Genomic DNA, 228,888 nt, shown 5'->3' with positions numbered 1-228,888 from the left:
TCAGGGGAGCGAGAAGGAGCGTGCGCATGTCGGGGTTACCTTGCTTTGTCTGTTGTTATCGAAGGCAGGCGATCAGCGGATCAGAAGATCAGAACGTAGGTCTTGCGCACGGTTTCCTGGATGTCCCAGGTGCCGACGCTGTTGGCCGGTAGCATCAGTGCGTCTCCGGCTTCTATTGTCAGGGGCTCGCCACCGTCGGGGGTGAAGGTGCAGCGGCCCTTGATGAAATGGCAGAACTCCTGTTGCACGATCTGCCGCCGCCAGCGCCCGGGGGTGCACTCCCAGATGCCGGTCTCGACCCCGTCGCTGCGTTCGACGCAGGTGACCGAGGTGACTGCGACCGGCTCGCCGAGGGGCACGGCGACCGGGTTGGAGCTGGCCAGGATGACGCTGTCGGTGTGCTTGAACTGGGTGATGCTCATGACCGGTGGATCCTGTGGTGGTGGAGGGGAAGTCAGTGCATGAAGCCTTCCATGAAGTCGGCCAGCCCGCTGGCCAGGCGTCGCCGCCAGGGTGCGCTGGCCGGGCTGGCGAGGGTCCGGTCCTCGTGGACGAAACTCTGGATGATCGCGTTGTAACCCAGCCAGCGGCACGGCTCGGGCGGCCAGCTGGCCAGGCTGGCCAGCGGGCGGTTGTCGTGTACCCAGGGCTGGGCGGTGAGGGCGTTGTGCTGACCGAGGATCAGCGCTGCCAGGGTGCGCCCGCCGAGGTTGGTGGCACCGACGCCTTCGCCGCCGTAGCCGCCCGACAGGGCGATGCCACGCTGGCGGTCGCACAGCATGTGCGGCCTGAAGCGCCGGGCCATGCCCAGGTTGCCGCCCCAGGAATGGGTGATGCGCACGTGCTTGAGCTGCGGGAACAGCTCGCCGAACAGGTAGCGACGCAGTTCCACTTCGCTGTCGGTGAGGGTGAAATCTTCGCGTAGCCGGCCGCCGAAGCGGTAGCCACCGCGGGCGCCGAACACCAGGCGGTTGTCGGCGCTGCGCTGGCCGTAGGTGACCTGGCGGCTGTTTTCGCTGAAGGCCTGCCCCTGGCTCAGGCCGATCTGCTCCCAGGTCGATTCCGGCAGGGGTTCGGTGGCCACCAGCAGGCTCTGCACCGGCAGCTGATGACGCCCGAGCGGCGGCAGGCTGGCGGCATAGCCCTCCACGGCCGGCACGACCCAGTGGCTGCGGATGCGCGCCAAGGGTGTGCGTACCTCGGCGGTCTGCCAGTCGATGGCCGGGGTGTTTTCGTAGATGGGTACACCCAGGTTTTCCACGGCCCGGGCCAGCCCGCGCACCAGTTTGGCCGGTTGGATGGTCGCGGTGTGCGGGCTGAAGATCGCGCCGTAGGGGTTGCTGACGCGCAGGTGCGCATCCAGCTGCTCGGGGCGCAGCCAGTGGTAGTCGTCCTCGGTCATGCCCTGGCGATACAGGTCGTCCAGCCAGGCGCGCAGGCTGCGTTCCTGCTCCGGGTAGCGGGCTGCACAGTAGAGCACGCCGCCCTTGCGGTAGTCGCAGTCGATGCCTTCGCGCTGCAGCACGCTGTGCACTTCGTCGGGGACGCCGTGCAGCAGGTCGATGCTGGCGCGGCGCTGTTGCGGTGACAGGCTGGCCAGCAAGCGGTCCTCACCCAGCAGGTTGCCCATCAGCCAGCCGCCATTGCGCCCAGAGGCACCGAAGCCGGCGATGTTGGCCTCGATCACCGCGATGTTCAACTGCGGTGCCTGGCGCTTGAGGTAGTAGGCGGTCCACAGCCCGGTGTAGCCGGCGCCGATGATGCACACATCGAGGTCCAGGTCTTCGCGCAGTGCCGGGCGTGCGCACAGCGGCTCGTCGAGCTGGTCCATCCACAGGCTGATCGTGCGCAGGGGTTGCATCGGGTCGGGCTCCACATCCGTCTTGGTCTGTGGGCGATCCTATTAGCGCGCTGCGATGGCTGTCTTACGTGCGTGCACGCAGGGAAATTTGCTTGAGGTAGGCCTTGGGCGACAGCCCGGTGTGTTCACGAAAGCACTTGTAGAACGCCGACAGCGAGTTGAACCCGGCATTGAACGCCAGCTGGTCGATGGGGGCTTCGGCGCTGCCGTTGTCCAGGCCGGCCATCAGGTACTGCAGGCGCGCCTGGTTGACGTAGCGGTAGAAGCTCTGGCCCAGCACCTGGTTGAGCAGGTAGGAAATCTGGTTGCGGCTGTAGCCGCTTTCGTCGGCCACTTGTTGCAGGTCAAGTTCGGGGTCCAGGTAGGGGCGCTGGTGATTGAAGTAGTGCTCCAGATCCTGGGCCATGGTCGACAGCTGGCGCGGCGACAGGCCCAGGCGGCTGGTGGCCGGGCGCGGGCCGTTTGCCTGGCTGCCCTTGGCGTGCTGGCGCACCAGCGTTGCGTATTCGTTGATCCGCCAGATCAACCCGTCCTTGACCGTGATCGCCTCGCTGGACTGGAACGCCACCAGTCCTTCGCCCCCCTGTACGGTGACCTGGTACTGGATGAACGCGGTGCAGCCGTCGACGCGAATGCGGTCGCTGTGGACGATGTCCTCGCCGGCCTCGTGGGGCAGGCAGGCGCGCACGTAGTCGCGCAGCTCGTCAAAGCCGAGCACGCGGTTCTGGAAGAAGTCGTGGTACTGGATCTCCGGGTGGTAGAGCGCCATCACCCCGTCCAGGTCGCGATGCTTCCAGCACAGGTGGTAGCGCATGACGGTGTCGGCGGTGAGCGGGGTTTGCCCGCGGCCGTCGGGGAGGGTGGTCGAGGTCATGGCAGCGATAGTGCATCGGGCTGCTTGCGGGTGACAAGGCCAGGCATTGCAGAACGCCTTCGGGGGCAAGCGGCGATCCGGCATTTTGCACGGCGAATCACAGCGGCTTAACAGCTAAGGCCTTGTTTCATATGGATGTCATTTTTTGACACAACTGGCATGGGCGCTGCACGGACCTGGGTAGACCACGAACGAGGAGAAGCATCATGCGCTCGATACTGCTGTGGATGATTGGCGTGCCGATTCCGGTGATCATCCTGATCTGGTTCTTCATGCATTGAGAAAATCACGAGGCAAGCCCGCTCCCACGAGGCCTGTTCAGGCTCGTGGGAGCGGGCTTGCCCCGCGATGACGTTTAAAGGAACTGTTCGGCGTAGTGGCAGGCCACTTGCCGCGTACCCACTTGCCTGAGCGCCGGCACCTCCTTGGCACAACGCTCGGTGGCATACGGGCAACGCTTGTGGAACGCGCAGCCATCCGGCGGATTCAGCGGGTTGGGCAGTTCACCGGCAATGCGGATCTTCGGCTTCAGCGGGTCCGGATGGATCGCCGGTGTCGCCGACAGCAGTGCCTGGGTGTACGGATGCAGGGGCTTCTCGTAGATATCCTCCTTCGGCCCCATCTCCGCCGGCCGGCCCAGGTACATCACCAGCACCTGATCAGCCACATGGCGCACCACCGCCAGGTTGTGGGAGATGAACACGTAGGCGGTGTTGAACTCCTTCTGCAGATCCATGAACAGGTTCAGCACCTGGGCCTGGATCGACACGTCGAGCGCCGAAGTCGGCTCGTCCGCCACCAGCACCTTGGGCTGCAGCATCATCGCCCGGGCCAGGGCGATGCGCTGGCGCTGGCCACCGGAAAACATGTGCGGGTAGCGCTGGTAGTGCTCTGGGCGCAGGCCCACCTGCTCCATCATCTTCTGCACTTTCTCGCGGCGCTCGGCCTTGCTCAGCGAGGTATTGATCAGCAGTGGCTCGGCCAACTGGTCGCCGATCTTCTGCCGCGGGTTCAGCGAGGCGTAGGGGCTCTGGAACACCATCTGCACATCGCGGCGCAGTTGCTTGCGCTCGGCCTTGCCAGCGCCGTTGACCTCGGTGCCGGCGATCTGCAGCGAGCCGGACGACGGCTCCTCGATCAAGGTCAAGGCACGGGCCAGGGTCGACTTGCCGCAACCCGATTCGCCGACCACGGCCAGGGTCTTGCCAGCCTCCAGTTCGAACGATACGCCGTTCAACGCACGCACCAGGGCATGGCCCTTGAACAGGCCGCGGGACACTTCGTAATGACGGGTCAGCTCACGGGCTGAAAGAACGACGGCCATCACGCCACCTCCTGGTTGAGCGGGTAGAAGCAACGCACCAGGCTATGGGCCTGTGGGTCGAGGGCGGGGCGTTGGCGGCGGCAGTTTTCCTGCACGTAAGGGCAGCGTGGCGACAGCAGGCAACCCTGCGGGCGGTCGTAGCGGCCGGGGACGATGCCGGGCAGGGTGGCCAGGCGTTCGGCGCCGATGCTGTGCTCGGGGATGGCCGCCAGCAGCGCTTCGCTGTAGGGGTGGGCGGGGATGTCGAAGAGTTCCGGCACCTGGCCGACCTCGACGGCCTGGCCTGCATACATTACACACACGCGCTTGGCAGTCTCGGCGACCACGGCCAGGTCGTGGGTGATCAGGATCAGCGCCATGTTGCGCTCTTTCTGCAGGTTGACCAGCAGCTCCATGATCTGCGCCTGGATGGTCACATCCAGCGCGGTGGTCGGCTCGTCGGCGATCAGCAGCTTGGGTTCACCGGCGATGGCCATGGCGATCGCCACCCGTTGGCTCATACCACCGGACAGTTGGTGCGGGTAGGCGTCCAGGCGGCTTTCGGCGCCCGGGATCTCGACTTTTTTCAGCAGCTCCAGGGCACGCTGGCGGGCGGCCTTGCCCTTGAGCCCGAGGTGTTGGCGCAGCACTTCCTCGATCTGGTAGCCCACGGTGTAGCTGGGGTTGAGCGCGGTCATCGGGTCCTGGAAGACCATGGCGATGTCCTTGCCCACCACCTTGCGCCGTTGCCGGCCGCTGAGCTTGAGCATGTCGGTGCCGTCGAAGGTGAGGGCATCGGCGGTGATGCGCCCGGGGGCGTCGATCAGGCCCATCAGGGCCATCATGGTGACCGACTTGCCGGAGCCGGACTCGCCGACGATGGCGAGGATCTCGCCGGCGTCCACGTTCAGGTCGAGGCCGTCCACCACCGGTACTGCATTGGCGTCGCCGAAGCGCACGTTCAGGTTGTTGATCTGCAACAGTGACATGGCGTTCTCCTCAGGCGGCGTTCTTGAGTTTCGGGTCCAGCGCATCGCGCAGGCCGTCGCCCATCAGGTTGATTGCCAACACACTGAGCAGGATGGTCAGGCCGGGCAGGCTCACCACCCACCAGGCACGCTCGATGTAGTCGCGCGCCGAGGCCAGCATGGTGCCCCACTCGGGGGTGGGCGGCTGCACGCCAAGGCCGAGGAAGCCCAGGGCGGCGGCGTCGAGGATCGCCGAGGAGAAACTCAAGGTGGCCTGCACGATCAGCGGCGCCATGCAGTTGGGCAGCACGGTGACGAACATCAGCCGTGGCAGGCTGGCGCCGGCCAGACGTGCGGCGGTCACGTAGTCACGGTTCAGCTCGCCCATCACCGCGGCGCGGGTCAGGCGCACGTAGGACGGTAGCGAGACGATGGCGATGGCGATCACCGTGTTGATCAGGCCAGGGCCGAGGATGGCGACGATGGCCACGGCCAGCAGTAGCGAGGGCAGCGCGAGCATGACGTCCATCAGGCGCATGATCGACGGGCCGAGGATCTGCGGGAAGAACCCGGCCAACAGGCCCAGCAGGATGCCGGGGATCAGCGACATCACCACCGACGACAGGCCGATCAGCAGCGACAGGCGTGCGCCCTGGATCAGGCGCGAAAGCAGGTCGCGACCCAGCTCGTCGGTGCCGAGGATGAACTGCCAGGTGCCGCCTTCGAGCCACACCGGCGGCGTGAGCAGGAAGTCGCGGTACTGCTCGCTGGGGTTGTGCGGTGCCACCCAGGGGGCGAACAGTGCGCAGAACACCACCAGGGTCATGAAGGCCAGGCCGGCCACCGCGCCTTTGTTGCGCGAGAAGGCCTGCCAGAACTCCTTGTAGGGCGAGGGGTAGAGCAAGCTGTGGTCAACCGCGGCTGGCGGAGTGACGGATTTTGGAATCGGGCTGGTCATGACGAAGTCCTCAGCGCTGATGGCGGATGCGTGGGTTGACCAGGCCGTAGAGGATGTCCACGACGAAGTTGACCAGGATCACCAGGCAGGCGATCAGCAGAATGCCGTTCTGCACCACAGGGTAGTCACGGGCGCCGATGGCTTCGATCAGCCATTTGCCGATGCCCGGCCAGGAGAAGATGGTTTCGGTGAGCACTGCGCCGGCCAGCAGCGTGCCGACCTGCAGGCCGAACACGGTCAGCACCGGGATCAGGGCGTTGCGCAGGCCGTGGATGAACACTACGCGGGCAGGCGACAGGCCCTTGGCGCGGGCGGTGCGGATGTAGTCCTCGCGCAGCACTTCGAGCATCGACGAGCGGGTCATTCGGGCGATCACCGCCAGCGGGATGGTGCCCAGCACGATGGCCGGCAGGATCAGGTGCATCAGTGCGTCCTTGAACGCCCCTTCTTCGTCGCTGAGCAGGGTGTCGATGAGCATGAAGCCGGTCTTCGGCTCGATGTCGTAGAGCAGGTCGATGCGCCCGGAGACTGGCGTCCAGCCCAGGCTCACGGAGAAGAACATGATGAGAATCAGGCCCCACCAGAAGATCGGCATGGAGTAGCCGGCCAGCGAGATGCCCATGACGCCGTGGTCGAACAGCGAGCCGCGCTTGAGCGCGGCGATCACCCCGGCCAGCAGGCCGATGATGCCGGCGAACAGCAGGGCGGCAAAGGCCAGTTCGAGGGTCGCCGGGAACAGCGTGGTGAACTCGTGCCAGACGCTCTCGCGGGTGCGCAACGACTCACCGAGGTCGCCCTGGGCAAGCTTGCCGACGTAGTCCAGGTACTGCACTGGCAGCGGTTTGTTCAGGCCAAGGCGCTCCATGGCCTGGGCGTGCATTTCGGGGTCGACCCTGCGTTCGCCCATCATCACTTCGACGGGGTCGCCGGGGATCAGGCGTATGAGCGCGAAGGTCAGCAAGGTGATACCGAAGAAGGTCGGGATCAGCAGGCCCAGGCGCCGGGCAATGAAACTCAACATGTTTGGGGTACCTCATCAGCCACTAAGGGCACAGCCGCCGGCTGCCTTGCAGATCGCCGGCGGTCGTTGTTGTTCTACTTCACCTTGGTGGTGGCGAAGTTATTGTTGGTCAGTGGGTTGATCACGTAGCCCTCGACGTTCTCGCGCATCGCGGTGAACATCTTCGGGTGGGCCATGCTGATCCACGGTTGGTCCTCATCGTACACCGCCAGCGCTTCGCTATAGAGCTTGGCGCGTTCGTCGTTGTCGATGGCTTCACGGGCGCGGGTGATCAACTGCTGGAACTTGGGGTTGCACCAGCGCGCATAGTTCTCGCCGGATTTTGCCGCATCGCAGCTGAGCAGCGGGCTGAGGAAGTTGTCCGGGTCGCCGTTGTCACCGGCCCAGCCGGTTGACACGAGGTCGGCCTCGCCGTTTTTGGCCCGGCGCAACATTTCGGCCCATTCCATCACGCGAATATCGAGCTTGATACCGACCTTGGCCAGGTCGGCCTGCAGCATTTCCGCTGACAGGCGCGGGTTGGGGTTGGTCGGACCACCACCGTTGCGGGTGAACAGGGTGATCACCGTGCCTTCCGGAACGCCGGCTTCCTTGAGCAGGGCGCGAGCCTTGTCCAGGTCGTGGGGTGGGTTCTGGTTGGCACTGTTGTAGCCGAGCATGGTCGGTGGATACGGGTTGACCCCTACCATCGCGTTGCCCTTGCCGAACAACTGGTCGACGTGGGTCTGGCGGTCGAAGGCCATGTTGATCGCCTTGCGCACGCGTACGTCGCTCAGGTACTTGTGCTCGGTGTTCATCGAGATGTAGCCGGTGACCAGCGCTTCGATCTCGGCGACCTTGAGTTTCGGGTCGGCCTTGATCGAGGACACGTCGTCAGGTTTGGGGTACAGCGCCACCTGGCACTCGTTGGCACGCAGTTTCTGCAGGCGGACATTGCTGTCGGTGGCGATGGCGAAGATCAAAGCGTCAGCCGGTGGCTTGCCACGGAAGTAGTCCGGGTTGGGCTTGAAGCGGACCTGGGCATCCTTGTTGTAGCGCTGGAACACGAAGGGCCCGGTACCGATCGGCTTGCTGTTGAGGTCGCCGGTCTTGCCGGCCTTGAGCAACTGGTCGCCGTATTCGGCGGAGTAGATCGAGGTGAAGGCCATGCCCAGGTCATGCAGGAAGGGGGCTTCCGGACGGGTCAGGGTGATCACCACGGTGTGGTCGTCGGTCTTCTCCACCGATTTGAGCAGGTCCTTGAAGGCCATGCTCTCGAAATAGGGGTAGCCGACGCTGCTCTTGTCGTGCCACGGGTGGTCCGGCCTGAGCTGGCGGTTCAGGCTCCACACTACGTCGTCGGCGTTGAAGTCGCGGGTAGGGGTGAAGTAGTCGGTGCTGTGGAATTTGACGCCTTCACGCAGGTGGAAGGTGTAGACCAGGCCGTCCGGGCTGATGTCCCAGTGGGTGGCCAGGGCCGGCTGGATATCCGTGGTGCCTGGCTTGAAGTCGACCAGGCGGTTGAAGACGGTTTCGGCCGAGGCGTCGGCGGTGACGGCGGTGGTGTACTGGACAATGTCGAAGCCCTCGGGGCTGGCCTCGGTGCACACCACCAGCGGCTTGGCCACAACGGTGGATGCAGCGCCCAGGATGACCGCTGCCAGGGCAGCGCGTAGCGGTAACGATTTCATGAAACCTCCCTGCAGTGCTATTCCAGCGTAGCCGCCACGGCCCGTGGGGAGTCGGGCCGTGGCGTCAGCGGTCAAAGGATGTTGAATGGAATGGTGGTGACCAGGCGGAACTCGTCGAGGCTGCCATCGCCCTGGGCCTTGCTGGCGCGGTGGGCGGTGTAGGTGGCACGGATGCTGGTGTCTTTCAGTGGGCCGCTCTGCACCGCGTAGCTGGTGCCGAAGCCCCACTCGTAGTGGTTTTCGCCGTCGAGGCCATTGACGTCGTAGGCGGTACCCCGGTAATGGGTGCCGTCGATACCCCAGCCACGGGCGTTGTACAGGTTGAACTTGAGGCCCGGTACGCCATACGGCGCCATGTTCAGCACGTAGCTGATCTGCAGCGATTTCTCGTTGGGGCCGTTGAAGTCCGACAGCAGCGAGTTGGCCAGGTAGATGCCGTTGGTTTCATGCAGGTAGTCGAAGTACTCGTTGCCATTTACCTGCTGCCACGACGCGCTCAGGGTGTGCGCCTGATGGGTCAGGCCGAACGACAGGCTGTAGGTGTCGTTGTCGATCTCGCCCATCTTCTTGCTGCCGGCGTCCACGGTCTTGTAGTAATTCAGGCCGGTGGTCAGGCTCAACACGGCGCTGTCGCCCAGCACATGGTTGGCGCCGAAGTAGTACTGGTTCCAGAAGTCGTCGACCTTGGTCGCGTACAGGCTGGTGCTCAGGCTCTTGAGCGGCTGGTAGTTGATGCCGGCGGTGCTGGCGCGGTCGGTTTCGACACCGGTGGCGCTGTACTCGCTGCGGAACTTGCTCAGGCTCTGTTCGGTACGCGGCGAGACGCGGTCGAAGGTGCCCAGGTCGAACGACAGGTTGTCGAACTCGGCGCTGTGCAGGAACGCACCCTGGAAGCTCGATGGCAGCGCGCGGTTGCCGATGTAGGCGATCATCGGGGTGTCGACCGACTGGCGGCCCACGGTGAGGGTGGTGTTGGACACCCGCGCCTTGACGTTGCCCAGGCCCATCTTGCTCCACTGGCCGATCACGTCGCCGTCGCTGTGGGTGAGCGTGCGGTTGTTCGGGCCGGCTACCGCGGCGCGCCCCTGTTCCAGGGCGATGGCATTGTAGGCCGCGGCCTCGACGGCGAAGCCGACGGTGCCCTCGGTGAAGCCCGAGCTGTAGTTAAGGATGGTGCCCTGCAGCCAGTTGTCACGGCTGTGGGTGGGATGACGGGTACCGTCGCTCTTGTAGTACTTCCACAGTGGCGCGCGGGTGGCGCGTTCGCGGGCATACCAGTTGCGGGTACTGCCGGACAGGCTCTGGCCGTCGATGAAGCCCTTGGCTTCGGCTTGTTCACTGCTGGACTTGAGCGTGGTGGGGACGAATTCCTGGCTCATCGGTTCGGCCTGGGCCAGGGCGCTGAAGGCGCCGATGGACAAGGCCAATGCGGTTTTCATGGTGCGTTTCAAAATCAAAGCTCCCTTTCTGTTCTTTTAGTTATTACCCGTGCCTCGTGGGCCGGGCCTGCAACGGTGACGCGGTACTGCAGGTATCCGCCTGGGGTCGCCAGGCAAATCCAGGCTGCACGCGGCCGCGGGAGTGGGTCGCACTCCCGGCCAGACGATGCAGGGGTCAATCGATACTGACGCCGGAGAAAACGTTGCGTCCGAAGGGGCTGACCTTGAAGTCGTTGACGTTGCTGCTCAGTGGCTGGTTGACCGTGGAGTGGGCCACGGGCGTGATCGGTACCTGTTGCTTGAGGCGTTGCTGGGCCTGTTGGTAGAGGGCGCTGCGTTGTTCACGGTCGGTGACCCGTTTGGCTTGCTTGACCAGCGCGTCGTACTGCGGGTCGCACCACAGCGAATAGTTGTTGCTGCCGATGGCGTCGCAGCCATAGAGGGTGCCCAGCCAGTTGTCGGGGTCGCCGTTGTCGCCGGTCCAGCCGATCAGGGCGATATCGTGCTCACCGCTTTTCATGCGCTTGAGGTATTCACCCCACTCGTAGCTGACGATGCGCACCTTGAGGCCGAGCTTGCTCCAGTCGGCCTGAAGCATTTCGGCCATGAGCTTGGCGTTGGGGTTGTAGGGGCGCTGCACGGGCATGGCCCAGAGGGTGATCTCGGTGCCTTCCTTGACCCCGGCCTGCTTGAGCAGGGCCTTGGCCTTCTGCGGGTCGAACGGCGCGTCCTTGAGCGAGTCGTCGTAGGACCACTGGGTGGGCGGCATGGCGTTTACCGCAAGTTGCCCGGCCTCCTGGTAGACGGCCTGGATGATCGCCTGCTTGTTCACCGCCATGTCCATGGCCTGGCGCACTTCGAGGCGGTCGAAGGGCGGGTGCTGGGTGTTGTAGGCGATGTAGCCGAGGTTGAAGCCGGGCTGCTGCAGCACCTGCAGCTTGCTGTCCTGCCGGAGTGCGGGCAGGTCGGCCGGGCGCGGGTGCAGGGTGACCTGGCATTCGTTGCGGCGCAGCTTCTGGATGCGCACCGATGGGTCGATGTTGATGGAGAACACCAGGTTGTCGAGCTTCACCTGGTCGGGCGCCCAATAGTCCTTGTTGCCCTTGTAGCGAATCTGCGCGTCTTTCTGGTAGCGCTGGAACACGAACGGGCCGGTGCCGATCGGTTTCTGGTTGATGTCGCTCGGCCGGCCCTCGGCCAGCAGGTGCTCGGCGTACTCGGCGGAGAGGATCGCGGCGAACGCCATGGCGAGGTTCTGGATGAATGCGGCATCAACCTTGTTGAGGGTGAAGACCACGGTCAGCGGGGCGGTCTTCTCGATCCTGGCGATGTTCTTGTCCAGCCCCATGCTGATGAAGTACGGGAATTCGGTGGGGTAGGCCTGGCGGAACGGGTGCTGCTTGTCGAGCATGCGGTTGAAGGTGAACAGCACGTCGTCGGCGTTGAAATCGCGGGTGGGCTTGAAGCCCTTGTTGGCGTGGAACTTCACCCCGGGCCGCAGGTGGAAGGTGTAGCGCAGGCCGTCGTCGGAGACCTGCCAGTCGGTGGCCAGGGCCGGATGCACGGCGGTGCCGCCGCGCTCGAACTCGACCAGGCGGTTGTAGATCGGTTCGGCGGCATCGTTGTCGGTGGCCGAGGTGTACTGGGCGGTGTCGAAGCCTGCCGGGCTGCCTTCGGAGCAGAACACCAGGTTGTTGGCCAGTGTCAGCGGCGCGTGGCTCAGCAGGCCGAGTGCAAAGAGGGTGGAGCACAGCGTTGTAGGGCGCATGGCAAATCCTTTGTCCTGGTCTTTTCTGGCCGCGACAGGCAAAGCGCGGCGATGACATCCCGGCCCTGACGATAGAGGCGTCAAGGTGTGGGAGCCATGGTTCAGATACTGATATGGGAGCGGGAGCATTCCGGCGACTGCGGTGGAAAAGTCCTACGCGCCGCCCGGTCATGTCGTCGCCCCGCCGCAACCTGTGCGGGCGGGGCGATCATGGCCGTTACTTGTCCACGCTTACCCCGTAGAAGGAGTTCAGGCCGAAGGGGCTGATCTTGAAATCCTTCACGGACGTGCTCATGGGTTGATACACGGTGGAGTGGGCGATCGGGGTGATCGGCACCTGTTCCTTGAGGATGTGTTGCGCCTGCTTGTACAGCTCGGTGCGTTTGGCCTGGTCGGAGGTGGCCTTGGCTTGCTTGATCAGGTCGTCGTACGGCTTGTAGCACCACTTGGAGAAGTTGTTACCGTCCATGGCGTCGCAGCCATAGAGGGTGCCCAGCCAGTTGTCCGGGTCACCGTTGTCGCCGCTCCAGCCAATCAGCATGGCACCCTGCTCGCCGCCCTTGGAGCGCTTGATGTACTCACCCCATTCGTAGCTGACGATCTTGGCCTTGATGCCGATCTTGGCCCAGTCGGACTGCAGCATTTCGGCCATCAACTTGGCGTTGGGGTTATAGGGGCGTTGCACCGGCATGGCCCACAGGGTGATCTCGGTGCCTTCCTTGATGCCGGCTTCCTTGAGCAGCTGCTTGGCCTTTTCGGGGTCGTACTTGGCATCCTTGACGGTGGTGTCGTAGGACCACTGCGTTGGCGGCATGGCGTTGACCGCCAGCTGGCCGGCGCCCTGGTACACCGACTCGATGATCTGCTGCTTGTTCACCGCCATGTCGAGAGCTTCACGCACCTTGAGTTGCGACAGCGGGTTAGGCTCGTTGCTGCCCTTGACCTTGTCCATCACGTTGTAGGCGATGTAGCCGAGGTTGAAGCCGGCCTGGTCGGGCATCTTCAGCTTCGGGTCCTGCTTCAGCGGCTGGATATCGGCCGGGCGGGGGAACAGGGTGACCTGGCACTCGTTCTTCTTGAGCTTCTGCATGCGCACCGAGGCGTCGGTGCTGATGGCGAAGATCAGGTTGTCGATCTTCACGTCCTCGGGCTTCCAGTAGTCCTTGTTGCCCTTGTAGCGGATCTGCGCGTCCTTCTGGTACTTGCTGAACACGAACGGGCCGGTGCCGATGGGCTTCTGGTTGATGTCGGCAGGCTTGCCTTGCTTGAGCAACTGGTCGGCGTACTCGGCCGACTGGATCGACGCGAAGCTCATGGCCAGGTTCTGGATGAACGCTGCATCGACTTCGTTGAGGGTGAACTTGACGGTGTGGTCATCGACCTTCTCGACCTTGGCGATGTTCTTGTCCATGCCCATGTCGGTGAAGTACGGGAATTCGGTGGGGTACGCCTTGCGGAACGGCTGGTCCTTGTCGAGCATGCGATTGAAGGTGAACAGCACGTCGTCGGCGTTGAATTCGCGGGTTGGCTTGAAGTAGTCGGTGGTGTGGAACTTGACGCCTTCACGCAGGTGGAAGACGTAGGCCTTGCCATCGTCGGACACTTCCCACTTGGTGGCCAGGCCCGGAATCACCGCGGTGCCGCCACGTTCGAATTGCGTGAGTCGGTTGAAGATGGTTTCGGCGGAGGCGTCGAAGTCGGTTCCGGTGGTGTACTGGCCAGGGTCGAAACCGGCCGGGCTGCCTTCGGAGCAGAACACCAGGTTGGTCGCGGCGAGGGCGGACGGAGCGCCGGCTAGCAAGCCTGCGCCGACCAGGAACGGAATGACTGCGTGTTTAAGCATGGTGGCCTCATTGTTGTCATTTTTTGAGTGAGGCGGCCTCGTGAGCCGACCTGCGGATACTTATGCAGGGGCTATTCCCAATGCAACACTCAGCAGAGTGGTTGGCGGCAAAACGTGGGACGGTCGTACATGGATGTCGCATTCATATAAGTTTGGCGAATGTTGATCGTTTGCGCGCTCCAAAATGGTAAGAATTTCAAGATGTTTCGCATTTTGGGTGACAGGCGGACGCACCTGATTGGTGCGTAGGAATAGTCGGAAAGTGCTGTCAGTGGCGGATTTCACCGCCACTGACATCCACTTGGAGGGTCAGGGCACCTGAACTTCGATCAGGCCATCGGCGCTCATGCTGACTTCGCTGGTGCCGGCCTCGATATCAGGTGCTGGCGCCGCCGCTTCGTCGGCAGCCTTGGCCATCATCGCCATCGGTGCGCTGCGCAGGTACGGGCGCGGGTAGCCGCTGCTGTTGAGGTTCAGGCTGACCACCTTGTAGCCCTTGCCGCCGAGCGCTTCGGTGGCCAACTGGGCACGGGCCTTGAACGCGGCCACGGCATCCTTGAGCAGCTCGTCCTCGCTGGTCTTGCGGGTGGCCGGGGCGATGGAGAAGTCCATGCCGCCCATCTTCAGGTCCTGCAGCAATTCACCGGTGAGCTTGGACAGGGCCGGGAAATCGGCACTTTCCAGGCGCAGCTCGGCGCGCTCGCGCCAGCCGGTGATCTTCTGGCCCTTGGTGTCGTAGATCGGGTAGCTGTTGCGGCTGCCCTGGCTGATCTTCACGTCCTTCACGTCACGGGCCTGCTGCACGGCCTTGTTCATGGTTTCGGTGATCTGCTTGGCGAGCTTGCCCGGGTCGCTGTTCTGCGCTTCGCTGTACAGCGTCACGACCATCAGGTCGCGGGCGACTTCCTTGCTGACTTCGGCGCGCAGCGACACCTGGTTGTAGCGTGGCTCGTCGGCGGCCACGGCGGGCAGGGTGGCGAGCAGGCCGCAGGACAGGGCAAAGGCTTTGCCGCGACGGGAAATGTGCATGTGTTGCTCCTTGGCAATGAAAAGCGTGGTTGGAACGTTCGTGCCACGCATGGCCGATCAGACCGGGGACAGTTTAGGCAGTTCAAAGCGACAAGCGGCAAGCTGTAAGAAAGTATGTGAGTATTATCGAGATCAGTTTCACAGCCCCTGGGTCAGAGCATCTGATGAAGGTTCGCCGCGAGAACGCTTGAAGCTTGTAGCTAGAGTCTTGAGGCTGACGCGTGTGGCGCTTTGCCGCATCGCTGCAGCGAGGCGCCTGGCTTCGGTATACTCCAGCCGATTTTTCTGGAGCCTCATCGGGAGAGCTCATGCTCGCCGCCGCACATCCGCTGTCCGCTACACGCCAGAACCTTTGGCGCCTGACCTTCATCCGCATCCTGGTCCTGGCTGCCCAGGCCGGCTCCGTGGGCGTGGCCTACTGGACCGAGTTGCTGCCGCTGCCATGGTTCTCGCTGGTGGTCACCCTGGCCTTGTCGTCGCTGCTGTGCGCGTTCACCGCCGTGCGCTTGCGCCTGTCACTGCCGGTCACCGAACTCGAGTACGCGCTGCAGCTGGCCTGCGACCTGCTGATCCACAGCGCGCTGCTGTATTACTCCGGTGGTTCGACCAACCCCTTCGTCTCTTATTACCTGGTGCCGCTGGCGATCGCCGCCGTCACGCTGCCGTGGATCTACTCGCTGGTGCTGTCGGGCATCGCGCTGGTGGCCTACAGCCTGCTGCTGGTGCAGTTCTACCCGCTGGAGGCCTTGCCGCAGTCGCGCGACACCATGCAGGTCTACGGCATGTGGCTGAGTATCGCCCTGGCCGCAGCGGTGATTACCTTCTTCGCCGCGCGCATGGCTGAGGAGTTGCGCCGCCAGGAGCACCTGCGCGCCGAGCGCCGTGAAGAGAGCCTGCGCGACGAACAACTGCTGGCGGTGGCCACCCAGGCCGCTGGCGCCGCCCATGAGCTGGGCACGCCGTTGGCAACCATGAGCGTGCTGCTCAATGAAATGCGCCAGGACCACACCGACCCGCTGCTGCAGGAAGACCTGCAGATCCTTCAGGACCAGGTCAAGCTGTGCAAGGAAACCCTGCAGCAACTGGTGCGCGCTGCCGAAGCCAATCGGCGCCTGGCCATCGTCGAGCAGGACGTCACGGCCTGGCTCGACGAAGCGCTCAACCGCTGGCACCTGATGCGCCCGGAAGCCAGCTACCGTTTCCAGCGCCTGCGCGATGGCCAGGTACCGCGGCTGGCGCCGCCGCCCGACCTGACCCAGGCCCTGCTGAACCTGCTGAACAATGCCGCCGATGCCTGCCCGGACGACCTGGAGGTGCGCCTTGACTGGGACGCCCAGGACATCGTCATCAGCATCCGCGACCATGGCCCCGGCATGCCGCCGGCCATTGCCGAAGCGATCGGCAAACCCTTTATTACCACCAAGGGCAAAGGCTTCGGCCTGGGCCTGTTCTTGAGCAAGGCCAGCGTGACGCGTGCGGGTGGTTCGGTGAAACTCTATAGTCATGAGCAGGGTGGCACCCTGACCGAATTGCGCCTGCCCCATGGCAAGCGAGGAGATGAATGATGAGCGAAGAAATCCAGGTCGAAGGCGAAGAACTGCCGCACCTGCTGCTGGTGGATGACGATGCCACCTTCACCCGGGTCATGGCGCGGGCCATGAGCCGCCGCGGTTTCCGCGTGAGTACCGCAAGCTCTGCCGAGGAAGGCCTGAAGCTGGCCGAGCAGGACCTGCCGGACTACGCCACCCTGGACCTGAAGATGGAGGGCGATTCGGGCCTGGTGCTGCTGCCCAAGCTGCTGGAGCTGGACCCGGAGATGCGCGTGGTGATCCTGACCGGTTACTCGAGCATCGCCACGGCGGTCGAAGCGGTGAAGCGCGGTGCCTGCAACTACCTGTGCAAACCTGCCGACGCCGATGATGTGCTGGCTGCACTGCTGTCGGAGCACACCGACCTGGATACCCTGGTGCCGGAAAACCCGATGTCGGTGGATCGCTTGCAGTGGGAGCATATCCAGCGCGTGCTCGGCGAGCATGAAGGCAATATCTCTGCCACCGCGCGAGCGCTGGGCATGCACCGGCGCACCTTGCAGCGCAAGTTGCAGAAGCGCCCGGTACGGCGCTAAAGGCATCGCGGGGCAAGCCCGCTCCCACGGGGGGACAGCTCCCAAGAAGTTGGACACCAATCCAACCCTCGGGGACAGTCCACCCGTAGGAGCGGGCTTGCCCCGCGATTGTTTTTAGAAGGCGCTTACCCCCGAGCGGTCAACCCGCACCGCCAGTGGCCCTGCACCAGCAGGCGCCTCGAACGCCACCAGCCCTCCCGCCGGCACCTTGGCCCGGCCAATGACCTTGCCATCACGCAACAGCTCCAGCGGCATGCCTGCCAGCGACTGACCCGAAGCCAGCTCCAGTTTGATCCTGATGTTCATCGGTGACCTCCTTGTCACGCATTGCGATCGATGTAAGTGGTTGCCACGCCATCAAGGCTGGCGATCAGCTCCGGCGAGCCGCCGCGGAACTGGCGGAACAGGTTGCGCCCGCGCTGCTTGCCGTCCAGCGGCACCTGTACGGTCGGGTGGAACTGCCCGCCCAGTTCGGCATAGGCGCTCCACGGCCCGATATAGGATTCGTTGAACTGCTCGCTCACGCTGAAGGCGTAACGCACCGAGTTGCCCCGCTGCCAGTTGAGGCCATCCGGTTCGCTGCTTTGCCAGCCGATGATGGCCGGTGAAGCACTCGGTGCGGCGATGAATCCGCTGGGGGTATTGGGCTTGTAGTCCTTGAGCAGCAGGTAGGTGCTCCAGCCCCACCAGTCGCCGATGCGCTCGCGGTCGTTGAGGTTGTTGACGTCCTTGCGCCGCAGCACGGTCTTGCCGTCCTGGAAATACAGCGGGGCAAAGTTGCCCGGCACCAGGTCCTGCTCGGCGGCGTGCAGGTCCGGTGCCAGGCGCAGGGCTGCATAGTCCTTGGCCAACGGCAGGCGGCCATCGACAAATGCCTGGAACACCTCGTCGGCCGAGCGCTGCACGGCCCGGCCGACCTGGCGACGGTTGGCCACATCGACGCTGTCGAAGTAGCGCTTGTCGCCATAGGCGCGCCATTGCTCGCCTTCGGCGTTGCGCACCAACAGGCCGTACTTGCTGTCTTCATCGTGCATGAAGCGCGAGATCAGCGAGCCGACGTCGCTCGGGGTGACGCTGTCGGCCAATGCCTTGCGCGGCACCCGCAAATGGCCGGCGGAGAACAGGTCGGTGAGGAAGTGATCGGCGAAGGCATTCATGGCGTAGGCCAGTTGCAGGTCGCGCTCTTCGCCACTGGCACGCGCCTTCACGGCTTGCTGCAAGGCGGCGGCGTGGCCGGCCTGGTAGGCCAACAGCGCCCAGGGGCCGAAATGGTCCCAGTTGCTGGCGGCCAGCTTCAGGTAGCGGCCAAGCGGGAACAGGTCGGACGCGAAACTGCCGCCGCCGGTGATGCGGTTCCAGCGTGCCGACAGGCTGTCGCCCAATGCGTCGTAGGCTTCATGGGGCTGGCGGCCGTCCTGAATAGCCTGGTTGGCGGCGGCGATTTCTTCCTGCATCACGGCCAGGATCTGCCCGGCCTCGTCCTTGGCCGCCGGCAGGCGGGCCAGGGAGTCGAAGGCCTGGGTGAAGCGTGTGATGCGTTCGGCCTCGCTGGCGCCGTCGGCGATGGGCCGCTCGGGCACGCCATAGAAGTCGCCGCCCAGGGCGATGACCTGGCCGTAGGTCAGGCTCAGGCCGTTGGGCAACGGCAGGGGCGACTGGTGGGCGGGGATGCCCGGCTGGCCAGCTTCGTAACGCAGCAGGGTGTTGTCACCAATGGCGGTGTGCTCACCCCCTTCGAAGAACAGCTCGGGTTTGCGTTTGGGCGCTTGGCCGGTGCCTTGCGGCACGCCGAAGCGATGGTACTTGAGGGTGTGGTGGCCGTGCATGACCAGCATCAGCTGGCTGTCCGGGCCGGGAAGCTCGATGCCCTGCGGGTCGAACAGTTGATCGAGGTCGGCAACGACCTGTTTGGCCTGGGCTTGGTTGGCCACGGGCGCGGTTTGCATTCCTGACATGATCAGCTCCTTGCGATGTCGGGATAATCCATTTTTAACTGTATGCATATACAGTATTAATCATCATATTCGGGAAATTTCCTACGTCAAGCTCAGTTTGTGCTGCCAACTCGCACCTTCGATGGGCGCAAGGCCCTGGCACTGACGTATGATTAGCCCCCTAACGGCAACCCTCAGGATCAGGCTGCATGCTCGCCCTTCTTATCCAGACACTGAACATCACGGCGCCCGTGTTCGCCATGCTGTTCATGGGCGTGCTGCTCAAGCGCATCCGCGTGATCGACGACAACTTCAGCAAGGTCGCGTCATCGCTGGTGTTCAACGTGTGCATGCCGGCGCTGCTGTTCCTTGGCATCTACCACGCCGACCTGGCCGCAGCGGTCAAGCCCGGGGTCATCCTCTACTTCATCGTCGCTACCCTGGTGGGCTTCGGCCTGGCCTGGGGCCTGGCGATCTGGCGCTGCCCGCCAGCGGACCGCGGCATCTACACCCAGGGCGCATTTCGCGGCAACAATGGCGTGATCGGCCTGGCGCTGGCCGCCAGCCTCTATGGCGACTACGGTATCTCCCTTGGCGCGGTGCTGGCCGGGCTGGTCATCCTCATGTACAACTCGCTGTCGGCAGTGGTGCTGGCGGTGTACAGCCCGGACCTGAAGTCCGACCCGTGGAGCATCTGCAAGAGCATTTTCAGCAACCCGCTGATCATCAGTGTGCTGGTCGCAACGCCCATGGCCTACGGCCAGGTGCCGCTGCCCAACTGGCTGTTGACGTCCGCCGACTATCTGGCGCAGATGACCTTGCCGCTGGCGCTGATCTGCATCGGTGGCACCTTGTCGCTGGCGGCGCTGCGCGACAGCGGCAGGCTGGCGTTCGATGCGAGCCTGGTGAAGATGGTCTGGCTGCCGCTGCTGGGTACCCTGGGCGCCTGGCTGTGCGGTTTCCGCGGGGCCGAACTGGGCATCCTGTTCCTCTACATCGGCAGCCCCACCGCGGCGGCGAGCTATGTGATGGCGCGGGCGGCCAACGGCAACCACGAACTGGCCGCCTCGATCATCGTGATCACTACACTGATGGCGGCCATCACCACCAACATCGGCATTTTCGTCTTGCAGTGGGGCGGCTGGATCTAGCGCTTCACTGCACACAACACCAACAACAAGGCCTCACCTAAAGGACACTTCATGCAAGACCAGAGCACGCCCGAGCGCTTGCAGCGCGGGCTGAAGAATCGCCATATCCAGCTGATCGCGCTGGGCGGTGCCATTGGCACCGGGCTGTTCCTGGGCATCGCCCAGACCATCCAGCTGGCCGGCCCCTCCGTGCTGTTGGGCTATGCCGTCGCCGGCCTGATGGCTTTCCTGATCATGCGCCAGCTTGGCGAGATGGTGGTCGAGGAGCCGGTGGCCGGCAGCTTCAGCCACTTCGCGCACCACTACTGGAGCGAGTTCGCAGGCTTCGTTTCGGGCTGGAACTACTGGGTGGTCTACGTGCTGGTCGGCATGGCCGAGCTCACCGCCGTGGGCATCTACGTGCAGTACTGGTGGCCGGACTTTCCCACCTGGGCCACGGCAGCGATCTTCTTCGTGGCCATCAACGCCATCAACCTGACCCAGGTGAAGGTGTATGGCGAGATGGAGTTCTGGTTCGCCCTGGTCAAGGTGGTGGCCATCGTCAGCATGATCGGCTTTGGTGCCTGGCTGCTGGGCAGCGGCCACGGCGGGCCGGACGCCAGCGTCGCCAACCTGTGGCAATACGGCGGCTTCTTCCCCAATGGCGTGACCGGGCTGATCATGGCGCTGGCGGTGATCATGTTCTCCTTCGGCGGCCTGGAGCTGGTCGGCATCACTGCCGCCGAGGCCGAAAACCCACGCGAGAGCATCCCCAAGGCCACCAACCAGGTGGTGTATCGCATCCTGATCTTCTACATCGGTGCCCTGGCGGTGCTGCTGTCGCTGTATCCGTGGCAGAAGGTGGTGCAGGGCGGCAGCCCGTTCGTGATGATCTTCCACGAACTGGACAGCGACCTGGTGGCGACCATCCTCAACGTGGTGGTGCTGACCGCCGCGCTGTCGGTGTACAACAGCTGCGTCTACGCCAACAGCCGCATGCTGTTCGGCCTGGCCTCCCAGGGCGATGCGCCGCGCCAGCTGCTCAAGGTCAGCCGCCGTGGCGTGCCGCTCACCGCCTTGGGCGTGTCGGCATTCGCCACGGGGATGTGCGTGCTGATCAACTACCTGATGCCCGGTGAAGCCTTCGGCCTGTTGATGGCCCTGGCCGTTTCGGCGCTGGTGATCAACTGGGCGAGCATCAGCATCACCCACCTGAAGTTCCGCAAGGCCAAGCTGGCGGCCGGTATCACGCCGTTCTACCGCAGCTGGGCGCACCCGGTGAGCAACTACCTGTGCCTGGCGTTTATCGTGCTGATTCTGGTGGTGATGTACCTGACGCCACCGATTCGTATCTCGGTGATGCTGATCCCGGCGTGGATCCTGGTGCTGTGGGTGGCGTTCAAACTGAAGAAAAAGCGTCAGGGTTGAGGCCCAATCGCGGGGCAAGTCGCACCGGCGCACCGCCGCTCCCACGTCATGAAAACGTGGGAGCGGGCTTGCCCCGCGATGCTTTCAGCTGGCCTGGTAGCTGTCGATCACTTCCTGCGCCGCCCGGAACGCATCGATCGCCGCCGGCACGCCGGCGTACACGGCGCAATGCAGTAACGCCTCGCGAATCTCCTCCACCGTGCAGCCGTTGTTCAACGCCCCACGCACGTGCCCCTTGAGCTCTTGCGGGCACTTGAGCGCGGTCAGCGTGGCCAGGGTGATCAAGCTGCGGGTTTTCAGCGGCAGCCCGTCGCGTGCCCAGACGCTGCCCCAGGCATGTTCGTTGACGAAGTCCTGCAGTGGTTGGGTGAACGCGGTGGCATTGCCCAGGGCGCGGTCGACGAAGGCATCGCCCATCACCTGGCGGCGAATGCTTTCGCCGGTCTGTTTCGTGTCAGCCATGTTGTTTTCCTTAGTGTTGGCGGCGCCAGGCGCGCACCGTCGTATACAGCAGCACGACGCCGAGCGCTGGCAGAACGTAGAACAGCATCAGGTTTTCCAGGCGCCCGGCCAGGGGCAGCCCGGTGGTGAATGTCACCACGTGCAGGCCGTAGGCCAGGTACAGGCAGAGGAACACCAGGCCCTCGGCGCGGGTCACCCGAAAGCCCGAATAGAACACCGGCAGGCACAGCGCCGCGACCCCGAGCATCACCGGCAGGTCGAAATCCAGGGCGTTGGGCGAGATCGACAGCGGCTCGGGCGCAACCACGGCGGTCAGCCCCAGCACCGCCAGCAAGTTGAACAGGTTGCTGCCGATTACCGTGCCCACCGCAACCTCGCGTTCGCCGCGCAGCGCGGCGATCAGGGCGGCGGCCAGCTCCGGCAGTGAAGTGCACACCGCGACCACGGTCAGGCCGATGACCCGTTCGGAGAGCCCGAGGTCAGTCGCAACCTCGACGGCGGCCTGCAGCAGCAGATGCCCGGCCAGGCTAAGCAGGCCGAGGCCCAGGAAGACCTGCAGCAATACGCCGCTCCAGAAGCGTCCGGCGCCTGTAACCGGCGTATTCGCTGCCGGGTAGGTGCGCGCATGGTGGCGCGACTGGTGCCGAAGCATCAGCAGGTAGCCGAGCAAGCCGAGCAGCAACAGCGCACCTTCGACGCGCCCCAGCTGGCCATTGCCGGCCAGCAGATAGACCAGGCCGCTGGCGGCGATCATCAAGGGAATGTCCAGGCGCACCAGTTGGCGCGACACGCGCAGCGGAATGATCAGCGCGGCCAGGCCGAGAATCACCAGCACGTTGAAGATATTGCTGCCGATCACGCTGCCCACCGCCACATCAGGCGCGCCTTGATAGGCCGCCTGCAGGCTGACGGTGAGTTGCGGTGCGGTACTGCCGAACGCCACCAGGCTCAGGCCGATGATCAGCGGGCGTACATGCAGGCGGGTGGCCAGGCGCAGCGCCGCGCGTACCAGCAGCTCGGCGCCGAGGATCAGCAACAGCAGGCCCAGGCCCAGTTGCAGCAGGCTGAAGGTGGGGAGGGTGGCCAGGTCGAAAATGGCGAGGGCTCCAGTCAGGTCAATCGCTCAGACCTTGTACCCGGACTCGCGCCGTTCCGCTACGGAGCATGCCGATTTTTTCCGCTGCGGCGCGTGACAGGTCGATCAGCCGACCGCGTGTGTGCGGGCCGCGGTCGTTGATGCGTACCACCACGCTGCGCTGGTTGGCGAGGTTGGTCACCAGCACCCGGCTGCCGAAGGGGAGGCTGCGGTGTGCGGCGGTGAGGTCATGCTGGTTGAACGGTTCGCCACTGGCGGTGCGTTTGCCGTGGTGGCGGCTGCCGTAGTAGGAGGCGGTGCCGGTTTCGTTGTAACCGCGGGGGTCGATGTCGTGGCTGGCGCAGCCGGCCAGGACGGAGAAGAGGGTAAGGGTGGTGAGGGATCGTTTTAGCAAGTCGGAGACTCCGGTGTTGCTGCAGACGATCGCGGGGCAAGCCCGCTCCCACGTGGGAGCGGGCTTGCCCCGCGATTTCAATCCCGCAGGAATCTCGCTACATTCTCCGCCGCCGCCTGCAAATGCTGCGCATGGCTGAACCCCGAAGCCTTCAACGGTTTCAGGTCATGGTCCGCCGCCACCAGCCAGCTCACTTCGATCGCTGGCGATAGTTCATACCCCTGCACCGCCTCCCGATTGCCCAGGGCATCTCGCTCCCCCTGGACGATCAGCGTGCGCGTGCGCAACCCGGCCAAGTGCTCGACGCGGGGCTTTTCCGGCTTGCCCACGGCATAGAACGGATAGCCCAGACACACCAGCGCATCGGCACCAAGCTCGTCCGCCAGCAGGCTGGCCATGCGCCCGCCCATGGACTTGCCACCGACAGCCAAAGGCCCCGCGACCAAAGGTCGCACCTGGTTGTATACATCACGCCAGCAGTCGAGCAGGACCTTCTGCGGATTGGGCGGGCGCCGGCCGCCGTCGACACGCCGCTGGGCCATGTACGGAAACTCGAAACGCACCACCCCGACCCCAAGCCCTGCCAGCCTTTGCGCCATGTCGTCCATGAAGCCGCTGTCCATCGGCGCGCCCGCGCCATGGGCCAGGATCAGCCAGCTGTTTTGCCCTCGTTCGCCCGCAATTCGCGGAGGATCGCAGCGCAAGCCTGGGGCATTTGCAATCTGCGCCCATTGATCCCCGTCAATACCGGCACTTTGCCCATTAATCATGCTTGCCTCGCTGTCTAGCCTGCCTATAACCGTGGATGGGAACCCATACATGAACACAACCAGCAGTACCGCCTACAACTATCAGGTGGTCCGCCAATTCGCCATCATGACGGTGGTGTGGGGCATCGTCGGGATGGGGCTCGGCGTCTTCATTGCCGCCCAGCTCGCCTGGCCCGCCCTCAACCTTGACCTGCCGTGGACCAGCTTCGGCCGCCTGCGACCCTTGCACACCAACGCGGTGATCTTCGCCTTCGGCGGCTGTGCCCTGTTCGCCACCTCGTATTATTCGGTGCAACGCACCTGCCAGACCACCCTGTTCGCACCGCGCCTGGCCGCGTTCACGTTCTGGGGCTGGCAATTGGTGATCCTGCTGGCGGCGATCAGCCTGCCGCTGGGCTACACCAGCTCGAAAGAGTACGCCGAACTGGAATGGCCGATCGACGTCCTGATCACCATCGTCTGGGTCGCCTATGCCGTGGTGTTCTTCGGCACGCTGATGAAGCGCAACACCAAGCACATCTACGTGGGCAACTGGTTCTTCGGCGCGTTCATCCTCACCGTGGCGATCCTGCACATCGTCAACAACCTGGAGCTGCCGGTCAGCCTGACCAAGTCGTACTCGGTGTATGCCGGGGCCACCGACGCCATGGTGCAATGGTGGTACGGCCACAACGCCGTGGGCTTCTTCCTCACCGCCGGCTTCCTCGGGATGATGTACTACTACGTGCCCAAGCAAGCCGAGCGCCCGGTGTATTCGTATCGTCTGTCGATCGTGCACTTCTGGGCATTGATCACCCTGTACATCTGGGCCGGCCCGCACCACCTGCACTACACCGCGCTGCCGGACTGGGCGCAGTCGCTGGGCATGATCATGTCGCTGATCCTGCTGGCGCCGAGCTGGGGCGGCATGATCAACGGCATGATGACCCTGTCGGGGGCCTGGCATAAGCTGCGCAGCGACCCGATCCTGCGTTTTTTGGTCGTCTCGCTGGCGTTCTACGGCATGTCCACCTTCGAAGGCCCGATGATGGCCATCAAGACGGTCAACGCCCTCTCCCACTACACCGACTGGACCATCGGCCACGTGCACGCCGGCGCCCTCGGCTGGGTGGCGATGATTTCCATCGGCGCGCTGTACCACACCATCCCCAAGGTGTTCGGCAAGGAGCGCATGTACAGCCTCGGGCTGATCAACGCGCACTTCTGGCTGGCGACCATCGGCACCGTGCTGTACATCGCCTCGATGTGGGTCAACGGCATCGCCCAGGGCCTGATGTGGCGCGCGGTCAACAGCGACGGCACGCTCACCTACTCGTTCGTGGAAACCCTGGTGGCCAGCCACCCCGGCTTCGTCGTGCGCTTCGTCGGCGGTGCGATCTTCCTCAGCGGCATGTTCCTGATGGCCTGGAACACCTGGCGCACGGTGCGTTCGCCAAGCGTCGTGGAAGCCCCTGCCAACGCCCAGCTGGCTTGAGGAGTAGAGCCTGATGAATCATGAAGTCGTTGAGAAAAACATAGGCCTGATGGCGCTGCTGATGGTGTTTGCCGTGAGCATCGGTGGCCTGACCCAGATCGTCCCGCTGTTCTTCCAGGACGTCACCAACAAGCCGGTCGAGGGCATGAAGCCTTACACCGCCCTGCAGCTCGAAGGCCGCGACATCTATATCCGCGAAGGCTGCGTGGGTTGCCATTCGCAGATGATCCGCCCGTTCCGCGCCGAGACCGAGCGCTACGGCCACTACTCGGTGGCCGGCGAAAGCGTGTGGGACCACCCGTTCCTGTGGGGTTCCAAGCGCACCGGCCCGGACCTGGCCCGCGTAGGTGGCCGCTACTCCGATGACTGGCACCGCGCGCACCTGTACAACCCGCGCAACGTGGTACCGGAGTCGAAGATGCCGTCCTACCCCTGGCTGGTGGCGACGCCGGTCGACAACAGCCACACCGACGTCAAGCTGCGCACCCTGCGCACCCTGGGCGTGCCGTACACCGACGACGACATCGCCGGAGCCCGCGACGCGGTCAAGGGCAAGACCGAGATGGACGCGCTGGTCGCCTACCTGCAGGTGCTTGGCACCTCGATCAAGAACAAGAGGTGAGTGCGATGGAAATGGACATCGGCATGATCCGTGGCCTGGGCACCCTGGTGGTGATGATCGCCTTCATCGGCTTGTCGCTCTGGGTGTTCAACCGTCGCCGCGACCGTGATTTCGCCGAAGCGCGCCTGCTGCCCTTCGTCGACGACCGCCTGCCCCCTGCCGGGCAGGAACCCGCCATGAGGAGTAATGGGCAATGACCACCTTCTGGAGTACGTATATCAGCGTACTGACCATCGGCAGCCTGATCGGCCTGACCTGGCTGCTGCTCGGCACCCGCAAGGGCCAGAGCAGCGACACCACCGACCAGACCATGGGCCACAGCTTCGACGGCATCGAGGAGTACGACAACCCGCTGCCCAAGTGGTGGTTCTGGCTGTTCGTCGGCACCCTGGTGTTCTCGGTGGGCTACCTGATCCTGTATCCGGGCCTGGGCAACTGGAAAGGCATCCTGCCCGGTTACGAGAACGGCTGGACCGGCGTCGACGAGTGGAAAAGAGAGATGGAAAAGGCCGACGCCAAGTTCGGCCCGATCTTCGCCAAGTACGCCGCCATGCCGGTGGAAGAAGTGGCCAAGGACCCGCAAGCGCTGAAGATGGGCAGCCGGCTGTTCGCCTCCAACTGCTCGGTATGCCACGGCTCCGACGCCAAGGGCTCCTACGGCTTCCCCAACCTGACCGACAAGGACTGGCGCTGGGGCGGCGAGCCGGAAACCATCAAGGCCTCGATCATGAACGGCCGCCACGGCGTAATGCCGGGCTGGGCCACGGTGATCGGCGAGCAGGGCGTGGCCGATGTGGCCGCTTACGTGCTGACCAACCTCGATGGCCGCAGCCTGCCGGAAGGCGTCAAGGCCGACCCGGCCAAGGGCCAGGAGATCTTCGCCAGCAACTGCGTGGCCTGCCACGGGCCTGAAGGCAAGGGCACCCCCGCCATGGGCGCGCCGAACCTGAACCATCCGCAGGCGTTCATCTACGGCTCGAGCTTCGCCCAGCTGCAGCAGACCATCCGTTACGGCCGTCAGGGCCAGATGCCGGCGCAGCAGGACATCCAGGGCAATGACAAGGTGCACCTGCTGGCGGCGTATGTGTACAGCCTGTCGCAGGATCAGGCCGCTGAAACAGTGACCGCCAAGTAACAACACGTGGGAGCGGGCTTGCCCCGCGATGGCGCCAGGCCTGACGACCTCATCGCCCGGGCCGACGCCATCGCGGGGCAAGCCCGCTCCCACGCCCCGCTCCCATGCCCCTCCCTCGCCTCTCCCCCGCCTTGCACCCCCTCCGAACACAACTAAGCTTGTTGCCACAGTGGCCCTGCTCGCAGCAGCCGGAGCAGACGTGGTGCAAAGCCTGATACCACGCAACGATTCCAGTCTTGCGAGCCCGCGCTTTGGGATGATGCCTTGCGTGCCCGTCCCGGCAATAAAAGCTTGACCGATCGATCAGAAAAACATGGGAAACGGTACACATTACAAAGATTTATTTGTGTACAATCGTTCGAACCCCAACGCCACGGGACGGTGGCGAACAGGGTTTGGACACGGGTCGGCACCAGTCGCCTTGCATTGTAATAACCCTGGTGGTTATCGATACTGGCGCCGATTTACCAACCAACAAGAATACCCAAACCGTGGAACCTTAGAATGAGCACTGCAATCAGTCCGACTGCTTATAACTATAAGGTCGTCCGCCAGTTCGCCATCATGACGGTGGTCTGGGGGATCCTTGGCATGGGGCTTGGCGTCTTCATCGCCTCGCAACTGGTATGGCCCCAGCTCAACCTGGACCTGCCATGGACGAGCTTCGGCCGCCTGCGCCCACTGCACACCAACCTGGTGATCTTCGCCTTCGGTGGCTGTGCCCTGTTCGGCACCAGCTACTACGTGGTGCAGCGTACCTGCCAGACCCGCCTGATCTCCGACAGCATGGCCGCCTTCACCTTCTGGGGCTGGCAGGCGGTGATCGTCGGCGCGCTGATCACGCTGCCCATGGGCTTCACCACCACCAAGGAATACGCCGAGCTCGAGTGGCCGCTGGCAATCCTGCTGGCCATCGTCTGGGTGACCTACGGGCTGGTGTTCTTCGGCACCATCGTCAAGCGCAAGACCAAGCATATCTATGTCGGCAACTGGTTCTACGGTGCCTTCATCGTGGTCACCGCGATGCTGCACATCGTCAACCACATGTCGCTGCCGGTGAGCCTGTTCAAGTCGTACTCGGCCTACTCCGGCGCCACCGACGCGATGATCCAGTGGTGGTACGGCCACAACGCCGTGGGCTTCTTCCTCACCACCGGCTTCCTGGGGATGATGTACTACTTCGTGCCCAAGCAGGCCGAGCGCCCGATTTACTCCTATCGTCTGTCGATCGTGCACTTCTGGGCGCTGATCACCTTGTACATCTGGGCTGGCCCGCACCACCTGCACTACACCGCCCTGCCGGACTGGGCGCAGTCGCTGGGCATGGTGATGTCGATCATCCTCCTGGCGCCGAGCTGGGGCGGCATGATCAACGGCATGATGACCCTGTCGGGGGCCTGGCATAAGCTGCGCACCGACCCGATCCTGCGCTTCCTGGTGGTCTCGCTGGCGTTCTACGGCATGTCCACCTTCGAAGGCCCGATGATGGCCATCAAGACCGTCAACTCGCTGTCCCACTACACCGACTGGACCATCGGCCACGTGCACGCCGGCGCCCTGGGCTGGGTGGCGATGATCTCCATCGGCGCGGTGTACCACATGATCCCGAAACTCTACGGCCGCGAGCAGATGCACAGCGTCGGCCTGATCAACGCGCACTTCTGGCTGGCGACCATCGGCACTGTGCTGTACATCGCCTCGATGTGGGTCAACGGCATCACCCAGGGCCTGATGTGGCGCGCCATCAACGACGACGGCACCCTTACCTATTCGTTCGTCGAAGCGCTGCAGGCCAGCCACCCGGGCTACATCGTCCGCGCCCTGGGCGGTGCGTTCTTCGCCTCGGGCATGCTGCTGATGGCCTACAACGTGTATCGCACCGTGCGTGCCGCCAACCCGGCACAGGCTGAGGAAGCCGCCAAGATCGTCGTCGTGGGAGCCCACTGATGAAGCATGAAGCAGTCGAGAAGAACATTGGCCTGATGGCCTTCTTCATGGTCATCGCCGTCAGCGTCGGTGGCCTCACCCAGATCGTCCCGCTGTTCTTCCAGGACGTCACCAACAAGCCGGTCGAGGGCATGAAGCCGCGTACCGCGCTGGAAGTGGAAGGCCGCGATGTCTACATCCGCGAAGGCTGCGTGGGTTGCCACTCGCAGATGATCCGCCCGTTCCGCGCCGAGACCGAACGCTACGGCCACTACTCGGTAGCCGGCGAAAGCGTGTGGGACCATCCGTTCCTGTGGGGCTCCAAGCGTACCGGCCCGGACCTCGCCCGCGTGGGTGGCCGCTACTCCGATGACTGGCACCGCGCGCACCTGTACAACCCGCGCAACGTGGTACCGGAATCGAAGATGCCGTCCTACCCATGGCTGGTCGAGAACAAGCTCGATGGCAAGGACACCGCCAAGAAACTGGAAGTCCTGCGCACCCTCGGCACGCCGTACACCGACGAAGACATCGCCGGTGCCCGCGACGCGGTCAAGGGCAAGACCGAAATGGACGCCCTGGTGGCGTACCTGCAAGGCCTTGGCACCCTCATCAAAAGCAAACGGTGACACTGATGGATATCGGGATGATTCGCGGCCTGGGCACCGTCGTGGTGCTGGTGGCTTTCGTGGGCTTGGCGCTGTGGGTGTTCAGCCCGCGGCGCAAGAAGGAGTTCGACGAGGCCACGCAATTGCCATTTGCGGACGACCCCGAGGCCACTCGCCACGTTGAGCACGCGAAAGCGCAAAAAGCTTCTGGGAGCAAACAACAATGACAACCTTCTGGAGTCTGTACGTCACCGTCCTGACCCTGGGCACCATCTTCGCCTTGAGCTGGCTGCTGCTGTCGACCCGCAAGGGCCAGCGCGAAGAGATCACCGATCAAACCGTCGGCCACGCCTTCGATGGCATCGAGGAGTACGACAACCCGCTGCCCAAATGGTGGTTCTGGCTGTTCGTCGGCACCGTCGTGTTCGCCCTCGGCTACCTGGTGCTGTACCCGGGCCTGGGCAACTGGAAAGGCATCCTGCCGGGCTACGCGTACGTCGACAACGACAAGAAGACCGAGTTTTCCAACGGCCAGCCAGGCTGGACCGGCGTGCACGAGTGGGAAAAGGAGATGGCCAAGGCCGACGCTCGCTTCGGGCCGATCTTCGCCAAGTTCGCCGCCATGCCGGTGGAGGAAGTGGCCAAGGACCCGCAGGCGCTGAAGATGGGCGCACGCCTGTTCGCCTCCAACTGCTCGGTGTGCCACGGCTCTGACGCCAAGGGCGCCTACGGTTTCCCCAATCTGACCGATAACGACTGGCGCTGGGGCGGTGAACCGGAAACCATCAAGACCACCATCATGGGCGGGCGCCACGGGGTGATGCCGGGTTGGGGCACGGTGATCGGCGAACAGGGTGTGGCTGACGTGGCAGCGTTCGTGCTGACCAAGCTCGACGGTCGCACGCTGCCCGAGGATGCCAAGGCCGACCCGGTCAAGGGCCAGCAGATCTTCGCCACCAACTGCGTGGCCTGCCATGGCCCTGAGGGCAAGGGCACCCCGGCCATGGGTGCGCCGAACCTGACCCACCCGCAGGCGTTCATCTACGGCTCGAGCTTCGCCCAGTTGCAACAGACCATCCGCTACGGTCGCCAGGGCCAGATGCCGGCCCAGGAACAGTTGCAGGGCAACGACAAGGTGCACCTGCTGGCGGCGTATGTGTACAGCCTGTCGCATCAGGATCAGGCACCGGCCCAGGCCGAGTAAGGCTGGCTGGCCTCTTCGCGGGCAAACCCGCTCCCACAGGTCCACTGCACCCTCAAACATTGCGTAGTACCTGTGGGAGCGGGTTTACCCGCGAAGAGGCCGGCACTGACACCACAATTCCTGCAGGCCCCATGACCTGGATCAATTGACACCCGCCATATCACGATTCAAACCAGCACCCAACGCGACTAAGTGTCGCAGCAAGGCCCCGGCACGCCAGCACAGGCGTATCATGGGCCGCAGAGCGCCAGCAGAACGCGCGCGACTGCGGCCGGCAAGCACTGGCCGCGGCGTTTCTCCACTGCCGTGGGACTAGATGATGAGCAAGCAAATTCCGGTACATGACGTCACCCCGCCTGCCAGCAAAGGGAAGGAATCCGTCGACCTCTACGCATCACGCGAAAAAATCTATACCCGCGCCTTTACCGGCATTTTCCGCAGGCTGCGGATGGTCGGCGGTGCGGTGTTGTTCCTGCTGTATTTCGGCACCGTCTGGTTGAACTGGGGCGACCACCAGGCCGTGTGGTGGAACCTGCCCGAGCGCAAGTTCTACATCTTCGGCGCCACCATCTGGCCGCAGGACTTCATTCTGCTCTCGGGCCTTCTGATCGTCGCGGCCTTCGGCCTGTTCTTCATCACTGTATACGCCGGCCGCGTCTGGTGCGGTTACACCTGCCCGCAAAGCGTGTGGACCTGGGTGTTCATGTGGTGCGAAAAAGTCACCGAGGGTGACCGCAACCAACGCATGAAGCTGGACAAGGCGCCCATGAGCGGCAACAAGTTCCTGCGCAAGTTCGCCAAGCACAGCCTGTGGTTGCTGATCGGCTTCGTCACCGGCATGACCTTCGTCGGCTACTTCTCGCCGATCCGCGAGCTGGCCATCGAGTTCTTCACCGGGCAGGCCGACGGCTGGGCCTACTTCTGGGTCGGTTTCTTCACCCTGGCCACCTACGGCAACGCCGGCTGGCTGCGCGAGCAGGTGTGCGTGTACATGTGCCCCTACGCGCGCTTCCAGAGCGTGATGTTCGACAAGGACACCCTGATCGTCAGCTACGACCCGCGCCGTGGCGAAACCCGTGGCCCGCGCAAGAAGGACATCGACTACAAAGCCAAGGGCCTGGGTGACTGCATCGACTGCACCATGTGCGTACAGGTCTGCCCTACCGGCATCGACATCCGCGACGGCCTGCAGATCGAGTGCATCGGCTGCGCCGCCTGCATCGACGCCTGCGACAGCATCATGGACAAGATGAACTACCCCAAGGGCCTGATCAGCTACACCACCGAGCACAACCTGTCCGGGCAGAAAACCCACATGCTGCGCCCGCGCCTGATTGGCTACGCGCTGGTGCTGCTGGTGATGATCGGCGCCCTGACCACCGCCTTCGCCACCCGCTCGCTGGTGGGCTTCGACGTGGCCAAGGACCGGGTGCTGTACCGCGAGAACGCCCAGGGGCGGATCGAAAACGTGTACAGCCTGAAGGTGATGAACAAGGATCAGCGCGACCACGTCTACGTGCTGGATGCCGCCGGCCTGCCGGACCTGCGGCTCGAAGGCCACCGCGAGATCCGCGTGGCCGCCGGCGATATCGTCAGCCTGCCGGTGCAACTGTCGGTTGCCCCGGAGAAACTGCCCTCGACCACCAACGAAATCACCTTCATCCTCAAGGACGCCGACGACAGCGCCAGCCAGGTTGAAGCCAAGAGCCGCTTCATCGGCCCACAGATCCGCTGACTAGAGAGAACACAGACAATGCCTGCCGCCACCGCCGCCAGCCCCTGGTACAAGCACCTCTGGCCCTGGATCATCATCGGCATCCTGGCCACCTCGGTATGCCTGAGCCTGACCATGGTCAGCATCGCCGTGCGCAACCCGGACAACCTGGTCAACGACAACTATTACGAAGCCGGCAAGGGCATCAACCGCTCGCTGGACCGTGAATTGCTGGCCCAGACCCTCAACATCAAGGCCAGCATCCACCTGGACGAACTGACCGGTGAAGTGGACGTGCGCCTGACCGGCAACAGCGCCCCGCAGGCGCTGGAACTGAACCTGATTTCGCCAACCCAGCCGAACAAGGACCGCAAGGTACAACTGGCACGCACCGAGCCGGGCCGCTATGTCGGCCAGCTGGATGACAAGGTCGACGGCCGACGCTTCGTCGAGTTGCTCGGCAGCCAGGATGACCATGTGTGGCGGTTGTTCGAAGAGGAGAAGGTCGAGCATGGCGTGACCTTGCAGTTGGGGGATGAAGCCATTCAAGGGGCCGAGCATCACTGACCGAACACCGCGCCCCTTGTGGGAGCGGGTTTACCCGCGAATGCGTCAGACCTGAAGACATCACTGCTTGCTCTGACGCGTTCGCGGGTAAACCCGCTCCCACAGGCACCCTGTCCAGATAGCCGACTTGCGTAAGGCAATGATGTAAATGACCCAACCCACCCCCTGCTACCACTGCGCCCTGCCCGTCCCCGCCGGCAGCCGCTTCACCGCCGTGGTGCTCGGCGAGCCCCGGGCATTCTGCTGCCCGGGCTGCCAGGCAGTGGCCGAGTCCATCGTCGCCGGGGGCCTTGAGCACTATTACCAGCACCGCAGCGACACCAGCGCCAACCCCGAAGCCCTGCCCCGCCAGTTGCAGGACGAACTGGCGCTGTACGACCGCGACGACGTGCAACAGGGCTTCGTGCGCCATGCCGGCGAACTGGCCGAAGCCACCCTGTTGGTCGAAGGCATCAGTTGCGCCGCTTGCGGCTGGCTGATCGAAAAACATCTGCGCACCTTGCCCGGGGTCGCCGAGGCGCGGCTGAACCTGTCCAACCATCGCCTGCTGGTCAACTGGGCCGACAGCCAGTTGCCGCTGTCCAGGCTGCTGGCCGAGCTGCGCCGCATCGGCTACGCCGCCCACCCCTACCAGCCGGACCAGGCCGCCGAGCAACTGGCCCGGGAAAACCGCAGTGCCCTGCGCCGCCTGGGTGTGGCCGGGCTGCTGTGGTTCCAGGCAATGATGGCGACCATGGCCACCTGGCCGGAATTCAACATCGACCTGTCCCCCGAGCTGCACACCATCCTGCGCTGGGTCGCGCTGTTCCTCACCACCCCGATCGTGTTCTACAGCTGCGCGCCGTTTTTCAAGGGCGCCGCCCGCGACCTGCGCACTCGCCACCTGACCATGGACGTCTCGGTATCACTGGCCATTGCCCTGGCCTACTGCGCCGGGATCTGGACCGCGATCACCGGCAGTGGCGAGCTGTATTTCGACACCGTGGGCATGTTCGCCCTGTTCCTGCTGACCGGCCGCTATCTGGAGCGTCGTGCCCGCGAGCGCACGGCGGCGGCCACGGCACAACTGGTCAACCTGCTGCCGACCTCGTGCCTGCGCCTGGCTGCCGACGGCCAGGCCGAGCGCATCCTGCTCGGCGAGCTGCAGTGCGGCGACCGCGTGCAAGTGCTACCCGGCGCGGTGATCCCCGCCGACGGCTGCATCATCGAGGGTCGCTCCAGCGTCGACGAATCGCTGCTCACCGGTGAATACCTGCCCTTGGCGCGGCGCACCGGCGACCGGGTCACCGGCGGCACCCTCAACGTCGAGAGCACCCTCACCGTCGAGGTCCAGGCCCTGGGCCAGGACTCACGACTGTCGGCCATCGTGCGCCTGCTGGAGCGGGCGCAGACCGAAAAACCGCGCCTGGCCGAGATCGCCGACCGGGCGTCGCAATGGTTCCTGCTGTTCACCCTGGCGGCGGCGGCGGTCATCGGCCTGGTCTGGTGGCAACTCGATGCCGGGCGGGCGTTCTGGATCGTCCTGGCCATGCTGGTCGCCACCTGCCCCTGCGCCCTGTCGCTGGCCACCCCGACCGCCCTCACCGCCGCCACCGGCACCTTGCACAAGCTCGGCCTACTGGTGACCCGTGGTCATGTGCTCGAAGGCCTCAACCAGATCGACACAGTGATCTTCGACAAGACCGGTACCCTCACCGAAGGCCGCCTGGCCCTGCGCAGCATCCGCCCGCTGGGGCGCCTGGATGCCGACCGCTGCCTGGCGCTGGCCGCCGCCCTCGAGAACCGTTCCGAGCACCCCATCGCCCGTGCCTTCGGCCGCGCCGCCCAACCGGCCGAGGCGGTCAACGCAGTGCCTGGGCTGGGCCTGGAAGGTGAGGTGGACGGCCAGCGCCTGCGCATCGGCCAGGCCACCTTCGTCTGCGCCCTGAGTGGCGCCGAAGTGCCTGGCGTACCCGAGCCACGCGGCCAGTGGCTGCTGTTGGGCGATCGCCAGGGCCCACTGGCCTGGTTCGGCCTGGATGACCGCCTGCGCGACGACGCCGCCGACCTGGTGGCCGCCTGCAAGGCCCGTGGCTGGCAGACCCTGCTGCTGTCCGGCGACAGCTCGCCGATGGTTGCCGAGGTGGCCACGACGCTTGGCATCGACCAGGCCGTCGGCGGCCTGCGCCCGGACGACAAGCTCGCGCGCCTGAAACAGCTCCAGGCTGAAGGGCGCAAGGTGCTGATGCTGGGTGACGGGGTGAACGATGTACCGGTCCTGGCCGCCGCCGATATCAGCATCGCCATGGGCAGCGCCACCGACCTTGCCAAGACCAGCGCCGACGCCGTGCTGCTGTCCAACAACCTGCACGCCCTGGTGCAGGCCTTTGCCCTGGCCCGGCGCACCCGCCGCAACATTGTCGAGAACCTGCTCTGGGCGACCCTGTACAATGGCCTCATGCTGCCGTTCGCCGCACTCGGCTGGATCACCCCGGTCTGGGCGGCGGTCGGCATGTCGGTCAGCTCGCTGATCGTAGTGCTCAACGCCTTGCGCCTGACCCGGCTGCCAACTGCAGCGGGCGTGCCGCTGAGCGCGCCACCGTCACTTGGAAGGAAAACCCTATGCCCGCCCTCTACGTGATGATCCCCGCCGCCCTGCTGCTGGTCGGGGTGGCCGTGTACATCTTCTTCTGGGCGGTGGACAGCGGCCAGTACGACGACCTTGAAGGCCCGGCCCACAGCATCCTGTTCGACGACCAGGACCCGCGCCACCAGGCCGCGGTCAAACACGACGAACAGCCGCCCGAAGACAAGGACGCCAAACCGAGTGCCTGAACTGATCCCTCTGCTCGGCTCGGCCCTGGTCCTCGGCCTGCTCGGCGGCGGCCACTGCCTGGGGATGTGCGGCGGCCTGATGGGCGCCCTGACCCTGGCCATCCCGCCCGAGCAACGCAGCCGGCGGCTACACCTGCTGCTGGCCTACAACCTCGGGCGCATCCTCAGCTACGCCGCGGCCGGCCTGCTGCTGGGCCTGGCCGGCGTGGCCCTGGCCAGCAGCCCGCTGGCGCTCGGGCTTCGGGTCGTCGCGGCGCTGCTGCTGATTGCCATGGGCCTGTACCTGGCCGGGTGGTGGAGCGGCCTGACACGCATTGAAGCGCTGGGGCGTGGCCTGTGGCGCCATATACAACCGCTGGCGACACGGCTGCTGCCGGTGTCCAGCCTGCCTCGCGCCCTGTTGCTCGGCGCCTTGTGGGGCTGGCTGCCATGCGGGCTGGTGTACAGTACCCTGTTGTGGGCGGCCAGCCAGGGTGATGCGCTGCACAGTGGGGCATTGATGCTGGCGTTCGGGCTGGGGACCTGGCCGGTGTTGTTGGCCACGGGGTTGGCGGCGGAGCGTGTGGGCAGCGTGCTGCGCAAGCGCGGGGTGCGGATGGCGGGTGGGCTGCTGGTGATTCTGTTCGGGCTTTGGACACTACCGGGGCCCCATCAGCACTGGCTCATGGGGCACTGACAGGGAATCGCGGGGCAAGCCCGCTCCCACAAAGCTGAGCAGGCTTCTACGCTTGTGGGAGCGGGCTTGCCCCGCGATCGGCTGGCCTGCTTGATACAAATCAACACCCCACACCCCACGCAGCCCTAGACTCCGGACACTGCTGCTCTATCCGGGGACTGCCCACATGCTCGACGACCTACGCTGGGACGCCGACCTGATCCGTCGTTACGATCTGGCCGGGCCACGCTACACCTCATACCCTACCGCCGTGCAACTGCACAGCGAAGTGGGCTCGTTCGACCTGCTGCACGCCCTGCGCGAGAGCCGTCGGGCCACCCGCCCGCTATCGCTGTACGTGCATGTGCCGTTCTGCGCCAACATCTGCTACTACTGCGCCTGCAACAAGGTCATCACCAAGGACCGTGGCCGCGCCGCGCCCTACCTGCAGCGCCTGGAACAGGAAATCCAGCTGGTCGCCTGCCACCTGGACCCCAAGCAGCGCGTCGAGCAGCTGCACTTCGGCGGCGGCACCCCGACCTTCCTCAGCCATGTGGAACTGCGCCAGCTGATGGCGACCCTGCGCCAGCACTTCAACCTGCTGGACGATGACTCCGGTGACTACGGCATCGAGATCGACCCGCGCGAAGCCGACTGGTCGACCATGGGGCTGCTGCGCGAGCTGGGCTTCAACCGCGTCAGCCTGGGCGTACAGGACCTCGACCCGGCGGTGCAGCGCGCGGTCAACCGCCTGCAGAGCCTGGAGCAGACCCGCACCTTGATCGAAGCGGCGCGCACCCTGCAGTTCCGTTCGATCAACCTCGACCTGATCTACGGCCTGCCCAAGCAGACCCCGGAAGGCTTCGCCCGCACTGTCGAAGAAGTCATCCGCCTGCAACCCGATCGCCTGTCGGTGTTCAACTACGCCCACCTGCCCGAGCGTTTCATGCCCCAGCGGCGCATCGACGGCAACGACCTGCCGGCCCCTGCGGCCAAACTGGAGATGCTGCACGCCACCATCGACCAACTGACCGCCGCCGGCTACCGCTATATCGGCATGGACCATTTCGCCCTGCCGGACGACGAACTGGCCATCGCCCAGGAAGAAGGCACCCTGCAGCGCAACTTCCAGGGTTACACCACCCACGGCCATTGCGACCTGATCGGCCTGGGGGTCTCGGCCATCAGCCAGATCGGCGACCTGTACTGCCAGAACAGCAGCGACCTCAACACCTACCAGGACACCCTGTCCACCGCCCAACTGGCCACCCAGCGCGGCCTGCTGTGCAACCAGGACGACCGCCTGCGCCGGGCTGTGATCCAGCAACTGATCTGCCATTTCGAGCTGGATTTCGAGCAGATCGAACGGCAATTCACCATAGATTTTCGCGGCTACTTCAACGAGCTGTGGCCGCAACTGCAGGCCATGCAGCGCGACGGCCTGATCAGCCTCGACAGCAAAGGCATCCGCATCCTGCCAGCCGGCCGCCTGCTGGCGCGCTCGGTGTGCATGGTCTTCGACGCTTACCTCGCGCAGCAGAATCGCCAGCGTTTCTCGCGGGTGATCTGAGGCGATTGAGGCGTTTCACCGCATGGACAGCCCGCCTTCAGGGGCACACTATGGACAGTCGAAAGGTACCGGAAACATCCACTCCGGGCCGCCGCCAGCACGCACCAAACAAGTGCATGCTGGCCTCCAGCCTATGCCGTGGGTTACCCTTACGGCTTATGTGTGCTTTCCCACAAGGATCGAAGAAATGTCCGAGCCAGTAAAACTGCGCCCACACAACCAGGCCCACTGCAAGGATTGCAGCCTGGCCCCCCTGTGCCTGCCCCTGTCCCTTAACCTCGAGGACATGGATGCACTGGATGAAATCGTCAAACGCGGCCGCCCACTGAAAAAAGGCGAATTCCTGTTCCGCCAGGGTGACAATTTCGGCTCGGTTTACGCAGTCCGCTCCGGCGCCCTTAAAACCTTCAGCCTAAGCGACGCCGGCGAAGAGCAGATCACCGGTTTCCACCTGCCCAGCGAGCTGGTCGGCCTGTCCGGCATGGACACCGAGGCCTATCCGGTGTCGGCCCAGGCCCAGGAAACCACCTCGGTGTGCGAGATCCCCTTCGAACGCCTGGATGAGCTTTCGGTACAACTGCCGCAACTGCGCCGCCAGCTGATGCGGGTCATGAGCCGCGAGATCCGCGACGACCAGCAGATGATGCTGCTGCTGTCGAAGAAAACCGCCGACGAGCGCATCGCCACCTTCCTGGTCAACCTGTCCGCGCGCTTCCGCGCCCGTGGCTACTCGGCCAACCAGTTCCGCCTGAGCATGTCGCGCAACGAGATCGGCAACTACCTGGGCCTGGCCGTGGAAACCGTCTCGCGGGTGTTCACCCGCTTCCAGCAGAACGGCCTGCTCAAGGCCGAGGGCAAGGAAGTGCATATCCTCGACCCGATCCAGCTGTGTGCGCTGGCCGGTGGTGCAATGGAGGCCTGACAAAGGCCGGATGCGGGTATACTGGCGCCTTGGTTTTTCCAGGATACCCGCACCATGCACAGCGACACCTTCGACCTCAAAGCCCTGATTCGCCCGGTAGTGGACTTCCCCAAACCGGGGGTCATCTTCCGCGATATCACCCCGTTGTTCCAATCACCGCGTGGGCTGCGCTACGTCGCTGACCAGTTCATCGAGCGTTATGTCGAGGCCGAGTTCAGCCATATCGGTGCCATGGATGCGCGGGGCTTTTTGATCGGCTCGATCATCGCCCACCAGTTGAACAAGCCGCTGATCCTGTTCCGCAAGCAAGGCAAGCTACCGGCCGACGTACTGTCGGAGGGTTACCAGACCGAGTACGGCGAAGCTTTCCTCGAAGTGCATGCCGACAGCCTGTGCGAAGGGGATTCGGTGCTGATCTTCGATGACCTGATCGCCACCGGCGGCACCCTGCTGGCGGCCGCCAACCTGGTGCGCCGCACCGGGGCTCAGGTGTTCGAGGCCGCGGCGATCATCGACTTGCCGGAGCTGGAAGGCTCGCGCCGGCTGCAGGCGGCCGGGGTGCCGACTTTCTGCCTGACCGAGTTTTCGCTGAGCGAATACTGAGTCAAGGTTCAGAACCATCGCGGGGCAAGCCCGCTCCCACAAGTCAGTCCAAGGCTATCTTGTGGGAGCGGGCTTGCCCCGCGATGCTTTGCAAAGACTTACAGCGAAATCGGCCTGCGTCCGGCAAACGCATGGGCCAGCGTCCCGCCATCCACCAGCTCCAGCTCCCCACCCAGCGGCACGCCATGTGCGATACGCGTGGTGCTCAAGCCCTTCTCGGCCAGCAGCTGGGCGATGTAGTGGGCCGTCGCCTCCCCTTCCACCGTGGGGTTGGTGGCCAGGATCACTTCACTGAAGGTACCCTGCTCTTCAATCCGCGCCATCAGCTGCGGAATACCGATCGCGTCCGGCCCCAGGCCATCGAGCGGCGACAGGTGCCCCTTGAGCACGAAGTAACGGCCACGGTAGCCGGCCTGCTCCACGGCAAACATGTCCATCGGCCCTTCGACCACGCACAGCTGGCTGTCATCTCGGCGCGGATCGGCGCACTGCGGGCACAGCTCCTGCTCGGTCAGGGTCCGGCACTGGCGGCAATGGCCAACGCCGTCCATGGCCTGGCTCAGGGCCTGGGCCAGGCGCGTACCGCCACTGCGATCGCGTTCGAGCAGTTGCAGGGCCATGCGCTGGGCGGTTTTCTGGCCGACACCGGGCAGAATGCGCAGGGCGTCGATCAGTTGGCGGATCAGGGGGCTGAAGCTCATGTATGCGGGCCTGCCAATTCAGGAAACAGAATGAACAAGGGAGCAACGACCGCCTGGCCGTTGCTCCCCCGGGGTAACGCGACGCCGATCAGAACGGCATCTTGAAGCCAGGCGGCAGCTGCATGCCGGCGGTCATGCCGCCCATCTTTTCCTGGCTGCTCTGCTCGATCTTGCGCACGGCATCGTTGAGCGCGGCGGCGATCAGGTCTTCGAGCACTTCCTTGTCGTCGGCGTCGGCCGACATCAGGCTGTCATCGATGCTGACGCGCTTGACGTCGTGGCGACCGGTCATCACCACGCTGACCAGGCCACCACCGGACTGGCCGGTGACTTCGGCGTTAGCCAGCTCTTCCTGCATCTTCTGCATCTTTTCCTGCATCTGCTGGGCCTGCTTCATCAGGCCGGCCATGCCACCTTTCATCATGGGGGTAGTCCTCGATTGGGTCATGTAATGCGGCCCTGCACAGGGCCGGCCGCATGGTTATCCGTTATTGGCCCTGGCTGGCCAGGGCATCCACAGGCTCAATAGTATCCTGCCGCACCGTCGCACCGAACTGCTGGATCATCTGCTGGATCAGCGGATCCTGTTCGATCGACACCACCGCGTCATGCTGGCGTTCGGCGCGCTTGCGGGACGCGGCCTGGGCCGGGGTTTCCTGCTCCGGGGGAATCAGTTCGATCTTCAGCCGGATGTCGCGCCCCAGCTGCTGGTTGAGTGCATCGTTGAGGCGGCGCTGTTGCGTGCTGTTGAACAACGCGCCCTGGCCCGGGTCCAGGTGCAGCAGCCAATCGTCGCCATCGGCGGCAATCAGCGTACAGTTCGCGGCGATGTTGCCTGTCATACCGGAGACAGGCAATTGTGGGAATAATTCCAGCCATTGCAGGGCCAGGCCCGTGGCGGGCGCAGCTGCCGGCAGAGGCTCGGGCGCCTTGACAGGCTCGTCTTCCTGCACATGCTCGGCCAGTTCATCGAGGTAACTGAAGCCCGCCGGGTCGCTGTCGGCGACATAGTAGTCTTCGTCCGCCGGTGGCTCATCGTCGCGGTCCATGCCCGCCGGATTGTACGCGGATGGGTCGAAGGGGGGCTCGTCGTAGTCCGGTTGGCTGCTGACGGCCTCGGCAACGGCCGCCTCGACCACCACGGGCTCGGGCTGCGGCGCGGCAGCGACCGGCACAGGCGGTGCGGCGGGCTCTTCCCAGGGGAGGTCGATCACTGCCTCGACCGGTTCGGGCTCGGCCTCCGGGGCGGGCTCTGGCTGCGCTGCAGGCGCTTCAACCACAACCTCGGCGACGACAGGGGCCTCTACCGGGGCCTGAACGGCAGCTTGCGCGACAACAGGTTCAACTGCCGCAGCTGCCACCGGTGGGGCCGGATCAGCTGTGGCCTGGCTGATCCCCACCGGCTTTAGTACCGGCTTCGGTGCATCGTCGCTGTCGGCCGGGCGGAACGCCAGCATGCGCAGCAGAACCATTTCGAAACCGCCACGCGGGTCAGGTGCCAGCGGCAGGTCGCGACGGCCAATCAGGCCCATTTGGTAGTAGAACTGTACGTCTTCGGCGGGCAGTGCCTGGGCCAGCGCCAGCACCCGGTCACGGTCGCCCTGGCCGTTGTCGACCGCTTCGGGCAGCGCCTGGGCGATGGCCACACGGTGCAGCACGTTGAGCATTTCCGAGAGTACGCCGTTCCAGTCCGGCCCCTGTTCAGCGAGGTGGCGCACCGCTTCCAGCAACGCCCGGGCATCGCCGTCGAGCAGTGCCTGCAGCACACCGTATACCTGGCCGTGGTCAAGCGTGCCGAGCATTGCCCGTACATCCGCCGCCAGTACCTTGCCTTCGCCGAAGGCGATGGCCTGGTCGGTCAGGCTCATGGCGTCACGCATCGAACCGTCTGCAGCGCGGCCCAGCAGCCACAGGGCGTCGTCTTCGAACGGCACGTTCTCGGCGCCGAGCACATGGCTGAGGTGCTCGACTACCCGCTCCGGGCTCATGTTCTTCAGCGAGAACTGCAGGCAGCGCGACAGGATGGTTGCCGGCAGCTTCTGCGGGTCGGTGGTGGCGAGGATGAACTTGACGTAGGGCGGCGGCTCTTCCAGCGTCTTCAACAAGGCGTTGAAGGAGTGGGTCGAGAGCATGTGCACTTCGTCGATCAGGTAGACCTTGAAGCGCCCGCGGCTGGGGGCGTACTGCACGTTGTCGAGCAGCTCGCGGGTATCTTCGACCTTGGTGCGGCTGGCGGCGTCGATCTCGATCAGGTCGACGAAGCGGCCTTCGTCGATCTCCCGGCACACCGAGCAGGTCCCACAGGGCGTGGAGGTGATGCCGGTTTCGCAGTTCAGGCACTTGGCGATGATCCGCGCGATGGTGGTCTTGCCCACCCCACGGGTGCCGGTGAACAGGTACGCATGGTGCAGGCGCTGGTTGTCCAGGGCGTTGATCAAAGCCTTGAGCACATGGGTCTGGCCGACCATTTCGCGGAACGAGCGCGGACGCCATTTACGTGCAAGAACCTGATAACTCATCAAAAAACCATCGTGACCGGAGCGGGCGGAAAGAGCGCTAATGCTAGCGGAGCGAGGGGGAAATTGCACCCTGCGGATCTCGTCTAAGCTCAGCAGCAGGCACAGCTCCGGGCTGATCAGGGAGGATGAGACGTGCGGCGAGCCTTGGTCCTCCTGTGGTTATGCAGTACCTGCAGCCTGGCCGAGCCGCCGGTGCTGCGTTTTTCCGTGGCCGAGAGCTGGAGCATGCCGCTGATGCGCATCGAGCAGGGGCAGCCGGTGGAGGGCATTCTGTTCGAGCTGATGCAGGCTGCGGCCCGCGAAGCGGGGGTGCGGGCGCAGTACCATGTGATGGCCCGGCTGCGGCTGCAGGAGGCCATGGAGAACGGCGACATCGATGTGCGCTGCTACGTCTCCACCCAATGGCTGACCAGCCGCCCCGGCGATTACCTGTGGAGCATCCCGCTCATCGAGCAGCGCGACCTGCTGGTCGGCCGCCCCGGCGACAGCCCCACCGCCCCCGATGCCCTCCCCCCACAGGCGCTGGGCACCGTACTGGGCTACAGCTACCCCACCCTCGCCCCACTGTTTGCCCGGGGCCAGCTGCAGCGCGAAGACAGCCGCAATCAGGAGCTGGCCCTGCAAAAACTGCAGGCCGGGCGCTATCAGCATGCCGTGAGCAACCAGCTGACCCTGCAATGGTTCAACCGTGGGCTGCCGGCGGCAAAGCAACTGCATGGGCTGGCGGTGCTGGAAGAACAGGCTCTGAGCTGCATGGTGCGCAACGATCCGGCGCTGCCGACACAGGCGATGCTCAGGGCGTTTGTGAGGCTCAAGCAATCCGGGGAGGTCGAGCGGATCATCGAGCGTTACACCCAAGCGCTTGCCGCGCCGCCTGTCGCTGACAGCAAAGACCACTAGCCTGCAAGGCACAGCGCACCAAGCGCGGCCAAGTATAGTCCACTGCCAAACACACAATGCGTTGCCAGGCTGCGCAAGCAGCTCTTCACCGGCGCTGGTGTATTGGCGGCAAAGTACCCCGCGCCCAGTGCCGGCTGTATCACGCACAGCGGCACCAGCACCGAGACGACCCCGAACGACAACGCCGGGAGCAGCGAAGGCCGACTCAGCCAAGCCTGCCCGGCCAGCGCGATCAGCAGGCCGGCAAACAGCAGCCCGGTGACATAGTGCAGCAGCCAACCCCACGCCCGCTCACCGCGAACCGGCTCGGCCTTGCCGATCGCTGCGTGCCGCCAGCGCCCTTGCAGCAGGTGCCCCGCCCAGCGGCCGACCATGGCGTAGTTCAGGGTCGTGACGCCCAGACGCCTGAGCAACAGCGTCCACAGGTCCATCACCAGCGTGGCGCCGATGCCGATGAACAGGATGGAGTAGATCGATGTGGAAACGGTCATGGCGAAGGCCCCGGGCAGATTGACGGAAATGGTCTTTGCCAAGCAGCATGCAAGTTGAAGTCAACTTCAAGTCAAGGGGCCCCAGATGGATATTGCCGATGTCGCCAGGCGCAGTGGTGTACCGGCTTCGACCTTGCGCTACTACGCCAACAAGGGCCTGCTCACGGCATTAACCGGCCGGGGTCAGCGCCGCCAGTTCCCGGCCGACACGCCCGAGCGCCTGGCGTTGATCGCCCTGGGCCAAGCGGCCGGGTTTTCGCTGGATGAGGTGGCGGCGATGCTGGCCGAGCAGCAGGTCGACCGGCAATTGCTTTTGGCCAAGGCCGACGAGATCGACCAGCGGATCAAGCGCCTGCAGGCAATGAGCAAGGGGTTGCGCCATGCCGCGGTGTGCCCCGAGGAGCACCACCTGCAGTGCCCGACCTTCCAGCGATTGATGAAGGTGTCCGCCAGCCAGGGCAGGCGCAGCAGAGCGCCACGCAAGTGAGCCATCAGTAGCCGTGCAGTTCGCGGAACGGCTGGCTCTTGTGGTAGGCGATCCACTCTTGCACGTCGTAGGGCAGGTAAAGCTGGCGCCGCGCCCGTGACAACGCGATGTACACGGCGCAAATGCGCGCATCGAAAGCGTAGGCATCCTTGAAGCGGTTGGTGGTCATCAGCTCTGGCGTGAGCAGTACATGGTCGAACTCAAGGCCCCCGGCCTCCTCGGCCATCATCAACAAGAGGCTGGCACGCTGATCGGCGACCCGCGCCGCCAGGGTGGTCAGGTCGGCGAGCTTGTAACCGTCCTGCAACCGCGCCTCGACCCACAGGAACGACTCATCAAAACGCTCGGCCTCACGCACCTGCTGCCAGTCGAGCATGTGCGCGAAGTGCGGGTGCGGCCCCGCAGCGTCCTGCATCGGACCATGGATTGCCGCACGGAACAGGCCGACCGCAGTGGCCATGAAGCGTCGCATATCGGGCCAGTCGGGGAATTTCAGCAGGCAACCGCTCTCGGCCAGTTCCATGGCCCAGCGCATGCTGTCCCAGCGCGAGGCGGTCAGCACCACGCAGCCTTCGGGTGGAATGAAGCCCTGGGGGAACAGTTCGATACCGACATCCACGTTGCGCGCAGCCTCGAAGGCCACTTTCGACTTCTGCGAATGCACGTCGATCAACGGGTTGATCAGGCGCTCGACCTTTGGCCCGGAGCGAACGGCGAAGGCGATATTCTTGTGGCGCACCTGGCGCTCACGCCGCACCACGGCACCGGAGGCCTTCTGGTACTCGTCACCCAGGGTGATCAGCACCTGCCGCCCGCGCTCGATGACCTGCAACAACGAGCCTGGCACGTCCTGGCTCTCATCGATGATCACGTGGCTGAAGCGCGTGGGCACACTGCAGCCGCCCAGGCTGGCACGCTTGATCAGCAGCAGCGCTTCGAAGCCGGTCTGCGCGCCCCAGGCCGGGTGCGTCTCCAGGTAGCGCCACAGCCGGCTGGCGTACTCGAGCAGGACCTGGGCATCGACGCCCGCCAGCGCCTGCCGGAAGAACGGCAGGTGGCGATTGGACAGGCTGTAGTCACGCGACTCGCAATAGCTGTGCAGCACTTCGAGGCAGATATCCAGGGCATGTTCGGCGTCGTACTGGCGCAGCCCGACGATGCCAAGCTCCTGCGCCAGCTTGAGCTTGCCTGGGCCTCGCGCTGCGGGCCTGCCGTTGGCCGACTGCGCATCCTTGAGCAGGGCCTTGGCGAACTTCCCGAAGGTCATGCCGACCTTGGCCTGCGGGTCCAGCCCCATGCGCTGGCGCAGGATGCCAAGCTTGGCCGGCGTGCGCGCCAGGGCCAGCACCCGGCCGCGTGGCAGGCAATCCATCAGCGCGCCCAGCAGGTAGCTCTTGCCGATGCCGGCGTAGCCCTGGACATGGATGTCTTCGTCGAGATTGGCGCGGATGACCTTGAGCAGCTTGTCCTGCTCGACGGTCAGCCAGCGCTCGTTGTCGAAACCGGTCACCACCTGCTGGCTGAAGGGGTTGTCGGCTTGCTGGCGGCGGAGCCTGAAGCCGAAATCCCATTTGCCGTCGGCCAGCAGGTAGTCCCTGCTCTGCACCTCTTCGTCGCTGAGCAGGCGCAACTTCGACGCCTTGATCACCTCGAGGCCGAAATACAGTTTGCGCACATCGAACAGCCGATGCGCCTCCGACAACAGGCTCACGTCCGCCGAATGGGGGCCATCGACGGACCAGGCCAGCAACTTGCCCAGCACCTTCTCCGTCGCTGGCGCATCGAGCTTGCCCTGGGCCTGGGCAAGGTTCTGGATCACCAGCAAGGCCGCCAGCTCAGGGTCGCTCAGCGCATCAAGGGCGGGCGCGCCTTCGGCCTGCAGCAACCCCTGGCAGCACTCCAGGGTGATGGGCAGGAAGACAGGGCAGGAGAAATTGAAATGTTCAGGCTGCATGTGCGCTCAATGTCCAGGCAAAGACCGATTCAGGGCGTGTTGGCATCCGACGCCTGGCCAACCAGCAGTTCGAACTGGTAAGCACCCAGTGAACCCGCCATGCCGCCAGGATGGCGGGCATCCGGCTGAGGCTCTTCGAGCACCCCATCGAGTTCGTGCAGTGCCAGCTCCAGCAACTTGCGCAGGTCACGCACGCTGCCTGCCGATACGTTCAAATGCAGTTCGAGCAGGGCCTGGGCCGCGGCAGCAGGCGCCGGCGGCGTTGCCTCGGCGAGGATGCGCTCGTGCTCTTCTTCCATCTGGTCGAGCACCTGCGACAGCTCCAGCACCCGCTCGGGGCTGGCGGCCATCTGGTCCTTGATTTCCAGGCGGCGCAGTTGCCATTCCCGGATCTTGTGACGGGTGAGGTCGTCGACATGTTCCACGGTCGCTATCTCCTGGCCGAACGGACTGACACGCTGGGTGCATGATAAGGCGCCAAGCACGATTGTGCAGGGGTAAAGGCTTGAGCGGGCGTAAAGAGAGGGTACAGGCGGGGTACGAAAGGTGCGCGAAGCGAAAATGCCTGCGCCCAAAATGGAGGCGGCCCCACCAGCCACACCCCGGCACTCGATGTTCCCGCTATGGCTGCTCCCTTCCGGGCCTGACCAGGTTAACGGGTAATCAGTGCGGGGGGGCACCACGACGGCTCGCCAAGTGACGAGCCGCGCCTACGGTCTTTCCCTTCCCACACGGAAATTGGAAAACACCGCCATTGTAAACCGAGGCGTAGATCGACGTACAAATCGACTTGTATCACGCGACGCTACATGGCCGCTATAACCCTGGTCCTACCGCATCTACTCAAGGGAGCTCCATCTAAACTACCTCCAGGCGGATGAAGAGGACGACCCGTACCTGCCCAGCACCAGCCGAAAGCGCATCACCCGTCATCACTCAGAGTGCTTCCGACTACATTCGGACGGTCAATCGGTTGTGGCTGTGCAAATTGAGAACACCCGCCCCTTGGCTCGAACCGCGTCGTTGGGCGCGCTGCTTTTAGTTCCTCGGCCATGTCTGTGTGCCCGCTGCTGTTTTGGCCCACTTCTCCCCCTAAGCCTCACCAAGCGCGCCTTTCGAGCGTCTTATCCGTGCCCGTGTGATCAGTCTCCACGCAACCAACGGTCATGCGGCCCACGTCCAAGAGGCCCCGAAGACGCCCATGCTGCCACTCGCCTACCTTCAATTCTGGGACAAGGCTATGAGGCTGCCAGCGCATATTGCCGCAAGGCTCATCAATGAGGGCTACAGAGAGCTTTGTCTCGTACTATACAATCACAAAGACTCATGATTCTTTAGATCCACCTACAGCATAAGGAGCGCGCCACATGGATAAAAAAACGCTTTACCACTACAGTGACGTGGACGGTTTCTTCAACATTATAAAGAATAAAAAACTTTGGCTTTCAGGCCCACACAACCTCAACGACCACCAAGAGGTAAACTGGGCAAAGAATAAAATAGCTTCGACATTCCAGCGACTGGAAAAAATGTACGCCCGAGAGCATATAGAATATCTTTGGCTGCTGTACGCCAACAATGGACTTACACCATTTACCTGCTCACTATCTTCCGAGGGCGACCTCCTTAGTCAATGGAGAGCATATGCGAGAGACGGGACAGGAGTATCCATCGGATTCAACTCGAGCTTACTTCCTAACTCTGGAACAATCCCACACCACAATGCAGCCCCAAGCGCTAGCATTACCACTATGCAGGTTGTTTATGACGACGCAGAGCAGGATGAAACAATCGAAACAATTCTATCCTCTGCTCTCGAAGCAGCAAAGTCCAATCAAAACTGGCAGGCGGACGATAGACTAATCTACGCCACCACGCAATTGAATGCACTGACAACAACATATAAGAACAGTGCCTTTCGAGAGGAAAGTGAGTGGAGAATAATTCACACACCAATGATAATGGCATACCAAAACACAAGCAAACACGCCTTCCACTCCGGAATATCAGACATCAAGCACCGCACCTCCAATGGAAAAATAATCACATACTTCGAATACGACTTCTCAAGCCTCATCAAGGACAAAATAATAACCGAAATTATTTTGGGACCAAAATGCGCCATACAAAATTATGACCTCAATCTATTCTTAGCCATGAATGAACTAGAATACATACAAATTAGGCGCTCCTCAGCAACATACCGATAGCACATGAGAAGAATGGGGGGGGGGGAGGGGGAAGTTGAAACTAGCTCTATTACTGGAGCCAGCACTTCCGGTCTGAAGCCCTTCCCGTACCGGCTGAAAGTTATCCCGCCGGTCTGGTGCCCCAGGATGCGGCCGACCAACGACTCCGACACGCCCTTCTGATTCAGGCGATCCGCCCGGGCATGCCGGAAGCTGTGGAAGTCCTTCTTCCCTTCAAAGCCCAGTCGCGCCCTCACCCGAGTAAACCACTTGGAGGGGCGGCGCTGTAGCCATGCTACTTGTGGCGGCTCAGCTCGGGGAAACACCCGCACATGGCTATCACTATGAAGTCGACTGACATACTCCAGGAAGCCAAGCGTCTTAAGCCGGGAGTGGATCGGCACCAGCCGTTCCGAGCTGTCGGTCTTGAGCTTCTGATCTGCACTGTCTTGGCGGATGTCGAGGCAGTCGATGCCGTTGACGACCACTACTTCATCCAAGTGTAGCTGGCACAGTTCGTTGGGCCGCGCTCATGCGAAGGCCTAGTAGCGGCAACCAACACTGGTTGGACGTCGAGTCATCCGCAGGGAAGTACCGCATCTTGTCGAACAACGCCCACAGGCCCGCCTCCGTGAATGCAGGCCGCTCCTCGCTATCCTTCACCCGCAGGCTGTCGAAGGGTTATTCTCGCAGTAGCCCTCCCGTATGGCGTAGAAGAAGGCCTCGCTGACGCTCTTCACGTAGTTGTTGAAGGTTGGTCTCCACCTGGGCGATGGCCTGCTCCAGCGACGAAACTGATGCGCCTACGGGTGGTCGCCGATGATGCGGGTCAGCAGCGCAACCTCCGCTCGCTTGTCGTCCAGAGTCTTCAGCGACACACTCTCCCTAGTCTGCCCCCTCAAGTGTTCCTCGACCACCACAGAGAACTTCGGGGCAAGGTTCGGGCGGCCCTCCACAAGCACCCTAAGAGTCCTCTCCTCCGCGCTTACAGGCGCCCTCTGGGATTGTCCCCGCCATTTCCTAGAAGCTGCTCACAAGCTGTTGGCGAAGCCAGGAGGCCCAACTAGCCATGCACCTACTGCCCACCTCTCAGGCTCCACGTAGAAGGCCCAGTGAAGGCTGACGCCCCTGGAAGGCTTCGGTAAACAGCCCCTGCACCTGTAGCAACAACTCACGAACACAGATTGACGCAGCCTTACGGCACCGCGCCTGGAGGGACCTGCGTAACTCCCGTCGAGAGGATAATGGACGAATGACTTCGGGCACCACGATCCGGAAAAAGAAGACCGAGTGGCGGGAGAGCATGAGGTGGTAAGGGATCTTCGACACGGATGTATCACTCCTTGTACCACCGTGCGGTGAAAGAGCGAAAAACCGTTAGATATCAGCCGGTTAGCTGAAATGGAGGCGGCCCCACCAGCCACACCCCGGCACTCGATGTTCCCGCTATGGCTGCTCCCTTCCGGGCCTGACCAGGTTAACGGGTAATCAATGCGGGGGGACCGATGGGGCCACCACGACGGCTCGCCAAGCGACGAGCCGCGCCATTGTACCGTTCTGCGCTGAAGTTACAACCTTTGCTTGAGAAAAAACCATCATTTCTCAAGGACTTGTGATGGCCTCATCGCGGGGCAAGCCCGCTCCCACGAGTGCCTGGCCATCAATGCTAGAGGTCAATGCCCTGCCCGGCCATGAAGGCTACGAACTGCTCCTCGTCCAGCACCTTGACTCCCAGCTCACCGGCCTTGGCCAGCTTGGAGCCAGCACCGGGGCCGGCGACCACGCAGTGGGTCTTGCCGGAGACCGAGCCCGACACTTTCGCCCCCAGGCTTTCCAGCTTCTCCTTGGCGACATCCCGGCTCATGCGCTCCAGCGTACCGGTAAGCACCCAGGTCTGGCCGGCCAGGGGCAGGCCCTCGGCGGTTTTCTTCTCGCAGGACCAGTGCATGCCGAATTCGAGCAACTGGGCTTCGATGGCCCGAGCCAGCTGCTGGTTGGCCTCGTCCTTGAAGAACTCGCGCACACCCTCGGCCTGCTTGGTATTCAACGCCTGACGCAAGTCGATGCCATCGGCGGCGATAATCTTGTCCAGCGTGCCCAGCTTGTCCACCAGCTTCTCGGCACCGGTCGGGCCGACCGAAGGGATGTCGAGCTTGGCCAGCATCCCGGCCAGGGTGGTGCAGGCGGCGAACTCGGCGGCGAGCTCACCCTCGTCCTGCAGCTGCATGCCACTGGCGAGCAATTGCGCGATCACTTCGCGGTTGTGCTCGGCCTCGAAGAAGTTGTGAATCTCGTGGGCCACTTCCAGGCCAATGTCCGGCAGGTAGGTGAGCACCTGGGGCAGCGCCACCTGTACCCGCGCCAGGCTGCCCAGCGAGCGGGCCAGCACCTTGGCGGTCTCCTCGCCGACATCGGGGATGCCCAGGGCAAAGATGAAGCGCGCCAGGGGTGGACGCTTGCTCGCCTCGATGGCTTCGAGCAATTTGCGGCTGGACACCTCGGCGAAGCCTTCCAGCGCGACCACTTGCTCAAACTCAAGTTTGTACAGGTCAGCCGGCGAGCGGATCAGGCCTTCGTCGACCAGTTGCTCGACGCTTTTCTCGCCCAGGCCGTCGATGTCCATGGCCCGGCGCGACACATAGTGGATGATCGCTTGCTTGAGCTGGGCTGCGCAGCTCAAACGGCCGACGCAGCGATACACCGCGCCCTCGCTGGTGGTCGCCTTGCCCTTGCTGCGCTTGACCAGCTGCGTGCGCTCGACCTGCGAGCCGCACACCGGGCAGGCGCTGGGCACCCGCACCGGCCGGGCATCGGCCGGGCGACGCTCGGTCACCACCTGCATCACCTGCGGAATCACGTCGCCGGCACGGCGGATAATGACCGTGTCGCCGATGCACAGGCCAAGACGGGCGACTTCGTCCATGTTGTGCAGGGTGGCATTGGACACGGTGACCCCGGCCACCTTGACCGGTTTCAGCCGCGCCACGGGCGTTACCGCGCCGGTACGGCCGACCTGGAACTCGACGTCGAGCACCTCGGTGAGTTCTTCCATGGCCGGGAACTTGTGGGCGATCGCCCAGCGCGGTTCGCGGGCGCGGAAACCCAGCTCGCGCTGGGAGGCCAGGCTGTTCACCTTGAAGACCACGCCGTCGATCTCGTAGGGCAGGTCATTGCGCCGTGCGCCGATATCCCGGTAGTAAGCCAGGCACTCTTCGATACCGGCCGCGTGCCGGAGCTCGCGGCTGATCGGCATGCCCCAGTCCCTGAGCTTCTCGAGAATGCCGATATGGCTGTCACCGAAAGGTTCCGACACCTGGCCGACGCCATAGCAGCAGAACTCCAGCGGGCGGCTGGCGGTGATCTTCGAGTCCAGCTGGCGCAGGCTGCCGGCGGCTGCGTTGCGCGGGTTGGCGAAGGTCTTGCCACCGGCTTCGGCCTGGGCGGCGTTGAGCCGGTCGAAACCAGCCTTGCTCATGTACACCTCGCCACGCACCTCCAGCACTGCCGGCCAGCCCTCGCCCTGCAGCTTGAGCGGGATGTTGCGCACGGTACGCACGTTGGCGCTGATGTCTTCGCCGGTGGTGCCGTCGCCACGGGTGGCGCCCTGCACCAGCTGGCCGTCGCGGTACAGCAGGCTGACCGCCAGGCCGTCGAGCTTGGGTTCGCAGCTGTAATCGACGGCGGCGCGGGCAGCGAACAGATCACTGCCGGGCAGGTCGAGGCCCTCGACCACGCGGCGGTCGAAATCACGCAAATCGTCTTCTTCGAAGGCGTTGCCCAGGCTGAGCATGGGCACTTCGTGGCGCACCTGGCTGAACGCCGCCAGCGCCGCACCGCCCACCCGCTGAGTGGGCGAGTCGGGGGTCACCAAGTGCGGGTGCTCGGCCTCCAGCGCCTTGAGCTCATTGAACAGCCGGTCGTATTCGGCGTCCGGTACGCTGGGCTCGTCGAGCACGTAGTAGCGGTGGTTGTGCTGGTCGAGTTCGGCGCGCAGTTGATGGATTCGGGTTTCGGCGTTCATTTTTTCGTCTTCTCGTGCAAAGCAAAAGAGCAGCCCCAGGCTGCTCTTTTGCTTGAATCATCGCGGTGCGGACCGAGGCGGGATCCGACCGCTGGTCTGGATCAGCGTTTCTGCGTCAGCGCCCGGCGCTCGAACTCGACGATACGCTGGCGGTAGTGCTCGATGGTCTGGGCGGTAAGCACGCTGCGCTGGTCGTCCTTGAGCTCGCCGTTGAGCTCGTGGGACAGCTTGCGCGCGGCGGCGACCATCACGTCGAAAGCCTGCTTGGGGTGGCGCGGGCCAGGCAAGCCAAGGAAGAAGCTCACGGCACGGGTGCTGAAGTGGTCGATGTCGTCCAGGTCGAACACGCCGGGCTTGACCGCGTTGGCCATGGAGAACAGCACCTCGCCGTGGCCCGCCATGCTTTCGTGGCGATGGAAGATGTCCATCTCGCCGAAGCGCAGGCCGCTTTCCAGGATGTTCTGCAACAGGGCCGGGCCCTTGAAGCCGCCTTCATCGCGGGAGATCACGCTGATCACCAGCACTTCTTCCATCGGCGGCAGCTCCCGGGCCGGGGCGCTGGCGCTGCTGGCTGCGGTGCTGTTGCGGCTGCTGTTGTCGACAACCACCTCATCGTCGCTTTCGGCGAACAGGTCGGGCTCGCGCTCGGCGGCGAGGTTGAGGTCGCCCTGCTGCGGCTCGCTGTTGTTGCGCTTGCCGCGCTTGGGCTGCTTGGCCGGCTTGGCTTCACGTTCACGCTCGCGCTCACGCGCCGGCGCACTCAGCGATGGCAGGTCGGTCTCGTCCAGCTCGGGCTCTTTATGCGTATCCAGCACACGAGAAGGGCCGAGCACCTCGGCACTGCCTTCATCGTCCTGGGCATTGGCGTAGCTACGGTCCAGACGGAATTTCAACTTGCCCTTGCCGCCGCGCATGCGGCGCCAGCCGTCGAAAAGAATCCCGGCAATGACAATGACGCCGATGAGGATCAGCCACTCGCGCAGACCGATTTCCATGTAATCCCGTGCCTCTATAAAAAATATGCTTGAAAACAAAGGCTTCAAAGGCCTTTAACACGTGGCGCCAACTCTATGTTCTGACAGGCGTTTTACCCACGCAAAAACAAGTGACGTAAAGCTAGCACGACCAAAGGCAACTTTACACCGTCTGTCGCACCTGCTGCGGATTTTACCTGCTTGATCGCACCCAATCTTCCCTCATCACGCATCGACCATGGCCAGGGCCTCCTCGACATCCACCGCCACAAGGCGTGAGCAGCCCGGCTCGTGCATGGTCACCCCCATCAATTGATCGGCCATTTCCATGGCAATCTTGTTGTGGGTGATATAGATGAACTGCACGCTCTCGCTCATTTCCTTCACCAGGCGCGCATAACGCCCGACGTTGGCGTCGTCCAGCGGTGCATCGACTTCGTCGAGCATGCAGAACGGCGCCGGGTTCAGCTTGAAGATGGCGAACACCAGGGCGAGGGCAGTCAACGCCTTCTCGCCACCGGACAGCAAATGGATCGTGCTGTTTTTCTTGCCCGGCGGACGCGCCATGATCGTCACCCCTGTATCGAGTAGATCTTCGCCCGTCAGTTCCAGATAAGCGCTGCCGCCACCGAAAACTTTTGGGAAAAGTGCCTGTAATCCGGCATTTATCTGATCAAAGGTATCCCTGAAGCGGTTGCGGGTTTCCTTGTCGATCTTGCGGATGACGTTTTCCAGGGTCTCCAGTGCTTCGACCAGGTCGGCATTCTGGGCATCCAGGTAACGCTTGCGCTCGGACTGCTGCTCGTACTCCTCGATGGCCGCCAGGTTGATCGCGCCCAGGCGCTGGATACGCCCATCGAGCTGCTCCAGTTCCTGTTCGGTGCCCTGCTCGCTGGCCTGTTCATCGAGCGTGGCGAGCACGCCCGGAAGATCGTAGCCGTCAGCCAGCAATTGCTCCTGCAAGGTCTTGCGCCGTACATCCAGGCCCTGGGACTCCAGGCGCTGCTGCTCCAACTGGCCACGCAACAACTGCGATTGCTGCTCGGCCTGAGTGCGACGACGCTCGGCATCGCGCAGTTCGCGGTCGGCTTCATCCATGTGCAGGCGGGCCTGGCGCATCTCTTCGTCGACGCTCATGCGCCGCTCGAGCAGTTCTTCGAGTTTGAGGCGCAGTTCTTCCTGGGGCGCCTCACCCTCCTCCAGGTTCAGGTTCAGCTGTTCCTGACGTTCGCCCAGGCGCGCGGCCTGTTGCTCCAGGCGTTCGAGGGCCTGGCGGGTGGAGTCGTGCTGGGCACGCAGCGAGCCCAGGCGCACGGCCAGTTGATGAGCATGGTCCTTGTGCTGGCGGGCTTCCTGGCGGATACGGTCGAGGCCTTCGCGCAGGCTGTCGCGCCGGGCCATCAGCTGTTCGCGCTGCTCGGTGTCCTGGGCCATCAGGTCGAGAGCTTCCTGCAGCAGCAGGCGCGACTCACCCAACTGCTCGTGTTCCAGGGCGCGCTGCTCCTGCAGTTCGGCCAGTTCTTCTTGCAGGCGCTTGCGGCGCAGTTCGAGCTGCTCGGCGCGGGCGCGGCCGGCGGACAGCCGCGCCTTGAGTTCGCCATGCTGGCGACTCTCATCCTGGCTGCGGCGGCGTAGCTGTTCGCGCTGCTCTTCCAGGTCAAGCTGCTGCTCACGCAGACGCTGCAACTGCTCGTCCAGCTGTTCCAGCTGCGCCTGCTGCTCCAACTGTTCCTGGCCCAGGCGCTCGATTTCCTGGCCTCGGGCCAGCACGCCGCCCTGGGACTCACCGCCGCGGCTGATGCGCAGGAAGTGCTGCCCAACCCAGTAGCCGTCGCGGCTGACCAGGCTATGGCCCTCGGCCAATGCCGGGCGCAGGGCCAGCGCCTGCTCCAGGCTTTCCACCGGTTTGACCAGGCCAAGCCAGGGCGACAGATCGGTGCGCCCCTCGACCTTGTCGAGCAAGCTGCCGGGAATACTTGCTCCCTTGCCCGCGCTCAGCAGCAGACGCAGTTCGCCCTGCTCCAGCGCGGTGAATTCGAGGTTGTCGAACCCTTCCAGCAGCACGGCCTGCAGATCGGCACCCAGCACCGTCTCCACCGCCAGCTCCCAGCCGGGCTCGACCCTGAGGCCTTCGGCCAGGCGCGGACGCTGCTGCAAGCCCTGCCCACGCAACCAGTCGGCTGCGCCAGCGCCCGGCTCCAGTGCAGCTTGCTGCAAGGCCTCCAGGGACGCCAGGCGGCCGCCGAGTCGCTGCAGGTCGCCTTGCTGTTGCTGCTGCGCCTGGCTGGACTGCTGCAGCTGTTCACGCAGCGCCTCGAGCTGCTCGACCACCTGCTGCTCCTGCAGTTGCAACTCTTCGAGCAACAGTTCGCTGCCGAGTACCTGCTCGGCCAGGTCGAGCATCTCAGCATCTTGCGGGTCGGCGACCAGTTGCTCGTCTTCCTCGCCCAGCTTGCGCTGACGTTCGCCCAGGCGCTCCAGGCTCGTTTCAAGCTGGGCCAGGCGCGCCTGCTGCACTTCTGCCTGACGGCGCGGCTCGGCGGAGCGGGCGTTGAAGCTGTCCCACTGCTCCTGCCAACCGTGCATGCCCAGCTCGGCTTCCTCCAGCGCCGCAGCGGCTTCTTCGGCGGCGGCCAGGGTAAGTTCCTGTTCGGGCTCGAGCATCTGCAACTCTTCACCGAGGGTAGCCAGCAAGGTGCGGTCATGGCCCAGGTGCGATTCGGTTTCCAGGCGGGTGCGCTCGGCCTCTTTCAGGTCGTCCTGCAGCTGGCGCAGGCGCTGCTGGCCGTGCTGGATACTTTGCTCGACCCGGGCGATATCGCCGGCCACCGAATAGAAGCGGCCCTGCACCTGGTTGAAGCGTTCGGACAACTCGTGATGGCCATCACGCAGGCGCTCGATGCTGGCATCGGCATTGCGCTGCTCGGCCACCAGGGCCTCGAAGGCGATTTCCTGGTCACCGATGACGCTTTCGCGCTGGCGCACGCGGTCATCCAGGTCGCGCCAGCGCAGGGCCGCCAGGCGCGCCTTGAGCTGGCGCTCCTGGGCCTTGTATTCACGGTACTTTTCGGCGGCCTGGGCCTGGCGGTGCAGGCGTTCGAGCTGGCGCTCCAGCTCTTCGCGCAGGTCGGTCAGGCGTGCCAGGTTTTCCTGGGTGCGGCGAATACGGTTCTCGGTTTCGCGGCGGCGCTCCTTGTACTTGGAGATGCCGGCCGCTTCTTCGATGAAGTTGCGCAGCTCTTCAGGCTTGGCTTCGATCAGCTTGGAGATCATGCCCTGCTCGATGATCGAGTAACTGCGCGGGCCAAGGCCGGTACCGAGGAAAATGTCGGTGATATCGCGACGGCGGCACTTGGTGCCGTTGAGGTAGTAGGTGTTCTGCGCGTCGCGGGTGACCTTGCGCCGGATCGAGATCTCGGCGTACGCGGCGTACTCGCCTACCAGGGTGTTGTCGCTGTTGTCGAACACCAGTTCGATGCTGGCCTGGCTGACCGGCTTGCGGCTGGTGGAGCCATTGAAGATGACGTCGGTCATCGACTCGCCGCGCAGGTTCTTCGCCGAACTTTCGCCCATCACCCAGCGCACCGCGTCGATGATGTTGGACTTGCCGCAGCCGTTGGGGCCGACCACGGCCGCCATGTTGCTGGGGAAGTTGACCGTGGTCGGGTCGACGAACGACTTGAACCCGGCCAGGCGAATGCACTTCAGGCGCATCGGTCAGATCCGCGCCAAGGCCGCCAGCACCAGCTCGCAGCTGCGCTGGCAATAGGCGGTGAGCACCTCGCGGATGCGTGGCTGGTCACGGGCGACCACCGCTTCGAGCAGGCGGGCGAACAGGTTGAGGTAGTCGACCATGTTGGCCTGGCGCTGGTCGAGCGCCAGGTAGTAGGCGCGGCTCATGGCCGGCTGCAGGTTCTCGACGGTTTCCTGCAGATAGGGGTTGTTGGCAAACGGGTAAGCGGCGCGCATTACCGCGAAGCTGTCGGCGACGAAGGCCTTGATGTCCTGCTTGGCGTGCGCCTGGGCCAGGCGCTGCTGGATTTCCAGGAACGGGCGCAAGTCGGCCTCGGTGCGCCAATGCAGGGCAACGGCGTTGCCCAGCAGGATGTAGAACTCGCCCATCAGCGCGCACAGGCTGCGCACGCTGTTCTCGTCGAGCTCGGTCACATGGGCACCGCGCCGCGGCAGGATCGCCACCAGGTGGCGGCGTTCGAGGATCAGCAGTGCCTCGCGCACCGAACCACGGCTGACGTTGAGGGCCTGGGTGACCTTCTGCTCCTGGATGCGCTCGCCGGGTGCGAGTTCGCCGCGGATGATCCGCTCGGCCAGGTAGTGGGCAATTTGCTCGGAGAGGCTGTCCGGCGCCTTGAACGTCATGGTTTTCCTTCGAAATCGGGTCGCTGTGCACAAGCGCGCGATTGTAGCGCACTTGCCCTGCGCTCGCGCAGGGGGGATCGAGTGCTTTGTGCGACTGCCCGGTCAACCCGGTTGCCCGGCGCGAACTATGCTTGGGAAAGGTTCCTTGAGGCGGCTCCGACGTGATGCAGGCAATTTCTTGACCTTTGAGTCAGAAAATTATTGACCAAGAGGTCAGCCCTTGCTTAGAGTCCGCCCGAACAACAATAAAACCATTGCGAGGCCCTCCCCGTGATCCAGTTTCTCGTCAACCAGGAGCTGCGCAACGAGCATGCCCTGGACCCGAACATGACGGTGTTGCAGTACCTGCGTGAGCACCTGGGCAAACCCGGCACCAAGGAAGGCTGCGCCAGCGGCGACTGCGGCGCCTGCACCGTGGTCGTCGGCGAACTCGTCGCCGACGAGCTGGGCAGTGACAGCATCCGCTACCGCAGCCTCAACTCGTGCCTGACGTTCGTCTCTTCCCTTCACGGTAAACAGCTGATCAGCGTCGAGGGCCTCAAACACCAGGGCGAACTGCACAGTGTGCAGAAAGCCATGGCCGACTGCCACGGCTCGCAGTGCGGTTTCTGTACCCCCGGTTTCGTCATGTCGCTGTTCGCCCTGCAAAAGAACAGCGAAGGCCACGACCTGCACCAGGCCCAGGAAGCCCTGGCCGGCAACCTCTGCCGCTGCACCGGCTACCGGCCGATCCTCGACGCCGCCGAGCAGAGCTGCGCCCGCCCCTGCCGCGATCAGTTCGACGCGCAGCAGGCGCAGACCATCGCCCGCCTCAAGGCCATCGCCCCGCAACAGACCGGTGAACTCAACAGCGGCGACAAGCGCTGCCTGGTCCCGCTCACCGTGGCGGACCTGGCCGACCTCTACAGCTCGCACCCCGAGGCGCGCCTGCTGGCCGGCGGTACCGATCTGGCACTTGAAGTCACCCAGTTCCACCGGACCCTGCCGGTGATGATCTATGTCGGCCATGTTGCCGAGCTCAAGCGTATCGAAAAGACCGCCACCCACCTGGAAATCGGCGCTGCCACGCCGCTGACCGACTGCTACACCGCCCTGAACGAGGAGTACTCCGACTTCGGCGACCTGCTGCACCGCTTCGCTTCGCTGCAGATCCGCAACCAGGGCACCCTGGGCGGCAACATCGGCAACGCCTCGCCGATCGGTGACTCGCCACCCCTGCTGATCGCCCTCGATGCCCAGGTGGTGCTGCGCCAGGGCGAGCGCCAGCGCACCCTGGCCCTGGAAGACTACTTCATCGACTACCGCATCACCGCACGCCAGGACAGCGAGTTCATCGAGAAGATCATCGTGCCCCGCGCTACCAACGACTGGGCGTTCCGCGCCTACAAGGTGTCCAAGCGCCTGGATGACGATATCTCGGCAGTATGCGCCGCGTTCAACCTGAGCATCGAGAACGGTGTGGTCAGCGGCGTGCGCGTGGCCTTCGGCGGCATGGCCGCAATCCCCAAGCGCGCCCGCGCCTGCGAAGCTGCCCTGCGCGGCAAGCCCTGGAACCAGGCCACCGTAGAGCGTGCCTGCCAGGCCCTGGCCGAAGACTTCACCCCGCTCAGCGACTTCCGCGCCAGCCGCGAGTATCGCCTGCTGACAGCGCAGAACCTGCTGCGCAAGTACTTCATCGAACTGCAATCGCCGCACATCGAAACCCGGGTGACCGACTATGTCTAACCATCACGCCGTCAAGAGCCAGGCCGAGATGGCCGCACTGTTCAGCCAGGACCTGACCACCGGGGTCGGCCGCAGCCTCAAGCACGACAGCGCCGACAAGCATGTGGCGGGTGAAGCGGTGTATATCGACGACCGCCTGGAGTTCCCCAACCAGCTGCACGTCTATGCGCGCACCGCCGACCGTGCCCACGCGCGTATCCTGAGCATCGATACCACGCCGTGCTACCAGTTCGAAGGCGTGCGCATCGCCATCACCCATGAAGACATTCCGGGCCTGAAGGACATCGGCCCGGTGGTGGCCGGCGACCCGCTGCTGGCCATCGACAAGGTCGAGTTCTTCGGCCAGCCGGTGCTCGCCGTCGCTGCCCGCGACCTGGAAACCGCACGCCGCGCGGCCATGGCGGCGATCATCGAATACGAAGACCTGGAGCCGGTGCTCGACGTGGTCGAGGCCCTGCGCAAGAAGCACTTCGTGCTCGACAGCCACACCCACCAGCGCGGCGACTCGGCCAGCGCCCTGGCCAGCGCCCCGCACCGTATCCAGGGCACCCTGCACATCGGCGGCCAGGAGCACTTCTACCTGGAAACCCAGATCAGCTCGGTGATGCCCGCTGAAGACGGCGGCATGATCGTGTTCTGCTCCACCCAGAACCCCACCGAAGTGCAGAAGCTGGTTGCCGAAGTGCTCGACGTGCCGATGCACAAGATCGTCGTCGACATGCGCCGCATGGGTGGCGGTTTCGGCGGCAAGGAAACCCAGGCCGCCAGCCCCGCGTGCCTGTGCGCGGTAATCGCGCGCCTGACCGGCCAGCCGACCAAGATGCGCCTGCCACGGGTCGAAGACATGACCATGACCGGCAAGCGTCACCCGTTCTACGTCGAGTACGACGTGGGCTTCGACGACACTGGCCGCCTGCACGGCATCAACTTCGACCTGGCCGGCAACTGCGGCTACTCGCCGGACCTGTCCGGTTCGATCGTCGACCGCGCCATGTTCCACTCCGACAACGCCTACTACCTGGGCGATGCCACGGTGCATGGCCACCGCTGCAAGACCAACACCGCCTCCAACACCGCCTACCGCGGCTTCGGCGGCCCACAGGGGATGGTCGCCATCGAGCAGGTGATGGACCATATCGCCCGCCACCTGGCGCTCGACCCGCTGGCGGTGCGCAAGGCCAACTACTACGGCAAGACCGAACGCAACGTCACCCACTACTACCAGACCGTCGAGCACAACATGCTCGAGGAGATGACCGCAGAGCTCGAGGCCAGCAGCGACTACCATGAGCGCCGCGAGTCGATCCGCCGTTTCAACGCCAACAGCCCGGTGCTGAAAAAAGGCCTGGCGCTGACCCCGGTGAAGTTCGGCATTTCGTTCACCGCCACCTTCCTCAACCAGGCCGGCGCGCTGATCCACATCTACACCGACGGCAGTATCCACCTGAACCACGGCGGTACCGAGATGGGCCAGGGCCTGAACACCAAGGTTGCCCAGGTGGTGGCAGAGGTGTTCCAGGTGGACTTCAACCGCATCCAGATCACCGCCACCAACACCGACAAGGTGCCCAACACCTCGCCGACCGCTGCGTCCAGTGGCGCCGACCTGAACGGCAAGGCCGCGCAGAACGCCGCCGAGATCCTCAAGAAGCGCCTGACCGAGTTCGCCGCACGGCATTACAACGTCACCGAGGAAGACATCGAGTTCCGCAACGGCCATGTGCGCGCCCGCGACCAGATCGTCAGCTTCGAGCAACTGGTGCAGCAGGCTTACTTCGCCCAGGTTTCGCTGTCGACCACCGGGTTCTACCGCACGCCGAAGATTTTCTACGACCGCAGCCAGGCGCGTGGCCGGCCGTTCTACTACTTCGCCTTCGGCGCCGCCTGCGTCGAGGTGGTGGTGGACACCCTGACCGGTGAGTACAAGATGCTGCGCGCCGACATCCTGCATGACGTGGGCGACTCGCTGAACCCGGCCATCGATATCGGCCAGGTCGAGGGTGGCTTCGTCCAGGGCATGGGCTGGCTGACCACCGAGGAACTGGTGTGGAACGCCAAGGGCAAGCTGATGACCAATGGCCCGGCCAGCTACAAGATCCCGGCGGTGGCCGACATGCCGATCGACATGCGCGTGAAGCTGGTGGAAAACCGCAAGAACCCCGAGGACACGGTGTTCCACTCCAAGGCCGTGGGCGAGCCGCCGTTCATGCTCGGCATCGCTGCCTGGTGCGCGATCAAGGATGCGGTGGCGAGCATCGCCGACTACCGCGTGCAGCCGAACATCGACGCGCCGTCGACGCCGGAGCGGGTGCTGTGGGGCTGCGAGCAGATGCGCAAGGCGGTGGCTGCGCAGCAGCCCGCCGAACAGCAACTGGAACCCGTAACGCACTGACAGCGCCGCCCTCTGTAGGAGCGGCCTTGTGTCGCGAAAGGGCTGCGCAGCAGCCCCAAAAATCTGTGCATCAGCCGAGATCTTGGGGCCGCTACGCGCCCCTTTCGCGACACAAGGCCGCTCCTACACAGGGGAACGAGGAGGATTGAAGACATGCACCAATGGATCAACGCCCTCGCCGACCACCAAGCCCGCGGCGAACCCTGCGTGCTGGTGACCATCATCGAAGAGCGCGGCTCCACCCCGCGCAACGCAGGCTCGAAGATGGTGGTCAGCGCCAGCGCGCTGTACGACACCATTGGCGGTGGCCACCTGGAATTCAAGGCGCTGCACATCGCCCGGCAGATGCTCGAGGAACACCGCTACACGCCACACCTGGAGCGCTTCAGCCTGGGTGCCAGCCTCGGCCAGTGCTGCGGCGGCGCCACGGTACTGCTGTTCGAACCGATGAGCGGCGTGCAGGCGCAGATCGCCGTGTTCGGCGCAGGCCATGTCGGCCGGGCTCTGGTACCCTTGCTCGCCGCGCTGCCCTGCCGGGTGCGCTGGATCGATTCGCGCGAGCAGGAATTCCCCGAGCACATCCCCAACGGGGTGAGCAAGATCGTCAGCGAGGAGCCGGTCGACGAAGTCGCGGACCTGCCGCCAGGCAGCTACTGCATCGTCATGACCCACAACCACCAGCTGGATCTGGAACTGACCGCCGCCATTCTCAAACGCAATGATTTCACCTGGTTCGGCCTGATCGGCTCGAAGACCAAACGGGCCAAGTTCGAGCACCGCCTGCGCGAACGCGGCTACGAAGACGCATTGATGGCGCGGATGCGCTGCCCGATGGGCCTGGCCGAAGTGAAGGGCAAGCTGCCGATCGAGATCGCCGTGTCCATCGCCGCCGAAATCATTGCCACCTACAACGCCTGCTTCGGCCAGCACGACAGTGCCGCCAACGCCGGCCAGATCACCCAGTTGCTGCCGCCTTCCCGGCGCAGCCAGACCCTTTGACGAGCGTATTCATGACCGCAACCCGCAAAGCCTACCGAGCCGCCATCCTGCACAGCATCGCCGACCCCGCCGAGGTCGGCCTGGAAGCCTCCCAGGAATACTACGAGGATGGCCTGCTGGTAATCGACAACGGCCGCATCAAGGCCCTCGGCCACGCCAGCGAGCTGCTGCCGACGCTTGAGGCCGACATCGAAGTGGTGCACTACCAGGACGCCCTGATCACCCCGGGCTTCATCGACACCCATATCCACTTCCCGCAGACCGGCATGATCGGCTCCTACGGCGAACAGCTGCTGGACTGGCTGAACACCTACACCTTCCCCTGCGAGAAGCAGTTCGCCGACAAGGCCCATGCCGACAAGGTGGCGAAGATCTTCCTGCAGGAGCTGCTGCGCAACGGCACCACCACCGCCCTGGTGTTCGGCAGCGTGCATCCGGAGTCGGTCAATGCCCTGTTCGAAGAAGCCGAGCGCCTGGACCTGCGCCTGATCGCCGGCAAGGTGATGATGGACCGCAACGCCCCCGACTACCTGACCGACACTGCCGAATCCGGCTACACCGAGAGCAAGGCGCTGATCGAACGCTGGCACGGCAAGGGCCGCCTGCACTACGCGGTCACGCCGCGCTTCGCCCCCACCAGCACCCCCGAACAACTGGCCCTGGCCGGCCAGTTGCTCAAGGAGCACCCGGGCGTGTACATGCACACCCACCTGTCCGAGAACCTCAAGGAAATCGAATGGGTGAAGGCGCTGTTCCCCGAGCAGAATGGCTACCTGGATGTGTACGACCACTTCGAGCTGCTGGGCGAGCGCTCGGTGTTCGCCCACGGCGTGCACCTGTGCGACGACGAATGCAAGCGCCTGGCTGAGACCGGCTCGGCCATCGCCTTCTGCCCGACTTCCAACCTGTTCCTGGGCAGCGGCCTGTTCAACCTGCCCCAGGCCGAGCGTTTCAAGGTCAATGTGGGCCTGGGCACCGACGTGGGCGCCGGCACCAGCTTCTCGCTGCTCAACACCCTCAACGAGGCGTACAAGGTGATGCAGCTGCAGGGCGCGCGCCTGCATCCGTTCAAGTCGCTGTACCTGGCCACCCTTGGCGGCGCCCGGGCACTGCGCCTGGACGACCGGATCGGCAGCCTGCGCCCGGGCAACGACGCCGACTTCGTGGTGCTCGACTACAAGGCCACGCCGCTGCTGGACTACCGCATCCAGCAGTCCAACAGCATCGAGGAAACCCTGTTCGTGCTCACCACCCTGGGCGACGACCGCACCGTGCGCGAAACCTACGCCGCCGGGCGTTGCGTGCACCAGCGCTGAGGCAGGCAGGGTAAGCCCACTCCCACAGCTATACAGCGTGGGAGCGGGCTTGCCCCGCGATGAATCTTTGCCTGGCGCTAAGGTTGTTTTGCCAGCCCCCGGTAAAGCGCGCCGCCAATCGCCGCCCCGATCAGCGGCGCCAGCCAGAACAGCCACAGCTGCTGCAGCGCCCAGCCGCCGACGAACAGCGCCGGCCCGGTGCTGCGCGCCGGGTTGACCGAGGTGTTGGTGATGGGGATCGAGATCAGGTGAATCAGGGTCAGCGCCAGGCCAATGGCAATCGGTGCAAAGCCGGCCGGTGCCCGGGCATCCGTGGCGCCCATGATGATCACCAGGAACATCGCGGTCATCACCACCTCACTGGTGAAGCCTGCCGCCAGCGTGTAGCCGCCCGGCGAATGCTCGCCATAGCCGTTCGAAGCCAGGCCGCTGGCCAGTTCGAAGCCGGCCTTGCCACTGGCGATGAAATAGATCACCGCTGCTGCCAGGATGGCGCCGATCACCTGGGCGATCACATAGGGCAGCAACTCTTTTGCCGGGAACCTCCCGCCCACCACCAAACCGAACGACACGGCCGGGTTGAGGTGACAACCAGAGATATGGCCAATGGCGAAAGCCATGGTCAGGACAGTCAGGCCAAATGCGAAGGCAACACCCAGAACACCGATGCCGACGGGAGAGCTGGCAGCCAGCACGGCACTGCCGCACCCGCCAAGCACCAGCCAGAAGGTGCCGACCAGCTCGGCACCCATGCGCACACCCAAAGACGAACTCATGGACCCTTCCTCAAGTAATTGGACGCAACGACTGCGCAAGCCCAACTGCTCGATGAAGGTTTGCTGGTTTGAAATCTAGCAGAGCTTTGGCCAAGGGCCAGTAACGCCAGGGGCCGCTTCGCGCCCCTTTTCGCCGGCAAGCCGGCTCCCACCTTGACCGCGCCATTCTCAAGACTTGCGCTGTACCTGTGGGAGCCGGCTTGCCGGCGAAAAGGGCCGCAAAGCGGCCCCTCGGTCATCCAGGCAAACGATCAACCCTTGGCGGTGGCCTTGGGCTTTTTCAGCAGGTGCGAGAACACTGCATGCAGGTCGTCCGACGCGCTCTCCTCGTCGAGGTTGAGCTTGCTGTCGATATGGTCCATGTGATGCATCATCAGGCTTACCGCCTGCTGGGCGTCACGGGCCTCGATGGCGTCGATCAGTTGCATGTGCTCGTCGTACGAGCAGTGCGAGCGGTTGCCGCTTTCATACTGGGCAATGATCAGCGAGGTCTGCGACACCAGGCTGCGCTGGAAGCTCACCAGCGGGGCATTGCCTGCGGCTTCGGCCAGCTTGAGGTGGAATTCGCCGGAAAGGCGGATGCCGGCGCCACGGTCGCCACGGGAGAAGCTGTCACGCTCCTCGCGCACCATCTGGCGCAATTCGTTGAGCTGCTCGAGGGTAGCGTGCTGAACGGCCAATTCGGTGATGGCACGTTCGACCATGCGCCGCGAAAAGAACACCTGGCGCGCTTCTTCCACCGTGGGGCTGGCCACTACCGCGCCGCGGTTGGGCCGCAGCAGCACCACGCTTTCATGGGCCAGGCGCGACAGCGCACGGCGGATGATGGTACGGCTGACGCCGAAGATCTCGCCCAGTGCCTCCTCGCTCAACTTGGTGCCCGGCGCCAGACGCTGCTCGAGGATCGCCTCGAAGATGTGCGCGTAGACGATGTCGTCCTGGGTACCGCTGCGGCCGGCCTTGCCAGTGCGCACAGGTTTTTTCAGAGGTTGCAGCTGTTCGTTCATGGGCTCTCGAGCACAAAGGATCTGCCTGTCGGACCGTGACTGTACTACCTGTCAGCGGGTGGAGGGCAAGTCCTGGAAGTAGGTGGTGGACCAAGGTATGGCGCCATTGTACACAGGCTGACCCGTTTCTGCAGGGGGCCTTTAACCTATATAGCCGTTGTACGGCAGTTTGTGCGCACAAAAGATAAAACATTATTTGCATTCTTTGTACACAAAAGCATAATCCTGCGAGCAACTTCCTGACCCGCAAGTCAACAAAATGGTCGGACGTCTGCCACACCCCCTCGCGAAGCCCCCAAGTGCATTGCTCAGGATCAGGCTTCGAACAACAAGAAAGACTTGAGGAGTACTCGCTGTGGAAAGCCGCAAATCCGAAGCCCCTACGCTGGATCTCGCTGCGCCGCCCGAAACGGGATGGCTGGAGCGGATTTTCAAACTCAAGCGACATGGCACAACCGTCCGAACCGAGCTGATTGCCGGGGTGACCACCTTCATCACCATGGCCTACATCATCTTCGTCAACCCCAACATCATGGCCGACGCCGGCATCGATCACGGGGCGGCCTTCGTCGCCACCTGCATCGCCGCGGCACTGGGCTGCCTGCTGATGGGCCTGTACGCCAACTGGCCGGTGGGCTTGGCGCCCGGCATGGGCCTCAACGCCTTCTTCACCTACACCGTGGTCGGCACCATGGGCTATACCTGGCAAGCCGCACTGGGGGCTGTATTCATCTCCGGCGTGCTGTTCATGTTCCTTACCCTGTCGCGGGTGCGCGAGTGGCTGCTCAACAGCATCCCGGTGAGCCTGCGCCATGCCATGGGGGCCGGCGTCGGATTGTTCCTCGGGCTGATCGGCCTGAAAACCGCAGGCATCGTCGTCGACAGCCCGGCCACCCTGATCAAGCTCGGCTCGCTGCATGAGCCCGGCCCGCTGCTGGCGGCCGTGTGCTTCCTGATGATCGCGATCCTCAGCTACAAACGGGTGTTCGGTGCGATCCTCATCAGCATCATCAGCGTCACCCTGGCCGGCTGGGGCCTGGGGCTGGTCAAGTTCGGCGGGGTGATGTCGATGCCACCGAGCCTGGCGCCGACCTGGATGGCGATGGACGTGGCGGGCGTGTTCAACGTCAGCATGATCAGCGTGGTCTTCGCGTTCCTGTTCGTGCACATGTTCGACACCGCCGGCACCTTGATGGGCGTTGCCCAGCGCGCCGGCCTGGTAGCGGCCGACGGGCGCATCGAGAACCTGTCGCGGGCGCTGAAGGCCGACAGTGCCTCCAGCGTGTTCGGTGCCGCGGTGGGCGTGCCACCGGTCACCAGCTACGTCGAGAGCGCCGCAGGCGTCGCCGCCGGTGGCCGTACCGGCCTGACGGCCGTGGTGGTCGGCCTGCTGTTCGTCGCCGCGATGTTCTTTGCGCCGCTGGCGGGCATGATCCCGGCCTATGCCACGGCTGGTGCGCTGATCTATGTGGCGATGCTGATGATGGGCAGCATGGCGCACATCGAGTGGGACGAAGCCACCGACAGCATCCCGGCGATCGTCACGGTAATCATGATGCCGCTGACCTTCTCGGTCGCTGACGGCATCGCCCTGGGCTTCATCAGCTATGTGGCCCTGAAGGCGGGCACCGGCAAGTTGAAGGAGGTTTCGCCGAGCCTGTGGGTGCTCAGCGTGATCTTCATCGCCAAGTTCGTGTTCCTGTAAAGCGCTGACACCCTGGCCTGGCGCTGGTGCCGGGCCTGGGTGTCAAGCAAGCTCCGCCTCGACCCTATCCCGGCCACCCTGCTTGGCCGCATACACCCCGGCATCCGCCCGCAGCAACAGCGCATCGGCCCCCTCCCCGTCGCGCCAGCCTGCCACCCCGAAGCTCGCCGTCACCCGCCCGACACCTTCGATCGGCACGTTGCGCACGCCCTGCCACAGCTCCAGCGCCAGCATCCGCGCCTGCTCGGCATTGCTGCCCGGGCACAGCACCATGAACTCCTCACCGCCCAAGCGGCAGAACACATCGGTGCGCCGCAAACGCTGGCTGATCCGCTGGCACAGGCTGCGCAGCACCAGGTCGCCCACCGCGTGGCCGTACTGGTCGTTGATCCGTTTGAAATGGTCGATATCGAGCATGATCACCGCCAGATCCAGGCCGTCGCGCTGGGCACGATCGAGCTCATTGCGCAGGCGCTCCTGGAAATAACGGCGGTTGTGGATACCGGTGAGGGCATCGGTGATCGACAGCGCGCGCAGTTCCTCCTCCACCCGTTTGAGGTCGGAAATATCGGTCAGGTAGCCATGCCAGAGGGTGCAACCGTGGTCGCCGATTTCCGGCGTTGCCTCGCCGCGCACCCAGCGCAGGCCGGCCCGGGGCAGGCACACCCGGTACTCCTCGCGCCAGGGTGTCAGGTGCTCGGCGGAATACCATACCGAACGCCGCACCCGTTCCAGATCATCAGGATGGATGCGCTCGAACACCACCGTGGCGTCCTGCCGCAACAGCGCCAGGTCGACTTCGTAGATGTCGTGCAGGCCCTGGCTGGCATAAGGGAAACACGAGCGCCCGTCGGCATCCAGGCGGTACTGGTAGATGCCGCCGGGCACCTCGGCACTGAGTTTTTCCAGCAATCGATCGCGCGCTGCCAGCGCCTCATGCACCCGACGACGCTCGGTGACGTCGATGCAGATCGCCAGGTAGCCCACCCAAAGCCCCTGCTCATCGAGTACCGCGGTCACCAGCATATTGGCCAGCAGGTGGCTGCCATCCTTGCGCACCAGGGTCCATTCGCCGGGCTCGCCACCGCCCTCCTGCACGGTCTCGGCGAACATCGCCTGGCCCGCGCCAACCTCGCGCCCATAACGCAGGCTCAGGGCATGGGCACGACGATGCAGCTCTTCGGGTTGCACCAGGTCCTCGAGGGTGAGCACGCCCAGCGCTTCCTCGGCCGAATAGCCAAGCAGGCGTTCGGCACCGGCATTGAAAGTACCGATCACGCCCTTGAGGCTGGTGGCGATGATCGCCACCTGAGTCGCGGCGTCGAGCACACTGCGCAACTGGTTGTGGGTTTCACGCAACGACTGCTCGCTGATGCGCAGCTCGGTGGTGCGCCGGGCCACCAGATCAAGGGCACGCTGGCGCTGGCTGAACAGGCTGTACAGCAAGGTCGCCAGCAACAGGCTGAGCAAACCGCCGAGCAGGCCGACCACCTGCACCGCCGCCGACCGGTTGGCGGCCATGAAACCCACGCTGGGGCGGATGTCGAGCTGGTAGTGGTGATCGGCCAGGTGCAGCAGGTGGCTGCTGGCCAGGGCCATGCGCGCCATCTGGTTGCCAGAATCGAACAGCACCTCGTGGCCACCCTCGGTGGAGAGATCGAGGATCCGCACCACCAGGTTGTCGTCCGCTACAGTCGGCAAGCTCTCGACGATCAACTGACGCAGGCTGAGCAGCGCCATGACATAGCCGCTGGGCGGGCCACCGGCCGGCACAGATTCGGCGAACACCGGCGCCACCATCAGCAGGCCACGACTGTAGGCCGGATCGACGCTGAGCATGTCCAGCGGCTCGGACACCGCCATGCTGCCGGGGGTAATGGCCCTGTCCAGGGTCGCCGCGCGTTTCGGCTGGCCGAGCAGGTCCAGGCCATAGGGCTGCCCTTGCTGGCTGGAGGCCTGGTTGTACAGCACCGGGTAGTAGTGGTCGCGCGCGGGGGCTGCCTGCCAGCCGCCTTGCGCGCCCTGGTCACGGATCTGGTAGCGCTGCGCAAGCAAACCGCTGGCGCGCTGCTCGAAGGCTTCACGCTGCCCTGCCTCCACCCGCGGCGCCCAGGAATAGGCCTGGGTGCGGTGCAGCAGCGGGCGAGCATAGCCGTCGAACTCGCGGGGAGTGATTTCGTTGGAGAAGTCGAAGAACCGGCGCAGGCCATCCAGGCGCTGCTCCTGTTCCTGGAACCGCTCGGCGATACGGCTGTAGCGCTCGCCGGCCAGCAGTTCGAAGCGTTGGCGCAACTGCTGCTTGTAGAAGCTCTGGGTGGCAATGGCCAATGCGGCCGTGAGCAGGCCGCCGGCGACCAGCGCCGCCAGGGCCACGCCCCAGGCCGATAGCTCGTCACCGAGCAGGCCAAACCACTTCGCAGGGACACCCGCATTCGCCATAAAGGACTCTCGACAACATCAGCGTCCTGCGAATGTATTAACCCTTAAGTGCTTTATAGCCACTGGCCAGCAGTCGCGCAACGTACCTCGTCGTCTCAGCGCAGACGCAGTTGCCAGGCGCGGTGGATGCGGTTGTTGCGGGCGAAGTCCGGGTCCAGGGTCTGGGCGCTGATTTCCTCCACCGCATAACGCGTCGCCAGGTGCTCGTCGAGCTGGAACTTGCGGAAGTTGTTGGAGAAATACAGCACGCCGCCCGGCGCCAGGCGCGCCATGGCCAGGTCCAGCAGCTCGACATGGTCACGCTGCACGTCGAACACACCTTCCATGCGCTTGGAGTTGGAGAAGGTCGGCGGGTCGATGAAGATCAGGTCGTAGCTGTCCGTCGCGCTCTGCAGCCAGGCCATGACATCGCCCTGCTCCAGGCGGTTGCGCTCGGAGAAGCCGTTCAGCGACAGGTTGCGCCGCGCCCAATCCAGGTAGGTTTTCGACAGGTCGACGCTGGTGGTACTGCGCGCGCCGCCCTTGGCCGCGTGTACGGTGGCCGTGGCGGTGTAGCAGAACAGGTTGAGGAAGCGCTTGCCCTCGGCCTCGCGCTGGATACGCATGCGCATCGGGCGGTGGTCGAGGAACAGGCCGGTGTCCAGGTAATCGGTGAGGTTGACCAGCAGCTTGACGCCACCTTCGCTCACTTCCTGGAAGCGCCCTTCGGTGGCCTGACGCTCGTACTGGCGCGTGCCGCTCTGGCGCTCGCGGCGCTTGAGCACCACGCGCTGCTGATCGACACCCAGCGCCTGAGGAATGGCCGCCAGGGCATCGAGCAGACGCGCCTGGGCCTTGTCCGGGTCGATGGAACGCGGGGCGGCGTATTCCTGCACATGTACCCAGTCGTGGTACAGGTCGACCGCCACGGCGTACTCGGGCATGTCGGCATCGTAGACGCGGTAGCAGTCGACTTTTTCACGGCGGGCCCACTTGCCCAGCTGCTTGAAGTTCTTCTGCAGGCGGTTGGCGAACATCTGCGCGCCTTCGGACAGGCGCGCCGGCTCGCTGGCCTGCGGCGCCGGGCGACGCTCCTGGCCTTCTTCAACCTGGGCCTGGCGCCGCTCGCCGGTGACGAACTGGTCGGGCTGCAACTTGAACAGCAGCAGTTTGCACGGCAATGCGCCGTTCCAGAACGCGTACTGCTTGTGGCTGCGGATACCCATGCGCTTGCCCAGCTCCGGCGCGCCGGTGAACACCGCCGCTTCCCAGCCCATGCAGGCCTGGCGCAGACGCTCGCCGAGGTTCTGGTAGAGGTACAGCAGGCTGGCTTCGTCGCCCAGACGCTCGCCATAGGGCGGGTTGCTGATCACCAGGCCTTTCTGGTTCTGGTCCGGGCGCGGCTCGAAGCTGGCCACCTCACCCTGGTAGATCTTCACCCAGTCACCCAGGCCGGCGCGCTCGACGTTGTTGCGCCCTGGCTGGATCAGCCGCGGGTCGGCTTCATAGCCACGAATCCACAGCGGCGGCTTGGCCAGGCCGGCCTGGGCACGAGCCTGGGCTTCGTCGTGCAGCTTGCGCCACAGCGCCGGCACATGGCCGAGCCAGGCGCTGAACCCCCAGCGCTCGCGCTTGAGGTTGGGGGCCATGTCGGCGGCGATCATGGCCGCCTCGACCAGGAAGGTACCCACACCGCACATCGGGTCGGCCAGGGCGCCGCCCTGGGCGGCGATGCGCGGCCAGCCGGCGCGGATCAATACCGCCGCCGCCAGGTTTTCCTTGAGCGGCGCCGCGCCCTGCTGCAGGCGGTAGCCGCGCTGGTGCAGGCTGTGGCCGGACAGGTCCAGGGAGAGGATCGCCTCGCCACGGTCCAGGCGCAGGTGCACGCGCACATCCGGGTCGATCTTTTCCACCGACGGGCGCAGGCCTTCACGGTTACGCAGCTTGTCGACGATCGCATCCTTGACCTTCAGCGCGCCGAAGTGAGTGTTGTCGATTCCCGAGCCATGGCCGCTGAATTCCACCGCCAGGGTGCCATCGGCGGCCAGGTGGTCGGCCCAGTCCACTGCGTTGACCCCGTCATAAAGGTCATCGGCGTTCTTCATCGGGAAGCGCTTGAGCACCAGCAGCACGCGGTTGGCCAGGCGCGACCAGAGGCACAGGCGGTAGGCGGTTTCCATGTCGGCCTCGCCGCGGATGGCCGAGGTGTGCTCGCGCACCTCGGTCAGGCCCAGCTCCCGGGCCTCTTCGACGAGCAGGCCTTCGAGGCCCTTGGGGCAGGTGAGATAAAGTTCGATACGGTCCGACATGGGTAATCCAGAGCCTTTGGCTAAGTAGATGGCAGCCGACGCATCGGCCTGCCGAGGTTTTCCCGCACGCCCTTTCAGCAGGCGCCCGGGCGGCCCGCGAGCGGTCTCGCCAGGCCTGGCCGCCCGACGCAACCTGCTCTGGCCGGGGGGCGAAAGAGGCTTTGATCGTCGAGCAGTATGAAAATTCGCGCACTGTGGGTCCAGATGTGACCCTTCGTCGCATTACCAATTATTACAAGCCATCGACCAGCCACGCTGGCCAATTGACGTCAAAGCTGACTAAACCCTGATCATAGCGGGCCCAACGGCAAACAAGGTTGAGTCGCATTTATTTACTTATCCTTTCACCCTTGGAAAGGTTACGTCCTTATGACAAAACGATCATTCACACTGTGACTCGCATTCGTTAGAACTGATCTCAGGTCGCCTCGCAACGGGGCGACACCTTCAGCCCGCCACGCCGGCAGCGGGCGCACACCGGCAGAACGATTCTGCCCGGCCTCGTAGAGGCCGACGGGACATTACAGTCAACAAGTGAGGGCAACACCCTATGAGAAGACTTAAGCGTGATCCGTTGGAAAGAGCATTTTCACGTGGCTACCAGTATGGGGTCACCGGCAAATCCCGCGAACTTTGCCCATTTACTCTACCTTCCGTACGCCAAGCCTGGATCAACGGCTGGCGCGAAGGTCGCGGCGATAACTGGGACGGCATGACCGGCACCGCTGGCATCCATAGACTCAACGAAAATCACGCCGTTGGCTGATCGAGGACACTGAATTCGAGTTACCATGCGCGCCCCATCCGGGCGGCGGGCTACGGCCCAGGGGGCCCCATGCGGGGCCCCTTTTTTATGGCCGCTTATTGCCGAGGCATGGCCGCGATGGCATCCACCGCCTCGCGGATCAGCGCCGGGCCCTTGTAGATGAAGCCCGAGTAGATCTGCACCAGGCTTGCACCGGCGGCGATCTTCTCTGCCGCGTGACGGCCTTCGGTGATGCCGCCAGCCGCGATGATCGGCAGCCTGCCACCCAGCTCACCCGCCAGCACTTTCACGGTGTGGGTGCTCTTCTCCAGCACCGGCGCGCCCGACAGGCCGCCCGCCTCGCCACCGAACGGCAGCCCTTCGACACCCTCACGGCCCAGGGTGGTGTTGGTAGCGATCACCGCGTCCATCCCCGACTCCATCAGCGCAGCAGCCACCAGAGCGGTTTCTTCATCGCTCATGTCCGGGGCAATCTTGATCGCCAGTGGCACGCGCTTGCCGTTGCTCACCGCCAACTGCTCACGGCGCTCGGCCAGGGCATCGAGCAACTGCTTGAGCGAATCACCGAACTGCAGCGAACGCAGGCCGGGAGTGTTTGGTGAGCTGACGTTGACGGTGATGTAGCTGGCGTCGTTGTAGACCTTCTCCAGGCAGATCAGGTAATCGTCCTGGGCCCGCTCGACCGGGGTGTCGAAGTTCTTGCCGATATTGATGCCCAGCACGCCGGTGTAGCGTGCGGCCCGCACCCGCGCCAACAGGTGGTCGACGCCCATGTTGTTGAAGCCCATGCGGTTGATGATCGCGGTGGCTTCCGGCAGACGGAACAGGCGTGGCTTGGGGTTGCCCGGCTGCGGGCGCGGGGTGATGGTGCCGATCTCGACGAAACCGAAGCCCAGCTGGGCGAAGCCGTCGATGGCCGCGCCATTCTTGTCCAGGCCAGCGGCCAGGCCCACCGGGTTGGCGAAGTTCAAGCCCATGACGCTCACCGGCAATGCCGCCGGCTGCTTGCACAGCAGGCCGTTGAGGCCAAGGCGGCCACCGGCACCGATCAGGTCCAGCGACAGGTCGTGGGAGGTTTCCGGGGAGAGCTTGAACAGCAGCTGGCGGGCCAGGGTATACATGGGCGGGCGGACTCGCGGTGTGTGAGGGGTGCGATTATAGCCAGCGCATCGCCGGGGCGACAGGGCCATGGCACATGGGTTGCTTCAACAACCCCATGCAGCCCCCGCAGAACGCCCGAGGATCCACGTGAATACAGCTCCCCCGACATCGCCACTGGCCTGGGTCAACGGCAGCGACGCACCGGAAAAGCCCAGCCTGAACATCGGTTTCATGGCCCTGAGTGACTGCGCCTCGGTGGTGGTCGCTGCCACCCAGGGCTTCGCCCAGCAACAGGGCCTTACCCTCAACCTGCAGCGCCAGGCCTCCTGGGCCGGGCTGCGCGACAGGCTGGTCAGCGGCGAACTGGACGCCGCGCACTGCCTGTACGGCCTGGTCTACGCCGTGCAACTGGGCGTGGGCGGCGGGCCGGCCAGTGACATGGCGGTGCTCATGGGCCTGAACCAGAACGCCCAGGCCATCAACCTGTCCGCCGCCTTGCAGCGCAAGGGCGTGACCAACCCCGAGGCACTGGCGCGGCTGGCGCACCAGGGCGGTGCGCGCCTGACCTTCGCCCAGACCTTCCCCACCGGCACCCACGCCATGTGGCTGTATTACTGGCTGGCCAGCCAGGGCATCCACCCCTTGCACGACGTCGACAGCGTGGTTGTGCCGCCGGCACAGATGGTCGCCCACCTGCAGGCCGGGCGCATCGATGGCTTTTGTGTCGGCGAGCCCTGGTCGGCCGAGGCCATCGCCCAGGGCCAGGGTTTCACCCTCGCCACCAGCCAGTCGATCTGGCCGGACCACCCGGAAAAGGTCCTGGCCTGCGCGCGCAGTTTCGCCGAGCAATACCCCAACAGCGCACGCGCCCTGATCAAGGCGATCCTTGCCGCCAGCCGCTTCATCGAAAGCAGCACCGAAAACCGTCGTGGCGCCGCCCAGTTGCTCAGTGGCAGCGCCTACCTGGATACCCCGGCCAGCAGCATCGAGCCACGCCTGCTGGGCGACTACCAGGACGGCCTGGGCAACCGCTGGCAAGACCGCCATGCCCTGCGCCTGTTCGACCAGGGGCGGGCGAACCTGCCCTACCTGTCCGACGGCATGTGGTTCATGACCCAGTTCCGCCGCTGGGGCATCCTGCGCGACGACCCGGACTACCTCGCCGTGGCGCGTCAGGTCCAGCAACTGGCGCTGTACCGCGAGGCCGCCGACGCACTGGGCGTACCCTGCGCCGACCTGCCGATGCGCAGCAGCCAGCTGATCGACGGTGGCCGCTGGGACGGCAGCGACCCGTACGGCTACGCGCGCAGCTTCAACCTGCACGCTCTGGACGCGGCGCGCGACGCCCGCGTCGGCCTGTGAGGAGCCGACCATGCTGCGCATCCTGCTGATCGACGATACCGAAAAGAAAGTCGGCCGCCTCAAGGCTGCCTTGGTCGAGGCCGGTTTCGAGGTGATCGAAGCCCCTGGCCTGACCATCGACCTGCCGGCCTGCGTCGAAACGGTGCACCCCGACGTGGTGCTGATCGATACCGAGTCACCGGGCCGCGATGTGATGGAGCAAGTGGTGCTGGTCAGCCGCGATCGGCCCCGCCCCATCGTGCTGTTCACTGACGAACACGACCCCGGGGTGATGCGCCAGGCGATCCAGGCCGGGGTCAGCGCCTACATCGTCGAAGGCATCCATGCCGCGCGCCTGCAGCCGATCCTCGACGTGGCCATGGCCCGCTTCGAAAGCGACCAGGCGCTCAAGGCCCAGTTGCTGGCCCGCGACCTGCAGTTGGCCGAGCGCAAGCGCATCGAGCAGGCCAAGGGCTTGCTGATGAAGATGAAAGACTGCAACGAAGAGCAGGCCTACACCCTGATGCGGCGCCAGGCCATGAGCCGGCAGCAGAAGCTGATCCAGGTGGCCGAACAGATCATCGCGATGTCTGAGATGCTGGGCTGAGGGCCAGCCATGAAGGGCCTGAGAGCAGGCTTGCCCTGACAGGCGTATGAGCTGACAGGCGTGGCAGCGGGCTTGCCCTGACAGGCGTGGGAGCTAACAGGCGTGGGAGCGGGCTTGCCCCGCGATGGCGTGCGATGCGCCATCCCGTGTTTCCAGGGCTGGCGCCATCGCGGGGCAAGTCGCATCGGCGCACCGCCGCTCCCACGCCCCCCACAAAAGCCGGCAGGCAACATTGGCCCGCCTCTTGCTCAGTAAACGACTCAGGTAGCCAACGGCGGTTGCCCCCATACCCCGACAAAGACGTCGCTCCCCCTCCACGCCAGTGGACCGGGCAGCGGCGTCTTTTTCGTTTCCGCCCCTGTGTTGCACGCCGAACGAGGTGTTCGATGAATACGAGCTTCTGGAAATCCGGGCATGTGCCCACCCTGTTCGCTGCCTTCCTGTATTTCGACCTGAGCTTCATGGTCTGGTACCTGCTCGGCCCCATGGCGGTGCAGATCGCCACCGACCTGCAACTGAGCGCCCAGCAACGTGGCCTGATGGTCGCCACGCCAATCCTTGCCGGAGCGCTGCTGCGCTTCGCCATGGGCCTGCTGGTCGATCGCCTGTCGCCCAAGACCGCCGGCCTGATCGGCCAGGTGGTGGTGATCGTCGCCCTGGCCTGCGCCTGGCACCTGGGCGTGCACAGCTTCGAGCAGGTGCTGCTGCTGGGCGTGTTCCTCGGCGTTGCCGGCGCCTCGTTCGCCGTTTCGCTGCCCCTGGCATCGCAGTGGTACCCACCCCAGCATCAGGGCAAGGCCATGGGCATCGCCGGTGCCGGCAACTCCGGCACCGTGTTCGCCGCGCTGCTGGCGCCGGTGCTGGCAGCGGCCTACGGCTGGAACAACGTGTTCGGCTTCGCCCTGCTGCCGCTGTTGCTGACCCTGGCGCTGTTCGCCCTGCTGGCCCGCAACGCACCCGAACGGCCAAAACCCAAGGCCATGGCCGATTACCTCAAAGCGCTGGGTGACCGCGACAGCTGGTGGTTCATGTTCTTCTACAGCGTTACATTCGGCGGCTTCATCGGCCTGGCCAGCACCCTGCCCGGCTACTTCAACGACCAGTACGGCCTGAGCCCGGTGACCGCCGGCTACTACACCGCGGCCTGCGTGTTCGCCGGCAGCCTGATGCGCCCGCTGGGCGGCGCACTGGCCGACCGCTTCGGCGGCATCCGCACCCTGCTGGGCATGTACAGCGTGGCGGCGGTGTGCATTGCCGCAGTCGGCTTCAACCTGCCCAGTGCCGCAGCGGCACTAGCCCTGTTCGTCAGCGCCATGCTCGGGCTGGGCGCCGGCAATGGCGCGGTGTTCCAGCTGGTGCCGCAGCGCTTTCGCCAGGAGATCGGGGTGATGACCGGGCTGATCGGCATGGCCGGCGGTATCGGTGGTTTCCTGCTGGCCGCTGGCCTGGGCACCGTCAAGCAACACACCGGCGACTACCAGATGGGCCTGTGGCTGTTCGCCAGCCTGGGCCTGCTCGCCTGGTTCGGCCTGCACGGCGTCAAGCAGCGCTGGCGCACCACCTGGGGCTCGGCGGCCGTCACTGCGGCACGGGTCTGAGTTGCCGCCATGAGCCTGCAACTGAGCTTCGCCCAGGCCTCTGCCACCGGGCCCCGCGCCGAGAACCAGGACGCTCTGCGCCTGGTCACGCCGGCGCCGGAACTGGCCGCCAGCAAAGGCTATCTGTTCGCCCTCGCCGACGGCGTCAGCCAGTGCGCCGATGGCGGCCTGGCGGCACGCGCCAGCCTGCAGGCCCTGGCCCTGGACTACTACGCCACGCCCGCCACCTGGGGCGTAGCCCAGGCCCTGGACCGGCTGTTGCTGGCACAGAACCGCTGGCTGCGCGCCCAGGGCAACGGCCAGCCGCTGCTGACCACCCTCAGCGCCCTGGTCCTGCGCGGGCGACGCTTCACCCTCGCCCACGTCGGCGACTGCCGCGTGTACCGCTGGTATGACGGCCAGTTACACTGCCTGAGCGAGGACCATGTCTGGGACCAGCCCGGCATGCAGCACGTGCTCAAGCGCGCATTGGGGCTGGACCAGCACCTGCTGGTCGACTACCTGGACGGCGAGTTGCACCACGGTGAACGCTTCCTGCTGCTCAGCGATGGTGTCTGGGCCAGCCTGGGCGACCAGCGGATCCTGGCCATCCTGCGCGAACACCCCGACCTGCAGGACGCCGTCGACACCCTGGTGGCCACCGCCCACCACAGCGGCAGCCAGGACAATGCCAGCGCCCTGCTGGTCAGTGTCGACGCACTGGGCGCCGCCAACCTCGGCGACACCCTGGCGCAATTGCAGCAGTGGCCCTTGCCCGGCCCATTGCGTGACGGGCAGATGATCGATGGCTGGCGGGTCGAGGGGCTGCTGGCACAGAGTCGGCAATCATTGCTGTACCGGGTCCACGACGCACTCGGCCAGGCCTGGCTGCTCAAGACCCTGCCGCAAGCCCGTGATCATGAAGCGGGGGCCGCCCAGGCCCTGCTGCTGGAGGAATGGTTCCTGCGCCGGGTAGCCGGCCGCCACTTCCCCGAAGTGCACCCGGCGGGCCAGCGCCAGCATCTGTATTACCTGATGCGTGAATACCCAGGCACGACACTGGCCGCGGTGCTCGCACAACACGGCCCGCTGCCCCTGCCCCAGTGGCTGGAGATGGCGCGCCAGTTGCTGCAGGCCGTCGGTGTGCTGCACCGGCGCAACCTGCTGCACCGCGATATCAAGCCTGAGAACCTGCACCTGGGCAGTGACGGTCAGCTGCGCCTGCTGGACTTTGGCCTGGCGTACTGCCCGGGCCTATGCGAAGACCAGCCGCACAGCCTGCCCGGCACCCCGTCCTACATTGCCCCGGAGGCGTTCGAAGGCCAACCGCCAAGCCCGCGCCAAGACCTCTACGCCGTGGGCGTGACGCTCTATTACCTGCTGACGGGCCACTACCCCTACGGCGAAATCGAGGCGTTCCAGCGCCCGCGCTTCACCCTGCCAACCAACCCCGGCCGCTACCGCCCCGACCTGCCCGATTGGTTGCAACGCAACCTGGAGCAGGGGCTGGCCGCCGACCCTGCGCAACGCTTCGAGACCGCCGAGCAGTGGTTGCTGCTGCTCGAACGTGGCGACCGCCAGGTGCTGCCCGACCGCCCGCGCCCGCTGTTGGAGCGTGAGCCACTGAAGGTCTGGCGCAGCCTGGCGCTGCTGTCCTTGCTGTTCAACCTGATCCTGCTGTTCGCCCTGCTCAAGGGTTGAATGGCACCTGTCGATGAGGAACACCCGATGAATGCGAAAGTCTGGTTGGTTGGCGCCGGCCCTGGCGACCCCGAACTGCTCACCCTCAAGGCTGTGCGCGCGCTGGGCCAGGCCCAGGTGGTGATGATCGACGATCTGGTCAACCCAGCCATATTGGCGCACTGCCCGCAGGCACGGGTCATTGCCGTGGGCAAGCGCGGCGGTTGCCGCTCCACGCCCCAGGCCTTCATCCAGCGCCTGATGCTGCGCCACGCCCGCCAGGGGCGCTGCGTGGTGCGGCTCAAGGGCGGCGACCCATGCATCTTCGGCCGCGCCGGCGAAGAGGCGCTGTGGCTGCGCGGCCACGGCATCGAGGTGGAGGTGGTCAACGGCATCACCGCCGGGCTGGCCGGGGCCACCCAGTGCGACATTCCGCTGACGCTGCGCGGCGTCAGCCGTGGCGTGACGCTGTTGACCGCGCACACCCAGGACGACAGCGAATTGAACTGGCAAGCGCTGGCCCAGGGCGGCACGACCTTGGTGCTGTACATGGGCGTAGCGCGGCTGGAGCAGATTCGCCGCGGTTTGCTGGAAGGCGGGATGGCGCCCGGCACGCCAGTGGCGATGATCGAGAATGCGTCATTGGCGCAGCAGCGCGAGTGCCGCAGCCACCTGGCGGCGCTGGAAGAGGACGCATTGGCCTTTGGCTTGCGCAGCCCGGCAATTCTGGTGATCGGTGAGGTGGTGGGGGCGGTACAGGCGGGTATCGAGCGCTTTCGTGCTTTGGCGGGCTGACACGCCCCAAAAATCCCAGGCAAAGAAAAACCCGGCCGAGGCCGGGTTTTTCGTGAAGCTTCAAACCAATTACTTGGCCTGGGCTTCTACCTGAGCTTCTACGCGACGGTTAACGGCGCGGCCAGCTTCGGTGGCGTTGTCGGCAACCGGACGGGTCTCACCGTAGCCAACCGAGTCAACACGGCTGGATTCGATGCCGTACTGCTGGGTCAGGACCTGCTTGACAGCGCCAGCACGACGCTCGGACAGCTTCTGGTTGTAAGCGTCTGGGCCGACGGAGTCAGTGTGACCTTCCACGGTGGTGGTGGTCTGTGGGTACTGCTTCATGAAGTCAGCCAGGTTCTTGATGTCGCCGTAGCTGTTTGGCTTGACGACCGACTTGTCGAAGTCGAACTTGACGTCCAGCTCAACGCGAACGACTTCGGCAACAGCCGGGCAGCCATCAGCGTCAACGGTAACGTTGGCTGGGGTGTCAGGGCACTTGTCGACGTTGTCGCAAACGCCGTCGTTGTCGCTGTCGGAGCAGACTTCAGCAACTGGAGCTGGAGCGGCTTCGGCGTGCTTCGGGCTACCGCCGAAGTTCAGGCCGATACCAACGCTCGGGGCCCACTCGGTGTCGCCCTGGTCGATGTTGTACTGAGCTTCAACGCCGGCACGGGCGTAGAACATGTCAGTGATGTACCACTTGGCGCCAGCGCCAACGTTGGCGAAGGTGGACTGGTTACGACCACCACGGCCGGTCTGGCCGAGCGACTGGTGGGAGAAACCGGCCGAAACGTATGGACGGATGGCGTCGTACGGGTTGTTGAAGTGGTACAGAGCGTCCAGGGCGGTGTTCGAGCCCTTGATGTTCTTGCCGTCTTCGCCACGGGCGTTGTGTACTTCGTCGTAGCCCAGACGCAGTTCAACGTCGTCGGTCAGGAAGTAACCGACCGAACCGCCGAACAGGTTGCCGTCGTTCTTGAAGTCGCGCTGGCTGTCGAAGAATTCTTTCTTGTAGAAGCCTTCAACCTCAACGGCGCCTTGACCTTGTGCCAGAGCGCCAAACGAAGTGGCGGCTACAAGCGAACCAATGGCCAAGCCCAAGGTGTTTTTCAATTTCATCCGTTAAATCCCCATCTGGTGATAGTTAAGCAGTCCCACCAACATCCGGGGGACAACTCGACGGCAAGTCTAGCAGAACTCGCCGGGTGGTTAGAGATATTTGATCGCCACTAAGTTTCAGTGAGCCCAGCAAATTTCTCTCTAAGCTTGTCGAGCGCGCGCTTGTAGCGCATTTTCGTGGCGCTCAGGCCCATGTGCATGATGTCGGCGATCTCCTGGAATTCCAGCTCCGCGACAAATCGCAGCACCAGGATTTCCCGGTCGATCGGGTTCACATGCACCAGCCATTTATCCAGCCCGCCTTTCTCTTCCGGTTTCGGAGCCTTGTCCTCGGACGCCTCTTCGACAGGGTCCAGACTCAGGGCATCCATCAACCTGCGCTTGCGACGCTCCTTGCGGTACTGGGTAATGCATTCGTTGTAGGTGATGCTGTAGAGCCAGGTCTTGAACTTGGATTTACCCTCGAAGTTCTTCAGCCCGTACAGCACTTTGAGCATCACCTCCTGACAGACATCGTCAGCATCCCGGTCGTTCCCCAGATACCGCGCACACACATTGAACAGCGTGCGCTGATAGCGCCTCATGAGCTCCTCATAGGCGCGGGTAACGTGAAACAGCTCCTCATGCGAACGCGCCACCAACTCCTCGTCGGTGAGCTCCCGGGGGTCATAGCGCATGGGCGGCAAATGAACTTTATTCAATGCGGATCTGGCCGACAGTCGGGTCAATGTCGCCGCTCAGCCCCTAGGGCCGATTTTCGCGGCGGCATACATTAACAGCTTTTGTGCGGTTAGCGGCTATTTACGCGCTGCTCGAGCAGCTCGCGATTGGACAGCGACACCAGTTCGCCATCATCGGTGAGCAGCGTCGTCTTGACCGTGCCAATCTCTTCGATATGCCCTTCGACCTCGCCAATCCGCACCTGCTGGCCGACCTGATAGAGTTCGCGCACGTAGATTCCGGCAAGAATCTGCCCGGCGATTTCACGGCTGCCGAGGCCCATTGCCAATGCAATTGCCAGACCAACGGTAATCAATCCGATGACGATCACATGGTTCAGCAGGTCGGTCTTGACCTCCAACTGGCTGATCGCGACCGAGATGCTGATGATGATCACCAGGCCCTGGGCAATCCGCCCGACACCGGCGGCGTACTCCAGGCCGATGCCTTCGGCAGCGCCGCGCACCAGACCGTTGACCAGCTGTGCCAGCAGCACACCGGCCAGCAGCACCAGCGCCGCACCGAATACCTTCGGCAGGTACAGGGCGAGCATGTCCAGCGTAGCCGAGACCCGCTCAAGGCCCAGGGATTCCGCGGCAGAGACCAGGAAGATCAACAGCACGAACCAGTAGACGATCTTGCCGACCAGCGTCGAAATCGGCACCTGAATCCCCGCCCGAGCAAGGATCTTGGTCAGCCCGGTACCGCTCATCAGGCGATCCAGGCCAAATTTTGCCAGCAGCTTGGACAGCAGGGTGTCGAGCAGCTTCGCCACGACGAAACCAAGCAGCACCACCACCAGCGCCCCGAACAGGTTGGGGATGAAGTTCGCCACCTTGGTCCAAAGGGCAGTCATGGCAGTGACCAGACTCTGGGTCCAGAGATCGAGTTCCATATTCAATCGGCCTTATCTACGTTTCTGCCGGAGGCAGGGTTGCGGGTGGCATTGCGACGCACTGGCGCGACATGCGCCGAGCCATTGTTGACAGCGATCATCAGTGCCTGGCTCCAACGGCCCAGCAGGCTGAACAGATCGCCCGCGCCGACCTGGCGGTTGGCGGTCTTGAGCACGCGACCCAGGCAGGCGGCGTCGTCGCGCTCCTGGCCGGAGGGTGACGCCTTGAGCAGGTCACGCAGGGATTCTTCAAACGGATCGTGCATGGGCACCTCGCGCAGTGTCAGTCAAAGACGAGAGCTGCGAGCGATGGGTCACACAGGGATGTGGGACGAATGTTTCAGGATGAGAACAGAACAGGCCGCACGCCATCTAGACCCACCGCAGCTTGCGGAACAACAGCCACTGCCCCACCGCCAGGCCGAGCACGATCAAGCTGGCGAACAGGAAACCATAAGGGCTGTTCGAGCCCGGAATGCCGCCGACATTGATGCCCAGCAAGCCGGTGATGAAGCTCATGGGCAGGAAGATGCAGGTAATGATGCCGAAGCGGTACATGGTCCGGTTCATCCGCTCGCTGCGACGCCGATCCTCGCTTTCCAGCACCAGGGCTGCGCGCTCGCGGGCCAGTTCCAGCTCTTCTAGATAACGGATCAGGCTGTTGTTGAGCTCGTTCCAGTAGTCGCTGTCGGGATCGGCGAACCAGCTGCACTTGTTGCGCGACAACTGGGCGTAGATATCCCGCTGCGGGGCAAGGAATCGGCGCAGGCCGGCGGCACGTCGACGAATCTGCTGCAGGCTGCCTTGCTCAGGCGCATACCGTTCGTCGGCCTCCACCTTCTCTTCTTCGAGATCGACCGCCTCGGACAGGTCGCTGACCAGCGCCTGGACCTTCTCGGTGAGCAACTCGCCCATCAGCAGCAACAGCTCGGACGCCGACTTCGGCCCCCTGCCCTCGTCCAGTTGTTGCAGCACCTCGTCGCTGGCGCGCAGCGGCCGCAGGCGCAGCGAGATGACCCGCTGCGCCTCAGCAAAAATGCGCACCGAAACCATGTCCTCGGGCTCTGCACCCGGGTTGAGGTTGACCCCACGCAGGAACAGCAGCATCTGCTCGTTGGCCAGCTGCAGCAGGCGCGGTCGGGTGTTCTCTTCCAGCAGCAGGTCGCAGGCGAACTCGCTCAGGCCACTGTCGTGCAGCAACCAGGTGCGGGTCTGCGGATGGCTACGGTCCCAGTGCAGCCACAGGCTCTCCAGCGGCTGCAGCTGCAGATCGTCCAGCTCGGTACGGGCAATCGAACGCGCGCCGCCTTTGCCATCGAGCACCAGGGCATGCACCAGCCCCCACTGCGCGTTGTCTTCCTCGAACATCAAAGCTCCATCAGCGCGCGCCGCGCGTCACTCGGGCATCTTCAGCGGGCTTGGCGAGACGATCACGCCATTGTTGTCGGCGTACACATATTCGCCCGGGCGGAAGGTCACCCCGGCAAAGGTCACCGCGACGTTGAGGTCGCCAATACCGCGCTTGTCGGTCTTCATCGGGTGGCTGGCCAGGGCCTGCACACCCACATCGGTCTGCACCAGCACGTCGACGTCGCGCACGCAGCCGTAGATCACCAGGCCTTCCCAGCCGCTCTTCGCCGCCTTTTCGGCGAGCATGTCGCCCAGCAGCGCACGGCGCAGCGAACCACCGCCATCGACCACCAGCACCTTGCCTTTGCCGTCGAGTTCGACCTGCTCCTTGACCAGCGAGTTGTCTTCGAAGCATTTGATGGTGACGATCTGGCCGCCGAACGAGTCGCGGCCACCGAAGTTGCTGAACATGGGTTCGAGCACCTGGACGAGGTCTGGGTAGGCGTCGCACAGGTCGGGCGTTACGTAATGCTGCATGGGAAACTCCTGTCAGTCACAACGAAAGCGAAGGTGGGACCAAGGCTACACCTTGCAAGGCATGGCAGTCATCCGGGACCGAGCAGTCAATTTATTTTTGCCTGGTCCGGCCTTTTCGCGGGTAAACCCGCTCCCACAGGAGAGGTGTGAAATCCTGTGGGAGCGGGTTTACCCGCGAAGGGGCCAACCCTGGCATCAGCTGACAGGCACAGGCTCCGCCACCACCGTCGATTCATGCACCGGCAGCAAGGGGTCACGCAACCAGCGCTCCACCAACGGCCACACCTGGGCCTGCGCCGCCTTGCTGACCAGCATGTCGACGTGCCCGAAGGCATCGAAGCCTTGCTCCTTCCCCAAACGCAGGAACTGCTTGCTGTCACCGCCCAACTGCTCGAACAGCTTGCGGCAAGCCCACACCGGGTCCTGGAAATCCCCTGCCCCGGCCACGGCCAACACCGGCACATCGACCTCGGCCAGCCCCGCCCACCAGTCGCGGTCCTTGTCGCCGAACCTGCCGAACAGGCCATTCCAGCGCAGGCTTTCAAGCGCCAGGCCAATCGGCTCGTCTTCCGGGCCGCGCTTGAGCCGCGAACCGCTGATCTGGTCAAAACGCTTGAGCAGCAGTTTCGCGCCCCACGCCACCGGCGGCACCTTGAGCGGCCAGTACACGCGGCTGACCTGGGCGCCGAAGAAGGCCGCGCTGGCGACCTGCGCGCTGGCCAGGTAGCCACCGCCCAGCGCAGCGGCCAGGGTGGTGCCGCCCAGGGAATGGCCCAGCCAGTGCGGCGACTGCCCGGCCTGCTCCTGGACAAATGCGCCAATCACCGGCAGGTCATAGCGCGCATAGTCGGCCACACGGTTGTGCTGCCAGGCGCGGTTGCGTGGCGACAGGCCATGGCCGCGCATCTCCGGGATCCATACATCGAAACCGGCGCGGGCGAGGTAGGCACCCAGGCCGATGCCCTTGGGCGAGTACCAGAAGCGCCGATTGGAAAAACTGCCGTGCAGGAGAATGACCGGCACGCCTTGGGCACGCCCCTGGTCGGCCAGGCCAAGGCGAGTGACGGCCAGCTCGACGCTCGAATCGGGGCTGTTGCCGGCCTTGATCCGGTAGACGTCTTCGCTGAGGTCGCCGCGGCGCTCGGCACTGAGCAACGCGACGGGAAATTGGGTGCTGCTGCTTTGCATGGCTTCACAAACTGTTAGTAGATGAAAACGTGGGAGCGGGCTTGCCCCGCGATGGCGTCAGGCCAGGCGACACCAGTGTCGGCGCTGACGCCATCGCGGGGCAAGCCCGCTCCCACGAATCGATGCAGGGGCGCGGCACACGCCCCTGATCAGTACATCAGGCTGCGCCCTGGCCTTCGGCCAGGAAGAACCAGGTCTCGAGCACCGAGTCCGGGTTCAGCGACACGCTCTCGATGCCCTGCTCCATCAGCCACTTGGCCAGGTCCGGGTGGTCCGATGGGCCCTGGCCGCAGATGCCGATGTACTTGCCGGCCTTGTTGCACGCGGCGATGGCGTTGGCCAGCAGCTTCTTGACCGCAGGGTTACGCTCGTCGAACAGGTGGGCGATGATCCCCGAGTCGCGGTCCAGGCCCAGGGTGAGCTGGGTCAGGTCGTTGGAACCGATGGAGAAGCCGTCGAAGTACTCGAGGAACTCCTCGGCCAGGATGGCGTTGGACGGCAGCTCGCACATCATGATCACGCGCAGGCCGTTATCGCCACGGGCCAGGCCGTTCTCGGCGAGCAGGTCGACGACCTGGCTGGCTTCGCCCAGGGTGCGCACGAACGGCACCATGATCTCGACGTTGGTCAGGCCCATCTCGTTGCGCACGCGCTTGAGCGCGCGGCATTCGAGCTCGAAGCAGTCACGGAAGGACTCGCTGATGTAGCGCGAGGCGCCGCGGAAGCCCAGCATCGGGTTTTCTTCTTCCGGCTCGTACAGCTTGCCGCCGATCAGGTTGGCGTATTCGTTGGACTTGAAGTCCGAAAGGCGCACGATGACCTTTTTCGGGTAGAAGGCCGCAGCCAGGGTGCTGATGCCCTCGACCAGCTTCTCGACATAGAAGCCGACCGGGTCGCTGTAGCCGGCGATGCGCTTGTCGACGCTCTCTTTGAGCTCCGGCGGCAGGCCCGCGTAGTTCAGCAGCGCCTTGGGGTGCACGCCGATCATGCGGTTGATGATGAACTCCAGACGCGCCAGACCCACACCTTCGTTGGGCAGCTGGGCGAAGTCGAACGCGCGGTCCGGGTTGCCGACGTTCATCATGATCTTGAACGGCAGCTCCGGCATGGCGTCCACCGAGTTCTGCTTGACGTCGAAGCCCAGCTCGCCTTCGAAGATGAAGCCGGTGTCGCCTTCGGCGCAGGACACAGTCACGCCCTGGCCGTCCTTGAGCACCTGGGTGGCGTTGCCGCAACCGACCACAGCCGGGATACCCAGTTCACGGGCGATGATCGCCGCGTGGCAGGTACGCCCGCCGCGGTTGGTGACGATGGCGCTGGCGCGCTTCATCACCGGCTCCCAATCCGGGTCGGTCATGTCCGAGACCAGCACGTCGCCGGGCTGGACCTTGTCCATTTCCGACACATCCTTGATCACGCGTACCTTGCCGGCGCCGATGCGCTGGCCGATGGCACGGCCTTCGACCAGCACGGTGCCTTTTTCCTTGAGCAGGTAGCGCTCCATGACGTTGGCGCTGGCACGGCTCTTCACCGTCTCAGGGCGGGCCTGAACGATGTACAGCTTGCCGTCGTCACCGTCCTTGGCCCACTCGATGTCCATCGGGCGCTGGTAGTGCTGCTCGATGATCATCGCCTGCTTGGCCAGCTCGGCCACTTCGGCGTCGCTCAGGCAGAAGCGTGCGCGTTCGGCGCGGTCGACTTCGACGGTCTTGACCGAACGGCCGGCCTTGGCTTCGTCGCCGTAGACCATCTTGATCGCCTTGCTGCCCAGGTTGCGGCGCAGGATCGCCGGGCGACCGGCCTGCAAGGTGTTTTTGTGTACGTAGAATTCGTCCGGGTTGACCGCACCCTGGACGACGGTTTCACCCAGGCCGTAGGCGCCGGTGATGAACACCACGTCACGGAAGCCCGACTCGGTGTCGAGGGTGAACATCACGCCGGCGGTGCCGGTTTCGGAGCGGACCATGCGCTGCACGCCGGCGGACAGGGCAACCAGCTTGTGGTCGAAGCCCTGGTGCACGCGGTAGGCGATGGCACGGTCGTTGAACAGCGAAGCGAAGACTTCCTTGGCCGCGCGGATCACGTTGTCGACGCCACGGATGTTGAGGAAGGTTTCCTGCTGGCCGGCGAACGAGGCGTCCGGCAGGTCTTCGGCGGTGGCCGAGGAACGCACGGCGACCGCCATGTTGTCGTTGCCGGCGGCCATTGCGGCGAAGGCCGTACGGATTTCCGAATCCAGGCGTGCCGGGAATTCGGCTTCCATGACCCACTGGCGGATCTGTGCGCCGGTCTTGGTCAGGGCATTGATGTCGTCGACGTCCAGCGCGTCGAGCGCGGCGTGGATACGGTCGTTCAGGCCACTCTGTTCGAGAAAGTCGCGGTACGCCTGAGCCGTAGTGGCAAAGCCGCCCGGCACCGAAACGCCGGCACCGGCAAGATTGCTGATCATCTCGCCCAGGGATGCGTTCTTGCCCCCCACATGCTCCACATCATGGACGCCGAGCTTATCGAGGGAAACTACGTACTCTACCAAGGTGATCTCTCCACTAACTGTATTGGAAAAGCTCAAGGGCGCCCGCCTGTCTGCTCTGCGACTGGGCCGGGACGCTTGTGGCCTGGACCTGGAAAATAAGTGAGAATGCCGAGCAACCGCGTTCGGCAAACCGAACCTATCATATCCAGAAATCTTCGGCAGCTTAAGGCCCCCAGGTGCAAATGAAACGAACCGCGTTTTTCATCTCCGACGGTACCGGCATCACTGCAGAAACGTTGGGGCAGAGCCTGCTCGCACAATTCGAGAGCATTCCGTTCAATAAATTCACCCGCCCCTACATCGATACGCTGGACAAGGCCCGGGCCATGGTCCAGCAAATCAACGCGGCGGCCGAGCGCGACGGGGTTCGCCCGATCATCTTCGACACCATCGTCAACCAGGACATCCGTGAAGTCATGGCCACGTCCAATGGCTTCATGATCGACATCTTTTCGACGTTTTTATCCCCGCTCGAGCAGGAATTGACCGCCCACTCGTCGTATTCCGTGGGCAAATCCCACTCGATCGGCGGCAATTCCAACTACATGGAGCGTATCGAGGCGGTCAACTTCGCCCTCGACAACGACGACGGCGCGCGCACCCATTACTACGACAAGGCCGACCTGATCCTGGTCGGCGTGTCGCGCTGCGGCAAGACCCCGACCTGCCTGTACATGGCCATGCAGTTCGGTATTCGCGCCGCCAACTACCCGTTGACCGAGGACGACATGGAGCGCCTGCAGCTGCCGGCGGTGCTGAAAAAGCACCACAACAAGCTGTTCGGCCTGACCATCGACCCCGACCGCCTGACCGCAATCCGCCACGAACGCAAGCCCAACAGCCGCTATTCGAGCTTCGCCCAGTGCGAGTTCGAGGTGCGCGAGGTGGAAAGCCTGTTCCGCCGGGAGAACATTCCCAACATCAACTCCACGCATTTTTCGGTGGAAGAGATTTCGGCGAAGATCCTGGTGGAGAAAGGCGTGGAGCGGCGGTTCAAGTAAGACCAGCGTCGTCTGCTTCGCGGGTAAACCCGCTCCCACAGGCACAGCACAGGATTCAAAGCTGGCGAGGCCCCTGTGGGAGCGGGTTTACCCGCGAAGAGGCCAGCACTGACAACACAAAGCGCAAAGAAAAGCCCCGGCATTACTGCCGGGGCTTTCTTTTACCTCAACTACCTCAACGCCAGGCTCAGGACGGAATCACCGCCGCCTGCCCGCTCATCGCCAGGTCGACCAGCTCGCGGTTGGCCACCGCGTACATCGCATAGTCGGTACCGGTGGCGTTGCGCAGGTCGTCGAGCATGGCGCGCCAGCGCTCCACCATCACCCGGTGCTGCTCGCACCACAGGGCCACGCGGGCGTCCATATCTTCCGGCGCATCGGCCATCTGCAAGACCGAGATGGTGATCGCCCGCTGCTGCAGGTCGATGTCGTCGCGGAATGCTTCGCGGGCCAGCGCCTGCCAGTTGTTTTCCACCGGCAGGTTGCTGATTTCCTGCAGGTACCAGGTCAGGTCCAGCGAGCTGCCCACGGCGAAGAACGCCTTGGCCACCTGCGCAGGATCATGCCCGGTCACGTCCGACGCCTCGATGATCGGCAGCAGGGTGTACAGGTGCGTGGTACCGGCCACCATGCGCGCCAGCAGTTCCGGCACACCGGCTTCTACGAAGCCCTGGTAACGGACCATCCAGCGCTCGCGGGTCGGGCCTTCGAGCAGTTCGTCGAGCTTGAGCCCAAGCTGGGCGATCTTCGGCCCGAAGTGGGCGACGTCACGGCCAGCGTCCTGCTCGTTGCGCCGGCTGCGCAGGAACCAGCGGGTGGCGCGGCGGCCCAGGCGCATCAGCTCGTCCATCAGGGTCAGCTGGATCTCGGCCGGCACCTGGTAGTCCAGGGCCTCGATCTGACGGAACCAGTGCGGCAGGTGGAAGATGTCGCGCACGATCACGTAGGCGCCGGCCACGTTGGCCGGGCTCATGCCGGTGGACTCCTTCAAGCGCTGCACGAAGGTGATGCCCATGTTGTTGACCAGGTCGTTGGCGATCTGGGTGCTGACGATCTCGCGCTTCAGGCGGTGGCCGCGCATGGAGTCGGCGTACTTGGTCACCAGCGACGGCGGGAAGGCGGTCTCCATGTCGCGGGTGAGGTAGTCGTCGTCCGGCACCAGCGACTTGAGCAGTTGCTCCTTGAGGTCGATCTTGCTGTACGAGATCAGCACCGACAGCTCGGCGCGGGTCAGGCCCTGGCCTGCGGCCAGGCGCTCGGCCAGCTGCTCTTCACTGGGCAGGAACTCGATGGCGCGGTCCAGCTTGCCACGGGCCTCGAGGTCGGCCATCAGGCGCTTGTACTCGGCAATCCGCTCGCGGGCGCGGCGCGCGGCCAGCGACAGCGCTTGCGTCTGCTTGTAGTTGTTGCCCAGCACCAGCCCGGCCACTTCGTCGGTCATGCTGCCCAGCAGCTGGTTGCGCTGCTTCTCGGTCATGTCGCCGGCCTGCACCACTTCGTTGAGCAGGATCTTGATGTTGACCTCGTGGTCGGAGCAGTCCACGCCACCGGCGTTGTCGATGAAGTCGGTGTTGGTGGCGCCGCCATTGAGGCCGAACTCGACACGGCCGAGCTGGGTCATGCCCAGGTTGCCGCCCTCGCCCACTACCTTGCAGCGCAGTTCGTTGCCGTTGACGCGCAGGGCATCGTTGGCCTTGTCGCCGACATCGGCGTGGCTTTCGCTGCTGGCCTTGACGTAGGTGCCGATACCGCCGTTCCACAGCAGGTCGACAGGCGCCTGCAGCAGGGCGTGCAACAGCTCGGTCGGGGTCAGGCGGTCGGCTTCGATGGCGAAGCGTTCCTTCATCTGCGGGCTGATGGCGATGCTCTTGGCACTGCGCGGGAAGATCCCGCCGCCTTCGGACATGATGCTGGTGTCGTAGTCGCTCCAGGCCGAGCGCGGCAGGTCGAACAGGCGCTTGCGCTCGACGAAGCTGGTGGCCGGGTCCGGATTCGGGTCGATGAAGATGTGCAGGTGGTTGAACGCGGCCACCAGCTGCAGTTTTTCCGACATCAGCAGGCCGTTGCCGAACACGTCACCGGCCATGTCGCCGACCCCCACCACGGTGATCGGGTCTTCCTGCACGTTGATGCCGCGCTCGCGGAAGTGGCGCTGCACGCCCACCCACGCGCCACGGGCGGTGATGCCCATCTTCTTGTGGTCGTAGCCGGCCGAGCCGCCCGAGGCGAACGCATCGCCCAGCCAGAAGCCGTAGTCGATGGCGATGCCGTTGGCGATGTCGGAGAAGGTCGCGGTGCCTTTGTCCGCAGCGACGACCAGGTACGGGTCGTCGTCATCGTGACGCACCACATTCGCCGGCGGCACCACGCCACCGTCCTTGAGGTTGTCGGTGATGTCGAGCAGGCCGGAGATGAAGATGCGGTAGCACGCCACGCCCTCGGCGGCGATCTCGTCACGGCTGCCGCCCAGCGGCAGGCGACGCGGCAGGAAGCCGCCCTTGGCGCCCACCGGCACGATCACCGAGTTCTTCACCTGCTGCGCCTTGACCAGGCCCAGCACTTCGGTGCGGAAGTCTTCTTCGCGGTCCGACCAGCGCAGGCCGCCACGGGCAACGTTGCCGAAGCGCAGGTGCACGCCCTCGACCCGCGGCGAATAGACGAAGATCTCGAATTTCGGTACCGGCTTGGGCAGCTCGGGGATCAGCTTGGGGTTGAACTTGAAGCTGAAGTACGACTTGTTCTGGCCGTTGGCGTCCGGCTGGTAGAAGTTGGTGCGCAGGGTGGCCTTGATCAGGTCCAGGTAGCGCCGCAGGATGCGGTCCTCGTTGAGCACCTGCACGTCGTCCAGGGCGGTGAGGATCGCCTGCTCCAGGCGCTGCTGCTTGTCGTCGAGGTCTTCCTGGGTGAGCTTGCGCGCCAGGTAGAAACGGGTCTTGAACAACCGGGTCAGCTCGCGGGCGATGTCGGTGTGGTTGTTCAGGGTGCTGGCGATGTAACCCAGGTCGAAGCCCAGGCGAATCTGCTTCAGGTAGCGGGCATAGGCGCGCAGCAGCGCCACGTCGCGCCACGGCAGGCCGGCGGTCAGCACCAGGCGGTTGAAGGCGTCGTTCTCGGCGTCGCCCTTGACGATGTGGACGAAGGCGTCCTGGAAGGTGTCGTTGAGCTGCTGGATATCCAGGTTCAGGCCTTCGCTGTAGGTGAAGGCAAAGTCGTGGATCCAGAACTCACGGCCACTGGCATGGCGCAGGCGGTATGGGAACTCGCCGAGCACGCGCAGGCCGAGGTTTTCCAGGATCGGCAGCACGTCCGACAGCGCCAGCGGCGTATCGGCGTGGTACAGCTTGCAGTGCAGCGTGCGTTCACCGAGCTGCGTGAGCGGCTGGTAGAAGCTCATGGCCAGCGGTTTGTGTTCCGACAGGTTCAACACGTGCTGCATGTCGACCACCGCCGAATGGGCGGCAAAGCGCTCGCGGTAGCCGGCCGGGAAGCCTTTCGGGAAGTCGTCGAGGATGTTGGTGCCCTGGGCTTCGCCGAAGTTTTCCACCACCAGCGCCGAATAATCGTCATGCCACGAGCGGCAAGCCTGGATCACTTCGTTTTCCAGCTGCTGCAGGTCGATATCGATGCGGTTCTTCGGGTCGACGCGCAGGATCAGCTGCACGCGGGCCAGCACCGATTCGGAGAAGAAGGTCCAGAACTCGCAGTCGGTGGCCTTCAGGCGCTCCATCAGCACCTGCTGGATCTTCTGCCGCACTTCGGTGGAGTAGATCTCGCGGGGCACGTAGGCCAGGCAGTAGCAGAAGCGGCCGTACGGGTCCTTGCGCAGGAACACGCGGATCTTGTTGCGTTCCTGGATCTGCACGATCGACATGGCGGTGCTGAACAGCTCGTCGACCGGGGTCTGGAACAGGTCGTCGCGCGGCAGCACTTCGAGTACCTGCGCCAGCTCCTTGCCCAGGTGGGCCTTGGGGTCGAAGTGCGAGCGGCGCTCGACTTCGGCCACCTTGCCGCGAATGTAAGGGATGGTATGCACGCTCTCGCCGTACACCGACGAGGTGTACAGGCCCATGAAGCGGCATTCCTTGAGCACATTGCCGTCTGCGTCGATCTGGCGGATCGACACGTAGTCCGGGTAGGCCGGGCGGTGCACGCGGCTCGGTTGCGAGGCCTTGGCGAACGACAGCAGGCGCGGCTCGCGCAGGTAGGCGACGGCGTAGTCCTCGATGCGCAGGTCATCGGCACCCAGGCCGGCACGCAGCAGGCGGGTCAGGCCGAGGAAGGAGGCATCGTCGTAGACCAGGTGGCCACCGTCGGCATCGGCCTGGACGGTGAACTCTTCATAGCCGAGGAAGGTGAAATGGTTGTCCAGCAGCCACGACAGGAAGCTCTTCACCTCGGCCTTGTCGTTCTGCGCCGGGCCGAAGGCGTTCTGCTCGACCAGTGCCAGCAGCTCGTGGATCTTGGCCTTCATCGGCTCGAAGTCGGCGACCACGCCGCGCACTTCGGCCAGCACCTGCTCCAGCTCCTTGGTCAAGGTGGTGAGCTCGGCGCTGTTGGAGCAGCGGTCGATCTCCAGGTACATCAGCGATTCGTGGCTGACGCCCTCGCCCTGGGTGCCCTTGGGCAGCAGCTCGACCAGTTCGCCCTTGCTGCCGCGGCGTACGCTGAGCACGGTGGTCTGCAGGGTGTGGATGCTGTAGCCGCGGCGGTTGAGTTCGGTACGCACCGAGTCGACCAAAAACGGCAGGTCGTGATGCAGCACCTCGACCACGGTGTGGGTGGATTGCCAGCCGTGGCGTTCGTAATCGGGGTTGTAGACCCGCACCTGCGGGTGTTCGGGGTCGAAGCGCTCGATGATGCGCCAGGCGGAAAGCGTGCAGCCGGCGAGGTCGGACAGCCGCCGCTGAGTGAGTTCGTCCAGAGAGATGATGCCGAAGAACTGGTCGGCGAACAGTGCCACTTGTGGCAGGGACTGTTCGCTGATGTGCTGCGCCAGGGCCGCTTGCAGTTGATGCTGGAAGTCGGCTTTGCTGGCTGCGGTGAAGAACGCCATCTGTGGTACTCCGCTTGGGCTTTTATAGGTGAAGCGTCGCGTGCGTGCGCCTTGTACGGATCAACCATAGCCAACCCGTGGCAAGACGGAAGCGTTGGGTACCTGCAAAAGCGACTGCCCGGTGGCTGTGCCTTTACGGGAACCCATCGACTGGGGAGCTTAACGACTGAACGGTCACTCCGGCTTGCAGCGCTGCGACATATTCGGTCAATGACCGGCAGCAAGCCTCGGGCTGCAAGCTTCGCGCCGCAATCGGCAAAATCCGAGAATTGGGCCGCAACGCTTGACCTGCCGAACCCTGAGGCTGAAGCTTGCGCCTTTGACTACCGACCCGAGCTGCCCATGCAATTGAAAACCGCCCTGCTCTTCGCCACCCCTTGTGACGACGAGGAAGACAACATGGCGACCCTGTGCTGCCACAGCGACAAGGGCCAGATGTTCCTGCTGACCCGCTACCCGGACGAGGATACGGTCGACCTGACCCTGGATGACGAGCCGTCGACCCTGGATGGGCTGAAGGTGACCTTGAGTGAATCGCGGCTGCTGATCGAGGTGGCCGCAGGCGACCGTGACGCGCTGAAGGGCGATGAGGCGCTGGAGATCATCCTGACCTCCGCCGGCACCGACCTGGACGAAGTGGCGCTGACCCTGCGCAACATCCTCGACGGCACCGGGACCTTCGTCAGCGAGCTCTGAGCCGCGAGCGCCCGGCTCAGCTGTCGCGCCGCAGGTCGTCGGGGATGGGCAGGTCCTTCTTCAACGGCTCCGGCGGCTTGCCCCGGCCGGCGCGGTACTGGCGGATCTGGAACACGTACGCCAGCACCTGCGCCACCGCCATGTACAACCCGGCGGGGATTTCCTGCTCGATTTCCGTGGAGTAGTAGATCGCCCGCGCCAGGGCCGGCGACTCGAGGATCTGCACCTTGTGTTCGACGCCGATCTCGCGAATCTTCAAGGCCATGAAGTCCGTGCCCTTGGCCAGCAGCAGCGGCGCCGAACTGCCTTTTTCCGGGTCGTACTGCAAGGCCACGGCATAGTGGGTCGGGTTGGTGATGATCACGTCGGCATCGGGCACCGCCGCCATCATGCGCCGCTGCGACATCTCGCGCTGCAGCTGGCGTATGCGCTGCTTGACCTCGGGCTTGCCCTCGGAGTTCTTGTACTCGTCGGTCACTTCCTGCTTGGTCATCTTCAGCTTCTTGTGCGACTGCCAAAGCTGGAACGGCACGTCGAGCCCAGCGATCAGCAGCAACCCCGCAGCCATCCACAAGGCACTCCAACCGACCACCTGGAGCGCCTGGATGATCGCCAGCTCCATCGGCATCTTGCCGATGGCCAACAGCGCCTCACGGTCACTGACCAGCACCACCAGCGCCACCACCAGGATCATGATGAATTTGGCAAGGGCCTTGAGCAGCTCGGTCAGCGAATTCATCGAGAACATGCGCTTGATCCCCGACAGCGGGTTCAGGCGGCTGAATTTGGGCTGCATCAGGCTGCCGGAGAACAGGAACCCGCCCAGGGCGATGGGCGCGACGAACGAAATGACGAACAGCAGGATCAGGATCGGCTGCACCGACCAGATGGCCATCTTGCCCGATGCCAGCAGGAACGCCCCCATGCTGCGCTCATCCACGATCACTTCGCGGGTCAGGCTGAAGTTCATGCGCATCAGGCTCATCAGGGTTTCCGCCAGATAGCCGCCGAAGGCCAGCACACCGCCCGCGCCCCCCAGGGTCACGGCAACCGTGTTCAGCTCCTTGGAACGGGCGATCTCACCTTTTTCCCGCGCGTCTTTTTTGCGCTTTTCGGTGGGTTCCTCTGTCTTGTCCTGCCCGCTCTCGCTTTCGGCCATGCTCAGCGCGCCCGTGCCAGTTCACGCAGCCACTGCAGCGCTTCGCTGGCCAGTGCCTGGTAATGAGAAAGAATGTCGGCCAGGCCGACCCAGAAGATCCCCATGCCCAGCACCAGGGTGAGCGGGAAACCGATGGAGAAGATGTTCAGCTGGGGCGCGGCACGGGTCATCACGCCGAAGGCGATGTTGACCACCAGCAACGCGGCGATCGCCGGCAGGATCAGCAGCAGTGCGGCGCCCATCACCCAGCTCAGGCGCCCGGCCATCTCCCAGAAGTGATTGACCACCAGGGCGCTGCCCACCGGCAGCGTGGTGAAACTCTCGGTCAGCACCTCGAACACCACCAGATGCCCGTTCATCAACAGGAACAGCACACTCACCAGCATGGTCAGGAATTGGCTGATCACCGTGACGTTGACGCCGTTGGCCGGGTCGACCATCGAGGCGAAGGCCATGCCCATCTGCACCGCGACGATCTGCCCGGCAATCACGAAGGCCTGGAACAACAGCTGCAAAGAAAAACCGAACAGCGCCCCGACAATGACCTGCTCGGCGCACAGCAGCAGGCCGCGCAAGCTCAGCGGTTCGAACTCGGGGATGGGCGGCAGGGCCGGCACGATCACCACGGTGATGGCCACGGCCGCGTAAAGGCGAACCCGGGCCGGCAGCATCTTGGTGCCGAAGATCGGCATGGTCATCAGCACCGCCGTCACCCTGAACAGCGGTAGGATGAACGTGGCGACCCAGGTGCCGATCTGCGCGTTGGTCAACTCCAGCATGGCGGCGTCAACCGATCAGGTGCGGGATGTTGGTGTACAGCCCGGTGATGTATTCCATGAATTTCTGCACCAGCCAAGGCCCGGCGACGATCAGCGTGATCAGCATCACCAGCAGGCGTGGCAGGAAGCTCAGGGTCTGTTCGTTGATCTGGGTGGCAGCCTGGAACATCGCCACCACCAGGCCGACCAGCAGGCTCGGCACCACCAGCACCGCCACCATCAGCGTGGTCAGCCACAACGCGTCACGAAACAGGTCGACTGCGACTTCTGGCGTCATGTCAGGCTCTCCATTTGGGTGTCAGACACCGCCGAAACTGCCGGCCAGGGTACCCATGATCAGCGCCCAGCCATCGACCAGCACGAACAGCATGATCTTGAACGGCAACGAAATGATCAGTGGCGACAGCATCATCATACCCATGGCCATCAGCACACTGGCGACCACCATGTCGATGATCAGGAACGGGATGAAAATCATGAAACCGATCTGGAACGCGGTCTTGAGCTCCGAGGTGACGAAGGCCGGGACCAGGATGGTCAGCGGCACCTGGTCGGGGCCGGCAATATCGGTGCGCTTGGACAGGCGCATGAACAGGTCGAGGTCGCTTTGCCGGGTTTGCGCCAGCATGAAGTCCTTCAGCGGCCCCTGGGCCTTGTCGATCGCCTGCTGGGCAGTCATCTGCTCGGCCAGGTACGGCTGCAGGGCGTCCTTGTTCACCCGGTCGAACACCGGCGCCATGATGAACATGGTCAGGAACAGCGCCATGCCGGTGAGCACCTGGTTGGACGGGGTCTGCTGCAGGCCCAGCGCCTGACGCAGGATGGAGAAGACAATGATGATGCGGGTGAAGCTGGTCATCAGGATGACGAACGCCGGAATGAAGCTCAGCGCCGTCATGATCAGCAGGATCTGCAGGCTGACCGAGTACTCCTGCTGCCCGTCCGCCCCGCTGGACAGGGTAATGGCCGGTATCGACAAAGGGTCGGCGGCCAGGGCCAATGGCGCAGCCAGCAGCAGCGCCAGGGTGAACAGCATGCGCAGGGCGCCCATCATCACTTCTTGTCCTTCTGATCCTTGCCCATCAGCTCGAGCAGCCGCTGGGCGAACTCCGGCGTGGCCTGGCGTGCCGCTGCGGGCACCTCGACAGGCTCGGCCATGACATGCAGGGCTTCGATACTGCCCGGCGTATGGCCGATAAGAATCTGCTCCTTGCCGACCTGCACCAGCAGCAACCGGTCGCGCGGGCCGATGGCGCGGCTGCCGACGATCTCGATCACCTGGGCGCCGCGCTGCGCGCTGCCTTGCATGCGCCGCAGCAGCCAGGCCAGGAAGAAGATCAGCCCCACCACCAGCAGCAGGCCGAAGACCATCTGCGCCAATTGCGCCCCCAGGCCACCCGGTACAGCTGTGGGCGCCGCAGCCGTTTCGCCGACGGCAATCACCGCTTCACTGGCCAGCAGCGCCGCCAGGGCCGAAACGGCCCGCACCATGCGCTTCACTCAGCGCAGCTTCTTGATACGTTCGCTGGGGCTGATCACGTCGGTCAGGCGGATGCCGAACTTCTCGTTGACCACCACCACCTCGCCGTGGGCGATCAGGGTGCCGTTGACCAGCACGTCCAGCGGCTCGCCAGCCAGGCGGTCGAGCTCGATCACCGAACCCTGGTTGAGCTGCAGCAGGTTGCGGATGTTGATCTCGGTGCTGCCCACTTCCATGGAGATGCTCACCGGAATGTCCAGGATCACGTCCAGGTTCGGGCCTTCGAGGCTGACATGCTCGTTAGGCTTGGGAGAGCTGGCGAACTCTTCCATCGGCAGGCGGTTGCTGGCGCCGCTGTCGCCACCGAGCAGTGCATCGATGTCCGCCTGGCCGGCATCGCCGGTTTCCTCGAGCGCTGCAGCCCACTCATCGGCCAGCGCCTGTTCCTCTGGGGAGTTGATCTCGTTTTCGTTAGCCATGATTTCCTCGACAACCTTTCAATACGTTTAAAGCGACCGGCCCGCCGTCAGCGGCGCTCGATCGGGTCGATGATCTGCAGCGACAGGGTGCCCTTGTGCGAACCCAACCGCGCCTTGAACGCTGGCACGCCATTGGCGCGCAACACCAGATGCTCGGGCAGCTCCACCGGAATCACATCGCCAGGCTGCATGTGCAGGATGTCGCGCAGCTTGAGCTGGCGCCGGGCAACGGTGGCTGACACCGGTACGGCCACGTCCAGTACGTCCTCGCGCAGGGCCTTGACCCAGCGTTCGTCCTGGTCGTCCAGGTCGGACTGGAAACCGGCGTCGAGCATCTCGCGCACCGGCTCGATCATCGAGTACGGCATGGTCACGTGCAGGTCGCCGCCACCGCCGTCCAGTTCGATGTGGAAGGTCGATACCACCACCGCCTCGCTGGGGCCGACGATGTTGGCCATGGCCGGGTTGACCTCGGAGTTGATGTACTCGAAGTTGACCGGCATGATCGCCTGCCAGGCTTCCTTGAGGTCGATGAAGCACTGGTCCAGCACCATGCGCACCACGCGCAGCTCGGTGGGGGTGAACTCACGGCCCTCGATCTTGGCGTGGCGGCCGTCGCCGCCGAAGAAGTTGTCCACCAGCTTGAACACCAGCTTGGCGTCGAGGATGAACAGCGCGGTACCGCGCAACGGCTTGATCTTGACCAGGTTGAGGCTGGTGGGCACGTACAGCGAATGCACGTACTCGCCGAACTTCATCACCTGCACGCCACCCACCGCCACGTCGGCGGAGCGACGCAGCAGGTTGAACATGCTGATGCGGGTATAGCGGGCGAAACGCTCGTTGATCATTTCCAGGGTCGGCATGCGCCCCCGGACGATACGGTCCTGACTGGTCAGGTCGTAGCTCTTGATGCTGCCGGGCTCGCCGGCACTTTCGGTTTGTACCAGACCATCGTCCACCCCATGCAGCAGGGCGTCGATTTCATCCTGGGACAGCAGGTCCTGCACGGCCATCTATGTGCTCCTACTGCAATACGAAATTGGTGAACAACAGCTGGTCGACGACCGGCCTGCCGACTTCTTTCTGCGCCACTTCCTGAACCACCGCGGTGGCTTTCTGGCGCAGCATCTCCTGCCCTACCGGGCTGCTGGCGAGGGTGTCGAAGCCCTGCCCGGAGAACATCATGACCAGGTTGTTGCGGATCACCGGCATGTGCACCTTGAGCGCGTCCAGGTCGGCCTGGCTGCGGCCCTGCATGGTGATGCTCACCTGCATGTAGCGCTGGCGGCCATTCTGGTTGAAGTTGACCACGAAGGCCGGTGCCAGCGGCTCGTAGATCGCCGCCGGCTTGACGTTGGCCAGGGCCGGGTCCGGCGCCGGAGCGGATGCGCCCTTGTTCATGAAGAACCAGGTGGCGCCCACCGACAGGCCGACCGCCAGCAGCAGGGCCAGCACCAGCAGCAGGATCAGCTTGAGTTTGCCTTTAGTGGCGGGGTCTTTCACTGCGTCGCTCTTCGCCATGCCAATAATCCGTCGTCCATCGCGGTTTCAAAGAAGGATGACGTGGCTTGAGCAAGTGTTATGCCAGATTTGTCGGGAGCATGCCGCACGCCCCTTGTAGGAGCGGCCTGTTCGCGACACAAGGCCGCTCCTACAGGGGGCGTGCAAAGCATCAGGCGTAGTAGTCGACCGCGCTGTCGCCCACCACTACCTGCTGCTCCACCGGCTGGCCGGCATCGGCCAGTTCACCACCCTCGCCCGCGGCAGCGGCACGACGGGCCGCCACGCCGGACAGGTTCGAAGCGTCCTGCTGGGCCTGCTGTTGCTGCTGGCCACGGGACTGGTCGGCAACACTCACGTCAGGCTGGGCCAAGCCCTGCTGGGTGAACAGCTCACGCAGGCGATGGACCTGGCTGTCGAGGGCCTCGCGCACGCCGGCATGGCCACTGACGAAGTGGATCTGCGTGGGCTGGTCCGCCGCCACATTGACCCGGATGTCGAGGCGGCCAAGTTCGGCAGGCTCAAGCTGGATATCCGCCGACTTGAGGTTCTGGCTGGACAGGTACATGACGCGGTTCACCAGGCCCTCGGTCCAGGCACCCTGGTTCATCGCCAGCGGCTGTTGCAGCGGGCTGGGGGTTACCGGCACGGCATTGGCGGTCTTGGGGGTAGCGGCCTGGGTGAGGTTGGCCAGGCGATCGGCAAAGTCATCCACGCGCGTGTCGCTGCTGGCGCCCTTGAGGTCCTTGAGGCCGCTATCCAGCAGCCCGGCGAATGCCTTGTCGCCCTGCTCGGCATGCCCGGGCTCGGGCTCCGCCTTGCCGACCATATTCGCCAAGGTATTGACGGCAATCGGGTCAGGCTCGGCAGGTTGCTGACTCGTGTCGGCGCGTGCAGTGCTGGCATGGGCCGAGGTCGTTCCCTGGGCCTTGGCGCTCTGCTCAAGGGCCAGACGCAGGGTCGGCATGTCGGCGAGCGGGTCGGCATCAGGGTCGAACTCGGCCACCGGTGCCGATACCTTTGCCTCTGCCACGGGCGGCGCAGGCTGCAGCGTTGGTTGCTGGGCTGCCTGCAACACCGGCGCGACCACCTCGGCCTGGGCCTGGATCAATTGGGCACCCGGCTGGGCATCGGTGACCTGGCCTGCGACCAGGCTGGCATCAATGATCGTCGTATCAGCGGTATCGGTGGTTTCAGCTGTGGCGCTGCCATCCGGGAGGGTCGCTGGCAAGTTATTGCCGTCATCGGCAACGTCTTTCGAGGCGGCAGACTCCTTCTTGCCGCCGGCCACCGCCGCCGGCTTATTGCTGGCGGTTGCTTGCGCAGGGCCTTGGCTGGCCTTGTCGTCACGGGCGGGAACGCTGTCGCGGCCCTGCCTGGACATCACCTGATCGAAGCCGGCACCCCGGCCATCCGCCGCCTTCGGCGATTTGTCCGCCACACTGGCGGTCGGGCGCGAGGCGCTGCTCGCAAGGCCAGTTTGCAACAATGGATTGGGTGCGACAGGCATAGAAAAGGTCTCCGCGCCGAAACTCAAAAAAATCGAATGGGCAAAGACAGGCAAAACTCGCGCCAGAACACCCTCAGTCAGTTGAAATGCGTTGGCTTTCACTGCGATAGAACAGCTCGACGGCCTGATACTCCTGGTCAATACGGTTGATCAGGTCTTCTATGCCATACAACGGAACCTGCCGTGCGCGCTCCTCCAGTTGCTGGCAAAGCCGCGCCAACTCGACAGCCCCCATGTTGCTGCTGCTGCCCTTGAAGCTGTGCGCCGCCAAGCCCAGCTCGGCGGCATCCCTGGCCTTGTGCAACTGGCTCAGGCGCCGCTCGGAGTCTTCCAGGAAGGTTTCCAGCAATTGCAGGTAGCCACCTTCCATGACCTCACGCAGGTCATGCAGCACCTTGTGATCGATATGCATGTCCACCACTTGCTCACTCCCTGATCAAGCCTTGTCACATCCAAGCCCGGAGAACCCCGGGCTCACCAATCGAACTCCACTCGCGCCAATCGCCCGCCTTCCAGCCAGCGGGCGCGGTGCCCCAGACGGGTCACCAGGCTCAGGCCACGGCCACTCAAGCCCTGCTCGTGCGGTTGACGGGCAAGCACTTTGGCCACATCGAACCCTGCACCGCTGTCGCGGACCTCGATCATCAGACGGCCGCCTTCACTGCGCGGTTCCACCCGCAGGCTGATACCGACGAAACCCTGCAACTGTTCGGCCAGGCGTTGACTGCGCTGGCGATAGTACTCGGCAAAGCCCTGCGAGTCGCACTTGAGCCGCGAGTCGAGCCCCAGCACACCGTGTTCCAGGGCGTTGGAGTACAACTCGCTGAGCACGCTGTGCAACTTGCCGCTGCTCGGCCTCAGGCCGTGGATTTCCAGCAAGAGTTGCACCAGGTAAGGCACCGGGTTGAAGCGCCTGAGGCTTTCACCGCGCAACTCGAAGTTCAACGACCACTCCAGCGGGCTCGAGCGCCCGCTATCGGAATAGACCATGGCCTGCGGCACCACCTGCTCTGGCGCCAGCATGCGAATGTCGCACAGGCTGATGTCATCCCGCGACTGCCCGCCGAAGGCCTGCAACGCGCCCATGACCTCATCGAGCAAGTGCGCCGGCTGCCGATTGGCTGCCAGCACCTCACGCAGCCGCTGCACGCCGAACAAGCCCTCCTGCCCGTCACCACTGTCGACCACGCCATCGGACAGCAACAGCAAGCGTTCGCCAACGGCAAGGGGCATCACCTGCGTGGTGTCATCGAATTTCGAGGGGCAAAGGATACCCAGCGGCAGATGCTGCGAAGGCAGCACCTCCAGCACCTCGCCCTCGGCGGACAGCTGGTAGCCATCGGGCATGCCGCCATTCCACACTTCCACGGTACCGCGCTGAAAGCTCAGGTTGAGCAGCAGCGCACAACAGAACATGTCCACCGGCAGGATGCGCTTGAGCTTGGCATTCATTTCACGCAGCGTCTCGACCAGCCCGTAACCCTTGGCGGTCATGCCGTAGAACACCTCCGCCAGGGGCATGGCGCCGACCGCCGCCGGCAGGCCATGGCCGGTGAAGTCGCCCAGCAGCACATGCATGTCCCCGGCCGGGGTGAACGCCGCCAGCAGCAGATCGCCATTGAACAGCGCGTAGGGTGACTGCAGGTAACGAATGTTCGATGCGTTGAGGCAACCGGAATGGGCGACCTTGTCGAACACAGCCTTGGCCACTCGCTGTTCGTTGAGCAGGTAATGGTGATGCCGGACTATTTCGTCACGCTGCGCCAGGACCGTGGCCTGCAGGCGCCGCAAACGGTCCATCGCACGGATCTTGGCGGCGAGAATCACCGCACTGTAGGGTTTGGCCATGAAGTCGTCGCCACCGGCTTCCAGGCAGCGCACCAGCGCCTGCTCTTCGTTGAGCGAGGTCAGGAAGATGATCGGCACCAACGCCTCGCCGGCCAGTGCCTTGATCTGGCGCGCGGCCTCGAAGCCATCCATCACCGGCATCAAGGCATCGAGCAAGACCAGTTGCGGCCGGCGCTCGGCAAACAGCGCCACTGCCTGCTCACCGTTTTCGGCGGTAAATACCTCATGGCCCTGGCGCCGCACGATCTGCGCCAGCAACATACGATCTGCGGCACCGTCCTCGGCGACCAGTACGGTCAACGCCTGTTCGGCAGGCATGGCCGCGCTCAACCGATATCGAACAGCTTGTCGAAGTTGGAGATGGCCAGGATCTTGCGCACATCCGGGCTGGCATGGACCACGCGGATGTCCGAGTCGTCCCCGCCCACGTGGTCACGCAGCAACAGCAGCATGCCCAACGCCGAACTGTCCAGATAAGTGGCGTCCTTCAAGTCGACGACCACCGTCTCCGGCCGCAGGCGCTGACGCTCGTAAGCATCCCTGAATTCCTGATGCTTACCGAAATCGAAGCGACCCTTGACCTTGATCGTCAGCTTTTTCCCTTCCTGTGAAAAATCGGTTTCGACTGCCATGCGAGCGATTCCTTCGATGATGGCGAATGCGGCTCCTGAAGGTTTAGCAGCCACAGGCCCATGCTGCAAACCGCAATGAGCGGGATGCGCAAAGCCCCGCAATGGGCTTGGAGACCGCCGCTAAAGCGGCCCGTGCCGCGGCAAGCGCTGCGACAGTTCGTCGAGCAGCCGCTGTTCACGCTTGTCTTCCGCCCGACGGGCCTCATCGATATAGCGCTGCACCAGCTTGCGCAGCCCTTCGACCCGCGCATAGGCCTGCTGCCAGATGTTGCGGGCGTTGTTGAGGTTGTTCTGGTGCCAGTTCAGGCTCTGGCGCTGCTGGGTCATGGCGGTTTCCAGCTGGCCGAGAAAGCGCTGGTAATTGAGCAGCCAGTTGCCGTCGACACCCTGCCCGCCCCGGGTTATCCACTGCGCCTGATAACCCTCGCGAAATTGCGCCAGCTCGTCGAGCCTGGCCTGCGCCTGCACCACCTGCTGCTGGAAATGCCCCAGGCGCTGGGCAGCCTTGCGCTCGGCCTCCTCGGCCATATCCACGACGGGCGCCAGGCGCGCTGCTCGACCAGGCTGGGCCATGGCCTATCAGCCTGCCGGCGGCACGAAGATCGCGCCCAGCTGTTCGCGGCTCTGCGCCATGCCGACGTTCTCCTGCAGGCCCTGGCGCAGGAAGTCCACCAGTTTGGGCTGCAGCGCGATGGCCAGATCCGTCTCCGGATCGCCACCGGCGACATAGGCGCCCACGCTGATCAGGTCACGGCTCTGCGACAGGCGCGACCAAAGCTGCTTGAATTTCTGCGCCTGGCGCAGGTGATCGGCGTCGACCACCTGAGGCATGACACGGCTGATCGAAGCTTCGATGTCGATGGCCGGATAGTGACCTTCCTCGGCCAGGCGCCGGGACAGCACGAAGTGGCCGTCGAGCACACCGCGCGCCGAGTCGGCGATCGGGTCCTGCTGGTCGTCACCCTCGGAGAGCACGGTGTAGAACGCGGTGATCGAACCACCGCCCGCCTCGCCATTACCGGCCCGCTCCACCAGCTTGGGCAGCTTGGCGAACACCGAAGGCGGATAACCACGGGTGGCTGGCGGCTCGCCGATGGCCAGGGCGATCTCGCGCTGCGCCTGGGCAAAACGGGTCAGCGAGTCCATCAGCAGCAGGACGTTCTTGCCCTTGTCGCGGAAGTACTCGGCGATGCGCGTGCAGTACATCGCCGCGCGCAGACGCATCAAGGGCGCATCGTCCGCCGGCGAGGCCACTACTACGGAACGCTTGAGTCCCTCTTCACCGAGGATGTGCTCGATGAACTCCTTCACCTCACGGCCCCGCTCACCAATCAGCCCGACCACGATGATCTCGGCCTCGGTGAAACGGGTCATCATCCCCAGCAGTACCGACTTACCCACACCGGTACCGGCGAACAGCCCCAGACGCTGGCCGCGGCCGACGGTGAGCAGGCCATTGATACTGCGAATGCCGACATCCAGCGGCCGGCTGATCGGGTCGCGATTGAGCGGGTTGATGACCGGACCGTCCATCGGCACCCAGTCTTCGGCCTTCATGCCGCCTTTGCCGTCCAGCGCCCGCCCGGCGCCGTCGAGCACCCGCCCGAGCATGCTCATGCCCATGGGCAGGCGGCCGCCGTCGTCCAGCGGCACCACGCGCGCGCCGGGGGCGAGGCCGACAATGCTGCCTACCGGCATCAGGAACACCTTGCTACCGGCAAAACCCATGACTTCAGCCTCGACCCGTACCGGGTGATAGCTGTCGTCGTTGATCACCAGGCAGCGGCTGCCGACGGCCGCGCGCAAGCCTTCCGCCTCGAGCGTCAGGCCAACCATGCGCAGCAGGCGGCCTTCCACCACCGGCTGGTCGGGCAAGCGCACCGCATCGTTGTAACCCGCCAGGCGCTTGCCGAAGCTGGTGCGGTCAAGGCGCATCGTTGCCACCCGCCTGCACATCCAGTTCGACCGCGATGTCCGGCGCCGCCGGGTGCAGGAACTGGTCATGGGACTGGTCGAACAATTGCGCCACGGCTTTCTCGATACGCGTTTCCATGGTCGCATCGATGCGGCTGTGCGCCGTTTCAATGCGGCAGCCACCCGGCAGCAGAGCCTCGTCTTCCAGCAGCTTCCAGTTTTCTTCGTGGCGCTCGCGCAGGGCCTTGGCCAGTTCGAAGTCCTGAGGGTTGAGGTGGATGCGGATGTTGTCGGCGCCCATTGGCAACAGCTTGAGGGCTTCGCGCAGGACATGGGTGACCTGGCTGGAATCACTGCGCAATTCACGGCCGATGACCTGGCGGGTAATGTTCGCGACCAGCTGCACCAGGCCTTTTTCGATCTGGGTGTCCTGCTCGGCGATCGGGTCGAGCAGGTGCAGCATGACCTGCTCCAGGCTGGCCAGCTTGGCGGCCAGGGCCACTTCGGCCTCCTGTCGAACCTTCAGCTGGGTGCTGTGGAAGCCTTCGCGCTCGCCGGTGGCGAAGCCTTCGTTATAGGCCTCCTGGCGGATGGCCTCGAGCTCTTCGAGGGTGAGCGGCTGGACTTCCTCCAGCGGCACTTCCTCGACCTCTTCCTCGATGACTTCCGGCTCGGGTTCAGGCTCGGGTTCGGGCTCCGGATCGAAGCTGGGCAGCGCCCAGACGTCGACGCCCTCGAGGTCGCGGGCGCGGATCAGTTCGCTGGGGTGTTCGGTGGTGGACATGCTGTGAGCTTCTCGAAAACCTTGACAGGTCCCTGTGGGAGCGGGCTTGACCCGCGATTGTGCCCGCCCTGGCAATCTCAATCGCCGGCTTGGACGCCTCGCGGGGCAAGCCCGCTCCCACAGGAGCGGCGGCTTAGATCATTTCCTCGGCGCCCTTGCCGCCAAGCACGATCTCGCCGGCCTCGGCCATGCGTCGGGCGATGGTGAGGATTTCCTTCTGCGCGGTCTCCACGTCGCTGACCCGCACCGGCCCTTTGGCCTCCAGGTCGTCGCGCAGCAGTTCCGAGGCGCGCTTGGACATGTTCTTGAACACCTTGTCCTTGACCCGCTCGTCGGCGCCCTTGAGCGAAACCACCAGCACATCCGAGGACACCTCGCGCAACAGCGCCTGGATACCCCGGTCGTCGACATCGGCCAGGTTGTTGAAGACGAACATCAGGTCTTCGATCTGCTCCGACAGGTCGCTGTCGATCTCGCGGATCGCATCCATCAGCGCACCTTCCACCGAACTGTCGAGGAAGTTCATGATATCGGCGGCGCGCTTGATGCCGCCCAGGGTGGTGCGGGCAGCGTTGGAGTTGCCGGAGAACTGCTTCTCGAGAATCTGATTGAGCTCTTTGAGCGCCGCAGGCTGTACGGTATTGAGCGACGACACGCGCAGGACGATGTCGAGGCGCACCTTGTGGTCGAAGTTGCTCAGCACCTCGCCGGCCTGGTCAGGGTCGAGGTAGGCAACCACGATGGCCTGGATCTGCGGGTGCTCGAAACGGATGACGTCGGCCACGGCACGCGGCTCCATCCACTTGAGGCTGTCCAGACCGCTGGTGTTGCCACCGAGCAGAATGCGGTCGATCAGGCCGTTGGCCTTGTCCTCACCCAGTGCCTGATTGAGCATCTTGCGAATGTAGCCGTCGGAACCCACGCCCAGGCTGGTCTGGTCGCCGACGATCTCGACGAACTCGCTCATCACCTGCTCGACCTGCTCGCGGTGCACATTGCCCATTTGCGCCATGGCCACACCGACCCGCTGCACTTCCTTCGGCCCCATGTGGCGCAGGACCTGTGCGGCGTCGGTCTCGCCGAGCGACAGCAGGAGGATGGCCGCCTTGTCGACGCGGCTCAGCTTGGCGGTAACGGCTCGGTTGTCACTCATCGGCGTTGATCCACTCTTTCACGACCTGGGCCACGCGGCCCGGGTCTTCGGCCACCAGGCCTTTGATTGCGTTGAGCTGTGCCTCGTAACCCTCGCTCGGGCTCGGCAACAGAATGCTTGTCGGGCCACCCAGGCTGACGCGGTCGTTGGCCAGTTCGCCATCCAGACCGATCATGCCGCCCAGCTCCATGTCGCTGTCTGTGGCAGCCTGCTTGCCGCCACCGGTAATGTTGTTGAGCACCGGACGCAGCACGCCGAACACCAGCACCAGGATGAACACCACGCCCAGCACCTGCTTGACGATGTCCCAGAACCACGGCTGCGAGTAGAACGGAATGTCGACCAGTTGCTCGCCACGGTCGGCGGCGAACGGTACGTTGATGACGGTGACGCTGTCGCCACGGCTGGCATCGAAGCCCACCGCGTCCTGCACCAGGCGGGTGAAGCGCGCCAGGTCCTCGGCACCCCAGGGCGTGCGAGTAGTCTCGCCGGTGGCGGCGTCGACCTTGGCCTGGTCATCCACTACGACTGCCACCGACAGGCGGGACAGCCGACCCTGCTGCTGACGGGTGTGGCTGATGGAACGGTCCAGTTCGAAGTTCTTGGTCGACTGCTGACGCTTGTCGGACGGGTACGGCGCCAGCATCGGCTGGCCGGTGGCCGGGTCCATGATCTGCTGGCCGTTGGCATCCACCAGCGGCTGCCCGGGCTGGATGGCGCCGGCGGGGGTTGCAGCAGCCGTGGCATTCTCAGGCGCACTGGCGCCTGCCGGCGGCTGGTTGCTCAGCGCACCTGGCACGCCTTGCGGGCCCTGGCTGCTGGCGCGCTGTTCGTTGACCGACTGCTCGCTGCGCAGCGCCGGCTGATCGGGGTTGAACTGCTCGGAGGTGGACTCGACGGCGCTGAAGTCGACGTCGGCCGACACTTCGGCCTTGTAGCGGTCGTTGCCCAGCACCGGCAGCAGGATGTTGTGCACGCGCTGGGTGAGCATGCCTTCCATGCGGCGGCTGTAGTCGAACTGCTTGCCGGCCATGGTCAGCGCGGTGTCCTGCAACTGGTCGGAGAGCAGGTTGCCCTTCTGGTCGACCACGGTCACCTGGGACTTGTCCAGTTCCGGAACGCTGGTGGCCACCAAGTTGACGATGGCCATTACCTGACCGGCCTCCAGGGCACGCCCCGGATACAGCTCGACCAGCACCGAAGCGCTTGGCTTGCGCTCGTCACGCACGAACACCGAGCTTTTCGGGATGGCCAGGTGCACGCGGGCAGCCTTGACGTTGTTGAGGCTGGACACGGTGCGCGCCAGTTCGCCTTCAAGGCCACGGCGGTAGCGGGTGGCCTCCATGAACTGGCTGGTACCCAGGCCCTGATCCTTGTCGAGCAGTTCGAAGCCGACGTTGCCGTCGCTTGGCGCTACGCCGGCGGCGGCCAGCTTCAGGCGCGCACGGGAGAGATCGTCGGCCTTGACCAACAGCGCGCCGGAGTTCGGCTCAACGGTGTAGGGGATATCGGCAGAGGCCAGGGTATCCATGACCTGCTTGGTGTCCATGCCCGCCAGGCTGCCGTACAGCGGCCGGTAGTCCGGCTGCTGCGACCAGAGCACCACGGCGAAGCCGATGGCCACGCTGGCGGCCAGGCCGACCAGCAGGCCAACCTGACGCAGCATGGGCATCTGCGAGATGTTTTCCAGGAACGACAGGCCGAACAGCGGCGGCTTGGCTGCTGGCGGGCCGCTTTTTGCGGGGGCGTTATCGACGACTGCTTCGGCCATGAATCAACTCTCGCCTTAAACCGGCATCTGCATGATGTCCTGGTACGCTTGCACCAGCTTGTTACGCACTTGGGTCAGTGCCTGGAACGACACGGAGGCCTTCTGCGAAGCGATCATCACATCGGTCAGGTCGACGCCGCTCTTGCCGATTTCGAAAGCGTTGGACAGTTGAGTGGAGGCCTGCTGCGTCTCGCTCACCTTGCCAATGGCCTGGCCGAGCATGTCGGCAAAACTGCTTTGCCCAGGCGCCAGCTCAGGGGCGGCAGCCGCTTTGGGCATGGACATGGCATCGGCCTGCATGGCACGCATATCCAGCATCAGACGATTGAATTCAACACCTTGGGTCATGGACTTCTCTCTCCGGCGGCCGCATTTTTTTGACACTCATGCAGCGAATGGGCTGAAACTAGCAAGAGCAGTGCCAGACAGCCCGCAAACCTTTCAAATCAACGCCTCAGCCGAACAGGCTGGCCTCGACATCGAACCCTGCGTCACGCATCTGCGCCAGCTTGTAGCGCAGCGTACGCGGGCTGATGCCCAGGCGTTCGGCAGCTTCCTTGCGACGCCCGCGCTCGGCGCGCAAGGTGTCGATGATCATCTGGAATTCGTGACGGCGCATGTCGCCTTCCAATCCACCCGCCTCGGCGCCTGTTTCCAGGCATGATGGCGCAATAGTGGCCTCGCTCGAAGGCGACAACGGAATGGCGCCGGCCAGACAGAAATCCGCCGCCTCGATCACACCACCCTGCTGCAGAATCAGCGCGCGCTGTATGGCGTTGTCCAGCTCACGCACGTTGCCCGGCCAGGCATAGGCCTGCAGGCAAGCCTGAGCCTGGGCAGACAAGCGCACCTGGGCATGGCACATCTTGCGGGCATGGCGCGCCAGCAGGCGCTCGGCCAGCGGCACGATATCGGCCGGGCGCTCGCGCAGGGCCTGCCATGCCATGGGGAATACCGACAGGCGATAGTAAAGATCTTCGCGGAAGCGCCCCGCCGCCACCTCACCCGCCAGATCACGGTTGGTCGTGGCGAGAATGCGGATATCCAAGGCGATGGGCTTACGCCCGCCGACGCGTTCGACCTCGCGCTCCTGCAACACGCGCAACAGCTTGGCCTGCAACCCCAGCGGCATTTCCGACACTTCATCCAGCAGCAAGGTGCCGCCTTCGGCCTGCTCGAACTTGCCGGCCTGAGCCGCGATGGCGCCGGTGAAGGCCCCCTTTTCATGGCCGAACAGCGTGGCCTCGAGCATGTTGTCGGGGATTGCCGCGCAGTTGATCGCCACGAACGGCGCTTCTGCCCGCGGCGACTGCCGGTGGATGTAGCGCGCCAGCACTTCCTTGCCAGTGCCGGACTCGCCCGAGATCAGCACGGTCGAGTCGCTGCGCGCAACCCGCGCCGCCAATTCCAGCAACTGTCGGCTGGCCGGCTCGCAGGCCACTGGCCCCGCGTCGTCGCCTGCGCCGAGTTGGCCGGCGGCATGCCGCTCGACCAGGCTGAGCAACGCCTTGGGCTCGAACGGCTTGACCAGGTAGTCCACCGCTCCCTGGCGCATCGCGTCAACCGCGCGCTCGACCGCCGCATGGGCAGTCATCAGCAGCACCGGCAGTTGCGGGTGATTGCGACCCAATTGCGCCAGCAACTGATGGCCATCCATACCCGGCATGTTCACATCACTGACCACCAGGCTGAAGGGCTCCCGGGCCACGGCGTGCAGCGCCTCTTCCGCCGAGCCGACGGCGTGATGGGCGAAGCCGCCGATCTCGAGCGTGTCCGCCAGCGCCTGGCGCAGGGTGCGGTCGTCTTCGACCAGCAGCACTTTGATCTCCATCACGCACCCTCCCCCGCAGCAGCAACGATCAGCGGCAACTCCACGCGAACACGGGTGCCACGTCCAGGCCTGGAGCGCAGGTGCAAACTGCCCTGGTGCGCCCGCACCACCGCCTGGACCACTGCCAGGCCAAGCCCGGTACCGGTCGACTTGGTGGTCAGGAAGGGTTCACCCAGCCGCGCCAGCAGCTCTGCCGGGATGCCACAGCCAGCATCGCTGACACTCAGGTGCAGGCTCTGCCCGCGGCGATACAGGTGCACCTTGAGCCGCGCCGGCTCGGCACTGGCCTGCAAGGCATTTTCGATCAGGTTGAGCAAGGCACCGACCAAGGTGTCACGGTTGCACAGCAACTCCCCTAGGTGGGTGTCGCACTGCCAACGCACCGCATGCCCCTGAACATGGACCTGGGCCGCCTGCTGCAGCGCCTGGAACAACGCCTTGGGCGTCAACCGGTCAACCAGGGGCAGCTCTCCACGGGCGAACACCAGCATGTCGCGGACCTGATGCTCCAGTTCATGCAGGCGTTCCTTGAGGCTGCCGGCAAAACGCTGACGGGTTTCCACCGACAGGTCTTTTTCACTATCGGCCAGGTGACTGGCGTAGAGCATGGCCGCAGACAGCGGCGTGCGGATCTGGTGCGCGAGCGAGGCGACCATGCGCCCCAGGGAGGACAGCCGCTCATGGCGCGCCAGCTGGTCTTGCAGGCGACGGGTTTCAGTCAGGTCATTGAGCAGCACCAACTGGCCGGGCTCGGCATCCAGCGAGCGAGTAGCGATCGACAGGCGGCGGCCGTCGCGTAGCGAAACTTCATGGCCGTCGTCCTTGCGCGGGGCAAAGCTGCGGGCGATCACCTGGCGCCACAACTGGCCGATCAATGGCTCGCCGAGCAGCTCGCAGGCGGCCGGGTTGGCGTCGCGTACCAGGCCCTGGCCATCGATCACTATCACCCCGCCGGGCAACAGGTCCAGCAAGTTCTGCAGGCGGTTGGCCAGGCGTTCCTTTTCGCTGAGTTCGTCGATGCGCTGGGCGCTGACCACTGCCAGCTCGCCCTTGAGTTCGCTGACCCGGGCTTCGAGCATGCTGTAGGACTGGCTCAGCTGACTGGACACCTGATTGAACAGGGCAAAGGCTTGCTCGATACCCTGGCGGCTGTCCTGCTCGACCGGGGTCCGCCCCTGCTGATCGGGGGCTCGAGTTACTTGGGCGGCCTGGGGCATCGTGCTCTCTCGCGTGGCTAACCGTCATAAAAACGGTATGTTGCCAGCGGTGAAGCAATAGCCGTGCCGGAGATGGGGATTTGCGGAGACTGCACCGGCCTCTTCGCGGGTAAACCCGCTCCCACCTGACCGCGCAGAACGCAAGACCTGCACTCTGCTTGTGGGAGCGGGTTCACCCGCGAAGAGGCCGCAACAGGCGTACCGCAAGGCCCTCGCCGGAAAGCGCGAGGGCCTCAAGCGCGGCTCAGTCCGGCAGCCAGGCCTTGTGCCAGTTACTCAGGTTGTCGCCTTCGAGCATCCAGCCACCCAGCACTGCATTGCGCAGTGCATCGCCCGCCTTCGCCGTGGCATCCAGATCGCTGATGTGCATGCGAATGGCCTCCACCCAGGAACGGAAGCGGTTCTTTACCAAGGTCACCGGCAAGTCGTTGTAGCCCTGGTAGCAACGCAGGTCGCTGGCGATCACCGGGAAACCGCAGGCGCCATACTCCAGCAGGCGCAGGTTGCTCTTGCACTCGTTGAACAGGTTCTGTTCCACGGGCGCCAGGGCCAGGTCCAGATTCATTCTGGCCAGTGTCTTCGGGTAATTCTCAAGCGAAACACTCTCGTGGAACTCATGGATATAGGGCCGCAGCTTATCCGGGCACATGCCGAAGAACACCCACTCCACCTCGTTGGCCAATTCCTTGACTACGTCGGCGATGACTTCCAGGTCGCCGGAGTGGCTCGCCCCACCCGCCCAGCCAACACGCGGTTTGCGCGACTGCCGACGCTGGGCTTCGAGGCCTTTCCAGAAGCGGCCATCCAATGTGTTGTGCACCACCCTGATGTCGCCATGCAGACCAGCGAAGGCCTCGGCCAGCGGCTGCGTAGAGACGACGAAGCGGTCCACATAAGCCAGGCCGCGGCGCAGGGCGCGCAAAATATCCTTGGGCATGTCCGCCCTGTGCACACTCTTGAGCGGCAGGTTAGGCAAATAGTCGTCCAGCTCGAAGACCTTGAACGCCCGTGAAAACGCGTGCATCCGACGCATGTGCTCAATCTGCTGGTCGCCGATCTGGCGCTGCAGCACGATGCTGTCCGGCTGGTAACGCTCAAGTTCAGCCGGCGTCAGGTGAGCCCAGGACAGCTGCCCCTCGGCCAGCCCCTCGCGCTTGAGCGCATCGAGCGGCTGGATAACCCGGTAATTGCCACACCCTCCATCATCCGCCGCGTGGGCCAGGATCGTCGGAAGCGGCTTCCAGGACGACAACGGTCGCCAGCTCAGCTCGGCGCACTCCAGGCCGAAGCCATTGGCGCAAGACAGCGAGAAGTTCGGGTTATAGAACGGATCTCGCGCCAGTGCAGGCAACCAGCGGGCATACAAGGCATCTTCTTGCTCGATGCTGGCCGGCGTTGCGGCATCCTCGCTGAGCAGCATCTGCACACGCGGCGTCCAGACATTCAGGTAGCCGGCACGATGCAGACGCAGGCACAGATCAACATCCGCCCAACGCTGCAGCTCAGGCGTCTCGTCGAAACCGCCCAGTTCGTGGAACAGCCCTTTGTTTATCAGCAGACACTTGCCGCTGACCGCGACGTAGTTCTGGTCGATCTGCAGGCGTTGCATATAACCGGGGGCATCCATCGACTGGCCGGCAAAGGCTTCGCCAACCGGCCCGTTCAGACCGAGCACGAAACCGGCGTGGCTGATGGTAGCCTCCCCGCCCACCAGCTTGGCCCCCACTACGCCGACTTCTTGGCGCATGCCGTGGTTGAGCATCTGCTGCAACCAATCGTTATCAAGCACGGCAGCGCCTTCGTCCAGCCACAGCAGGAAGTCACCACGGGCCTGCGCGGCGGCCTGGTTGCGCATGCGCACCGGTGCCATGCCGGCAGGGAAACGCATGCAACGAATGCTATCGACACCGAGCTGGGCAACGCCATCAAGCCAGCTGCTCACCGCAGGGCCGGCATCATTCGACGCCAGTAGAAGCACCTCATAGTTTCGATGGGTGCTCTTCTCCAGAATGGTTTCCATGCAACGCTGCGCCCGCTCCGCGCTGTTGCCCTGGAGCAGGATCAGGATGCTGATCGATACGTCGCCGCAAGCGCCGTAGACGAGTTCATAACGCCCGGGCAAACGAGACTCGACGCGAGCCTGGGCAAAACCGCGCGCATGCAAATGACGCTGGATGACCTCGCGCTCATCCGGGCAGTCGCGCAGCGACGGGGCATTGCTGATCAACAACGGCTCGCTGATATGCCCCAGCCCCTCGAAACCGCCCGCCTCGATCAGGCGCAGGATGTAATCCAGTTCGATAGCCTGGCCCGCCTCCTGGCGGAACCCACCCATTTCCAGCCACACCTGGCGGTTGAACAGCCAGTGGCGCGACATGCTCGCCGGGAAACTGAGCAGCAGATCAAGGTTGAGATCAGGACGCAGCGCAGCGCCGATTGCCGCTCCATCGGCACGCAAAGCTTCATCACCGTAAACTGCCCGACAGCCTGGCGCTGCCAACAGATCAAGCGCGGCAATCAGCAAGCCGCTCGCAGTGAACTCACTGCCCGCCTCAACCAGCATGAACCAGTCGAACTCACCTGCCTGAACCACCTGGTTGAGCTGATCGCTCAGGCTGGCCTGAGTCAGATGCAGGCAATGCAGGTTGTTCTGCAGCGCAGGCGCGGGCGCCTCCCCTGCTGTCAATGCGATGATTTTCAGCGTGGCATAGAGGCAATTTTCGCGACTCAAGCTTTGCACTGAGGCATTCAATGCATCCAGGTGGCCATCAGCGTCCAGGACGATAATCCCGATCACCGGACCGCCCTGATGCGCTTGCAGACGCTGTTCGATCAGACGACTCTGCGCGGCATCCGGAACGCGTGCATCCAGCCAGTCCTGGAGTGTCGCCGCCTTGGGCTTTTCACCCAGATGCTCCAGCATTTGCTGGCGCCCGCGCTTGATTTCTTCGCTGCCATAGTCGCCATGGCGTGCATACAACTCGCGGTAAAGCGCCGGGTAATCTTTGACTGCCTGTTCCGAACGCCGTGCAGGTGCACTGACATCCCGGCGCATGCGGACTTCCACTGTCTCGCAATGAATATGATGGAATGCGCTTCGAGCGCTCAAGCGCATGAGGAAATCCCAATCCTCCAAGCCGGCCAGCGACTCGTCGAAGTCGCCCACCGCAAGGGCAAGCGCACGAGGGCAGGCAAAGGTGTTGACCGGAATATAGTTGTTAACCAGCAAGCGCTCCCTGGAGTACGCCTCGTGGGGATAGCGCTGCTCACGCGCCACTTCGCTGCGCTTGCCCGCCGTTATCGTTTCCTCAACGAACACCGCATCCGTATACACAACGGTGTCGGGGTGGTCAGCCAGCGCGGTAGCCAATGCTTCGAGATGGTTGGGCAGATACAAGTCGTCATCGTCCAGATAGACGACGTAGCGGCCACGGGCTAATCGCAAGGCGGTATTGCGGGCAGCGGCTGGACCGCGATTTCGGCCTTGGCGAATATAGGTGACAGGAAAATCGCACTCGGCCAGCAGTGATTCGACCGGATCGCCGTTGTCATTGACCAGGATGACTTCGAAGTCCTTGAAGGACTGCCGGCCAATGCTGTTCAGCGCATCCCTGAGCAATTCTGGACGGTTATACGTGGTGACGATGATGGAGAACATCGCTCGCTCAGCGTCTTCAGCCAGGGCTTGCAGACGCCCACACAATTGCCGTACCCGTTTGCCCAACGCAGTATCCTGCTCGTGCGGATAAAGCGTCAGCCTGCGCTTGAGATGCGCAGCAACCTCACGCTCATAGCCTTTCAGGCGACCCTCGTTGCCTCGTTCGAATACGCCCTCGAGAATACAGGTATGCCCTTCCAGCGGCGCCGAAGAGACATAGAACTCATGGGAGTGCTGTGCCGCATGAACGCGATAGCTCACACCCGGCACGGTGGTGAAAACAAAGTCAGGGAACAGCTCCCCGAGCTGAACCATGAGCTGCCAGTCACCAGACCCGCGAATTCTGACATCACGGCGCCACGCCTTGAAAAAGGCGTCCCTGCGAATGATGGCCGCAGAGGGGGTGATATAGCTGTCGTAAATCAGCAGGTCCGCAACCTCATTACGCCCGCCCGTGTAATCTTCACTGCGGTGACCGGGGTGGCTTGGCCCTTCTACAGGATCACCCTGCTCATCAACCCAACAGATCGGGCTGTAACCCAGGGCATGATCGGCATTGCTTTCCAGAGCAGGCAGCAGGCGCATGACATGACCGGGATTCATATAATCGTCGGCCATGAATAAAACTATGTATTTGCCTTTGGCGACCCAAAAGCCATTCTGGGAACTGTTGCCGGCCCCGAAGTTTCGTCGGTTGCGCATATAGCGCACCCGCGTATCAGACGAAAACTCGGCCATGACCGATTGCGTGTTGTCCGTCGAAGCATTGTCCACAACCAGGACTTCAATGCCCTCGACACCCTGATCCAATACGGACCGTACCGCCTGCCCCAAATACCGACCATAGTTATAGGCCGGGATAACGACGCTCAACAACGGCGCAACACCACGAACCTCAGAGGCGTCCAGCGCAATGCCCGACGTCAGCGCATTGATCCAGAAATCGACGGTGTAAGGATAAATTCGCTCATCCGGCCGAGCACTGCCCTGCATGAGAAACGAGCGCAGGCGACTTGCCAGTGCCTCGTATTCCGCCCATGCCATGCCATCAAGGAAGGCGAACAAGTCTGCTCTATTGCTGAATACACTGCCGTCTACATAGCAATCACGCGGAAACCACGCTGGCAGCGAAGTGGCTGCGGTATGCACAGGCACGGTGCCCGACAACAGGCAAGACTGCCACTGCGGGGACAACCAATCAGCTAATTCGGGCTCATGATCGCATAGCGCGAAGTGTGCTCGCTGCAACTCGATATCGTCGCGCCCAAGCACACTGGCCTTTCCTTTGAAAGCCGGGCGCGGGGCCAATTCAGCAAGCGGCAGTTCCAGCGGCTGATTGAGTCGCACCAGATGCTGGCCTGTGAAAGCCTCTTTGGCAGGTAGGAACACTCTGTCGAACTGCTCGAGCAACTGCGCGCCATCGACGGAGCTCTCCAGCCGCATCAGATAGCTGCGCGTGCCAGAGGATAAAGTCAGCACCTGGGTGCTTGAATAAGCCTGCTCAATCAGAAGCACACTGTCGTAGTGACCGGCGACGTCTGATACAGCGATTCGCTCGAAGACGAGGCCGTTGGCGTTACCGTAGGCCTGCAACGGGCCAAGAGGAATCAGGGTCTGCAGCTTCTGCCATTGCTCATCGCCGATGAGAAATGCCTTGTGCTCCTGCCCCAGCTGAACCCCGGCGATACCCACTCGCCAAGGCGCACCCTGGCAACTACCGCCTGCAATTGAGGCCCAATCCATCACGCATCCCCTCTGTCACGGCCTCGCTCACACGCAGCCTCGTTGAAATTCAAATGCCATAACCCATGGATTTCGCCCAGACAGCCATGCTGTCGATCGACTGATCCAGGGTGGTCCAGACATCCAGCCCCGCCTCGCGGGCCTGGCTGATATCCGGTACATAAAACGAAGGGGCCGCACCTTCGGTACGCCCCATGATCCGCACCTGTTTGCCTGGCGCCACTCGCGAGACAACGCGATGCGCCAGATCGGCAATGCTGATCGCCTGATCGGAGCCCACGTTGTAGGCTTCACCGGCCTTGCCGTTCACCAGCAACGCCAGCAGCCAGGCGGCCAGGTCTGCACCGTGCAGATAGCTACGCACTGCAGTGCCGCAAGAGCGGATCTCGACCTGATCCGCACACAGGGCATCACGAACAAAGTTGCCAATGGCAAAATGGCCATCGAGCGGCAGACCTGGCCCGGAAAAGGCAAAGCAACGCGCCATGATTACGTCAATGCCGTGGGTCTGTGCATAAATCGCGCCCAAGGTTTCCTGGGCCCGCTTACCTTCGGCATAGGCACTCCCTGCGCTGTTGCTGGCACAAGCGCCAGCGAAGCCCTCGGCGATCCCGGCAGCATGATCTGCCCCAGCCCGCAAAGCCCCATACTGTGCGCCCGAGCCCGTCAGGAGCACGCGTGCCCGGGTGCGCACCGCCAAGTCGAGTACCCGGCGCGCGCCAGCGACGATGGTGTCGAAGATTTCCAACGGCTTGCCATGGGCCGCCGAGGACGTATCGGTTGCCGCATGAATGATCAGGTTCACTGGCTGCCCAGGAACGGCCTGCAGATCACGCACATCACCACCGACCCAATGCAGCCAGGCGCAATCACGGTAACAGGGCTGTGCCTCCAGAAATCGCGATGGGTTGCGTGACAGAACAGTGACCGTCACCCCTGCGCCTTGCTGGTTCAGTCGTTGAAACAAGGCCAACAACCACAAGCCAAAGAAACCTGTACCGCCGGTGACCAGCACATGCTGCCCAGCCAGCGCGTTGTGCAAGCCCAGGGTGGAAGGAATGGCCTGCAACGCGCGGCTGATAATGGGTGAATGCAAGGAAAAACTAGGCATTGGCGTCAGGAACTCATGGGTATTTGGAACGAGGAATGGAAATGCCGCCGCAGCCCACTGCCCTAATAAAAATACAAGGTGATGTCTTCTAGAATGTCCGCGTATAAACGAATGCCCACTTTGTAGTCGCCGCGGATGGACTGCACTTCATCCATCAAGCACCAATAATCGTCGGAACGATGATAGGCACAGACAGCCAACACAGGCTTGTCGCGCTTGATGATCGTACGTGCGCCCCGCAAGGCAGAGGCTTCCATGCCCTCGATGTCGAGCTTGAACAAGCCAACCTTACCCGGCACCACGGCATCCAGAGGCACGCCCTGAATGAAAGAGGTGATGTTTGCGGGCACATCGCTGCTCAACTCGCCGGCAATGTCATACGTCAACTCCGGCTGATAGACAGCTCGACTGGGCACTGCGTCCAGCCCCATGTTGAACAGCCATACATCAGGGCGATCGGCGACACTCTTGAGCGCTTCGTAGTACGCCGGTAATTCGGGCTCGAACAGCCAGGCCTGCTCGACTGGCCCAAAATGCTTCTCCAGGCGATGCAGGGTATCGCCAGCTGCTGCACCGGCGTCCACAAAGCGCGCTGCTTGTTCGGGCCGTACGAATGCCTTGTCGAAATACTCTTCATCCCAAGGCGACTTGGCCTGCTCTGCAGAGGCGATAGACAGGCGAATTCGCATGCCGATCAACGCATCGAACACCTTACGTGACGGTTCATCATCCAGACACAAGAAAGCAGAGATGAAGCGCCAAGGGTCACGCAACGGCGCTTCGACAAAACTTGAAAACTGCTCGCAACCCAAGCCCGGCCCCGGGCCATCAAGTGCGTACAGAAACTCGTGCATGTTGACCAGACGAATCCCCGGCACCTGACTCAATTGCCTGGAGATGGCGTTGCCATGCCTGCCACTGGCAACAACGACGACAGCATTTTCAAGCGAAAGACTGGAAGGATGAGAGATCGAAAGCCCTTCCAATGAACTACCGTCCTTGGCGCGGTCATTGTCGAGAAACCCTTTGACCTCGACACCCCGCAATTGCGCGTGACGCGCCACGCGCAAACCGACCTTGAAGGCGCCAAAGATATAGAACCCTTCATTCAGGCAGTCGCGGGCCTGGCGCTTGAACTCCGCCAAATCGGCCAGGCCAGTCTGCGAGTCCAGCAAGCGCTTGATATTGGGGTAGTCATCAAGGCGTGATAAAGCCTCCAGCCTTGAGGGGTGCCTGACCACGATGCGGTCTTGAGCATCACGCAGAAGCGCATCCGACCAGCAAACCGACACACGCTGGCCTGACGCAAGTGCAATGGAATAGAGGCAATCTTTCTGCATCTGCGAAAAATCGGCACCGAGCGAGGACAAGCCAGCATTCATCTTATTACCTGCCTAACAGATCAGAATGACCGGGGACTGCCATCCTGCAACAAAAATCAAACCAAGCACCCAAAACAACGCGCTCGCCCTAGTCAATCAATAACGACGTTGAACAGTGCATCTGCGCGGTGCGGGTACAACGCCACCAAGCGTGGCCTTATCCGCTCCAGCCTCTCGGAGATCCATTGATTCAAGATCGGGTTTGGATCAAGCAGTAGCTTTTCCTTTGCCATCGTGGTGCTGCTGTTAATCTCGACATAGTGCCGGGCAATATCCAGCACCTGCGCATCATCAAGATAATTCAACATCACCGAAACATCTGCCGGCGGCACATCGAGGCGATCGAGCGCATACTCAATGGCCAATATATCGTTGATGCTTTGCAAATAGGTACGCAGCCTGACGTTACCCGGCTCGACAAGGTAGTACTGAAGCCGTCCATAGGTAGTCACAAACCGGCGCTTGCAAAAGTCGTAGACGCGAAGAAAGTGTTTCATCTGCGCAAAATTATCTCGAACGCTACCCAGGCGATCGGTCAGCACACCGCCGCCATAATAAAACATATCGGAAAAAATCGAGGCCACCTTGGGCGAGGTGTCACCAGGCACCACGGAAATATCAAACGCACGATCATGAACTGTCAGCGAATTCAGGTGATGAGGATAGTCTCGAGAAAAAACCGCCTCAGGCATCTCCACAAAGCGCGACGAACACAGCTCACTGTCAGCCAGCAGCAAATTCACCTGCCCGGCAAGATGCGCCGCCCCCAGCAGAGGGGTCTTGTTATTGATCACATCGTACTGATCTGGACTTATTACTTTCTGCGGCTGGTAAAATGCCAGCAAATCATAATCAGACGAAGCATTCCCCATACCAAGGGGAATGGAGCCCATCAGCGAGTAGCACAGGATGCGCACTGGACAGTGCCGCTCCATTCGCTCAATGACATCGTCCACCTGCTCCTGCAAATCAGGTTTCGCACACACATCAATCAGTTGCGCACGCATTATCGAGCCACCCACTCATCCAGTACAAAGTCACACGCCGCCGGCACATGGCCCGCCCGGGCGAAGCGATCGGAAATGCGATACAAATCCCTGACAGCTCGGTCAAACTCGCTTGCTTGATAAGTGTGGTGAACTGAACAACCCAGCACGGCAAACGCTTGTGCCAATGGCTCAAGATCCGCGCTTTCTACCCGCAGTCGAACGCCGCCAAGGCTAACCCTGCCGGTCTCGCTGAAATTCTTCAGCACGAGGGCACGGCATGACTTCAGCAACGTCTCATAAAAAGCACTTTCTGCCCGGTAAGGGACTCTCAGAAAGTACGAATGCATCACGGGATAAGGCAGTTCGGTGATGCTGGATCGCAGCATGCAATCGATCAGTGCCTTCAACGCGGGCCGATTGAGGTAGGCCTCATAGTCCGCATTGGATAGTTTGAGCGGAACCAGTGAGCGCTTGCGATGGATCAGGAACGCTGCACGGTGCTTGCCGCTGTCCATGTTGAAGTGACTTTCATCACTGTTCCAATCCGCCTTGACCGCATGATTCAAGAAGAACAAGGGATCGACGGATTCGGTTTGCCGCATGCGCTCATACACCTGCCTGCGGCTTCTGAGCACGTTTTCCACCCACGCGTCTGTTTGCGCGATACCGAATTGATCGGCCGCGTTGCGACAGTAGAGGTCCATGTAATGGTTCGGGGTTGCGTCAGCCTCGCCATCGAACCACTTGAACAGCTCCAGATAGGGGAACAGGGTAAACACCGGGCTGTCCTTGAACAGCCCATTGCCGTTTCGGCGTGCACAGACCAACCAGGCGGGTATCCACGCCAGCACCTCAGCGTCTTCGGCACTGATCAGCGCATCATCCTTGTACTCCGGACGAAACAGCCCATGCAAAGCGGGAACTTCGACGGGCAAGGCCAGCTGCTCGTCGATGATAGCGTTGTGAACACTTGCCATCTGCGTCCGCTCTTCAGCGGATCGCCACGCCATGTTGGACCCGTTTACAGGGCAAAAGACAACCCGCTTGAACCCCTCTGCCGCCAGACTCAGTGCAATGCTTTCGTGTTCAAAAATGTTGTTTACACAGACGATGACGAGTGCCGTTTTATCTGCATCGGCGACACAGCTGACCGGCAGCCCCTCGTGATGGGTTATCTCGGCAGCACGCTTGTCGATAAAGCCAACAACGTTAAGGCGCCCCTTCAGATAGCGCGAAACCATCGTTCCACGATGGGCAGCACCGTACAGGATTATCGGCGTATCAGCAGTCAACAGCATGGCGGGCACACCCCCTCGAGCAGGCGCAGGAACTCGGCGTCTGGCTCACGCTCGAGTACCGGGAATGACATGAAAGCAGGATGCTTGACGACTGCCGGGAGCGACTGCAACTGCCTGCAATGATCCATCAGCGCCTGCGCCTGGCGCTCTCTGAAATAAGCGTCCCATTCCGCGCGCTTCATTTTGAGCGGGATGCCATCGAAGCCCTGACGCTCCAGATAGAAGGCGCGGTGAGAGCCATCGAGGATATTGAAGCGATGCAAGACACCATCAAACACCGCGACGGACGCCGCCTCGCGATAATAGTGGCCCATATCAAAGAACGTTTTCGCGCGATAGAAATCCAATTGTTCTTGGGTAAACAATTCATCACAAGGCAGTAGCGCCTTGACCGCCGGATCATCCAGCCGGACATTGGTCGCCTTGTCGATAACGTCCTGTTCCTGGCCTTGCCATTTAAAGTAATCAGCGTAATCGTGCTCGATGCCTTCGTAGGATCGCCTTACGGTGTAGACATCATCTTTGTGCACGATGGCCGTCACATAATCTGAAAACGCGCCCAACAGGTAGTCGCCGGCACGTACGGTGTACAGTTCGTCGACACTGCAGAACGGCACTGCATAATCACCCGAATAAAATGCGTTCCACGCCTGCGTCATGGCCGCCGCCCTTTCCCCGCGAAGAAACACGGGCAGGTGCAAGACCCTCTTGTAGCCAACGTCGTGCAAGGCACGTGCAATGGCCGGGTGGGCAAGGCCATTGCCTATCGCCACGAACACCAGCGCATTGCCATTGCTTTGAATGCACTGCTCCACCGTCATCACCGGGACCGGCGCATTCGTTACGCCCTGCGGATTGCGATCGATGATGGCGCGAACATTCACGCCGCCTTGCAGCAAGCGCCGGCAAAAACCAACACCTATCTGACCGCCACCGTAGATAACGACGGGCTCGTCTATCGTCGAAGGTTCATTCATTGACCGCACGTCCAATTTCCTTGCAAAGCGACCGCCAGGCATTTCGCTGATGAAAAAGCAGAGATGCTGCTCACGGCTTTCCAGGTATCGCGTAGAGCACTGCATCAAAGCTACTGGGCGAGTGACAGCGCAGATAGAAGCGGTAGCCCAACTCATAGCCTTGCAACTGCTCGGCTATTTCCCAGAGATGTTCCGCACGGTGATAGATGCTGATGGCCAGGTGCGGGCGATGGGCATGCAGCAGCGCCTGCGCGCCGCGCAGCGCTGCCGGCTCTTCGCCTTCGATATCCATCTTGAGGAAGTTCGGCGCGAACCCTGGCAAGGCATCATCCAGGCGCACACAGCACACCGGATTGCCGCCAGATTCGACAAGGTGACCACCCGCTCCCAGGCTGGGGTCATATCCGCTCAAGCGGTTGCTGTCCGAGACGCCGCATGGAAAGTGGATCGCGCCCGGCACCTTGCCAAGCTGCGCCGTCAGCTGGCGGTAGTTATCCAGATCCGGTTCGAATGTCGCAAGGCTGGCGAAGTCAAACCCGGCAGCCAGCAATTCCTCAACGGTGTCGCCGACGTAGGCACCGCAATCGATAAAGCGCAGTGGTTCCGGCAAGCGCGGCAGATCTGCCGGGAAATACTGCTGGCCTGTGACCGCAGGAAGGCAACGCGGATCACCCAGGGTGCGGTACTCGACTATCGCGTCCAGCAGCTGTTTGCTGGTCTCATCCTCAAGCGCAGCGCGCAACGCTGCAATACGCGATGCATGCTGTTCATAGAATGTGGGGGCAACCAGCCAGTAACGAAATGGCTGGTCTTCTGGATAAAGGCGTACGAACTCGACCAGGCTGACCAGACGGCCAAACCCCAAAACCTCCAGATCATCGAAAATGGTCTTGGTATCCACATGGGCGTTGAACACACCGATCAACACACAGGCTTTGGCCGGGTCATGCTTGGCAGCCCAGCCCTGAGCGCTGAAGACCGGTACTCCGTCCACTTCAGCCAGGCTTTCATCGCGATCGAGAAAAGCATCCACGCGCTGCCCACGAGCAGCCAGATAGTCCCGTACACGCCGCCCGGCGAGCCTGGCCCCGTAGATCAGCAGGTGGTCGTAGCCGAACTCATTCGCCATGGTCCGCTACCTTGATCAGCACGGCATGCCCATTGAGGTTGTGCAGGAAGCGATATCCGCTGTTCTGCGCGACGAACTCATCGACCATGCGCGTTACCCCTTCACAGCCGTAGAACCCGTAATCGTCGAACACCACCACGGCGCCGCGCACAAGCCTGGGGGCAGCCCAAAGCAATACATCGCGGGCGGACTCGAAAACGTCCACATCGATATGCAGCAACGCCAGCCTGTCGCTGACCTGTTCGGCATTGCTCTCTGGGAACATGCCGACCAGTACGCGCACGCTGTCTGCCACTTGACAGCGCTTGGCCAACTCCAGGACCAGACCGACATCGGTGTCGGCATGCTCGCCGCCGCTGTAGCGGGTGTCGTGTGCCCCGGCCTTGACTACGCCAGTGAAGGTATCAGCCAAGAACACGCTACGCCCCTCACGCTGACCGGCCATTGCCAGCAAGCACCCCGAGCCACCGCGCCACACGCCAACCTCGAGAAAATCACCCTCGACGTGCTCCAGCTGACGCGCCAGCGTCCACAGCTCGTACAAGCGCATGATGTCGACCAGCGTGTGCTGACGCACGGCCTCGAACGTGCTCAGAAATGCGCTGTCGTTGACCCAGGGCGCGTGGCTGGCCATGGGCAGCACGCGGGCATGACGCACCCGCGGCGATTTTTCATGCGCCCAGTCGCGCTGGCTACGCAGATAGCCGTAGCACAACCCGGTCAAGCGGCGCTTGAGCCACACTTTCATGCCTCGGCATCCAGCGAAACGGCCATCTGCTGCGCCAACTCTTCACGGCTGAGGAACGGATACAGGTCTTCCAGGGCACCGGTTACCGGCTTGCCGTTTTCATCCATGCGGGTCATGACACGCGGTATCCGTGGTTCTTCGACCTGGACCAGCACCTCGATGATCACCGGGCCATCGCGCTCCAGCACAGCCTGCAGGTTGGCCTGCAGGTCGGCATGCGACTCGATGCGCGCGTAACCCACGCCATAGGCACTGGTCAGCTGGGCCAGATCCGGCAGTTGCAGGCCGCTGGTGGCATCGGCACCGACCAGCAGCTTGAAATGCGCACTTTGCGATGCACGAATCGAGGCATAGCCCTGGTTGTTGATGACAAAGCATTTGACCGGCAGCTTCTGCGCGGCCAGGGTCGCCAGCTCCTGGATGTTCAACTGCAAGCCACCGTCGCCTTCAACACAGACGGTCGGCTTGCGCCCGGAGGCCAGGCACGCGCCGATTGCCGACGGGATGCCAAAACCCATCGAGCCCGTGCCACGGTTGTGGAAGCAACGCTGGCCCTTCTTGAGGCGCAGATTGAGCAGGAACAACTCGGAGGCGAAACCTGAACTGCCCGGCGCGATCACGTCACCTTCATTGAGCAGCGAGGACAACTGGTCGGTGAAGTAGTACATGCTCACGCCCTGGCTGTCGTCGGCGTGCTCGCTCTGCAGCAGCGGGTATTGCTCGCGCCATTGCGCGATGCGCGCCAGCCAGTCAGCGTAGGACGGCAGGCGATCACGGTCGATTTGCGCAGCCAACGCTTCGATGAAGGGTTTGACGTCGGAGACTACCGAGACCTCGATGGGCATCTGCAGCTTGGCGATTTCCGCCGGGTCGATATCCACCACGACTTTCTTCGCATAGGGCGCGAAGTGGGCATGGTTGTAGGCAGTCAAGGCCATATCCAGACGCGAGCCAAGGACAATCAGCAGGTCGCAGTTCTGCAGGGCAAAGTTGGCCCAGCGCGGTGCAATGGAGCCAGGACGGCCACCGTAAAGTGGATGCTCGTCTTCGATGATGTCCATGGCCAGCCAGGTCGGCATGACCGGTACGCCTGCGGCTTCGATCAACTGGTTGAAAGCTTCAACCGCACCCGCCATGCGAATGCCGCTACCGGCGATGATGCCCGGGCGTTTGGCCTGGCGCAGCAAGCTCAAGGTTTGCGCAACCGCCGCGCTGATGTCCGGTTGCTCGCTGGCCACAGGCAACTGCGCCCGGCGCAAGGTCGCGGGGTCGACCCGGGCAGCCTGCACATCCAGAGGTACATCCAGCCACACCGGGCCACGACGGCCGCTGAGCGCGGCATGTTCAAGCTGGTCGAAGACCTCGGCTACCGCCTCGGGGTCGGTCAGGGTGACCGCCGCCTTGGTGATCGGTTCGACAATCGAAACGATGTCGGCTTCCTGCACGCCCAGCATGCGCAAGCCAGTACCGGCCTTGAGGTCAGCACTTTTGACCTGGCCGGACACGAAGAACACCGGTGTCGAGTCCAGCCAGGCACCGAGCACTGCTGTAACCGTATTGGTCGCGCCCGGGCCGCAGGTGGTCATGCACGCCGCCGGACCACCGGTGAGCTTGCCGGCGGCTTCAGCGGCAATCGCCGCCGCCTGCTCGTGCAGGCACAGCACCGGCTCAAGCTCAGGGTGGCGCCCCAACGCGTCGTTGAGGTGCATGGCACCGCCGCCAGGCAGGAAGTAGACCTGCCCCACGCCCAGACGCGCCAGGCGCTCCATGATGTAGTCCGCTACACGGATAGTCTGTGTCACCTTGAATTCCCCCTCGAAACCGGCACTTAAGCAAGCCGCGTCAAATACTGCAGTGCCGACCAGAAGCCGGCCCCATGATCCTTGTGCCCTTGCCAGACTTCAGGAATGAAGCTGACCTCGGGATGTTGGCGAATCTGTGCCCAGCTGGCCGGCCAGTCGATGTCGCCGGTGCCCATCAGCACGCCTTCGCCGTTGGTGCCCTTGGCGTCCGCCACGTGCAGGTGCGCCGAGTGCGGCAGCAGCAGCGCCAGTGCGGCCTGGAAGTCGAGGCCGAAGTGGAAGCAGGTCATCTGCAGGTGCGACAGGTCCAGGCACAGGCGCAGGCCATGCTCGCGGGCCTGGGCCGCCAGTTCGTCGGGCATCATGAAAATGTTCTGGTGGCGCTGACCGCCGAAGTGCCAGGGGAACGGCGCCATGTTCTGCGGGATCAGCTCGGTGCCGGCGAAGTCCACCTGGCGACAGGCGTCATGGAAACGCTCGTAGAGCTCGGGGCGCATGGCCAGCGGGCGTGGCGCGTCGGCAGAAAAACCACCGATGTTGGCGACGATCAGCCGGGCATCGGCTGCGGGGAAGAACTCGCCGATCTGCAGGGTGGCATCGACCACGCGCTGCAGGTTGTCGATAGAGCGCCGGCGATAGGCCAGGTCGTCCGCCACCAGGTCCAGCAGTTCGCTGTTCTCGAACAGCTCCGGGGCGTGAACCACCAGGCGCGAGCATTCCACCTGGGCCAGGAAGGGCTGCGGTTTCAGGCTGAGGTCGCGGTAGGACAGGTGAAACTCGAACAGATCCGGCTCGATGCGCCGACGGTAATCGAGGAAGTCGTGATAGCGCACCGGCACCCCCCAACGAATCGGCATGTCGAACGCAAGCTTCTGCTCGGCAGGCTGTTCCTGCAGGTCGCTCTCGAACAGAAAATCACCCTGGGCGATGTCGCGCTGGGCTGGCTTGCCCAGCAGCTCCGGCAGCCGGTATGGCGCCAGGCCCTGGCCAGGGCTGGCGATGCGCAGCATACCCGGCTCCAGGACTGCACCACGGGGGATCTCGCATGCAGCGATCACGCTCTTGCCGAGGTTCTCGCGGTTCAGCAATTCCCCTTGGCTGGCATGACGGCCAGGACCTTGCCAGGGCAGCGCCAGCTCCAGTTGGCGGATGCCATCCACCAGCTGGCGGAATTCGGCAGGCTCCAGGCTGGCCAGGTGATCCGGGCCTTCCATGTTGCGGTCCAGGGTAATGTGGCGCTCCACCAGCTTGGCACCCAGGGCTACGGCACCCAGGGTAATGGCGATGCCGCGCTCATGGCCGGAGTAGCCGATCAGGCCGTGCAGCTGCTGCAAGCGGCGCAGATAGCCGAGCTGGATATCCCCTTCCGGCGCCGGGTAGGCGCTGTTGCAGTGCAGCAGCGCGAAGGGCGTGCCCAGGGCATTGAGCTGTTCGATGGCACGGATGATTTCGTGCTCGAAGGACATGCCGGTGGACAGGATCAGCGGTTTGCCCAGGCTGGCGGCCTTGGCGATCAGGTAGGGGTTGCAGAGGTCCGCCGAGGCGATTTTCAGCGCCGCCACGTCGAACGCGGCCAAGGCATCGACACTGGGTTCATCCCAGGGGGTACACAGGTAGGTGATGCCTTGTTGCGCGCAGTAGGCGCGCAGCTGGCGATGCTCGTCAAGGCTCAGTTCGACCTTGTCCAGCAGGTCCTGGATGTACTCCACGCCGAGGTCTTCGGCACGCGAGCCATCGGCCTTGCGCCGGTACAGCGCCTCGCGGTTGCGCAACTGGAACTTGACGCAGTCGGCGCCCGCCGCAATGGCGGCATCCACCAGTTGCTTGGCCAATGCCAGCGAGCCGTTATGGTTGTTGCCGGCTTCGGCGATGACATAGACACGCTCGCCACCCAGGGCGATGCCATCGAGAATAATTGGGGTCATTGGATTTTCGTCCGCCAGGAAGTAACACCGCAGGACTCGAAGCGGAAGCCTTGAGTCTGGCAGCCCAGTGCGCGCACCGCATGCACCACCCGCTGGCGATGCTGGGGTTGTACGTAGAACAGGAAGAACCCACCGCCACCGGCGCCGAGCAGCTTGCCGCCGAGCGCGCCGGCCGCCAGTGCAGCGGCGTAGATCTCGTCGAGGCGCCCATGGCTGATGGCCGAGGAAAAGCGCTTTTTCAGACGCCAGGCTTCGTCCAGGCACAGGCCGAAATCGCGCAGCTCACCGCGAATCAGATAGCGGTGCATGCGCCGGCACAGCGCCACGCTGGCGTGCAGCAGGTCGGTTTGCGAGGACTCAGCCTGCATCTCCTCGCGTTGCAGATCATGCAGACGACCGGAGTCGTGGGAAATGCCGGTGTCGCACAACACCAGGCAGGATTCCAGCTCATTGCGGATCGCCTCTTCCAGGCGAATCGGGTGCACCATGTTGCGCTGGTTCTCGAACTCGATCAGGTTGAAGCCGCCGAACGCCGAGGCGTACTGGTCCTGCCAGCCACCGGCGATACCGAAGCACAGGCGCTCGGCCTGGAACGCCAGTTCGGCGATCTCGTAAGTGCTCCAGCGATCCTGGCGCAGTTCATTGAATACCGCGATGGTGGCCGTGGTCGCAGCGGAAGAGCCACCCAGCCCGGAGCCCACCGGAAAGTCCGAGCGCAGGTAGAGGTCGAAGCCGTATTGCGGCTTGATCACCGAAACGATGGTCGCCAACAGGCTTTTTTCACTGGCGGCCAGCAGATCGGCCAGGGAGTCGTAGTCCTCCTCGCGCCCCAGGTCCTCGGAGAAAATCCGGATGCCGCGGTCGCCCCGGGGAACCAGGGTGGCATGGGCATAGAGCCCGACGGTACAGCTGAGCACCGCTGCCGGGTGGTCGATGAAGAAATAGGTCAGGTCGGCACCGCCGCCGCAGAAGCTCATGCGTACCGGCGCACGTGCCCGTGCCAGCACCGGCACTTCCGGGCTGGCTGCCATCAGCCGGGTGTAGACCTCGACCAGGCGCCCCTGCTCATCCACGGCCGGGATGGCGTTGAAACCAAGGTCGAATGCCTTGAGCAACTCCTCGCGCGACGCACCAGCCTGAACGGCGCGGTAATGGCTGTTCATGCAGGTGGTTACCGGCAGGTCGGTCTGGCCGCCCTGCAGCAGGTGGCGACGTACATCACCGTTGGTGACCACACCCAGCAAACGCTGATCGTCGGCCACCACAAAGGCGATCTGCAAGGCGCCTGCCTCGATGCACTTGACCGCATCAAGAATGCTCTGGCGTTCGCCAATGCTCAGGTTCTGCACCAGCAGGCTCATAGCGATATATCCGGAAAAAATTCGTCGGTGTAGCGCGCGAGCGATTCTGGCGTGCCGATATCAATAAAGCGCCCGCTGTAATCGACAACGGATACGGTCTCTCGCTGGAGCAACCCGGGCAACAGATCGTGCTCCATGGAGCACGCGCGAACGGGAATGTCGGCGAAGGCCGGCGCGGTGAAGGCATAAACCCCCGCGTTGATCAGGCCGGGCCCCTGCAGGCCCTTTTCCCGCAAGCCAGCCAGATGCCCCGTGGCATCGAGCGCCAGGCTGCCATAACGGCCGCGGTCATCGACCCGCGCAGCCAGCACGGCATTGCCTTCGCTCAGCAGCATCTGCCGATAACCTTGCGCGTCCACAAAGGTGTCGGCGTTGAGTACCAGATACCGCCCCTGAGCAGGCTGCTCACGCAATGCATTGAGCAGTGCGCCGCCCGTGCCCAGTGGGCTCTGCTCCACCACCAGCGACAGTGGCAGCTGCGCATGGCGAGACAACTCGGCAAGTTGCTCGGCCACCTGCTCGGCGCGGTAATGCGCACACAGCACGCCTTCGCTGATGCCGGCACTGGCCAGCTGGCTCAATACGCGCGCCAGAAAGGGCTCACCGTGAACGGGTACCAGGGCCTTCTGCGCGTCCGTGACGCTGCGCAGGCGTGTACCGAAACCGCCACACAGGACATAGGCGCGCATCAGCACAGCCTCTGCAGGAAGGTTTCGATACTGCGCGCCGCATGCTCCAGATGGTCGTCGCTCAAACCCGGCCAGAGGCCGATCCAGAACGTGTCGTTCATGATCTTGTCAGTTACCGGAAGCTCGCCGGCCACCCGGTATTGCTGCCCCTGCATGTAGGGCTGGCGGATCAGATTGCCGGCGAACAGCAGGCGTGTACCCACGCCCTGCTCATCCAGGTAGCGCAACAGCTCGACGCGCTTTACGCCGCAGCCATCGCGCAAGGTGATCGGATAGCCGAACCAGGAAGGGTCGCTTTCGCGGGTGGCCTGCGGCAGGATCAGTTTGTCCGCACAACCGGCCAGGCGCTCGCCGAGCCAGGCGAAGTTGCGCTTGCGCGCGGCAACGAAATCGTCGACCCGATCCATCTGCGCCAGCGCGCATGCGGCCTGCATGTCGGTGATCTTGAGGTTGTAGCCCAGGTGCGAGTAGGTGTACTTGTGGTCGTAGCCTTCCGGCAAGCTACCCAGTTGCCAGCAGAAGCGCTTGCTGCAAGTGTTGTCCTCGCCCGGCGGGCAGTAGCAATCGCGGCCCCAGTCGCGGAACGACTCGATGATGCGCTTGAGCAACGGGGAGTCGGTGAACACCGCTCCGCCCTCGCCCATGGTGATGTGGTGCGCCGGGTAGAAACTGAGGGTGCCGATATCACCGAAGGTGCCGACCATGCGCCCCTGGTAGGTGGAACCCAGGGCATCGCAGCAGTCTTCGATCAACCACAGACCGTACTTGTCGCACAGGGCGCGGATGACACTCAGGTCGAAGGGATTGCCCAAGGTATGGGCCAGCATGATGGCCTTGGTCTTCGGACCGATGGCCGCTTCGATCAGCGCCGGGTTGATGTTGTAGGTACCCATCTCGACATCGACGAACACCGGTACCGCGCCGAACTGCAGGATCGGGTTGACGGTGGTCGGGAAACCGGCGGCAACGCCGATCACCTCGTCGCCAGGCTTGATCGCTCGCTCACCCAGGCGTGGCGAGGTCAGGGCGGAAAACGCCAGCAGGTTGGCCGACGAGCCGGAGTTGGTGGTGAGCACGCAGCGGCGCCCCAGGTACTTGCCCAGGCGCTTTTCAAACGCCTCGTTGAAGCGCCCGGTGGTCAGCCAGCCATCCAGCACGGCCTCGGTCATGGCCTGCAGTTCGCCCGCACCGATCACCTTGCCGGCAGGCGGAACGCTGCTCTGCCCGGCCACGAAGGGTTTGGGTGCCATCTGCAGCTCGGCGTAACGCCCGACCAGTTCGGCAATCTGTTGGCGCAACTGCTGCGCCGTACTGTCACTCATGGGTTCCGCCTTGGTGAACCGCGAGCTGCTCGCGGGTAACGATGTTCATGTCACGCCCTGCGCGCCAGGCCAGATGCCAGTCCAGGGTATGTTTCAGGGTGTCATCCAGCGACCAGCGCGGCGCCCAGCCAAGCTTTTGCCGCGCCTTGCTGGAGTCCAGGGCCAGCAGACCGGCTTCGTGCGGCTGGGCATCACTGGCAACCGACCAGCGAGCCTCGCCTGGCCAACGGCTGGCAAGGCGTTCGACGATCTCGCCGACGGTGGCCAGCCCGGCGCTGTCAGGGCCGAAGTTCCAGGCTGCGGCATGCTGCTCGGCATCGGTGAGCAGCCCCTGCGCCAGCTGCAGGTAGCCCATCAGCGGGTCGAGCACGTGCTGCCAGGGTCGCGTCGCATCGGGATAACGCAAGGTCACCTCTTGACCGGCCTGCCAGGCGCGAAAGATATCCGGCAACAGGCGTTCGGCAGACCAATCCCCGCCACCCAGCACGTTGCCCGCACGCGCAGTGCCCAGGGCAACGCCAGAGGAGCGCAGGAAAGAGTCGCGGTAGCTCGCGCACAGCAGCTCGACACAGGCCTTGCTGCTGCTATAGGGATCAAAGCCGCCCAGGGCATCCTGCTCCCGGTAGGGCCAGGGCCACTCGCGGTTCTCGTAGCATTTGTCTGTGGTCACCACCAGCACAGCACGGACGGAGGGCGTGGCGCGCACCGCTTCGAGCAGGTTGAGCGTCCCCATGACATTGGTTGCGTAGGTGTCCGCAGGCGCACGATAGGATTCACGCACCAGTGGCTGAGCCGCCAGGTGCAGCACCAGTTCGGGCTGGAAATCCTGCAGGGCTCGGGCCAGGACCGAGGCATCACGGATATCGGCGAAATCACCGGGCACCTGCTGTTGCAACTGCGCAACCTGCCACAGCGATGGCGTGGTTGCGGCAGGCAAGGCGAAGCCGCGCAGTTCGGCGCCCAGCTGGCGCAGCCATACGGCCAGCCAACCGCCCTTGAAGCCGGTATGCCCGGTCAGCAGGACTCGGCGCCCCGCCCAGAATGCCGGATTCAGCGCCATAGCTGCCATGCGGCTTCGCCGTTCTTCCAGTGCGCTTCGAGCAGCATGCGATCACGCAGAGTATCCATCGGTTGCCAGAAACCACGGTGCAGGTGGCTCATCAGCTGGCCGTCCTCGGCCAGACGACGCATGGGTTCGTTTTCCCAGGTGGTGGCATCGCCCTCGATGTAATCGAGCACGGCCGGCTCGAGCACGAAGAAGCCACCATTGATCCAGCCACCGTCGCCCAGCGGTTTTTCCTGGAAGCCGCGTACCTGTTCGCCCTGCACATCCAGCGCGCCATAACGCCCCGGCGGCTGCACGGCGGTTACTGTGGCCAGCTTGCCGTGCTGCCGGTGGAAGTCGATAAGTCGCGGGAGATCGACGTCGGACACACCGTCGCCGTAAGTCAGGCAAAAGGTTTCATCGCCAACGTACTCACGGACACGCTTGAGGCGGCCACCGGTGGCTGTGTTTTCCCCGGTATCCACCAGCGTCACTCGCCAAGGTTCGGCATGGCGGTTGTGGATATCCATGCGGTTTTGCGCCATGTCGAAGGTCACGTCCGACATGTGCAGGAAGTAATTGGCGAAATACTCCTTGATCACGTAGCCCTTGTAGCCCAGGCAGATGACGAAGTCGTTGATACCGTAGTGCGAGTAGATCTTCATGATGTGCCAGATGATCGGTTTGCCGCCTATCTCGATCATCGGCTTGGGGCGCAGGTGGGATTCTTCGCTGATGCGTGTGCCCAGCCCACCGGCCAGAATGACTGCTTTCATTATGCTGTTGGTCCGCATTGGTCGGAGGGGTGACAAAAAACTGTCCCCTGGCCCTTTATGCTAGCCAAAGCAAAACGCATGCCTGCTTTAAGACAGCGGACGCTGCGGAATCGGTTTTGTCCCTGCGGACTTTTTAATGAGTGTCAGTGCCGCTTGAGCAGCTGTGCGAGCGCGGCTCGGCCTGGGGCGTCGCGCTCTCTCGCACGGCCAAGCGGCACAGAATCGATTGCTGCCGACGGTCGCGGCGCAGATGGGTATGCAGGCTACCTTTACCGATCTTTTCGCGGGCAAGCTCGCGAAAAGATCGGGATACCGGGCGTCAATCCTCCGCCTGGTCCTCGCCGCCCTGGCGGCTCATGCCGTATTTGCGCATTTTCTCGACCAGGGTGGTGCGACGAATACGCAAACGTTCAGCCGCGCGCGCAACGATACCATTGGCATCGTCCAGCGCCTGCTGGATCAGACCCTGCTCAAGGCTGCCCAAGTAGTCCTTGAGGTCCAGGCCCTCTGGCGGCAGCATCGCGTGACTGGAGAAGTTCGGCGTGTGGCCGTTGATCGCCACGCGCTCTTCGAGGTCGCTGCGCAGGCTGTCCACCAACTGCTCGTCTTCGTCGTCGACGTAGCGGAATTTCTTCGGCAGCTCCGACACGCCGATCACCCCATACGGATGCATGATCGCCATGCGCTCCACCAGGTTGGCCAGCTCGCGCACGTTACCCGGCCAGCCATGCCGGCACAGCGACATGATCGAGGCGGAGTTGAAACGGATCGAGCCGCGCTTCTCGTGCTCCATGCGCGAGATCAGCTCGTTCATCAGCAGCGGAATGTCTTCAACCCGCTCACGCAATGGCGCCATCTCGATGGGGAACACGTTCAGCCGGTAATACAAGTCTTCGCGGAAGGTCCCGTCCTCGATCATGCTCTCGAGGTTCTTGTGGGTCGCAGCGATGATGCGCACATCGATGCTTTGCGTCTTGTTGCTGCCCACACGCTCGAAGGTGCGCTCCTGCAACACCCGCAACAGCTTGACCTGCATGGGCAGCGGCATGTCGCCGATTTCGTCGAGGAACAGCGTACCGCCGTTGGCCAGCTCGAAACGCCCGGCACGGCTGGTGATGGCCCCGGTGAAGGCGCCCTTTTCGTGGCCGAACAGTTCGCTTTCGAGCAGCTCTGCCGGAATCGCCCCGCAGTTGACCGGCACGAAGGGTGCTTCACGGCGCTTGGAGTGGTAGTGCAGATTGCGCGCCACCACCTCCTTGCCGGTGCCGGACTCGCCGAGGATGAGCACGCTGGCGTCGGTGTCGGCCACCTGCTGCATCATCTGCCGCACATGCTGGATGGCACGGCTGGTGCCGACCAGGCTACGGAACAGATTGGGCTCGCGCTGGCGGCCGCGCTCGCGGGCCTGGTCGTACATCTCGCGGTACACCTGGGCGCGGTGCAGCGAATCGAGCACCTGGCTGTAGCTCGGCGGCATCTCGAGGTTGGAAAGCACGCGACGGCGCAGCTCTTCGGGGAACTCGGCAGAAGAAATTTCACCCAGCAACAGCACCGGAAGGAACTCATCCCACGCGGCCACTGTCTTAAGGAGCCCCAGCACACTGGCCGGCGACTTCACCGCCCCGATCAGCACGCACAGCACTTCGCGGCTGGAGGCAAGGGACTCTACCGTCTGCTGCCAGTCATCACTGGAGCACGGGAGGTTTTCTTCGCCGAGAAAGTTCAGGACCACCGCCAGATCGCGGCGGCGAGCGCTGTCGTCATCGATCAGGAGAATCTTGGTTTCACGCCACATGCAATAGCAACTTCCCTAGTCATATCGGCGCCCGGCGGGCGTGCGCGACATCATCCCGACTGAATGGTCAGTGTTCGGACGTCTGAAATTCGAAAACAGCCACTAGTTAAGTCAAAAAGGCCTGCATAGTCAAATTTATGGCGCCTTTTCCCCAGTTCGGTGCATCTTAACTGAACAAATGGTAAACCTTCGACGCATTCTTTGCTTGATTGATCTGCGTCATTTCATCGGCGATGGCCTGGCGCTCGCCCATTGTGACGTCGAGCAGTTCGCGGTAGACCTGCAGCAAGTCTTCCAGGCGCGCCTTGACCACCGCCTCGTCCAGCTCCGGCGCCTTGAGCATGTCGTCGATACAGCCACGGCAGCTCTCATCGAGCTTGCCGATCGCGTCCCAGTCGCGCGCGCCCAGGGCGGCCAGCAGAGCCTCACGGGTTTCGTCGAATCGTTGCAGCTCGCAATTCACCTTGCTCTCTCCTACCGACTCATTCGGCCGGTTGCGCGTCGGCGATGGCATCCCAACCGCTTTTGACAGTGATCAGCAACTGCGCGACTTCGTCGATGATGGCCGGGTCGTTGTCGATATTGGCCTGCATCAACCGGTTGGTCATATAGGCATAGAGGCTGGAAAGCTGCTCGATGTACGCTGGATCATGGCTTTTCTGCGCATCCAGGCCGTCATTCAGGCCGATGATGATGTCGATGGCCTTGCCCAGCATCAGGCCCTTCTCGGCGATATCGCCGCGGGCCAGCGCGCCCTTGGCCTGGGCCATGCGATCGAGGCCACCTTCCATCAGCATCTGCACCAGGCGATGGGGTGTGGCTTCGGAAATCTGGGCATGGGAATTGACCTTCTGGTACTGACGAAGGGCTCTCATGGGATTCATCTTGCGACCTCGTAACGGGCAAAAAACTTAAGGTTCGATAGTCCCTGTATCGGGCCGGAAGGTCAAAACTTTACCGGCCGGTGCAAAAAGGCCGGGCATCAGGCCCGGCCATTCGCATCCATCACTGATTACTTGTCGCTCTTGGCGTTGTTCAGGGCGTTGAGCGTGCCCAGCACGTTGTTCTGCTGCTGGCGCAACTGGGTGACCAGGGTATCCATGTTGTTGTACTTGTCCTGCAGGCTCTTTTGCAAGGCCTCCATGCGCGTGTCCAAGGTGTCTTGTTCGGACTTGAGCTTGGTCAGGCTTTCGGTCAGGGTCTTGCTGCGCTCGGCCAGGGTGCCGGTGGCGGCCTTGGCGTAGGGCTCGGTGACATTCTGCAGGCGCGCAATCAGGCCGTCCTTGCCGTTGAAGATGCTGGTAAGGTCAGCGGCGTTGGTGGCAGCGGCTTTGTCCCACTTCTTGTCGTCCAGGCTCAGCGAGCCGCCATCCTGGGCGGTAGTGACGCCAAACGCAGCGAGCGACTTCAGGGTGCCGTTGCCGGACAGCGCATTCATTTCTTCGCGGATGGAGGTCATCAGCGCACGCATGGATGCATCACCGGTAAGGGCCGCCGCAGTCACGCTGCCGTCGGCATTCTTGGTGACCCTGGTCTCTGCGTTGACCACTTTGATCAATGCGTTGTAGGTATCGATGAAGCCCTTGAGGCCAGACTTCAACGCAATCGAACTGGTGGTCAGCGAAAGCGTGGTTGGCGTGATATTGCCTTTGGTATCTTCCGGCGACTTGCCCACCAGCTTGATGTTCAGCCCACTCACCGCATCGGTGATGTCATTGCTCTTGGACGTCATAGCGATGCCATCGAGCGTGTATTCGGCGTTCTTGGGTGGATCCACCTCGGTAAACCCGAGGTCGACACCCGAGTTCCCGCCCAGCGTGATCTCGGAGCCCTCGCCCATCTTGGTGGACGTAATGACCAGGCGCGAACCCGAGGCATCGGTCAGGATGTTGGCACTGAAGCCCGCCGTGCCGAACTGGCTGTTGATGTTCTCACGCACGTCTTGCAGCGTGGCCCCAGGGGGAATGCTCACGTCGTGAGCCTTGCCGTTCTGGGTGATGGTCAGCTTGGTCGTACTGGTACCGGCGTTAACCACGCTGGTCGCGCCACCGGCGTACACCTTGGTTGAGACCTTGGAAGCCGACGCCAGCTGGGTCACCACCAGGTTGAAGGAGCCGTTGGCTGCGCCTGCCCCTGCGGTGATGGTCGCAACCTTTTCATCCGAGGACTTCAGGCTCAGGCCACCGAAGCTGTTGCCGGTGGTCATGCTGGTCAGGGCGCCACGGAAGGCGTCCAGCGCTGCCTGGATCTTGCCGATAGAGGACAACGTGGTGGTTGCCTTCAGTGTCTGGGTATTGATCTGTGTCTGCTTCGGCGCCTTTTGCGCGTCCACCAGAGACTTCACAATCGCCTGGGTATCGATGCCCGATCCGATACCGCTGACTGTTGTACCTGCCATCATTGCTCTCCTTGTTCAGTAGCTGCCGGATCCTTGGCGGATAAATCCATCAAATGACCGACAGCAACAAAAATCATGCCAGCCTATGCCTTGCCGTCGAACAGCAGGCTGCCAGCTTCGCTGAGGCTTTGTGCCAGCTTCAGCGCGGTTTCCGACGGCAGCTGGCGGATCACGTCACCGGATTCGGTGGCGATGACCTTGACCACTACCTGGCCGGTTGAATCATCGATGGAGAAGTCCAGCTTGCGCTGGCTCGACTGGACGAAATCACGAATATCGCCCACCGCTTTCTCCAGGTCCTCACGGGTGTGCGGCTTGTCTTCAGAAGGCGCAGCCTCCTGCACCTTGACAGGCGCCACCACCGGGTCCTTGGCCGTCGCTGCAGCCTGGGGCGGCATCGAAGGGTACATCTGGTTCAACTTGACACTCATGTCCATGCTTCGAACTCCTCATGTCAAAAAGGTGAAAGGGCACGTAAACGCGCCCTTCCACCTCTTACTCAGGCGCCTGAATTACTGGAGCAGTTTCAGGACCGAGGATGGCAGCTGGTTAGCCTGCGACAGGATCGCAGTCGAAGCCTGCTGCAGGGTCTGCTGCTTGGTCAGCTCTGCAGTTTCCGAAGCGAAGTCCACGTCCTGCACGGTGGAACGGGCAGCGGTGGAGTTCTTCTGGATGTTCTGCAGGTTGTCGACGGTGGTGGTCAGACGGTTCTGGGTAGCACCCAGGCCCGAACGGACGCTGTCGATCGAACCGATGGCCTTGTCGATAACGGCCAGGGCGTTCTGGGCCTTGGTGGCGTCGGTGACGTCGGTTTGCGAGATGGTGGTCTTGGCCGAGGTAACGGTTGCAGCACCGAACAGAGCAGTAGCGCCGCCCAGCGAGAAGCCTTTGGCCGAGTCCAGCGAGACCTGACCGGTGACGACGATGGCAGCAGCACCCAGAGCAGCAGGAGTAGCGAAGTTGCCGGAGCCGTCTTTGGCAGCGATCGAGATGTTGGCCTGGGCGTTGGCGTCAGCACCCGAGAAGCTGATGTTCTCACCGGTGTCCGACTTGATGCTCAGGGTTTTCTTGACTTCGTCGTAGTTGACGCTGATACCCAGCTTGGCAGCGTTGGATTTCAGCTGGTCGGCCAGGCCGGCCTTGTCAGTCACGCCCACGAAGTCAACAGTGCCGCTGGAACCGACAGACAGCTTGAAGTTGGCTGGAGTAGCAGCGGTAACGTCCAGTTGCAGTTCGGTGCTGGCGTTTGCAGTCAGACCACCGATCGAGCCGTTCAGATCGCTGGCGATCTGCTTGGCGGAGGCACCAGCAGCGTAGGCGACAGTGGCGGTCTGGCCGTTGCCGGTTACGGAGAGGCTGCCAGCAGCCAGGCCGCTCGCGCTCGGGGCGATGGCGGTGGACTTGACCTGCTGCGAACCGATGTTGCTGGCAGCAACGTTTTCCAGGCTCAGGTTGATGGTTTCGTTGGCGTTGGCGCCGACCTGGATGGCCTTGGTGCCGTACGAGCCGTCCAGCAGCTTCTGGCCACCGAAGGTGGTGGTAGCGGAGATACGGTTCAGCTCGGAAGTCAGAGCCTGGTATTCGTCGTTGTTCGACTTACGGTCGTCGGCGCTCAGGGAGCCAGTAGCCGAGGACAGAGCCAGGGTACGCATTTTTTGCAGGATGTCGGTCGAAGCCTGCATCGCGCCTTCGGCGGTCTGGGCGATCGAGATACCGTCGTTGGCGTTCTTCACTGCCTGGCCCAGGCCATTGATCTGGCTGGTCAGACGGTTGGCGATCTGCAGGCCGGCAGCGTCGTCTTTGGCGCTGTTGATGCGCAGGCCGGAAGACAGGCGCTGCATCGAAGTGGTCTGGGCGGTGCTGGCCTTGTTCAGGTTAACCTGAGTAGTAACCGAAGCAATGTTGGTGTTTACAGTTAAAGCCATGACGAAATCCTCGTTGGATGGGTACTGCGGCTTCCGGCCCTGGCATCCGCCGGGTATGGCCTAGAGAACCTTCGTAATGTTTATCGTCGTTTGCGGGGGTTGCTTGAGGGCATTTGCAAAAAAAAAATGCCATCACGCTGCCACCCCTACGAAATCAGGGGGTTATGGCTTCTCAACACCGATTCGAAGGCAAAAAAAAGCGCCTGGCGGAATACGCCAGGCGCTTTTTTTGACCGCGTCGGATCAGCCGCGATAGAGAATCGCCGAGCCCCACGACAGGCCCACGCCGAAGCCACTGATGGCCACGCGCTTCCAGCTGCTGTCGAGCATGTGCTTCTGCAGCAGCAGCGGCACGCTCGAAGAGACGGTATTGCCGGTTTCGAGCATGTCCTTGACGAACTTCTCCGGATGCTGCTCTTCGAAGCGTCGCGCCACCGCATCGACGATCGCCGCGCTGCCCTGGTGGATGCAGAAAGCATCGATATCGGCCGACTGCAGGCCACTGGCTTCGAGCAGCTCATGCAGGTGCGCCGGCACTTTGACCAGGGCAAAGTTGAACACCTGGCGGCCGTTCATGAAGAAATTGCCGTTGGTGACCTTCAGGTGCTCGGCACCGGAACCGTCGGTACCGAAACGCGCCTCGCCCAGTTGCCATACCGCGTCCTCGCCCATCCAGGTGGCGGTAGCGGCATCGCCGAACAGCATGGTGGTGTTGCGGTCTTCCGGGTCGACGATCTTCGAATACGGATCGGCGGTGATCAGCAGGCCGTTCTTCAGCCCCGCCGCCTGCATGAAGCCCTTGATCGCGTACAGGCCATAGACGTAGCCGGAGCAGCCCAGCGAAACGTCGAACGCCGCCACCCGGGTGGACAGGCCCAGCTTGTGCTGGACGATGGCCGCGGTGTGCGGCAGCCCCTCTTCGTCACCGTTCTGGGTGACCACGATCAACACGTCGATCGACTGCGGATCGAGCTCGGGGTTGCTGGCGAACAAGGCCCGGGCAGCCTCGACGCACAGGTCGGAGGTTTCTTGCTCTTCGGCCTTGCGCGGCAGGAACGACGCGCCGATCTTGCCGAACATGAACTCTTCGTCCTTGCCGAACTTCGCACCCTGGACGTAGTTGTCCAGGCCAGCGGTGGGCACGTAACTCGCGATGCTTTTGATGCCAATCATTCTGGCTTCCCAATGAAAACAGGCAAAGACCGCCACTCGGTGAATTGAGGGCGCCCACTACCGGATCCGTGACAAGCCGACATCAGGCTGGTCGCTGGCGAACCGGTAACAAATTGCTGCAGCAGCTGCCGCATAGAATACAGGGAAGATGCGCGATTTGACTCATTGGTCACACTCATTTATTGCCAACCGCCCCTCAGCGCCGTTCCCCAGGCACAAAAAAGCCCCGGCAGCACGGGGCTGGCCGGGGCTTTTGGGTGCCCGCTCAATTACATCTGGTTGAACAGGCTCAGCTTGGAGATCTGCGTGAAGCTCAGCTGCGAAGCCTGCAGCATGGCCTGGTGCAGCGCCAGCATGATCGACGCATCAGCCATGTCGGTGTTGCCGATGGCGTCCTGGGTCGCCTTGTTGGCGGTGGTGAGGCTAGTGTTTTCCTGGCGCTGGATATCGAGCGAGTTACCGCGCGCACCGATGGAGCCGCGGGTGATATCGACCTGCTCGCGGGCACTGGCCAGGTTGGCGACCGCCGAAGCGATGGAGTTCTTCAGCGCGGTGTTCGCCGCATCACCGGTGCCCGGCGCATCCAGCGCGGTACGCAGCTGGCTGATGGTCTCCAGCACACTCTGGTTCTGGTGGGTGTTGGCATTGACCGCAAACTGGTCACCCGCCTGCGGCGTGCCGGACACCTGATAGGTGACACCTGCCACCGTCAGCGCTGGTGCGGTGAAGGTACCGCTGGCCACCACCTTGCTGTCGGCGGTCAAGGGCTGCGCATACAGCTCATAGGTGTTGGCACCGGTAAACTTGATCACCGCCCCGCTGTCGGGGAACGCGCTGCGGTAGGCCGCCTGGTCGGTTACAGCACCACTGGTGATCTGCGCGCTCGAGGGGTTGCCGGCGCCACGGACGGTGGTCAGGGAGTCGGGACGCGCCTGCAAGGAGAACTCATGGCCGGCGACGGCAGCATTGGGGTCATCGCCTTCCTGCAGCGTGACGGTGATCTCGAACTCGACACCCCGGAACGCGATGCGGTTACCGCCCTCGGCCTTGCTGTCGAAGGTGCCATTGGTCGGGGTTTCGGCAGTGATGTCGTTACCCAGGGCATCGGTCACGGTGTACTGGGTGGCACTGGTGAAGGTGACCTTGTACGGCTGGCCGGCATTGAAGTTGCTGTTGTACGCGCTGCTCGAGGTCAGCAGGCCCGGCGAGACCGCGACACGACCATCATCGACCGGCGGCGCCACCAGGGCGGACTCGGTACGGCTCTTGTTCTTGGCCGAATCGAAGATGCTGAAGCCAGTGTCGTTGGTCGCCAGTTTCAAGGTATCGGACACCTGCAGGCTCAGCTGGGTCTGGTCGCCCTGGTAGCTGTAGGTACCGTCGGCGTTGCGCACATAGGGCGGCGACGAGGTCTTGGTGCCGCCGAACATGTAGTCGCCGTTGGCATCGCGCGAGTTGAGCAGGCCGAAGATGTTCGCCTCGATCTCCTTGAGCTCGCTGCTGATGGAGGTGCGGTCGGCCGCACTGATCCCGGCGCCGCCTGCACGAATGGCCAGGTCGCTGGCGCGCTGCATGGCGTCGTTGATGGTGGCCAGCACGCTCTCTTCCTGCAGCAGCGAGTTGTTCACCGTGGTCATGTTGCCGTCGTACTGCTTGAGCAGGGCCTGTTGTTGCTGCAGCAGCAGCAGGCGCGCGGCGCCGACCGGGTCGTCACCGGCAGACTGGATGCGCACGCCGGTATCGATCTGCTGCTTGACCTTCATCAGGTTGGCAAAGTTGCTGGTGTAGCTGGTAGCGCTCGACTCATAGAACTGAGCAGTGGAAATACGCACGATGGCTACTCCTTACAATGCGTTGATCAGGGTGGCGAAGGTTTCCTGCGCCGCCTTGATGATCTGTGAAGATGCGGTGTAGTAGTGCTGGAACTTGATCAGGCTAGCCGCCTCATCGTCCAGGTTGACACCGGAAACCCCGTTGCGGGCTTCCTTGGCCGAGTCGTACACGGCCTTGGTTGCCGTGGTATCGATTTCTGCCTGGTTGGCCTTGGCACCGACCCGCTCCACCATCGAGGCATAGGCCGAGGTGAAGCTGCTGCCGCCACCGGAATCGACACCGACCGTAGCCTTGGTCTGCAGGTCGAGCAGCGATTGGGCATTGCGGTTATCGGACTTGCCGTTGACGTTGAAGGCCATGCTGAACGAGTCATCCTCCGCCGGGCTGCCGCCGACCGAGGTCTCCAGGCTGAACGAGCGCGGGTTGCCGCTGCCATCGAGAATGGGCGCCCCGGCAGCATCGACCATCGGTACGTTGATGGTCAGCTTGTTCTCCTGGCCCGGCACGATGGTGCCGGTGCCGATGCTGTTGCCCTTGGCATCGAACAGGGTGTAGCCCTGGGTGCCGCCGCTGGCCGCACTGAACACCATGCGTACCGGCATCGAATGCTTGATCGAATCCTGGATCAACGCGGTGTCGGCACCGCCGTAGATATCCAGCTTGGTCCCCAGATTCGGCTGGCTGATGGTGCCGGTCCCGTCGTTGCCGCTGCCGATGGTGGCATTGATCGGCCCGGCGAACGCCAGTTTGTTGGCATCGGTGAGGGTGGTGCTGATCGAGCCCGCCGCCGCGCGGGTGGGGATCACCTTGAAACTGTCGCCAGCCGCCAGGCCGCCGCCGTTGAGCTTCAGGGTGAAGCCGTCGATGACTGGAGGTGGCGTGGTGGCCAGGTCGAAGCTGCCCATGTCGGTGCCGTCGGAGCGACGCACGCTGTACTGGGTGCCACTGGTGAAGGTGACCTGGTAGTCGTGGGTGGTCAGCAGGCTGCTGTTGGCAATGGTCACGTCCAGATTGCCGGAACCGGCGCTGTTGCCGGTGGCACCCAGGCTGCGCTGGCTGATCGCCGCGGCACTGTTGATGCTGGAGAACAGTGCGCTGCCGAACTGGCCATTGGCGTCCAGGCCCTGCCCCAGCTGGCTGTTGATGCTGTCGGTCACCACCAGGGCCACACGCCCCAGTTCGTTCATCGACGGGTTGAGCACGTCCTGGCGATAGCGCAACAGGCCGCCGATCTGCCCGCCGGTGATGACCGAGGTGACATCCGACGAGAAGGTCGGGTAGTTGACCTGCAGGCTGTACTGGCTCTTGTCGGCGGTGCTCGGCCCGGCGGTGAGGGTGTTGGCCCGGTTGCCCGTGACCAGCGACTGGCCAGTACCCAGGTACACGTCGTAGTTGCCGTCACGCTCCTGCACGGTGACACCCACCAGCTCGTTGAGCTGTCGCACCGCTTCGCTGCGCGCATCCAGCAGGGTGTTCGGCGTGGCGCCGGACGCCGACAGCTGGGTGATCTGCTTGTTCAGGTCGGCAATGTTCGAGGTGAGCTTGTTGACCTGGCCGGCAAGGGTATCGAGCTGGCTGTTGATGCTTTCGTTCTGTTTGTTCAATTCGCTGGAGATGGAATTGAAACGGTTGCTCAGGGTTTGCGCCTGGGTCAGCAGCAACTGGCGGGACGCCACGTCGCCGGGCTTGGCCGCCGCGGTCTGCAAGGCCGAGAAGAATGCGGTCAGCACCGAGCTGATACCGGTGCTGCTGTCGCCCAGCAGTTTGTCGACACTGCCGATCTGATCAAGGTAGGTGGCCGCATCGGTGCTCAGCGAGGTCGCGGTACGCAGCTGGTTGTCCAGGTAGGCGTTGTAGACACGGCGCACATCCGCCAGCTGGGTACCGGTACCGATGAAACCCGAGCCGATGTTGTGCGAAGGGCCCGAGACCTGGACGGTCTGCTGGCGCGAGTAGCCGGAGGTCGCAGCGTTGGCGATGTTGTTACTGGTGACCGACAGCGCCGCCTGGCTGGCACTCAGGCCGGACAGCCCGATTGAGATCAGAGACATGGTTCAATCCTTATAGATTCGAGTTAGTGCCTGCCATGGCGTATTGCTGGGTGGGCTGCAGTTGCCGGGCGATGCTGATGATCTTGCGGGCATAGTCCGGGTCGGTTGCGTAACCGGCCTTCTGCAGCTCTCTTGCAAACTGTTCTGGGTTATCGGCTGCACCGACCGCATCTTTATAGCGACTGTTGTTCTGCAACAGGCTGACCAGGTCGTGGAAGCTGTCCTGGTACGAGTCGTACGAGCGGAATGCCGCGGTCTCCTTGACGAACTGACCGCCACGGAACTCGCTGGTGATCGCCCGCGCCTCTCCACCCTGCCAATTGCCGGTGGCCTTGATGCCGAACAGGTTGTGGCTGCTGCTGCCGTCAGGGTTGCGCATGACCGACTTGCCCCAACCGGTTTCCAGCGCCGCCTGGGCCACCAGGTAACGTGGATCGATGCCAATGCGTTTGGCCGCCTGCTCGGCCATCGGCAGCATGGTGCTGACGAAGGCATCGCTGTTGCCGAAGGCCTTGTTGGGCGCCAGCGGCGGCTGGGCCACCGCACGCCCGACGATACGCATGCCCTCGGCGGGCGCGGCATAGGTCCGCGCCGGCTGCCAGTCGCCGCGGGCGACGCCGGCCAGCGACGGCGCATGCTGGGCCGCATCGCCGGTGGCAGAGGAAGGCACGATACCGGCCAGCAGACGGTCGGTGAGCTTGCCTGGCAAGGCCAGGCGCCGCGAATTGAGAGCCGCCACATCGTTACGCCCGGCAGCGGGCTGTTCGACCCGCGCAGACTCAGCCGCCCGGCCACCCCACAACACCGGGGCCGGCCCATCGCTACGCGGGAACGGGCTGTTATTGACCGTGCTGGCCGTGCGCTTGCTCAGCTGGCGCACCAGCACATCCTGCAGGCCGATGCCGCCCCCTTCGCGGGACATGCTCACGGCCAACTGCTGGTCGTACATGTCACGGTACTGCTTGGTGGTATTGCTGTTCATCGGGTTTTCTTCGTCGGCCAGCACATCGCTGGCCTTGCGCGAAGCCTTGAGCATCTCGCTGATGAACAGCGACTCGAATTCCTGGGCCACCTTGCGAATGTTGGCCTCGCTGTCGCGATCGCCGTGCTTGAGTGAACTCAAGCGATTGAGGTCGGTGTAAGCGCCGCTGTCGACGTGGCCGGAAACCAGGCTTTTCGGATTCATCCCAGGCGTCCTCAGATCACGATCAGGTCGGCCTGCAACGCGCCGGCCTGCTTCAGGGCTTCAAGGATGGCCATCAGGTCGCTTGGCGCTGCGCCGACCTGGTTCACCGCACGGACAATTTCATCCAGGGTGGTACCCGGGCCGAACTTGAACATCGGCTTGGCTTCCTGCTGGGCATTGACCCGCGAACGCGGCACGACCGCCGTCTCGCCATTGGAGAACGGCCCCGGCTGGCTGACGATCGGGTCTTCGGTGATGGTCACGGTCAGACTGCCGTGGGTAACCGCCGCCGGCGACACCTTGACGTTCTGGCCAATCACGATGGTGCCGGTACGCGAGTTGATGATGACCTTGGCCACAGCCTGGCCTGGGTCGATCTCGAGGTTTTCCAGGATCGACAGGTAGTCGACACGCTGGCTCGGGTCCATCGGCGCGGTCACCCGCACCGAGCCACCATCCAGGGCCTGGGCCACCCCTGGGCCGAGCAGTTCGTTGACCTTGTCGACGATGCGCTTGGCCGTGGTGAAGTCTGGCCGATTGAGGTTCAGCGTAAGGCTGTTGCCCTGGTTGAAACCGCTCGGCACCGCACGCTCGACGCTCGCGCCGCCCGGAATCCGGCCAGCCGACGGGACGTTGACGGTGATCTTCGAGCCATCCCGGCCTTCGGCGTCGAAACCGCCGACCACCAGGTTGCCCTGGGCGATGGCGTAGACGTTGCCGTCGATACCCTTGAGCGGGGTCATCAACAAGCTGCCGCCGCGCAGGCTCTTGGAGTTACCGATCGACGACACGGTGATGTCGACCACCTGGCCGGGCTTGGCGAAGGCCGGCAGGTCGGCATGTACCGACACTGCGGCAACGTTCTTCAACTGCACGTTGCCCGAGCCCGCCGGCACCTTGATACCGAACTGCGACAACATGTTGTTGAAAGTCTGCAGGGTGAACGGGGTCTGGGTGGTCTGGTCGCCCGTACCGTTGAGCCCCACCACCAGGCCGTAACCGATCAGCTGGTTGGCACGCACACCGGAAATACTGGCGATGTCCTTCAAGCGCTCGGCGTGGGCGCCGAACGCACAGGACAGAAGAAGTGTCGCGGCAATCAACCGCCTAGCGTTGAACATGGTCATCCGTACTCAGAAGGGCCAGAGCGGGCTGATGAAGAAACGGTCCAGCCAACCGGGCTGGCTGGCATCGGCGAACGAGCCGGTGCCCGAATAGGTGATGCGCGCGTCGGCCACGCGAGTGGACGGCACGGTGTTGTCGGTGGCGATGTCATCGGCACGCACCAGGCCTGCGATGCGCACCAGCTCTTCGCCGGTGTTCAGCGTCATCCACTTTTCGCCACGCACGGCGATGATCCCGTTGGGCAGCACTTCTGCGACGGTGACAGTGATCGAACCGGTCAGGGTGTTGCCCTGGGTCGCCTTGCTGTCGCCCTTGGTGGTGCGGTCACCGCTGTAACCGGCCTCTAGGGTGAGGTCGCCGCTGCCCAGCGGGTTGTTGGTGTTGGGGATGGTGCCGAACAACGAGGTCAGGCCGATATCGGCCTTGCTGTTCTTCTGGATCTGCGAGCCGGCGTTCTTGCTCGCCGAGGTGCGTTCGTTGAGGGTGATGGTGATGATGTCACCGACCCGGAACGCCTTGCGGTCGGTATACAGGCCCTGCTCGAAACCGGCCTGGTAGATCGAGCCGTTGTTGGCCGCTGCCGGCAACGGGGTGCGCGGCAACACCGGCGCATAGTACGGGTCGTTTGGCTTGGGCGTCGGCGCGACGCAACCGGCCAGCAACACCGCCCCCCCCAGGGCGAAAACGGACAACAGACGATTCATGACGCTTACCTCGTGGCGTAACGGCCGCGGCAACAGCCAACGGATGTTCAAACGGCCCGCACTGGCGGGCCGTCATGGCTTACAGCTGCTGGGTGACGAACGACAGCATCTGGTCGGCAGTGGAGATGACCTTGGAGTTCATCTCGTAGGCCCGCTGGGTGGTGATCATGTTCACCAGCTCTTCGACGGTGCTGACGTTGGAGTTTTCCAGGGTCTGTTGCTGGGTGGTGCCGAAACCGTTCAGGCCCGGGGTGCCGACCTGCGGCGCGCCGCTGGCGGCGGTCTCGAGGAACAGGTTGCCGCCGATCGCCTGCAGGCCGGCCGGGTTGATGAAGTCGGCGGTCTGGATGTTGCCGATGACCTGCGCTGCCGGGTTGCCGGCCGTGGTGATCGACACGGTACCGTCGCGGCCGACGGTGAAGGTCTGGGCATCCGCCGGCACGACGATGGCCGGCTCCAGGGCGAAACCGTTGGCGGTGACGATCTGGCCGTCGGAGTTCAGGTGGAAGGTGCCGTCACGGGTGTACGACACGGTGCCATCGGGCTGCAGGATCTGGAAGAATCCACGGCCGTCGACCGCCATGTCCAGCGGGTTCTCGGTGGTTTGCAGGCTGCCGGCGGTGAAGCTCTTCTGGGTGCCGACGATGCGCACACCGGTACCGACCTGCAGGCCCGAAGGCAGCTCGCTGTCCTGGGTGGACTGCGCGCCAGGCTGGCGCTTGATCTGGTACAGCAGGTCCTGGAACTCGGCGCGGTCGCGCTTGAAGCCCGTGGTCGAGACGTTGGCCAGGTTGTTGGAAATGACCGTGAGGTTGGTGTCCTGGGCGGACAGGCCGGTTTTAGCGACCCAAAGAGCCGGAAGCATCTAGTGTTCTCCTCGTGCGCCTGTTTTACGGCACCCGTTCAAATGTGATTAGCCGATTTGCAAAACCCGAGCCATGGCTTCGTCGCCTTCCTTGGCCGCGTTCATCATCTTGACGTGCAGTTCGAACTGCCGGGACAGCGCCAGTACCGAGGTCATTTCCTCGACCGCATTGACGTTGCTCGACTCAAGGAAACCCGAGACCACGCGCACGTTGACGTCGGCATTGGCGGGCTGGCCGTTGGTGGTGTGGATCATGCCGTCGAGCCCCTTGGTCAGACCCTTGATGTCCGGATTGACCAGCTTGATCCGATCGACCTGGGCCAACGCACGCGGGTCTTCGCCCATGGCGCGGATGCTGATGGTGCCATCCTCGCCGACCTCGACCTTCTGCTCTGGCGGAACAGCAATCGGGCCGCCGTTGCCGATCACCGGCATGCCGTTGCCGGCGCGCAGCACGCCAAGGGCGTCAATGTTCAGGCTGCCGGTACGCACATAGGCTTCACTGCCATCGGGCGCCTGCACGGCAATGAAACCTTCGCCACTGACCGCTACATCAAGGTCACGCCCGGTCTCGACCAGGGCACCACCGGTGAAGTCGGTGGCCGGGCGCTCGCTCATGGCGAAGGCTCGCGCCGGAAAGCTGTCACCGAATACCGGCATGGAACGCGCCTGCTCCAGATCACGCCGGAAACCATTGGTGGAAACGTTCGCCAGGTTGTTGGCATGCGCCTTCTGCGCCAGCGCGTTCTGGCTGGCACCGGTCATGGCCACATAAAGCATCTTGTCCACAGCATCTCCTCTGCGCGAACCTTGCCGCGCTGTCGTTGGCAAGGCTTAAGCAATTATCGAACCACACTGGCAAAGCCTTTCAATACGGGGCTTTCAAGGCCGCGCAGGCCTGCTGAGCGTCAGTTTGTCGGCGAATCTTTGCCGCTGGCGGCAAGCGCCGAATCAGTCATTGCGGCACGCCCCATTGGTGTAAGGCCCCGAGTGCAGCTTCCAGCCGTCACCCGGATTGGTTGCCGAACACAGGTAGCGCCCGGTAGCCAGGCTTTGCCACTGGTACCAGGGCGCCGGCGCGGCCTGCAGCGAGCACGCAACCAGCAGCGCCAGCAGCAACCCTGCAATCCTCGACACTCTCCTCATGGCATCACCCTCCGCCAGATGTGAAAAAGCCCCTGCAAGCAGGGGCTTTGCCCAACCACGATCATCAGGTCATCTGGATGATGGTCTGCATGATGGTGCTTTCAGTGGAAATGGTCTTGGCGTTGGCCTGGTAGTTGCTCTGCGCCTTGATCAGGTTGACCAGCTCGCCGGTCAGGTCGACGTTGGAGTCTTCCAGGGAGCTGCCGGCAATGCGGCCCAGGGTGCCGGTATCCGGCTCGCCGATGATCGGCACGCCCGAAGCGTAGGACTCTTTCCAGGCCGTACCGCCCACCGGGGTCAGGCCTTGCAGGTTGGCGAAGTTGGCGATCGCCACCTGGCCGATGACCTTGTCCTGGCCGTTGGTGAAGTTGGCGAACAGGTTACCGCTCTGGTCGACGGTCAGGCCGGCGAGCTCACCGGTGGCATAGCCATCCTGGCTCTTGGCAGTGGTGGCCGACGCTGCGTTGTACTGGGTGGTAGCCAGCATATCGAGGGTGACGCCCCCCGTGCGTGCGGTGGCGCCGTTGGCAACCCAGGCGCCCGCCGCGTTCTTCTCGGCCGGCACCCAGCCGGTGAGCTGGAAGGTCTTGTCGGCACCGATGGTCAAGCCACCCGGCACCGCACCTGCGGTCATGCCGGCGGTATTCAGGGTGCCGTCGGTCTTGAACGGCAGCTTGTTGATCAGCGGCGTGGTCAAGGTCGGGTCAGCCGGGTTGCGACCGTCGATGGTGGTGTACATGGTCCAGGAGTTGGTACCTGCATCCTTGACGAAGTACTGGTTGAGCTGGTGCGCATTACCCTGGCTGTCGTAGACGTCGGTATTGAAGGTGTAGTTGTAGCTGTTGACGTTGGCCGGATCGAACGGCGCCACGCTCGGCTGGGTCGCGCTGGAGTTCAGGTTGACGGTCTCGGACACACGACCGGTCGGGTTGGGCGACAGGTTCGAGGTGTCGATCTTCAGATCGGTCAGCACACCCTTGACGACCTTGCCGTTGCCGTCCACCGCATAACCCTGCAGGTTGGCACCACTGGAGTTGACGACGTAGCCGTCCTTGTCGCTGTAGAAGGCGCCGGCGCGGGTGTAGATGCGCGAACCGTTGTCGCTCAGGGCGAAGAAGCCGTTACCGTCGATGGCCATGTCCAGCGCCTGGCCGGTGCCATTGATGTTACCCGGGTTGAACATCTGCGAAACGGCCATGGTTTTCACGCCGCTGCCGACTTGGGTCTTGCCGCCGGAAGTACCGCGGATCGACTGCGAATACTGGTCGGCGAACTCGGCGCGCGACGATTTGAAACCAGTGGTGGCGACGTTGGCAATGTTGTTGCCGGTAACGTTCAGAGCCTTGTTCGCCGCGTAGAGACCGCTCAGGCCGATATTGAAAGACATTGACTCGCTCCTTGTGCCGATTCTGCGGCGTTAGATTCCGATGCTGGTGACTTTGGAGATGCCGATCTTGCCGATGCCGGCCAGGTCGAGCATCATCTCGCTGCCGTTCTGGAAGCTGACACTGTTGACCCTTGCCGGGAGCAAGGTGGACAGCGTCTTGGCCTTGCCCTCGACCGTGGTCTCGGCCGCGAAGGTGTAGGTGCCCGGGGCGACTTTCTCGCCCTTTTCATTGGTGCCATCCCAGATGAAGTCGGCGGTACCGGCCTTCTGCGAACCCAGCTGGATGGTCTTGACGACGTTGCCGTCCTTGTCCTTGATGGTGACCTTGCCGTCACTGATGCTCTGCGGCACCACGACCTGGCCATTGAAGCTGGAAGTGGTGTCCACCACCGCCTTGTCGGTCTGCACGATCACCGAGCGGCCGACCAGCGAAGTGGCCTGCAGCGCCTGGGACGAGCCAATGCCGGTCAGGATCCCGTTGACCGAATCGTTCAGCGACTGGATACCTTCCAGGCTGCTGAACTGCGCCAGCTGCGCGACGAACTCGCCGTTCTCCTGCGGATCGAGCGGGTTCTGGTTCTTCATCTGCGTCACCAGCAGCTGCAGGAACGCATCCTTGCCCAGCGCACTGCCGGCCTGACCGGTCGTGCTGCTGTTCTTGCTGTCGGTCTTCTGCAACGACTTCAGGTAGGCACTACCGACGTCGTTACTGGTATTGGTTGTGGTCATGGCGGCTCCGAGCTTACTGACCCAGGGTCAGCACTTTCTGCATCATGTTCTTGGCGGTGTTCATCAGCTCGGCGTTGGTCTGGAACGCGCGGCTGGCGGAGATCATGTCGGCCATCTCCTCGACCACATTCACATTCGGGTAGTAGACGTAGCCGTCCTTGTTGGCCGCCGGATGGTTCGGCTCGTAGCGCGCTTCGAGGTTGCTCTGGTCCTCGATGATGCCCTTGACCTGCACGCCCTGCCCGGCCTCGCCCTGGTCTTCGAACAGCGACTGGCTGGTGCCGGCCTGGGCGTTCTGGAAGGTGGTGGCGAACACCGGGTGGCGTGCACGGTAGGTCTGGTCGATGCTCGAGGAGACGGTCTCGGCGTTGGCGATGTTCGAGGCAACGGTGTTCAGGCGCGTGTTCTGCGCGCTCATGCCGCTACCGGCGATATTGAAAACACTGGCAAGGGACATGGTCACTCTCCGCGCAGGGCCGATACCAGCCCTTTGAATTTACTGTTGAGCAACGTGAAGCTGGCCTGGAAGCCGATCGCGTTCTCTGTGTAGTTCGATTGTTCGATCTGGGCATCGACGGTGTTCTGGTCGATCGACGGCTGCATCGGGGTACGGTACTGCAGGGTGTCGTCGGCCATTGCCAACCCTTCGGCCTCGATATGCCGATTGTTGGTGCGGTCCAGGGCGATGCGCCCCCTCTGCTGCTTGTCGGCCTCGGCGGCGAGCACCGACGAGAAGTCCATGTCACGCGCCTTGTAGTTCGGCGTATCGGCGTTGGCAATGTTGTTGGCCAGCACTTCGGCACGCTGGGCGCGGAAGCCCAATGCCTTTTCGTGTATGCCAAGCGCCTTGTCGAAGCTGATGCTCATATCAGGGAAACCTTCATAGGTGACCAGAATTTCGTTGGCTAAGCTTTAGCAAGGCCTGTGCCAGCTTTGCAAAGCCCCGCATTCAATGGGCCCCGGGGCTTTTCGGCCTGCCGCCATTGCCAGAAAAGCGGCAAATCGCTTCCGCCGCGCAGCAGGCAAGCGGCAATTGCCGCCCGGCAAAAGCGGCAATCCAAAAAATTGACGTCATTTGCCGCGCCCATGAAAAAGGCCGGTGTCTCACGACACCGGCCTTGGTTTACCGCCTCAGGCGTTACTTGGCCTGATAGATGATGCCCGGGCTGCACTGGACCATCTGATAGTGATCCGGCAATCCGTTGAGCGCCTCGGATGCACCCAGGAACAGATAGCCACCAGGCTTCAGCGTGCCATGGATACGCAGCAGGATGTCCTTCTTGACCTGGGCCGAGAAGTAGATCAGCACGTTACGGCAGAACACGATGTCGAACTTGCCCAGGGGCGCATAGCTGTCCAGCAGGTTGTACGAGCGGAACTCGACGCGGCTGCGGATCGGCGCCTTGACCGCCCAACGCCCCGGCCCCTTGGGGTCGAAGTAACGCTGCAGGCGCTCCTGCGACAGGCCGCGGGCGATGGCCAGGCTGTCGTATTCGCCGGTCTTGCAGTTGGTGAGCATCGAGCCGGACAGGTCAGTGGCAACGATCTGCGCGCCCATCTTCAGCTGGCCAAGGTTGCCGCGCTCGAACTCGTCGATGGCCATGGAGATGGAGTACGGCTCCTGCCCCGACGAGCAGGCCGCCGACCAGATGCGCAGGCGCTGGCCAGGGTTACCCTTGATGAACTCGGGGATGACCTTGTTCTTGAGCACCTCGAAGGGGTAGGTATCGCGAAACCACAGGGTTTCGTTGGTGGTCATGGCATCGACCACCTGCTCGCGCAAACCACCCCGCGGTTGCGACTGGATGCGCTGCACCAGCTCACCCAACGACTTGATGCCCTGCTGCTCCATCAACTTGTTGAGACGGCTGGAGACCAGGTACTGCTTATTCTCGCCCAGCAGGATGCCACAGGCTTTCTCCAGGAAGACCCGGAACTGTTCGAAATCCAAATTACCCGTAGACAATGCTGCCGCCTCTTTCTAAATCGCTAGCGCCGGGGACTGGCCCCGGCCGTTTCAATGCGTCGCCTTGATCCGGTCGACTACCCGCTGGGCAAGGTCGTCCGGCTTGAACTTGGCCAGGAAATCATCGGCCCCGACCTTCTTGACCATGGCCTGGTTGAAGACCCCGGACAGCGAAGTATGCAGGACGATGTGCAGCTTTTGCATGCGCGGGTCGCTGCGAATCTCGGCCGTCAGGGTGTAGCCGTCCATTTCCGGCATCTCGATGTCCGAGATCATCATGAGGAATTCCTCCTCCGGCCGCTTGCCTTCATCGACCAGCTTGCGCAGGTAATCCAGCGCCTGACGACCATCGTTGAGCGCCACCACCTCGACACCGACAGTCTGCAGGCAGCGGCTGACCTGCTTGCGTGCCACCGACGAATCATCGACGGTCAGTACCCGCAGCAGCACGGCCTTGTCCTGCACCTCGGCATCGATCACGCCCTCGGACACCGACTCGGACGACGGAGCCACTTCCGCCAGCACCTTTTCCACGTCGATGATCTCGACCATGCGATTGTCGACCCGGGTGACCGCGGTCAGGTAGTGATCGCGCCCGGTCCCCTTGGGTGGCGGATGGATCTCTTCCCAGTTCATGTTGACGATGCGCTCGACCGAGTGCACCAAAAAACCCTGGGTCTTGGTGTTGTACTCGGTGATGATCACAAAGCTGTTACGCGTGTCTTCCTTCAACCCCGGCAAGCCCGTCGCCATCGACAGGTCCAGGATCGGGATGGTCGCCCCGCGAATGTTGGCCACCCCACGCACTACCGGATGCGACTTGGGCAGCACCGTCAGATCCGGGCACTGCAACACCTCCCGGACCTTGAATACATTGATGCCGTAGAGCTGGTCGCCATTGAGGCGAAACAACAACAGCTCCAGGCGATTCTGCCCCACCAGCTGCGTGCGCTGGTTGACCGAATCCATCACTCCAGCCATGCCGGACCCCTCCAACGATTGCCTGAATACCAAATCGGCACGGGCTTTGCTTTTTTGAGCGCCATGTACACGAAAACGACATTTTCCCGACGACTGACGCGCCTGCTGACCGGCTCGCTGGCCACCCTGTGCCTCATGGCACCCGGTGTTCGCACGCTGGCGGATGCTTTTACCTTGCCTGAACAGCTTATCGGTGTCACCCAAGGGTTTCTTGAGTTCACCGTGGAAGATTATCTGGCGACCACCCAGACCAGCGGCCGCTACGAGATCCAGGTCAACAGGCTCGACCCGCGCCTGCGCATGCCGCTGTGCAGCCAGCAACTTGACGCTTCACTGGAAAGCCCGACCCCGCTGGGCCGAGTCACGGTAAAGGTGCGCTGCGATGGCACGGCCCCGTGGACCATTTTCGTGCCCGCCCAGGTACGGCTGCTGCGCGACGTGGTGGTGATGACGCGGCCGCTCAAGCGCGAAAGCGTGGTCGGCGAAGGCGATATTGCCCTGCGCGAACGCGATGTCGGCACGCTGGGCCCAGGCTATCTGACGCAAATGGACCAGGCAGTGGGCATGAAGCTGCTGCGCCCCACCGTGATTGACCAGGTGCTGACCCAGCAACACCTGGAGCAGGCGGAGCTGGTGCGCAAAGGCGATCACGTGGTGATTGTCGCGCGCAGCGGCACCCTCAGCGTGCGCATGCCAGGCGAAGCCCTGAGCAAAGGCGGCCTGCAGGAACAGATCCGGGTACGCAACCTGAACTCCAAGCGCGTGGTGAAAGCGCGGGTCACAGGGCCTGGGCAGGTCGAGGTGGCCATGTAGCAATATTCACCGCCGGATCACGACAGAAGGCTGGCGGCAGGGAACCGCTCCCCCTAAACTGTGTCGGAATCGGGTTGCGCAAGCGTGCTGCCAGACAGCACTGCATTCCTGCCTAAAGTTTTTTTCGGGTTGGCCGAAAACAGGGTATGCGTACAAATACCCAGAGGTTTTGATCATGGTCATCGACTTCAGTCGTGTGAATAATTCTCCGCCCAGCACGGGTGGCGTTCGCGGCAATGCCGCGCCTGGCAACGTCGACAAAGCCGACGCCAGCAGCGTAGCGCCCAGCGCCAATGCCAGTGGTGAAGCGGTACACTTCAGCCCAGAAGCCCAGCAGCTGCAGAAGATCAGCGACAGTCTGCGCGACCAGCCGATCGTCAACAGCGCCCGTGTGGCCGAGTTGAAACAAGCGATCGCGGACGGCAGCTACAAGGTGGACGCCGACCGCGTCGCCAGTAAACTGCTTGATTTCGAAGCCCAGCGCTAACCTCCAGGCGCGCTGACTTCAAGGACGCAACACGCCAAGAGTTAGCCATGCACGACATCACTCTGCTGCAACTGATCGAAAACGACATCGCGCCAACGCAGGAATTGCTCGACCTGCTCCAGAGCGAGACGATCGCCCTGCACGGGCGGGACATGCCGCTGCTGGAACAGATCCTGGCCCGCAAGCAGTCGTTGATCATCTTGCTCGAGCAGCAGGGTCGCCGACGCAGCCAGTTGCTGCACGACATCGGTCTGAGCACCGATCGTGCAGGCGTACAAGCCTTGGCCGCACAGTCGCCCAATGGCGAGGCCCTGCTGCAACGGCTCGATGCGCTCAGCGCATTGATGGACGCCTGCCAGAAGGCCAACGAGACCAATGGCCAGGTCATCCAGATACAGCAGCGTGCCACGGCCAACCAGGTCAGCATCCTCATGGGTGGCGATTCTCCTTCGCTGTACGACAGCCGTGGCACCACCTCGCCGATGGCCAAGCCCCGGGCGCTCAGCCAAGTGTGATTTTCCCTGTTCAAGGCACGGAGCATACTGGCAAAATGCCGTAACTTGCGTGTGTCGTTTTTGCCTGGAGATTTAGAACCCGTGTTCAATGAAACCGATGCCCCCCAGCCACCAAAGGTGCTCACTACCCCTTTGGAAATCGCGGCCAACCTGCGCCAGCTGCTGGAGAGCCACGACCCGCTGATCATCAGCTTCCATGAGCGCAGCCAGCGGTTCCAGAGCTATGTGGTGCACATCGACCGCGACAACGGCGTTCTGGCCCTGGACGAAATGATCCCTCGCGATGGGGAGAAATACATCGAGAACGGCGAAGCGTTCCGTGTCGAAGGCTTCCATGACGGCGTACGCATCGCCTGGGAGTGCGACACACCGCTGACCATCACCGAGATCGATGGCCACCGCTGCTACCGCGGCCCGCTGCCCACCGAAGTCACTTACCATCAGCGCCGCAGCGCCTTCCGTGCGGCACTCAAGCTGTCGCAGCTGGTCGACATCGTTCTCGACGGCACCCACTTGAAAGGCAATGGCGCACTGCGCGGCAAGCTGCTGGACATCTCTGCCACCGGCTGCAAGTTGCGCTTTGAGGGCAACGTCGAGGAGCGCCTGCAACTGGGCCAGGTGTATGAACGCTTCAAGGCCGCCAACCCGCTGGGCCTGGCCGACACCATGGTCGAACTGCGCCACCTGCACTTCGAAGAGCGCATCAACACCACCTTCGCCGGCGTACGTTTCCACAACCTCAACGGCCAGGCGCAGCGCAAGATCGAGAGCTTCGTTTATCAGTTGCAGCGCGAAGCACGACGCTTCGACAAAGACGACTACTGATTCACAGCCAAACAAAACGCCACCCCTAGGGTGGCGTTTTTGTTTGCAGCGCTGCGCGCCGACCGAAGAGCGGGTCGGCCGCCGCAACCTAAGTGACCGACTTGTCGACCTCGGCGCCAGGCTGCACGGACGGCTCAACACCCTTCTCATCCGCTTCGGTATCTTCTGCCGCTACCGGCGTCTGCATAACCTCCTGCACGGTCTGCTCATCGACCCGCGGGTCAAGTGCCGCCGACAGTGGCGAACCGGCCGCCGGCATGGCCACGTGCCCCAGCGGCGCATCCTGGACCTGGTGCAGCCCGGTAACCGCCTTGGGCCGGATACGCCAGACCAGCACCAGCGCAAAGAACACGAAGAACGCATACAGCATCTGCGGGCCCAGCAGCTTCATCAGCACCCCGGCCGCCAGCGGCCCGATACAGGCACCCACCCCATAGGTCACCAGCAACATGGCGGTCAGCGATACCCGCCGTTCGCTTTCCACATGGTCGTTGGAAAACGCCACGGCCAGCGGATACAAACAGAACTGCAGCAGCGAGATCAAGAAGCCGATACCGAACAACAGCTCCAGCGGCACACCCGGCAGGATCGCCAGAGGCGCCGAGGCCAGCGCCAGGCCGATTGCCACGCTGCGGATCAGCACCGCGCGGTCATAGCGGTCGGACAGCCAGCCCAGCGGCCATTGCACCACCAGCCCAGCCAGGATGCAGCTACCCATGAACAGGCCGATCTGCTCGGTGGACATGCCCTGGCTGGTGGCATACAGCGGTGCCAGACCATAGAACGAACCGACGATCAGCCCCGAACCCAGCACCGTGGAGAGCGATTGCGGCACCCGCTTGATGAAGAACTTCGGCTCCATCGGTGCCGGGCGCAGGGGTGCGGGGTGGATGCGCCGGGTCATGGCCACGGGCACCAGGCACAGGGCGAAGCACATGGCTACCAGCATCAGCAGCTCCGGCCCCAGCTGTGGGTGCACCACGAGAATCAGCTGGCCCAGCACCAGCCCCAGATAAGAAGCGATCATGTAGCCGCTGAACACCGCGCCACGGTGCTTGGCATCAGCCTGCTCGTTGAGCCAGCTTTCGATGACCATGTACTGGCACATCATCCCCAGGCCGACGATCATCCGCAGCCCGATCCAGGCCGGCAGCCAGCTTGTCAGGCCATGCCCGAGCACCGCCGCGCAGACGATACCGGCACAGGTGGCATAGGCGCGAATATGCCCGACCCGACCGATCAGCCGGTGGCCGACCTTGCCGCCCACCGCCAGGCCGAAATAGTTGGCCGCCATCAGCGCACCGATCCACAGGCTGTCGACGTGATCGGCGGCGAGGCGCAGGGCCAGGTAGGTACTGAGCAGGCCCGAGCCGATCAGCATCATCAAGGCAGCGAAGTACAACGACTGAAACGGCTTCCAGATATTTCGCATACGTCCCGTGGGCTCCTGGCGCAGGTGGCGGTGGGTTGCAGGCAAGCATAAAAGCAAATGCGCCGCGACGCAGGCCCCCGCAGGCGAAAAAGATCGCCAACGGCGGGCCCGTTACAGCTTGCGTCGCGCTCAGGCCTGCGCCGCCAGCACCCGCCGCTCCCAAGGCGTGATCTCGTCGAGGAAGTCGCTCAGCTCGAGGGTCTTGGTGGCGATATAGCCTTCGATGAACTCATTGCCGAACAGCTCATGGGCCAGCTCACTGTGCTTGAGGCGCTGCAGCGCTGCATGCAGGGTGCAGGGCAAGCTCAGGTGCTCGGGCACTTCGAATTCGCCCTGGATAGCGGGCGTTGGGGCAATTTGCTGCTCGATGCCATGCAGGCCGGCGGCAAGGCTGGCGGCAATTGCCAGATAGGGGTTGGCGTCGGCGCCGGGCAAGCGATTCTCCACCCGCCGCGCCACTGGCGAGCTGGCCGGAATGCGCAGGCCAGCGGCGCGATTGTCGTGCGACCAGCAGGCGTTGTTCGGCGAAGCGTAGGGGTGGCACAAGCGCTGGTACGAATTGACGTTGGGCGCGAACAGCGCGGTGAAGTCGGCCAGGCAGGCCTGCAGGCCACCAATGAAATGATGGAAGGTGTCGGTTGCCCTGCCCTGCTCGTCGCTGAACACGTTTCGCCCACTGGCGATGTCCACCAGGCTCTGGTGAATGTGCATCGAACTGCCGGGCGTATGCGCCAGCGGCTTGGCCATGCACACCACGGTCAGGCCATGGCGCAGCGCCACTTCCTTGAGCAGGTGCTTGAACAGGAAGGTCTGGTCGGCCAGCAGCAGCGGGTCGCCATGCAGCAGGTTGATCTCGAACTGGCTGACGCCCATCTCGTGCATGAAGGTGTCGCGCGGCAGGCCCAGCGCAGCCATGCACCGGTAAACCTCGCTGAAGAACGACCGCAGGCCATTGTTGGAACTGACACTGAATGCCGAATGGCCCATCTCCCGGCGGCCATCCTTGCCCAGCGGCGGCTGGAACGGCTGCTGCGGGTCGCTGTTGGGGGCAAACACGAAGAATTCGAGCTCGGTCGCCACCACCGGCGCCAGGCCGTGCTCGGCGTAACGGGCGATCACCGCCTTGAGCTGGCCACGGCTGGACAATTGCGACGGTGCGCCGTCGAGTTCGACCGCATCGCAGATGGCCAGGGCGCGAGGCTCGTCGCTCCAGGGCAGGCGGTGGATCTGCGCAGGGTCGGCCACCAGCGCCAGGTCGCTGTCGTCGCTGCCATAGTATTTCGCCGCCGGGTAGCCACCCATGATGCATTGCAGCAGTACTCCGCGCGCCATCTGCAGGCGCCGGCCTTCAAGGAAGCCTTCGGCGGTCATGACCTTGCCGCGAGCCACGCCGTTGAAATCTGGGGTAACGCACTCGATCTCGTCGATGCCCTTCAGGTGCTCTGCCAGGTTGCACGGGCCTTCGGTCGTCATGACGCTGTCCTTCTTGGGGTGTTGGCGTGCCGGGAATGGCGCCGGGCGCAACATTGGCTTGGGCTGTTCGAAACTTCAAGCAGCTGGACAGTGCTCGCCTAGTGCTCACGCAAGGTCATGCCATTGGCCGGCAACGGCAACGCTGTCTTGTAGCGCACCTGTTTGAGGGCGAAGCTGGAACGGATGTTGGCCACCCCCGGCAAGCGAGTCAGGTAATCGAGAAAACGCTCCAGCGCCTGGATGCTGGGCAGCAGCACCCGCAGCAGATAATCCGGGTCGCCGGTCATCAGGTAGCACTCCATCACCTCGGGGCGCTCGGCGATCTCTTCTTCGAAACGGTGCAGCGACTGCTCCACCTGCTTCTCCAGGCTGACGTGAATGAACACGTTGACGTCCAGCCCCAGCGCCTCGGGCGACAGTAGCGTCACTTGCTGGCGGATCACCCCCAACTCCTCCATGGCCTTGACCCGGTTGAAACAGGGGGTGGGCGACAGATTGACCGAACGCGCAAGCTCCGCGTTGGTGATCCGCGCGTTTTCCTGAAGGCTGTTGAGAATGCCGATATCCGTGCGATCCAGTTTGCGCATGAGACAAATTCACCTGGTTTTTGTGTTTGTGCGGAATGTTTATCTCCAGCGTCGGACAAAGGCAATGAACTTGAGAGAAAAATTCTCCTGCCGTCCCCCTATGATGTAACAGACGCTGACCTGCCAGTCACAAGCCGGCAGGCAGCGGCGACCGCTTCAAAGCTCACAAAAACAACAGCCGAGCGAGCGTAAAAAGCATGAACGAGTACGCCCCCCTGCGTCTGCATGTGCCCGAGCCTACAGGCCGGCCAGGCTGCCAGACCGATTTCTCCTACCTGCGCCTGAACGACGCGGGTCAAGTCCGTAAACCGCCCATCGATGTAGAACCTGCCGACACTGCCGACCTTTCCGGCAGCCTGGTGCGCGTGCTCAACGAACACGGCGACGCCGTAGGCCCATGGGCCGAGGGCATCGACGCGCAGGTGCTGCGCCAAGGCATGCGCGCCATGCTCAAGACGCGCATCTTCGACAGCCGCATGGTCGTGGCCCAGCGCCAGAAGAAGATGTCCTTCTACATGCAGAGCCTGGGCGAGGAAGCCATCGGCAGCGGCCAGGCGCTGGCCCTGAACCGCACCGACATGTGCTTCCCCACCTACCGCCAGCAGAGCATCCTGATGGCCCGCGACGTGTCGCTGGTGGAGATGATCTGCCAACTGCTGTCCAACACCCGTGACCCGCTCAAGGGCCGCCAGCTGCCGATCATGTACTCGGTGCGCGAGGCCGGCTTCTTCACCATCAGCGGCAACCTCGCCACCCAGTTCGTCCAGGCAGTCGGCTGGGCCATGGCCTCGGCGATCAAGGGCGATACCAAGATCGCCTCGGCCTGGATCGGCGACGGCGCCACCGCCGAGTCCGACTTCCACACCGCGCTGACCTTCGCCCATGTGTACCGCGCCCCGGTCATCCTGAACGTGGTCAACAACCAGTGGGCGATCTCGACCTTCCAGGCCATCGCCGGTGGCGAGTCGACCACCTTCGCCGGCCGTGGCGTCGGTTGCGGCATCGCTTCGCTGCGGGTCGACGGCAACGACTTCATCGCCGTCTACGCGGCCTCGCGCTGGGCCGCCGAACGCGCCCGCCGCGGCCTGGGCCCGACGCTGATCGAGTGGGTCACTTACCGCGCTGGCCCGCACTCCACCTCGGACGACCCGTCCAAGTACCGCCCTGCGGACGATTGGAGCCACTTCCCGCTGGGCGACCCGATCGCCCGCCTCAAGCAGCACCTGATCAAGGCCGGGCACTGGTCCGAAGAGGAGCACCAGGCAGTCAGCGCGGAGCTGGAGGCCGAGGTGATCAAGGCGCAGAAGGACGCCGAGCAGTTCGGCACCCTGAGCAATGGCCATATCCCCAGCGCGGCCTCGATGTTCGAAGACGTGTACAAGGAAATGCCCGACCACCTGCGCCGTCAGCGCCAGGAACTGGGGGCCTGAGATGAACGATCACAACAACAGCATTGACCTGGAAAACGCCATGTCCACCACCACCATGACCATGATCCAGGCCCTGCGCTCGGCCATGGATGTCATGCTCGAGCGCGACGACAACGTGGTGGTCTACGGCCAGGACGTTGGCTACTTCGGCGGCGTGTTCCGCTGCACCGAAGGCCTGCAGACCAAGTACGGCAAGTCGCGGGTGTTCGATGCGCCGATCTCCGAAAGCGGCATCGTCGGCACCGCCGTGGGCATGGGCGCCTATGGCCTGCGCCCGGTGGTCGAGATCCAGTTCGCCGACTACTTCTACCCGGCCTCCGACCAGATCGTCTCGGAGATGGCGCGCCTGCGCTATCGCTCGGCCGGCGAGTTCATTTCGCCGCTGACCCTGCGCATGCCCTGCGGCGGCGGCATCTATGGCGGCCAGACCCACAGCCAGAGCCCGGAAGCGATGTTCACCCAGGTGTGCGGCCTGCGCACCGTCATGCCGTCCAACCCCTATGACGCCAAGGGCCTGCTGATCGCCTCGATCGAGTGCGATGACCCAGTGATCTTCCTCGAGCCCAAGCGCCTGTACAACGGCCCGTTCGACGGCCACCACGACCGCCCGGTTACCCCCTGGGCCAAGCACCCGCACAGCAGCGTGCCGGACGGCTATTACACCGTGCCGCTGGACAAGGCGGCGATCACCCGCCCGGGCAACGACGTCACCGTGCTGACCTACGGCACCACCGTGTACGTGTCGCAAGTGGCCGCTGAAGAAACCGGCGTCGACGCCGAAGTCATCGACCTGCGCAGCCTGTGGCCGCTGGACCTGGAGACCATCGTCGAGTCGGTGAAGAAGACCGGCCGCTGCGTGGTCGTGCACGAAGCCACCCGCACCTGCGGCTTCGGCGCCGAACTGGTATCGCTGGTCCAGGAGCACTGCTTCCATCACCTCGAAGCGCCGATCGAGCGCGTCACCGGTTGGGACACCCCCTACCCCCACGCACAGGAATGGGCCTACTTCCCAGGGCCTTCGCGGGTAGGCGCGGCATTGAAACGGGTCATGGAGGTCTGAATGGGCACGCACGTCATCAAGATGCCGGATATCGGTGAAGGCATCGCGCAGGTCGAGTTGGTCGAGTGGTTCGTCAAGGTCGGCGACATGATCGCCGAGGACCAGGTGGTGGCCGATGTCATGACCGACAAGGCCACCGTGGAAATCCCTTCGCCGGTCAGCGGCAAGGTGCTGGCCCTGGGCGGCCAGCCGGGTGAAGTGATGGCGGTCGGCAGCGAGCTGATCCGCATCGAAGTCGAGGGCAGCGGCAACCATGTCGATACGCCACAGAGCAAACCAGTGGACGCACCTGCCGCGCCAGTGAAGGCCGAAGCCAAGCCCGAACCACGCGTCGAAGCTGCGCCACAGTTTGCAGCGAGCCACACCGCGGCACCGATCGTGCCGCGCGAAGCACACGAGAAGCCACTGGCCTCGCCTGCCGTGCGCAAACGCGCGCTGGATGCCGGTATCGAGCTGCGTTACGTGCATGGCAGCGGCCCTGCCGGGCGTATCCTGCATGAGGACCTCGACGCCTTCATCAGCAAACCGCAGAGCAACAGCGGGCAGGCGCCGGGCGGTTACGGCAAGCGCACCGACAGCGAACAGGTGCCGGTGATCGGCCTGCGCCGCAAGATCGCCCAGCGCATGCAGGACGCCAAGCGTCGCGTCGCCCACTTCAGCTATGTCGAGGAAATCGACGTCACGGCGCTCGAAGCCCTGCGCCAGCAACTCAATGCCAAGCACGGCGACAGCCGTGGCAAGCTGACGCTGCTGCCGTTCCTGGTGCGCGCCATGGTCGTCGCCCTGCGCGACTTCCCGCAGATCAACGCCACCTACGACGACGAGGCCCAGGTCATCACCCGCCACGGCGCGGTGCATGTGGGCATCGCCACCCAGGGCGACAACGGCCTGATGGTGCCGGTGCTGCGCCACGCCGAAGCCGGCAGCCTGTGGAGCAACGCCAGCGAGATCGCCCGCGTGGCCCATGCCGCACGCAACAACAAAGCCACCCGTGAAGAACTGTCCGGCTCGACCATCACCCTGACCAGCCTCGGCGCGCTGGGCGGCATCGTCAGCACGCCGGTGGTCAACACCCCGGAAGTGGCGATCGTCGGCGTCAACCGCATGGTCGAACGGCCGGTGGTGATCGATGGCCAGATCGTCGTGCGCAAGATGATGAACCTGTCCAGCTCGTTCGACCATCGCGTGGTCGACGGCATGGATGCCGCACTGTTCATCCAGGCCGTGCGCGGCCTGCTGGAACAACCTGCCTGCCTGTTCGTGGAGTGACCATGCAACCGATCATCGACACCACCCTGCTGATCATCGGTGGCGGCCCTGGCGGCTATGTGGCCGCCATCCGCGCCGGGCAACTGGGCATCCCCACCGTGCTGGTGGAAGGCCAGGCGCTGGGCGGCACCTGCCTGAACATCGGCTGCATCCCGTCCAAGGCGCTGATCCATGTGGCCGAGCAGTTCCACCAGACCAGTCGCTACACCGAACCGTCGGCACTGGGCATCAGCGTCTCTTCGCCGCGCCTGGACATCAGCCGCAGCGTCGAGTGGAAGGACGGCATCGTCGACCGCCTCACCAGCGGCGTCGCCGCCCTGCTGAAAAAACACGGCGTGAAAGTGATCCACGGCTGGGCGAAGATCCTCGATGGCAAGAGCGTCGAGGTGGACGGCCAACGCATCCAGTGCGAGCACCTGTTGCTGGCCACCGGCTCGAGCAGCGTGGAACTGCCGATGCTGCCGATCGGCGGGCCGATCATCTCGTCCACCGAAGCCCTTGCGCCCAAGGCCCTGCCGCAGCACCTGGTGGTGGTCGGCGGTGGCTATATCGGCCTGGAGCTGGGCATCGCCTATCGCAAGCTGGGCGCCAAGGTGAGCGTGGTGGAGGCCCGCGAGCGCATCCTGCCCACCTACGACGCCGAGCTCACTGCACCGGTAGCTGAATCGCTCAAGAAACTGGGCATCGCACTGCACCTGGGCCATAGCGTCGAGGGCTATGCCGACGGCTGCCTGCTGGCGCGTGATGGCCAGGGCGCGCAGCTGCGCCTGGAGGCCGATCAGGTATTGGTGGCCGTGGGTCGTCGCCCGCGCACTCAGGGCTTTGGCCTGGAAAGCCTGGACCTGAAGATGAACGGTGCGGCCATCGCCATCGACGAGCGCTGCCAGACCAGCATGCGCAACGTCTGGGCCATCGGTGACGTGGCCGGCGAGCCGATGCTGGCGCACCGGGCCATGGCCCAGGGCGAGATGGTGGCGGAAATCATCGCCGGCAAGGCGCGGCGCTTCGAGCCCAGCGCAATCGCCGCGGTGTGCTTCACCGACCCGGAAGTGGTGGTGGCCGGCACTACGCCGGAACAGGCCAGCCAACAGGGCGTGGACTGCATCGTCGCGCAATTCCCGTTTGCCGCCAACGGTCGGGCCATGAGCCTGGAGTCGAAGAGCGGCTTCGTGCGGGTGGTAGCGCGCCGCGACAATCACCTGATCCTCGGCTGGCAAGCGGTGGGGGTGGCGGTGTCCGAGCTGTCCACCGCCTTTGCCCAGTCACTGGAGATGGGCGCCCGACTGGAAGATATCGCCGGCACCATCCACGCCCACCCGACGCTGGGTGAAGCCGTGCAGGAAGCGGCGCTGCGTGCCCTTGGCCACGCACTGCATATCTAGCCTCAAACACTGAAGCGGCAATAGCCGATTTGGCCCGCAGCGTTACCAGGCGCTGCGGGCATTTTTTTATTCGACGATGGCGTTCTTGCCGGCCGCCTTGGCCCGGTACAGCGCCTTGTCAGCCCGGGCCAGCAAGGCGCGTTGATCCTCCCCGTCCTGCCATTGCACCACGCCGTAGCTCATGGTCAGCTGGCAATCGCCCACCGGCGCCATGGACGCTACGGCCTGGCGTATCCTGCGCGCGGCTTCGCGTGCTTCCTCCAAGGCCGTCTGCGGCAGGACCACCACGAACTCATCCCCGCCCCAACGTGCCAGCAGGTCCTGGGCACGCAGGCACTCGCGTATGCTCTCGGTCACCTCGACCAGCGCAGCATCGCCACGGGCGTGACCGTGCAGGTCATTGATCGGCTTGAAGTCATCCAGGTCCATGGCGATGAGCGCCAGAGGCTGGCGGTAGCGACGGGCGCGCTCGCATTCCTGCTCGAGGGTCTTTTCAAGGCGATAGCGATTGGCGGTGCGGGTCAACGGATCACGCTCGGCCAGATCACGGTTTTCGTCGAGCTGACGCTGCAACTGCTGGTTGACCCAGGACAGCTCGCGGGTACGCTCGGCCACCTGGCACTCCAGCGACTGATTGCGCTGCTCCAGCTCGGCGACCAGCCGCTTGCCGGCATCGATGTTGCGATGGGCACCTAGCATGCGTGCCACCGAGCCATCCTCGTTGCGGGCGATGATATGGCCGCTGTCCTCGACCCACAGGTAGCTGCCGTCCTGGCAGCGGCAGCGGTACTCGATACGGTAGCGCTCGTTGCGCTGATTGATGTAGGCCTCGAAGTGGGCCATCACCCGGGGGAAGTCTTCCGGGTGGATCACGCTCTCCCAGGTCAGGACCGAATTGGCCATCGAATGGCTGGCATAACCCAGCATCGCGTACCAGCCCGGGTTGCGGTAGACGTAGCCGGTGTTGGCATCCCAGTCCCAGATGCCGTCGCTGATCAGGTCGAACAAAGTGTGCAGTTGCTGCTCGCTGAAGCCGGTCGGTACCGGCGTTGGTGGCTGACTCATGGACGCTCTCCCTGGTATCCGGCTACTGCGCCCCGATCACGGTGCTGCGGATGTTCATCGTGATTGCCGCAGTCGGCAATCCTGTTCCTCTGGGGGGCAAGCATATGCCCAGTACAGCGTTGCCGGAATAGCCCCGGCGGGCTATTCCGACGAGTTTGCGCGCTGGCACAGCTTTTGCCCCTTCGATCGCGCTTATTGACCCATTCAAGGAGGAGACATGCTCACTTCAATCAGCGGGATGCCTTGGCAGCCCGCGGTGCAGCCATCCAGTCGCATCGGCAACGAACAGGCGCTGGCACCGGCGCTGCAGTTCCAGCCGATCGCCGCCGCCAGCGGCACCACCGCACAGCACAACAGCCAGGGCAGCACCTCGCAGCAGAACAGCGAAGACAATCGCAAGGAGGCCTTTGCCAAGCTCATGGTCATGCTGCAGAACCCAGACGTTGCCGCACGCCAGCAGGGCAGCGTCGACAAGCCGCAGCTCAGCGATGTACGACAGGAGTTCCGCGACTACGTGGAGAAGTCGCCGGCGGAAAAGATCAAGGAGAAATACCTCCAGGAGCTAGGCCTGACCGAGGAGGAGTACGACGCGTTGCCACCGGAGAAGAAAGCGATGATCGATGAGCAGATCGCTCAGCGAATGCAGGATGATGTCGAGGCGAAGGCCTTGGCCAAGCTCGGCCAGCAGCAGGGCGTGCAGCAAAGCGACGAGCTCACGGATATCGAGCTCTAAGCCAGGCGCGTGGCCCTGCCTTGGGCCACGCCTCTCGCGGCAGGGCAGGCTGCCCTCGCAGCACTCGACAGCGGGCGTGTAACGGGATTCAATCCAGCCCTCCTCAATCGCCTTGCTACAGGGAATCGGCAATTCGTCATGGACAGACTCAGACAAGACTTCTCGCTTTCGGCGCTGGTCGCCGGCCTGATCGCAGTGATCATTTCCTACGCCGGCCCGTTGATCATCGTGTTCCAGGCTGCCCATCAGGCCCAGCTCAGCAACGAGGCAACCGCCTCGTGGATCTGGGCGATCTCCATCGGCAGTGGCCTGACCGGCTTGCTGCTGAGCTGGAAACTGCGAGTGCCGGTGATCACCGCGTGGTCGACACCCGGCGCGGCGCTGCTGGTGTCGATGCTGCCGACCGTTTCACTGGCGCAGGCCGTGGGGGCCTACATCGTTGCCTCGCTGCTGATCGCCGTGATCGCACTGAGCGGCGCGTTCGACAAGCTGATGCGCCGCCTGCCCAAGGCGATTGCCGCCGCCATGCTCGCCGGCATCCTGTTCCGCTTCGGCGCTGAGCTGTTCAGCTCCATCCGCCTGCAGCCGTTGCTGGTCCTTTCGATGCTCGCGGCATACCTGCTGTTCAAGCGCCTGTCGCCCCGCTACGCCATCCTCTCGGTACTGGTGGTTGGCTGCGGGCTCGCCACCAGCATGGGCCAGCTCGATACGGGCGCACTGGTGCTGGAGATGGCCGTCCCGCTCTGGACCGCGCCCCAATGGAACTGGCATGCCATCGTCAACATTGGCCTGCCGCTGGCGCTGGTGTCGCTCACAGGCCAGTCGGTACCGGGTATCGCCGTACTGCGTACAGCCGGTTACCAGACCGCCGCACGCCCGATCGTCTCGGTGACCGCCATCGGCTCGCTGCTGCTGGCACCGTTCGCCTGCCATGGGGTCAACCTGGCAGCGATTACCGCAGCCATCTGCACAGGCCGCGAGGCCCACGAGAACCCCGATAAGCGCTATATCGCCGGCATTGCCTGTGGCGCCTTCTATCTGCTGATGGGCACCTTCGGCGCCACCCTGGCCTCAGTGTTCGCCGCCCTACCCCGGGAAATGATCGCCGCCCTCGCCGGCCTGGCGCTGTTCGGCGCCATCGCAACCGGGCTGACCGGTGCCATGGCCGATGAAAAGCAGCGTGAGCCTGCGTTGATCACCTTCCTGGTCACTGCCTCTGGCATGAGCTTCCTGGGCCTGGGCGCCGCCTTCTGGGGGCTGATATTCGGCCTGGTCGCCTACTTTGCGCTCGGTTACACCCGACCGCACATCGCCCATACAGGAGCGCACGCAGGCGAACAGCGTTGAGTGGGTTGGCAATGGAGGGTGTGAATGGCGTCCCAGGCAGGATTTGAACCTGCAACCTTCCCCTTAGGAGGGGGATGCTCTATCCAATTGAGCTACTGAGACACTGGGGCCGGCAACGGGCGCTGCACGGCAGGGACGGCGAGCATGTTACCCAGCGCATCGGCATTTGTCATGTTTCTATCGGGCATTTTGCACGTCAATCATTTCCCTGCTCTTGGCCGATGACTCCCTCCTGTCGCAGTACCCCGAACAGCGCCTCGACGGCGACATCGAGCGCAGCCGAGTTATCCAGCACATGCACCGAGGGATCGTAGGCCTGCAGCCGAGCGCCGCGGGCCAGACGCTGTTCGATTTCCTCGGCGCTTTCCCGACCGCGAGCCGTCAAGCGCTGGCGCAGTACGCCAGGTAGAACGGTCAGGCCAACCGCCAGCAAATCCGGGTAGCGTTGCCGCGCCTCGTCCAGGTATCCCCGCGAGCCGTTCACCAGCACCGAACGGCCAGCGGCGAGACGATCCTCCACTTGGGCAGGGATGCCATAGCAGAGGCCATTCGCCGCCCAGCACAGGGCAAACTCGCCCGCCGCGCGCATGCCCTCGAAACGTTCGAGCGTAACCCCCAGCGCACTCTCCCCCTTGGCTTCGGCGGAACGGGTTATGACCCTTCGTGCAACGTCCACACCGTGCTTGGCAAGGCGCTCGCGCGCAGCATCAATAAGGGAATCTTTGCCCGATCCCGATGGTCCCATCAGGAATATCAACCGCCCTCTTGAGGACGGTGCGCCGCTTGCGTCATATTGCATAGCCACTATGCTCAAGGTGTGGGAACCTGCGCATTCTAGGGTTTTTCCCTAACCTTTGCTGCCAGTTACCAGATTTTGACGACAAAGGTCTGACGCGCCTGCATTCTGCGTCAATGTGAATCTTTTCAAACCAGTACTCATTTCTGATAATTGGTACTGGCAAAAAGCCTGTACCGGAGCCACTATTTGTCACAGAATTGACGCCAAGGAATCGGCGACATGAGGCAAGATGAAAACCCGAAACCACATTACGGTTGAACATTTTGTCGTCGCCGCGGTCGTACTTCCACCGTGCGGCCAATTTGCGAACCGCTTCCCCTGAACTAGAACAACCGGTCAATTTATATGCGCCCATTGAAACAGGCTATTTATTCGAGCCGCACCGCTGACAAGTTCGTCGTCCGCCTGCCAGACGGAATGCGTGAGCGCATTGCCGAGGTAGCGCGCAACCATCACCGCAGCATGAACTCCGAGATCATCGCGCGCCTGGAGCAGAGCCTTATCCAGGAAGGCGCGCTGGGCGACGAACTGAGCATGCGCCTGGACAGCCCAGAGCTCAGCCTGCACGAACGCGAACTGCTGCAACGCTTCCGCCAGCTGTCCCATCGTCAGCAGAACGCACTGGTTGCGCTGATCGCACACGATGTGGAAATGGCTGCTGACGCGTCCTGATACAAAGCACTGACACACAAAAAAGCCAGCGCAAGCTGGCTTTTTTGTTGCCGCTGTCCCACTACTCAGAGCAGGAACAGCGTTGCCAACCCCAGGAAAATGAAGAAGCCGCCGCTGTCAGTCACAGCAGTGATCATTACGCTGGAGCCCATGGCCGGATCGCGCCCCAGGCGGGTCAGCGTCATCGGAATCAACACCCCCATCAAGGCCGCCAGCAGCAAGTTGAGGGTCATGGCCGCCGTCATCACCAGGCCCAATGACCAACTGCCGTAGAGCATGAATGCCACTACGCCGATCACCCCACCCCATATCAGGCCGTTGAGCAGCGAAACCGCCAACTCCTTGCGCATGAGGCGGCTGGTGTTGCCCGGCGACACCTGGTCCAGTGCCATCGCGCGCACGATCATGGTGATGGTCTGGTTACCCGAGTTACCACCGATACCGGCAACGATAGGCATCAGCGCAGCCAGGGCCACCAGTTTCTCGATCGAGCCTTCGAACAGACCGATCACCCGGGACGCCAGGAAGGCAGTAATCAGGTTGATGGCCAGCCAGGCCCAACGGTTGCGCAGCGAGCGCCAGACCGAGGCGAAGATGTCTTCCTCTTCGCGCAGACCCGCCATGTTGAGCACTTCGCTCTCGCTCTCCTCACGGATCAGGTCGACCATTTCATCAATGGTCAGTCGGCCGATCAGGCGCTCGTTCTTGTCCACCACCGGCGCGGACACCAGGTCGTAACGCTCGAATGCCAGGGCCGCGTCATAGGCATCTTCCTCGGGGTGGAACACCACCGGGTCGTTGGCCATGACCTCCGCGACTTTCTTGTCCGGGTCGTTGACCAGCAGCCGCTTGATCGGCAGCACACCCTTGAGCTTGCCGTCGTAGTCGACCACGAACAGTTTGTCGGTGTGCCCTGGCAGCTCTTTGAGCCGACGCAGGTAGCGCAGTACCACTTCCAGGCTGACGTCTTCGCGGATGGTCACCATCTCGAAGTCCATCAGCGCACCGACTTGCTCCTCGTCGTAGCTCAGCGCCGAACGCACGCGCTCACGTTGCTGGGCGTCGAGGCTTTCCATCAATTCATGGACGACGTCTCGCGGTAATTCCGGCGCCAGGTCGGCGAGTTCGTCGGCGTCCATTTCCTTGGCCGCGGCGAGCAGTTCGTGATCGTCCATGTCGGCGATCAAGGACTGGCGGACCGCGTCGGAAACTTCCAGCAGGATGTCGCCATCACGATCCGAGCGCACCAGCTGCCAGACCGTCAGGCGGTCTTCCAGGGGCAAGGCTTCGAGGATGTAGGCAATGTCGGCGAGGTGCAGATCATCGAGCTTGCGCTGCAGTTCGACGAGGTTCTGCCGGTGGACGAGGTTTTCCACGAGGTCATTGTGATGACCTTCCTGACGGTGCGTCAGGTCCTCAACCACGCGCTGGCGCTGCAGCAATTCGATCACCTGGGCAAGGCGATCCTGCAGGCTGTCTTGAGCTTTCTTTACTTCTACTTCGGTCATAGGCGAACTCCACCCCCAGCAGCGGAGCACGCCAGGAGAATCAATCGATCAGATCTTGCTGCATGAAGCGTGTTAGCGAGTAACTACTGGGTAAGTCCATGGTGGTATTCCACAAGCCCCGGCGGGGCTGACGGGCGCAATCATACACGGTGTAAGCTGTCGGATCGCTTAAAATTTTGGCCAGAACAATCGTTTGCGCAATAAAGCTGTGACAACACTCGAAGCCAACAGTGCGACGGCCTGAGGCTTGCAAAAATCACATACATATATGGGCAGCTGGGGATCGGGCTATCAACGTGAGTCTAGCCGTGCGTGGACAGAATCAGTGAATGCCGAAAAAGAAAAAGCCCGCTTGAATAAGCGGGCTTTTCAGGTATGGCGGACTCAGGAGGATTCGAACCTCCGACCGCTCGGTTCGTAGCCGAGTACTCTATCCAGCTGAGCTATGAGTCCGYGGTTGGTAGTTTTATGCCAGATTACCACTGGCTKNNTGAACTGCTTTGAAGAKCAAARCCSCYCAWTAAATGGCGGACTCAGGAGGATTCGAACCTCCGACCGCTCGGTTCGTAGCCGAGTACTCTATCCAGCTGAGCTATGAGTCCGTGTCTTGCCGCGCATTATAGGTCGCCGAAACATTTTTGCAAGAACTTTTTCGTTTAAAATCAACTGCTTAGCGTTCTTACCGTTTACAGCGCCCTACGCAAATAATGGCGGTGAAGGGGGGATTCGAACCCCCGATACCCTTATGAGGTATACTCCCTTAGCAGGGGAGCGCCTTCGGCCACTCGGCCACCTCACCGCAACACGAGGCGAATATTAAACACACCCTTCCTCGTTTGCAACCCTTTTTTTGAAAAAAACTTCAAAAAAATTAAAGGCTTGGCTCCTCGTCCTTCTCTTTCTTGATCCGCAGGTAGATTTCCTCGCGGTGAACGGCCACTTCCTTTGGCGCGCTCACGCCGATACGCACCTGGTTGCCTTTGACACCCAGGACCGTCACGGTGATCTCACCGTCACCAATGATCAGGCTCTCGGCGCACCGACGAGTCAGAATCAGCATAGTTTTCTCCTCACATGTAACTTCAGGGACAACAGTCTTTGATTAAGCAGGGCCCGGCCGCGGACGACGGCACTGGCCCGGACAAACCGCCAGCTGCACCTGGACAAGGGCGCGACTGGCAGCCAGAAACGCAAAGGGCGCGGCAAGCCGCGCCCTTCCAGGCAACGTCTTACTCGCCCTGTCGGGCAGGAGCATCGAGTTCGAACGCAGTGTGCAGCGCGCGAACGGCCAGCTCCAGGTACTTCTCTTCGATCACTACCGAGACCTTGATCTCGGAGGTGGAGATCATCTGGATGTTGATGCTCTCCTTGGCCAGGGCTTCGAACATGCGGCTGGCAACACCGGCGTGCGAACGCATGCCAACGCCAACGATCGACACCTTGGCGATCTTGGTATCACCCACCACTTCACGCGCACCGATCTCACGGGCGGTGTTCTCCAGCACGCTCAGTGCCTTTTCGTACTCGTTGCGGTGCACGGTGAAGGTGAAGTCGGTGGTGTTATCGTGCGAAACGTTCTGCACGATCATGTCGACTTCGATGTTCGCCGCGCTGATCGGGCCGAGGATCTTGAAGGCAACGCCTGGAGTGTCCGGGACGCCACGAATGGTCAGCTTGGCCTCATCACGGTTGAAGGCGATACCGGAAATGATTGGCTGTTCCATGGATTCCTCTTCATCGATGGTAATGAGGGTACCCGGACCCTCCTTGAAGCTGTGCAGCACGCGCAGCGGGACGTTGTACTTGCCGGCGAACTCCACCGAACGGATCTGCAGCACCTTGGAGCCGAGGCTGGCCATTTCCAGCATCTCCTCGAAGGTGATCTTCTCCAGGCGCTGGGCCTGGGAAACGACACGCGGGTCGGTGGTGTAGACGCCGTCGACATCGGTGTAGATCTGGCATTCGTCGGCCTTCAGGGCCGCTGCGAGCGCCACACCGGTGGTGTCGGAGCCACCGCGGCCGAGCGTGGTGATGTTGCCGTGCTCGTCAACACCCTGGAAACCTGCAACCACGACCACTCGGCCGGCCTTGAGGTCGGCGCGGATCTTCTGGTCGTCGATCTGCAGGATGCGCGCCTTGTTGTGCGCGCTGTCGGTGAGGATACGTACCTGGTTGCCGGTGTACGACACCGCAGGCACGCCACGCTTCATCAACGCCATGGTCAACAGGGCGATGGTGACCTGCTCACCGGTCGAAACAATTACGTCCAGCTCGCGAGGCTCTGGCTTGTCGGTAATCTGCTTGGCCAGGTCGATCAGGCGATTGGTTTCGCCGCTCATGGCCGACAGCACCACCACCAGGTCAGTGCCTTGCTCACGGAATTTCTTGACCTTGTCGGCTACCTGCTCGATCCGCTCGATGGAACCGACAGAGGTGCCGCCAAATTTCTGTACGATCAACGCCATTTCAAAGGTGCCTCAGCCCCAGGGGGCCCCAAAAAACAATCCAACATGAAGCGACCGCCGACTAGACCGACGGCCGCCTCATCTCAAAGTCCCTGCTCGGCGAACGGCACAGCCAGGGCCAAGGCATTGTCCAGCGCGGCGACGTCGACGCCACCACCCTGGGCCATGTCCGGGCGACCACCACCCTTGCCACCCACCGCCGCAGCGGCTTGCTTCATCAGATCGCCAGCCTTGAGTTGGCCGGAGAGGTCCTTGGTCACGCCAGCCACCAGCACGACCTTGCCCTCATGCTCGCTGCCCAGCAGGATCACTGCATGGCCGAGCTTGTTCTTCAGCTGATCGACGAGCGCCAGCAAGGCCTTGCCATCCTGCCCATCCAGGCGGGCGGCGAGCACCTTGGCGCCCTTGACCTCAACGGCCGCATTGGAGAGATCGTCCCCGGCGGCGCTGGCGGCCTTGGCCTGCAGCTGTTCCAACTGCTTTTCCAGCTGACGGTTGCGCTCGAGCACAGCCGACAGCTTGTCGATCAGGTTGTCGCGGTTACCCTTGACCAGTTGCGCGGCTTCCTTGACCTGCTCTTCGGCAGCGTTCAGGTAGGCCAACGCGGCGGCGCCGGTGACCGCTTCGATACGGCGCACGCCAGAGGCCACGCCGCCTTCGCTGATGATCTTGAACAGGCTGATGTCGCCGGTGCGTTTGGCGTGGATGCCACCGCACAGCTCGACGGAGAAATTACCGCCCATGCTCAGCACGCGCACGGTGTCGCCATACTTCTCACCGAACAACGCCATGGCGCCCTTGGCCTTGGCGGTCTCGATGTCGGTCAGCTCGGTCTGCACCTCGGTGTTGCGGCGCACTTCACGATTGACGATGTCTTCCAGCGCCTTGATCTGCTCAGGCTTGACGGCCTCGAAGTGGCTGAAGTCGAAACGCAGGCGCTGGCTGTCGACCAGCGAGCCCTTCTGCTGTACGTGCTCGCCCAGTACCTGACGCAGTGCTTCGTGCAGCAGGTGGGTGGCGGAGTGGTTCAGCGAGGTAGCGTGCTGGACATCGGCATCGACGCGCGCATCGACGGCTGCGCCAACGGTCAGTGCACCGCTGGCAACCACGCCGTGGTGCAGGAAGGCGCCACCGGTCTTGGTGGTGTCGCGCACATCGAAGCGCGCAGCGCCGGCCTGCAGGTAACCGCAGTCACCCACCTGGCCGCCCGATTCGGCGTAGAACGGGGTGCGATCCAGGATCACCACGCCCTCTTCGCCTTCGCCCAACTGCTCGACCGCCTGGCCATCCTTGTACAGGGCAATGACCTTGCCCTGCCCTTCGGTGGCATCGTAGCCGAGGAAGTCAGTGGCGGTATCGACCTTGACCAGGCTGTTGTAGTCCATGCCGAAGGCGCTGGCGGAGCGGGCACGCTCACGCTGGGCCTCCATTTCACGCTCGAAGCCGGCCTCGTCGATGGTCAGTTCGCGCTCGCGGGCGATGTCGGCGGTGAGGTCCATGGGGAAGCCGTAGGTGTCGTACAGCTTGAACACCACGTCGCCCGGAACGACCTTGCCCTGCAACTGGGCCAGGTCCTGCTCGAGGATACGCAGGCCCTGTTCCAGGGTCTTGGCGAATTGCTCTTCTTCGGTCTTGAGCACGCGCTCGATGTGCGCCTGCTGGCTTTTCAGCTCAGGGAAGGCTTCGCCCATCTCGGCGACCAGCGCGGCAACGATCTTGTGGAAGAAGCTGCCGGTGGCGCCCAGCTTGTTGCCGTGGCGGCAGGCGCGACGAATGATGCGGCGCAGCACGTAGCCACGGCCTTCGTTCGACGGCAGTACACCGTCGGCGATCAGGAAGCCGCAGGAACGGATATGGTCAGCGACCACTTTCAGCGAAGGTTGCTCGTCGTTACTGCAACCAATGGCCTTGGCGGCCGCGGCCAACAGGCTCTGGAACAGGTCGATCTGGTAGTTCGAGTGCACATGCTGCATCACCGCACTGATGCGCTCCAGGCCCATGCCGGTGTCCACCGACGGTGCTGGCAGCGGGTGCAGGACGCCATCGGCGGTGCGGTTGAACTGCATGAAGACGTTGTTCCAGATCTCGATGTAGCGGTCGCCGTCTTCTTCCGGCGAGCCGGGTGGGCCGCCCCAGATGTCGGCGCCGTGATCGTAGAAGATCTCGGTGCACGGGCCGCACGGGCCGGTGTCGCCCATGGTCCAGAAGTTGTCCGAGGCGTACGGGGCGCCCTTGTTGTCACCGATGCGTACCATGCGCTCGGCGGGCACGCCGACTTCCTTGGTCCAGATGTCGTAGGCCTCGTCGTCGCTGGCGTAGACGGTGACCCACAGCTTCTCCTTCGGCAGGTTGAGCCACTTGTCCGAAGTCAGGAAGGTCCAGGCGAAAGTGATGGCGTCACGCTTGAAATAGTCGCCGAAGCTGAAGTTGCCCAGCATCTCGAAGAAGGTATGGTGACGGGCGGTATAGCCGACGTTTTCCAGGTCGTTGTGCTTGCCGCCAGCGCGTACGCACTTCTGGCTGCTCACCGCGCGGGTGTAGGCGCGCTTTTCCTGGCCGAGGAAGCAGTCCTTGAACTGGTTCATGCCGGCGTTGGTGAACAGCAGGGTCGGGTCATTGCCCGGGATCAGGGAGCTGGAGGCAACGCGAGTATGTCCCTGCTCTTCGAAGAAGCGGAGGAAGGCTTCACGGATTTCTGCGCTTTTCATAGGTTCTTCCACGGAAACGGCGGCCACACGTCGAATCGACGAAACGACGGCAAAGGGCCGCATTATATCGGTCCTGCAGTCTCGGTGCAGTGTGTTTATGCGATAGAAACCGTCGATTGGACGGTTTGTCGGACTACAGCAATTGAAAACGGCATGACCGCGATGCTAAAGCCAGCGTTTCGCTACTGGCAAGCCAATTAGGGTCCTGGGGCGGGGAAAATTAACAGCTTGGTGAATTAAAAGAATTTCATCACCGAAGGGATCCAAAAGCAGTCTGACCTCGCAACGTGGGAGCGGGCTTGCCCCGCGATCAGCACCGGCAGCGCCAACGTGCTCGCCAGGCCAGACGTGATCGCGGGGCAAGCCCGCTCCCACGCCAGATTCAGGTGCCTGCAATTGCGGGTATCAGGCCAACCGCTGCCCCGAGTCCGGCACGATGAGGATCCCGGCGCGCAGCCCGTTCTTCACCTTGGGGTTGGGGAAGATGATCCGCGCGCCCTCCTCCTCCACCACCCAGCGCGTTTCGGCCAGGTCCTCGGCCAGCAGGTAGCCCTTGCTCAACTCGGAGAAGTTCTCGATGTCCGCCGGCAGATGCAGGTGGAAGCTGTCACTGTGCTTGATGATCTCGCGGGCAACACTGAACAGCTTCAGACCGTCGAGCGAGTCGCCGGTCTCAGGCTCGGTACCTTCGATGATCTGGATGAGACGTTCTTCGAGCTTGTCGAGATTGACGCCTTCGTTCTGCCCGAATGGCCGCGCCTTGCCCAGTTCGAGGGTGAAGGCCTCGGCCTCCAGCTGTTCATAAGTGAAGGCACTGAAGGTAATCGAAGACTTGCTCTGCAGCAGCACTGCCTCCATCCCCGCCGCAGCCAGGCGAGCCAGCTCACGCCGGGAATGCGTGCGACCCTCCTTGTAGGGATACAAGGCGAACTGCTCGATCTTGGAACCGCGGATCGCGGTATGCAGGTCGTAGTGCAGGCGGGTGCGTTCCGGCTTGCTGAAGAACACCCGGGCAAACTGCTCAAGCTCAGCGGCGCGCAAAGCCTCGAAGCCACTGGAAAGCTCATGCCGGCCATTGAACAGGCGGTTGATGTCCTGCTCGATGAAGCGCTCGCCCTTGCGGATCGCCGCCGGGTTGCCGAACAGGAACAACACCCGCGCACGGGGCTTGATCTTGCCGTTGGCCACACCATGCAGCAGCCGCTCGAGCAGCTCGATTGGCGCTGTCTCGTTGCCGTGAATCCCGGCCGACAGCAGCAGATCCAGCCCGCTGTCATCGCCTTCGGGCGGACGCACTTCCAGTGCGCCCTCCCCCAGCCAGCGCAAACGCGCGCCCTTGGGTGTCACTTGGGTCTTCTCGGCCGGTTCGTGATCGGTCAGGGTCAGCTCAAGCAGTTTGCCGAGGGCGAGCATAGGCACTTCCTTAGTGGTGGTGGCCGCAGTCCGGGCCATGGACGTGATCGTCGTCATCACCGACCTCTGCCGGCTCCATTTCCAGTTGCAGGCTGACCAGGTTGGTAGCCATCGGACGCAACAGCAGGTTGGCGTACTCGGTGTCGTTCTCGTCGACATCGACACCGATCAGCAGCTGGCCGCGGCCGTCCTGCTGGATCCACACTTCCTTGCCTTGCCAGACCACGGCAAAGCGCGTGCAGGAGGTTTCCAGCTGGGTGCCGTCTTCATCTTCCAGGATCAGGCGCAGGGCGTCGGACATTGCAATTTCTCTCTATCAAGGTTGGCGTTGGAACGGATACACCGAGCCCAGCTTCATGATCTGGGTCAGCTCATCCAATGCCGTACGACATTCGATCAGCAACTGCGGGTCGGCCAGGTCCGCCTCGCCAAGGCGATCGCGGTAGTGCTTGTCGACCCACTGCACCAAGGTGTCGTACAGCGAGGCGGTCATGATAACGCCTGGATTGACCGCCGCCAGTTCCGTTTCCTTCAAGGCCACACGCAAACGTAGGCAAGCCGGGCCACCGCCGTTCTGCATGCTCTGCTTGAGGTCGAACACCTTGACCTCCTTCACCGGGCCGCCCTGGCTGGTCAACTGGCCCAGGTACGCCCAGACGCGTTCGTTGTTGCGGCACTCTTCCGGCACCACCAGCAGCATGGAACCGTCTGCGCGGCTGAGCAGCTGGCTGTTGAACAGGTAGGAACGCACTGCGTCCTCCACCGTCACCGCCGAGCGCGGCACGCAGATGGCCTGGAACTGGCCACCCTTGCCGGCCAGTTTAGCCTGCAGCTGGCCGAGCACGGCGTCGGTCTCGAGGAAGGCGTCCTCGTGGTAGAACAGCACCTCGCCGTTACCCACCGAGATCACATCGTTGTGGAACACGCCCTGGTCGATCACCGCCGGGTTCTGTTGAGCGTAGACCACGCCGTCGTCGCGCAGGCCGTGCAGCCGGGCGACTGCCTGCGAGGCTTCCAGGGTCTGGCGCGCCGGGTACTTCTGCGGCGCCGGATAGCGGCTGTCGAAAGCGCTGCGGCCATAGACGAAGAACTCGACGCCGGCATCGCCGTAATTTCGGCAGAACCGCGTGTGGTTGGCCGCGCCTTCGTCACCGAACTGCGCCACCGCCGGCAGCGCGGCATGGTGGGCGAAGTGCTTGTCGTCATTGAACATGGCCCCCAGCACACGGCTGGTGGTCGGGTGTTCGATACTGCGGTGGTATTTGCAGTTGAGGTTGGCGGCAGTGAAATGCACGCGGCCGTCGGCGGTGTCTGCGCTGGGGCTGACCGTGGCGGCGTTGGCCACCCACATGCTCGAGGCCGAGCAACTGGCGACCAGCAATGGCATGGCTTCTTTCGCCGCGCGCTGGATCACCTCCGCGTCGCTGCCGGTGAAGCCCAGGCTGCGCAGGGCCGCCACATCCGGGCGCTCCTGCGGCGCCAGTACGCCCTGCTGGAAGCCCATTTCCATCAGCGCCTTCATCTTGGCCAGGCCCTGGCGCGCTGCTTCGCGCGGGTTGGAGCCCTGCTGGCTGTTGCTTTGCGAGGCCACGTTGCCGTAGGACAGGCCACCGTAGTTGTGGGTCGGCCCCACCAGGCCATCAAAATTCACTTCGTAGGATTTCATCGGCAAGGCTCCGAGACCTGTTGTTATAGGGTGACGCCCGGCGTCAGGGTGGCCGGTAGGACAAGGCTCGCGGTCTCCAGCGAAGCCACGGGGTAGGCGCAATAGTCGGCCGCGTAGTAAGCGCTGGCGCGGTGGTTGCCGCTGGCACCCACACCGCCGAACGGCGCGCTGCTGGCGGCACCGGTCAGCTGCTTGTTCCAGTTGACGATGCCGGCGCGGCTGCGCAGCCAGAAGTGCTGGTAACGGGCGTTGGAGTCCGACAGCAGCCCAGCGGCCAGGCCGTACTGGGTGTTGTTGGCCTCGTTGATCGCCGCGTCGAAATCGCTGTAGCGGATCACCTGCAGCAGCGGGCCGAAGAACTCTTCGTCCGGGCGGCCGGTCACGGCGGTGACATCGATGATGCCCGGGGTCAGCAAGGCCGCATTGGCCTGTGGCTGGGTCATCTCCAGCAGCGCCACGGCGCCCTTGGCGAGCAGGTCAGCCTGGGCAGCGACCAGCGCGCGGGCGGCCTGCAGCGAAATCACCGAGCCCATGAAGGGTGCCGGCTGCTGGTCGAAAGCGCCGACGCTGATGCTGCGGCTGACCTCGACCAGGCGCGCCAGCAGTTGGTCGCCCCAGGCGCCCTGGGGCACCAACAGGCGCCGGGCACAGGTGCAGCGCTGGCCGGCGGAAATGAACGCCGACTGGATGATGGTGTAGACCGCAGCGTCCAGGTCCTTGACCTCGTCCACCACCAACGGGTTGTTGCCGCCCATCTCCAGGGCCAGGATCTTGTCCGGGCGCCCGGCGAACTGCTGGTGCAACAAGTTGCCGGTGCGGCTGGAGCCGGTGAAGAACAGGCCATCGATACCCGGGTTGGCAGCCAGCGCCACGCCGGTTTCGCGGGCACCCTGCACCAGGTTGAGTACACCGGCAGGCAGCCCGGCTTCAATCCAGCACTGCACGGTCAACTCGGCAACCTTTGGGGTCAGTTCACTTGGCTTGAACACCACGCAGTTGCCCGCCAGCAAGGCCGGGACGATGTGGCCGTTGGGCAGGTGGCCGGGGAAGTTGTACGGGCCGAACACTGCCACCACACCATGGGGCTTGTGGCGCAGCACGGCCGTGGCGTCGGCCAGCGGGCCGCTCTTTTCGCCGGTACGTTCGCGGTAGCTCTGTACCGAGATCGCCACCTTGTTGACCATGCTGGTGACTTCGGTGGCCGATTCCCACAAGGGCTTGCCGGTTTCTTCACCGATGCAGCGTGCCAGCTCCTCGGCACGGGCCTTGAGCTTTTCGGCGAACGCCTCGAGCACCGCGACACGCGCGTCCAGGCTCAGCTGCGCCCAGTTAGGGAACGCCTGGCGCGCCGCGTCCACTGCCGCTGCAACTTGAGCGGCATCGGCGCCCTGCCCGGCCCAGACCACCGCCTGGGTGACGGGATTGAGCGACTGCAAGGCTTCGCCTTGACCAGCCAGCCATTTGCCTGCGATGTAATGCGTGGTCATTTACTGAGCCTCCCGGCCGGCGGACAGCGGCACCGCGCGCACATTGTCGCCGGCGCCCAGGCGCAGGCGCTTGGCGGTCAGCGGATCGACCACCAGGGTGCCTGCGGCAAGGCGCGCCGGCGCGGCAGTGATGCGGCAGTCTTCGCGCTTGCGGTTATGAATGATGTAAGGAGTGGCGTCGTCACCCGGCGTGCCGACAGCCAGTACCAGGGTTTCGCTTTCACGCACCGCACGGATCTTCGAGGTTTCGCACTCGATGGCCGGGCCGGCGTCGAAGATGTCGACATACCCCTGGTAGTTGAAGCCTTCGCGCTTGAGCATGGCCAGCGCAGGCTCGGTGTCGGTGTGCACGCGGCCGACCACGTCGCGCGCAGCCTGCGACAGGAAGCAGGTGTACAGCGGGAATTTGGGCATCAGTTCGGCGATGAACGACTTGTTGCCCACCCCGGTAAGGTAGTCGGCCTGGCTGAACTCCATCTTGAAGAAGTGCCGGCCCAGGCTTTCCCAGAATGGCGAGCGCCCGGATTCATCGGACATGCCGCGCATCTCGGCGATGATCTTGTTGCCGAACAGTTGCGGGAACTCGGCGATGAACAGCATCCGCGCCTTGGACAGCAGGCGGCCGTTGAGGCCGCTGCGATAGTCGCTGCGCAGGAACAACGAGCACAGCTCGGAGTTGCCAGTCAGGTCGTTGGCCAGGAACAGCGTGGGGATTTCGCGGTAGATGCCCAGCTCCTGCGAGGCGCTGACGGTCAGCCCCACCCGGTAGTTGTACCAGGGCTCACGCAAACCAACGGCGCCGGCGATGGCACTGATGCCGACCACCAGGCCTTCGTCGTTCTCCAGCACGAACAGGTAGTCGGTGTCGCCGCGCTCGGCTTCACCGCGGAAGCTCTTCTCGGCCCAGCCGACACGCTGGCCAAGGCGTTCTTCGTTGGCCGGGAGCGTGGTCAGCCCGGTGGTGCCGGTGCTGCGGGCCAATTCGATCAGCGCGGGTAAATCGCTGCTGCGTACAGGACGAACGATCATGCTATCTCCTTGTGCGGCGGTCTGTGCCCGCCGCGAAACTCTCTGTTCCGGCTAATCAGACCGCTACCAGGCGCACGCTGGCACCCTCGCCGACGCCCAGGGCATCGGCGGCTTCGCTGTTCAGGCTGACCGGTTTGCCCGGCACCCAGTCCAGCTCCAGCAGCACCGCGCGGTAGTCCTGCAACTGGCCGTTGCACACCAGGTACGGGCGGCCGCCCTTGACCGGCGTTTCGTCAAGCTTGACCGGCACCACACGGCTCTGGGCGATCGAGCGGATGCCCGAAGTACGGGCATGCAGGGTCGGGCCGCCGTCGAAGATGTCGATGTAGTGCTCGGTCTCGAAGCCCTCACGCATGAGGATGTCGAAAGTGATCTGCGCACGCGGGTGCACCTGGCCCATCGCTTCCTGGGCCTCATCGTGGAGCAGCGGCACATAGATCGGGTAGTGCGGCATCAGCTCGGCGAGGAAGGTACGGCTCTTCAGGCCGCACAGGCGCTCGGCGTCGGCATAGTTGAGGTCGAAGAAGTTGCGCCCGATGGCGTCCCAGAACGGCGACTCGCCCTGCTCGTCGCTGTAGCCGACGATTTCGGTCACCACCGACTCGGCGAAGCGCTCCGGGTGCGCGGCCATGAACAGCAGACGGCCTCGGGAATTGAGTTCGGCGAAGGCGCTGTTCACCAGCTCCGGCAGCACATAGAAGCTGGTCAGCAGGCTGTTGCCGGTGAGGTCGTGGCACAGTGACAGGACGTGGATCTTGTTGTGGATCTTCAGCTCGCGCGAGGCATGCACGAAGGTCTCGTTGCGGAAGCTGTAGAACGGCTCGGAGTAGCCGGCAGAGGCGACGATGGCCGAGCAGCCGACCAGCTTGCCGGTGGCGCTGTCTTCGAGCACGAAGAAGTAGCTCTCTTCGCCATTGAAGCTCACTTCGGCGGCGAAGGAGGTTTCCGAGGCGGCGATCTTGTCGCCCAGGCGGCCGGCGTCGTCCGGCAGCGAGGTGACACCAATGGGGCTGTCGGCAGCCATGCGCTGCACTTCGTTCAGATCAGCCATTTGCGCGGGGCGCATCACCAGCATGGTGTCACTCCTTTCGGGAAAGCGCGCCGATCAATCGGCACGGGAAAACAGCGGGCACGCGCCACTACCTGCAAGCAGGTGCCCGCATTGAAATTCAGGATTCGCCTGCCCTGAGCATGCTCAGGGCGGGCGACGGGACTACCGGGCGATCAGCCCTGAGTCAGTTTGGCCACGGCACGCTCGAAGCGATCCAGGCCTTCGTCGATGTCGGCATCCTCGACCACCAGGCTCGGGGCGAAGCGCACCACATCGGGACCTGCCTGCAGCACCATCAGGCCTTCCTTTTCGGCGGCGTTGAGGATGTCCTTGGCCTTGCCTTTCCAGGCATCGCTGAGCACGCAGCCGAGCAACAGGCCGACGCCACGCACCTGGGTGAACAGTCCGGTTTGCTGGCCGATCTTTTCCAGGCGGGTCTTGAAGCGCTCGTGCTTGGCCTTGATGCCCGCCAGCGTCTCTGGGGTATTGATCACGTCCAGCACTGCGCAGGCGACGGCGCAGCCCAGCGGGTTGCCACCATAGGTGGTGCCGTGGGTGCCGACGGCCAGGTGCTTGGCGATTTCGCTGGTGGTCAGCATGGCGCCGATCGGGAAGCCGCCGCCCAGGCTCTTGGCGCTGGTGAGGATGTCCGGGGTGACGCCGTAATGCTGGTAGGCATACAGCGAGCCAGTACGGCCGACGCCGGTCTGCACTTCATCGAAGATCAGCAGGGCGTTGTGCTCATCACACAGCTTGCGGGCGCCTTCCAGGTACGCCTTGTCGGCCGGAACCACACCGCTCTCGCCCTGGATCGGCTCGATCACCACGGCGCAGGTCTTGTCGGAAATCTGTGCCTTCAGCGCTTCCAGGTCGTTGTAGGCCACGTGGCTGATGCCGGTGATCTTCGGGCCGAAACCGTCGGAGTACTTGGGCTGGCCACCGACGCTGACGGTGAACAGGGTGCGGCCGTGGAAGCTGTTAACCGTGGCGATGATTTCGTGCTTGTCCGGGCCGAAACGGTCATGGGCGACGCGACGGGCCAGCTTGAAGGCGGCCTCGTTGGCTTCGGCGCCGGAGTTGCAGAAGAACGCACGCTCGGCAAAGGTCGCGTCCACCAGTTTGTGCGCCAGGCGCAGGGCCGGCTCGTTGGTGAACACGTTGGAGACGTGCCAGAGGGTGTTGGCCTGTTCGGTCAGCGCCTTGACCAGCGCCGGGTGGCAGTGGCCCAGGGCGTTGACGGCGATACCGCCAGCGAAGTCGATCAATTCGCGACCCGACTGGTCCCAGACTCGGGAGCCCTCGCCTCGCACAGGAATGAAGGCCGCCGGAGAATAGTTGGGGACCATGACCTGGTCGAAATCGGCACGTTGCACCGGGGCTTGCTCAACGGACATCTGAGTCTCCTGAAGAGGAACGCTGGCCTGGAAGTGGCGAGCGATGGGGGGATTGTAAGGACTGATCGGCGCCTGTCCTTGCTGCCAGGCGACAACTTGTTACAGCGCAAAACCCTGTTTTCAGCAGGTTTTCGGCAATGCGACAAACACTGTCGCAATCGCGCAGTTTAACGCCGCTGTGCAGCCGATGGAAAAAATCCCGCACCCCCACAAAGCGCGCGCCACAGGGCATAACCCAGCCCCCCACTGCTTTACATCCATGAAAGGCCCTACACGGATCGGGCGTGCGCCTTACATCTCGCGCCCAGTTCCTCTCCTTAACATATCTACCCGCTGCATGACTGAGCAGCCGCTCGTATCAAGCTATTACAAGGACCCCAGCAAATGCGCTTCGATTTTGCCCGCATGGCAGCGCGCCCCAACCCCGGACGACTACAGCGCAGCGCGCTCACCCTGGATCAACTGCCGGCATTTCTACACGCTAACGCGCCGACAGAACTGGCTCATGAGGCGCTGGCGACAAGCCAGTACCACGTGCGCTGCCAAGCAGCCGGCATTGATGATGGTCGACGCTATTTCCAGTACCACATCGAAGGCCAGCGGGTTGGCCTGTGCGGCTATCTGCAACGCCGATGCGACCCCCCGCACGTGGTGTGGGGCGGATTCTTCATCGCCGCACGCTCTCTACCAGGCCTGGTGAAAATGCGCATTCAGTTCGACACCCTCCTGCACATCCTCCAGCACACCGACGCCACTCATGGCTACGTGGAAACCTTCACATCGCCCGGCAAAAGCAACATGCAATCCATCTGGAGCAAGCTCGGCGCCACCGACAGCGCAACGCTCAAAGACTTCTATGGCCAGGGCAGCGACATGTGCATCCAACTCATCGATCTACAGGCAATGCGCGACAGCCTCGCTGCCAGGCACATCCCAGCGTGAGCGCGACCATTGCACTGGTGCATGTCGAAGCCGGGCTCGGGCCACTGGTGATCGCCAGGCGACTGCAGGCAGAGCTGGCCTCATCGGGGCATTGCAGCTCGGTGATTTCGCTGCGCGAACTCATCCCCGCGTGGCTGCACAACAGGTTGCTGGATCGTTACCGCAGCGACTGCCAGCGGCAACAGGACAACTTGAGCCTGTGGTTCCGTCAGCCCTGGCGATTCCGCCTGCTGTACCGGCTGCTGGGCGTGCTGCACTGGCCGACACCGAAAGCGCGACAAGCGCTCAGCCAGGTCAGCGTAGCGGTGGCCACCAGCTACCTGGCGGCATTTTTTCTCTTGCACCTGCGCTCCCGACTTGGGCTGCGGTACCGGGTCGTGGGCGTGCTCGGCGACTACTGCACGTCCCCAGGCTGGCGCATCGAGGTCGACGCACTGATCACTGCGCAACGACTGAACAACGCTACGCTGGACTGGCTTGGGGCACGAAACGTACCGCTGCTGCCACTCGGCATCCCTCTGGAACACACACCGGCCACCCCGCGCCCCTCACCTGGCCACCTGCTCGTCTGCGGTGGCGGATGGGGGCTTGGCAGCGCCTACGATTGCCTCGAGCCGGCTCTGGCACATCCCGCCGTAACCAGGGTCACTGCACTGTGCGGCGACAATCCAGGCCTGCTCGAAACACTCGCGCAACGGCACGCCCAGGCCGTTCAGTCAGGTCGCCTGCAACTGCACACAACACAATCCGGCCTTACCCCCCTCTACGCCCAGGCCTGGGCGATCATCACCAAGCCTGGTGGCCTGACCCTGAGCGAAGCCGCGCAGAACGGCTGCCCGCTACTGCTGGCCCCTCCAATCACCGAGCACGAACGCTGCAATGCGGCGCATTTTCTCGATAACGACGCCGCACTGGACGTGACGTCCCCCGAACAGCTCAACCAAGCCCTGGACAGCCTCCCCAGCCGCGGTGTGCACCTGAGCAGAAACGCTCGCGCCCTGATCGCAACAAACGCCACCCAGACCATCAGCACTTACTTACTGAGCATGGAGAAACGTTCCGATGTGGACCACTGAAGTTACCCAGCCTGTACCCAGCGACACAGCCCGGCAGCGCTTTCTGCAGCGCAATGCCAGCTACATGGCGCGCTACATCGAACGCGCCGAACGCCTCAAAACAGCCATCCAGGGCTTTGCAGACACCGGCCAGGTCAGCACCGAGGGCATCTCCAAGATTTCCCTGAAACTGCTCAGCGCCTGCAATTTGCGCTGTTCCATGTGCTTCCAATGGCGCGAAGACGGCATAGACCACGCCAGCGCCACGGGTTTCCACCGCAACCTGAAGAAAACCCGCCTAGAGTTCGACGAGTGCCATCACCTGTTCGAATTCCTCCGCCAACACCCTTGCGAAGTCGTGCTGACGGGCGGTGAACCCATGCTCCACCCACAGTTTTCCCGCTTCGTGCAAACCCTGGCAGAACTGGGCTGCCCCATGGTGATCTGCACCAATGGCACACTGCTGGACAAGCACTTCGACACCTTGAGCCGCTACCATGACCGCCTGGCCTTCCTCATCTCGATCGACGGCCCCAGGGCCGTACACGACGCCATACGCGGCGATGGCTACCATGCCGTGACCACCGATGCCATTCGGCGCCTGGCCCAAGCCAAGCGCGACGGCCTGGATTGGATAGTCGGCGTTGAATCGACCCTGCTCGCCAGCAACATGCTTCACAGCGAAGCGATCATCGAAGAGTGCGAGGCCCTGGGCGTGGACTGGATGGTGTTCAATCACCTGTGGATCGCCAACGCGCCCGCCCGAAAACAGTTCAACCAGTTCTGCGCCGAACACGGCGAACAGGCGCATTCGGCCGACGGCTACGATCTCGGCCAGTTCGATGACAATTATCTGAACATGGTCAAAGGCGCCATAGCCCGGATCAAGGCTCATCCCAGCACGATTCCCGTGCTGATCAGCCCGAACCTCGCGCCCCAGCAACTGCAGGATTATTACCAGGGCCGCTACCAGCCGGAAAATCCCTATTACAAGATGGGCGTGAAACTGGATATCGACATCGACGGCCGGGTGGTAATGACCAAGCAGTTTCCCGAAATCGCTTTCGGCAATATTACCGAGCAACCCATCGAAGACATCATTGGGTCGCCACTCTATGCCCGCACGGCCCGTCGCCTGCTAAACGAACCGCTCGGGATCCTCGCCGCCTGCCCGGACATGCACAACCTGCGCATCGACCGAGCCTGCTGAGCAAGCGACCTCAGCCTTTCTCGGCCGGCGCCGAGCTCAGCTCGAACGGGCTGCTGCTGCGCCGCTGGTTGCGGTCTTCACGCGGCGTGGCGCCAAAGAAGTTGCGGTACGCACTGGAGAAATGCGGCCCGGAGGAGAACCCGCACGACAGGCCGATCTGGATGATCGACTTGCTGGTCTGCATCAGCATCTGCCGCGCCTTGTTCAGGCGCAGCTCCAGGTAATACTGGCTCGGCACCCGGTTGAGGTACTGCTTGAAGATCCGCTCCAGCTGGCGACGGGACACGCACACATGCTGGGCGATCTCGTCGGTGGTCAGCGGCTCTTCGATATTGGCCTCCATCAGCAGCACCGCCTGGGTGAGCTTCGGATGGCTGGAACCCAGGCGGTTCTGCAGCGGGATACGCTGGCGCTCACCACCTTCACGAATACGCTCGACCACCAGCTCTTCGGATACCGCACCCGCCAGTTCGGCGCCGTGGTCACGCGCCAGCACCGCCAGCAACAGGTCGGTCACCGCCATGCCGCCGCAGGCGGTCAGGCGATCCCGGTCCCAATCGAACAGGTGGCTGGTGGCAATCACCTTGGGGAACCGCTCGGCAAAATCGTCCTGCCAACGCCAGTGCACCGCAGCGCGGTACCCATCGAGCAGCCCCATCGACGCCAGCGGATAGACCCCGGCGGACAGCCCGCCGACCATGCAGCCACTGCGCGCCAGCTGCTTGAGTGCGGCCGACAGCGCCGAACTGATCGCCGCCGGCGGCTCGTCGGCCAGCAGGAACAACTTCTGGCAGCCCTCCAAGCGGCCATTCCAGGCCTCGCCCGGCAGGCGCCAGGCGCCCTCCTGCCCGGCCTCGGCCTGCAAGTAGACCAGCTCGTAGACCACGTCCGGATGCACCCGCTGGGCCACCTGCAACACCTCGTCGGCCAACGCCAGGGTCAGCGGCTTGGTGCTGGGCCAGATGAGAAATCCGATTCGCTGGGTGGTCATAGGGCGTGGTCCGAAACCTGGAGGGGAAGGTTCGCGCTCGTGGCGCCAAGGCATGCCGCGCGCGCAGCGCAGCATGCCCCATTATGGTGCAAAGTGCAGCCTTTACTTGAGGCTGCCGGAGAGGAACTGCTTGAGTCGCTCGGACTGCGGATTGACCAGCACTTCACGCGGGCAGCCGCGCTCTTCCACCAGGCCCTTGTGCAGGAATACCAGCTGGTTGGAAACCTCTCGGGCAAAGCCCATCTCGTGGGTGACCACCACCATGGTGCGGCCTTCCTGGGCCAGCGACTGCATCACCTTGAGCACATCGCCCACCAGCTCGGGGTCCAGTGCCGACGTCGGCTCGTCGAACAGCATCACCTCGGGCTCCATGGCCAGGGCACGGGCGATGGCCACACGCTGCTGCTCGCCGCCGGACATGTGCCCGGGGAATGCGTCCTTGCGGTGGGCGACACCGACCTTGTTCAGGTAGTGCTCGGCCTTTTCCAGCGCTTCCTTCTTGTTCACGCCCAGCACGTGCACCGGGGCCTCGATGACGTTCTCCAGCGCAGTCATGTGCGACCACAGGTTGAAGTGCTGGAACACCATCGACAGGCGCGAACGCATGCGCTGCAGCTGTTTCGGGTCGGCGGCCTTGAGCGCGCCGTCCTTGCCGGCCACCAGCTTGAGCTCTTCATTGTTGAGCAGGATCCGGCCCGCATGCGGCTGCTCGAGCATGTTGATGCAACGCAGGAAGGTCGATTTGCCCGAGCCACTGGAGCCGATGATGCTGATCACGTCGCCTGCCTTGGCTTCGAGGGAGATGCCCTTGAGCACCTCGTGGCTGCCGTAGCGCTTGTGCAGGTCTTGGATTTGAAGTTTGTACATGCTGTCGGTTCTCACAGAGCGGTCAGTGCTTGCGCGGCGCCAGGTAGCCGAGCCAGCGGCGTTCGGCCATCTTGAACAGGCGCACCAGGATGAAGGTCAGGCACAGGTAGAACACGCCCGCCGTGATGTAGGCCTCGAAAGGCAGGTAGTACTGGGCATTGACCGTGCGCGCGGCACCGGTGATGTCGATCAGGGTTACGATCGACGCCAGGCTGGTGGTCTGCAGCATCATGATCACCTCGTTGCTGTACTGCGGCAACGCCCGGCGCAGGGCCGACGGCAGCAGGATGCGACGGTACATCTTGAAGCGCGACATGCCGACTGCCTTGGCCGCCTCGATCTCGCCATGGGGCGTGGCCTTGAGGCTGCCGGCGATGATCTCGGCGGTGTAGGCGCTGGTGTTGATGGCAAACGCCAGGCAGGCGCAGAAGGTCGCGCTGGACAGCCACGGCCACAGGAAGCTTTCGCGCACCGCCTCGAACTGGGCCAGGCCGTAGTAGATCAGGAACAGCTGCACCAGCATCGGCGTGCCGCGAATGACGTAGGTGTACAGCCAGGCGGTCATGTTCACCACCGGCTGCTTGGAAACCCGCATCAAGCCCAGCGGAATGGCCGCCAGCAGGCCGAACAGCAGCGAAAGCGCCAGCAGCTTCAGCGTGGTCAGCAGGCCGCCCAGGTACAGCGGCATGGCTTCCCAGATGACGTTGTAGTCAAAGATCATAGTTCAACCACCTTGACGCCAACCGAGTAGCGCTTCTCGAGGTACTTCAACGCCAGCAGCGAGACACTGGTCAATACCAGGTACAGCGCCGCCACCGCCAGGAAGAAGGTGAAGGGTTCGCGGGTGGCATCGGCCGCCTGCTTGGCCTTGAACATCATGTCCTGCAGGCCGACCACCGAAATCAGCGCGGTCGCCTTGGTCAGCACCAGCCAGTTGTTGGTGAAACCCGGGATCGCCAGGCGAATCATCTGCGGCACCATGATGCGGAAGAACACCTGCAGGTTGCTCATGCCATACGCCGCACCGGCCTCGGCCTGCCCCTTGGGGATGCCCAGGAAGGCGCCGCGGAAGGTTTCCGACAGATAGGCCCCGAAGATGAAGCCCAGGGTGCCGATACCGGCCACCAGCGGGTTCAGGTCGATATAGTCGTCATAGCCCAGCAGCGGCGCCAGCCGGTTGAGCAGGTCCTGGCCGCCGTAGAAGATCAGCAGGATCAACACCAGGTCAGGGATGCCACGGATCACCGTGGAATACAGGTCACCCAGCCAGGCCAACCAGCGCACCGGCGACAAGCGCAGCGCCACACCGATCAGGCCGAGGACGATGGCCAGGGCCATCGACGACAGGGCGAGCTGCAGCGTCAGCCACGCCCCATCGAGGATGACTGCCCCATAGCCTTTCAACATGATTGCAATTCCTCAGGGCTTGGGAATGAAAAATGGTGCAAACCTCAGAGATTCTGCTGTTTGCACCATTGCACAGGTGAAACCCGACGTCTTACTGAGCGTCTGGGCCGTAGATGTCGAAGTTGAAGTACTTCTTCTCGATCTCTTTGTACTTGCCGTTGGCGCGGATCGCGTCGATGGCCTTGTTGATGCGCTCACGGTTGGCGTCGTCACCCTTGCGCACGGCGATACCCACGCCATCACCGAAGTACTTCACATCGGTGAACGACGGGCCGACGAAGGCGAAGCCCTTGCCGGCGTCGGTTTTCAGGAAGCCGTCTTCGAGCAGGGTGGCGTCGGCCACGGTGCCGTCGAGGCGACCGGCCGCCACGTCCAGGTAAATTTCGTTCTGGGTGCCGTATGGGACGACAGTGGCGCCTTTCGGGGCCAGGACTTCCTTGGCGAAGCGGTCGTGGATCGAGCCACGCTGAACACCAATCTTCTTGCCCTTGAGTTCATCCAGGCTGGCGCTGACAGTGGAACCTTCCTTCATCACCAGGCGAGCCGGAGTGAGGTAGTAGCGCTTGGTGAAGTCGACCGACTTCTTGCGATCGTCAGTGATCGACATGGACGACAGGATGGCGTCGATCTTGCGCACTTTCAGCGCCGGGATCAGGCCATCGAATTCCTGCTCGACCCAGGTGCACTTGGCTTTCATCTCTTCGCACAGGGCGTTGCCGATGTCGTAGTCGAAGCCGGCGATGCTGCCGTCGGGTTGCTTGAAGGCGAAGGGTGGGTAGGCGGCTTCGATACCGATCTTCAGCGGCTTCTCATCGGCCTGCGATACCAGGGAAAACACGGAAAGCGCCAGGGCGCCAAGCAGTGCAAGCTTCTTCATCAGGTAACTCCATCGGTACGGGGCAATACAAGGCAGGTGTAACGGCTGCCCGATATGCGAATGGGTACAACGCGAGCCGCGCAGGTTTCGACCAAGGTCGCAGACCACGAGCGAGTGAGTGGCATTTTAGCGACAGCCCGGTAGTCGATATTTCTTCAAAGCGACAACTAGTTACAGAAGCGCTTGAAACCGCGGCGGGCGATATTGACAGCTCTCGCTGATTATGCAAGAGCAAAAGAGAAATAACCTATATCCAAAGCAATAAGCGCGCCTATTATTGGCAAACCCTTGTATTCCGGCAAGTGCAGCGTGCCACGCTGCACAAAATGGCTGAAAAATCGCACCGCGATGTGTCAGGGATGTTTCCACAAGCCCCATTTCTGTGCGAAATCACCTACAGCCACGGTTACCGATGAATGTCGGGTAACAGTCCATTCAGTAAAGCAAAAACCCCGCCGGTTGCCCGGCGGGGTTTGCATTGATGGGAAGCAATCGCGGGGCAAGTCGCATCGGCGAACCGCCGCTCCCACGCAGATTTGGGTCGTGGGAGCGGGCTTGCCCCGCGATCCGGTGGATCAGGCCGAAGCCAGGCTCATCGCCTTGTGGGTATCGATCAGGTGCTGCACCACGCCTGGGTCGGCCAGGGTGGAGATATCACCCAGCGCGTCGTACTCGGCCGTGGCAATCTTGCGCAGGATGCGGCGCATGATCTTGCCCGAACGGGTTTTCGGCAGCCCCGGCGCCCACTGGATCACGTCCGGCGAAGCGATCGGGCCGATCTCCTTGCGCACCCAGTTCTTCAGCTCCAGGCGCAGTTGCTCGCTCGATTCCTCGCCAGCATTGAGGGTGACATAGACATAGATGCCCTGCCCCTTGATGTCGTGCGGCACACCCACCACCGCGGCCTCGGCCACTTTCGGGTGGGCAACCATGGCGCTTTCGATCTCGGCGGTGCCCATGCGGTGGCCGGACACGTTCAGCACGTCATCCACCCGGCCGGTGATCCAGTAGTAGCCATCCTCGTCGCGACGGGCGCCGTCACCGGTGAAGTACATGCCACGGAAAGTCTTGAAGTAGGTGTCGACAAAGCGGTCGTGGTCGCCATACAGCGAGCGCGACTGACCCGGCCACGAATCGAGAATCACCAGGTTGCCTTCGGCCGCGCCGTCGATCAGGTTCCCGAGGTTGTCCACCAAGGCTGGCACCACACCGAAGAACGGGCGGGTCGCCGAACCCGGCTTGAGCGCGGTGGCGCCCGGCAGCGGGCTGATCAGCACACCACCGGTCTCGGTCTGCCACCAGGTGTCGACGATCGGGCAGCGCTGCTTGCCGACGGTCTTGTAGTACCAGTTCCAGGCCTCGGGGTTGATCGGCTCGCCCACCGAACCCAGCAGGCGCAGGCTGGAACCGTCGGCGCCGGCCACTGCGGCTTCGCCCTCGGCCATCATGGCGCGGATCGCGGTCGGCGCGGTGTAGAGGATATTGACCTTGTGCTTGTCGACGATTTTCGACACGCGAGTAATGTCCGGGTAGTTCGGCACACCTTCGAACAGCAGCGTGGTAGCACCATTGGCCAGCGGGCCATAGACGATGTAGCTGTGGCCAGTGACCCAGCCCACGTCGGCGGTGCACCAGTACACCTCGCCCGGGCGGTAGTCGAACACCCGCTCATGGGTCAGCGCGGCATACACCAGGTAACCACCGGTGGTGTGCAGCACACCCTTCGGCTTGCCGGTGGAGCCGGAGGTATAAAGGATGAACAGTGCTTCTTCGGCCCCCATCTCTTTCGGCGCACAGTGGCTGGAGGCGACCTTCATCAGGTCCTCGTACCAGATGTCGCGGTGCTGGTGCCAGGCGATGTCGCCGCCGGTGCGCTTGCACACGATGATCTTCTGTACGCTGCTGGTTTCAGGGTTGGTCAGGGCCAGGTCGACGTTGCCCTTGAGCGGGGTACGACGGCCGCCGCGCACGCCTTCGTCTGCGGTGATCACCACTTTCGACTTGCAGTCGATGATGCGCCCGGCCAGGGCCTCCGGCGAGAAGCCACCGAACACCACCGAGTGGATCGCGCCGATACGGGCACAGGCCAGCATGGCCACCACCGCCTCGGGGATCATCGGCATATAGATGGTGACCACGTCACCACGGTGCACGTCCTGGCCACGCAGGGCGTTGGCGAACTTGCAGACCTGCTCGTGGAGCTCGCGGTAGGTAATGTTGCGGTGCTCGGAAGGGTCGTCGCCCTCCCAGATGATCGCCAACTGGTCGCCGCGCTCTTCGAGGTGGCGGTCCAGGCAGTTGGAGGAAACGTTCAGAGTGCCGTCGGCAAACCACTTGATATCGACATGGTGGTCGTCGAACGAGGTCTGCTTGACCTTGGTGAAGGGCTTGATCCAGTCCAGGCGCTGGGCCTGCTCGCGCCAGAAGCCGTCCGGGTTGATCACAGACTGCTGGTACATGGCCTTGTAGGTGGCCTCGTCGGTCAGGGTAGTGGCCGCAACCTCGGGACGAACGGGATACAGTGGAGCCGCACTCATCTGTGTTACCTCGGTGTAATAGTTGTTTTTGTATGGAACCGTTTGTAACTGTACCAGAGCGGCAAAAGCCATTCGACGTTGGTAGTAACGCGCCCCAGCGAAGACCGCCCCATCAGGCTCGACCGCTCTAACTCATGGCACACAGCCATCCACGAGAAAAACCGGAGCATGCTGCCAAGGGATTGTTACAGATTCTGTCAAAAGACTTTATCAAAACCCCATCTGTTTCGGCTGCGGCCACCCTCCTAAAATTCAACTCGCCAGCAACGGCAACGCGATTAACTTCTGGTTACAGCCCCCACGAAGGCAAAGTTGATCCGCACCTCATCCTGATAGTTGAACAACCGTTGTACTCGCGGCGCCACAAGCGCCGCGTGCCCCCTCACGACCTTAGACAGGTAAATAGAAAATGAAAGCTTTACTGGTATTGGTACTTGGCAGTCTTTGCGGCGCGGCACTGGCCGGCGAGGCAAAAGATGCCGAGCAGATTCCGGTTGAACAGTACAGTTATTCGCAGCACCTGGACATCGCCCGCGTTATTTCCATGAGCGAAGTGCCCAATGTCTGCGAAGTGGTGCCGGCCCGTATGACCTACGAGGACTCCCAGGGCCAGAAGCACATTCTCGAATACCGCGTGATGGGCAACGGTTGTTCCAACGGCTGATCCCGTGAATTAGGGCCCCACTGGGGCCCATCGCGGGGCAAGCCCTCTCCCACGAGCCTTGTACAGGCTTTTGTGGGAGCGGGCTTGCCCCGCGATGCGTATTACGACTTATAAAATCCCGAACTCAATCTACCGACTTATTAAGTGAATAATCACGCAACTTGTTGGCAATTGTCGTATGTGAAACCCCCAATCTTTTACCCAACGCCCGACTACTTGAATATTCACTCATCAAACTTTCAAGTACCGCCTTTTCAAAACGCCCGACAATCTGTGCAAGATCACCGTCCAGTGAAAACTCGCCCAACGGTTGGCGCGCACCATAATCCGGCAAGCGGATATGTTCGCTCTTCACCACCCCGCCCTCGCACAGCGACACGGCCTGGAACAATACGTTCTCCAGTTGCCGAACGTTGCCCGGCCAATGGTACTGACTGAGCTTGTCCATCGCGGCCGGCGCCAGCCGCGGCATCGGGCAACCAATCTGCCGGCTGGCCTGGTCGAGAAAGTGCTGCACCAGCCCCTCCAGCCCATCCATGCACTCGCGCAGCGGCGGGATGTGCAGCGACAGTACGTTGAGCCGGTGGTAAAGATCCTGGCGGAACTCCCCCCGGGCACACAGCTCGGACAGGTCCACTTGGGTGGCACAGATCACCCGTACGTCCAGGTAAACCTCCTCGTCGCTACCCACCCGACGGAAGCAACCGTCCTGCAGGAAGCGCAGCAGCTTCACCTGCAGACGCGGGCTCATCTCCCCTACCCCGTCGAGGAACAAGGTGCCGCCTGCGGTCAGCTCCAGCAGCCCGAGCTTGCCTTCGGCACGCGCGCCCTCGAACGCCCCCGGCCCGTAGCCGAACAGTTCGGTTTCGGCCATCGACTCCGGCAGGCCGGCGCAGTTGAGCGCCATCAATGGCGCCTGGCCACGCGGGCTGGCCAGGTGACAGGCGCGGGCCAGCAGCTCCTTGCCGGTGCCGGTCTCGCCCTCGATCAGCAGCGGCGCATCCAACGGCGCCATGCGCCGGGCCTCACGCACCACCGCCGCCATCACGCGCGAGCTCTGGAAGATGCTGTCGAACCCGCGCAGCTCCTGCTTGCGCACGTTGTAGATGCGCTCGCCGATGCGGTCGGCGCGGTGCAGGGTCAATACCGCGCCGGCCAGCGCCTCGCTTTCGTCGTGCTCCGACTGCAGCGGCGCGATGTCGGCCAGGAACACGTCACCCTTGACCTTGATGCGCAGGCCGTTGATGCGCGACTTGTTGGCGCGCACCAACTCCGGCAGGTCGAAGTCCTCGACATAGCGCGAAAGCGGCAGGCCCGGCACTTCATCAACCCGCACCCCGAGCAACTGCGCCGCGCTGCGGTTGGCGGCCACGATGCTGCCGCCCATGTCGATGGACAGCACCGGGAAGTCCAGCGCCCCGAGCAAGGCATTGAGCTCCATGTGCCGGCGCTCGCTGGGCATCAACCCGACCCGCTTGACCCCGAACACCCCGGCGATCGCTTCGAACTTCGGCCGCAAGGCCTGGAACTGAATGTTGATCAGGTTCGGGCAGTGCAGATAGATGGCGTTGCCATGATCGCCCCCCACCTCGCCGCGCAGCACGTTGATGCCGTACTCCACCAACAGGTTGAGGATGTCGCGCAGGATCCCGATACGGTTCTGGCAGTGCACTTTGATACGCATGAAAGCTCTCGAAGCGGCCGAAGTTTTTCTTCGGCACGCGGAAAAGTCGTAAAGATAAGCTGACAAAATCCACTTGATGGCCAGCTCGATGTGCGTGATTTTCCGGGATGACAGGGCTTTTGTAAAATAATCGTTACAAAAACCGACACCGCACAGGCCCAATAGCAGCCCGCGACCCCGTGCAAAGTGGCGGATGTAGGGATATTCCTAATGCATGTCCTGCACATAACAAGAAAGCCCTCACCAGGAGCGCCGCATGAAACAGACGCAATACGTGGCCCGCGAGCCCGATGCGCAAGGGTTTATCGACTACCCGCAGCAAGAGCACGCGGTGTGGAACACCCTGATTACCCGCCAGCTGAAAGTCATCGAAGGCCGGGCCTGCCAGGAATACCTGGACGGTATCGAGCAGCTCAAGCTGCCCCATGACCGCATCCCGCAGCTGGGCGAAGTCAACAAGGTGCTCGGCGCCACCACCGGCTGGCAGGTTGCCCGCGTGCCGGCACTGATCCCCTTCCAGACCTTCTTCGAACTGCTGGCCAGCAAGCGCTTCCCGGTCGCCACCTTCATCCGCACCCCGGAAGAACTCGACTACCTGCAAGAGCCCGACATCTTCCACGAGATCTTCGGCCACTGCCCGCTGCTGACCAACCCGTTCTTTGCCGAGTTCACCCACACCTACGGCAAGCTGGGCCTGGCAGCCACCAAGGAACAACGCGTTTACCTGGCGCGGCTGTACTGGATGACCATCGAATTCGGCCTGATGGAAACCCCGCAAGGTCGCAAGATCTACGGCGGCGGCATCCTCTCCTCGCCGAAAGAGACCGTCTACAGCCTGTCCGGCGAGCCCGAGCACCAGGCCTTCGACCCGATCGAAGCCATGCGCACGCCGTACCGCATCGACATCCTGCAGCCCCTGTACTTCGTCCTGCCGAACATGAAGCGCCTGTTCGACCTGGCCCACGAAGACATCATGGCCATGGTCCACCAAGCCATGCAGCTGGGCCTGCACGCACCGAAGTTTCCACCCAAGGCCGCCGCCTGAGCCGCCTTCGTCGATAACAACTCAAAACGGAAAATACTCACCATGAATGCCTTGAACCAAGCCCACTGCGAAGCCTGCCGCGCCGATGCACCGAAAGTCTCCGACGAAGAATTGGCGGTACTGATCCGCGAGATCCCGGACTGGAACATCGAAGTGCGCGACGGCCACATGGAGCTCGAGCGCGTATTCCTGTTCAAGAACTTCAAGCACGCCCTGGCCTTCACCAACGCCGTGGGTGAAATCGCCGAAGCCGAAGGCCACCACCCTGGCCTGATGACCGAGTGGGGCAAGGTCACCGTGACCTGGTGGAGCCACTCGATCAAAGGCCTGCACCGCAACGATTTCATCATGTGCGCGCGCACCGACAAGGTCGCCGAGACCGCCGAAGGGCGCAAGTGATGCACTTCGCGGCGATCGGACGGGTCCCTGGCGACCCGATCCTCGGGCTGATGGAGGCCTACGCGCGCGATGACAATCCGGCCAAGTTCGACCTGGGTGTCGGTGTGTTCAAGGACGCCCAGGGCCTGACGCCGATCCCTTCGGCGGTCAAACAGGCTGAACAACGCCTGATCGCCCAGCAAGCCAGCAAAAGCTACATCGGCGGCCACGGCGACGCAGCCTTTGGCCGCCTGATCAGCGAACTGGTGCTGGGCAACGCTTCGCCGCTGCTGGCCAGCCAGCGCGCCGGCGCCACCCAGACCCCGGGTGGCACCGGCGCACTGCGCCTGGCGGCGGAATTCATCGCCCACTGCCTGCCGGGCCGCGGTCTGTGGCTGAGTGACCCGACCTGGCCGATCCACGAGACGATCTTTGCCGGCGCTGGCCTGAAGGTGTCGCACTACCCCTATGTGGGCGCGGACAATCGCCTGGACGTCGCCGGCATGCTCGCCGCCCTGGAGCAGGCGCCGCACGGCGATGTGGTACTGCTGCACGCCTGCTGCCACAACCCCACCGGTTTCGACCTGGGCCAGGACGATTGGCGCGCGGTGCTGGAGATCGTCAAGCGGCGCAACCTGCTGCCGCTGATCGACTTCGCCTACCAGGGTTTCGGCGATGGCCTGGAACAAGACGCCTGGGCGGTGCGCCTGTTCGCCGCCGAACTGCCGGAACTGCTGATCACCAGCTCCTGCTCGAAGAACTTCGGCCTGTATCGCGACCGCACCGGCGCCCTGCTGGTGTGCAGCCACGACGCCGAGAAACTGCAGGACGTGCGCAGCCAGCTGGCGCTGCTTGCCCGCAACCTGTGGTCGACGCCACCGGACCACGGCGCCGCGGTGGTAGCCGAGATTCTCGGCGATCCGGCGCTCAAGGCGCTGTGGGTCGAAGAAGTCGACGCCATGCGCCAGCGCATCGCCGAGCTTCGTGAGGGCCTGGTGCAGGCTCTTGCGCCACACGGCTTGGCCGAGCGCTTCGCGCACATTGCCGCGCAACGCGGGATGTTCTCGTATACCGGGCTGAATCCGCAACAGGTACGCCTGCTGCGGGAAAAGCACAGCGTATACATGGTCGGCACCGGCCGGGCGAACATCGCCGGCGCGGATACCCAGCGCCTGGAGCAGTTGGCAGCAGCTATCGCCGACGCCTGCCGCAGTAACTGAAAATAAGGGCACCGCTGACGCGGTGCCCTTGTTTCAAGCAGGGAAACACACCCCTCCTTCAAGAACGCTCCTTCTATCCACGTCGATTTTTCCTATCGAAGCACACCGTTATTACCTCTCTTCCGGTCACTCCGCGCCCGGCAACCTAGCCTCTTCAATCCAGTGAATACGAGGCTACACATGTTTTTGCACAGCACCCTGCCCCAAACACTCCAAGGCATCGAAGCCGCTTACCTGAATACCCCGAGGCTTGGCAGCGTCGACAACTTTCGCGACGTCGCCGGCACCCACCACGCCTACCAGACCAGCAACGGGCCGATGAGGCCCGGCATGTTCTATCGCGCCAATGCACTCACCACCAATGACGAGGACTGGCAGGCCATGAGCAGCCTGGGCATCTCCCATGTTTTCGATCTGCGCACTACCAATGAAATCGCCAACGAGCCCGACCTGCTGCCGGACGGCGCCGCCTACAGGCAGATCGACGTCCTGAAAAGCCACATGACCGGCCCAGAAGCCGAAGAGCTGAAAATCGAAAGCCCCGCCGATGTGGTAGCGCTGATGCAAGGCGCCAACAAAGCATTCGTCGCCAATCCGCAGGTTCGGGAGAAGCTCGGCACGCTGCTCACCGAACTCGCCCGATGCGATGGCCCGGCAATCTTTCACTGCGCTTCCGGCAAGGACAGGACCGGGTGGGTCGCAGCCCTTCTGCAGAGCATTGCGGGTGCCGACGATGCCACGATCATGGGCGACTACCTGGCCACCAATGCCTATACCGCCGAGCGAGTGGCACGCAAGCTGGCCACACTGCCCCCGGCCATGGCCGCCTTGTACGCACCCGGCATGACGGTGGATGCCAGCTATCTGCAAGCAGGCCTTGACGAGGTTCACTCCCGCTACGGCGACATCCAACGCTATCTGGCTACAGGCCTGAACCTCGACTCACAGACCATTCTTACCCTGCGCCGAAAATTGATCGCCTGATCCTCCGCTACACCGAAGCGCCGCCTTGAATTGGCGGCGCTTCGCCATCCTGGCCGATATCCGCCCATAAAAACCGACCCGCGGGGCGGAAAAATCTCAAACTGTCATCCTCACTGCTGTATCCTGCCCCTGCTTTTCGAAGCCACACACGCGCCACGCGCAGTCTTTTCACTCACACTTGCGAGGAACGACGAGATGCATGAAATCCCGAATCTTCCCTTCCCAAGCCTGAACCCCGAAGAGCAATCCGTTGCCGCCCACGCCGAACCGACGCCTGCCGTCGAACCGCACGGTGACGATCAATCCAGCGCTGACCAGGAATAACCGCGCAGACCCCGACAGTGTGAAAACGGCTGGCCTGTGGGAAACTCCCCGCCATCGCGTTTTCACACCGTCCAGAACCTCTACCCACTGAAGGCCCCATGCCCGATTCACCCCGCCCCCTTGCGGTCACCCTGCAAGTCGTCTCGATCGTCCTCTTCACCTTCATCGGCTACCTGAACATCGGCATCCCCCTCGCTGTGTTGCCGGGCTATGTGCACAACCAACTGGGCTTCAGCGCCGTCATCGCCGGCCTGGTGATCAGTGTGCAGTACCTGGCCACGCTGCTCAGCCGCCCCACCGCCAGCCGCATCATCGACAACCTTGGCAGCAAGAAAGCCGTGATGTGGGGCCTGGCCGGCTGCGGCCTGAGCGGCGTGTTCATGCTCGCCTGCCACTTCCTTACGCCCTGGCCATGGCTGAGCCTGACCTGCCTGCTGATCGGCCGCCTGGTACTGGGCAGCGCGGAAAGCCTGGTGGGCTCGGGTTCGATCGGCTGGGGCATCGGCCGGGTCGGCGCGGACAACACCGCCAAGGTGATCTCCTGGAACGGCATCGCCAGCTATGGCGCACTGGCCATCGGCGCGCCGCTTGGCGTGCTGATGGTCAAGCACCTTGGGCTGTGGAGCATGGGCGCGAGCATCATCCTGCTGGGTGCACTCGGTCTGCTGCTGGCCTGGCCCAAGCGCGCTGCGCCTGTGGTCAGCGGGGTGCGCCTGCCGTTCCTGCAAGTACTGGGCAAGGTGTTCCCCCATGGCTCGGGGCTGGCCCTGGGCTCGATCGGCTTCGGCACCATCGCCACGTTCATCACCCTGTACTACGCCAGCCGCGACTGGCCCAACGCGGCGCTGACCCTGAGCCTGTTCGGCGCCAGCTTCATCAGTGCGCGGTTGCTGTTCGGCAACATGATCAACCGGCTGGGTGGTTTTCGCGTGGCAATCGTTTGCTTGTCGGTGGAGACCCTTGGGTTGCTGATGCTGTGGTTGGCACCGAGCGCCGAGATGGCCCTGGCCGGCGCGGCGCTCAGTGGTTTCGGCTTCTCCCTGGTGTTCCCGGCGCTGGGCGTCGAGGCGGTGAACCAGGTATCGGCGGCCAACCGCGGCGCGGCGGTGGGGGCCTACTCGCTGTTCATCGACCTGTCGCTGGGGATTACCGGGCCGCTGGTGGGCGCGGTGGCGGCGGGGTTCGGTTTTGCCTCGATGTTCCTGTTTGCGGCAGGGGCGGCGGCGTGCGGGCTGGTGTTGAGCCTGTATCTGTACCGCCAGGCGCGGCGGATGCGCCAGAACAACTGAACGGTACAAACCTGCACCGGCCTATTCGCGGGTAAACCCGCTCCCACAGGGACCGCGCCTTTCTTGAGAAAAGCGAATTCCTGTGGGAGCGGGTTTACCCGCGAAGAGGCCGGTGCAGGATTAGCGCCGATCAGCGCTGCGCGAACTGCAGCACCACCTCCAGCGGATGGCGCAACTGCTTCTCGGTCATGCGCTTGACCTGGCTGCGGCACGAATAACCGGTCGCCAGCGCCTCGCCGTCCTTGTCCAGCTTGGTCGCCCAGGACTGCTCGAAGATGGTCTTCGAGGTTTGCTGGTTACGCGCCTCGTGCCCATAGGTCCCCGACATGCCACAGCACCCCGTGGCCTCGGTGACCAGCTTCAGACCCATCCGCGCGAACACCTGCTCCCACTGCTTGGTACTGGCCGGCACATTGGTCTTCTCGGTGCAGTGGGCCATCAGGCGGAAGCTGCCCGCCTTGGCCGGCGCCTGCTCGGGCAGCACGTCCATCAGCCATTCCTGGGGCAGCAGCACTTGCGGGCAGCCCTCCAGGCCGTCGACCTTCTGGTACTCCTGGCGATACACCAGGGTCATCGCCGGGTCCAGCCCCACCAGCGGCACGCCGCAGTCGGCCAGGGCCTTGAGCTGGGTACCGTTGCGGATGGCCGCCTTGGCGAAGGCACCGAGGAAGCCCTGCACATGCAGCGGTTTGCCGTTGGCGCTGTAGGGCGCGAGGAACACCTTGTGCCCCAGGCGATGGGCCAGCTCGATGAACGAGGCCAGCAGCGGCGTCTCGAAGTAGCGGGTAAAGGCATCCTGCACCAGCACGATGCTGCGCTCGCGCTGGGCCGGGGTCAGCTCGCGCAGGGCCGGCACGCTGGCCACCTGCACGCGGCAACGGGTCAAGGTGGCCTGGAAGTTGAAGCGGCTGATCAGCGGGCTGTCGACCATGCCTACCTGGTCGGCCAGCAGCTTGCTCACCCATTTCGAGCCCATCACCGCGTTGTACAGGCCTGGGGCGTGGGCCAGGTACGGAATGCTGAACTCCAGCGAACCGATCAGGTAATCGCGCAGCGGGCGCTGATAGCGGCCGTGGTACAGCTCGAGGAAGCGCGAGCGGAAGTCCGGCACGTTGACCTTGATCGGGCACTGCCCCGCGCAGGACTTGCACGCCAGGCAGCCGGCCATGGCGTCGTACACCTCGTGGGAGAAGTCTTGCTGCCCCTGCTGCTGCGCACGGCGGTTGCGCAGCCGCGCCGGCAGCCCCTTGAGCCAGGAGGCCTTGCGCTGTGCGGCGGCCAGCACGTCGATGTTGGCCTCGCCCTGCAGGCGCAGCCACTCGCGGATCAGCGAAGCACGGCCCTTGGGCGAGTGCTGGCGTTCACGGGTGGCCTTCCACGACGGGCACATGGCGTCGTTGGGGTCGTAGTTGTAGCAGGCGCCGTTGCCGTTGCAGTGCACGGCGCTGCCGAAGTCCTGCCAGACGCGCTCGTCGATGGTCCGGTCAAGGTCGCCGCGCAGGGTCACGCCATCGACCGGGGTCAGGCCTTCGGCGCTGTCCGGCGGGGTGCAGATCTTGCCGGGGTTGAGCTGGTTGTGCGGGTCGAACGCGCCCTTCAGGCGCTGCAAGGCCGGGTACAGCTCGCCGAAGTACTCCGGCACGTATTCCGAGCGCAGGCCCTTGCCATGCTCGCCCCACAGCAGGCCGCCGTAGCTCTTGGTCAGCGTCGCCACCGCATCGGAGATCGGCTTGACCAGCGCGGCCTGGGCCGGGTCTTTCATATCCAGCGCCGGGCGCACGTGCAGCACGCCGGCATCGACGTGGCCGAACATGCCGTAGGCCAGGCCATAGCCATCCAGCAGCGCGCGGAAGTCGGCAATGTAATCGGCCAACTGCTCCGGGGGCACGGCGGTGTCTTCGACGAACGGCTGCGGACGCACTTCGCCTTCGACGTTGCCCAGCAGGCCCACCGAACGCTTGCGCATCACGTACACCCGGGTTACCGCCTCGGCACCTTCGGCCAGGGTGTGGCCCAGGCGCTCGACACCCTTGTCGGCCTGCAGGTGCGCGACGAAGGCCTGGACCCGGGCATTGACTTCGTCCGGCTCGTCACCGCAGAACTCCACCAGGTTGATGCCCAGGGTCGGGCGCTCGGGGTCGGCCGGGAAGTATTCGGCGACGCTGTGCCAGACGATGTCCTTCATCGCCAGCATCAGCACCTTGGAGTCGACGGTCTCGATCGACAGCGGCTTGTGCGCCATCAGGGCATTGGCGTCGCGCAGGGCGTCCATGAAGCTGGTGTAGCGCACGTTGACCAGCACGGCGTATTTCGGAATCGGCAGCACGTTGAGCTTGGCCTCGACCACGTAGCCCAGCGAGCCCTCGGCGCCGCACAGCACGCTGTTGAGGTTGAAGCGGCCCTGCTCGTCGCGCAGGTGCGCCAGGTCGTAGCCGGTCAGGCAGCGGTTGAGCTTGGGGAAGGTGCTTTCGATCAGCTCGCCCTGGGTTTCCTGGATCTCGCGGGCCATGCGGTAAACCTCGCCCACTCGGCCGGACGCCGCGCAGGCCTGCTCCAGCGCGGCGTCGTCGATCGGCAGGCTGTGCAGGCGCTCGCCACCGAGCAGCACGCTGTGCAGCTCGAGCACGTGGTCGCGGGTCTTGCCGTAGGTGCAACTGCCCTGGCCGCTGGCGTCGGTGTTGATCATGCCGCCGACGGTGGCGCGGTTGGAGGTGGACAGTTCAGGCGCGAAGAACAGGCCGTGGGGCTTGAGCGCGGCGTTGAGCTGGTCCTTGACCGTGCCGGCCTGCACCCGCACCCAGCGCTCCTCGACGTTGATTTCGAGGATCTTGTTCATGTGCCGCGACAGGTCGACGACGATACCGTCGGTCAGCGACTGGCCGTTGGTGCCGGTGCCGCCACCGCGCGGGGTGAGCTTGATGCCATGGAAGCGCGGTTCGGCCATCAGCGTGGCGACCCGCGCTACATCGTCGGCGTCCAGCGGGAACACCGCCGCCTGGGGCAGGCGCTGGTAGATCGAGTTGTCGGTGGCCAGCACGGTACGGGTGCCGTAGTCGGCGCTGATCTGGCCACGGAAGCCGCTGCTTCTCAGGGCTTCGAGGAATTCGGGGTAGTTGGCGGCAGGCGCACGGGGCAGCAACTGGGCGATCATCGTTGGATGGCCTCTTGATATGGGCTTGTTCACGGTTTCAGGCGCGACGCAGTAGTAATCGGAGGAACCATCGCGGGGCAAGTCGCAGCGGCGCACCGCCGCTCCCACAAAAACGGGCGTTTCCTGTTCATCCGGCATGAATGCAACTCAGGCGGATGACGAATGTGCCAATGTTCCTGTAGTTTCGCGTCAGGGGCAAACGGATATTCCTGCCGCTATCAATGAGTTTTATGAATGAATTACCGCCACCTCACCCCATCGATGTCACTGCTGCTGGCATTCGAGGCCGCCGCCCGGCACGAAAGCTACACCCGCGCCGCCGCGGAGCTTTCGCTTACGCAAAGCGCGGTGAGCCGGCAAGTGCAGGCACTTGAGCAGCAGCTGGGGCTAACCCTGTTTCGCCGCGAAGGCCGCCAGGTACTGCTGACCGACGTCGGCCGCCTGTACCAGCGCGAGCTGAGCGAGGCGTTGGGGCGTATCCGCAGCGCCACCTTGCAGGCGCTGGCCTACCAGTCCGGGGTCGGCACCCTGCGCCTGGCCACCCTGCCGACCTTCGGCTCGAAATGGTTGCTGCCACGCCTGCATGCCTTCTACAGCGCCCACCCGGGGATGCTGGTGCATATTCATTCACGTATCGAAGCGATCAATTTCGACACCAGTGAGATCGACGCGGCCATCGGCGTGGCCAGCCACGACTTGCCGGGGCTGATCTGCCATCGCCTGCATGCCGAGGAACTGGTGGTGATCCTGCCACCGGAAAGCGCTCGCGATGGCCAACACTGGAGCCCGGCGCGGATCAGCGAAGAGGTGCTGCTCAACGTTGCCAACAACCCCCATGCCTGGGGTGAATGGTTCTCCCACCATGCCCTGCCCCACCGGGCGATGCGCCTGGGGCCGAGCTTCGAGCTGACGTCGCACCTGATCCAGGCGGTACGGGCGGGGATAGGGATCGGCCTGGTGCCCAGGATTCTGGTAGCCGAGGAACTGGCCAGTGGCGAGCTGTTCAGCCCAGGCGTGCCGTTCGCCAGCCAGCGCAGCTATTACCTGATCTATCCGCCGAGGAATGAGGCATTACCCTCATTGCGGGCGTTTCGTGGCTGGTTGCTGGAACAGATCTGAGTCATCCAGCACCAATACCGACGCCATCGCGGGGCAAGCCCGCTCCCACAGAAGCCGCACAGCTCAAAGCCTCGTGGGAGCGGGCTTGCCCCGCGATGGCGTCAGCGCCAACAACAAAAAACCCGATGCCAGTCTCCCGGCATCGGGTTTCTTCAACCAGCCTCAGCGCTTACTTGGCAACAGTGCCAGCCGCACCGTTGGCCTGCGACCCACGCTTGCTCTTGAGCATATAGGCCACATACATCACCACCAGCCATACCGGCATCGCATACACCGACACCTGAATGCCCGGGATCTGCAGCATGATGCCCAGGATCAGCACCACGAACGCCAGCACCACATAGTTGCCGTAGGGGTACCACAGCGCCTTGAACAGCGGCTTCTGGCCGGTACGGTCGAGGTGCTGGCGGAACTTCAGGTGCGAGTAGCTGATCATCGCCCAGTTGATCACCAGGGTCGCTACCACCAGCGACATCAGCAGCTCCAGGGCATTTTGCGGCATCAGGTAGTTGAGCAGCACCGCGATCAGGGTCACGGCCGCCGACACCAGGATCGAACGCACCGGCACACCGCGCTTGTCCACCTTGGCCAGGGCCGCCGGGGCATCGCCCTGCTCGGCCATGCCCAGCAGCATACGGGCATTGCAGTAGGTGCCGCTGTTGTACACCGACAGTGCCGCGGTCAGGACCACGAAGTTCAGCAGATGCGCGGCCACGTCACTGCCCAGCAGCGAGAACACCTGGACGAACGGGCTGCTGCCATAGCTGCCACCGGAGGCATCGATGCTGGCGACCAGGGTGTCCCACGGCGTCAGCGACAGCAGTACCACCAGGGCACCGACGTAGAAGATCAGGATGCGGTAGATGACCTGGTTGATGGCCTTGGGGATCACGGTCTTCGGCTTGTCGGCCTCGGCAGCGGTGAAGCCGAGCATTTCCAGGCCACCGAAGGAGAACATGATGAACGCCAGGGCCATCACCAGGCCGCTGACCCCATTAGGGAAGAAGCCGCCATGGGCCCACAGGTTGGTGACCGTAGCCTCAGGGCCACCGCTACCGCTGGTCAGCAGGTAGGCACCCAGGCCGATCATGCCGACGATGGCGGCCACCTTGATGATGGCGAACCAGAACTCGGCCTCGCCGAAGAACTTCACGTTCATCAGGTTGATGGCGTTGATCAGCAGGAAGAAGCCTGCCGCGGTGACCCAGGTCGGGATCTCCGGCCACCAGTAATGGACGTACTTGCCCACCGCCGACAGTTCCGACATGCCGACCAGGATGTACAGCACCCAGCAGTTCCAGCCCGACAGGAAGCCGGCGAAACCGCCCCAGTACTTGTGCGCGAAGTGGCTGAAGGAGCCGGCCACCGGCTCCTCGACGATCATCTCGCCCAGCTGGCGCATGATCATGAAGGCAATGAAGCCGCAGATGGCGTAGCCGAGGATCATCGACGGACCCGCGGATTTCATCACGCCGGCCGAGCCGAGGAACAATCCGGTGCCAATGGCGCCGCCCAGGGCGATCAGCTGGATATGGCGATTCTTCAAGCCACGCTTGAGCTCGCCGGACTGTGAGGTATGTCCACTCATGAACGAAGTCACCTGCTTGTTTTTATCTGTGACGGAATCGGACCCACCGCGCTCGTGGCGCAGCGGAATGGGCAAGGTGGTTACCTTGGGTTCTTGGACGGGTCTGTCGCGATGGGCAGGGCCCAGGGCGAATCAACCGGGTGTCAGCAAGAGTGCGCGGTACGCAAGGGGGTCACAGGTAAAACGCGGCGCATTGTATACCCCTGCAAACGCGCAGGCGTCAACGCGTTGCATCGTTTCCTGTGGAAAAAACGCAGCGGTCCTGGGGCGAAGGCCTGAAAAGGCGGAGTGATCGGCGTACATGGCGCCTCCATTTGTTGTTCTGTTACCGGGCTCTTTGGCCAGGCGTTGCACACGGCAATGGCGCTATATCAACGTGCGGGCGGGGTTTGGACAAGGGGGCGAATCGAGGGCGGATGGCTCTGGAACGGCGGGCGCGGCAAGTTCTGTTTACAGCGGTAGGAAAATTCGTGTTTGGCCGGGAATTTTGCCGCGATTCGTACAATTTTCTTTACAAGGCGGTTCAGAAACTTTCCAAAACCTAGAGAAATTTCTTTTGAATCAGCTATTTGGACCGGTTCTCAGCCCTGCACCCTGTAGGAGCGGCCTTGTGTCGCGAAAGGGGTGCGAAGCGCCCCCAGGATTTATGCATCACGCTGATATTGCCGGGGCCGCTTTGCGGCCCTTTCGCGACACAAGGCCGCTCCCACAGGGCCCGCGCCAATTCGCGGGCACAAAAAAGCCAGCCCGGAGGCTGGCTCTTTCGCTACACGGGCCGATCAGCCACGCGGCTTGCCGCGACCACGGCCGGCCGGCTTGTCGCCGTCCGGGCGGGAGGGACGCTTGCGCATCTCACTCGGACGCTCGGCCACCGCGCTGCCACGGTTGCCTTTGCGCGGCGCAGCCTCTTCACGCGGCGCACGCGCAGGGCGCTCGGCCTGACCTTCACCGGCCGGACGCAGGGTGCGCACACGCTCGCCACGGCCCAATGGGCGGGTCGACTTGCGCTGCATGCGCTCCATCTTGTCCTTGGCCTTGAGGTTCAGCGTTGGCAGTGCCACCGGCTGCAGACCCACTTCGGCGGCCAGGATATCGATCTCGCCCTGGCTCATTTCGCGCCAGCGGCCCATCGGCAGGTCGGAGTTGAGGAACACCGGGCCGAAACGCACGCGCTTCAGGCGGCTGACCACCACGCCTTGCGACTCCCACAGGCGACGCACTTCGCGGTTACGGCCTTCCATCACCACGCAGTGGTACCAGTGGTTGAAGCCTTCACCGCCCGGAGCCTTCTGGATGTCGGTGAACTTGGCCGGGCCATCCTCGAGCATCACGCCAGCCTTGAGGCGCTCGACCATGTCGTCGTCGACCTCACCACGCACGCGCACGGCGTACTCGCGGTCCATCTCGTAGGACGGGTGCATCAGGCGGTTGGCCAGTTCACCGTCGGTGGTGAACAGCAGCAGGCCGGTGGTGTTGATGTCCAGGCGGCCGATGTTGATCCAACGGCCCTCTTTCGGACGCGGCAGGCGGTCGAACACGGTCGGGCGGCCTTCCGGGTCGTCACGGGTGCAGATTTCGCCGTCGGGCTTGTTGTACATGATCACGCGGCGGGTCGCTTCGGCGGCCTCGACGCGCTTGATCAGCTTGCCGTCGACGGTGATGGCGTCGTGCAGGTCGACGCGAAGGCCCAGGGTGGCCTCGACACCGTTGACCTTGATACGGCCCTGGGCGATCCAGGCCTCGACGTCACGACGCGAGCCCACGCCGATGCGCGCCAGCACTTTCTGCAGCTTTTCGCCGGACGGAGGGGTGGGTTGTTGGTCCTGCAGGTCTTGCTCACTCATCTGGGCACCTCCCGGTGTATTAGTGAAAGCGGTTTTTGGCGACGGATGCGCCAAAGGGGCGCGCATCATACGCGGTTCGGCGCGGGAACGCACTGGAGGGTAGGCTGTTTTTTGAGGTTGAGGGGCGTTTTCTGCCAGATGGCACTGCATGGCCTCTTCGCGGGTAAACCCGCTCCCACAGGGGCCCGCATCCCCTGTGGGAGCGGGTTCACCCGCGAAGAGGCCGGCGCAGCAGACACATGAGCATCAGGGCTCCAGCTTGGCTTGCGCTTCAGGCTCTTCGCGCAAATCATCGAAATCAGTCTTGAGCCCCTCTTCCATCGCATCCAGCTCCACCAGCAGCGAGCGGAAACTGGTTTCATCCTTCGGCGCTGGCGCTTCACCCTCCTCGCCCAGGCTGGCATCGGCCAAGGCCTGCAAGTGCGCGGGCACTGGCGCCTCGTCCGGGTCGTCGAGTGGCGCCTCTGGCTCCAACTCGCGCAACTCGGCCAACGCCGGGAGCTGATCGAGGCTCTTGAGGTTGAAGTGATCGAGGAATGCCTTGGTGGTGGCGAACATGGCCGGCCGCCCGGGCACCTCACGGTAACCGACGATACGGATCCACTCACGCTCCATCAGGGTCTTGATGATGTTGCTGTTCACCGCCACCCCACGCACATCCTCGATCTCGCCACGGGTAATGGGCTGGCGATAGGCGATCAGCGCAATGGTTTCAAGCAAGGCACGGGAATAGCGCTGCGGGCGCTCTTCCCACAGGCGGCCGACCCAGGGCGCATAGCTTTCGCGGATCTGCAGGCGGTAACCGGTGGCCACCTCCTTGAGCTCGAAGGCGCGGCCATTGCAGGACTTGCCGAGCACCTCCAGAGCTTTCTTGAAGACAGCCGGCGCCGGACGCTCGGCCTCTTCGAACAGTTCGTACAGGCGCTCCAGGGATTGCGGCTTGCCCGAGGCAAGCAGGAAAGCCTCGATCAGCGACGCGAGTTCACGGGGTTCGTTCAGGTTCATGGGGTCGTCAGGTCACTCTGCCCGCGCACGGACGTGGATCGGGGCGAAAGCCTCATTTTGCACCAGTTCGATCAGCGATTCCTTCACCAGCTCAAGAATCGCCATGAAGGTCACCACCACCCCGAGCTTGCCTTCCTCGGCGCTGAACAGCTCGACGAAGGGCACGAACTCGCCGCCCTTGAGGCGTTCGAGCACCTGGCTCATGCGCTCGCGAGTAGACAGGGCCTCGCGGGTGATCTGGTGGCTTTCGAACAAGTCGTTGCGGCGCATGACCTCGGCCATGGACAACAGGATCTCTTCCAGGGCGACATCAGGCAGCAGCTTGCGCACCTTGGCCTGGGGCGCATCCAGCTGCGGCACTACCACCTCGCGGCCAACCCGTGGCAACTCATCAATGCCCTCGGCGGCAGCCTTGAAGCGCTCGTACTCCTGCAGGCGGCGGATCAGCTCGGCGCGCGGGTCGCCCTCTTCTTCCTCCACTTCGGCGGAGCGCGGCAGCAGCATGCGCGACTTGATCTCGGCAAGCATCGCAGCCATCACCAGGTACTCGGCGGCCAGCTCCAGGCGCACGTTCTTCATCAGCTCGACATAGCTCATGTACTGGCGGGTGATTTCCGCCACCGGGATATCGAGGATGTCGACGTTCTGCTTGCGGATCAGGTACAGCAGCAGGTCGAGCGGGCCTTCGAAGGCTTCGAGGAAGACCTCCAGGGCGTCCGGCGGGATGTACAGGTCCACCGGCAGCTCGGTCAGGGCTTCGCCGTAGACCAGGGCCAACTGCAGCTGGAAAGGCGACTCGGCCTCGCCGGCCGGCGCCTCGGGCGCTTCCACCTGGCTCACGCGTTGGCCAGGAAGGGGGTGGGGTCGCCGCACCCTTCGCGGATCAGCGAAGGCTCGTCGCCGGACAGGTCGATGATGGTGGAGGCCTTCAGGTCACCGAAACCGCCGTCGATGACCAGGTCGACATGGTGCTCCAGCCGTTCGCGGATTTCATAAGGGTCAGTCATCGGCTCGCTATCGCCCGGCAGGATCAGGCTCACGCTCATCAACGGCTCGCCCAGCTCGGCCAGCAGCGCCAGGGTAATGGCATGGTCCGGCACACGCAGGCCGATGGTCCGGCGCTTCTCGTGCAGCAACAGGCGCGGCACCTCGCGGGTGCCGTTGAGGATGAAGGTATAAGGCCCTGGCACATGGGCCTTGAGCAGGCGGAAGGTGCCGGTATCGACCTTGGCATACAACCCGAGTTGCGACATGTCGCAACACATCAGGGTGAAGTTGTGCGACTTGTCCAGGCCGCGCAGGCGCCGCACCCGTTCGATAGCCGCCTTGTCGCCGATCTGGCAACCCAGGGCGTAGGCCGAATCGGTCGGGTAGACCACCACGCCGCCTTTACGGATGATCTCCACCGCCTGGCGGATCAAACGTGGTTGCGGGTTCTCCGGATGAATCTGGAAAAATTGGCTCACGAAGTCGTCCTGTTCATACCGCCATAGGCTGTTCATGTCGGAATCGGCGCCACAGGGGTGGCAAGTCCTCAGGCAATGGCCGGTAGGCACCGATCTCGCCCCAGGTGCCGGGGCCGTGGAAATCACTGCCAGCGCTTGCCAGCAGGCCGAACTCACGGGTGAGGATGGACATCGTCCCCACCTGCTCGGGCGGCATCATCCCATTGACCACTTCCAGTGCCTGCCCACCTGCCTGAATATAGTCGGCAATCAGCCGTCTGCGCTTGCTGCGGGTCAGTTCGTAGTGCATGGGATGAGCCAGGCTCACCCACGCATTGGACTGGCGCAGCGTGGCGACGGTTTCCTCGAGTGTCGGCCAGTGCAACTTGACGTCGCCCAGCTTGCCGGCGCCCAGCCACTTGCGAAACGCTTCGCCGCGGTCCTTGACGAAGCCTGCGCGCACCATGAACTCGGCGAAATGCGGGCGTGCCGGGGCGTTGCCGCTGTCGCCCAGTTCCTGCTGCACCGCCCGTGCACCTTCGAGCGCCCCGGGCATGCCCTTGGCGGCCAGCTTGCGATCGATCTCTTCGGCGCGCAGCCAGCGGCCACGGTGGAGGTTTTCGATGGCTTCGAGCAAAGGCGGTGCATCGAGGGGGAAGTCGTAACCCAGCACATGGATGGTCGCGCCGCCCCAGGTGCACGACAGCTCCACGCCACTGACCCAGTGCATGCCATTGTCGAGGCAGGCCTGGCGGGCCTCGGGCAGCCCTTCGAGGGTGTCGTGGTCGGTGAGCGACAAGGTCCGCACCCCATGCTCATGGGCCCGGGCGACCAGTGCCGTGGGCGACAGGGCGCCGTCGGAGGCCGTGCTGTGACAGTGCAGATCAACATTCATGGTGGAGCGCTTTCGCCGGAATCGATGTTTGTTATTATGCCGTCACATCCCGCTTCTGGCTGCCACTGTGAAACAATTCATCGATTTCATCCCGCTGCTGCTGTTCTTCATCGTTTACAAACTGGACCCGCGCCCGGTCGAATTCGCAGGCCACAGCTTTGAATTCGGCGGTATCTACAGCGCCACGGCGATGCTTATCCTCAGTTCGCTGGTGGTTTACGGCGCGCTGTTCCTGCGCCACCGCAAGCTCGAGAAAGGCCAGTTGCTGACCCTGGTTGCCTGCCTGGTGTTCGGCGGGCTGACCCTGGCGTTCCACAGCGAAACCTTCCTCAAGTGGAAGGCGCCGGTGGTCAACTGGCTGTTTGCCCTGGCCTTCGCCGGCAGCCACTTCATCGGTGACCGGGTGCTGATCAAACGCATCATGGGCCACGCCCTGACACTTCCAGAAACAGTCTGGACCCGCCTGAACCTGGCATGGATCCTGTTCTTCCTGGTCTGCGGCGCCGCCAACCTGTTCGTCGCCTTCACCTTCCAGGACTTCTGGGTCGACTTCAAGGTGTTCGGCAGCCTGGGCATGACCGTGATCTTCCTGGTGGCGCAGGGTGTATACCTTTCGCGCCACCTGCACGACACCGACCCCTCCACTTCCAAACCCAAGGACTGACATGCTCTACGCCATCATCGCCAGCGACGTCGCGAACTCCCTGGAAAAACGCCTGGCCGCCCGCCCCGCCCACATCGAGCGCCTGCAACAGCTCAAGGCCGAAGGCCGCGTGGTCCTGGCCGGCCCGCACCCGGCCATCGACAGCAACGACCCGGGCGCCGCCGGCTTCAGCGGCAGCCTGATCGTCGCCGAGTTCGAATCGCTGGCCGCCGCCCAGGCCTGGGCCGACGCCGACCCGTACATTGCTGCCGGCGTCTACGACAAGGTCGTGGTCAAGCCGTTCAAGCAAGTCCTGCCGTAACAGGCTTTTGAGTAGTTGTTGTGGGTGCAGCTTCGTGGGAGCGGGCTTGCCCCGCGATTGCGCCAGTCCAAGCTATCGCTATCGCGGGGCCAGCCCGCTCCCACGCAGCTGCTCCCAGCTACACCCCCGCACTGCACTATTCATAAATTGCGACGACCGGCCGACAACCTCCTGAACCGACAAGAATCAGGAGTCCCAATGCGTCAAGGTCCGATGTCCGTGCTGCTTTGCCTGTTGCTGCTATCCCCTTTCGCCGCGGCCGAACAGCCGTTGTCGCTGGAAGCCGGAGCGCGGATCACCGAGCTGCAGCAGCGCCTGGAAGAGAGCGAGAAACAACGCACCCTGCTGGCCCAGCAAATGCAGAGCCAGGACAGCGAGCGCGAGAGTGCCCAACTGAGCCGCCTGCGCCAGGACAACCAGCGCCTGAAGCTGGCCATCAAGGAGCTGCAGGCCGCGGCCAATCCTGTGCAACGCCTGCTCACCGACCAGCAACAATGGTTCCTGATCGGCTCGGCCGTTGCACTGTTGTCGGTAGTCTGCGGTATCTTAGCCAGCGGCGGTCACAGACGACGCCGGCAATGGTTGAATTGAGTGAGACATGAGCGAGCTGTTACTGATTGATGATGACCAGGAGCTGTGTGAGCTGCTTGGCAGCTGGCTGACCCAGGAAGGCTTTGAGGTGCGCGCCTGCCACGATGGCCTGAGCGCGCGCCAGGCCCTGGCCGCCCACGCTCCGGCAGCGGTGGTACTGGATGTGATGTTGCCCGATGGCAGCGGCCTGGAACTGCTCAAGCAGCTGCGCAACGAACACGCCGACCTGCCGGTGCTGATGCTCTCGGCCCGTGGCGAGCCGCTGGACCGGATCCTGGGCCTGGAGCTCGGCGCCGACGACTACCTGGCCAAACCCTGCGACCCTCGCGAGCTCACCGCTCGCCTGCGCGCAGTGCTGCGCCGCAGCCACCCCAGCGCGCCCACCTCGCAGATCGAGGTCGGCGACATGGTCTTCAGCCCGGTACGCGGGGTGGTCAGCATCGACCAGCGCGAGATGACCCTTACTTTGTCCGAGAGCCGCATCCTCGAAGCCTTGCTGCGCCAGCCCGGTGAGCCGCTGGACAAGCAGGAGCTGGCGCAGATCGGCCTGGGCCGCAAGCTCACCCTCTACGACCGCAGCCTGGACATGCATGTCAGCAACCTGCGCAAGAAGATCGGCCCGCACGCCGACGGCCGCCCGCGCATCGTCGCGCTGCGTAGCCGGGGTTACTACTACAGCCTCTGACAGGATTCAGCGTGGGAGCGACGCTACGTGGGAGCGGGCTTGCCCCGCGATAGCGTTGGCAGGGAAAACCCGGGTGGTTGCGCCGACGCCATCGCGGGGCAAGCCCGCTCCCACGAACGTCCAGCGGCTCCGTTGATCTTTACCCAGCCTTTACCCTCGCCTGACCGCCCTTGACCTTGATCTCCCTAGACTGGGCTCATCCGGTAACCACCGGCCCCTGAAAGGAGAGACACCATGCGCAAGACCCTTATCGCCCTGATGTTCGCCGCCGCCCTGCCGACCGTGGCCATGGCCATGCCTGAAGGCGGCCCGCGTCACGACGGCCCGCATCATCGCGGTGACGCGCCTTTCGCCCAACTGGACCTGAGCCGCGACCAACGCCAGCAGATCGGCAAGCTGATGGGCGAGCAGATGCAGCAACGCCGCGACATCACCGAGCGCTACATGAACAAACTGCCAGCTGCCGAGCAGAAGGCCATGAAGGACGAAATCAAAGCCAGCCACGACAAGACCGAAGGCCAGATCCGCGCCCTGCTCAAGCCGGACCAGCAGAAGAAGTTCGACGAACTGCAGAAGGAACGCGCCGCGCGCAAAGCCGAGTGGCAAGAGTTCCAGGCCTGGAAGGCTGAAAAAGCCACCAAGGCCCAGTAAGCTGTCCACCCCATGCCCGGCCCGCGCCCTCGCGGGCCGGGCTTTTGCCATTTTGCGGAGGTGCTCGTCTTGCGTTCACTGTTCTGGCGCATCCTGGCCAGCTTCTGGCTGGCCATCGCCCTGGTCGCCGGCCTGTCGATCCTGCTCGGCCACATGCTCAACCAGGACACCTGGATCCTCAGCCGCCACCCCGGCCTGAACACCCTGGCCAGCCGCTGGGTGCAGCATTACGAGCAGGAAGGCCTGGAGTCGTCGCAACGCTTCCTCGAGCGGCGCAAGCAACGCTACAAGATCGACGTGCAAGTGCTCGACGACAGTGGCGATGCCGTGGTGCCCGGTACCTTCCCGCGCCGCGCTGCCGCTTTCGAGGCGCGCCAGCACAACGACGAACGCCGCCTGCCCTGGCGCCGCCTGACCGAGGAATACACCAGCCCCACCAGCGGCGAAACCTATCTGCTGATCTACCGTATCCCCCACCCGGAACTGGCCGCCTGGCACCGCGAAAGCCTGATCTGGCCGCTCAGCGCGCTGGGCATCGCGCTGGTGGTGCTGACCCTGTTCAGCCTGTTGGTGACCCTGTCGATCACCCGCCCGCTGAGCCGTCTGCGCGGCGCGGTGCATGACCTGGGGCAGACCAGCTACCAACAGAACAGCCTGGCGCGCCTGGCCGTGCGCCGCGACGAGTTCGGCGTACTGGCCAACGACTTCAACAAGATGGGCGCACGCCTGCAGAGCCTGATCGGCAGCCAGCGCCAGTTGCTGCGCGATGTGTCACACGAATTGCGCTCGCCCCTGGCGCGCCTGCGCGTCGCCCTTGCCCTGGCCGAACGCGCCGGGCCCGAACAGCGCCAGGCCCTGTGGCCACGACTGACCCGTGAATGCGACCGCCTGGAAGACCTGATCAGTGAAATCCTGGTGCTGGCCCGGGTCGATGCCGAGCAGGCGCATGCCGAGCCCGTGGACCTCAATGCCGTGCTGGGTGGCGTGCGTAAAGACGCCCAGTTGGCGGCGCCGGATCAGGAAGTGCGCCTGCAGATGCAGCCAGGGCTGACCCTGCAAGGCTGGCCGACCTTGATCGAGCGAGCGGCGGACAACCTGCTGCGCAATGCCCTGCGCTTCAACCCGCAGGGGCAACCGATCGAAATCGATGCCCACCGTGAACAGGAGCGTATTGTCGTGAGCGTGCGTGACCATGGGCCGGGGGTGGCAGAAGAACATCTGGCGCAGTTGGGCGAGCCGTTCTTCCGCGCCCCGGGGCAGGAAGCACCGGGGCATGGGTTGGGGCTGGCGATCGCGCGCAAGGCGGCGGAGCGTCATGGCGGCAGCCTGACGCTGGCGAATCATCCGCAGGGTGGGTTTGTGGCGACGCTGGCGTTGCCCTGTGAAGTCAACGCTGGCTGACATACCCCTGAGCGGCCATGCAGCTTTTCGCGGGTAAACCCGCTCCCACAGGACTGCGCCATTCTCAACGCGCGCGCGATCCTGTGGGAGCGGGTTTACCCGCGAAGGGCCGCAAAGCGGCCCCCCGCTCAATCACTCACCCCAGGCGCTGACGTACTCGGCGGTTTCCAGGATCGGCGCGGTGCGTGGCTCGGCCATAGGCGTGCCGACGTACAGGTAGCCGATCAGTTCTTCATTCTCGGTCAGCCCAAGGCCCTTGTGCACATGGGCATCGAAGGCCATGTCGCCGGTGCGCCATACCGCGCCGATCCCCTGGGCATGCGCCGCAATCAGGATCCCGTGGGCCGCACAACCGGCGGCCAGGCGCTGCTCGATCTTCGGCACCTTGAAGTGATCCTGAAGTTTGGCGATCACCACGATCAACAGCGGCGCGCGCAGCGGCATGGCCCGGGCCTTGTCCAGCGCAGCCTGGGAGGCATCACCCTTGGCCTGTACCGCCTCGGCGAACAGCTCGCCGAGCTTCTCGCGGCCCTGCCCTTCGATGGTCAGGAAACGCCAGGGCCGCAGCTGGCCATGGTCCGGCGCACGCAGCGCCGCCTGGAACAGGGCCTCGCGCTGTGCGGCGTTGGGCGCGGGCTCCGTCAGGCGTGGCACGGATACACGGTTGAGCAATGCGTCGAGAGCCTCCATCGGCTTCCCTCCTGGCAAGTTGAAAGTGCCGCCATTCTGCACCAACCGCAAGGCAACGTGGGAGCGGGCTTGCCCCGCGATGCATTCCAGCTCGATGCCATCGCGGGGCAAGCCCGCTCCCACGCATCAACTGATCGTACGTTTACAAGACACGGTCCACAGGTAGAATGGCGCCCTTTCCGTTGCGAGTCAGGGCAGATCACATGGCGTTGCCGACCTTAAGGATCATTGGTTTCATCATCGGCATCTTCCTGATCACCCTGGCGGTGAGCATGGTGGTGCCCATGGCGACCCTGGTGGTCTTCGAACGTACCGGCGACATGCCATCGTTCCTCTGGTCGAGCCTGATCACCTTCATCGCCGGCCTTGGACTGGTGGTGCCCGGCCGCCCCGAGCACGTGCACCTGCGCCCGCGCGACATGTACCTGCTGACCGTCAGCAGCTGGCTGGTGGTGTGCGTATTCGCCGCCCTGCCGTTCCTGCTCACCCAGCACATCAGCTATACCGACGCCTTCTTCGAGAGCATGTCGGGCATTACCGCCACCGGCGCCACGGTGCTCAGCGGGCTGGACAACATGTCACCCGGCATCCTGATGTGGCGCTCGATGCTGCACTGGCTGGGCGGCATCGGCTTCATCGGCATGGCGGTAGCGATCCTGCCGCTGCTGCGCATCGGTGGCATGCGCCTGTTCCAGACCGAGTCGTCCGACCGTTCGGAGAAGGTCATGCCGCGCTCGCACATGGTCGCCAAGTCGATCGTCGGGGTTTATGTCGGCATCACGGTGTTCGGCAGCCTGGCGTTCTGGTGGGCGGGCATGGGCCTGTTCGATGCGATCAACCACGCCATGTCGGCGATCTCCACCGGCGGGTTCTCCACCTCCGACCAGTCGCTGGCCAAGTGGGACATCCCGGCGGTGCACTGGGTCGCGGTGGTGGTGATGATCCTCGGCAGCTTGCCGTTCACCCTCTACGTGGCCACCTTGCGCGGCCACCGCAAGGCGCTGATCAAGGACCAGCAGGTCCAGGGCCTGCTCGGCATGCTGGTGGCCACCTGGCTGGTGCTGGGCACCTGGTATTGGGCCACCACCGAGCTGCACTGGCTCGATGCCTTACGCCACGTGGCACTGAACGTCACCTCGGTGGTCACCACCACCGGTTTCGCCCTGGGCGACTACAGCCTGTGGGGTAATTTCTCGCTGATGCTGTTCTTCTACCTGGGCTTCGTCGGCGGCTGTTCGGGCTCGACCGCCGGCGGCATCAAGATCTTCCGTTTCCAGGTGGCCTATATCCTGCTCAAGGCCAACCTCAACCAGCTGATCCACCCGCGCGCGGTGATCAAGCAGAAGTACAACGGCCACCGCCTCGACGAAGAGATCGTGCGTTCGATCCTGACCTTCTCGTTCTTCTTCGCCATCACCATCTGCATCATCGCCCTGCTGCTGTCGCTGCTGGGCGTCGACTGGATGACCGCGCTGACCGGTGCCGCGGGCACCGTCTCGGGAGTCGGGCCGGGCCTGGGCGAGGTGATCGGCCCGGCCGGCAACTACGCCACCTTGCCGGATGCCGCCAAGTGGATCCTGGCCGGCGGCATGTTGCTGGGCCGGCTGGAGATCATCACGGTGCTGGTGTTGTGCATGCCAGCGTTCTGGCGTCACTGAGGGTCAAGCGCGCGCGGTACTCGCTGGGGGTGGCATCGAACCAGCGGCGGAATGCCCGGTAGAAGTTGCTCGGGTCGGCAAACCCCAGCAGGTAGGCGGTTTCCAGCAAGGTGGTACCCGGCTGGGCGAGGTACTGCTCGGCCAGCTCCCGACGGGTGTCGTCGAGCAGGGTCTGGAAGCTGGTGCCCTCGTCCTGCAGGCGCCGCTGCAGGGTGCGCTGCGACAGGTGCAGCGCCTGGGCCACGGTGTCACGCTTGGGCTCGCCTTGCGGCAGGATGCGGCACAGCACCTGGCGCACCCGGTGGGTGACCCGGCTCTCCGAAAATCGCGCCAGGTATTCGCCGGCAAAACGATCATGCAGTATGGCCATGGCTTCGTTGGCGGTGGGCAAAGGCGCCTCCATGTCGGCGCGCTCGAACACCAGCGCATCATGGGGCGCGCCGAATACCAGTGGTGCGTGGAACGCCACCTTGTATGGCTCGACATTTTTCGGCTGCGGGCCCTGGATCAGTACCCGACGCGGCTGGATCGGCCGCCCGCTGAGCCAGGTCGACAGCGCCAGGGCGCACGCCAGCGAGGCTTCCGCACTGTGCCGGGTGGGTGGCAGGTGGTCGCCGTGCACGGTCAGGATCAGCGAATAACCTTCCGGCCCGAGGCGGAAGCTCAGGTCCGAGCTTTCGGCAATGATCCGCTGGTAACGCACCAGGCGCTCGAAACCTTCGGCCAGGGTGCGGCTGGACATCAGCGCATAACCGACCACATGAAACGAAGCCGGGCGCACCACCCGGGCCATGTTCAGGCCGATGGCTTCATTGCCGGACAGCTCGACCGCCAGTTGCCACAACCGGGTCATGGCGTCCTGGGGGAAGCGCGCATCGGGATCTTCGAGGGCGGCAAAATCAAGTCCCAGTTGCCTGAACATGGCCGGGCAGTCGAGCCCCTCCAGCTCAAGCGCCTTGACGATCCCTGATGCCCAGCTGGCTGAAGTGGTTCTCTCACTCATGACAGGCTTCTTGTGCTGACCGCTCCTGCGGTGAATCGAAAGGATACTCAATTGGCGCCAATTGTCACTGGCCAGCGCATCAGCTGACTCTAGACTCGATTCAGGCTCCACGCCGTGTATCCTGTCTTCAACAGCAGCTTCGGTAGCACAGCCATGACCAGCACAGCGCAGTTCCGCAGTTTTGCCGAGTTCTATCCCTATTATCTGGGCGAGCACAGCAACCCCACTTGCCGCCGCCTGCACTTCGTCGGTACCAGCCTGGTGATCGCCCTGCTCGCCTACACCCTCGCCAGCGGCAAGTGGCTGCTGCTGCTCGCCGTGCCTCTGGCCGGCTACGGTTTCGCCTGGGCCGGCCACTTCTTCTTCGAAAAAAATCGCCCAGCCACCTTCACCCACCCCTGGTACAGCCTGATCGGCGACTTCGCCATGTTTCGCGACATTCTTCTGGGCCGGCTCAGCCTCTGATTGCAAGTTTCGGCCTCATCGCCGGCAAGCCGGCTCCCGCAGGAGTGCGCGCGATCGAAGTGGGAGCTGGCTTGCCAGCGATAAAGCCAGCACGATTCACGCCGGTTCGCCAAGCTCCGCCAACCGCTGCGCCACCTCGCGCGCCTGGGCATCGGCGAAGCGGTACAGCTCGATCTGCCCGTCCCAATGCTCGATCAGCGCCGTGCACGACTCCACCCAGTCACCGCAGTTGAGGTATTCCACCTCGCCGACCATGCGTATCTCGGCATGGTGTATATGCCCGCAGACCACGCCCTGGAAGCCTCGCCGGGTGCACTCGTGGGCAATCGCATCCTCGAAATCGCTGATGAAGCTCACCGCGCCCTTGACCTTGTGCTTGAGGTAGGCAGACAGCGACCAGTAACCATAGCCGTAGCGGGCGCGCCAGTGGTTGAGCCAGCGGTTGAGCACCAGGGTGAATTCGTAGGCGCGGTCGCCCAGGAACGCCAGCCAGCGGTGATAGCGGGTGATCACGTCGAACTGGTCGCCGTGGATCACCAGCAGGCGACGGCCATCGGCGGTGAGGTGTTCGGCTTCGTCCACCAACTGGATATTGCCGAGGATCAGTTTGGAATAGCGGCGCAGGAACTCGTCATGGTTGCCGGTGACGTAGATGACTTCGGTACCGCGCTTGCTCATGGTCAGCAGGCGGCGAATGACGTTGGTGTGCGCCTGGGGCCAATAGATGCCGCCGCGCAGCTTCCAGCCATCGATGATGTCGCCGACCAGGTAGATGCGGTCGGCCTGATACCCCTTGAGAAAGTGCGACAGATGTTCGGCCTGGCAATCCCGGGTGCCCAAGTGCACGTCGGAGATCCACAGGGTACGTACACGCTGCTTGCGTGACGGGCGGACGGTTTCGGCATGGGTCATGGGCAGGCTCCGGCACAGTTTGCTGGAGACTGGCAGGCACAGGTGACAGGTTGGTGGCAGGCCGATGACGACTGATCGCACCTTGCCGGGTGTACACTCTTGCCCTGCCCTACGAGGACCCACCATGACCACCGGCCCGCTGCTCTCGCTGCGTCACTACCGTGACGAGTTGATCGCCCACAGCCACGAGCACCCGCAACTGGTGTTCGGCCTGCGCGGGCGGCTGGACTTCGAGGTGCAGGGCCAGGGTGCGCGGGTTGATCGCCAGGCCCTGATGGTGGTGCCTGCCGGCGCCCACCATACCTGCGGCAGCGCCGCCGGCAGTCACTGCCTGGTGCTGGATGTGCCGGGCGAGCATTGGCTCGGCGAACAGTTGGGGGCGCATGCCGATGCCAGCCGCCGCCTGCTCGATCGCCCCGGTGCGCTGGGCCTGGACAACCGCCAGCAGCAGTTGGTGGACTGGCTGGCGACCAGCCCGATGGACGACCCATTGATCGCCCGCCAGGGAGCGGTGCTGTTGCTGGCCAGCCTCAACCCGCAGGCCGCCGCGCCGATAGCCGCCAGCACTCGCCTGCCCTATGCAGCCTTCGACGCCCATATCGACCAGCACGCCGCCTACCCACTGCAGGTCGCTGACCTGGCGCGGCTGGCCGGGCTGTCCAGCGCTCGGCTGCATGCGCGGTTCAGTGCGGAATGCGGCATGACGCCGATGGACTACATCCGCCAGCGACGGCTGCTCATGGCCCGGCAGTTGTTGCGCGAGTCCCTGCTGCCAGTGGGCGAGATCGCCGCGCGGGTGGGATACGAGTCCCAGAGTGCCTTCAGTGCGGCGGTGATGCGGGCATTTGGCTGTACACCCTCGGCGTTGCGGCGCGAGCCCGGCGATAACTGACGCGAGATGCGCGACAGACACCGGCGAACCGGCCTTTTACACTGGGCGCCTGTACCGACCCTATCGCGGGGCAAGCCCGCTCCCACAGTGGAACCTGCCTTTAGCGCGGGAGCGGGCTTGCCCCGCGATAGGGCCAGTGATGAAGCGCAAACAACCCAAGGACCACCATGAACCACCGCACCGCCCTCGGCGCCCTGCACATCGGCGCGCTGTTCTTCGGCCTGACCGGCGTGTTCGGCAAACTGGCCGCCAGTGCCAGCCCGTCGATCATCGTCTTCGGCCGCGCCGCCTTCGCCGTGCTCGCCCTGGGCCTGTTCGCCAGCCTGGCACGTCAGGCCTGGCAGCCTTTGGGCGGGCGCGACCTGCGCCGCCTGCTGCTGGGCGGCGTATTGTTGGCGGGGCACTGGGTGAGCTTCTTCGTCGCGGTCAAGGTCGCGGGCGTGGCCATCGCCACCTTGGGCTTTGCCAGCTTCCCGGCCTTCACGGTCATCCTCGAAGGCCTGTTGTTCCGTGAGCGTATCCGGCGCAACGAGGCCGTACTGGTGGTGCTGGTGAGCATCGGCCTGGTGCTGGTCACCCCAGATTTCGACCTGGCCAGCGAGGCCACCGGCGGGCTGCTCTGGGCGCTGCTTTCGGGGCTGCTGTTCTCGCTGCTGTCGCTGACTAACCGCGCAGGTTCCGGGCGCCTGCCGGCGGTACAGGCGGCGCTGTGGCAGAACCTGGTGGTCAGCCTGTGCCTGCTGCCCTTCGCCGCCCCGGGGCTGGCCAGCGTAGCGCCCATGGACTGGCTGTGGATCGCCCTGCTGGGGGTGTTCTGCACCGGCGTCGCCCACAGCCTGTTTGTCGCCAGCCTGGCCGTGATCAAGGCCCGCACCGCGGCGGTGGTGTTCGGCATGGAGCCGGTCTACGGCATCGCCGTGGCCTGGGTGGTGTTCGCCGAAACCCCCACCCTGCGCATGCTCGCCGGCGGCGCGCTGATCATCTTCGCCATCGTGCTGTCCAGCCGCATGGCCGCCGAGCAGCCGGTGAAACCGCGCGCCGTGGTGGAAAGCGCCTGATCAGCGATCGTTGTGGCCCAGGTCGCGCTCGGGGTCGATCAGGTCGCGTAGACGCTGCTTGAGCACCTTGGCTTCGGGGAAGCCGCCATCGGCCTTGCGCTCCCACAGCTGCACGCCGTCGCAAGTGATGCGGAACACGCCACCGGTACCTGGCGCCAACGCCACCTGGCCAAGCTCGTCGCCGAAGGTGCTGAGCAGTTCCTGGGCCAGCCAGGCGGCGCGCAGCAGCCATTGGCACTGCGTGCAGTAGGTAATGACGATCTGCGGTTTGCTGTCGGCCATGTCGGGCATCTCCAGAGGAAGGGCCGCTTATACTAGCGGTCTTTACCGCTGCTTTTGAGACTCACGATGCGCCGCCTGCTGTTATGCCTTTTGCTGACGCTCACCTCCCTCACCCTGTTCGCCGCCGAGCCTGCCAGGCCGAAGGTCGGCCTGGTGCTGTCGGGCGGCGCCGCCCGCGGTTTGGCGCACATCGGTGTGCTCAAGGCCCTGGAGGAACAAGGCGTGCGCATCGACGCCATCGCCGGTACCAGCATGGGCGCGGTGGTCGGCGGGCTGTACGCCTCGGGCTACAGCGTCGAGGAGCTGGAAAAACTGGCGACCACCCTGGACTGGCAGCAGGCGCTGTCCGACGCCCCGCCGCGCGAGGACATCCCGTTCCGCCGCAAGCAGGATGACCGCGACTTCCTGGTCAAGCAGAAGCTGAGCTTTCGCGACGATGGCAGCCTGGGCCTGCCGCTGGGGGTGATCCAGGGCCAGAACCTCTCGCTGCTGCTGGAGAGCAAGCTGGCGCACACCGCCGACATCCGCGACTTCGACAAGCTGCCCATTCCCTTCCGCGCCGTGGCCACCGACATCACCACCGGTGAAAAAGTGGTGTTCCGCCGCGGCCACCTGCCCCAGGTGGTCCGCGCCAGCATGTCGATCCCGGCGGTGTTCGCCCCGGTGGAACTGGACGGCCGGCTGCTGGTGGACGGCGGCATGACCGACAACATCCCGCTGGACGTGGTGCGCGAGATGGGTGTCGACATCGCCATCGTGGTCGACATCGGCACCCCGCTGCGCAACCGCAAGCAGCTGGCCACGGTGGTCGACGTGCTCAACCAGTCGATCACCCTGATGACCCGGCGCAACTCCGAGGAACAATTGGCCAGCCTGGCCCGCGACGACATCCTGGTGCAGCCGCCGCTGGCCAGCTTCGGCGTCACCGACTTCGGCCGCGCCCGCGACATGATCGACGCCGGCTACCGCGCCACTCGGGCCCTTGACCCGCGCCTGGCGGCGCTGCGCCAGGCCGAAGGTGATGCCGGCCTGGCGGTGGCTCGCTCACCCGGCCAGCGCACCCCGGTGATCACTGCGATCAAGGTGGAAAACGACTCCAAGGTCAGCGACGACGTGATCCGTTACTACATCCGC

General features: G+C 63.6%; 204 protein-coding genes, 4 tRNA genes and 2 other RNA genes (2 of these 210 running past the window's edge). 69 read left to right on the top strand and 141 right to left on the bottom strand.

What is annotated here, in order from left to right:
- The 13 genes from RTH46_RS05215 to RTH46_RS05155 form a co-directional block, all read right to left on the bottom strand.
- Positions 1–28 carry the beginning of a polyamine ABC transporter substrate-binding protein gene (locus RTH46_RS05215; RefSeq protein WP_153787435.1) on the bottom strand. It extends 1,052 nt beyond the left edge of the window, so only the first 28 of its 1,080 coding nucleotides appear in the window; it begins with the start codon at positions 26–28; its stop codon lies off the left edge, out of view.
- Between the two features lie 52 nt (positions 29–80).
- A complete protein-coding gene (locus RTH46_RS05210) occupies positions 81–422 on the bottom strand; it encodes a cupin domain-containing protein (RefSeq protein ID WP_153787434.1) in 342 nt (113 codons plus the stop codon).
- A gap of 32 nt (positions 423–454) precedes the next feature.
- Positions 455–1,861 (bottom strand): FAD-dependent oxidoreductase, encoded by a 1,407-nt coding sequence (locus RTH46_RS05205; protein ID WP_316905159.1) that lies wholly within the window; start codon positions 1,859–1,861, stop codon positions 455–457.
- 64 nt (positions 1,862–1,925) lie between these two features.
- Positions 1,926–2,735, bottom strand: coding sequence for a helix-turn-helix domain-containing protein (locus tag RTH46_RS05200; RefSeq protein ID WP_316905158.1), 810 nt, complete (start codon positions 2,733–2,735; stop codon positions 1,926–1,928).
- A 355-nt stretch (positions 2,736–3,090) separates the two neighbouring features.
- Positions 3,091–4,059 (bottom strand): peptide ABC transporter ATP-binding protein, encoded by a 969-nt coding sequence (locus RTH46_RS05195; RefSeq protein ID WP_110993472.1) that lies wholly within the window; start codon positions 4,057–4,059, stop codon positions 3,091–3,093.
- Positions 4,059–5,027 carry an ABC transporter ATP-binding protein gene (locus tag RTH46_RS05190; protein ID WP_153787430.1) on the bottom strand — a complete coding sequence of 323 codons (969 nt, stop codon included), beginning with the start codon at positions 5,025–5,027 and terminating at the stop codon, positions 4,059–4,061. The genes RTH46_RS05195 and RTH46_RS05190 overlap by 1 nt, the downstream gene beginning before the upstream one ends.
- A gap of 10 nt (positions 5,028–5,037) precedes the next feature.
- Positions 5,038–5,964, bottom strand: coding sequence for an ABC transporter permease subunit (locus RTH46_RS05185; protein WP_153787429.1), 927 nt, complete (start codon positions 5,962–5,964; stop codon positions 5,038–5,040).
- Between the two features lie 10 nt (positions 5,965–5,974).
- Positions 5,975–6,985, bottom strand: coding sequence for an ABC transporter permease subunit (locus tag RTH46_RS05180; protein WP_125465371.1), 1,011 nt, complete (start codon positions 6,983–6,985; stop codon positions 5,975–5,977).
- Positions 6,986–7,059: 74 nt separating this feature from the next.
- Positions 7,060–8,655, bottom strand: coding sequence for an ABC transporter substrate-binding protein (locus RTH46_RS05175; protein WP_316905157.1), 1,596 nt, complete (start codon positions 8,653–8,655; stop codon positions 7,060–7,062).
- A 71-nt stretch (positions 8,656–8,726) separates the two neighbouring features.
- Positions 8,727–10,094 (bottom strand): OprD family porin, encoded by a 1,368-nt coding sequence (locus tag RTH46_RS05170; RefSeq protein WP_153787427.1) that lies wholly within the window; start codon positions 10,092–10,094, stop codon positions 8,727–8,729.
- Positions 10,095–10,269: 175 nt separating this feature from the next.
- Positions 10,270–11,862: an ABC transporter substrate-binding protein gene (locus RTH46_RS05165; RefSeq protein WP_316905156.1), complete on the bottom strand. Its 1,593-nt coding sequence runs from the start codon at positions 11,860–11,862 to the stop codon at positions 10,270–10,272.
- 217 nt (positions 11,863–12,079) lie between these two features.
- Positions 12,080–13,705, bottom strand: a complete 1,626-nt coding sequence (locus RTH46_RS05160; RefSeq protein WP_153787425.1) for an ABC transporter substrate-binding protein — start codon at positions 13,703–13,705, stop codon at positions 12,080–12,082.
- Positions 13,706–14,014: 309 nt separating this feature from the next.
- Complete coding sequence (locus RTH46_RS05155; RefSeq protein WP_153787424.1) at positions 14,015–14,734, bottom strand: SIMPL domain-containing protein; 720 nt, start codon at positions 14,732–14,734, stop codon at positions 14,015–14,017.
- Positions 14,735–15,042: 308 nt separating this feature from the next.
- Here RTH46_RS05155 and RTH46_RS05150 point away from each other — a divergent pair, with 308 nt between their 5' ends.
- Positions 15,043–16,299: an ATP-binding protein gene (locus RTH46_RS05150; RefSeq protein WP_153787423.1), complete on the top strand. Its 1,257-nt coding sequence runs from the start codon at positions 15,043–15,045 to the stop codon at positions 16,297–16,299.
- Positions 16,299–16,859 carry a response regulator transcription factor gene (locus RTH46_RS05145; RefSeq protein ID WP_153787422.1) on the top strand — a complete coding sequence of 187 codons (561 nt, stop codon included), beginning with the start codon at positions 16,299–16,301 and terminating at the stop codon, positions 16,857–16,859. The genes RTH46_RS05150 and RTH46_RS05145 overlap by 1 nt, the downstream gene beginning before the upstream one ends.
- A gap of 114 nt (positions 16,860–16,973) precedes the next feature.
- Here RTH46_RS05145 and RTH46_RS05140 read toward each other — a convergent pair whose 3' ends face one another.
- The gene (locus RTH46_RS05140; protein ID WP_110993461.1) at positions 16,974–17,165 is read right to left on the bottom strand and encodes a hypothetical protein; all 192 of its coding nucleotides are present in this window, start codon (positions 17,163–17,165) and stop codon (positions 16,974–16,976) included.
- Positions 17,166–17,179: 14 nt separating this feature from the next.
- A complete protein-coding gene (locus RTH46_RS05135) occupies positions 17,180–18,814 on the bottom strand; it encodes a phospholipase (RefSeq protein ID WP_316905155.1) in 1,635 nt (544 codons plus the stop codon).
- Between the two features lie 188 nt (positions 18,815–19,002).
- On the opposite strand from RTH46_RS05135, the gene RTH46_RS05130 reads away from it, so the two are divergent.
- Together RTH46_RS05130 and RTH46_RS05125 are read left to right on the top strand one after the other, a co-directional pair.
- Positions 19,003–19,944: an AEC family transporter gene (locus RTH46_RS05130; RefSeq protein ID WP_153787420.1), complete on the top strand. Its 942-nt coding sequence runs from the start codon at positions 19,003–19,005 to the stop codon at positions 19,942–19,944.
- A gap of 51 nt (positions 19,945–19,995) precedes the next feature.
- Positions 19,996–21,351: an amino acid permease gene (locus RTH46_RS05125; RefSeq protein ID WP_316905154.1), complete on the top strand. Its 1,356-nt coding sequence runs from the start codon at positions 19,996–19,998 to the stop codon at positions 21,349–21,351.
- An 84-nt stretch (positions 21,352–21,435) separates the two neighbouring features.
- Here RTH46_RS05125 and RTH46_RS05120 read toward each other — a convergent pair whose 3' ends face one another.
- The 4 genes from RTH46_RS05120 to RTH46_RS05105 form a co-directional block, all read right to left on the bottom strand.
- Positions 21,436–21,813 carry a carboxymuconolactone decarboxylase family protein gene (locus RTH46_RS05120; RefSeq protein WP_153787418.1) on the bottom strand — a complete coding sequence of 126 codons (378 nt, stop codon included), beginning with the start codon at positions 21,811–21,813 and terminating at the stop codon, positions 21,436–21,438.
- Between the two features lie 10 nt (positions 21,814–21,823).
- Positions 21,824–22,867, bottom strand: coding sequence for a calcium/sodium antiporter (locus RTH46_RS05115; RefSeq protein WP_153787417.1), 1,044 nt, complete (start codon positions 22,865–22,867; stop codon positions 21,824–21,826).
- Positions 22,868–22,928: 61 nt separating this feature from the next.
- On the bottom strand, positions 22,929–23,303 hold the full coding sequence (locus RTH46_RS05110) for a septal ring lytic transglycosylase RlpA family protein (protein ID WP_153787416.1): 375 nt from the start codon (positions 23,301–23,303) through the stop codon (positions 22,929–22,931).
- Positions 23,304–23,380: 77 nt separating this feature from the next.
- Entirely contained in the window at positions 23,381–24,073 is a 693-nt protein-coding gene (locus RTH46_RS05105; protein ID WP_153786634.1) for an alpha/beta family hydrolase, read from the bottom strand.
- A gap of 49 nt (positions 24,074–24,122) precedes the next feature.
- Here RTH46_RS05105 and ccoN (RTH46_RS05100) point away from each other — a divergent pair, with 49 nt between their 5' ends.
- The 16 genes from ccoN (RTH46_RS05100) to RTH46_RS05025 all read left to right on the top strand — a co-directional run bounded on the left by ccoN (RTH46_RS05100) (position 24,123) and on the right by RTH46_RS05025 (position 39,887).
- Positions 24,123–25,547 (top strand): cytochrome-c oxidase, cbb3-type subunit I, encoded by a 1,425-nt coding sequence (gene ccoN, locus RTH46_RS05100; RefSeq protein ID WP_279846931.1) that lies wholly within the window; start codon positions 24,123–24,125, stop codon positions 25,545–25,547.
- A gap of 13 nt (positions 25,548–25,560) precedes the next feature.
- Positions 25,561–26,169: a cytochrome-c oxidase, cbb3-type subunit II gene (gene ccoO / locus RTH46_RS05095; RefSeq protein ID WP_316905153.1), complete on the top strand. Its 609-nt coding sequence runs from the start codon at positions 25,561–25,563 to the stop codon at positions 26,167–26,169.
- Positions 26,170–26,174: 5 nt separating this feature from the next.
- On the top strand, positions 26,175–26,366 hold the full coding sequence (locus RTH46_RS05090) for a cbb3-type cytochrome oxidase subunit 3 (RefSeq protein ID WP_110994031.1): 192 nt from the start codon (positions 26,175–26,177) through the stop codon (positions 26,364–26,366).
- The gene (gene ccoP / locus RTH46_RS05085; RefSeq protein ID WP_153786557.1) at positions 26,363–27,304 is read left to right on the top strand and encodes a cytochrome-c oxidase, cbb3-type subunit III; all 942 of its coding nucleotides are present in this window, start codon (positions 26,363–26,365) and stop codon (positions 27,302–27,304) included. The genes RTH46_RS05090 and ccoP (RTH46_RS05085) overlap by 4 nt, the downstream gene beginning before the upstream one ends.
- Before the next feature lie 504 nt (positions 27,305–27,808).
- A complete protein-coding gene (gene ccoN, locus RTH46_RS05080; RefSeq protein ID WP_153789303.1) occupies positions 27,809–29,251 on the top strand; it encodes a cytochrome-c oxidase, cbb3-type subunit I in 1,443 nt (480 codons plus the stop codon).
- Positions 29,251–29,859 carry a cytochrome-c oxidase, cbb3-type subunit II gene (gene ccoO, locus RTH46_RS05075; protein ID WP_153789302.1) on the top strand — a complete coding sequence of 203 codons (609 nt, stop codon included), beginning with the start codon at positions 29,251–29,253 and terminating at the stop codon, positions 29,857–29,859. The genes ccoN (RTH46_RS05080) and ccoO (RTH46_RS05075) overlap by 1 nt, the downstream gene beginning before the upstream one ends.
- A 5-nt stretch (positions 29,860–29,864) precedes the next feature.
- Positions 29,865–30,065 (top strand): cbb3-type cytochrome oxidase subunit 3, encoded by a 201-nt coding sequence (locus RTH46_RS05070; RefSeq protein ID WP_153789301.1) that lies wholly within the window; start codon positions 29,865–29,867, stop codon positions 30,063–30,065.
- The gene (gene ccoP / locus RTH46_RS05065; protein ID WP_153789300.1) at positions 30,062–31,042 is read left to right on the top strand and encodes a cytochrome-c oxidase, cbb3-type subunit III; all 981 of its coding nucleotides are present in this window, start codon (positions 30,062–30,064) and stop codon (positions 31,040–31,042) included. Before RTH46_RS05070 ends, ccoP (RTH46_RS05065) begins: the two co-directional genes overlap by 4 nt.
- 319 nt (positions 31,043–31,361) lie before the next feature.
- A complete protein-coding gene (gene ccoG / locus RTH46_RS05060; protein WP_153789299.1) occupies positions 31,362–32,777 on the top strand; it encodes a cytochrome c oxidase accessory protein CcoG in 1,416 nt (471 codons plus the stop codon).
- Between the two features lie 18 nt (positions 32,778–32,795).
- The gene (locus tag RTH46_RS05055; RefSeq protein WP_110994036.1) at positions 32,796–33,323 is read left to right on the top strand and encodes a FixH family protein; all 528 of its coding nucleotides are present in this window, start codon (positions 32,796–32,798) and stop codon (positions 33,321–33,323) included.
- Positions 33,324–33,471: 148 nt separating this feature from the next.
- A complete protein-coding gene (locus RTH46_RS05050) occupies positions 33,472–35,943 on the top strand; it encodes a heavy metal translocating P-type ATPase (RefSeq protein ID WP_316905152.1) in 2,472 nt (823 codons plus the stop codon).
- A complete protein-coding gene (ccoS, locus tag RTH46_RS05045) occupies positions 35,925–36,137 on the top strand; it encodes a cbb3-type cytochrome oxidase assembly protein CcoS (protein ID WP_110994038.1) in 213 nt (70 codons plus the stop codon). The genes RTH46_RS05050 and ccoS overlap by 19 nt, the downstream gene beginning before the upstream one ends.
- Entirely contained in the window at positions 36,130–36,813 is a 684-nt protein-coding gene (locus RTH46_RS05040) for a sulfite exporter TauE/SafE family protein (RefSeq protein ID WP_153788987.1), read from the top strand. The genes ccoS and RTH46_RS05040 overlap by 8 nt, the downstream gene beginning before the upstream one ends.
- A 166-nt stretch (positions 36,814–36,979) precedes the next feature.
- Complete coding sequence (gene hemN / locus RTH46_RS05035; protein ID WP_153788988.1) at positions 36,980–38,362, top strand: oxygen-independent coproporphyrinogen III oxidase; 1,383 nt, start codon at positions 36,980–36,982, stop codon at positions 38,360–38,362.
- Positions 38,363–38,549: 187 nt separating this feature from the next.
- Entirely contained in the window at positions 38,550–39,284 is a 735-nt protein-coding gene (fnrA, locus tag RTH46_RS05030; RefSeq protein ID WP_110991794.1) for a Crp/Fnr family transcriptional regulator FnrA, read from the top strand.
- 54 nt (positions 39,285–39,338) lie between these two features.
- The gene (locus RTH46_RS05025) at positions 39,339–39,887 is read left to right on the top strand and encodes an adenine phosphoribosyltransferase (protein ID WP_028692867.1); all 549 of its coding nucleotides are present in this window, start codon (positions 39,339–39,341) and stop codon (positions 39,885–39,887) included.
- 98 nt (positions 39,888–39,985) lie between these two features.
- Here the strand turns inward: RTH46_RS05025 and recR are convergent, their stop codons facing one another.
- From recR to dnaX, 3 genes are all read right to left on the bottom strand, one after another.
- Complete coding sequence (gene recR / locus RTH46_RS05020; protein WP_125464932.1) at positions 39,986–40,588, bottom strand: recombination mediator RecR; 603 nt, start codon at positions 40,586–40,588, stop codon at positions 39,986–39,988.
- A gap of 88 nt (positions 40,589–40,676) precedes the next feature.
- Positions 40,677–41,012: a YbaB/EbfC family nucleoid-associated protein gene (locus RTH46_RS05015; protein ID WP_110991796.1), complete on the bottom strand. Its 336-nt coding sequence runs from the start codon at positions 41,010–41,012 to the stop codon at positions 40,677–40,679.
- A 64-nt stretch (positions 41,013–41,076) separates the two neighbouring features.
- Entirely contained in the window at positions 41,077–43,107 is a 2,031-nt protein-coding gene (gene dnaX, locus RTH46_RS05010) for a DNA polymerase III subunit gamma/tau (RefSeq protein WP_316905151.1), read from the bottom strand.
- Positions 43,108–43,239: 132 nt separating this feature from the next.
- Here dnaX and RTH46_RS05005 point away from each other — a divergent pair, with 132 nt between their 5' ends.
- The gene (locus tag RTH46_RS05005) at positions 43,240–44,007 is read left to right on the top strand and encodes a substrate-binding periplasmic protein (protein WP_316905150.1); all 768 of its coding nucleotides are present in this window, start codon (positions 43,240–43,242) and stop codon (positions 44,005–44,007) included.
- Here the strand turns inward: RTH46_RS05005 and RTH46_RS05000 are convergent.
- A complete protein-coding gene (locus RTH46_RS05000) occupies positions 44,004–44,498 on the bottom strand; it encodes a DUF2938 domain-containing protein (RefSeq protein ID WP_316905177.1) in 495 nt (164 codons plus the stop codon). The two genes, RTH46_RS05005 and RTH46_RS05000, sit on opposite strands and share 4 nt — an antisense overlap.
- An 85-nt stretch (positions 44,499–44,583) precedes the next feature.
- Between RTH46_RS05000 and RTH46_RS04995 the strand changes: the two genes are divergently transcribed.
- Positions 44,584–44,985, top strand: coding sequence for a helix-turn-helix domain-containing protein (locus RTH46_RS04995; RefSeq protein ID WP_153788991.1), 402 nt, complete (start codon positions 44,584–44,586; stop codon positions 44,983–44,985).
- Positions 44,986–44,989: 4 nt separating this feature from the next.
- Here the strand turns inward: RTH46_RS04995 and RTH46_RS04990 are convergent, their stop codons facing one another.
- The 3 genes from RTH46_RS04990 to ffs (RTH46_RS04980) form a co-directional block, all read right to left on the bottom strand.
- The gene (locus tag RTH46_RS04990; RefSeq protein WP_316905149.1) at positions 44,990–46,939 is read right to left on the bottom strand and encodes a hypothetical protein; all 1,950 of its coding nucleotides are present in this window, start codon (positions 46,937–46,939) and stop codon (positions 44,990–44,992) included.
- Between the two features lie 29 nt (positions 46,940–46,968).
- Positions 46,969–47,364 carry a hypothetical protein gene (locus tag RTH46_RS04985; protein WP_316905148.1) on the bottom strand — a complete coding sequence of 132 codons (396 nt, stop codon included), beginning with the start codon at positions 47,362–47,364 and terminating at the stop codon, positions 46,969–46,971.
- Between the two features lie 161 nt (positions 47,365–47,525).
- Positions 47,526–47,622, bottom strand: an RNA gene (ffs, locus tag RTH46_RS04980) — signal recognition particle sRNA small type.
- A 684-nt stretch (positions 47,623–48,306) separates the two neighbouring features.
- Here ffs (RTH46_RS04980) and RTH46_RS04975 point away from each other — a divergent pair.
- Complete coding sequence (locus RTH46_RS04975) at positions 48,307–49,149, top strand: DUF2971 domain-containing protein (protein WP_316905147.1); 843 nt, start codon at positions 48,307–48,309, stop codon at positions 49,147–49,149.
- Here the strand turns inward: RTH46_RS04975 and RTH46_RS04970 are convergent.
- From RTH46_RS04970 to RTH46_RS04940, 7 genes are all read right to left on the bottom strand, one after another.
- Positions 49,071–49,616 carry a tyrosine-type recombinase/integrase gene (locus RTH46_RS04970; RefSeq protein ID WP_316905176.1) on the bottom strand — a complete coding sequence of 182 codons (546 nt, stop codon included), beginning with the start codon at positions 49,614–49,616 and terminating at the stop codon, positions 49,071–49,073. The genes RTH46_RS04975 and RTH46_RS04970 overlap by 79 nt on opposite strands.
- 601 nt (positions 49,617–50,217) lie before the next feature.
- Positions 50,218–50,433: a DUF6538 domain-containing protein gene (locus RTH46_RS04965; RefSeq protein WP_316905175.1), complete on the bottom strand. Its 216-nt coding sequence runs from the start codon at positions 50,431–50,433 to the stop codon at positions 50,218–50,220.
- A 106-nt stretch (positions 50,434–50,539) separates the two neighbouring features.
- An RNA gene (gene ffs / locus RTH46_RS04960) (signal recognition particle sRNA small type) lies at positions 50,540–50,636 on the bottom strand.
- A gap of 158 nt (positions 50,637–50,794) precedes the next feature.
- The gene (gene ligA / locus RTH46_RS04955; protein WP_316905146.1) at positions 50,795–53,149 is read right to left on the bottom strand and encodes an NAD-dependent DNA ligase LigA; all 2,355 of its coding nucleotides are present in this window, start codon (positions 53,147–53,149) and stop codon (positions 50,795–50,797) included.
- Positions 53,150–53,250: 101 nt separating this feature from the next.
- Positions 53,251–54,144 (bottom strand): cell division protein ZipA, encoded by an 894-nt coding sequence (zipA, locus tag RTH46_RS04950; protein ID WP_153785083.1) that lies wholly within the window; start codon positions 54,142–54,144, stop codon positions 53,251–53,253.
- A 204-nt stretch (positions 54,145–54,348) separates the two neighbouring features.
- Complete coding sequence (smc, locus tag RTH46_RS04945) at positions 54,349–57,837, bottom strand: chromosome segregation protein SMC (protein WP_316905145.1); 3,489 nt, start codon at positions 57,835–57,837, stop codon at positions 54,349–54,351.
- A gap of 3 nt (positions 57,838–57,840) precedes the next feature.
- Positions 57,841–58,500 (bottom strand): GntR family transcriptional regulator, encoded by a 660-nt coding sequence (locus tag RTH46_RS04940; protein WP_153785085.1) that lies wholly within the window; start codon positions 58,498–58,500, stop codon positions 57,841–57,843.
- A gap of 270 nt (positions 58,501–58,770) precedes the next feature.
- On the opposite strand from RTH46_RS04940, the gene xdhA reads away from it, so the two are divergent.
- From xdhA to guaD, 4 genes are all read left to right on the top strand, one after another.
- The gene (gene xdhA / locus RTH46_RS04935) at positions 58,771–60,225 is read left to right on the top strand and encodes a xanthine dehydrogenase small subunit (protein WP_153785086.1); all 1,455 of its coding nucleotides are present in this window, start codon (positions 58,771–58,773) and stop codon (positions 60,223–60,225) included.
- On the top strand, positions 60,218–62,617 hold the full coding sequence (gene xdhB, locus RTH46_RS04930) for a xanthine dehydrogenase molybdopterin binding subunit (protein ID WP_279845476.1): 2,400 nt from the start codon (positions 60,218–60,220) through the stop codon (positions 62,615–62,617). The genes xdhA and xdhB overlap by 8 nt, the downstream gene beginning before the upstream one ends.
- A gap of 153 nt (positions 62,618–62,770) precedes the next feature.
- Positions 62,771–63,616 (top strand): xanthine dehydrogenase accessory protein XdhC, encoded by an 846-nt coding sequence (xdhC, locus tag RTH46_RS04925; protein WP_110991815.1) that lies wholly within the window; start codon positions 62,771–62,773, stop codon positions 63,614–63,616.
- An 11-nt stretch (positions 63,617–63,627) separates the two neighbouring features.
- Entirely contained in the window at positions 63,628–64,932 is a 1,305-nt protein-coding gene (gene guaD / locus RTH46_RS04920; RefSeq protein ID WP_153785088.1) for a guanine deaminase, read from the top strand.
- Positions 64,933–65,009: 77 nt separating this feature from the next.
- On the opposite strand, the gene aqpZ is transcribed toward guaD, so the two are convergent.
- Both aqpZ and RTH46_RS04910 read right to left on the bottom strand, forming a co-directional pair.
- The gene (aqpZ, locus tag RTH46_RS04915; protein ID WP_153785089.1) at positions 65,010–65,708 is read right to left on the bottom strand and encodes an aquaporin Z; all 699 of its coding nucleotides are present in this window, start codon (positions 65,706–65,708) and stop codon (positions 65,010–65,012) included.
- Positions 65,709–65,959: 251 nt separating this feature from the next.
- Entirely contained in the window at positions 65,960–66,715 is a 756-nt protein-coding gene (locus tag RTH46_RS04910; RefSeq protein WP_110991818.1) for a GntR family transcriptional regulator, read from the bottom strand.
- Positions 66,716–67,070: 355 nt separating this feature from the next.
- Between RTH46_RS04910 and RTH46_RS04905 the strand changes: the two genes are divergently transcribed.
- Positions 67,071–68,420: an NCS2 family permease gene (locus RTH46_RS04905; RefSeq protein WP_153785090.1), complete on the top strand. Its 1,350-nt coding sequence runs from the start codon at positions 67,071–67,073 to the stop codon at positions 68,418–68,420.
- A 42-nt stretch (positions 68,421–68,462) separates the two neighbouring features.
- On the opposite strand, the gene RTH46_RS04900 is transcribed toward RTH46_RS04905, so the two are convergent.
- Positions 68,463–70,859, bottom strand: coding sequence for a diguanylate cyclase (locus RTH46_RS04900; RefSeq protein WP_153785091.1), 2,397 nt, complete (start codon positions 70,857–70,859; stop codon positions 68,463–68,465).
- Positions 70,860–70,954: 95 nt separating this feature from the next.
- Positions 70,955–73,147: a bifunctional 23S rRNA (guanine(2069)-N(7))-methyltransferase RlmK/23S rRNA (guanine(2445)-N(2))-methyltransferase RlmL gene (gene rlmKL / locus RTH46_RS04895; protein ID WP_153785092.1), complete on the bottom strand. Its 2,193-nt coding sequence runs from the start codon at positions 73,145–73,147 to the stop codon at positions 70,955–70,957.
- Positions 73,148–73,697: 550 nt separating this feature from the next.
- Between rlmKL and rmf the strand changes: the two genes are divergently transcribed.
- Entirely contained in the window at positions 73,698–73,913 is a 216-nt protein-coding gene (gene rmf / locus RTH46_RS04890; RefSeq protein WP_023533691.1) for a ribosome modulation factor, read from the top strand.
- Between the two features lie 95 nt (positions 73,914–74,008).
- Here rmf and RTH46_RS04885 read toward each other — a convergent pair whose 3' ends face one another.
- Positions 74,009–75,034: a quinone-dependent dihydroorotate dehydrogenase gene (locus RTH46_RS04885; protein WP_316905144.1), complete on the bottom strand. Its 1,026-nt coding sequence runs from the start codon at positions 75,032–75,034 to the stop codon at positions 74,009–74,011.
- A gap of 127 nt (positions 75,035–75,161) precedes the next feature.
- On the opposite strand from RTH46_RS04885, the gene RTH46_RS04880 reads away from it, so the two are divergent.
- The 5 genes from RTH46_RS04880 to cobA all read left to right on the top strand — a co-directional run bounded on the left by RTH46_RS04880 (position 75,162) and on the right by cobA (position 81,014).
- Positions 75,162–76,376 (top strand): CmpA/NrtA family ABC transporter substrate-binding protein, encoded by a 1,215-nt coding sequence (locus tag RTH46_RS04880; RefSeq protein WP_316905143.1) that lies wholly within the window; start codon positions 75,162–75,164, stop codon positions 76,374–76,376.
- Positions 76,377–76,386: 10 nt separating this feature from the next.
- Complete coding sequence (locus RTH46_RS04875; RefSeq protein WP_125464952.1) at positions 76,387–76,962, top strand: ANTAR domain-containing response regulator; 576 nt, start codon at positions 76,387–76,389, stop codon at positions 76,960–76,962.
- 386 nt (positions 76,963–77,348) lie between these two features.
- A complete protein-coding gene (locus RTH46_RS04870; protein WP_153785095.1) occupies positions 77,349–78,560 on the top strand; it encodes a nitrate/nitrite transporter in 1,212 nt (403 codons plus the stop codon).
- Positions 78,561–78,569: 9 nt separating this feature from the next.
- Complete coding sequence (locus tag RTH46_RS04865) at positions 78,570–80,240, top strand: bifunctional protein-serine/threonine kinase/phosphatase (protein WP_316905142.1); 1,671 nt, start codon at positions 78,570–78,572, stop codon at positions 80,238–80,240.
- 27 nt (positions 80,241–80,267) lie between these two features.
- Complete coding sequence (gene cobA, locus RTH46_RS04860; protein ID WP_153785097.1) at positions 80,268–81,014, top strand: uroporphyrinogen-III C-methyltransferase; 747 nt, start codon at positions 80,268–80,270, stop codon at positions 81,012–81,014.
- Positions 81,015–81,083: 69 nt separating this feature from the next.
- On the opposite strand, the gene RTH46_RS04855 is transcribed toward cobA, so the two are convergent.
- The 8 genes from RTH46_RS04855 to ppsA all read right to left on the bottom strand — a co-directional run bounded on the left by RTH46_RS04855 (position 81,084) and on the right by ppsA (position 89,341).
- Positions 81,084–82,118: an OmpA family protein gene (locus RTH46_RS04855; protein ID WP_110991830.1), complete on the bottom strand. Its 1,035-nt coding sequence runs from the start codon at positions 82,116–82,118 to the stop codon at positions 81,084–81,086.
- A 110-nt stretch (positions 82,119–82,228) separates the two neighbouring features.
- Positions 82,229–82,795, bottom strand: a complete 567-nt coding sequence (sigX, locus tag RTH46_RS04850; protein ID WP_110991831.1) for an RNA polymerase sigma factor SigX — start codon at positions 82,793–82,795, stop codon at positions 82,229–82,231.
- A 113-nt stretch (positions 82,796–82,908) separates the two neighbouring features.
- Positions 82,909–83,733, bottom strand: a complete 825-nt coding sequence (locus RTH46_RS04845) for a mechanosensitive ion channel family protein (protein WP_153785098.1) — start codon at positions 83,731–83,733, stop codon at positions 82,909–82,911.
- A 2-nt stretch (positions 83,734–83,735) separates the two neighbouring features.
- Positions 83,736–83,999 (bottom strand): CrfX protein, encoded by a 264-nt coding sequence (locus RTH46_RS04840; RefSeq protein ID WP_153785099.1) that lies wholly within the window; start codon positions 83,997–83,999, stop codon positions 83,736–83,738.
- Between the two features lie 106 nt (positions 84,000–84,105).
- Positions 84,106–85,101, bottom strand: coding sequence for a zinc transporter ZntB (locus RTH46_RS04835; RefSeq protein WP_153785100.1), 996 nt, complete (start codon positions 85,099–85,101; stop codon positions 84,106–84,108).
- 27 nt (positions 85,102–85,128) lie between these two features.
- Positions 85,129–85,620 (bottom strand): ribonuclease E activity regulator RraA, encoded by a 492-nt coding sequence (gene rraA, locus RTH46_RS04830; protein ID WP_125464957.1) that lies wholly within the window; start codon positions 85,618–85,620, stop codon positions 85,129–85,131.
- 195 nt (positions 85,621–85,815) lie between these two features.
- On the bottom strand, positions 85,816–86,808 hold the full coding sequence (locus RTH46_RS04825) for an alpha/beta fold hydrolase (RefSeq protein WP_316905141.1): 993 nt from the start codon (positions 86,806–86,808) through the stop codon (positions 85,816–85,818).
- Positions 86,809–86,965: 157 nt separating this feature from the next.
- Positions 86,966–89,341 carry a phosphoenolpyruvate synthase gene (gene ppsA / locus RTH46_RS04820; RefSeq protein ID WP_153785102.1) on the bottom strand — a complete coding sequence of 792 codons (2,376 nt, stop codon included), beginning with the start codon at positions 89,339–89,341 and terminating at the stop codon, positions 86,966–86,968.
- 182 nt (positions 89,342–89,523) lie between these two features.
- Between ppsA and RTH46_RS04815 the strand changes: the two genes are divergently transcribed.
- A complete protein-coding gene (locus RTH46_RS04815) occupies positions 89,524–90,342 on the top strand; it encodes a pyruvate, water dikinase regulatory protein (RefSeq protein ID WP_110991838.1) in 819 nt (272 codons plus the stop codon).
- Between the two features lie 187 nt (positions 90,343–90,529).
- Here the strand turns inward: RTH46_RS04815 and RTH46_RS04810 are convergent, their stop codons facing one another.
- Positions 90,530–95,395, bottom strand: a complete 4,866-nt coding sequence (locus RTH46_RS04810; protein ID WP_316905140.1) for an NAD-glutamate dehydrogenase — start codon at positions 95,393–95,395, stop codon at positions 90,530–90,532.
- Between the two features lie 342 nt (positions 95,396–95,737).
- Between RTH46_RS04810 and RTH46_RS04805 the strand changes: the two genes are divergently transcribed.
- A complete protein-coding gene (locus RTH46_RS04805) occupies positions 95,738–96,091 on the top strand; it encodes a hypothetical protein (protein WP_153785104.1) in 354 nt (117 codons plus the stop codon).
- Between the two features lie 16 nt (positions 96,092–96,107).
- Here the strand turns inward: RTH46_RS04805 and flhB are convergent, their stop codons facing one another.
- The 56 genes from flhB to RTH46_RS04525 form a co-directional block, all read right to left on the bottom strand.
- Positions 96,108–97,250 carry a flagellar biosynthesis protein FlhB gene (gene flhB / locus RTH46_RS04800; RefSeq protein ID WP_153785105.1) on the bottom strand — a complete coding sequence of 381 codons (1,143 nt, stop codon included), beginning with the start codon at positions 97,248–97,250 and terminating at the stop codon, positions 96,108–96,110.
- 2 nt (positions 97,251–97,252) lie between these two features.
- The gene (gene fliR, locus RTH46_RS04795) at positions 97,253–98,029 is read right to left on the bottom strand and encodes a flagellar biosynthetic protein FliR (RefSeq protein WP_110991845.1); all 777 of its coding nucleotides are present in this window, start codon (positions 98,027–98,029) and stop codon (positions 97,253–97,255) included.
- Between the two features lie 7 nt (positions 98,030–98,036).
- Positions 98,037–98,306: a flagellar biosynthesis protein FliQ gene (gene fliQ / locus RTH46_RS04790; protein ID WP_110991846.1), complete on the bottom strand. Its 270-nt coding sequence runs from the start codon at positions 98,304–98,306 to the stop codon at positions 98,037–98,039.
- Positions 98,307–98,327: 21 nt separating this feature from the next.
- Positions 98,328–99,080 (bottom strand): flagellar type III secretion system pore protein FliP, encoded by a 753-nt coding sequence (gene fliP, locus RTH46_RS04785; protein WP_110991958.1) that lies wholly within the window; start codon positions 99,078–99,080, stop codon positions 98,328–98,330.
- Between the two features lie 2 nt (positions 99,081–99,082).
- Positions 99,083–99,520: a flagellar biosynthetic protein FliO gene (gene fliO / locus RTH46_RS04780; protein ID WP_371923645.1), complete on the bottom strand. Its 438-nt coding sequence runs from the start codon at positions 99,518–99,520 to the stop codon at positions 99,083–99,085.
- A 9-nt stretch (positions 99,521–99,529) separates the two neighbouring features.
- Positions 99,530–99,988: a flagellar motor switch protein FliN gene (fliN, locus tag RTH46_RS04775; RefSeq protein ID WP_125464967.1), complete on the bottom strand. Its 459-nt coding sequence runs from the start codon at positions 99,986–99,988 to the stop codon at positions 99,530–99,532.
- Between the two features lie 47 nt (positions 99,989–100,035).
- The gene (fliM, locus tag RTH46_RS04770) at positions 100,036–101,004 is read right to left on the bottom strand and encodes a flagellar motor switch protein FliM (RefSeq protein ID WP_110991849.1); all 969 of its coding nucleotides are present in this window, start codon (positions 101,002–101,004) and stop codon (positions 100,036–100,038) included.
- A gap of 10 nt (positions 101,005–101,014) precedes the next feature.
- A complete protein-coding gene (gene fliL / locus RTH46_RS04765) occupies positions 101,015–101,512 on the bottom strand; it encodes a flagellar basal body-associated protein FliL (RefSeq protein ID WP_110991850.1) in 498 nt (165 codons plus the stop codon).
- 151 nt (positions 101,513–101,663) lie between these two features.
- Positions 101,664–103,001, bottom strand: coding sequence for a flagellar hook-length control protein FliK (locus RTH46_RS04760; protein WP_153787272.1), 1,338 nt, complete (start codon positions 102,999–103,001; stop codon positions 101,664–101,666).
- A gap of 73 nt (positions 103,002–103,074) precedes the next feature.
- Positions 103,075–103,422 carry an Hpt domain-containing protein gene (locus RTH46_RS04755; RefSeq protein WP_153787273.1) on the bottom strand — a complete coding sequence of 116 codons (348 nt, stop codon included), beginning with the start codon at positions 103,420–103,422 and terminating at the stop codon, positions 103,075–103,077.
- Positions 103,423–103,475: 53 nt separating this feature from the next.
- On the bottom strand, positions 103,476–105,167 hold the full coding sequence (locus RTH46_RS04750; RefSeq protein WP_279845465.1) for a fused response regulator/phosphatase: 1,692 nt from the start codon (positions 105,165–105,167) through the stop codon (positions 103,476–103,478).
- 8 nt (positions 105,168–105,175) lie between these two features.
- The gene (locus RTH46_RS04745) at positions 105,176–105,481 is read right to left on the bottom strand and encodes an STAS domain-containing protein (RefSeq protein ID WP_110991854.1); all 306 of its coding nucleotides are present in this window, start codon (positions 105,479–105,481) and stop codon (positions 105,176–105,178) included.
- A 120-nt stretch (positions 105,482–105,601) separates the two neighbouring features.
- Positions 105,602–106,054 (bottom strand): flagellar export protein FliJ, encoded by a 453-nt coding sequence (gene fliJ, locus RTH46_RS04740; protein ID WP_110991855.1) that lies wholly within the window; start codon positions 106,052–106,054, stop codon positions 105,602–105,604.
- Between the two features lie 6 nt (positions 106,055–106,060).
- Entirely contained in the window at positions 106,061–107,416 is a 1,356-nt protein-coding gene (gene fliI / locus RTH46_RS04735) for a flagellar protein export ATPase FliI (protein WP_153787275.1), read from the bottom strand.
- Positions 107,406–108,179: a flagellar assembly protein FliH gene (fliH, locus tag RTH46_RS04730; RefSeq protein ID WP_316905139.1), complete on the bottom strand. Its 774-nt coding sequence runs from the start codon at positions 108,177–108,179 to the stop codon at positions 107,406–107,408. The genes fliI and fliH overlap by 11 nt, the downstream gene beginning before the upstream one ends.
- Before the next feature lie 133 nt (positions 108,180–108,312).
- Complete coding sequence (fliG, locus tag RTH46_RS04725) at positions 108,313–109,332, bottom strand: flagellar motor switch protein FliG (RefSeq protein WP_110991858.1); 1,020 nt, start codon at positions 109,330–109,332, stop codon at positions 108,313–108,315.
- Positions 109,325–111,103 carry a flagellar basal-body MS-ring/collar protein FliF gene (gene fliF, locus RTH46_RS04720; protein WP_153787277.1) on the bottom strand — a complete coding sequence of 593 codons (1,779 nt, stop codon included), beginning with the start codon at positions 111,101–111,103 and terminating at the stop codon, positions 109,325–109,327. The genes fliG and fliF overlap by 8 nt, the downstream gene beginning before the upstream one ends.
- A gap of 15 nt (positions 111,104–111,118) precedes the next feature.
- Entirely contained in the window at positions 111,119–111,451 is a 333-nt protein-coding gene (fliE, locus tag RTH46_RS04715) for a flagellar hook-basal body complex protein FliE (protein ID WP_110991860.1), read from the bottom strand.
- A 106-nt stretch (positions 111,452–111,557) separates the two neighbouring features.
- Entirely contained in the window at positions 111,558–112,934 is a 1,377-nt protein-coding gene (locus tag RTH46_RS04710; RefSeq protein WP_279845502.1) for a sigma-54-dependent transcriptional regulator, read from the bottom strand.
- The gene (locus tag RTH46_RS04705; protein ID WP_316905138.1) at positions 112,934–114,151 is read right to left on the bottom strand and encodes a sensor histidine kinase; all 1,218 of its coding nucleotides are present in this window, start codon (positions 114,149–114,151) and stop codon (positions 112,934–112,936) included. The genes RTH46_RS04710 and RTH46_RS04705 overlap by 1 nt, the downstream gene beginning before the upstream one ends.
- 244 nt (positions 114,152–114,395) lie before the next feature.
- Complete coding sequence (locus RTH46_RS04700; protein WP_316905137.1) at positions 114,396–119,552, bottom strand: glycosyltransferase; 5,157 nt, start codon at positions 119,550–119,552, stop codon at positions 114,396–114,398.
- A 49-nt stretch (positions 119,553–119,601) separates the two neighbouring features.
- Entirely contained in the window at positions 119,602–120,663 is a 1,062-nt protein-coding gene (locus tag RTH46_RS04695; protein WP_316905136.1) for an NAD(P)-dependent oxidoreductase, read from the bottom strand.
- A gap of 62 nt (positions 120,664–120,725) precedes the next feature.
- Complete coding sequence (locus tag RTH46_RS04690) at positions 120,726–122,045, bottom strand: FkbM family methyltransferase (protein WP_316905135.1); 1,320 nt, start codon at positions 122,043–122,045, stop codon at positions 120,726–120,728.
- Between the two features lie 92 nt (positions 122,046–122,137).
- Complete coding sequence (locus RTH46_RS04685; RefSeq protein WP_316905134.1) at positions 122,138–123,052, bottom strand: hypothetical protein; 915 nt, start codon at positions 123,050–123,052, stop codon at positions 122,138–122,140.
- Positions 123,052–124,332: a hypothetical protein gene (locus tag RTH46_RS04680; RefSeq protein WP_316905133.1), complete on the bottom strand. Its 1,281-nt coding sequence runs from the start codon at positions 124,330–124,332 to the stop codon at positions 123,052–123,054. The genes RTH46_RS04685 and RTH46_RS04680 overlap by 1 nt, the downstream gene beginning before the upstream one ends.
- Complete coding sequence (locus tag RTH46_RS04675) at positions 124,323–125,309, bottom strand: hypothetical protein (protein WP_316905132.1); 987 nt, start codon at positions 125,307–125,309, stop codon at positions 124,323–124,325. Before RTH46_RS04675 ends, RTH46_RS04680 begins: the two co-directional genes overlap by 10 nt.
- Positions 125,310–125,379: 70 nt before the next feature.
- The gene (locus tag RTH46_RS04670; RefSeq protein WP_316905131.1) at positions 125,380–126,438 is read right to left on the bottom strand and encodes an FkbM family methyltransferase; all 1,059 of its coding nucleotides are present in this window, start codon (positions 126,436–126,438) and stop codon (positions 125,380–125,382) included.
- Positions 126,428–127,186 carry a TylF/MycF/NovP-related O-methyltransferase gene (locus tag RTH46_RS04665; RefSeq protein WP_316905130.1) on the bottom strand — a complete coding sequence of 253 codons (759 nt, stop codon included), beginning with the start codon at positions 127,184–127,186 and terminating at the stop codon, positions 126,428–126,430. Before RTH46_RS04665 ends, RTH46_RS04670 begins: the two co-directional genes overlap by 11 nt.
- Positions 127,183–128,988 carry a thiamine pyrophosphate-binding protein gene (locus RTH46_RS04660; protein WP_316905129.1) on the bottom strand — a complete coding sequence of 602 codons (1,806 nt, stop codon included), beginning with the start codon at positions 128,986–128,988 and terminating at the stop codon, positions 127,183–127,185. The genes RTH46_RS04665 and RTH46_RS04660 overlap by 4 nt, the downstream gene beginning before the upstream one ends.
- 26 nt (positions 128,989–129,014) lie before the next feature.
- The gene (locus RTH46_RS04655; protein WP_153787285.1) at positions 129,015–130,913 is read right to left on the bottom strand and encodes an N-acetylneuraminate synthase family protein; all 1,899 of its coding nucleotides are present in this window, start codon (positions 130,911–130,913) and stop codon (positions 129,015–129,017) included.
- Positions 130,910–132,274, bottom strand: a complete 1,365-nt coding sequence (locus RTH46_RS04650; RefSeq protein ID WP_316905128.1) for a CBS domain-containing protein — start codon at positions 132,272–132,274, stop codon at positions 130,910–130,912. Before RTH46_RS04650 ends, RTH46_RS04655 begins: the two co-directional genes overlap by 4 nt.
- The gene (locus RTH46_RS04645) at positions 132,271–132,963 is read right to left on the bottom strand and encodes a sugar phosphate nucleotidyltransferase (RefSeq protein ID WP_279845450.1); all 693 of its coding nucleotides are present in this window, start codon (positions 132,961–132,963) and stop codon (positions 132,271–132,273) included. The genes RTH46_RS04650 and RTH46_RS04645 overlap by 4 nt, the downstream gene beginning before the upstream one ends.
- The gene (gene rfbH / locus RTH46_RS04640) at positions 132,963–134,285 is read right to left on the bottom strand and encodes a lipopolysaccharide biosynthesis protein RfbH (RefSeq protein WP_316905127.1); all 1,323 of its coding nucleotides are present in this window, start codon (positions 134,283–134,285) and stop codon (positions 132,963–132,965) included. The genes RTH46_RS04645 and rfbH overlap by 1 nt, the downstream gene beginning before the upstream one ends.
- The gene (rfbG, locus tag RTH46_RS04635) at positions 134,278–135,354 is read right to left on the bottom strand and encodes a CDP-glucose 4,6-dehydratase (protein WP_178125825.1); all 1,077 of its coding nucleotides are present in this window, start codon (positions 135,352–135,354) and stop codon (positions 134,278–134,280) included. The genes rfbH and rfbG overlap by 8 nt, the downstream gene beginning before the upstream one ends.
- Positions 135,336–136,106, bottom strand: a complete 771-nt coding sequence (gene rfbF / locus RTH46_RS04630; RefSeq protein ID WP_153787289.1) for a glucose-1-phosphate cytidylyltransferase — start codon at positions 136,104–136,106, stop codon at positions 135,336–135,338. Before rfbF ends, rfbG begins: the two co-directional genes overlap by 19 nt.
- A gap of 319 nt (positions 136,107–136,425) precedes the next feature.
- A complete protein-coding gene (gene fleQ, locus RTH46_RS04625) occupies positions 136,426–137,901 on the bottom strand; it encodes a transcriptional regulator FleQ (protein ID WP_316905126.1) in 1,476 nt (491 codons plus the stop codon).
- Positions 137,902–138,067: 166 nt separating this feature from the next.
- Positions 138,068–138,364, bottom strand: coding sequence for a flagellar protein FliT (gene fliT / locus RTH46_RS04620; RefSeq protein ID WP_153787291.1), 297 nt, complete (start codon positions 138,362–138,364; stop codon positions 138,068–138,070).
- A 19-nt stretch (positions 138,365–138,383) separates the two neighbouring features.
- A complete protein-coding gene (gene fliS, locus RTH46_RS04615) occupies positions 138,384–138,785 on the bottom strand; it encodes a flagellar export chaperone FliS (protein ID WP_153787292.1) in 402 nt (133 codons plus the stop codon).
- Positions 138,786–138,913: 128 nt separating this feature from the next.
- Complete coding sequence (fliD, locus tag RTH46_RS04610) at positions 138,914–140,299, bottom strand: flagellar filament capping protein FliD (RefSeq protein ID WP_316905125.1); 1,386 nt, start codon at positions 140,297–140,299, stop codon at positions 138,914–138,916.
- 83 nt (positions 140,300–140,382) lie between these two features.
- On the bottom strand, positions 140,383–140,736 hold the full coding sequence (locus RTH46_RS04605) for a flagellar protein FlaG (protein WP_153787294.1): 354 nt from the start codon (positions 140,734–140,736) through the stop codon (positions 140,383–140,385).
- A 75-nt stretch (positions 140,737–140,811) separates the two neighbouring features.
- A complete protein-coding gene (locus RTH46_RS04600) occupies positions 140,812–142,224 on the bottom strand; it encodes a flagellin (protein WP_153787295.1) in 1,413 nt (470 codons plus the stop codon).
- Positions 142,225–142,467: 243 nt separating this feature from the next.
- Positions 142,468–143,397, bottom strand: a complete 930-nt coding sequence (locus RTH46_RS04595; protein ID WP_153787296.1) for a ketoacyl-ACP synthase III — start codon at positions 143,395–143,397, stop codon at positions 142,468–142,470.
- Positions 143,398–143,666: 269 nt separating this feature from the next.
- Positions 143,667–145,229, bottom strand: coding sequence for a flagellar hook-associated protein 3 (locus tag RTH46_RS04590; RefSeq protein WP_153787297.1), 1,563 nt, complete (start codon positions 145,227–145,229; stop codon positions 143,667–143,669).
- Positions 145,230–145,241: 12 nt separating this feature from the next.
- Positions 145,242–147,281, bottom strand: coding sequence for a flagellar hook-associated protein FlgK (flgK, locus tag RTH46_RS04585; protein WP_316905124.1), 2,040 nt, complete (start codon positions 147,279–147,281; stop codon positions 145,242–145,244).
- Between the two features lie 10 nt (positions 147,282–147,291).
- Positions 147,292–148,467: a flagellar assembly peptidoglycan hydrolase FlgJ gene (gene flgJ, locus RTH46_RS04580; protein ID WP_153787299.1), complete on the bottom strand. Its 1,176-nt coding sequence runs from the start codon at positions 148,465–148,467 to the stop codon at positions 147,292–147,294.
- An 11-nt stretch (positions 148,468–148,478) separates the two neighbouring features.
- Positions 148,479–149,588 (bottom strand): flagellar basal body P-ring protein FlgI, encoded by a 1,110-nt coding sequence (locus RTH46_RS04575; RefSeq protein ID WP_153787300.1) that lies wholly within the window; start codon positions 149,586–149,588, stop codon positions 148,479–148,481.
- Between the two features lie 12 nt (positions 149,589–149,600).
- Positions 149,601–150,296 carry a flagellar basal body L-ring protein FlgH gene (gene flgH / locus RTH46_RS04570; RefSeq protein ID WP_125464986.1) on the bottom strand — a complete coding sequence of 232 codons (696 nt, stop codon included), beginning with the start codon at positions 150,294–150,296 and terminating at the stop codon, positions 149,601–149,603.
- Between the two features lie 79 nt (positions 150,297–150,375).
- The gene (gene flgG / locus RTH46_RS04565; RefSeq protein WP_316905123.1) at positions 150,376–151,161 is read right to left on the bottom strand and encodes a flagellar basal-body rod protein FlgG; all 786 of its coding nucleotides are present in this window, start codon (positions 151,159–151,161) and stop codon (positions 150,376–150,378) included.
- Positions 151,162–151,209: 48 nt separating this feature from the next.
- The gene (flgF, locus tag RTH46_RS04560) at positions 151,210–151,950 is read right to left on the bottom strand and encodes a flagellar basal-body rod protein FlgF (protein WP_279845440.1); all 741 of its coding nucleotides are present in this window, start codon (positions 151,948–151,950) and stop codon (positions 151,210–151,212) included.
- Between the two features lie 162 nt (positions 151,951–152,112).
- The gene (locus tag RTH46_RS04555; protein ID WP_153787303.1) at positions 152,113–152,307 is read right to left on the bottom strand and encodes a hypothetical protein; all 195 of its coding nucleotides are present in this window, start codon (positions 152,305–152,307) and stop codon (positions 152,113–152,115) included.
- Positions 152,308–152,371: 64 nt separating this feature from the next.
- Positions 152,372–153,694 (bottom strand): flagellar hook protein FlgE, encoded by a 1,323-nt coding sequence (flgE, locus tag RTH46_RS04550; protein WP_316905122.1) that lies wholly within the window; start codon positions 153,692–153,694, stop codon positions 152,372–152,374.
- 30 nt (positions 153,695–153,724) lie between these two features.
- Positions 153,725–154,423: a flagellar hook assembly protein FlgD gene (gene flgD, locus RTH46_RS04545; RefSeq protein WP_153787305.1), complete on the bottom strand. Its 699-nt coding sequence runs from the start codon at positions 154,421–154,423 to the stop codon at positions 153,725–153,727.
- Between the two features lie 13 nt (positions 154,424–154,436).
- Positions 154,437–154,880, bottom strand: a complete 444-nt coding sequence (gene flgC, locus RTH46_RS04540; protein ID WP_110991889.1) for a flagellar basal body rod protein FlgC — start codon at positions 154,878–154,880, stop codon at positions 154,437–154,439.
- A 2-nt stretch (positions 154,881–154,882) separates the two neighbouring features.
- Entirely contained in the window at positions 154,883–155,290 is a 408-nt protein-coding gene (gene flgB / locus RTH46_RS04535; RefSeq protein WP_110991890.1) for a flagellar basal body rod protein FlgB, read from the bottom strand.
- Positions 155,291–155,561: 271 nt separating this feature from the next.
- Positions 155,562–156,389, bottom strand: a complete 828-nt coding sequence (gene cheR / locus RTH46_RS04530; RefSeq protein ID WP_153787306.1) for a protein-glutamate O-methyltransferase CheR — start codon at positions 156,387–156,389, stop codon at positions 155,562–155,564.
- A gap of 51 nt (positions 156,390–156,440) precedes the next feature.
- Positions 156,441–157,370, bottom strand: a complete 930-nt coding sequence (locus RTH46_RS04525; RefSeq protein ID WP_279845438.1) for a chemotaxis protein CheV — start codon at positions 157,368–157,370, stop codon at positions 156,441–156,443.
- Positions 157,371–157,433: 63 nt separating this feature from the next.
- Here RTH46_RS04525 and flgA point away from each other — a divergent pair, with 63 nt between their 5' ends.
- The 4 genes from flgA (at position 157,434) to RTH46_RS04505 (ending at position 160,010) form a co-directional block, all read left to right on the top strand.
- A complete protein-coding gene (gene flgA, locus RTH46_RS04520; protein ID WP_153787308.1) occupies positions 157,434–158,183 on the top strand; it encodes a flagellar basal body P-ring formation chaperone FlgA in 750 nt (249 codons plus the stop codon).
- 175 nt (positions 158,184–158,358) lie between these two features.
- The gene (gene flgM / locus RTH46_RS04515; protein WP_153787309.1) at positions 158,359–158,670 is read left to right on the top strand and encodes a flagellar biosynthesis anti-sigma factor FlgM; all 312 of its coding nucleotides are present in this window, start codon (positions 158,359–158,361) and stop codon (positions 158,668–158,670) included.
- Between the two features lie 47 nt (positions 158,671–158,717).
- Positions 158,718–159,185 (top strand): flagella synthesis protein FlgN, encoded by a 468-nt coding sequence (locus tag RTH46_RS04510; protein WP_153787310.1) that lies wholly within the window; start codon positions 158,718–158,720, stop codon positions 159,183–159,185.
- Positions 159,186–159,266: 81 nt separating this feature from the next.
- Positions 159,267–160,010: a flagellar brake protein gene (locus RTH46_RS04505; protein WP_316905121.1), complete on the top strand. Its 744-nt coding sequence runs from the start codon at positions 159,267–159,269 to the stop codon at positions 160,008–160,010.
- 88 nt (positions 160,011–160,098) lie between these two features.
- On the opposite strand, the gene RTH46_RS04500 is transcribed toward RTH46_RS04505, so the two are convergent.
- From RTH46_RS04500 to bkdR, 3 genes are all read right to left on the bottom strand, one after another.
- On the bottom strand, positions 160,099–161,442 hold the full coding sequence (locus tag RTH46_RS04500) for an MFS transporter (protein WP_153787312.1): 1,344 nt from the start codon (positions 161,440–161,442) through the stop codon (positions 160,099–160,101).
- A 129-nt stretch (positions 161,443–161,571) separates the two neighbouring features.
- Positions 161,572–162,813 carry a glutamine synthetase family protein gene (locus RTH46_RS04495; RefSeq protein WP_316905174.1) on the bottom strand — a complete coding sequence of 414 codons (1,242 nt, stop codon included), beginning with the start codon at positions 162,811–162,813 and terminating at the stop codon, positions 161,572–161,574.
- Between the two features lie 200 nt (positions 162,814–163,013).
- A complete protein-coding gene (bkdR, locus tag RTH46_RS04490; protein ID WP_125465000.1) occupies positions 163,014–163,502 on the bottom strand; it encodes a Bkd operon transcriptional regulator BkdR in 489 nt (162 codons plus the stop codon).
- A 197-nt stretch (positions 163,503–163,699) separates the two neighbouring features.
- Here bkdR and RTH46_RS04485 point away from each other — a divergent pair, with 197 nt between their 5' ends.
- The 4 genes from RTH46_RS04485 to lpdA are packed head-to-tail and all read left to right on the top strand — an operon-like array spanning position 163,700 to position 168,643.
- Positions 163,700–164,932: a 3-methyl-2-oxobutanoate dehydrogenase (2-methylpropanoyl-transferring) subunit alpha gene (locus RTH46_RS04485; protein WP_316905120.1), complete on the top strand. Its 1,233-nt coding sequence runs from the start codon at positions 163,700–163,702 to the stop codon at positions 164,930–164,932.
- Position 164,933: 1 nt separating this feature from the next.
- Positions 164,934–165,992: an alpha-ketoacid dehydrogenase subunit beta gene (locus RTH46_RS04480; RefSeq protein WP_110991900.1), complete on the top strand. Its 1,059-nt coding sequence runs from the start codon at positions 164,934–164,936 to the stop codon at positions 165,990–165,992.
- A complete protein-coding gene (locus RTH46_RS04475; protein ID WP_153787314.1) occupies positions 165,993–167,261 on the top strand; it encodes a dihydrolipoamide acetyltransferase family protein in 1,269 nt (422 codons plus the stop codon).
- A 2-nt stretch (positions 167,262–167,263) separates the two neighbouring features.
- Entirely contained in the window at positions 167,264–168,643 is a 1,380-nt protein-coding gene (gene lpdA, locus RTH46_RS04470; protein ID WP_316905119.1) for a dihydrolipoyl dehydrogenase, read from the top strand.
- A gap of 66 nt (positions 168,644–168,709) precedes the next feature.
- On the opposite strand, the gene RTH46_RS04465 is transcribed toward lpdA, so the two are convergent.
- Positions 168,710–169,708 carry a diguanylate cyclase domain-containing protein gene (locus tag RTH46_RS04465; RefSeq protein ID WP_153787316.1) on the bottom strand — a complete coding sequence of 333 codons (999 nt, stop codon included), beginning with the start codon at positions 169,706–169,708 and terminating at the stop codon, positions 168,710–168,712.
- 217 nt (positions 169,709–169,925) lie between these two features.
- On the opposite strand from RTH46_RS04465, the gene RTH46_RS04460 reads away from it, so the two are divergent.
- A complete protein-coding gene (locus RTH46_RS04460; protein ID WP_316905118.1) occupies positions 169,926–170,441 on the top strand; it encodes a hypothetical protein in 516 nt (171 codons plus the stop codon).
- A gap of 138 nt (positions 170,442–170,579) precedes the next feature.
- Positions 170,580–171,788, top strand: a complete 1,209-nt coding sequence (locus RTH46_RS04455) for a benzoate/H(+) symporter BenE family transporter (RefSeq protein ID WP_279845431.1) — start codon at positions 170,580–170,582, stop codon at positions 171,786–171,788.
- Between the two features lie 25 nt (positions 171,789–171,813).
- Here the strand turns inward: RTH46_RS04455 and RTH46_RS04450 are convergent.
- A tRNA-Arg gene (locus tag RTH46_RS04450) sits at positions 171,814–171,890 on the bottom strand.
- 94 nt (positions 171,891–171,984) lie between these two features.
- The gene (phnN, locus tag RTH46_RS04445; RefSeq protein ID WP_153787319.1) at positions 171,985–172,587 is read right to left on the bottom strand and encodes a phosphonate metabolism protein/1,5-bisphosphokinase (PRPP-forming) PhnN; all 603 of its coding nucleotides are present in this window, start codon (positions 172,585–172,587) and stop codon (positions 171,985–171,987) included.
- Between the two features lie 345 nt (positions 172,588–172,932).
- Between phnN and RTH46_RS04440 the strand changes: the two genes are divergently transcribed.
- Positions 172,933–173,259, top strand: a complete 327-nt coding sequence (locus RTH46_RS04440) for an Arc family DNA-binding protein (protein WP_033699552.1) — start codon at positions 172,933–172,935, stop codon at positions 173,257–173,259.
- A gap of 65 nt (positions 173,260–173,324) precedes the next feature.
- Here RTH46_RS04440 and mgtE read toward each other — a convergent pair whose 3' ends face one another.
- The 14 genes from mgtE to RTH46_RS04370 form a co-directional block, all read right to left on the bottom strand.
- Positions 173,325–174,767 carry a magnesium transporter gene (mgtE, locus tag RTH46_RS04435; RefSeq protein ID WP_316905117.1) on the bottom strand — a complete coding sequence of 481 codons (1,443 nt, stop codon included), beginning with the start codon at positions 174,765–174,767 and terminating at the stop codon, positions 173,325–173,327.
- A 376-nt stretch (positions 174,768–175,143) separates the two neighbouring features.
- Positions 175,144–175,220 (bottom strand) — tRNA-Arg (locus RTH46_RS04430).
- Positions 175,221–175,292: 72 nt separating this feature from the next.
- Positions 175,293–175,369, bottom strand: a tRNA-Arg gene (locus tag RTH46_RS04425).
- A 106-nt stretch (positions 175,370–175,475) separates the two neighbouring features.
- A tRNA-Ser gene (locus tag RTH46_RS04420) sits at positions 175,476–175,566 on the bottom strand.
- 72 nt (positions 175,567–175,638) lie between these two features.
- Positions 175,639–175,827: a carbon storage regulator CsrA gene (gene csrA, locus RTH46_RS04415; RefSeq protein ID WP_003254503.1), complete on the bottom strand. Its 189-nt coding sequence runs from the start codon at positions 175,825–175,827 to the stop codon at positions 175,639–175,641.
- A gap of 169 nt (positions 175,828–175,996) precedes the next feature.
- Positions 175,997–177,232 (bottom strand): aspartate kinase, encoded by a 1,236-nt coding sequence (locus RTH46_RS04410; RefSeq protein ID WP_153787624.1) that lies wholly within the window; start codon positions 177,230–177,232, stop codon positions 175,997–175,999.
- 83 nt (positions 177,233–177,315) lie between these two features.
- Complete coding sequence (gene alaS / locus RTH46_RS04405) at positions 177,316–179,940, bottom strand: alanine--tRNA ligase (protein ID WP_316905115.1); 2,625 nt, start codon at positions 179,938–179,940, stop codon at positions 177,316–177,318.
- Positions 179,941–180,345: 405 nt separating this feature from the next.
- A complete protein-coding gene (gene astE / locus RTH46_RS04400; protein ID WP_110991911.1) occupies positions 180,346–181,353 on the bottom strand; it encodes a succinylglutamate desuccinylase in 1,008 nt (335 codons plus the stop codon).
- 10 nt (positions 181,354–181,363) lie between these two features.
- Complete coding sequence (locus RTH46_RS04395) at positions 181,364–181,654, bottom strand: topoisomerase II (RefSeq protein WP_110991912.1); 291 nt, start codon at positions 181,652–181,654, stop codon at positions 181,364–181,366.
- 15 nt (positions 181,655–181,669) lie between these two features.
- Positions 181,670–183,019 carry an N-succinylarginine dihydrolase gene (astB, locus tag RTH46_RS04390; RefSeq protein ID WP_153787625.1) on the bottom strand — a complete coding sequence of 450 codons (1,350 nt, stop codon included), beginning with the start codon at positions 183,017–183,019 and terminating at the stop codon, positions 181,670–181,672.
- Between the two features lie 23 nt (positions 183,020–183,042).
- On the bottom strand, positions 183,043–184,506 hold the full coding sequence (gene astD, locus RTH46_RS04385) for a succinylglutamate-semialdehyde dehydrogenase (RefSeq protein WP_316905114.1): 1,464 nt from the start codon (positions 184,504–184,506) through the stop codon (positions 183,043–183,045).
- A complete protein-coding gene (astA, locus tag RTH46_RS04380) occupies positions 184,507–185,535 on the bottom strand; it encodes an arginine N-succinyltransferase (protein WP_153787627.1) in 1,029 nt (342 codons plus the stop codon).
- A gap of 55 nt (positions 185,536–185,590) precedes the next feature.
- On the bottom strand, positions 185,591–186,610 hold the full coding sequence (gene aruF, locus RTH46_RS04375) for an arginine/ornithine succinyltransferase subunit alpha (RefSeq protein WP_153787628.1): 1,020 nt from the start codon (positions 186,608–186,610) through the stop codon (positions 185,591–185,593).
- Between the two features lie 149 nt (positions 186,611–186,759).
- Entirely contained in the window at positions 186,760–187,980 is a 1,221-nt protein-coding gene (locus RTH46_RS04370; RefSeq protein ID WP_316905113.1) for an aspartate aminotransferase family protein, read from the bottom strand.
- 384 nt (positions 187,981–188,364) lie between these two features.
- On the opposite strand from RTH46_RS04370, the gene RTH46_RS04365 reads away from it, so the two are divergent.
- From RTH46_RS04365 to RTH46_RS04355, 3 genes are read left to right on the top strand one after another with little or no spacing between them, the layout of a single operon-like run.
- A complete protein-coding gene (locus RTH46_RS04365) occupies positions 188,365–188,922 on the top strand; it encodes a hypothetical protein (RefSeq protein WP_153787630.1) in 558 nt (185 codons plus the stop codon).
- A complete protein-coding gene (locus RTH46_RS04360) occupies positions 188,919–189,998 on the top strand; it encodes a hypothetical protein (RefSeq protein ID WP_316905112.1) in 1,080 nt (359 codons plus the stop codon). The genes RTH46_RS04365 and RTH46_RS04360 overlap by 4 nt, the downstream gene beginning before the upstream one ends.
- Complete coding sequence (locus RTH46_RS04355) at positions 189,985–191,187, top strand: radical SAM protein (RefSeq protein ID WP_153787632.1); 1,203 nt, start codon at positions 189,985–189,987, stop codon at positions 191,185–191,187. The genes RTH46_RS04360 and RTH46_RS04355 overlap by 14 nt, the downstream gene beginning before the upstream one ends.
- Before the next feature lie 10 nt (positions 191,188–191,197).
- Here RTH46_RS04355 and argR read toward each other — a convergent pair whose 3' ends face one another.
- The 6 genes from argR to acs form a co-directional block, all read right to left on the bottom strand.
- The gene (gene argR / locus RTH46_RS04350; protein ID WP_153787633.1) at positions 191,198–192,178 is read right to left on the bottom strand and encodes a transcriptional regulator ArgR; all 981 of its coding nucleotides are present in this window, start codon (positions 192,176–192,178) and stop codon (positions 191,198–191,200) included.
- A 102-nt stretch (positions 192,179–192,280) separates the two neighbouring features.
- The gene (locus RTH46_RS04345) at positions 192,281–193,045 is read right to left on the bottom strand and encodes an ABC transporter ATP-binding protein (RefSeq protein ID WP_110991919.1); all 765 of its coding nucleotides are present in this window, start codon (positions 193,043–193,045) and stop codon (positions 192,281–192,283) included.
- A 22-nt stretch (positions 193,046–193,067) separates the two neighbouring features.
- Positions 193,068–193,766, bottom strand: coding sequence for an ABC transporter permease (locus tag RTH46_RS04340; RefSeq protein WP_153787634.1), 699 nt, complete (start codon positions 193,764–193,766; stop codon positions 193,068–193,070).
- Positions 193,763–194,452: an ABC transporter permease gene (locus tag RTH46_RS04335; protein WP_110991921.1), complete on the bottom strand. Its 690-nt coding sequence runs from the start codon at positions 194,450–194,452 to the stop codon at positions 193,763–193,765. The genes RTH46_RS04340 and RTH46_RS04335 overlap by 4 nt, the downstream gene beginning before the upstream one ends.
- Positions 194,453–194,543: 91 nt before the next feature.
- Positions 194,544–195,329, bottom strand: coding sequence for an ABC transporter substrate-binding protein (locus RTH46_RS04330; protein WP_153787635.1), 786 nt, complete (start codon positions 195,327–195,329; stop codon positions 194,544–194,546).
- Between the two features lie 575 nt (positions 195,330–195,904).
- Positions 195,905–197,866: an acetate--CoA ligase gene (gene acs, locus RTH46_RS04325; protein ID WP_110991923.1), complete on the bottom strand. Its 1,962-nt coding sequence runs from the start codon at positions 197,864–197,866 to the stop codon at positions 195,905–195,907.
- A gap of 409 nt (positions 197,867–198,275) precedes the next feature.
- On the opposite strand from acs, the gene RTH46_RS04320 reads away from it, so the two are divergent.
- Entirely contained in the window at positions 198,276–198,530 is a 255-nt protein-coding gene (locus tag RTH46_RS04320) for a DUF2790 domain-containing protein (RefSeq protein ID WP_125465032.1), read from the top strand.
- Positions 198,531–198,654: 124 nt separating this feature from the next.
- Here RTH46_RS04320 and RTH46_RS04315 read toward each other — a convergent pair whose 3' ends face one another.
- The gene (locus tag RTH46_RS04315; RefSeq protein ID WP_279845420.1) at positions 198,655–200,214 is read right to left on the bottom strand and encodes a sigma-54-dependent transcriptional regulator; all 1,560 of its coding nucleotides are present in this window, start codon (positions 200,212–200,214) and stop codon (positions 198,655–198,657) included.
- A 256-nt stretch (positions 200,215–200,470) separates the two neighbouring features.
- On the opposite strand from RTH46_RS04315, the gene phhA reads away from it, so the two are divergent.
- From phhA to RTH46_RS04285, 6 genes are all read left to right on the top strand, one after another.
- Positions 200,471–201,259: a phenylalanine 4-monooxygenase gene (gene phhA / locus RTH46_RS04310; RefSeq protein WP_153787638.1), complete on the top strand. Its 789-nt coding sequence runs from the start codon at positions 200,471–200,473 to the stop codon at positions 201,257–201,259.
- A 42-nt stretch (positions 201,260–201,301) separates the two neighbouring features.
- On the top strand, positions 201,302–201,658 hold the full coding sequence (locus RTH46_RS04305) for a 4a-hydroxytetrahydrobiopterin dehydratase (protein WP_110991926.1): 357 nt from the start codon (positions 201,302–201,304) through the stop codon (positions 201,656–201,658).
- Positions 201,658–202,857: an amino acid aminotransferase gene (locus tag RTH46_RS04300; RefSeq protein ID WP_153787639.1), complete on the top strand. Its 1,200-nt coding sequence runs from the start codon at positions 201,658–201,660 to the stop codon at positions 202,855–202,857. Before RTH46_RS04305 ends, RTH46_RS04300 begins: the two co-directional genes overlap by 1 nt.
- A 180-nt stretch (positions 202,858–203,037) precedes the next feature.
- A complete protein-coding gene (locus RTH46_RS04295; RefSeq protein ID WP_316905111.1) occupies positions 203,038–203,841 on the top strand; it encodes a tyrosine-protein phosphatase in 804 nt (267 codons plus the stop codon).
- A gap of 195 nt (positions 203,842–204,036) precedes the next feature.
- Positions 204,037–204,165: a hypothetical protein gene (locus RTH46_RS04290; protein WP_256671375.1), complete on the top strand. Its 129-nt coding sequence runs from the start codon at positions 204,037–204,039 to the stop codon at positions 204,163–204,165.
- A 98-nt stretch (positions 204,166–204,263) separates the two neighbouring features.
- Complete coding sequence (locus RTH46_RS04285) at positions 204,264–205,454, top strand: MFS transporter (RefSeq protein ID WP_316905110.1); 1,191 nt, start codon at positions 204,264–204,266, stop codon at positions 205,452–205,454.
- A gap of 130 nt (positions 205,455–205,584) precedes the next feature.
- Here the strand turns inward: RTH46_RS04285 and RTH46_RS04280 are convergent, their stop codons facing one another.
- Positions 205,585–208,605: an FAD-binding and (Fe-S)-binding domain-containing protein gene (locus tag RTH46_RS04280; protein ID WP_316905109.1), complete on the bottom strand. Its 3,021-nt coding sequence runs from the start codon at positions 208,603–208,605 to the stop codon at positions 205,585–205,587.
- 234 nt (positions 208,606–208,839) lie between these two features.
- Between RTH46_RS04280 and RTH46_RS04275 the strand changes: the two genes are divergently transcribed.
- Positions 208,840–209,724: a LysR substrate-binding domain-containing protein gene (locus tag RTH46_RS04275; RefSeq protein WP_316905108.1), complete on the top strand. Its 885-nt coding sequence runs from the start codon at positions 208,840–208,842 to the stop codon at positions 209,722–209,724.
- A 169-nt stretch (positions 209,725–209,893) separates the two neighbouring features.
- Here RTH46_RS04275 and RTH46_RS04270 read toward each other — a convergent pair whose 3' ends face one another.
- The 6 genes from RTH46_RS04270 to RTH46_RS04245 all read right to left on the bottom strand — a co-directional run bounded on the left by RTH46_RS04270 (position 209,894) and on the right by RTH46_RS04245 (position 216,501).
- Positions 209,894–211,312 (bottom strand): amino acid permease, encoded by a 1,419-nt coding sequence (locus RTH46_RS04270; protein ID WP_153787644.1) that lies wholly within the window; start codon positions 211,310–211,312, stop codon positions 209,894–209,896.
- Positions 211,313–212,091: 779 nt separating this feature from the next.
- Positions 212,092–213,156 (bottom strand): 23S rRNA pseudouridine(2605) synthase RluB, encoded by a 1,065-nt coding sequence (gene rluB / locus RTH46_RS04265; RefSeq protein ID WP_316905107.1) that lies wholly within the window; start codon positions 213,154–213,156, stop codon positions 212,092–212,094.
- A gap of 246 nt (positions 213,157–213,402) precedes the next feature.
- Positions 213,403–214,161: an SMC-Scp complex subunit ScpB gene (scpB, locus tag RTH46_RS04260; RefSeq protein WP_125859564.1), complete on the bottom strand. Its 759-nt coding sequence runs from the start codon at positions 214,159–214,161 to the stop codon at positions 213,403–213,405.
- Between the two features lie 12 nt (positions 214,162–214,173).
- A complete protein-coding gene (locus RTH46_RS04255; protein WP_316905173.1) occupies positions 214,174–214,872 on the bottom strand; it encodes a ScpA family protein in 699 nt (232 codons plus the stop codon).
- Positions 214,873–214,997: 125 nt separating this feature from the next.
- A complete protein-coding gene (locus tag RTH46_RS04250) occupies positions 214,998–215,627 on the bottom strand; it encodes an L-threonylcarbamoyladenylate synthase (RefSeq protein WP_279845412.1) in 630 nt (209 codons plus the stop codon).
- Between the two features lie 13 nt (positions 215,628–215,640).
- Positions 215,641–216,501, bottom strand: a complete 861-nt coding sequence (locus RTH46_RS04245; RefSeq protein ID WP_125465045.1) for a PHP domain-containing protein — start codon at positions 216,499–216,501, stop codon at positions 215,641–215,643.
- Between the two features lie 67 nt (positions 216,502–216,568).
- On the opposite strand from RTH46_RS04245, the gene RTH46_RS04240 reads away from it, so the two are divergent.
- The 6 genes from RTH46_RS04240 (at position 216,569) to RTH46_RS04215 (ending at position 220,794) form a co-directional block, all read left to right on the top strand.
- Positions 216,569–217,165 (top strand): septation protein A, encoded by a 597-nt coding sequence (locus RTH46_RS04240; protein ID WP_153787649.1) that lies wholly within the window; start codon positions 216,569–216,571, stop codon positions 217,163–217,165.
- A gap of 1 nt (position 217,166) precedes the next feature.
- Positions 217,167–217,466, top strand: coding sequence for a YciI family protein (locus tag RTH46_RS04235; RefSeq protein ID WP_110991937.1), 300 nt, complete (start codon positions 217,167–217,169; stop codon positions 217,464–217,466).
- Between the two features lie 198 nt (positions 217,467–217,664).
- Positions 217,665–218,057, top strand: coding sequence for a translation initiation factor 2 (locus tag RTH46_RS04230; RefSeq protein WP_153787650.1), 393 nt, complete (start codon positions 217,665–217,667; stop codon positions 218,055–218,057).
- Positions 218,058–218,064: 7 nt separating this feature from the next.
- Entirely contained in the window at positions 218,065–218,742 is a 678-nt protein-coding gene (locus tag RTH46_RS04225; RefSeq protein WP_153787651.1) for a response regulator transcription factor, read from the top strand.
- A 234-nt stretch (positions 218,743–218,976) separates the two neighbouring features.
- A complete protein-coding gene (locus tag RTH46_RS04220) occupies positions 218,977–219,393 on the top strand; it encodes an LTXXQ domain protein (protein WP_316905106.1) in 417 nt (138 codons plus the stop codon).
- 12 nt (positions 219,394–219,405) lie between these two features.
- Positions 219,406–220,794, top strand: coding sequence for a sensor histidine kinase (locus RTH46_RS04215; protein WP_153787652.1), 1,389 nt, complete (start codon positions 219,406–219,408; stop codon positions 220,792–220,794).
- A 132-nt stretch (positions 220,795–220,926) separates the two neighbouring features.
- Here RTH46_RS04215 and RTH46_RS04210 read toward each other — a convergent pair whose 3' ends face one another.
- Positions 220,927–221,484, bottom strand: coding sequence for an NAD(P)H nitroreductase (locus tag RTH46_RS04210; protein WP_153787653.1), 558 nt, complete (start codon positions 221,482–221,484; stop codon positions 220,927–220,929).
- 203 nt (positions 221,485–221,687) lie between these two features.
- Here RTH46_RS04210 and RTH46_RS04205 point away from each other — a divergent pair, with 203 nt between their 5' ends.
- Positions 221,688–223,142 carry a TrkH family potassium uptake protein gene (locus RTH46_RS04205; protein WP_153787654.1) on the top strand — a complete coding sequence of 485 codons (1,455 nt, stop codon included), beginning with the start codon at positions 221,688–221,690 and terminating at the stop codon, positions 223,140–223,142.
- Here the strand turns inward: RTH46_RS04205 and RTH46_RS04200 are convergent.
- Positions 223,099–224,145: an AraC family transcriptional regulator gene (locus tag RTH46_RS04200; RefSeq protein ID WP_153787655.1), complete on the bottom strand. Its 1,047-nt coding sequence runs from the start codon at positions 224,143–224,145 to the stop codon at positions 223,099–223,101. The two genes, RTH46_RS04205 and RTH46_RS04200, sit on opposite strands and share 44 nt — an antisense overlap.
- Before the next feature lie 153 nt (positions 224,146–224,298).
- Between RTH46_RS04200 and RTH46_RS04195 the strand changes: the two genes are divergently transcribed.
- Positions 224,299–224,610 carry a DUF962 domain-containing protein gene (locus tag RTH46_RS04195; RefSeq protein WP_125465053.1) on the top strand — a complete coding sequence of 104 codons (312 nt, stop codon included), beginning with the start codon at positions 224,299–224,301 and terminating at the stop codon, positions 224,608–224,610.
- Positions 224,611–224,706: 96 nt separating this feature from the next.
- Here RTH46_RS04195 and RTH46_RS04190 read toward each other — a convergent pair whose 3' ends face one another.
- Positions 224,707–225,522, bottom strand: a complete 816-nt coding sequence (locus RTH46_RS04190; RefSeq protein ID WP_153787656.1) for a UDP-2,3-diacylglucosamine diphosphatase — start codon at positions 225,520–225,522, stop codon at positions 224,707–224,709.
- A gap of 124 nt (positions 225,523–225,646) precedes the next feature.
- On the opposite strand from RTH46_RS04190, the gene RTH46_RS04185 reads away from it, so the two are divergent.
- Both RTH46_RS04185 and RTH46_RS04180 read left to right on the top strand, forming a co-directional pair.
- On the top strand, positions 225,647–226,414 hold the full coding sequence (locus tag RTH46_RS04185) for a helix-turn-helix transcriptional regulator (RefSeq protein ID WP_153787657.1): 768 nt from the start codon (positions 225,647–225,649) through the stop codon (positions 226,412–226,414).
- Positions 226,415–226,581: 167 nt separating this feature from the next.
- Positions 226,582–227,472 (top strand): DMT family transporter, encoded by an 891-nt coding sequence (locus RTH46_RS04180; protein ID WP_153787658.1) that lies wholly within the window; start codon positions 226,582–226,584, stop codon positions 227,470–227,472.
- On the opposite strand, the gene RTH46_RS04175 is transcribed toward RTH46_RS04180, so the two are convergent.
- Positions 227,473–227,754 carry a SelT/SelW/SelH family protein gene (locus RTH46_RS04175; protein WP_153787659.1) on the bottom strand — a complete coding sequence of 94 codons (282 nt, stop codon included), beginning with the start codon at positions 227,752–227,754 and terminating at the stop codon, positions 227,473–227,475.
- Positions 227,755–227,820: 66 nt separating this feature from the next.
- Between RTH46_RS04175 and RTH46_RS04170 the strand changes: the two genes are divergently transcribed.
- Positions 227,821–228,888, top strand: partial view of a patatin-like phospholipase family protein gene (locus RTH46_RS04170; RefSeq protein WP_153787660.1) — the beginning only. 1,119 nt of this gene lie beyond the right edge of the window; only the first 1,068 of its 2,187 coding nucleotides appear in the window; its start codon is at positions 227,821–227,823; its stop codon lies beyond the right edge, outside the window.

The organism is Pseudomonas sp. zfem004, from assembly GCF_032621715.1.
GTDB lineage: Bacteria > Pseudomonadota > Gammaproteobacteria > Pseudomonadales > Pseudomonadaceae > Aquipseudomonas > Aquipseudomonas sichuanensis.
The sequence above is the reverse complement of the archived record's forward strand: the minus strand, read 5'-3'. Positions and strand labels throughout refer to the sequence as shown.

What these genes read in the sequence shown, in the direction of transcription:
- RTH46_RS05210 (WP_153787434.1), bottom strand. Translation starts at nt 422, where the DNA reads ATGAGCATCACCCAGTTCAAGCACACCGACAGCGTCATCCTGGCCAGC.
- RTH46_RS05025 (WP_028692867.1), top strand. Translation starts at nt 39,339, where the DNA reads ATGCACAGCGACACCTTCGACCTCAAAGCCCTGATTCGCCCGGTAGTG.
- xdhB (WP_279845476.1), top strand. Translation starts at nt 60,218, where the DNA reads ATGTCTAACCATCACGCCGTCAAGAGCCAGGCCGAGATGGCCGCACTG.
- hemN (WP_153788988.1), top strand. Translation starts at nt 36,980, where the DNA reads ATGCTCGACGACCTACGCTGGGACGCCGACCTGATCCGTCGTTACGAT.
- aqpZ (WP_153785089.1), bottom strand. Translation starts at nt 65,708, where the DNA reads ATGAGTTCGTCTTTGGGTGTGCGCATGGGTGCCGAGCTGGTCGGCACC.
- RTH46_RS04195 (WP_125465053.1), top strand. Translation starts at nt 224,299, where the DNA reads ATGACCAGCACAGCGCAGTTCCGCAGTTTTGCCGAGTTCTATCCCTAT.
- recR (WP_125464932.1), bottom strand. Translation starts at nt 40,588, where the DNA reads ATGAGCTTCAGCCCCCTGATCCGCCAACTGATCGACGCCCTGCGCATT.
- argR (WP_153787633.1), bottom strand. Translation starts at nt 192,178, where the DNA reads ATGACCACCCAGCGAATCGGATTTCTCATCTGGCCCAGCACCAAGCCG.
- RTH46_RS04665 (WP_316905130.1), bottom strand. Translation starts at nt 127,186, where the DNA reads ATGAAAGTGTGGCTCAAGCGCCGCTTGACCGGGTTGTGCTACGGCTAT.
- RTH46_RS04295 (WP_316905111.1), top strand. Translation starts at nt 203,038, where the DNA reads ATGTTTTTGCACAGCACCCTGCCCCAAACACTCCAAGGCATCGAAGCC.
- fliR (WP_110991845.1), bottom strand. Translation starts at nt 98,029, where the DNA reads ATGCTGGAGTTGACCAACGCGCAGATCGGCACCTGGGTCGCCACGTTC.
- fliF (WP_153787277.1), bottom strand. Translation starts at nt 111,103, where the DNA reads ATGGCCGAAGCAGTCGTCGATAACGCCCCCGCAAAAAGCGGCCCGCCA.
- RTH46_RS04495 (WP_316905174.1), bottom strand. Translation starts at nt 162,813, where the DNA reads ATGACCGCCGAAGGCTTCCTTGAAGGCCGGCGCCTGCAGATGGCGCGC.
- RTH46_RS04300 (WP_153787639.1), top strand. Translation starts at nt 201,658, where the DNA reads ATGCACTTCGCGGCGATCGGACGGGTCCCTGGCGACCCGATCCTCGGG.
- RTH46_RS05170 (WP_153787427.1), bottom strand. Translation starts at nt 10,094, where the DNA reads ATGAAAACCGCATTGGCCTTGTCCATCGGCGCCTTCAGCGCCCTGGCC.
- fnrA (WP_110991794.1), top strand. Translation starts at nt 38,550, where the DNA reads ATGTCCGAGCCAGTAAAACTGCGCCCACACAACCAGGCCCACTGCAAG.
- zipA (WP_153785083.1), bottom strand. Translation starts at nt 54,144, where the DNA reads ATGGAAATCGGTCTGCGCGAGTGGCTGATCCTCATCGGCGTCATTGTC.
- flgA (WP_153787308.1), top strand. Translation starts at nt 157,434, where the DNA reads ATGTACACGAAAACGACATTTTCCCGACGACTGACGCGCCTGCTGACC.
- flgB (WP_110991890.1), bottom strand. Translation starts at nt 155,290, where the DNA reads ATGAGCATCAGCTTCGACAAGGCGCTTGGCATACACGAAAAGGCATTG.
- RTH46_RS04710 (WP_279845502.1), bottom strand. Translation starts at nt 112,934, where the DNA reads ATGGAGATCAAAGTGCTGCTGGTCGAAGACGACCGCACCCTGCGCCAG.
- RTH46_RS04705 (WP_316905138.1), bottom strand. Translation starts at nt 114,151, where the DNA reads ATGCCCCAGGCCGCCCAAGTAACTCGAGCCCCCGATCAGCAGGGGCGG.
- RTH46_RS04605 (WP_153787294.1), bottom strand. Translation starts at nt 140,736, where the DNA reads ATGGACATGAGTGTCAAGTTGAACCAGATGTACCCTTCGATGCCGCCC.
- RTH46_RS04455 (WP_279845431.1), top strand. Translation starts at nt 170,580, where the DNA reads ATGGACAGACTCAGACAAGACTTCTCGCTTTCGGCGCTGGTCGCCGGC.
- rlmKL (WP_153785092.1), bottom strand. Translation starts at nt 73,147, where the DNA reads ATGTCGGACCGTATCGAACTTTATCTCACCTGCCCCAAGGGCCTCGAA.
- flgK (WP_316905124.1), bottom strand. Translation starts at nt 147,281, where the DNA reads ATGTCTCTGATCTCAATCGGGCTGTCCGGCCTGAGTGCCAGCCAGGCG.
- RTH46_RS04685 (WP_316905134.1), bottom strand. Translation starts at nt 123,052, where the DNA reads ATGCGTGCGCAACTGATTGATGTGTGTGCGAAACCTGATTTGCAGGAG.
- cobA (WP_153785097.1), top strand. Translation starts at nt 80,268, where the DNA reads ATGAATGCGAAAGTCTGGTTGGTTGGCGCCGGCCCTGGCGACCCCGAA.
- RTH46_RS04835 (WP_153785100.1), bottom strand. Translation starts at nt 85,101, where the DNA reads ATGTTCGAGGAAGACAACGCGCAGTGGGGGCTGGTGCATGCCCTGGTG.
- RTH46_RS05125 (WP_316905154.1), top strand. Translation starts at nt 19,996, where the DNA reads ATGCAAGACCAGAGCACGCCCGAGCGCTTGCAGCGCGGGCTGAAGAAT.
- RTH46_RS04335 (WP_110991921.1), bottom strand. Translation starts at nt 194,452, where the DNA reads ATGTTGAAAGGCTATGGGGCAGTCATCCTCGATGGGGCGTGGCTGACG.
- astE (WP_110991911.1), bottom strand. Translation starts at nt 181,353, where the DNA reads ATGCTCGCCCTCGGCAAACTGCTTGAGCTGACCCTGACCGATCACGAA.
- RTH46_RS04750 (WP_279845465.1), bottom strand. Translation starts at nt 105,167, where the DNA reads ATGCCTGCCGAACAGGCGTTGACCGTACTGGTCGCCGAGGACGGTGCC.
- RTH46_RS05000 (WP_316905177.1), bottom strand. Translation starts at nt 44,498, where the DNA reads ATGACCGTTTCCACATCGATCTACTCCATCCTGTTCATCGGCATCGGC.
- RTH46_RS04270 (WP_153787644.1), bottom strand. Translation starts at nt 211,312, where the DNA reads ATGAGTGGACATACCTCACAGTCCGGCGAGCTCAAGCGTGGCTTGAAG.
- RTH46_RS04745 (WP_110991854.1), bottom strand. Translation starts at nt 105,481, where the DNA reads ATGGCAGTCGAAACCGATTTTTCACAGGAAGGGAAAAAGCTGACGATC.
- RTH46_RS04965 (WP_316905175.1), bottom strand. Translation starts at nt 50,433, where the DNA reads ATGCTCTCCCGCCACTCGGTCTTCTTTTTCCGGATCGTGGTGCCCGAA.
- RTH46_RS05135 (WP_316905155.1), bottom strand. Translation starts at nt 18,814, where the DNA reads ATGTCAGGAATGCAAACCGCGCCCGTGGCCAACCAAGCCCAGGCCAAA.
- RTH46_RS04235 (WP_110991937.1), top strand. Translation starts at nt 217,167, where the DNA reads ATGCTCTACGCCATCATCGCCAGCGACGTCGCGAACTCCCTGGAAAAA.
- RTH46_RS04370 (WP_316905113.1), bottom strand. Translation starts at nt 187,980, where the DNA reads ATGTCCGTTGAGCAAGCCCCGGTGCAACGTGCCGATTTCGACCAGGTC.
- alaS (WP_316905115.1), bottom strand. Translation starts at nt 179,940, where the DNA reads ATGAAAAGCGCAGAAATCCGTGAAGCCTTCCTCCGCTTCTTCGAAGAG.
- RTH46_RS05090 (WP_110994031.1), top strand. Translation starts at nt 26,175, where the DNA reads ATGGAAATGGACATCGGCATGATCCGTGGCCTGGGCACCCTGGTGGTG.
- ccoN (WP_153789303.1), top strand. Translation starts at nt 27,809, where the DNA reads ATGAGCACTGCAATCAGTCCGACTGCTTATAACTATAAGGTCGTCCGC.
- RTH46_RS05160 (WP_153787425.1), bottom strand. Translation starts at nt 13,705, where the DNA reads ATGCTTAAACACGCAGTCATTCCGTTCCTGGTCGGCGCAGGCTTGCTA.
- RTH46_RS05145 (WP_153787422.1), top strand. Translation starts at nt 16,299, where the DNA reads ATGAGCGAAGAAATCCAGGTCGAAGGCGAAGAACTGCCGCACCTGCTG.
- RTH46_RS04995 (WP_153788991.1), top strand. Translation starts at nt 44,584, where the DNA reads ATGGATATTGCCGATGTCGCCAGGCGCAGTGGTGTACCGGCTTCGACC.
- RTH46_RS05175 (WP_316905157.1), bottom strand. Translation starts at nt 8,655, where the DNA reads ATGAAATCGTTACCGCTACGCGCTGCCCTGGCAGCGGTCATCCTGGGC.
- RTH46_RS04595 (WP_153787296.1), bottom strand. Translation starts at nt 143,397, where the DNA reads ATGATTGGCATCAAAAGCATCGCGAGTTACGTGCCCACCGCTGGCCTG.
- RTH46_RS04330 (WP_153787635.1), bottom strand. Translation starts at nt 195,329, where the DNA reads ATGAAGAAGCTTGCACTGCTTGGCGCCCTGGCGCTTTCCGTGTTTTCC.
- RTH46_RS04345 (WP_110991919.1), bottom strand. Translation starts at nt 193,045, where the DNA reads ATGTACAAACTTCAAATCCAAGACCTGCACAAGCGCTACGGCAGCCAC.
- ccoO (WP_153789302.1), top strand. Translation starts at nt 29,251, where the DNA reads ATGAAGCATGAAGCAGTCGAGAAGAACATTGGCCTGATGGCCTTCTTC.
- RTH46_RS04220 (WP_316905106.1), top strand. Translation starts at nt 218,977, where the DNA reads ATGCGCAAGACCCTTATCGCCCTGATGTTCGCCGCCGCCCTGCCGACC.
- RTH46_RS04695 (WP_316905136.1), bottom strand. Translation starts at nt 120,663, where the DNA reads ATGCCTAGTTTTTCCTTGCATTCACCCATTATCAGCCGCGCGTTGCAG.
- RTH46_RS05130 (WP_153787420.1), top strand. Translation starts at nt 19,003, where the DNA reads ATGCTCGCCCTTCTTATCCAGACACTGAACATCACGGCGCCCGTGTTC.
- RTH46_RS04185 (WP_153787657.1), top strand. Translation starts at nt 225,647, where the DNA reads ATGACCACCGGCCCGCTGCTCTCGCTGCGTCACTACCGTGACGAGTTG.
- RTH46_RS04760 (WP_153787272.1), bottom strand. Translation starts at nt 103,001, where the DNA reads ATGCCTGTCGCACCCAATCCATTGTTGCAAACTGGCCTTGCGAGCAGC.
- RTH46_RS04865 (WP_316905142.1), top strand. Translation starts at nt 78,570, where the DNA reads ATGAGCCTGCAACTGAGCTTCGCCCAGGCCTCTGCCACCGGGCCCCGC.
- RTH46_RS04190 (WP_153787656.1), bottom strand. Translation starts at nt 225,522, where the DNA reads ATGACCCATGCCGAAACCGTCCGCCCGTCACGCAAGCAGCGTGTACGT.
- flgM (WP_153787309.1), top strand. Translation starts at nt 158,359, where the DNA reads ATGGTCATCGACTTCAGTCGTGTGAATAATTCTCCGCCCAGCACGGGT.
- RTH46_RS04205 (WP_153787654.1), top strand. Translation starts at nt 221,688, where the DNA reads ATGGCGTTGCCGACCTTAAGGATCATTGGTTTCATCATCGGCATCTTC.
- RTH46_RS05200 (WP_316905158.1), bottom strand. Translation starts at nt 2,735, where the DNA reads ATGACCTCGACCACCCTCCCCGACGGCCGCGGGCAAACCCCGCTCACC.
- ccoP (WP_153786557.1), top strand. Translation starts at nt 26,363, where the DNA reads ATGACCACCTTCTGGAGTACGTATATCAGCGTACTGACCATCGGCAGC.
- rluB (WP_316905107.1), bottom strand. Translation starts at nt 213,156, where the DNA reads ATGAGTGAGCAAGACCTGCAGGACCAACAACCCACCCCTCCGTCCGGC.
- RTH46_RS04200 (WP_153787655.1), bottom strand. Translation starts at nt 224,145, where the DNA reads ATGAGTGAGAGAACCACTTCAGCCAGCTGGGCATCAGGGATCGTCAAG.
- rfbG (WP_178125825.1), bottom strand. Translation starts at nt 135,354, where the DNA reads ATGGCAGCTATGGCGCTGAATCCGGCATTCTGGGCGGGGCGCCGAGTC.
- RTH46_RS04875 (WP_125464952.1), top strand. Translation starts at nt 76,387, where the DNA reads ATGCTGCGCATCCTGCTGATCGACGATACCGAAAAGAAAGTCGGCCGC.
- ccoG (WP_153789299.1), top strand. Translation starts at nt 31,362, where the DNA reads ATGAGCAAGCAAATTCCGGTACATGACGTCACCCCGCCTGCCAGCAAA.
- RTH46_RS05180 (WP_125465371.1), bottom strand. Translation starts at nt 6,985, where the DNA reads ATGTTGAGTTTCATTGCCCGGCGCCTGGGCCTGCTGATCCCGACCTTC.
- RTH46_RS04670 (WP_316905131.1), bottom strand. Translation starts at nt 126,438, where the DNA reads ATGGCGAATGAGTTCGGCTACGACCACCTGCTGATCTACGGGGCCAGG.
- fliQ (WP_110991846.1), bottom strand. Translation starts at nt 98,306, where the DNA reads ATGACGCCAGAAGTCGCAGTCGACCTGTTTCGTGACGCGTTGTGGCTG.
- RTH46_RS04990 (WP_316905149.1), bottom strand. Translation starts at nt 46,939, where the DNA reads ATGCAGCCTGAACATTTCAATTTCTCCTGCCCTGTCTTCCTGCCCATC.
- fliG (WP_110991858.1), bottom strand. Translation starts at nt 109,332, where the DNA reads ATGAGTGACAACCGAGCCGTTACCGCCAAGCTGAGCCGCGTCGACAAG.
- RTH46_RS04555 (WP_153787303.1), bottom strand. Translation starts at nt 152,307, where the DNA reads ATGAGGAGAGTGTCGAGGATTGCAGGGTTGCTGCTGGCGCTGCTGGTT.
- RTH46_RS05015 (WP_110991796.1), bottom strand. Translation starts at nt 41,012, where the DNA reads ATGATGAAAGGTGGCATGGCCGGCCTGATGAAGCAGGCCCAGCAGATG.
- RTH46_RS04870 (WP_153785095.1), top strand. Translation starts at nt 77,349, where the DNA reads ATGAATACGAGCTTCTGGAAATCCGGGCATGTGCCCACCCTGTTCGCT.
- ccoO (WP_316905153.1), top strand. Translation starts at nt 25,561, where the DNA reads ATGAATCATGAAGTCGTTGAGAAAAACATAGGCCTGATGGCGCTGCTG.
- acs (WP_110991923.1), bottom strand. Translation starts at nt 197,866, where the DNA reads ATGAGTGCGGCTCCACTGTATCCCGTTCGTCCCGAGGTTGCGGCCACT.
- RTH46_RS04500 (WP_153787312.1), bottom strand. Translation starts at nt 161,442, where the DNA reads ATGCGAAATATCTGGAAGCCGTTTCAGTCGTTGTACTTCGCTGCCTTG.
- RTH46_RS04575 (WP_153787300.1), bottom strand. Translation starts at nt 149,588, where the DNA reads ATGTTCAACGCTAGGCGGTTGATTGCCGCGACACTTCTTCTGTCCTGT.
- flgD (WP_153787305.1), bottom strand. Translation starts at nt 154,423, where the DNA reads ATGACCACAACCAATACCAGTAACGACGTCGGTAGTGCCTACCTGAAG.
- fliS (WP_153787292.1), bottom strand. Translation starts at nt 138,785, where the DNA reads ATGAATCCCATGAGAGCCCTTCGTCAGTACCAGAAGGTCAATTCCCAT.
- RTH46_RS04410 (WP_153787624.1), bottom strand. Translation starts at nt 177,232, where the DNA reads ATGGCGTTGATCGTACAGAAATTTGGCGGCACCTCTGTCGGTTCCATC.
- astA (WP_153787627.1), bottom strand. Translation starts at nt 185,535, where the DNA reads ATGATCGTTCGTCCTGTACGCAGCAGCGATTTACCCGCGCTGATCGAA.
- RTH46_RS04600 (WP_153787295.1), bottom strand. Translation starts at nt 142,224, where the DNA reads ATGGCTTTAACTGTAAACACCAACATTGCTTCGGTTACTACTCAGGTT.
- ccoN (WP_279846931.1), top strand. Translation starts at nt 24,123, where the DNA reads ATGAACACAACCAGCAGTACCGCCTACAACTATCAGGTGGTCCGCCAA.
- RTH46_RS04885 (WP_316905144.1), bottom strand. Translation starts at nt 75,034, where the DNA reads ATGTATACCCTGGCCCGCCAGCTGCTGTTCAAGCTCTCCCCGGAAACC.
- RTH46_RS04280 (WP_316905109.1), bottom strand. Translation starts at nt 208,605, where the DNA reads ATGATCGCCCAGTTGCTGCCCCGTGCGCCTGCCGCCAACTACCCCGAA.
- phnN (WP_153787319.1), bottom strand. Translation starts at nt 172,587, where the DNA reads ATGCAATATGACGCAAGCGGCGCACCGTCCTCAAGAGGGCGGTTGATA.
- RTH46_RS05185 (WP_153787429.1), bottom strand. Translation starts at nt 5,964, where the DNA reads ATGACCAGCCCGATTCCAAAATCCGTCACTCCGCCAGCCGCGGTTGAC.
- RTH46_RS04655 (WP_153787285.1), bottom strand. Translation starts at nt 130,913, where the DNA reads ATGACCCCAATTATTCTCGATGGCATCGCCCTGGGTGGCGAGCGTGTC.
- flgH (WP_125464986.1), bottom strand. Translation starts at nt 150,296, where the DNA reads ATGAATCGTCTGTTGTCCGTTTTCGCCCTGGGGGGGGCGGTGTTGCTG.
- RTH46_RS05205 (WP_316905159.1), bottom strand. Translation starts at nt 1,861, where the DNA reads ATGCAACCCCTGCGCACGATCAGCCTGTGGATGGACCAGCTCGACGAG.
- RTH46_RS04465 (WP_153787316.1), bottom strand. Translation starts at nt 169,708, where the DNA reads ATGAGTCAGCCACCAACGCCGGTACCGACCGGCTTCAGCGAGCAGCAA.
- RTH46_RS04690 (WP_316905135.1), bottom strand. Translation starts at nt 122,045, where the DNA reads ATGAATGCTGGCTTGTCCTCGCTCGGTGCCGATTTTTCGCAGATGCAG.
- RTH46_RS04365 (WP_153787630.1), top strand. Translation starts at nt 188,365, where the DNA reads ATGCGCTTCGATTTTGCCCGCATGGCAGCGCGCCCCAACCCCGGACGA.
- astD (WP_316905114.1), bottom strand. Translation starts at nt 184,506, where the DNA reads ATGACCACGCATTACATCGCAGGCAAATGGCTGGCTGGTCAAGGCGAA.
- RTH46_RS04525 (WP_279845438.1), bottom strand. Translation starts at nt 157,370, where the DNA reads ATGGCTGGAGTGATGGATTCGGTCAACCAGCGCACGCAGCTGGTGGGG.
- RTH46_RS05140 (WP_110993461.1), bottom strand. Translation starts at nt 17,165, where the DNA reads ATGAACATCAGGATCAAACTGGAGCTGGCTTCGGGTCAGTCGCTGGCA.
- RTH46_RS04810 (WP_316905140.1), bottom strand. Translation starts at nt 95,395, where the DNA reads ATGGCGTTCTTCACCGCAGCCAGCAAAGCCGACTTCCAGCATCAACTG.
- fliI (WP_153787275.1), bottom strand. Translation starts at nt 107,416, where the DNA reads ATGCGCCTTGACCGCACCAGCTTCGGCAAGCGCCTGGCGGGTTACAAC.
- fliP (WP_110991958.1), bottom strand. Translation starts at nt 99,080, where the DNA reads ATGGGCGCCCTGCGCATGCTGTTCACCCTGGCGCTGCTGCTGGCTGCG.
- flhB (WP_153785105.1), bottom strand. Translation starts at nt 97,250, where the DNA reads ATGGCCGAAAGCGAGAGCGGGCAGGACAAGACAGAGGAACCCACCGAA.
- guaD (WP_153785088.1), top strand. Translation starts at nt 63,628, where the DNA reads ATGACCGCAACCCGCAAAGCCTACCGAGCCGCCATCCTGCACAGCATC.
- rfbF (WP_153787289.1), bottom strand. Translation starts at nt 136,106, where the DNA reads ATGAAAGCAGTCATTCTGGCCGGTGGGCTGGGCACACGCATCAGCGAA.
- RTH46_RS04175 (WP_153787659.1), bottom strand. Translation starts at nt 227,754, where the DNA reads ATGGCCGACAGCAAACCGCAGATCGTCATTACCTACTGCACGCAGTGC.
- RTH46_RS05155 (WP_153787424.1), bottom strand. Translation starts at nt 14,734, where the DNA reads ATGCACATTTCCCGTCGCGGCAAAGCCTTTGCCCTGTCCTGCGGCCTG.
- ccoP (WP_153789300.1), top strand. Translation starts at nt 30,062, where the DNA reads ATGACAACCTTCTGGAGTCTGTACGTCACCGTCCTGACCCTGGGCACC.
- fliO (WP_371923645.1), bottom strand. Translation starts at nt 99,520, where the DNA reads ATGGTGCGGGCCGTTTCGGCCCTGGCGGCGCTGCTGGCCAGTGAAGCG.
- RTH46_RS04645 (WP_279845450.1), bottom strand. Translation starts at nt 132,963, where the DNA reads ATGCGCGCCTATGTCCTGTGTGGCGGTTTCGGTACACGCCTGCGCAGC.
- RTH46_RS05190 (WP_153787430.1), bottom strand. Translation starts at nt 5,027, where the DNA reads ATGTCACTGTTGCAGATCAACAACCTGAACGTGCGCTTCGGCGACGCC.
- RTH46_RS04215 (WP_153787652.1), top strand. Translation starts at nt 219,406, where the DNA reads ATGCCCGGCCCGCGCCCTCGCGGGCCGGGCTTTTGCCATTTTGCGGAG.
- dnaX (WP_316905151.1), bottom strand. Translation starts at nt 43,107, where the DNA reads ATGAGTTATCAGGTTCTTGCACGTAAATGGCGTCCGCGCTCGTTCCGC.
- smc (WP_316905145.1), bottom strand. Translation starts at nt 57,837, where the DNA reads ATGCGCCTGAAGTGCATTCGCCTGGCCGGGTTCAAGTCGTTCGTCGAC.
- flgC (WP_110991889.1), bottom strand. Translation starts at nt 154,880, where the DNA reads ATGTCCCTTGCCAGTGTTTTCAATATCGCCGGTAGCGGCATGAGCGCG.
- RTH46_RS04460 (WP_316905118.1), top strand. Translation starts at nt 169,926, where the DNA reads ATGCTCACTTCAATCAGCGGGATGCCTTGGCAGCCCGCGGTGCAGCCA.
- fliE (WP_110991860.1), bottom strand. Translation starts at nt 111,451, where the DNA reads ATGACCCAAGGTGTTGAATTCAATCGTCTGATGCTGGATATGCGTGCC.
- RTH46_RS05120 (WP_153787418.1), bottom strand. Translation starts at nt 21,813, where the DNA reads ATGGCTGACACGAAACAGACCGGCGAAAGCATTCGCCGCCAGGTGATG.
- mgtE (WP_316905117.1), bottom strand. Translation starts at nt 174,767, where the DNA reads ATGACCGAAGTAGAAGTAAAGAAAGCTCAAGACAGCCTGCAGGATCGC.
- RTH46_RS04910 (WP_110991818.1), bottom strand. Translation starts at nt 66,715, where the DNA reads ATGAACGAACAGCTGCAACCTCTGAAAAAACCTGTGCGCACTGGCAAG.
- fliD (WP_316905125.1), bottom strand. Translation starts at nt 140,299, where the DNA reads ATGGCAGGTACAACAGTCAGCGGTATCGGATCGGGCATCGATACCCAG.
- flgE (WP_316905122.1), bottom strand. Translation starts at nt 153,694, where the DNA reads ATGTCTTTCAATATCGGCCTGAGCGGTCTCTACGCGGCGAACAAGGCT.
- ccoS (WP_110994038.1), top strand. Translation starts at nt 35,925, where the DNA reads ATGCCCGCCCTCTACGTGATGATCCCCGCCGCCCTGCTGCTGGTCGGG.
- RTH46_RS04680 (WP_316905133.1), bottom strand. Translation starts at nt 124,332, where the DNA reads ATGCTGTTGACTGCTGATACGCCGATAATCCTGTACGGTGCTGCCCAT.
- fliH (WP_316905139.1), bottom strand. Translation starts at nt 108,179, where the DNA reads ATGTCCACCACCGAACACCCCAGCGAACTGATCCGCGCCCGCGACCTC.
- RTH46_RS04225 (WP_153787651.1), top strand. Translation starts at nt 218,065, where the DNA reads ATGAGCGAGCTGTTACTGATTGATGATGACCAGGAGCTGTGTGAGCTG.
- RTH46_RS04275 (WP_316905108.1), top strand. Translation starts at nt 208,840, where the DNA reads ATGAATTACCGCCACCTCACCCCATCGATGTCACTGCTGCTGGCATTC.
- sigX (WP_110991831.1), bottom strand. Translation starts at nt 82,795, where the DNA reads ATGCGCTATGACCCCCGGGAGCTCACCGACGAGGAGTTGGTGGCGCGT.
- rraA (WP_125464957.1), bottom strand. Translation starts at nt 85,620, where the DNA reads ATGCAGCATTACGTAACGCCCGACCTGTGCGACGCCTACCCAGACCTC.
- RTH46_RS04440 (WP_033699552.1), top strand. Translation starts at nt 172,933, where the DNA reads ATGCGCCCATTGAAACAGGCTATTTATTCGAGCCGCACCGCTGACAAG.
- RTH46_RS05055 (WP_110994036.1), top strand. Translation starts at nt 32,796, where the DNA reads ATGCCTGCCGCCACCGCCGCCAGCCCCTGGTACAAGCACCTCTGGCCC.
- RTH46_RS04355 (WP_153787632.1), top strand. Translation starts at nt 189,985, where the DNA reads ATGTGGACCACTGAAGTTACCCAGCCTGTACCCAGCGACACAGCCCGG.
- RTH46_RS04940 (WP_153785085.1), bottom strand. Translation starts at nt 58,500, where the DNA reads ATGACGTTCAAGGCGCCGGACAGCCTCTCCGAGCAAATTGCCCACTAC.
- flgG (WP_316905123.1), bottom strand. Translation starts at nt 151,161, where the DNA reads ATGCTTCCGGCTCTTTGGGTCGCTAAAACCGGCCTGTCCGCCCAGGAC.
- RTH46_RS04840 (WP_153785099.1), bottom strand. Translation starts at nt 83,999, where the DNA reads ATGCACGATCCGTTTGAAGAATCCCTGCGTGACCTGCTCAAGGCGTCA.
- RTH46_RS04510 (WP_153787310.1), top strand. Translation starts at nt 158,718, where the DNA reads ATGCACGACATCACTCTGCTGCAACTGATCGAAAACGACATCGCGCCA.
- scpB (WP_125859564.1), bottom strand. Translation starts at nt 214,161, where the DNA reads ATGAACCTGAACGAACCCCGTGAACTCGCGTCGCTGATCGAGGCTTTC.
- RTH46_RS04855 (WP_110991830.1), bottom strand. Translation starts at nt 82,118, where the DNA reads ATGAAATTGAAAAACACCTTGGGCTTGGCCATTGGTTCGCTTGTAGCC.
- RTH46_RS04975 (WP_316905147.1), top strand. Translation starts at nt 48,307, where the DNA reads ATGGATAAAAAAACGCTTTACCACTACAGTGACGTGGACGGTTTCTTC.
- RTH46_RS04320 (WP_125465032.1), top strand. Translation starts at nt 198,276, where the DNA reads ATGAAAGCTTTACTGGTATTGGTACTTGGCAGTCTTTGCGGCGCGGCA.
- fliM (WP_110991849.1), bottom strand. Translation starts at nt 101,004, where the DNA reads ATGGCCGTGCAGGACCTGCTGTCCCAGGATGAAATCGACGCCCTGCTG.
- RTH46_RS04805 (WP_153785104.1), top strand. Translation starts at nt 95,738, where the DNA reads ATGCAATTGAAAACCGCCCTGCTCTTCGCCACCCCTTGTGACGACGAG.
- RTH46_RS04845 (WP_153785098.1), bottom strand. Translation starts at nt 83,733, where the DNA reads ATGGAACTCGATCTCTGGACCCAGAGTCTGGTCACTGCCATGACTGCC.
- RTH46_RS04650 (WP_316905128.1), bottom strand. Translation starts at nt 132,274, where the DNA reads ATGAGCCTGCTGGTGCAGAACCTGAGCATTGGCGAACGCCAGAGCATT.
- RTH46_RS04900 (WP_153785091.1), bottom strand. Translation starts at nt 70,859, where the DNA reads ATGGCGAATGCGGGTGTCCCTGCGAAGTGGTTTGGCCTGCTCGGTGAC.
- fleQ (WP_316905126.1), bottom strand. Translation starts at nt 137,901, where the DNA reads ATGTGGCGTGAAACCAAGATTCTCCTGATCGATGACGACAGCGCTCGC.
- bkdR (WP_125465000.1), bottom strand. Translation starts at nt 163,502, where the DNA reads ATGCGCAAACTGGATCGCACGGATATCGGCATTCTCAACAGCCTTCAG.
- flgJ (WP_153787299.1), bottom strand. Translation starts at nt 148,467, where the DNA reads ATGAATCCGAAAAGCCTGGTTTCCGGCCACGTCGACAGCGGCGCTTAC.
- fliL (WP_110991850.1), bottom strand. Translation starts at nt 101,512, where the DNA reads ATGGCGAAGAGCGACGCAGTGAAAGACCCCGCCACTAAAGGCAAACTC.
- fliJ (WP_110991855.1), bottom strand. Translation starts at nt 106,054, where the DNA reads ATGGCCCAGCCTGGTCGAGCAGCGCGCCTGGCGCCCGTCGTGGATATG.
- xdhC (WP_110991815.1), top strand. Translation starts at nt 62,771, where the DNA reads ATGCACCAATGGATCAACGCCCTCGCCGACCACCAAGCCCGCGGCGAA.
- rmf (WP_023533691.1), top strand. Translation starts at nt 73,698, where the DNA reads ATGAGAAGACTTAAGCGTGATCCGTTGGAAAGAGCATTTTCACGTGGC.
- RTH46_RS05165 (WP_316905156.1), bottom strand. Translation starts at nt 11,862, where the DNA reads ATGCGCCCTACAACGCTGTGCTCCACCCTCTTTGCACTCGGCCTGCTG.
- RTH46_RS05050 (WP_316905152.1), top strand. Translation starts at nt 33,472, where the DNA reads ATGACCCAACCCACCCCCTGCTACCACTGCGCCCTGCCCGTCCCCGCC.
- aruF (WP_153787628.1), bottom strand. Translation starts at nt 186,610, where the DNA reads ATGCTGGTGATGCGCCCCGCGCAAATGGCTGATCTGAACGAAGTGCAG.
- RTH46_RS04815 (WP_110991838.1), top strand. Translation starts at nt 89,524, where the DNA reads ATGAAACGAACCGCGTTTTTCATCTCCGACGGTACCGGCATCACTGCA.
- fliN (WP_125464967.1), bottom strand. Translation starts at nt 99,988, where the DNA reads ATGGCTAACGAAAACGAGATCAACTCCCCAGAGGAACAGGCGCTGGCC.
- RTH46_RS04180 (WP_153787658.1), top strand. Translation starts at nt 226,582, where the DNA reads ATGAACCACCGCACCGCCCTCGGCGCCCTGCACATCGGCGCGCTGTTC.
- RTH46_RS04245 (WP_125465045.1), bottom strand. Translation starts at nt 216,501, where the DNA reads ATGAATGTTGATCTGCACTGTCACAGCACGGCCTCCGACGGCGCCCTG.
- RTH46_RS05150 (WP_153787423.1), top strand. Translation starts at nt 15,043, where the DNA reads ATGCTCGCCGCCGCACATCCGCTGTCCGCTACACGCCAGAACCTTTGG.
- RTH46_RS04675 (WP_316905132.1), bottom strand. Translation starts at nt 125,309, where the DNA reads ATGAATGAACCTTCGACGATAGACGAGCCCGTCGTTATCTACGGTGGC.
- RTH46_RS04290 (WP_256671375.1), top strand. Translation starts at nt 204,037, where the DNA reads ATGCATGAAATCCCGAATCTTCCCTTCCCAAGCCTGAACCCCGAAGAG.
- phhA (WP_153787638.1), top strand. Translation starts at nt 200,471, where the DNA reads ATGAAACAGACGCAATACGTGGCCCGCGAGCCCGATGCGCAAGGGTTT.
- RTH46_RS04305 (WP_110991926.1), top strand. Translation starts at nt 201,302, where the DNA reads ATGAATGCCTTGAACCAAGCCCACTGCGAAGCCTGCCGCGCCGATGCA.
- RTH46_RS04825 (WP_316905141.1), bottom strand. Translation starts at nt 86,808, where the DNA reads ATGCAAAGCAGCAGCACCCAATTTCCCGTCGCGTTGCTCAGTGCCGAG.
- RTH46_RS04475 (WP_153787314.1), top strand. Translation starts at nt 165,993, where the DNA reads ATGGGCACGCACGTCATCAAGATGCCGGATATCGGTGAAGGCATCGCG.
- RTH46_RS04315 (WP_279845420.1), bottom strand. Translation starts at nt 200,214, where the DNA reads ATGCGTATCAAAGTGCACTGCCAGAACCGTATCGGGATCCTGCGCGAC.
- ligA (WP_316905146.1), bottom strand. Translation starts at nt 53,149, where the DNA reads ATGAACGCCGAAACCCGAATCCATCAACTGCGCGCCGAACTCGACCAG.
- csrA (WP_003254503.1), bottom strand. Translation starts at nt 175,827, where the DNA reads ATGCTGATTCTGACTCGTCGGTGCGCCGAGAGCCTGATCATTGGTGAC.
- astB (WP_153787625.1), bottom strand. Translation starts at nt 183,019, where the DNA reads ATGAAATCCTACGAAGTGAATTTTGATGGCCTGGTGGGGCCGACCCAC.
- RTH46_RS05195 (WP_110993472.1), bottom strand. Translation starts at nt 4,059, where the DNA reads ATGGCCGTCGTTCTTTCAGCCCGTGAGCTGACCCGTCATTACGAAGTG.
- RTH46_RS04285 (WP_316905110.1), top strand. Translation starts at nt 204,264, where the DNA reads ATGCCCGATTCACCCCGCCCCCTTGCGGTCACCCTGCAAGTCGTCTCG.
- RTH46_RS04700 (WP_316905137.1), bottom strand. Translation starts at nt 119,552, where the DNA reads ATGGATTGGGCCTCAATTGCAGGCGGTAGTTGCCAGGGTGCGCCTTGG.
- RTH46_RS04210 (WP_153787653.1), bottom strand. Translation starts at nt 221,484, where the DNA reads ATGGAGGCTCTCGACGCATTGCTCAACCGTGTATCCGTGCCACGCCTG.
- RTH46_RS04485 (WP_316905120.1), top strand. Translation starts at nt 163,700, where the DNA reads ATGAACGAGTACGCCCCCCTGCGTCTGCATGTGCCCGAGCCTACAGGC.
- RTH46_RS04395 (WP_110991912.1), bottom strand. Translation starts at nt 181,654, where the DNA reads ATGTCCGACGCCCTGCGCCTGATCCTGGAAGATGAAGACGGCACCCAG.
- lpdA (WP_316905119.1), top strand. Translation starts at nt 167,264, where the DNA reads ATGCAACCGATCATCGACACCACCCTGCTGATCATCGGTGGCGGCCCT.
- RTH46_RS04480 (WP_110991900.1), top strand. Translation starts at nt 164,934, where the DNA reads ATGAACGATCACAACAACAGCATTGACCTGGAAAACGCCATGTCCACC.
- RTH46_RS04230 (WP_153787650.1), top strand. Translation starts at nt 217,665, where the DNA reads ATGCGTCAAGGTCCGATGTCCGTGCTGCTTTGCCTGTTGCTGCTATCC.
- RTH46_RS05105 (WP_153786634.1), bottom strand. Translation starts at nt 24,073, where the DNA reads ATGATTAATGGGCAAAGTGCCGGTATTGACGGGGATCAATGGGCGCAG.
- RTH46_RS04340 (WP_153787634.1), bottom strand. Translation starts at nt 193,766, where the DNA reads ATGATCTTTGACTACAACGTCATCTGGGAAGCCATGCCGCTGTACCTG.
- rfbH (WP_316905127.1), bottom strand. Translation starts at nt 134,285, where the DNA reads ATGAGTGACAGTACGGCGCAGCAGTTGCGCCAACAGATTGCCGAACTG.
- RTH46_RS05070 (WP_153789301.1), top strand. Translation starts at nt 29,865, where the DNA reads ATGGATATCGGGATGATTCGCGGCCTGGGCACCGTCGTGGTGCTGGTG.